Source organism: Streptomyces sp. NPDC048639, assembly GCF_043199075.1.
GTDB lineage: Bacteria > Actinomycetota > Actinomycetes > Streptomycetales > Streptomycetaceae > Streptomyces.
On the sequence record NZ_JBICVP010000004.1, the window covers coordinates 518,765 to 741,912 of the forward strand.

173 protein-coding genes, 3 tRNA genes and 7 pseudogenes (1 of these 183 cut by a window edge) are annotated in these 223,148 nt (G+C 71.5%); 88 read left to right on the forward strand and 95 right to left on the reverse strand.

The annotated features are described in order from the left end of the window. On the forward strand, nt 1-537 hold the end of the coding sequence (locus ACGFNH_RS14040) for a cytochrome P450 (protein WP_393653328.1). The gene continues 678 nt to the left of window position 1, outside the view; the window shows 537 of its 1,215 coding nt (coding positions 679-1,215); the start codon falls outside the window, past its left edge; its stop codon occupies nt 535-537. Nucleotides 538-709: 172 nt separating this feature from the next. Here ACGFNH_RS14040 and fdhD read toward each other — a convergent pair whose 3' ends face one another. The 3 genes and pseudogenes from fdhD to ACGFNH_RS14055 form a co-directional block, all read right to left on the reverse strand. Next, nucleotides 710-1,558, reverse strand: a complete 849-nt coding sequence (gene fdhD, locus ACGFNH_RS14045; protein ID WP_393653329.1) for a formate dehydrogenase accessory sulfurtransferase FdhD — start codon at nt 1,556-1,558, stop codon at nt 710-712. A gap of 8 nt (nt 1,559-1,566) precedes the next feature. Further along, nucleotides 1,567-2,025: pseudogene (locus ACGFNH_RS14050) on the reverse strand (4Fe-4S dicluster domain-containing protein); the annotation flags it as partial. Nucleotides 2,026-2,028: 3 nt separating this feature from the next. Next, nucleotides 2,029-2,482, reverse strand: a pseudogene (locus ACGFNH_RS14055) (2-dehydropantoate 2-reductase N-terminal domain-containing protein); the annotation flags it as partial. 242 nt (nt 2,483-2,724) lie between these two features. Here ACGFNH_RS14055 and ACGFNH_RS14060 point away from each other — a divergent pair. After that, nucleotides 2,725-3,621, forward strand: coding sequence for a glutamate ABC transporter substrate-binding protein (locus ACGFNH_RS14060; protein WP_393653330.1), 897 nt, complete (start codon nt 2,725-2,727; stop codon nt 3,619-3,621). Nucleotides 3,622-3,680: 59 nt separating this feature from the next. Here the strand turns inward: ACGFNH_RS14060 and ACGFNH_RS14065 are convergent, their stop codons facing one another. Beyond that, entirely contained in the window at nt 3,681-4,226 is a 546-nt protein-coding gene (locus tag ACGFNH_RS14065; protein ID WP_393653586.1) for a GNAT family N-acetyltransferase, read from the reverse strand. Between the two features lie 383 nt (nt 4,227-4,609). Here ACGFNH_RS14065 and ACGFNH_RS14070 point away from each other — a divergent pair, with 383 nt between their 5' ends. The 3 genes and pseudogenes from ACGFNH_RS14070 (at nt 4,610) to ACGFNH_RS14080 (ending at nt 7,377) form a co-directional block, all read left to right on the forward strand. Continuing rightward, the gene (locus ACGFNH_RS14070; RefSeq protein ID WP_393653331.1) at nt 4,610-5,287 is read left to right on the forward strand and encodes a GntR family transcriptional regulator; all 678 of its coding nucleotides are present in this window, start codon (nt 4,610-4,612) and stop codon (nt 5,285-5,287) included. Between the two features lie 236 nt (nt 5,288-5,523). Next, nucleotides 5,524-5,699, forward strand: a pseudogene (locus ACGFNH_RS14075) (succinate--CoA ligase subunit alpha); the annotation flags it as partial. A gap of 136 nt (nt 5,700-5,835) precedes the next feature. After that, nucleotides 5,836-7,377 (forward strand): aldehyde dehydrogenase family protein, encoded by a 1,542-nt coding sequence (locus ACGFNH_RS14080; RefSeq protein ID WP_393653332.1) that lies wholly within the window; start codon nt 5,836-5,838, stop codon nt 7,375-7,377. 142 nt (nt 7,378-7,519) lie between these two features. Here the strand turns inward: ACGFNH_RS14080 and ACGFNH_RS14085 are convergent, their stop codons facing one another. Then, nucleotides 7,520-8,845 (reverse strand): DUF2254 domain-containing protein, encoded by a 1,326-nt coding sequence (locus ACGFNH_RS14085; RefSeq protein ID WP_393653588.1) that lies wholly within the window; start codon nt 8,843-8,845, stop codon nt 7,520-7,522. A 114-nt stretch (nt 8,846-8,959) separates the two neighbouring features. On the opposite strand from ACGFNH_RS14085, the gene ACGFNH_RS14090 reads away from it, so the two are divergent. Both ACGFNH_RS14090 and ACGFNH_RS14095 read left to right on the forward strand, forming a co-directional pair. Beyond that, nucleotides 8,960-9,047: transfer RNA gene (locus tag ACGFNH_RS14090), tRNA-Leu, on the forward strand. Nucleotides 9,048-9,286: 239 nt separating this feature from the next. Then, on the forward strand, nt 9,287-10,153 hold the full coding sequence (locus ACGFNH_RS14095) for a universal stress protein (RefSeq protein WP_393653333.1): 867 nt from the start codon (nt 9,287-9,289) through the stop codon (nt 10,151-10,153). 207 nt (nt 10,154-10,360) lie between these two features. Here the strand turns inward: ACGFNH_RS14095 and ACGFNH_RS14100 are convergent, their stop codons facing one another. Then, nucleotides 10,361-11,278, reverse strand: a complete 918-nt coding sequence (locus ACGFNH_RS14100; RefSeq protein ID WP_393653334.1) for a universal stress protein — start codon at nt 11,276-11,278, stop codon at nt 10,361-10,363. A gap of 557 nt (nt 11,279-11,835) precedes the next feature. On the opposite strand from ACGFNH_RS14100, the gene ACGFNH_RS14105 reads away from it, so the two are divergent. Beyond that, a complete protein-coding gene (locus tag ACGFNH_RS14105) occupies nt 11,836-15,036 on the forward strand; it encodes an amidohydrolase family protein (RefSeq protein ID WP_393653335.1) in 3,201 nt (1,066 codons plus the stop codon). A 161-nt stretch (nt 15,037-15,197) separates the two neighbouring features. Here ACGFNH_RS14105 and ACGFNH_RS14110 read toward each other — a convergent pair whose 3' ends face one another. The 4 genes from ACGFNH_RS14110 to ACGFNH_RS14125 form a co-directional block, all read right to left on the reverse strand. Continuing rightward, nucleotides 15,198-16,769, reverse strand: a complete 1,572-nt coding sequence (locus tag ACGFNH_RS14110; protein ID WP_393653336.1) for a fatty acid--CoA ligase — start codon at nt 16,767-16,769, stop codon at nt 15,198-15,200. Between the two features lie 24 nt (nt 16,770-16,793). Further along, nucleotides 16,794-19,097 carry a beta-ketoacyl synthase N-terminal-like domain-containing protein gene (locus tag ACGFNH_RS14115; protein WP_393653337.1) on the reverse strand — a complete coding sequence of 768 codons (2,304 nt, stop codon included), beginning with the start codon at nt 19,095-19,097 and terminating at the stop codon, nt 16,794-16,796. A 16-nt stretch (nt 19,098-19,113) separates the two neighbouring features. After that, nucleotides 19,114-25,575 carry an SDR family NAD(P)-dependent oxidoreductase gene (locus ACGFNH_RS14120; RefSeq protein WP_393653338.1) on the reverse strand — a complete coding sequence of 2,154 codons (6,462 nt, stop codon included), beginning with the start codon at nt 25,573-25,575 and terminating at the stop codon, nt 19,114-19,116. 95 nt (nt 25,576-25,670) lie between these two features. Further along, a complete protein-coding gene (locus ACGFNH_RS14125; RefSeq protein WP_393653339.1) occupies nt 25,671-26,069 on the reverse strand; it encodes an acyl carrier protein in 399 nt (132 codons plus the stop codon). A 187-nt stretch (nt 26,070-26,256) separates the two neighbouring features. Between ACGFNH_RS14125 and paaI the strand changes: the two genes are divergently transcribed. Beyond that, a complete protein-coding gene (paaI, locus tag ACGFNH_RS14130) occupies nt 26,257-26,625 on the forward strand; it encodes a hydroxyphenylacetyl-CoA thioesterase PaaI (protein ID WP_393653590.1) in 369 nt (122 codons plus the stop codon). A 47-nt stretch (nt 26,626-26,672) separates the two neighbouring features. Here the strand turns inward: paaI and ACGFNH_RS14135 are convergent, their stop codons facing one another. From ACGFNH_RS14135 to ACGFNH_RS14170, 8 genes are all read right to left on the reverse strand, one after another. After that, complete coding sequence (locus ACGFNH_RS14135) at nt 26,673-27,275, reverse strand: TIGR03086 family metal-binding protein (RefSeq protein WP_393653340.1); 603 nt, start codon at nt 27,273-27,275, stop codon at nt 26,673-26,675. After that, nucleotides 27,272-28,669: a KamA family radical SAM protein gene (locus tag ACGFNH_RS14140; RefSeq protein ID WP_393653341.1), complete on the reverse strand. Its 1,398-nt coding sequence runs from the start codon at nt 28,667-28,669 to the stop codon at nt 27,272-27,274. The genes ACGFNH_RS14135 and ACGFNH_RS14140 overlap by 4 nt, the downstream gene beginning before the upstream one ends. Before the next feature lie 8 nt (nt 28,670-28,677). Further along, a complete protein-coding gene (locus tag ACGFNH_RS14145; RefSeq protein WP_393653342.1) occupies nt 28,678-30,099 on the reverse strand; it encodes an adenylosuccinate lyase family protein in 1,422 nt (473 codons plus the stop codon). 2 nt (nt 30,100-30,101) lie between these two features. Next, nucleotides 30,102-32,096 carry an FAD/NAD(P)-binding protein gene (locus ACGFNH_RS14150; RefSeq protein ID WP_393653343.1) on the reverse strand — a complete coding sequence of 665 codons (1,995 nt, stop codon included), beginning with the start codon at nt 32,094-32,096 and terminating at the stop codon, nt 30,102-30,104. Between the two features lie 66 nt (nt 32,097-32,162). Then, the gene (locus tag ACGFNH_RS14155) at nt 32,163-33,893 is read right to left on the reverse strand and encodes a class I adenylate-forming enzyme family protein (RefSeq protein WP_393653344.1); all 1,731 of its coding nucleotides are present in this window, start codon (nt 33,891-33,893) and stop codon (nt 32,163-32,165) included. Further along, nucleotides 33,890-35,233: a flavin monoamine oxidase family protein gene (locus tag ACGFNH_RS14160; protein WP_393653345.1), complete on the reverse strand. Its 1,344-nt coding sequence runs from the start codon at nt 35,231-35,233 to the stop codon at nt 33,890-33,892. The genes ACGFNH_RS14155 and ACGFNH_RS14160 overlap by 4 nt, the downstream gene beginning before the upstream one ends. Beyond that, nucleotides 35,230-35,451, reverse strand: coding sequence for an acyl carrier protein (locus ACGFNH_RS14165; protein ID WP_360859475.1), 222 nt, complete (start codon nt 35,449-35,451; stop codon nt 35,230-35,232). The genes ACGFNH_RS14160 and ACGFNH_RS14165 overlap by 4 nt, the downstream gene beginning before the upstream one ends. Further along, on the reverse strand, nt 35,441-36,970 hold the full coding sequence (locus ACGFNH_RS14170; RefSeq protein ID WP_393653346.1) for an amino acid adenylation domain-containing protein: 1,530 nt from the start codon (nt 36,968-36,970) through the stop codon (nt 35,441-35,443). The genes ACGFNH_RS14165 and ACGFNH_RS14170 overlap by 11 nt, the downstream gene beginning before the upstream one ends. A 238-nt stretch (nt 36,971-37,208) precedes the next feature. Here ACGFNH_RS14170 and ACGFNH_RS14175 point away from each other — a divergent pair, with 238 nt between their 5' ends. After that, the gene (locus ACGFNH_RS14175) at nt 37,209-37,631 is read left to right on the forward strand and encodes an acyl-CoA thioesterase (RefSeq protein WP_393653347.1); all 423 of its coding nucleotides are present in this window, start codon (nt 37,209-37,211) and stop codon (nt 37,629-37,631) included. An 84-nt stretch (nt 37,632-37,715) separates the two neighbouring features. On the opposite strand, the gene ACGFNH_RS14180 is transcribed toward ACGFNH_RS14175, so the two are convergent. The 14 genes from ACGFNH_RS14180 to ACGFNH_RS14245 form a co-directional block, all read right to left on the reverse strand. Then, nucleotides 37,716-38,096: a hypothetical protein gene (locus ACGFNH_RS14180; RefSeq protein ID WP_393653348.1), complete on the reverse strand. Its 381-nt coding sequence runs from the start codon at nt 38,094-38,096 to the stop codon at nt 37,716-37,718. After that, nucleotides 38,093-39,349, reverse strand: a complete 1,257-nt coding sequence (locus ACGFNH_RS14185; RefSeq protein ID WP_393653349.1) for an ATP-grasp domain-containing protein — start codon at nt 39,347-39,349, stop codon at nt 38,093-38,095. Before ACGFNH_RS14185 ends, ACGFNH_RS14180 begins: the two co-directional genes overlap by 4 nt. A 59-nt stretch (nt 39,350-39,408) precedes the next feature. Next, on the reverse strand, nt 39,409-40,647 hold the full coding sequence (locus tag ACGFNH_RS14190) for an ATP-grasp domain-containing protein (RefSeq protein WP_393653350.1): 1,239 nt from the start codon (nt 40,645-40,647) through the stop codon (nt 39,409-39,411). A 6-nt stretch (nt 40,648-40,653) separates the two neighbouring features. After that, nucleotides 40,654-42,000, reverse strand: coding sequence for an MFS transporter (locus ACGFNH_RS14195; protein WP_393653351.1), 1,347 nt, complete (start codon nt 41,998-42,000; stop codon nt 40,654-40,656). 69 nt (nt 42,001-42,069) lie between these two features. Further along, nucleotides 42,070-43,341, reverse strand: coding sequence for an aminotransferase class I/II-fold pyridoxal phosphate-dependent enzyme (locus tag ACGFNH_RS14200; RefSeq protein WP_393653352.1), 1,272 nt, complete (start codon nt 43,339-43,341; stop codon nt 42,070-42,072). Then, nucleotides 43,338-44,288 carry a prephenate dehydrogenase/arogenate dehydrogenase family protein gene (locus ACGFNH_RS14205; RefSeq protein ID WP_393653353.1) on the reverse strand — a complete coding sequence of 317 codons (951 nt, stop codon included), beginning with the start codon at nt 44,286-44,288 and terminating at the stop codon, nt 43,338-43,340. The genes ACGFNH_RS14200 and ACGFNH_RS14205 overlap by 4 nt, the downstream gene beginning before the upstream one ends. After that, nucleotides 44,285-46,360 (reverse strand): aminodeoxychorismate synthase component I, encoded by a 2,076-nt coding sequence (pabB, locus tag ACGFNH_RS14210; protein ID WP_393653354.1) that lies wholly within the window; start codon nt 46,358-46,360, stop codon nt 44,285-44,287. The genes ACGFNH_RS14205 and pabB overlap by 4 nt, the downstream gene beginning before the upstream one ends. Then, nucleotides 46,357-46,707: a chorismate mutase family protein gene (locus tag ACGFNH_RS14215; protein WP_393653355.1), complete on the reverse strand. Its 351-nt coding sequence runs from the start codon at nt 46,705-46,707 to the stop codon at nt 46,357-46,359. Before ACGFNH_RS14215 ends, pabB begins: the two co-directional genes overlap by 4 nt. Then, the gene (gene prmC / locus ACGFNH_RS14220) at nt 46,704-47,576 is read right to left on the reverse strand and encodes a peptide chain release factor N(5)-glutamine methyltransferase (RefSeq protein ID WP_393653356.1); all 873 of its coding nucleotides are present in this window, start codon (nt 47,574-47,576) and stop codon (nt 46,704-46,706) included. The genes ACGFNH_RS14215 and prmC overlap by 4 nt, the downstream gene beginning before the upstream one ends. A 91-nt stretch (nt 47,577-47,667) precedes the next feature. Next, a complete protein-coding gene (locus tag ACGFNH_RS14225) occupies nt 47,668-49,134 on the reverse strand; it encodes an NAD(P)/FAD-dependent oxidoreductase (protein ID WP_393653357.1) in 1,467 nt (488 codons plus the stop codon). Nucleotides 49,135-49,376: 242 nt separating this feature from the next. Continuing rightward, on the reverse strand, nt 49,377-50,300 hold the full coding sequence (locus ACGFNH_RS14230; protein ID WP_393653358.1) for a DUF5937 family protein: 924 nt from the start codon (nt 50,298-50,300) through the stop codon (nt 49,377-49,379). A gap of 764 nt (nt 50,301-51,064) precedes the next feature. Further along, entirely contained in the window at nt 51,065-51,553 is a 489-nt protein-coding gene (locus ACGFNH_RS14235; RefSeq protein WP_393653359.1) for a glutathione peroxidase, read from the reverse strand. A gap of 53 nt (nt 51,554-51,606) precedes the next feature. Next, nucleotides 51,607-51,680, reverse strand: a tRNA-Met gene (locus tag ACGFNH_RS14240). Between the two features lie 224 nt (nt 51,681-51,904). Further along, the gene (locus ACGFNH_RS14245; RefSeq protein ID WP_393653360.1) at nt 51,905-52,159 is read right to left on the reverse strand and encodes a WhiB family transcriptional regulator; all 255 of its coding nucleotides are present in this window, start codon (nt 52,157-52,159) and stop codon (nt 51,905-51,907) included. 164 nt (nt 52,160-52,323) lie between these two features. On the opposite strand from ACGFNH_RS14245, the gene ACGFNH_RS14250 reads away from it, so the two are divergent. From ACGFNH_RS14250 to ACGFNH_RS14270, 5 genes are all read left to right on the forward strand, one after another. Next, a complete protein-coding gene (locus ACGFNH_RS14250; RefSeq protein WP_393653361.1) occupies nt 52,324-53,793 on the forward strand; it encodes an aldehyde dehydrogenase family protein in 1,470 nt (489 codons plus the stop codon). After that, nucleotides 53,790-55,370, forward strand: a complete 1,581-nt coding sequence (locus ACGFNH_RS14255; protein ID WP_393653362.1) for an APC family permease — start codon at nt 53,790-53,792, stop codon at nt 55,368-55,370. Before ACGFNH_RS14250 ends, ACGFNH_RS14255 begins: the two co-directional genes overlap by 4 nt. A 47-nt stretch (nt 55,371-55,417) precedes the next feature. After that, nucleotides 55,418-56,974, forward strand: a complete 1,557-nt coding sequence (locus tag ACGFNH_RS14260) for a GMC family oxidoreductase (RefSeq protein ID WP_393653592.1) — start codon at nt 55,418-55,420, stop codon at nt 56,972-56,974. Between the two features lie 140 nt (nt 56,975-57,114). Beyond that, complete coding sequence (locus ACGFNH_RS14265; protein ID WP_393653363.1) at nt 57,115-58,050, forward strand: class I SAM-dependent methyltransferase; 936 nt, start codon at nt 57,115-57,117, stop codon at nt 58,048-58,050. Continuing rightward, a complete protein-coding gene (locus ACGFNH_RS14270; RefSeq protein WP_393653364.1) occupies nt 58,047-58,556 on the forward strand; it encodes a hypothetical protein in 510 nt (169 codons plus the stop codon). Before ACGFNH_RS14265 ends, ACGFNH_RS14270 begins: the two co-directional genes overlap by 4 nt. 59 nt (nt 58,557-58,615) lie before the next feature. On the opposite strand, the gene ACGFNH_RS14275 is transcribed toward ACGFNH_RS14270, so the two are convergent. The 4 genes from ACGFNH_RS14275 to ACGFNH_RS14290 form a co-directional block, all read right to left on the reverse strand. Further along, nucleotides 58,616-59,635 (reverse strand): multicopper oxidase domain-containing protein, encoded by a 1,020-nt coding sequence (locus ACGFNH_RS14275; protein WP_393653594.1) that lies wholly within the window; start codon nt 59,633-59,635, stop codon nt 58,616-58,618. A 415-nt stretch (nt 59,636-60,050) separates the two neighbouring features. After that, complete coding sequence (locus tag ACGFNH_RS14280) at nt 60,051-61,175, reverse strand: 2Fe-2S iron-sulfur cluster-binding protein (protein ID WP_393653365.1); 1,125 nt, start codon at nt 61,173-61,175, stop codon at nt 60,051-60,053. Between the two features lie 29 nt (nt 61,176-61,204). After that, nucleotides 61,205-62,692 (reverse strand): phytoene desaturase family protein, encoded by a 1,488-nt coding sequence (locus tag ACGFNH_RS14285; protein ID WP_393653366.1) that lies wholly within the window; start codon nt 62,690-62,692, stop codon nt 61,205-61,207. Further along, the gene (locus tag ACGFNH_RS14290; protein ID WP_393653596.1) at nt 62,689-63,081 is read right to left on the reverse strand and encodes a nuclear transport factor 2 family protein; all 393 of its coding nucleotides are present in this window, start codon (nt 63,079-63,081) and stop codon (nt 62,689-62,691) included. The genes ACGFNH_RS14285 and ACGFNH_RS14290 overlap by 4 nt, the downstream gene beginning before the upstream one ends. Nucleotides 63,082-63,169: 88 nt before the next feature. Between ACGFNH_RS14290 and ACGFNH_RS14295 the strand changes: the two genes are divergently transcribed. Then, nucleotides 63,170-63,739, forward strand: a complete 570-nt coding sequence (locus ACGFNH_RS14295; RefSeq protein ID WP_393653367.1) for a PadR family transcriptional regulator — start codon at nt 63,170-63,172, stop codon at nt 63,737-63,739. A gap of 176 nt (nt 63,740-63,915) precedes the next feature. Next, nucleotides 63,916-64,833, forward strand: coding sequence for an aminoglycoside phosphotransferase family protein (locus ACGFNH_RS14300; RefSeq protein ID WP_393653368.1), 918 nt, complete (start codon nt 63,916-63,918; stop codon nt 64,831-64,833). A 257-nt stretch (nt 64,834-65,090) separates the two neighbouring features. Here ACGFNH_RS14300 and ACGFNH_RS14305 read toward each other — a convergent pair whose 3' ends face one another. The 5 genes from ACGFNH_RS14305 to ACGFNH_RS14325 form a co-directional block, all read right to left on the reverse strand. Further along, complete coding sequence (locus tag ACGFNH_RS14305; RefSeq protein ID WP_393653369.1) at nt 65,091-65,744, reverse strand: HAD family hydrolase; 654 nt, start codon at nt 65,742-65,744, stop codon at nt 65,091-65,093. A 176-nt stretch (nt 65,745-65,920) separates the two neighbouring features. Beyond that, nucleotides 65,921-68,326 (reverse strand): SpoIIE family protein phosphatase, encoded by a 2,406-nt coding sequence (locus ACGFNH_RS14310; protein ID WP_393653370.1) that lies wholly within the window; start codon nt 68,324-68,326, stop codon nt 65,921-65,923. Between the two features lie 244 nt (nt 68,327-68,570). After that, complete coding sequence (locus tag ACGFNH_RS14315) at nt 68,571-69,146, reverse strand: dihydrofolate reductase family protein (RefSeq protein WP_393653371.1); 576 nt, start codon at nt 69,144-69,146, stop codon at nt 68,571-68,573. 134 nt (nt 69,147-69,280) lie between these two features. Next, nucleotides 69,281-69,547 (reverse strand): DUF397 domain-containing protein, encoded by a 267-nt coding sequence (locus ACGFNH_RS14320; RefSeq protein ID WP_393653372.1) that lies wholly within the window; start codon nt 69,545-69,547, stop codon nt 69,281-69,283. Continuing rightward, nucleotides 69,544-70,416: a Scr1 family TA system antitoxin-like transcriptional regulator gene (locus ACGFNH_RS14325; protein ID WP_393653373.1), complete on the reverse strand. Its 873-nt coding sequence runs from the start codon at nt 70,414-70,416 to the stop codon at nt 69,544-69,546. Before ACGFNH_RS14325 ends, ACGFNH_RS14320 begins: the two co-directional genes overlap by 4 nt. Nucleotides 70,417-70,558: 142 nt before the next feature. On the opposite strand from ACGFNH_RS14325, the gene ACGFNH_RS14330 reads away from it, so the two are divergent. Next, nucleotides 70,559-71,002, forward strand: a complete 444-nt coding sequence (locus ACGFNH_RS14330) for an ATP-binding protein (protein ID WP_393653374.1) — start codon at nt 70,559-70,561, stop codon at nt 71,000-71,002. Between the two features lie 153 nt (nt 71,003-71,155). On the opposite strand, the gene ACGFNH_RS14335 is transcribed toward ACGFNH_RS14330, so the two are convergent. Together ACGFNH_RS14335 and ddaH are read right to left on the reverse strand one after the other, a co-directional pair. Beyond that, complete coding sequence (locus tag ACGFNH_RS14335) at nt 71,156-72,130, reverse strand: acyl-ACP desaturase (RefSeq protein WP_393653375.1); 975 nt, start codon at nt 72,128-72,130, stop codon at nt 71,156-71,158. Nucleotides 72,131-72,341: 211 nt separating this feature from the next. After that, nucleotides 72,342-73,118, reverse strand: coding sequence for a dimethylargininase (gene ddaH / locus ACGFNH_RS14340; RefSeq protein ID WP_393653376.1), 777 nt, complete (start codon nt 73,116-73,118; stop codon nt 72,342-72,344). Between the two features lie 240 nt (nt 73,119-73,358). Here ddaH and ACGFNH_RS14345 point away from each other — a divergent pair, with 240 nt between their 5' ends. Together ACGFNH_RS14345 and ACGFNH_RS14350 are read left to right on the forward strand one after the other, a co-directional pair. Then, nucleotides 73,359-77,330, forward strand: a complete 3,972-nt coding sequence (locus tag ACGFNH_RS14345) for a hypothetical protein (RefSeq protein WP_393653377.1) — start codon at nt 73,359-73,361, stop codon at nt 77,328-77,330. A 1,222-nt stretch (nt 77,331-78,552) separates the two neighbouring features. Further along, entirely contained in the window at nt 78,553-78,954 is a 402-nt protein-coding gene (locus tag ACGFNH_RS14350; protein WP_393653378.1) for a DUF1992 domain-containing protein, read from the forward strand. A gap of 178 nt (nt 78,955-79,132) precedes the next feature. Here ACGFNH_RS14350 and ACGFNH_RS14355 read toward each other — a convergent pair whose 3' ends face one another. From ACGFNH_RS14355 to ACGFNH_RS14380, 6 genes and pseudogenes are all read right to left on the reverse strand, one after another. Then, nucleotides 79,133-80,158: a hypothetical protein gene (locus ACGFNH_RS14355; RefSeq protein ID WP_393653619.1), complete on the reverse strand. Its 1,026-nt coding sequence runs from the start codon at nt 80,156-80,158 to the stop codon at nt 79,133-79,135. A 312-nt stretch (nt 80,159-80,470) separates the two neighbouring features. Further along, a pseudogene (locus ACGFNH_RS14360) lies at nt 80,471-80,788 on the reverse strand (helix-turn-helix domain-containing protein); the annotation flags it as partial. Between the two features lie 98 nt (nt 80,789-80,886). Next, nucleotides 80,887-81,528, reverse strand: coding sequence for a GNAT family N-acetyltransferase (locus tag ACGFNH_RS14365; RefSeq protein WP_393653379.1), 642 nt, complete (start codon nt 81,526-81,528; stop codon nt 80,887-80,889). Nucleotides 81,529-81,799: 271 nt separating this feature from the next. Continuing rightward, nucleotides 81,800-82,528 (reverse strand): HAD family hydrolase, encoded by a 729-nt coding sequence (locus tag ACGFNH_RS14370; protein ID WP_393653380.1) that lies wholly within the window; start codon nt 82,526-82,528, stop codon nt 81,800-81,802. A 96-nt stretch (nt 82,529-82,624) separates the two neighbouring features. Then, entirely contained in the window at nt 82,625-83,050 is a 426-nt protein-coding gene (locus ACGFNH_RS14375; protein ID WP_393653381.1) for an SRPBCC domain-containing protein, read from the reverse strand. Between the two features lie 215 nt (nt 83,051-83,265). Beyond that, on the reverse strand, nt 83,266-84,888 hold the full coding sequence (locus ACGFNH_RS14380; RefSeq protein ID WP_393653382.1) for an ABC-F family ATP-binding cassette domain-containing protein: 1,623 nt from the start codon (nt 84,886-84,888) through the stop codon (nt 83,266-83,268). Nucleotides 84,889-85,447: 559 nt separating this feature from the next. Between ACGFNH_RS14380 and ACGFNH_RS14385 the strand changes: the two genes are divergently transcribed. Beyond that, the gene (locus ACGFNH_RS14385) at nt 85,448-86,131 is read left to right on the forward strand and encodes a GPP34 family phosphoprotein (protein WP_393653383.1); all 684 of its coding nucleotides are present in this window, start codon (nt 85,448-85,450) and stop codon (nt 86,129-86,131) included. Nucleotides 86,132-86,378: 247 nt separating this feature from the next. Here the strand turns inward: ACGFNH_RS14385 and ACGFNH_RS14390 are convergent, their stop codons facing one another. Further along, on the reverse strand, nt 86,379-86,792 hold the full coding sequence (locus ACGFNH_RS14390) for an SsgA family sporulation/cell division regulator (protein WP_393653384.1): 414 nt from the start codon (nt 86,790-86,792) through the stop codon (nt 86,379-86,381). 168 nt (nt 86,793-86,960) lie between these two features. Here ACGFNH_RS14390 and ACGFNH_RS14395 point away from each other — a divergent pair, with 168 nt between their 5' ends. From ACGFNH_RS14395 to ACGFNH_RS14405, 3 genes are all read left to right on the forward strand, one after another. Next, nucleotides 86,961-87,653, forward strand: a complete 693-nt coding sequence (locus ACGFNH_RS14395) for an endonuclease V (RefSeq protein ID WP_393653385.1) — start codon at nt 86,961-86,963, stop codon at nt 87,651-87,653. A gap of 243 nt (nt 87,654-87,896) precedes the next feature. Next, a complete protein-coding gene (locus ACGFNH_RS14400) occupies nt 87,897-88,196 on the forward strand; it encodes a YciI family protein (RefSeq protein WP_393653386.1) in 300 nt (99 codons plus the stop codon). A gap of 160 nt (nt 88,197-88,356) precedes the next feature. Beyond that, complete coding sequence (locus ACGFNH_RS14405) at nt 88,357-89,436, forward strand: WD40/YVTN/BNR-like repeat-containing protein (protein WP_393653387.1); 1,080 nt, start codon at nt 88,357-88,359, stop codon at nt 89,434-89,436. Nucleotides 89,437-89,820: 384 nt separating this feature from the next. On the opposite strand, the gene ACGFNH_RS14410 is transcribed toward ACGFNH_RS14405, so the two are convergent. Further along, the gene (locus ACGFNH_RS14410) at nt 89,821-91,038 is read right to left on the reverse strand and encodes a saccharopine dehydrogenase family protein (RefSeq protein WP_393653388.1); all 1,218 of its coding nucleotides are present in this window, start codon (nt 91,036-91,038) and stop codon (nt 89,821-89,823) included. Between the two features lie 427 nt (nt 91,039-91,465). Between ACGFNH_RS14410 and ACGFNH_RS14415 the strand changes: the two genes are divergently transcribed. From ACGFNH_RS14415 to ACGFNH_RS14445, 7 genes are all read left to right on the forward strand, one after another. Further along, nucleotides 91,466-92,401, forward strand: coding sequence for a dihydrodipicolinate synthase family protein (locus ACGFNH_RS14415; protein WP_393653389.1), 936 nt, complete (start codon nt 91,466-91,468; stop codon nt 92,399-92,401). Then, a complete protein-coding gene (locus tag ACGFNH_RS14420; protein ID WP_393653390.1) occupies nt 92,398-93,900 on the forward strand; it encodes a sialate:H+ symport family MFS transporter in 1,503 nt (500 codons plus the stop codon). The genes ACGFNH_RS14415 and ACGFNH_RS14420 overlap by 4 nt, the downstream gene beginning before the upstream one ends. 13 nt (nt 93,901-93,913) lie before the next feature. After that, a complete protein-coding gene (locus ACGFNH_RS14425) occupies nt 93,914-94,321 on the forward strand; it encodes an MmcQ/YjbR family DNA-binding protein (protein ID WP_393653391.1) in 408 nt (135 codons plus the stop codon). 315 nt (nt 94,322-94,636) lie between these two features. Further along, nucleotides 94,637-95,776: a CaiB/BaiF CoA transferase family protein gene (locus tag ACGFNH_RS14430; protein ID WP_393653392.1), complete on the forward strand. Its 1,140-nt coding sequence runs from the start codon at nt 94,637-94,639 to the stop codon at nt 95,774-95,776. Further along, nucleotides 95,773-96,915, forward strand: a complete 1,143-nt coding sequence (locus ACGFNH_RS14435; protein WP_393653393.1) for an acyl-CoA dehydrogenase family protein — start codon at nt 95,773-95,775, stop codon at nt 96,913-96,915. Before ACGFNH_RS14430 ends, ACGFNH_RS14435 begins: the two co-directional genes overlap by 4 nt. Before the next feature lie 45 nt (nt 96,916-96,960). Continuing rightward, on the forward strand, nt 96,961-98,175 hold the full coding sequence (locus ACGFNH_RS14440) for an acetyl-CoA C-acetyltransferase (RefSeq protein ID WP_393653394.1): 1,215 nt from the start codon (nt 96,961-96,963) through the stop codon (nt 98,173-98,175). Nucleotides 98,176-98,228: 53 nt separating this feature from the next. Continuing rightward, nucleotides 98,229-100,403 (forward strand): 3-hydroxyacyl-CoA dehydrogenase NAD-binding domain-containing protein, encoded by a 2,175-nt coding sequence (locus tag ACGFNH_RS14445; protein WP_393653395.1) that lies wholly within the window; start codon nt 98,229-98,231, stop codon nt 100,401-100,403. Nucleotides 100,404-100,598: 195 nt separating this feature from the next. On the opposite strand, the gene ACGFNH_RS14450 is transcribed toward ACGFNH_RS14445, so the two are convergent. Further along, the gene (locus tag ACGFNH_RS14450; protein ID WP_393653396.1) at nt 100,599-101,432 is read right to left on the reverse strand and encodes a MerR family transcriptional regulator; all 834 of its coding nucleotides are present in this window, start codon (nt 101,430-101,432) and stop codon (nt 100,599-100,601) included. Nucleotides 101,433-101,566: 134 nt separating this feature from the next. On the opposite strand from ACGFNH_RS14450, the gene ACGFNH_RS14455 reads away from it, so the two are divergent. Both ACGFNH_RS14455 and ACGFNH_RS14460 read left to right on the forward strand, forming a co-directional pair. Beyond that, a complete protein-coding gene (locus ACGFNH_RS14455) occupies nt 101,567-102,160 on the forward strand; it encodes a hypothetical protein (RefSeq protein WP_393653397.1) in 594 nt (197 codons plus the stop codon). 45 nt (nt 102,161-102,205) lie between these two features. Next, nucleotides 102,206-102,469 (forward strand): annotated as a pseudogene (locus tag ACGFNH_RS14460) (XdhC family protein); the annotation flags it as partial. Nucleotides 102,470-102,653: 184 nt separating this feature from the next. Here ACGFNH_RS14460 and ACGFNH_RS14465 read toward each other — a convergent pair. Next, nucleotides 102,654-103,745: a hydroxyneurosporene dehydrogenase gene (locus ACGFNH_RS14465; protein ID WP_393653398.1), complete on the reverse strand. Its 1,092-nt coding sequence runs from the start codon at nt 103,743-103,745 to the stop codon at nt 102,654-102,656. A gap of 154 nt (nt 103,746-103,899) precedes the next feature. Continuing rightward, nucleotides 103,900-104,682, reverse strand: coding sequence for a crotonase/enoyl-CoA hydratase family protein (locus ACGFNH_RS14470; RefSeq protein ID WP_393653399.1), 783 nt, complete (start codon nt 104,680-104,682; stop codon nt 103,900-103,902). Nucleotides 104,683-104,783: 101 nt separating this feature from the next. Here ACGFNH_RS14470 and ACGFNH_RS14475 point away from each other — a divergent pair, with 101 nt between their 5' ends. Further along, a complete protein-coding gene (locus tag ACGFNH_RS14475; RefSeq protein WP_393653400.1) occupies nt 104,784-105,755 on the forward strand; it encodes a GlxA family transcriptional regulator in 972 nt (323 codons plus the stop codon). A gap of 27 nt (nt 105,756-105,782) precedes the next feature. Here ACGFNH_RS14475 and ACGFNH_RS14480 read toward each other — a convergent pair whose 3' ends face one another. Together ACGFNH_RS14480 and ACGFNH_RS14485 are read right to left on the reverse strand one after the other, a co-directional pair. After that, entirely contained in the window at nt 105,783-107,531 is a 1,749-nt protein-coding gene (locus ACGFNH_RS14480) for a DUF6895 family protein (RefSeq protein WP_393653401.1), read from the reverse strand. Nucleotides 107,532-107,568: 37 nt separating this feature from the next. Then, entirely contained in the window at nt 107,569-107,784 is a 216-nt protein-coding gene (locus ACGFNH_RS14485) for a hypothetical protein (RefSeq protein ID WP_393653402.1), read from the reverse strand. Between the two features lie 622 nt (nt 107,785-108,406). Between ACGFNH_RS14485 and ACGFNH_RS14490 the strand changes: the two genes are divergently transcribed. Then, complete coding sequence (locus ACGFNH_RS14490) at nt 108,407-109,219, forward strand: oxygenase MpaB family protein (protein ID WP_393653598.1); 813 nt, start codon at nt 108,407-108,409, stop codon at nt 109,217-109,219. Nucleotides 109,220-109,579: 360 nt separating this feature from the next. On the opposite strand, the gene ACGFNH_RS14495 is transcribed toward ACGFNH_RS14490, so the two are convergent. Then, the gene (locus ACGFNH_RS14495) at nt 109,580-111,145 is read right to left on the reverse strand and encodes a M1 family metallopeptidase (RefSeq protein WP_393653403.1); all 1,566 of its coding nucleotides are present in this window, start codon (nt 111,143-111,145) and stop codon (nt 109,580-109,582) included. A gap of 43 nt (nt 111,146-111,188) precedes the next feature. Then, the gene (locus ACGFNH_RS14500) at nt 111,189-112,457 is read right to left on the reverse strand and encodes a VanZ family protein (RefSeq protein WP_393653404.1); all 1,269 of its coding nucleotides are present in this window, start codon (nt 112,455-112,457) and stop codon (nt 111,189-111,191) included. A gap of 149 nt (nt 112,458-112,606) precedes the next feature. Here ACGFNH_RS14500 and ACGFNH_RS14505 point away from each other — a divergent pair, with 149 nt between their 5' ends. The 3 genes from ACGFNH_RS14505 (at nt 112,607) to ACGFNH_RS14515 (ending at nt 117,810) form a co-directional block, all read left to right on the forward strand. Beyond that, nucleotides 112,607-114,589, forward strand: coding sequence for a Xaa-Pro dipeptidyl-peptidase (locus ACGFNH_RS14505; protein ID WP_393653405.1), 1,983 nt, complete (start codon nt 112,607-112,609; stop codon nt 114,587-114,589). Between the two features lie 27 nt (nt 114,590-114,616). Then, a complete protein-coding gene (locus ACGFNH_RS14510) occupies nt 114,617-115,978 on the forward strand; it encodes a M14 family metallocarboxypeptidase (protein ID WP_393653406.1) in 1,362 nt (453 codons plus the stop codon). A gap of 92 nt (nt 115,979-116,070) precedes the next feature. Continuing rightward, entirely contained in the window at nt 116,071-117,810 is a 1,740-nt protein-coding gene (locus ACGFNH_RS14515) for a BCCT family transporter (RefSeq protein WP_393653407.1), read from the forward strand. Nucleotides 117,811-118,009: 199 nt separating this feature from the next. On the opposite strand, the gene ACGFNH_RS14520 is transcribed toward ACGFNH_RS14515, so the two are convergent. The 4 genes from ACGFNH_RS14520 to ACGFNH_RS14535 all read right to left on the reverse strand — a co-directional run bounded on the left by ACGFNH_RS14520 (nt 118,010) and on the right by ACGFNH_RS14535 (nt 122,723). Continuing rightward, on the reverse strand, nt 118,010-119,335 hold the full coding sequence (locus ACGFNH_RS14520) for a phosphatase PAP2 family protein (protein ID WP_393653408.1): 1,326 nt from the start codon (nt 119,333-119,335) through the stop codon (nt 118,010-118,012). A 345-nt stretch (nt 119,336-119,680) separates the two neighbouring features. Next, nucleotides 119,681-121,183 carry a tripartite tricarboxylate transporter permease gene (locus tag ACGFNH_RS14525; protein WP_393653409.1) on the reverse strand — a complete coding sequence of 501 codons (1,503 nt, stop codon included), beginning with the start codon at nt 121,181-121,183 and terminating at the stop codon, nt 119,681-119,683. Next, nucleotides 121,183-121,722: a tripartite tricarboxylate transporter TctB family protein gene (locus ACGFNH_RS14530; protein ID WP_393653410.1), complete on the reverse strand. Its 540-nt coding sequence runs from the start codon at nt 121,720-121,722 to the stop codon at nt 121,183-121,185. The genes ACGFNH_RS14525 and ACGFNH_RS14530 overlap by 1 nt, the downstream gene beginning before the upstream one ends. After that, a complete protein-coding gene (locus ACGFNH_RS14535) occupies nt 121,719-122,723 on the reverse strand; it encodes a Bug family tripartite tricarboxylate transporter substrate binding protein (RefSeq protein WP_393653411.1) in 1,005 nt (334 codons plus the stop codon). The genes ACGFNH_RS14530 and ACGFNH_RS14535 overlap by 4 nt, the downstream gene beginning before the upstream one ends. A 107-nt stretch (nt 122,724-122,830) precedes the next feature. Here ACGFNH_RS14535 and ACGFNH_RS14540 point away from each other — a divergent pair, with 107 nt between their 5' ends. Then, nucleotides 122,831-123,517: a response regulator gene (locus ACGFNH_RS14540; protein ID WP_393653412.1), complete on the forward strand. Its 687-nt coding sequence runs from the start codon at nt 122,831-122,833 to the stop codon at nt 123,515-123,517. Between the two features lie 231 nt (nt 123,518-123,748). On the opposite strand, the gene ACGFNH_RS14545 is transcribed toward ACGFNH_RS14540, so the two are convergent. Then, entirely contained in the window at nt 123,749-124,708 is a 960-nt protein-coding gene (locus tag ACGFNH_RS14545) for an FAD-dependent oxidoreductase (protein ID WP_393653413.1), read from the reverse strand. Nucleotides 124,709-125,123: 415 nt separating this feature from the next. Between ACGFNH_RS14545 and ACGFNH_RS14550 the strand changes: the two genes are divergently transcribed. Together ACGFNH_RS14550 and ACGFNH_RS14555 are read left to right on the forward strand one after the other, a co-directional pair. Further along, entirely contained in the window at nt 125,124-127,343 is a 2,220-nt protein-coding gene (locus ACGFNH_RS14550; RefSeq protein ID WP_393653414.1) for an NADP-dependent isocitrate dehydrogenase, read from the forward strand. A 434-nt stretch (nt 127,344-127,777) separates the two neighbouring features. After that, nucleotides 127,778-129,415: an ABC-F family ATP-binding cassette domain-containing protein gene (locus ACGFNH_RS14555; protein WP_393653415.1), complete on the forward strand. Its 1,638-nt coding sequence runs from the start codon at nt 127,778-127,780 to the stop codon at nt 129,413-129,415. Nucleotides 129,416-129,665: 250 nt separating this feature from the next. On the opposite strand, the gene ACGFNH_RS14560 is transcribed toward ACGFNH_RS14555, so the two are convergent. Both ACGFNH_RS14560 and ACGFNH_RS14565 read right to left on the reverse strand, forming a co-directional pair. Continuing rightward, nucleotides 129,666-132,164, reverse strand: a complete 2,499-nt coding sequence (locus ACGFNH_RS14560) for a Tex family protein (RefSeq protein ID WP_393653416.1) — start codon at nt 132,162-132,164, stop codon at nt 129,666-129,668. A gap of 142 nt (nt 132,165-132,306) precedes the next feature. After that, the gene (locus ACGFNH_RS14565) at nt 132,307-133,173 is read right to left on the reverse strand and encodes a hypothetical protein (protein WP_393653417.1); all 867 of its coding nucleotides are present in this window, start codon (nt 133,171-133,173) and stop codon (nt 132,307-132,309) included. A 206-nt stretch (nt 133,174-133,379) separates the two neighbouring features. Here ACGFNH_RS14565 and ACGFNH_RS14570 point away from each other — a divergent pair, with 206 nt between their 5' ends. Together ACGFNH_RS14570 and ACGFNH_RS14575 are read left to right on the forward strand one after the other, a co-directional pair. After that, a complete protein-coding gene (locus tag ACGFNH_RS14570) occupies nt 133,380-134,591 on the forward strand; it encodes a GlxA family transcriptional regulator (RefSeq protein ID WP_393653418.1) in 1,212 nt (403 codons plus the stop codon). A 122-nt stretch (nt 134,592-134,713) separates the two neighbouring features. Beyond that, nucleotides 134,714-135,349 carry a DJ-1/PfpI family protein gene (locus ACGFNH_RS14575; protein ID WP_393653419.1) on the forward strand — a complete coding sequence of 212 codons (636 nt, stop codon included), beginning with the start codon at nt 134,714-134,716 and terminating at the stop codon, nt 135,347-135,349. A gap of 87 nt (nt 135,350-135,436) precedes the next feature. Here the strand turns inward: ACGFNH_RS14575 and ACGFNH_RS14580 are convergent, their stop codons facing one another. Both ACGFNH_RS14580 and ACGFNH_RS14585 read right to left on the reverse strand, forming a co-directional pair. Continuing rightward, on the reverse strand, nt 135,437-135,757 hold the full coding sequence (locus tag ACGFNH_RS14580) for a hypothetical protein (protein ID WP_393653420.1): 321 nt from the start codon (nt 135,755-135,757) through the stop codon (nt 135,437-135,439). A 403-nt stretch (nt 135,758-136,160) separates the two neighbouring features. Continuing rightward, nucleotides 136,161-136,910, reverse strand: coding sequence for an enoyl-CoA hydratase/isomerase family protein (locus tag ACGFNH_RS14585; RefSeq protein ID WP_393653421.1), 750 nt, complete (start codon nt 136,908-136,910; stop codon nt 136,161-136,163). A gap of 490 nt (nt 136,911-137,400) precedes the next feature. Here ACGFNH_RS14585 and ACGFNH_RS14590 point away from each other — a divergent pair, with 490 nt between their 5' ends. Next, nucleotides 137,401-137,856, forward strand: a complete 456-nt coding sequence (locus ACGFNH_RS14590; RefSeq protein ID WP_393653600.1) for an ATP-binding protein — start codon at nt 137,401-137,403, stop codon at nt 137,854-137,856. A 358-nt stretch (nt 137,857-138,214) separates the two neighbouring features. Here the strand turns inward: ACGFNH_RS14590 and idi are convergent, their stop codons facing one another. From idi to galE, 3 genes are all read right to left on the reverse strand, one after another. Beyond that, the gene (gene idi, locus ACGFNH_RS14595; protein ID WP_393653422.1) at nt 138,215-138,808 is read right to left on the reverse strand and encodes an isopentenyl-diphosphate Delta-isomerase; all 594 of its coding nucleotides are present in this window, start codon (nt 138,806-138,808) and stop codon (nt 138,215-138,217) included. A gap of 150 nt (nt 138,809-138,958) precedes the next feature. Then, on the reverse strand, nt 138,959-139,903 hold the full coding sequence (locus tag ACGFNH_RS14600) for a cation diffusion facilitator family transporter (RefSeq protein WP_393653423.1): 945 nt from the start codon (nt 139,901-139,903) through the stop codon (nt 138,959-138,961). Nucleotides 139,904-140,031: 128 nt separating this feature from the next. After that, a complete protein-coding gene (galE, locus tag ACGFNH_RS14605) occupies nt 140,032-141,039 on the reverse strand; it encodes a UDP-glucose 4-epimerase GalE (RefSeq protein ID WP_393653424.1) in 1,008 nt (335 codons plus the stop codon). Nucleotides 141,040-141,335: 296 nt separating this feature from the next. Here galE and ACGFNH_RS14610 point away from each other — a divergent pair, with 296 nt between their 5' ends. From ACGFNH_RS14610 to ACGFNH_RS14640, 7 genes are all read left to right on the forward strand, one after another. Next, nucleotides 141,336-143,213 carry a DUF5941 domain-containing protein gene (locus ACGFNH_RS14610; protein ID WP_393653601.1) on the forward strand — a complete coding sequence of 626 codons (1,878 nt, stop codon included), beginning with the start codon at nt 141,336-141,338 and terminating at the stop codon, nt 143,211-143,213. Next, entirely contained in the window at nt 143,210-143,947 is a 738-nt protein-coding gene (locus tag ACGFNH_RS14615; RefSeq protein ID WP_393653425.1) for a sugar phosphate nucleotidyltransferase, read from the forward strand. The genes ACGFNH_RS14610 and ACGFNH_RS14615 overlap by 4 nt, the downstream gene beginning before the upstream one ends. After that, a complete protein-coding gene (locus tag ACGFNH_RS14620; protein ID WP_393653426.1) occupies nt 143,935-144,996 on the forward strand; it encodes an iron-containing alcohol dehydrogenase family protein in 1,062 nt (353 codons plus the stop codon). Before ACGFNH_RS14615 ends, ACGFNH_RS14620 begins: the two co-directional genes overlap by 13 nt. Beyond that, nucleotides 144,974-145,753 carry a CDP-alcohol phosphatidyltransferase family protein gene (locus ACGFNH_RS14625; RefSeq protein WP_393653428.1) on the forward strand — a complete coding sequence of 260 codons (780 nt, stop codon included), beginning with the start codon at nt 144,974-144,976 and terminating at the stop codon, nt 145,751-145,753. Before ACGFNH_RS14620 ends, ACGFNH_RS14625 begins: the two co-directional genes overlap by 23 nt. After that, entirely contained in the window at nt 145,750-146,637 is an 888-nt protein-coding gene (locus tag ACGFNH_RS14630) for a glycosyltransferase family 2 protein (protein WP_393653430.1), read from the forward strand. Before ACGFNH_RS14625 ends, ACGFNH_RS14630 begins: the two co-directional genes overlap by 4 nt. 109 nt (nt 146,638-146,746) lie before the next feature. After that, complete coding sequence (locus tag ACGFNH_RS14635) at nt 146,747-147,676, forward strand: ABC transporter permease (protein WP_393653432.1); 930 nt, start codon at nt 146,747-146,749, stop codon at nt 147,674-147,676. Further along, a complete protein-coding gene (locus tag ACGFNH_RS14640) occupies nt 147,669-148,451 on the forward strand; it encodes an ABC transporter ATP-binding protein (protein WP_393653434.1) in 783 nt (260 codons plus the stop codon). Before ACGFNH_RS14635 ends, ACGFNH_RS14640 begins: the two co-directional genes overlap by 8 nt. A gap of 82 nt (nt 148,452-148,533) precedes the next feature. Here the strand turns inward: ACGFNH_RS14640 and ACGFNH_RS14645 are convergent, their stop codons facing one another. Continuing rightward, complete coding sequence (locus ACGFNH_RS14645) at nt 148,534-150,729, reverse strand: MMPL family transporter (protein WP_393653436.1); 2,196 nt, start codon at nt 150,727-150,729, stop codon at nt 148,534-148,536. Nucleotides 150,730-150,768: 39 nt separating this feature from the next. Here ACGFNH_RS14645 and ACGFNH_RS14650 point away from each other — a divergent pair, with 39 nt between their 5' ends. The 10 genes from ACGFNH_RS14650 (at nt 150,769) to ACGFNH_RS14695 (ending at nt 163,726) form a co-directional block, all read left to right on the forward strand. Then, complete coding sequence (locus ACGFNH_RS14650; protein ID WP_393653603.1) at nt 150,769-151,464, forward strand: TetR/AcrR family transcriptional regulator; 696 nt, start codon at nt 150,769-150,771, stop codon at nt 151,462-151,464. Nucleotides 151,465-151,865: 401 nt separating this feature from the next. Next, nucleotides 151,866-152,765 (forward strand): squalene synthase HpnC, encoded by a 900-nt coding sequence (gene hpnC / locus ACGFNH_RS14655; RefSeq protein ID WP_393653438.1) that lies wholly within the window; start codon nt 151,866-151,868, stop codon nt 152,763-152,765. Next, nucleotides 152,762-153,712 carry a presqualene diphosphate synthase HpnD gene (gene hpnD, locus ACGFNH_RS14660; protein WP_393653440.1) on the forward strand — a complete coding sequence of 317 codons (951 nt, stop codon included), beginning with the start codon at nt 152,762-152,764 and terminating at the stop codon, nt 153,710-153,712. The genes hpnC and hpnD overlap by 4 nt, the downstream gene beginning before the upstream one ends. Next, nucleotides 153,712-155,202 carry a hydroxysqualene dehydroxylase HpnE gene (gene hpnE, locus ACGFNH_RS14665; protein ID WP_393653442.1) on the forward strand — a complete coding sequence of 497 codons (1,491 nt, stop codon included), beginning with the start codon at nt 153,712-153,714 and terminating at the stop codon, nt 155,200-155,202. Before hpnD ends, hpnE begins: the two co-directional genes overlap by 1 nt. 5 nt (nt 155,203-155,207) lie before the next feature. After that, the gene (locus ACGFNH_RS14670; RefSeq protein WP_393653605.1) at nt 155,208-156,317 is read left to right on the forward strand and encodes a polyprenyl synthetase family protein; all 1,110 of its coding nucleotides are present in this window, start codon (nt 155,208-155,210) and stop codon (nt 156,315-156,317) included. A gap of 134 nt (nt 156,318-156,451) precedes the next feature. Next, complete coding sequence (gene shc / locus ACGFNH_RS14675; protein WP_393653444.1) at nt 156,452-158,503, forward strand: squalene--hopene cyclase; 2,052 nt, start codon at nt 156,452-156,454, stop codon at nt 158,501-158,503. Continuing rightward, nucleotides 158,503-159,207: a 1-hydroxy-2-methyl-2-butenyl 4-diphosphate reductase gene (locus ACGFNH_RS14680; protein WP_393653446.1), complete on the forward strand. Its 705-nt coding sequence runs from the start codon at nt 158,503-158,505 to the stop codon at nt 159,205-159,207. The genes shc and ACGFNH_RS14680 overlap by 1 nt, the downstream gene beginning before the upstream one ends. Then, entirely contained in the window at nt 159,158-160,183 is a 1,026-nt protein-coding gene (hpnH, locus tag ACGFNH_RS14685) for an adenosyl-hopene transferase HpnH (RefSeq protein ID WP_393653448.1), read from the forward strand. The genes ACGFNH_RS14680 and hpnH overlap by 50 nt, the downstream gene beginning before the upstream one ends. Before the next feature lie 124 nt (nt 160,184-160,307). Beyond that, nucleotides 160,308-162,278: a 1-deoxy-D-xylulose-5-phosphate synthase gene (gene dxs, locus ACGFNH_RS14690; protein ID WP_393653450.1), complete on the forward strand. Its 1,971-nt coding sequence runs from the start codon at nt 160,308-160,310 to the stop codon at nt 162,276-162,278. An 80-nt stretch (nt 162,279-162,358) separates the two neighbouring features. Next, nucleotides 162,359-163,726 carry an aspartate aminotransferase family protein gene (locus tag ACGFNH_RS14695; protein ID WP_393653607.1) on the forward strand — a complete coding sequence of 456 codons (1,368 nt, stop codon included), beginning with the start codon at nt 162,359-162,361 and terminating at the stop codon, nt 163,724-163,726. 155 nt (nt 163,727-163,881) lie between these two features. On the opposite strand, the gene ACGFNH_RS14700 is transcribed toward ACGFNH_RS14695, so the two are convergent. Then, on the reverse strand, nt 163,882-164,703 hold the full coding sequence (locus tag ACGFNH_RS14700; protein ID WP_393653452.1) for a tyrosine-protein phosphatase: 822 nt from the start codon (nt 164,701-164,703) through the stop codon (nt 163,882-163,884). 212 nt (nt 164,704-164,915) lie between these two features. Here ACGFNH_RS14700 and ACGFNH_RS14705 point away from each other — a divergent pair, with 212 nt between their 5' ends. Beyond that, entirely contained in the window at nt 164,916-165,734 is an 819-nt protein-coding gene (locus ACGFNH_RS14705; protein WP_393653454.1) for an SGNH/GDSL hydrolase family protein, read from the forward strand. A 132-nt stretch (nt 165,735-165,866) separates the two neighbouring features. Here ACGFNH_RS14705 and ACGFNH_RS14710 read toward each other — a convergent pair whose 3' ends face one another. After that, complete coding sequence (locus tag ACGFNH_RS14710) at nt 165,867-166,295, reverse strand: ATP-binding protein (protein ID WP_393653456.1); 429 nt, start codon at nt 166,293-166,295, stop codon at nt 165,867-165,869. Nucleotides 166,296-166,485: 190 nt separating this feature from the next. Between ACGFNH_RS14710 and ACGFNH_RS14715 the strand changes: the two genes are divergently transcribed. From ACGFNH_RS14715 to ACGFNH_RS14745, 7 genes are all read left to right on the forward strand, one after another. After that, nucleotides 166,486-167,355: a helix-turn-helix domain-containing protein gene (locus tag ACGFNH_RS14715; RefSeq protein ID WP_393653458.1), complete on the forward strand. Its 870-nt coding sequence runs from the start codon at nt 166,486-166,488 to the stop codon at nt 167,353-167,355. 2 nt (nt 167,356-167,357) lie between these two features. Beyond that, nucleotides 167,358-167,594, forward strand: coding sequence for a DUF397 domain-containing protein (locus ACGFNH_RS14720; protein ID WP_393653460.1), 237 nt, complete (start codon nt 167,358-167,360; stop codon nt 167,592-167,594). A 5-nt stretch (nt 167,595-167,599) separates the two neighbouring features. Then, complete coding sequence (locus tag ACGFNH_RS14725) at nt 167,600-168,448, forward strand: SAM-dependent methyltransferase (protein WP_393653462.1); 849 nt, start codon at nt 167,600-167,602, stop codon at nt 168,446-168,448. A gap of 39 nt (nt 168,449-168,487) precedes the next feature. Next, nucleotides 168,488-169,297, forward strand: a complete 810-nt coding sequence (locus ACGFNH_RS14730; RefSeq protein WP_393653463.1) for an SAM-dependent methyltransferase — start codon at nt 168,488-168,490, stop codon at nt 169,295-169,297. A gap of 235 nt (nt 169,298-169,532) precedes the next feature. After that, complete coding sequence (locus ACGFNH_RS14735) at nt 169,533-170,150, forward strand: TetR/AcrR family transcriptional regulator (RefSeq protein ID WP_393653465.1); 618 nt, start codon at nt 169,533-169,535, stop codon at nt 170,148-170,150. A 246-nt stretch (nt 170,151-170,396) separates the two neighbouring features. After that, on the forward strand, nt 170,397-170,954 hold the full coding sequence (locus tag ACGFNH_RS14740) for a carboxymuconolactone decarboxylase family protein (RefSeq protein WP_393653467.1): 558 nt from the start codon (nt 170,397-170,399) through the stop codon (nt 170,952-170,954). Nucleotides 170,955-171,015: 61 nt separating this feature from the next. Beyond that, nucleotides 171,016-172,008, forward strand: coding sequence for a PfkB family carbohydrate kinase (locus tag ACGFNH_RS14745; protein WP_393653469.1), 993 nt, complete (start codon nt 171,016-171,018; stop codon nt 172,006-172,008). Nucleotides 172,009-172,360: 352 nt separating this feature from the next. Here ACGFNH_RS14745 and ACGFNH_RS14750 read toward each other — a convergent pair whose 3' ends face one another. From ACGFNH_RS14750 to ACGFNH_RS14760, 3 genes are read right to left on the reverse strand one after another with little or no spacing between them, the layout of a single operon-like run. Next, nucleotides 172,361-173,554, reverse strand: a complete 1,194-nt coding sequence (locus ACGFNH_RS14750) for a Glu/Leu/Phe/Val dehydrogenase dimerization domain-containing protein (RefSeq protein ID WP_393653471.1) — start codon at nt 173,552-173,554, stop codon at nt 172,361-172,363. Then, a complete protein-coding gene (locus tag ACGFNH_RS14755) occupies nt 173,551-175,428 on the reverse strand; it encodes a 5-guanidino-2-oxopentanoate decarboxylase (RefSeq protein WP_393653473.1) in 1,878 nt (625 codons plus the stop codon). The genes ACGFNH_RS14750 and ACGFNH_RS14755 overlap by 4 nt, the downstream gene beginning before the upstream one ends. Then, nucleotides 175,428-175,949, reverse strand: coding sequence for an acyl-CoA dehydrogenase family protein (locus ACGFNH_RS14760; RefSeq protein ID WP_393653475.1), 522 nt, complete (start codon nt 175,947-175,949; stop codon nt 175,428-175,430). Before ACGFNH_RS14760 ends, ACGFNH_RS14755 begins: the two co-directional genes overlap by 1 nt. A 204-nt stretch (nt 175,950-176,153) precedes the next feature. On the opposite strand from ACGFNH_RS14760, the gene ACGFNH_RS14765 reads away from it, so the two are divergent. The 4 genes from ACGFNH_RS14765 to ACGFNH_RS14780 all read left to right on the forward strand — a co-directional run bounded on the left by ACGFNH_RS14765 (nt 176,154) and on the right by ACGFNH_RS14780 (nt 179,833). Continuing rightward, a complete protein-coding gene (locus ACGFNH_RS14765) occupies nt 176,154-176,453 on the forward strand; it encodes a hypothetical protein (RefSeq protein ID WP_393653477.1) in 300 nt (99 codons plus the stop codon). A gap of 283 nt (nt 176,454-176,736) precedes the next feature. Further along, nucleotides 176,737-177,594: a GNAT family N-acetyltransferase gene (locus ACGFNH_RS14770; RefSeq protein WP_393653479.1), complete on the forward strand. Its 858-nt coding sequence runs from the start codon at nt 176,737-176,739 to the stop codon at nt 177,592-177,594. Between the two features lie 136 nt (nt 177,595-177,730). Continuing rightward, on the forward strand, nt 177,731-178,411 hold the full coding sequence (locus ACGFNH_RS14775; protein ID WP_393653480.1) for a GNAT family N-acetyltransferase: 681 nt from the start codon (nt 177,731-177,733) through the stop codon (nt 178,409-178,411). A 144-nt stretch (nt 178,412-178,555) separates the two neighbouring features. Next, nucleotides 178,556-179,833 (forward strand): MBL fold metallo-hydrolase, encoded by a 1,278-nt coding sequence (locus ACGFNH_RS14780; RefSeq protein ID WP_393653482.1) that lies wholly within the window; start codon nt 178,556-178,558, stop codon nt 179,831-179,833. Nucleotides 179,834-180,034: 201 nt separating this feature from the next. Here ACGFNH_RS14780 and ACGFNH_RS14785 read toward each other — a convergent pair whose 3' ends face one another. The 4 genes from ACGFNH_RS14785 to ACGFNH_RS14800 all read right to left on the reverse strand — a co-directional run bounded on the left by ACGFNH_RS14785 (nt 180,035) and on the right by ACGFNH_RS14800 (nt 186,501). Next, entirely contained in the window at nt 180,035-181,222 is a 1,188-nt protein-coding gene (locus ACGFNH_RS14785) for a low temperature requirement protein A (protein WP_393653484.1), read from the reverse strand. A 332-nt stretch (nt 181,223-181,554) separates the two neighbouring features. After that, nucleotides 181,555-184,536: a glycoside hydrolase family 2 TIM barrel-domain containing protein gene (locus tag ACGFNH_RS14790; RefSeq protein ID WP_393653486.1), complete on the reverse strand. Its 2,982-nt coding sequence runs from the start codon at nt 184,534-184,536 to the stop codon at nt 181,555-181,557. A 578-nt stretch (nt 184,537-185,114) separates the two neighbouring features. Further along, nucleotides 185,115-185,819, reverse strand: a complete 705-nt coding sequence (locus tag ACGFNH_RS14795; protein WP_393653488.1) for a carbon-nitrogen hydrolase family protein — start codon at nt 185,817-185,819, stop codon at nt 185,115-185,117. 4 nt (nt 185,820-185,823) lie between these two features. Further along, nucleotides 185,824-186,501 (reverse strand): TetR/AcrR family transcriptional regulator, encoded by a 678-nt coding sequence (locus ACGFNH_RS14800; RefSeq protein WP_393653609.1) that lies wholly within the window; start codon nt 186,499-186,501, stop codon nt 185,824-185,826. A 517-nt stretch (nt 186,502-187,018) separates the two neighbouring features. Here ACGFNH_RS14800 and ACGFNH_RS14805 point away from each other — a divergent pair. After that, a complete protein-coding gene (locus tag ACGFNH_RS14805; protein ID WP_393653489.1) occupies nt 187,019-187,978 on the forward strand; it encodes an alpha/beta fold hydrolase in 960 nt (319 codons plus the stop codon). A gap of 314 nt (nt 187,979-188,292) precedes the next feature. Next, nucleotides 188,293-188,661 (forward strand): MmcQ/YjbR family DNA-binding protein, encoded by a 369-nt coding sequence (locus ACGFNH_RS14810; RefSeq protein ID WP_393653491.1) that lies wholly within the window; start codon nt 188,293-188,295, stop codon nt 188,659-188,661. A gap of 117 nt (nt 188,662-188,778) precedes the next feature. Here the strand turns inward: ACGFNH_RS14810 and ACGFNH_RS14815 are convergent, their stop codons facing one another. The 3 genes from ACGFNH_RS14815 to ACGFNH_RS14825 form a co-directional block, all read right to left on the reverse strand. Next, on the reverse strand, nt 188,779-189,690 hold the full coding sequence (locus tag ACGFNH_RS14815) for a transketolase family protein (protein WP_393653493.1): 912 nt from the start codon (nt 189,688-189,690) through the stop codon (nt 188,779-188,781). A 79-nt stretch (nt 189,691-189,769) separates the two neighbouring features. After that, nucleotides 189,770-190,474, reverse strand: a complete 705-nt coding sequence (locus tag ACGFNH_RS14820; RefSeq protein ID WP_393653495.1) for a transketolase — start codon at nt 190,472-190,474, stop codon at nt 189,770-189,772. A 168-nt stretch (nt 190,475-190,642) separates the two neighbouring features. Further along, entirely contained in the window at nt 190,643-190,894 is a 252-nt protein-coding gene (locus tag ACGFNH_RS14825) for a YiaA/YiaB family inner membrane protein (protein ID WP_393653497.1), read from the reverse strand. 169 nt (nt 190,895-191,063) lie between these two features. Between ACGFNH_RS14825 and ACGFNH_RS14830 the strand changes: the two genes are divergently transcribed. The 3 genes and pseudogenes from ACGFNH_RS14830 (at nt 191,064) to helR (ending at nt 195,001) form a co-directional block, all read left to right on the forward strand. Beyond that, nucleotides 191,064-191,137: transfer RNA gene (locus ACGFNH_RS14830), tRNA-Pro, on the forward strand. A gap of 1,204 nt (nt 191,138-192,341) precedes the next feature. Next, nucleotides 192,342-192,636, forward strand: a pseudogene (locus tag ACGFNH_RS14835) (glycosyltransferase); the annotation flags it as partial. Nucleotides 192,637-192,850: 214 nt separating this feature from the next. Beyond that, the gene (helR, locus tag ACGFNH_RS14840) at nt 192,851-195,001 is read left to right on the forward strand and encodes an RNA polymerase recycling motor ATPase HelR (protein WP_393653499.1); all 2,151 of its coding nucleotides are present in this window, start codon (nt 192,851-192,853) and stop codon (nt 194,999-195,001) included. 152 nt (nt 195,002-195,153) lie between these two features. On the opposite strand, the pseudogene ACGFNH_RS14845 reads toward helR, so the two are convergent. Further along, nucleotides 195,154-195,593, reverse strand: a pseudogene (locus ACGFNH_RS14845) (TetR/AcrR family transcriptional regulator); the annotation flags it as partial. A 1,228-nt stretch (nt 195,594-196,821) separates the two neighbouring features. Between ACGFNH_RS14845 and ACGFNH_RS14850 the strand changes: the two are divergent. Beyond that, complete coding sequence (locus ACGFNH_RS14850; protein WP_393653501.1) at nt 196,822-198,432, forward strand: hypothetical protein; 1,611 nt, start codon at nt 196,822-196,824, stop codon at nt 198,430-198,432. Nucleotides 198,433-199,343: 911 nt separating this feature from the next. Then, entirely contained in the window at nt 199,344-200,789 is a 1,446-nt protein-coding gene (locus ACGFNH_RS14855; protein ID WP_393653503.1) for a hypothetical protein, read from the forward strand. Nucleotides 200,790-200,953: 164 nt separating this feature from the next. Here ACGFNH_RS14855 and ACGFNH_RS14860 read toward each other — a convergent pair whose 3' ends face one another. Beyond that, nucleotides 200,954-201,358, reverse strand: coding sequence for a DUF5997 family protein (locus ACGFNH_RS14860; RefSeq protein WP_393653505.1), 405 nt, complete (start codon nt 201,356-201,358; stop codon nt 200,954-200,956). Nucleotides 201,359-201,415: 57 nt separating this feature from the next. Between ACGFNH_RS14860 and ACGFNH_RS14865 the strand changes: the two genes are divergently transcribed. Beyond that, nucleotides 201,416-202,213 carry a LysR family substrate-binding domain-containing protein gene (locus ACGFNH_RS14865; RefSeq protein ID WP_393653507.1) on the forward strand — a complete coding sequence of 266 codons (798 nt, stop codon included), beginning with the start codon at nt 201,416-201,418 and terminating at the stop codon, nt 202,211-202,213. A 122-nt stretch (nt 202,214-202,335) separates the two neighbouring features. Here the strand turns inward: ACGFNH_RS14865 and ACGFNH_RS14870 are convergent, their stop codons facing one another. The 5 genes from ACGFNH_RS14870 to ACGFNH_RS14890 all read right to left on the reverse strand — a co-directional run bounded on the left by ACGFNH_RS14870 (nt 202,336) and on the right by ACGFNH_RS14890 (nt 207,334). Continuing rightward, nucleotides 202,336-203,325, reverse strand: coding sequence for a glycine betaine ABC transporter substrate-binding protein (locus ACGFNH_RS14870; RefSeq protein WP_393653509.1), 990 nt, complete (start codon nt 203,323-203,325; stop codon nt 202,336-202,338). After that, on the reverse strand, nt 203,325-204,092 hold the full coding sequence (locus ACGFNH_RS14875; RefSeq protein WP_393653611.1) for an ABC transporter permease: 768 nt from the start codon (nt 204,090-204,092) through the stop codon (nt 203,325-203,327). The genes ACGFNH_RS14870 and ACGFNH_RS14875 overlap by 1 nt, the downstream gene beginning before the upstream one ends. A gap of 104 nt (nt 204,093-204,196) precedes the next feature. Continuing rightward, a complete protein-coding gene (locus ACGFNH_RS14880; protein WP_393653511.1) occupies nt 204,197-205,492 on the reverse strand; it encodes a betaine/proline/choline family ABC transporter ATP-binding protein in 1,296 nt (431 codons plus the stop codon). After that, on the reverse strand, nt 205,485-206,132 hold the full coding sequence (locus ACGFNH_RS14885; RefSeq protein WP_393653613.1) for an ABC transporter permease: 648 nt from the start codon (nt 206,130-206,132) through the stop codon (nt 205,485-205,487). The genes ACGFNH_RS14880 and ACGFNH_RS14885 overlap by 8 nt, the downstream gene beginning before the upstream one ends. A gap of 425 nt (nt 206,133-206,557) precedes the next feature. After that, nucleotides 206,558-207,334 (reverse strand): class E sortase, encoded by a 777-nt coding sequence (locus ACGFNH_RS14890; RefSeq protein ID WP_393653513.1) that lies wholly within the window; start codon nt 207,332-207,334, stop codon nt 206,558-206,560. A gap of 323 nt (nt 207,335-207,657) precedes the next feature. Here ACGFNH_RS14890 and ACGFNH_RS14895 point away from each other — a divergent pair, with 323 nt between their 5' ends. After that, nucleotides 207,658-208,032, forward strand: coding sequence for a hypothetical protein (locus tag ACGFNH_RS14895; protein ID WP_393653515.1), 375 nt, complete (start codon nt 207,658-207,660; stop codon nt 208,030-208,032). 487 nt (nt 208,033-208,519) lie between these two features. After that, nucleotides 208,520-209,224 (forward strand): guanitoxin biosynthesis heme-dependent pre-guanitoxin N-hydroxylase GntA, encoded by a 705-nt coding sequence (gene gntA, locus ACGFNH_RS14900; protein WP_393653517.1) that lies wholly within the window; start codon nt 208,520-208,522, stop codon nt 209,222-209,224. Between the two features lie 388 nt (nt 209,225-209,612). Here gntA and ACGFNH_RS14905 read toward each other — a convergent pair whose 3' ends face one another. From ACGFNH_RS14905 to ACGFNH_RS14915, 3 genes are all read right to left on the reverse strand, one after another. After that, complete coding sequence (locus tag ACGFNH_RS14905; RefSeq protein ID WP_393653519.1) at nt 209,613-210,371, reverse strand: sterol desaturase family protein; 759 nt, start codon at nt 210,369-210,371, stop codon at nt 209,613-209,615. Nucleotides 210,372-210,535: 164 nt separating this feature from the next. Continuing rightward, complete coding sequence (locus ACGFNH_RS14910; protein ID WP_393653521.1) at nt 210,536-211,840, reverse strand: alkaline phosphatase family protein; 1,305 nt, start codon at nt 211,838-211,840, stop codon at nt 210,536-210,538. Nucleotides 211,841-212,199: 359 nt separating this feature from the next. Further along, complete coding sequence (locus tag ACGFNH_RS14915; RefSeq protein WP_393653523.1) at nt 212,200-212,979, reverse strand: nuclear transport factor 2 family protein; 780 nt, start codon at nt 212,977-212,979, stop codon at nt 212,200-212,202. A 352-nt stretch (nt 212,980-213,331) separates the two neighbouring features. Between ACGFNH_RS14915 and ACGFNH_RS14920 the strand changes: the two genes are divergently transcribed. Further along, nucleotides 213,332-214,216, forward strand: a complete 885-nt coding sequence (locus tag ACGFNH_RS14920) for a helix-turn-helix domain-containing protein (protein WP_393653525.1) — start codon at nt 213,332-213,334, stop codon at nt 214,214-214,216. A gap of 314 nt (nt 214,217-214,530) precedes the next feature. On the opposite strand, the gene ACGFNH_RS14925 is transcribed toward ACGFNH_RS14920, so the two are convergent. Continuing rightward, complete coding sequence (locus tag ACGFNH_RS14925; protein WP_393653527.1) at nt 214,531-214,698, reverse strand: hypothetical protein; 168 nt, start codon at nt 214,696-214,698, stop codon at nt 214,531-214,533. 240 nt (nt 214,699-214,938) lie between these two features. Here ACGFNH_RS14925 and ACGFNH_RS14930 point away from each other — a divergent pair, with 240 nt between their 5' ends. Continuing rightward, on the forward strand, nt 214,939-216,354 hold the full coding sequence (locus tag ACGFNH_RS14930) for an FAD-binding oxidoreductase (RefSeq protein WP_393653529.1): 1,416 nt from the start codon (nt 214,939-214,941) through the stop codon (nt 216,352-216,354). Between the two features lie 155 nt (nt 216,355-216,509). On the opposite strand, the gene ACGFNH_RS14935 is transcribed toward ACGFNH_RS14930, so the two are convergent. Then, entirely contained in the window at nt 216,510-217,790 is a 1,281-nt protein-coding gene (locus tag ACGFNH_RS14935) for a PAS domain-containing protein (RefSeq protein WP_393653615.1), read from the reverse strand. Between the two features lie 430 nt (nt 217,791-218,220). Between ACGFNH_RS14935 and ACGFNH_RS14940 the strand changes: the two genes are divergently transcribed. Genes ACGFNH_RS14940 through ACGFNH_RS14950 form a run of 3 tightly spaced genes read left to right on the forward strand, consistent with a single transcriptional unit; the run spans nt 218,221 to nt 222,886 of the window. Beyond that, complete coding sequence (locus ACGFNH_RS14940) at nt 218,221-219,597, forward strand: acetyl-CoA carboxylase biotin carboxylase subunit family protein (RefSeq protein WP_393653531.1); 1,377 nt, start codon at nt 218,221-218,223, stop codon at nt 219,595-219,597. Beyond that, nucleotides 219,594-221,597, forward strand: a complete 2,004-nt coding sequence (locus ACGFNH_RS14945) for a PEP/pyruvate-binding domain-containing protein (protein WP_393653533.1) — start codon at nt 219,594-219,596, stop codon at nt 221,595-221,597. The genes ACGFNH_RS14940 and ACGFNH_RS14945 overlap by 4 nt, the downstream gene beginning before the upstream one ends. Next, nucleotides 221,594-222,886 (forward strand): MFS transporter, encoded by a 1,293-nt coding sequence (locus tag ACGFNH_RS14950; protein ID WP_393653535.1) that lies wholly within the window; start codon nt 221,594-221,596, stop codon nt 222,884-222,886. The genes ACGFNH_RS14945 and ACGFNH_RS14950 overlap by 4 nt, the downstream gene beginning before the upstream one ends. The last annotated feature ends 262 nt before the right edge of the window (nt 222,887-223,148 follow it).

The window sequence follows — 223,148 nt, forward strand, 5'->3', positions numbered from 1 at the left end:
GAGGAGGAACTCGTCGGCACCCTGCTGCTGATGTTCCTGGCCGGGCACGCCACCACGCTCAACCTCATCTGCAACGCCGTCGGCGCCCTGCTCACCCACCCCGCGCAACGCGCCCTCGTGACGTCGGGCCGTATGCCGTGGAGTGCGGTCGTCGAGGAGACCCTGCGCTGGGACAGCCCCGTCGGCCAGTTCCCGATGCGCTACGCGACGGAGGACCTGGACGTGGAGGGCACGGTCATCCGCAAGGGCGAGCCGGTCCTCGCGTCGTACGCCGCCGCCGGGCGGGACCCGCGCAAGTACGGCCCCGACGCGGGGAGCTTCGACATCGCCCGGGGCGTCAGCCGGCATCTGTCCTTCGGATACGGGACGCACTTCTGCCTGGGTGCGGGGCTGGCCCGCATGGAGGCAGAGACGGCGCTCTCCCGGCTCTTCGCGCGCTTCCCCGGCATCAGGCTCGCGGTGGAGCCGGGAGCACTGGAAAGGCTGCCGTCCGTTGTCTCGAACGGCATACGGGCCCTGCCGGTGACGCTCCGCTGAGGGGCCCCGCCGGCTCCCGCTGAGGTGCGGGTGTGCGTGGGTCGCACGGGGCGCGCGTGCAGCTTTTCCGGGGGCGATGTGGTGTCCGTACAAGGGGCGGCGGGGACCGGCCCGCGCAGGGGGCGCTCCCCGCCGGCCGGTCCGCCGACCCGTGCAGCAGGCGGCGGGCGACTCAAGTCCCGGCGGCCGCGGTCCGCAGGGCCACGCGCTCCTCACCCGCGTACACGTTCATGGAGCTGCCGCGCAGGAATCCCACCAGCGTCAGCCCGGTCTCGGCCGCCAGGTCCACGGCCAGCGACGACGGCGCCGAGACGGCCGCGAGCACCGGGATGCCCGCCATCACCGCCTTCTGCGCCAGCTCGAACGACGCCCGCCCCGACACCAGAAGGATCGAGCGGGACAGCGGCAGCGAGCCGGACTGCAACGCCCGGCCGATCAGCTTGTCCACGGCGTTGTGGCGGCCGACGTCCTCCCGTAGGTCCAGCAGCTCGCCCTCCGCCGAGAACAGGCCCGCCGCGTGCAGGCCCCCGGTCCGGTCGAAGACCCGTTGCGCCGCCCGTAGACGGTCGGGGAGGGCGGACAGCAGAGCGGGCTCGACCCGGACCGGGGGAGTGTCGGATATCGGCCAGCGGGCCGTGGTCCGTACGGCGTCCAGGCTGGCCTTGCCGCACAGCCCGCACGACGACGTGGTGTAGACGTTCCGCTCCAGGGTGATATCGGGGACGGGGACACCGGGCGCGAGCTGTACGTCCACCACGTTGTACGTGTTGCTCCCCTCGGAGGTGGCGCCCGCGCAGTACACGATGTTCGCCAGCTCCTCCGCGCTGCCGAGAACGCCCTCGCTCACCAGGAATCCGGCGGCGAGCGGGAAGTCGTCGCCCGGCGTGCGCATGGTGATCGCCAGCGGTCTGCCGTTGAGCCGGATCTCCAGCGGCTCCTCGGCGACGAGCGTGTCGGGGCGTGTGCTGACGGACGCGTCGCGGATGCGCAGAACACGGCGTCGCTCGGTGACCCGTCCCATGATCAGCCTCACTCGTTTCGGTCGGCGCCGCGTACGTGCTGGTAGCCGAAGCGGCCCTTGATGCAGAGATTGCCGTGGGTCACCGGATTGTCGTGCGGTGAGGTGACCTTCACGATCGCATTGTCCTGCACGTGGAGGGTCAGATTGCAGCCCACACCGCAATACGCACAGATCGTGGTCGTCTCGGTCTGCTGGGACTCGTCCCAGGTCCCGGCCTCGCGCATGTCGAACTCGGATTTGAAGCTCAGGGCGCCCGTCGGGCACACCTCGATGCAGTTGCCGCAGTAGACGCAGGCCGAGTCGGTCAGCGGGGCGTCGTGCTCGGCGGAGATCCGGGCGTCGAAACCACGGCCGGCGACCGCGATGGCGAAGGTGTCCTGCCATTGGTCGCCGCAGGCGTCCACGCACTTGTAACAGAGGATGCACTTGTCCTAGTCGCGGACGTAGAGGTCGTTGTCGACCGTGGGCTGATGCCGTACGACACCGGGCGCCGCGAGTTCGGTGGCCGCGTGGACGACACAGCCGATGGCCCGGTGCGGCGGCAGCGTCGCGCTGACCGAGCCGCCGGGGTCGACGCTCTCGATGCGGTGGTCGCGGTGCGGGCCGGGCAGGCCGTGGAAGTACCACCAGGGGATGCCGTTCTGCGCGGCGATCACGGCGGTGTGGCCGTCGATCAGGGGATGCACCAACGGGCCGCAGGAGGCGTAGGAGTTGGCCTTGAGCCCGAGGAACACATAGTCCACCGGCCCGACTTCGGCCGGGTCGTCGGTGGCGGAGGGCCGGGCCGTGAAGTCTCCACGCGGGCTGACGACCCGCACGCCGTCCTTTCCGCATGGCCTCCAGGTGGGGCCCGCGAGCGATGAGATGGACGTCGGCGCCGGCGCGGTCGAGCGCGGCACCGGCGCCGACAACTGCGACTTTCACGAGGGCTCCGATCGGTTAGGGGACCGAGAAGGGGGGCGCAGATCCGGGGTTGAGGTAGACAGAATATTGCCTACAGTATGCCTCGGGGCGATGTGACGTGCTCCGCAGGCCGATTGCATACCCTCGGTCCCGGCCTGTGTCGTACAGTGCACGCCTCGGCGGATGGGGGGAGCGGGGTTGAGCGTCGGGCCGCGCGTGCCTCGCCCGTCGGTGAGCCCGACGTCACCACACCTGGAGCGCACATGGCCTTCCGCAGGCAAACCCTTGCCGGTATAGCCGCCTGTATCGGCGTCGCCCTGGCCGCGACCGGCTGTGGGGACTCGGAGCCGGAGGCCAAGGACGATGTGTGGGTCGTTCCCAACCCCACCTTCGAGCCCGGCTCCTCCATGGAGAAGCTGCACGAGAAGGGCAGGATCACCATCGGTGTGAAGGTCGACCAGCCCGGTGTCGGCCTGAAGGAGCCCGGTGCGGATGTGCCGGAGGGCTTCGACATCGAGATGGCGAAGATCATCGCCGGCAAGCTGGGCATCGAGCCCGAGAAGATCAAGTGGGTCGAGGCGATCCCGGAGAACCGCGAGAAGTACCTGGAGAACGGGACCGTCGACCTCATCCTGGCCACCTACTCGATCACGCCCGAGCGCCGCAAGATCGTCGGCATGGCCGGGCCGTACTACGAGACCGGGCAGCAGCTGCTGGTGCGGAACGACGACTCCAGCATCAAGGGGCCGAGCGATGTGGACGGCAAGAGAGTCTGCTCGGTCGCCGGCACCACGTCGATCCAGCGCGTGGAGGACAAGTACGGCGCGGAGCCGGTCCCGGACAAGACCTACACCGCCTGCGTGGACCAGCTCCTCGACGGGGATGTCGACGCGGTCACCACGGACGGCGCGCTCCTCCTCGGCTATGCCGCCGAGAAGCCCGACGATCTGAAGGTCGTCGGCGATCCCTTCAGCACGGAGCGGTACGGCGTGGGCTACCGCAAGGGCGACACCGAGATGTGCGAGTTCCTCAACAAGACGCTGAATCGTTCCTACAGGGACAGCACCTGGGTCGACGCGCTGTCGAAGACGCTCTGGACGACCACGGGCGCGGTGCCGTACCCGGACCTGGACCCCTGCCCCGGGGCCGAGAACTCCTGACCGTCAGGCGTCCCCGGCCATCCCGTCCGCGCCCCGCGGAGCGCGGACGGAGGGGCCGTTCAGGACCGGGGGCCGCGGGCGCCCGGCTCGTACCACATCGGCCACATCGGCGGGCCGTCGGGAAGCCGGACCATCCGGTCGGTGACGGCGAATCCGAGACGTTCGTAGAGCGCCTTGCTCCGTGCGTTGCTCGCCTCCAGATACGCGGGGGTCCCCTCGCGGTCGCAGCGGTCGAGCACCGGGGTCAGCAGGGCGCTGCCGAGGCCCTCGCCGTGCCGGGCGGGCGTCACGGCGATCAGTGGCAGATAGTGGTGCGCCCGGTGGTGCGGGTGCGCTTCCGAGGTGAGCTGCCCGACGACGCCGGTGCGCTCGTTGCCCGGGTCGGCCGCCTCGAACCGGGCGGCCATCTCGTCGTCCTCGTCCTGCTCCTCCTGGCCGGACCCGGCCGGGACGGGCAGCCAGAGCGCCGCGGCCGTCAGGTCGTCGGTGACGTCGACCCAGCCGTTGTGCAGGGCGGCGTCCAGGAAGACGCCGAAGAAGCGGGGCTGGACGTCGTGCCGGTGCGCCGGGTCCGGGAACACCCACCGGCTGACCGGATCCTCCATGAACGCGTCGCTCAGCAGACGGCTGACCGCGTCCCGTTCCTCCCCCTGCGCGCGCCGGATCCGCGGCGTGACGCCGGCAGACTGGTTCACGAGCAAAACCCCCTCAATGGTCGAATACCCGTGCCCGGTATATCAGTTGGGCACACGGGCGGGGTATGCCGGGATCGGCGACGCGGGGGAGAGGCGGCCCGCGCGGGCGATGCGCGGGACCGGGATGTGCGGGACCGGGATGTGCGGGACCGGGATGTGCGGGACCGGGGTCTCGGGGACGTACGAGAGAGATGTGCGGCACACATGGCCTCTGCACTGTGTGCAGAGCTCCCTACTCGGTAGACTGTAGACGATAACCAATCCGGCCCCGCCGAGCCCTCAGGGAGACCTCGATGCTGTCCGCAGGACTTCCGCAAGGAGCTGTGCCCAAGCTCGAACGTCCGGGTCCGCTCCGCGAGCGGGTCTACGAAACGCTGCTGGAACTGATCACCACCCGCTCGCTCCAGCCCGGCCAGCATCTGGTCGAGAGCGAGCTCGCCGGCCACCTCGGGGTCTCCCGGCAGCCGGTGCGCGAGGCGCTGCAGCGGCTCAATACCGAGGGGTGGGTCGATCTGCGGCCCGCACAGGGGGCATTCGTCCACGAGCCCACCGAGGAGGAGGCCGAGCAACTCCTCACCGTACGGACGCTGCTGGAGGCCGAGGCGGCCCGCCTCGCGGCCGCGAACGCCACCTCCAAGGGCATCGCGCGGCTGGAGAAGCTGTGCGCGCAGGGCGAGGAGGCCGTGGAGCGGGATCTGATCGACGTCGTCGTCGACACCAACGCCGCCTTCCATGCCGCGGTGATGGAGCTGGCGGCGAACGCGGTGCTGGCGGAGCTCGCCGCACGGGTCGGCCGTCGCGTCCGCTGGTACTTCACGCCCGTCGCCCGGCAGCGCGGCAAGCAGTCCTGGATCGAGCACCGCGATCTGATCGCGGCGATCGCGGACCGGGACGAGCAGCGGGCCACGCAGATCATGCGCGAGCACACCGAGCACACCCGGACCTCGTACCACGAGCGCAACTCCGGCTGACGGCAGGCCTGTTGGGCGTAGCGGGAGGGCGCTGCCGGAGGCGTGCCACTTGCGCAGGCGCGCCACTGCCGGAGGCGCGCCATGCCCGCGGGGCCCGTCCGCGCCGCGGGGGACACTTGCCGTACCGCGCACAACGGCCGGCTCCGGACCCCGCGAGGCGGGCCCGGACCCGGACCGGTGCGTGATGTTGATGTCCGCCGCCGTCAGAGGGCTTCGGCCTCCCGGCTGATCGGCTGCCCGAGGGCAGGACAATGGGACATGCAGGAGCCATCGTCCGGGCTCCTCCGGCGCGGCGCAGGCCAAGAAGGAGGCTCTGGAGACGGCCGGGATCCCGGTCGGCCGGGCCCCTTCCGAGGCGGCCGCACTCGTCCGTGACCGGATCGCGGCGCTGAGTGACCTCACTCATAGTTGACGTGGACTCCGTTCACGGATCCCCGACCAGTCACTACCGTCCGGTAGACCATTACCGGCGGGTAGGTGGGGCAGTGCAGCACCACCCGTCCGCCGTAGGACCGCCCGTCCGTGCAACGAGAGCGGAGACACCCGAAATGGCATCCACCCTCACCCTCAAGCCCGGAACCGCCTGGTCCGACGCATGGCAGCGCTGCGTCGCCCTCGCCCCCGAGGCCTTCCGGGAGGACCGCGTCCTCAACCTCTGGGCCGGAAACTGGCAGGCCGACGGCCACCCGCTGCCCGCATCGAGCCCCGTCGACGGCAGCCCCATCGCGGGACCGCCCCGGCTCGACTCCGGCATCGCCCGGGAGGCCGTACGCGCATCACTGGACCAGCACCGCGGCTGGCGGCACGTCCCGCTGGCCGAACGCAAGGCCCGTATCGCCGCCGCCCTCGACGCCCTCACCGAGCACCGTGAGCTGCTGGCCCTGCTGCTCGTCTGGGAGATCGGCAAGCCCTGGAGGCTTGCCCAGGCGGACGTGGACCGGGCGATCGACGGCGTGCGCTGGTACGTCGACGGCATCGACGACATGCTCGGCGACCGCACCCCGCTGGAGGGCCCGGTCAGCAACATCGCGAGCTGGAACTACCCGATGAGCGTGCTCGTCCACGCCATGCTCGTCCAGGCCCTCGCCGGGGACGCGGTCATCGCCAAGACCCCCACCGACGGCGGACTCGCCTGCCTCACCCTCGCCTGCGCTCTGATGCACCGCGAAGGCGTCCCGGTCACGCTGGTCAGCGGCAGCGGGGGCGAGCTGTCCGAGGCCCTGGTGCGCTCGCCGGAGATCGGCTGCGTGTCCTTCGTGGGCGGCCGGGACACCGGCGGCCGCGTGGCCTCCGACGTCGCGGACCTCGGCAAGCGCCACATCCTGGAGCAGGAGGGGCTGAACTGCTGGGGCATCTGGGAGTTCAGCGACTGGGACAAGCTCTCGGCCGTCATTCCCAAGCTCTTCGACTACGGCAAGCAGCGCTGCACCGCCTACCCCCGCTTCGTCGTCCAGCGCTCCCTCTTCGACGAGTTCCTCGCCGCCTACCTGCCGGCCGCGAGGCGGGTGCGGCTCGGCCACCCGCTCGCGGTGGAATCGCCCGAAGACCCGCTGCCCGAGCTGGACTTCGGCCCGCTCATCAACGCCGCCAAGGCCAAGGAGCTGAACGACCAGGTTGCCGAGGCGATCGACCGGGGCGCGGTACCGCTGCACCGAGGCAGCCTCGACGACGGGCACTTCCTTTCCGGCCAGGACACCTCGGCCTACGTCCCGCCCGTCACGCTGCTGAATCCGCCGCCCAGTTCGCCGCTGCACCACGCCGAGCCGTTCGGCCCGGTCGACACGATCGTGCTCGTCGACACCGAGGCCGAGCTGCTGGCCGCGATGAACGCCAGCAACGGCGCGCTGGTCGCCACCCTGTCCTGCGACAACGACACGACCGCCGAGCGGATCGCCTCCGAGGTGCGGGCGTTCAAGGTCGGGCTGGGCAAGCCGCGTTCGCGCGGGGACAAGGACGAGCTGTTCGGCGGGTTCGGCGCCTCCTGGCGCGGAGCCTTCGTCGGCGGCGAGCTGCTCGTCCGGGCCGTGACCCAGGGCCCGGACGGCGAGCGCCCGCCGGGGAACTTCCCCGACTACCACCTGATGCCGTAGGGGCGCCTCTTCGGGTGAGCGCGGGGCCCGGCCGTACGACAGGCCGGGCCGCGCCGCTCGTACGACAGGCCGGGCCGCGCCGCTCGTACGACAGGCCGGGCCGCGCCGCTCGTACGACGGGAACGTCCCGCCGCGTGGACCTTCAGCCGATGCCCTGGCGGTCGGGGCGCGCGGAGAAGTCGCGCTCGGCGGGATCGGGCACCGCCCGCTCCAGGCCCCGCTCCAGCACCTCGCGCTGACGCAGCAGCGGCTCCCGGCGGGGCGCCGGGGCGAGCAGCATCAGATCGTCGAGCGCCGCGACGATGCGCCGCGTCACCTGCGGCGCCGCGATACCCGCCCGGCGGATCTCCACCAGCCCCAGGTCCACCAGGTCCGCCCAGCCGGGCAGCGGCTGCACCAGCCGCAACTCCCCGTTCGCGTCCCGGTGGTGCACCTCGCCCAGCGCCCGGCCCGCGAGCGCCGCCAGGAGCTGATGGATGCGGTCCAACGCCTGTACGGCCGTGGTCGGATCGTTGACGGCGGGGGAGAGGGCGCGCAGCGCGATGTCCGAGAGCTGGCGCAGCCCGAACCCGAGATCCTGGTGGAACGTGCGCTCGGGACCCACGTGGAACGCGAACCGCAGCCGCCTCCGGCCGGTCGGCAGCTCCCCGCCGTGCACCGTGCACACGGGCGTCCCCGGCACGATGAAGTCACCGATCCGCGGCTCCAGTCGCAGCACCGTGCCGTGCCGGCGGGCGATCCGGGTGAGCTGCGGGACATCGATGCTGCGCAGCACTCCCGCAGGCCCGGCGTACGTGATGCGCCCCGTCTCGGGCGGAAGGTCGACGCGCTCCTCGGACACCGCGAGCCGCGCATGCCGGTCGAGGACCTTCACCGACTCGCGGGCGACCCGGTCGATCACGTAGGTCACGCGCAGCAGCCGCAGCGTGGTGTGCACATACGCGATGAACAGCAGCAGGCTGACCATGACGAGGCACACCCCGACGAGGCTGGAGATCACCGGCACCGAGCGGACGGTCCCCGGGTCCTGGTCGCCCTGCCGCCCGGACTGTGCCAGCAGGGCGAAGACGAACGTGGCCAGGAAGACCGCGAACGTCGTCTTGACGATGCGGCCCCGCACGTACAGCCGCAGCACGCGCGGGGTGAACTGGCTGGACGCCATCTGCACGGCTACCAGCGAGATGCTGAAGACCACGCCGATGAAGGTCAGCATCGACGAGCCCACGGTGTCGAGCAGAGCCCGCGCGTCGTCCGAGACATTGATCAGGTCTTCGATCGCCCCGGTCTCGCCCGCCTCCCGCAACCGGCTCACCAGGAACTCGTCGGCGGACGTCGTCAGCACCGCCAGCACAACCGCGCCGAGCAGCCCCACCACCGGTGCGAACCAGAACGCGTCGCGCAGCCGCTCACGCAGCGGCGAGAGCGGCCGCGGCCGTCGGCTGCGCCAGGATCCACCACCGGTCACCATGTGTGTCACGGCGCTCACTCTAGGTGGATAGTCGGCCGTGGATACGCAGGTGAAAGGCACGTCGAACCCCTGGTATCGTGGTCCATGTCGCCGCGGGAGACCGCGGTTCACCTCGTCCGGGTGGCGGAATGGCAGACGCGCTAGCTTGAGGTGCTAGTGCCCTTTATCGGGCGTGGGGGTTCAAGTCCCCCCTCGGACACCACACGTACGACGGCAACGGGCTTCGCCCGGGACGGATGTCCCGGCGGGGCCCGTTTCGCATGTCCGCGCAACGGCCGGGGCCGCCGCCTCGGGGGCGTGGGGCTGCAGCGGCCCGGTGATGCGGGCCGAAGGTCCCGGACCGGGGGCATACCGGCCCATCGCGCATCGCTCGCCCCCGGGCGGACGGTTCTCCCAGAGGCACCGCCAGGTGCTGCGCTCCCGCGGAAGGCGGTGGGGACGATGGAGTCTCCCCTGGTTGTCGGCGTCGACGGATCGGAGTCCAGCCTTCAGGCCGTGGACTGGGCGACCGACGAGGCAGCCGCCCGCGGCGCACCGCTGCGTCTCCTTCAGGCCTCCCTCTGGGAGCAGTACGAAGGGCGGCGCCCGCATGTCTTCGCCGGACGGCCCGCGGAGAAGGTCATGGCCGAGCACATCGTCGCCTCCTGCGCCGAGCGCGTACGGCTGCGCAACCCGGACGTGAAGGTGTCGGGGGAGGTCGTGCCCGACGACGCCGTGACAGCGCTGCTGCGGGAGGGGAGAGAGGCGTTCGCCCTCGTCACCGGCTCACTGGGGCGCGGGGGGCTCGCCGGACGGCTGCTGGGGTCGGTGGGCCTCGCGGTGGCGGCCCGCGCCGCGTGCCCGGTGATCGTGGTCAGGGGAGGGGAGCGCAACCGTACGGGAGTCTTCGGCCGCGTCGTTCTCGGTGTGGACGAGCAGAACGAGAGTGCCGCGGCCATCCGGTTCGCCTTCGCCGAGGCAGAGGTCCGCGGGTGCCCGCTGCACGCGGTACGGGCCTGGCGGTGCCCGGTGTTCGAGAGTGAGGACGGGGCCCGTGACTCGGCGCGTGAACACCGTGAACGGGCCTCGATGTTCCTCTCCAAGACGCTGAACCGGGCGATGCCGGACGGCCATGGCGTCCAGGTCCGGCGCCAGGCGGTGGAAGGCCCCGCGCACCGGATCCTCCTGGAGAGCACCGCCGACGCGGACCTCCTGGTGGTGGGCGCGCCCCGGCGCAACGGCCGGCAGGGACTGCAGCTAGGCCGGGTGAACCACGCCCTGCTGCACCACTCCGCGTGCCCGGTCGCCGTGGTCCCCCAGACGATGTGAGGTCCGGCGGCGGATGGAGGGCCCGCGGCGGACGGGACGTCCGTCCGCGTGGTCAGGCGCCGGGCCGTGGGCGTCAGGCGCGCGCTCGCCCATGGCCCCGGTGCATGCGTGCACTGCGACTGTGCACTGCGACGCGGTGCATGTGCCGGGCCGGGACGGGCCGTACGTGTCCGGGCGAGGCCCCGCGCGTGCGGGCCGCCGTACGCGTCAGTCGTGGGGGACGACCGCCACAGGGCACGCGGCGTGGTGCAGCGCCGCATGCGCCACGTGCCCCAGGCGCGACGCGGTGTGCGGCGGGTGCACGGGCCGCCCCAGGACGAGCAGTTCGGCCATGGAGGACGCCGACAGCACGACATCCGTCGCACTGCCCATCTCCACGTGCTCGGTCACCGGGACCTCCGGGTACTTCTCCCGCCATGGGTGCACGGCCTCGGCCAGCGCCTTCCGCTCGCGGGCCTCGAGGTCGCCCTCATGGTCCGTCTCCTGCGACGTCCGCTGTCTGCGCGCGAAGAGCGGAGGCGGGGTCCAGGCCCGGACGGTCCGTACGCTCGCCCCGCGCGCCGCGGCGGCGACGAAGGCGACTCCGAGCAACTCCTCGGCCGCCGCGCCCGGATCCTTGATGCCCACGACCACCTCGCCGCCGGCCGTACCGGACCCGCCGGCCGTACCGGACCCGCCGGCCGGTCCGGCCTCCGCGGCGCCGGGTCCCGAGCCGTGCCGGACCATGACGACGGGCCCCTCGGCCCGCAGCAGAACGTGCAGGCCGAGGGAGCCGAGCAGGAAGCCGACCACGACACCGTGTCCGCGGGAGCCGAGGACCAGCATCTCCGACGATCCGCTACGGGCGAGCAGTGCGTCGAACGGCATCTCGGACACCTGCTCGGCCGTGACGGACAGCTCCGGGTACCGGTCGGTGATGTCGGCCTTCGCATCGCGCAGCAGACGCATCCCCCAGTCCTTGCGCACCTCCGGCTCCTGGGCGGAACGGGCCTCCGCCGGGGGCAGCATCCAGGCGTGCAGCAGATGCAGCGGCACGTTGCGGCGCGCGGCCTCGCCGGCCGCCCAGTCCGCGGCGGATCGTGCCTCGGCCGAGCCGTCCAGGCCGACGGTGATGGGACGCATCATGACCTCCGATTCCGTGCTGGTGCGCCACCGACGCCGCGGTGCGGTGGTGGCAGGGGACATCGTTCCCCTTGCCTTTCAGCCTCGTTCGCGCCGTGCACCGCGCCCAGAGGCCGATGGTCCCCGGGGCGCCGCCACCCGGCCCCACCACCACGGGGCTTCCGGACGGTGCCGCACCGCCCGGAAGCCGACGGCGGTGGCGCGCCGGCTCCGGTCGCGAGGGCTGTCCGTGATGCCCGGCGTACGCGCCGTCATGCCCGGCGTACGCGCGACGACAGCCGCGGCTACCACAGAGCTTCGTCCGGGAGGTGCCCCCGGCTGCTGATACCGGGTCGTCCGAAGGCGACCCGGTATCAGGGCGACCCTCCGACTCGTGACGCACCGCATCCGACAGCCGCTGATCCACCAGGGATTACGGGACTGCTCTCGGACAGCGGGAATTCGTATATCGAGCCGCATGTCCCGGCCGCTTTTGAGAAGCTGTAGCGGCTCGTGCCGAATGGCCCAACGCGTAGGGCACGGAAGCTCGTTGACTTCCTCTGCATCCCGGGAGACTCATCATGGCGACACCTGACTCCGATCCGAATTCCGAGGAGAACTCGAGCGGGTTCTCCCGGCGCGGGCTTCTCCATCGAGGAGGCGCCGCGGGAATCGGGGCGCTGTGGCTGTGGGGCGGCTTACCCGGCGGTGCCGGCGCGGAGCTCGGGGCGGAGCAGGCCGCGTACGCGACGCCGCGTACGGACGGTGACACCGGAGGCGGCATCGTGGAGACGCACGAGAGCGCCAATCTCTGCGTCTCCGTGTCGCCCGACGGCCGGACCCTCGCCATGGACGCGCTCAACGCGATCTGGCTGCTTCCCGCAGCCGGCGGCCGGGCCCGCCGGCTCACCGACGACGTGCAGGACGCGACGCAGCCCCACTGGTCGCCGGACGGCAGGGGCCTGGTGTTCCAGTCCTTCCGCGAGGGTGCGTACGACCTGTGGTCCATCGGCGCCGACGGCAGCGGACTCCGCCGTCTGACCGACGGCGCCGGCTACGACCAGGAGCCCAGGTACTCGCCCGACGGCAGCGCGATCGCCTTCGCCTCCGACCGAGGCAATGCCGGCCGCATCTGGTTGCTGGACACCGCGACCGGCGCGCTGCGCGCGCTCACCGACGGCGACCGGGCGGTCTCCATGCCCACCTGGTCCCCGGACGGCGGGCGCGTCGCCTATGTCGACGGCGGGACGATCGAAGCCGTGGACATCCGCTCGGGGGCGCGGGAGCGCCTGCTGACCGGTCCGGAGGGCGCGACGCTCCACGGGCCGGCTTTCAGCCCCGACGGGCGCAGCATCGGCTACGTCCGGGTGACCGGCCCGCGGGCCGAACTCATGGTGGACGACCGGGCGTTGACGGAGGGCGAGGACGTGTTCCCGCTGGCCCCCAGCTGGCTCTCCCGCGACGAACTCCTCTACACCGCCGACGGTCTGATCCGCCGTCGGAAGCCGAACGGCGGCGGCAGCGGCGAGATCCCCTTCACCGCCGCAGTCGCCGTGGCCCGCACGCCCTACCGCCGCAAGCGCCCGGATCTGCGTCCCGGCCGCTCGCGCGATGTGCTCGGCATCGCCGATCCGGCGCTCTCGCCGGACGGCCGCACCGTCGCCTTCCGCGCGTTGAACGCGCTGTGGCTCCTCCCCGTCGGCGGGCGCCCGAAGAAGATCGCGGCCGACGGCTACTTCAACGCCGCGCCGGACTGGGCCCCCGACGGACGCTCGCTGGTGTACGTGAGCGACCGTGCGGGCACGGCGAACCTCTGGACGTACGACGTCGCCAGTGGGAAGACCGAGCGGCTCACCGACCTGCCGAACGCCCAACTCGCCCCGCGCTGGTCACCGGACGGGTCCCGTATCGCGTACCAGGACGAGAGCGGGGCGACCTGGGTGCTGACCGTGGCGGACGGCACCGTCACGCAGGTCGTCGAGGCGCTCTACCAGCCCGGACCCCCGGCGTGGTCGCCCGACGGCAAGGCGATCGCACTGGCCGCGCTCGCGCCGTACTCCAAGCGCAGCAGCAACGGCCACAACCAGATCCTCACCGTCGACCTGGCCAGCCACGAGGTGCGCTATCAGGCCGCGGCGCCCGGGCGTTCCCTCTCCACCCGAGGCGGCGACGGACCGCTGTGGACGCCAGACGGCACCCACCTCGTCGTGGGCATGGAGAGCCTGGCCTGGCGCATCCCGGTCGATGCCACCGGCCGGATCACCGGTGAGCCGCGGCGGATCACCGACGAGACCACGGACTCCCTGTCGGTCGGTGCGCGCGGAGGCACGCTGCTGTACCTCTCCAACGGACGTCTGCGCACGGTCCCGCTCGACGGCGGCGAGCCCCGCACCGTACCGGCGCATCTGACCTGGAAGCGCCGCCCCGCCCCTGCCGGACGCACCGTCGTACGGGCCGGAGCGATCTGGGACGGCACCGGCCAGGGCCTTCGCCACGACGTGGACATCGTCGTCGTCGACGGCCGGATCGAGGAGGTCGCCCGCCGCGGCGCCGTACGCGGCGCGAAGATCGTCGACGCGTCCGCACTGACCGTCATGCCGGGCCTCATCGACACCCACAACCACTGGCACTGGCGCGGCCCCCAGTGGGGCGACCGCCAGGGACGGGCCTGGCTCGCGTACGGCGTCACGACCAGCCGGTCACCGGGCGATCCCGCCTACCAGATGGTGGAGACCAGGGAAGCACTGGCCGCGGGAACCAAGGTCGGGCCGCGCTTCTTCGGCTCGGGCGAGGGCCTGGAGGGCACCCGCGGCTCCCATCGCGTCATGCGCCCGGTCTTCTCCCGCGCACAGCTCGACCGAGACCTGGAGCGGGCGTTCACGCTCGAGTACGACCTGCTGAAGTCCTACATCCGGCTGCCGGTCGCCTACGAGCGCGACGTCGTCGCACGCGCGCACGCGCACGGCGTCCCCGTCACCTCCCACTACCTCTATCCCGCTCTGCACACCGGACTCGACGGGATGGAGCACACGGGTGGGGGCAACCGGCTCGGCTACTCACGGACGTTGAGCTATGCGGCCGGACGGGCCTCCCAGGACTCCGTGGACCTGCTCGCCGCGAGCGGCATGTGGATGTCCACGACCACGCTGTTCGCCTCCGAACTCTTCCTCGACGACCGGTCGCTCATCGAGGACGAACGCACCCGCGTGCTCTTCCCCGCGTGGGAGTACGAGCGGCTTCTGAAGAAGGCGGAGGACGCCGCGGGCCCCGAGGGCGAGCTCAACCACGCCTGGACCCTGGGCGATGTCGACATGCTGCTCCGGGTGCACCGTGCCGGCGGGCTGGTCGTGGCGGGCACGGACGCGGCGCTGGACGACATCGGCATCAGCATCCACCAGAACCTGCGGGTGATGGTGAAGTACGGGTTCACCCCGCGGGAGGCCCTGACCACGGCGACGGTCAACGCCGCCCGCTCCCTGGGCCTCGGTGATCAACTGGGCGCGCTGGCGCCGGGGTTCCTGGCGGATCTCGTGTGCGTGGAGGGTGATCCGCTGCGGGACATCGACGCGGCCGCCGCCGTACGCCGGGTCATGGTCGGCGGCGAGGTGTCCACCGTCCCCGAACTGCTCGCGCCCTTCCGGAAGTCCGCGGTGGAGGAGGCGGCACCGCCGGCCAGGACCCGGACCCGGGTCCTGCGGTCCGCCCCCACCGCGCGCCGCGACGCGCAGCACTACTGGCACCAGCCCGAGTGGAGCCACCACGGCTGCTGCCGATCCCGCTGACCTACCGTCACATGACTCTCCGTCACGGCGGAAGCAACGGCGGAGAGTCGGAGGAAGGCGCGGGCTCCGGGTGGAACCGGCATCGACCGGATCCACCCGGAGCCATTTCCGTGACGTACTCAGGGAAAGTCCGTGACGTACTCAGGGAAAGCGGTGCGGCGTCAATTCACCATACGGTCGCGGCCCGCCCAGAATTCCTCGCGGAGTTCCCGCCGAAGAATCTTCCCGCTCGGATTGCGCGGCACCCGTTCGATGAACTCGTACCGCTGCGGGGACTTGAATTCGGCGATCCGGTCCCGCAGGAACAGCTTCAGTTCCCGCGGCTTCGCCTCCATGCCCGGGCGCAGCACGATGAACGCCAGGGCGCCTTCGCCCCAGCGCTCGTCCGGCACCCCGATGACGGCGGCCTCCGCCACTGCCGGGTGCTTGCACAGGGCGTTCTCCACCTCGGCCGGGTAGACGTTCTCCCCGGCCACGATGATCGTGTCCTTGATGCGGTCGCACACATACACATAGCCGTCCGCGTCGACGTACCCGGCGTCGCCGGTCCGCAGCCAGCCGTCGGCCAGGGTCTCGTCCGTCGCTTCCTTCATGCCCCAGTACTCCAGCATGACCGCCGGGGTGCGCAGGCAGATCTCCCCGATCGTGCCGGTGGCGACCTGCTTCCCGTCCGAGTCGACGACCCGCACCCGGACCCCCGGGTACGGCTTGCCGGCGGCCCTCATGCGCGGGCTGCCCGCGACGTGGTCGGAGGGCGGCAGGCACAGCGCGGTGTTGCCGCTCTCGGTCAGGCCGTACAACTGGCCCAGTTCGCAGCCCAGGATCTCCATGCACTGCGTCATCAGGGTCTCGGAGATCGGGGAACCGCCGTACGTCACCTTGCGCAGAGAGGTGAAGTCCTCGGGCCCCGCGCCCGGTTCGGCCAGCATCATCTGGAGCATCGCCGGTACGGCGCAGGTCGTGGTGATGCGCTCCTCGCGGATCAGGCGCACCGCGTCGTGCGCCGCGAACATCCGCATCGCCACATTGGTCACGCCCGCGTTGAACCCCTGCATCGCCCACCAGATGCCGGCGACGTGGAAGCCGGGGATGCTGATCAGGCTCCGGTCCTCGGGCTTCCAGTCGATCCAGTCCAGGTCGTGCTCGGCGAGCAGGTCGCGGATCGCGAAGAAGCTGCGGTGGGGGAGCACCACTCCCTTCGGCAGACCGGTCGTTCCGCTGGTGTAGATCTGGGCGATCGGGTCCTCCGGGGCCGCCCCGGCGGCGAGGTCGTCCGCCGGCTGCCCGGACTTCCACTCCCGGAACCCGGCGCCGCGCTCCTCGTCACCGTCCAGAGGGACGATCCGCGGCTCGGAGGGCAGCCCCGCCCGCGCCTCCTCCGCGCTTCCGCTGAACTCACGCTCCACGAAGAGCAGTTCCGCACCGGAGTCGCGGAGGATGTGGTCGACCTCGGCGGAGGTGAGGCGCCAGTTGATCGGTACGAGCACGGCCCCGGTCTTGGCGCAGGCGAAGAAGACCTCGTAATAGTGCTCCGACTCCTTGCCGAGGTAGGCCACCCGCGACCCCCGGCCGACCCCGGCGGCCAGGAGCGCGTGGGCCGACCGGTTGCTCTCGTGGTGCAGTTGCCCGTAGGTGACCTCCCTGCCCTCGCACACCAGGGCGGTGCGGTCCGGCTGCCGCGCGGCGTGGAAGGCCACCGTGCCGTCCGCGGTCTGCAGTTCGGGAAAGTACATGTGCGGTGTCCAATCCGTAGGAGATCAGCGCCAGTTGTTGTGCTCGGGCCAGTAGCGCCTGCCGGTGAGCGCCGGGCCCGGAAGGCGGAGCAGCCGCGGTCCGGGTGAGGGCCACAGCTCGGGGAGGGCGAGGGCGGCACCCGCTCCGAAACGCTCGGCGAGCAGCGCCAGCCAGCCGGCCAGGTCCGTACGCGCCGGGGTCAGCGTGGGGACGGAGCCCGAGGACTCGCGGCGGCGCAGGGTCAGGGCCCCGTCCGACTCGGTCTGCTGCCAGGTGCCGGGCAGGGGCGGCGCGGCGGCCGAACCGGCGGACCACCGGCCGGAGCTGATGTCGTCGGCGGTGGCACCCCGGGTGACCACCGCGGCCAGGGCGTGCCGCCCGGGTCCGGTGAGGCGGGCGCCGGCCACCTCCAGCCCGGACGTCTCCAGCAGCCCGATCCAGCCCAGCGCCCACGCCAGGTACGAGCGGCCGTCCGTGTCCACGGAAGCCGTACCGCCGTTGCCCTGATCGCCCCCAGCCGGGGGTCCGCCGTCCGCGCCCAGCGCCGCGGTGTGGTCGCGCACCATGCGGTCCAGGGCCTCGAACCCGGGCCGGCCGGTGGCCTCGAGCGCCAACCGCAGCTCCTCGCCGTCCGGTTCGGGCAGGTCGAGGAAGACCCCGCTGCGGTCGCCCGCGCCGGCGAGGGGCGCCCTTTCGCCTTCCGCGGCCCGGGCCAGCGCGTCCAGGACCGCGTCCCGGTGGTGGACCACGGCCGCGTACCGGACCGCCATCGGATCCCGGCCCTCGGCCAGCGTCCTGCACACCTCCGACGGGCTCCAGCCCGGGGTGTCGTGGAGGTGGCGGCGCAGCCGGGCGGCGGTCCGGGTGAGCGCGGTCCCGTTGTGGCCGGAGACGACGAGGAGCCACGGTCCCGGTGAGTCCGGTTCCGCGGTGGGCCGTTCGGGCGCGGCCTCCAGGACGACATGCGCGTTGGTACCGCCGAATCCGAAACCGCTGATCCCCGCCCGGCGCGGCCCTCCGTCCGAGGGCCAGGGCGTCGCCTTGGCGGCGAAGCGCAGCGCCATCCGCTGCCACGGGATGTCGGGGTCGAGGTCGTTCTCGCCCGGCTGCGGCGGGAGTTCGGCGTGCGCGAGGGCGAGCGCGGTCTTCATCAGCCCCGGGGCGCCGGAGGCGGTTTCGAGGTAGCCCAGATTCGCCTTGCACGAGCCCACATGGAGCGGTGCCGCGGCGGGGGAGTGGCGGGCGTAGGACTCCGCCACGGACTCGGCCTCGATGACGCCGCCGAGCTTCGACCCGTTCGCCTGGGCCTCGACGTACTGCACCCCGTCCGGCTCCACGCCCGCGTCCCGCAGGGCGAGTTCGACGACGGCCTTCTGCCCGCGGGCCGAGGCCACGGACATGCCGGGCCGGTCGCCCTGCTGGTGGACCGCGCTGCCGCGCACCACCGCGTACGGCTCGTCCCCGTCGGCGACCGCGTCCGCATACCGCTTGAGCACGACCACGCCGCACCCCTCACCCCGCACATGCCCGTCGGCGTGCCGGGTGAAGGGGCGGCTGCGTCCGGTCGGGGAGAGCATCCCCGCCCGGTCCAGAATGCCGGTACTGAACGGGGACATCAGCACGTTGCAGGCCCCCACCAGCGCGATGTCGCACTCGCGCCGGCGCAGCGCCTGCACCGCCAGATGGACCGCGGTCAGCATCGACGAGGACGCCGTGTCGACGGTGATCACCGGGCCGTTGACACGCAGGGCCAGTGCGATCCGCCCGGAGAAGGCGCTCGGTGAACTCCCGGTGCTCATATGCCCGGACAGCGCCCCCTCCGGCAGCCCGCCGCGCAGCCACGCGTACGGGTACTCCACCGGTCCCGCGCCCGCGAACACCCCGACGCTGCGCTCTGCGAGCCGCGCGCGGGACAGATTGGCGTCCGCGAGCGCCTGCACGGCGGCCTCCAGCAGCAGCCGCTGCTGGGGGTCCATGTGCACGGCCTCCTGGTCCGGGATCCCGAAGAACTCGGCGTCGAAGAGGTCGATGTCCTTCAGATACGCGCCCTGGCGCAGCCGGCCGGCCAGCGGCGCCAGATCGGGTGCGTCGAGGTTCCAGCGCGGCCGGCCCAGGCTGTCGGTGGGAACACCGGGGTCCTCGGTCGGCAGGACGTGGCCCTCGCGCAGCGCGGTCCACAGTGCCCGGGGGTCGTCGATGCCCCCGGGCAGCCGGCAGCCCATGCCGACGAGGGCGATCCCCTGGGTCTCCTCCTGGCGCCGCCGTGCCAGCATCACCATGAGCTGCTTCTTGGACAGCGAGTCCAGATAGTCGATGTAGCTCGTCACCGTTCCTCGTCCCGTCCTAGAACGCCTGCTCGCGCAGCGCCGCGAGTTCGTCGTCGGCCTCCGCGTCCGTCAGGTCGTGCACATCGTCGTCCGAACGCCCCGCACCCGCCGCCGGAGCGGCCGCCGCGGCGTCCTCCTGCTCGGGTACCAGCCGGCCGTCGATGAACTCCGCAAGGGACCGCACGACGGGGTGGTCGAAGAGCGTGGAGGTGGGCAGCGGGATCCTGAACAGGGCCTCCAGCGCGTTCTTCAGCTCCACCGACCCCAGGGAGTCCAGGCCCAGATCCACGAAGCGCGCATCGAGCTCCACGTCGTCCGGCGCGTCGTAGCGCAGCACTTCGGCGACCTTGGCCCGCAGCAGATCGCGCAGCGCCGCCTCCCGGTCCGGCTTCGGCTGGGCCAGCAGGGCGTCCAGGTCGACGTCCGGGGTCCCGCTCGCGCCGTCCGACAGCAGATCCTTGAACAGGGCGTTGGAGAACGGCTGTGCCGCGGCGTACGCGTCCCAGTCGAACGCGCCGACGACGGTCTGGCCGTACGGCCGGCCGAGCGCCGTGAACAGCGCCCGCAGGGCCGCGCCCGGCTTCACGAACTTCAGCCCGCGGTCCTCGATGCTCCGGATCTGCTGGCCGGTGAGCGAGGCGGCCATGCCGATCTCGGCCCACGGGCCCCAGTTGACGCTGAGCCCGGGGAGGCCGGCGGCGGCCCGCCACTGCATGAGGACGTCCATGTACGCGTTGCCCGCAGCGTAGTTGGCCTGTCCGGCCGCGCCCAGTACCGAGGCGATCGAGGAGTAGCCGACGAAGAAGCGGACGGTGGGGACGGAGGCGAGGGCACGGTGCAGCAGCCAGGTGCCGTAGACCTTGGCCCGGAACACCGTCTCGATGCTGTCCCACGTCTGCCCTGACAGCGGGCTGTCGGCGAGTACACCCGCGGCGTGGACGACACCGCCGAGCGGTGTCTCGCCTCCGGTCAGCGCCCCGACGATCCGCTCGACGTCGGCCGCCTCGGAGATGTCGCCCTGATGGACGGTGACTTCGACGTGTCCGCCGAGCCCGGCGGCGAGTCGGGCCACCTCCTCCGCCGGGAGCGCGCGGCGGCTGACGAGCGCCAGATGCCGGGCGCCCTCGGCCACGAGCTTGCGCGCCGTCGCCACACCGAGCGCGCCGAGACCACCGGTGATCAGATACGTCTCCTTCGGGCTGAGACGGACCGGCTCCGCGGGTACCGCGGCGTCGCGGTCGCGGAACTCGATCACGATCTTGCCGAGGTTGGCGCCCCGGCTCAGCACGCCGAAGGCCTCCTCGACCTCGTCGAGGGCGTAGCCGACCGTGGGCAGCGGGCTCAGCCGGCCCGCCTCCACATGCCCCGCCACCGTGGTCAGGATCGTCTTGTTGAGACGGTCCAGCTCCCCGGCGGGCAGCTCGCTGAGGTCGAAGTTGTGGTAGTCGACGTCGGGGCGCGCGTCCCGGACCTGCTCCGGCGACCAGACGCCGATCTTGCCGAGTTCGACGAAGCGCCCGTCCTTCGCGAGGCTGCGCATGCCGGCCGGGATCCAGTCCCCGTTCAGGCTGTTGAGGACGATGTCCACGCCCCGGCCGCCGGTCGCCTCCAGCACCTCGTCCGCGAAGTCCAGCGTGCGCGAGTTCATGATGTGCTCCACGCCCTGCGAGCGCAGCAGCTCCCACTTGCGCGGGCTCGCGGTGGCGTACACCTCGGCGCCCGCCAGCCGGGCGAGCTGGACGGCGGCCTGCCCGACACCGCCCGCCGCGGCGTGGATCAGCACGCGGTCACCGGACTTGATGGAGGCGAGGTGGTGCAGGGCGTGGTACGCGGTGACGTACGCGGCGGGCAGACCCGCGGCCTCCGTGAAGCCGAGCCCGGCGGGCTTGCGCACGACGACAGTGGACGGCACCGTGACGCGCCGCCGCATACAGCCGAGCCGGCTGAGCAGCACCTCGTCACCGGGCCGGAACTCGGCGTCGGGCCCGGCCGCGACGACGGTCCCCGCCGCCTCGAAGCCGAGCGGCAGCGGCTGGTACGGAATGCCGTGGTCCAGAGCGTACTGGCGCAGCATGCCGAGGGCGTTGAGGACGTCCTTGAAGTTCAGGCCCGCGGCGTGGACCTGGACGGTGACTTCGTCACCGGTCGGTTCCACGTCCTCCACCGGCACCGGGCGCACCGCGGAGAACTGCCCGTACTCGGTGATCTGCAGCTCGGCGTTGCCCTCGTCCGCCGCTCGGGCGGCCGGCGGTGTCAGACGCTTCACATGGCGCACGCCACCCCGGTACGCGACCTGGAACTCGCCGCCCGCGGCGTCCCCGGCCAGCCATTCGTCGATCAGCGGCTGCGGGTCGGGGCCGTCCAGGTCCAGCAGCAGGGTCCGCAGCGCCGGGTACTCGTTGAGCAGCACCGAACCGAAGCCCCACAGCGAGGCGGCGACCGGCGGCTCGGACGCCTGCGCGTCAGCGGAGTCGCCGGGCAGCCACTGGGCCCGCTCGGTGACCAGCTGGATGCGCAGATCCCGTTCGGAGCCCGCGCGTTCGGCCTCCGCCACCAGCAGGAGCAGGTCGCGGTGGTTCCGTTCCGTCTCGGTGCGCAGCCGCTCCTCCCCGTCGAGGCCCGTCTCGGGCGTCCACAACCAGCACAGTTCCGTGATCTCGGGGTGCTCGGCGAGCAGACGTCCCGCGGCGGCCGCGTCGGGGGCATGGCGCAGACCGATCCCCGCCCCGTCCGCACGGTCCGCCAGACCGGGCAGCGCGTCCCGGTCGCCGCTGACGACCAGTACCGAACGGCGGCCCTCCGCGGCGGACTTGGCGGACGGCAGCGAGCGCTTCACCCAGCGGGGCCGCAGCAGCATGCGCTCGGCGGGGTCGGCCGGGGCGCCGGCGACCCGCTTGAGCCGCACGCCGTGGACCACGAAGACGGGGCGGGACCCCTCCAACGCCACGATGTCGGCGGTCAGTTCGGTGGCGGCCTCGTCGAGGGCCACCTGAATCAGCACCCGCAGCCCACCCTTGGGCCGCTTCAGCAGCTCGACCCGGCCGAACCCGACCGGCAGATAGGTGCCGTCGAGATCGATCGCCGCGCCCAGGGTCTGCATGGCGCAGTCGAGGACCGAAGCGCGCAGGTGCTCGCCCACCGGGGTGTCCAGGCCCCGGAGTTCACCGATCGCGAAGCCGTCCGCGTACCGGTCGACGGCGACGACCCGGCGGAACTCGGGGCCGTAGGGCAGACCCAGCTCGGCGTAGCGCTCGTACAGGTCCTCCCCGCGGTGCCGGATCTCCTCGGCGCCGCAGCCCGCGGCCGAGATGCGCAGCCGGTCGACGACATCGCCGAGGGCCGTGGGTCCGGCGGGGGCGCGGCCCAGCGTCGCGGTGGCGTGGACGCGTTCGATGATCCCGTCCCGGCCGTCGACGCGGCTGGCGATCTCGACCGCGGCGGGGCCGCCGGGGTCCTCGCCGGCCGGACGCAACCGGGTGCGGACCTCGACCGGTTCGCCCTCCCGCAGGAAGAGCGGTTCGAGGATGCTCATGTCCTCCACGAGCCGTGCGGTCTCACCGTGGACGGCGTCCTGGAGGGCCAGCGAGATCTCGACGTACCCGGCTCCGGGGAAGACGACCTGGTCCATGACGACGTGCTCGGCCAGATACGCCGGGGCGCCCGGGTGCAGGAAGGCGGCGAACTCCCGCTCTCCGGCGTCGCGTTGGGCATCGCTGGTCACCTCGTGCCCCAGCAGCGGGTGGTGGACAGGGCCCGCGGGCGTCGCGGGCAGCGCGGCACCGGCGCGCGCACCGGGGAGCGGATAGCGCTTCTTGGCGAAGACATAGCCGGGCAGCGGGATGCGGCGTCCGGGGCGCTCCTCGTGGTAGCCGCTCCAGGAGACCGGAAGCCCCGCCTCGTAGACCCGGGCCAGTGCGTTACGGATCGTGGTGGCCCCGGAGTCGGTACGCGACATGCTCGCGACCCACACGTGCGCCGAGGCGTCACCGCTCTGCTTGCCGATACCGGTGAGCGCGGAGGACGGGCCCACCTCGACGAAGACATGGCGGCCGCGGGCCTGGACGCAGCGCATCCCGGCCGCGAAGTCGACGGGTTCGGCGATGTGCCGCACCCAGTACTCCGGGGTGCCGACCTCGGCGAGCGTGGCGACCCGGCCGGTGAGGTTGGAGACGAAGCTCAACCGCGGCTCCTGGAAGGCGATGTCCCCGACCGCCTCCCGGAAGGCGTCGAACACCTCGGTCATCAGGGGGGAGTGGAAGGCGTGCGACACCGGCAGCGCCTTGGTGGCCAGCCCCTGCGCGCGCAGCTTCTCGTTGATCTCCGTCAGCGAGCCCAGACCACCCGAAACGACGCACTGACGCGGGGAGTTGACCGCCCCGAAGCTGACGTCGTCATAGCCCTCCAGCATCGGGGCGACATCGTCCGCCGCGGCCATCACGGAGACCATGCCGCCGGGGGCCGACACCGACTGCATCAGCCGGGCCCGCGCGGCGACCAGCTTGACCGCGTCCGGCAGGGAGAACAGACCGGCGAGAGCGGCGGCGGTGATCTCGCCGACGCTGTGGCCCAGCAGGATCCCGGGCTTCACACCCCACGACATCCACAGGCGGGCCGTCGCGTACTCCAGGGAGAAGAGCGCGGGCTGGGTGTGGACGGTCTGGTTGATCCCCTCGGCGCTGTCCGGCGCCTGACCGAACATCAACTCCTTGACGGAGCGGCCGAGGTGGGTGGAGAAGAGCCGGTCGCAGGCGTCCAGATGGCGCCGGAAGACCGGATAGCGCTCGTACAGGGCCCGGCCCATGCCGGCGTACTGCGAGCCCTGGCCCGTGAAGAGGAAGGCGACACCGGCGTCGCGGAACTCACCGTCCGGGCCGTCGCCCTCGCGCTCAAGATGCCGTTCGAGGAGCCGGTCGAGGTCCTCTCGGGTGGAGACGGGACCGGCGAGCCGTGCGCCCAGGTGCGTACGGCCGAGATTGGAGCTGTGGCACAGGTCGGGGATCGCCAGTCCGGGCCGCTCCGCGAGGAACGTCCGGTAGTTCTCGGCCTGTTGGCGCAGCGAGGAGCGGTCCTTGGCGGAGAGCGTGAACACGGCCGTGCCGTCGTCGGATGCGGACGGAGCGGGCGCCGCCGGCGGGGCCTGCTCCAGGACGACCGAGGCGATGGTGCCCGCGAAACCGAAGGAGTTGACCAGGGCGCGCCGCGGGCCGTCCGCCTCCCATGGGCGTGTCTCGGTGGGTACGGTCACCCGGTAGCGGTCCCAGGGGATGTGGCGGGAGGGCGTCTCCAGATTGATGTGCGGGTAGATCGCCGCTTCCTGGAGCTGGCAGACGACCTTGGCCACCCCGCCGACGCCCGCCGCGGCCTCCATGTGGCCGATGTTGGTCTTCACGGATCCGACGACCAGCGGGTCATCGGCGGTACGGGCCTCGGCGAACACGCTGTTGATCGAGCCCATTTCGATGGGGTCGCCCAGCGAGGTGCCGGTGCCGTGGGCTTCGACATAGCCGATGTCGCCGGGCTCCAGCATCGCGCTCGCGAGCGCGTCCCGCATGAGGGCGACCTGCGCGGTGCCGTTCGGCACGGTCAGGCCGCCACTCTCGCCGTCCTGGCGGACCGAGGAGCCGCGGACGAGGGCGAGCACGGTGTCGCCGTCGCGACGCGCGTCGGAGAGCCGCTTGAGGACGAGCATGCCGGAGCCCTCACTGCGGCTGTAGCCGTCCGCGGAGTCGTCGAACGTCTTGCACCTGCCGTCGGGCGACAGCATGTTGGCCCGGGAGTAGACGATGTGGTTCCGGGGGTGGTGGTTGACGTTCACCCCGCCGGACAGGGCGATGTCGCACTCGCGCCGCCGCAGCCCCTGCACGGCCAGATGCAGCGCCACCAGCGACGAGGAGCACGCGGTGTCCACGCTCATGCACGGGCCGCGCCAGCCCAGGAAGTAGGACAGCCGGCCGGCCGCGGCGCTGTGAGCGGTCCCGGCGGCCACGGAGGCGTCGAGCTCGGAGAGGTCCAGCGCCTCCACCTCGATCGCGAAGTCCATCTGTCCGACACCGAGATACACGCCGCCGTTGCCCCCGCGCAGGGCGGCCGGATCGATGTTCGCCGACTCCAGGGCGTGCCAGGCGGACTGCAGCGCCCAGCGGTGCTGCGGGTCGATGAATTCGGCTTCCTTGGGGGATATGTTGAAGAACTTGGCGTCGAATTCGTCCAGTCCGGAGACGAATCCGCCGCCGGCCGCGAGAGGCCGCCGGCCCGCCTTTTCCTCCTCGGCCTGGAATGTTTCCATGTCCCAGCGGTCGGGTGGGACGGGTCCCGTTCCTGCGAGTCCGGCGCGGAGGAATGCGGAGAATGCTTCGGGGGTGTTGTTGTCCCCCGGGAAACGGATACCCATGCCGACGACGGCGATCGGCTCGTACTTCTCAAGGAGCAACTGCTTGACCATGGCGTCATTACGGGACGGCGAAGCCGTGTCGGTCACTGGTGATCCCTGCCCAACTGCGATGAGATGGCGGTGTGCGATGCGTACGGAAAGCAGTCCCGGTCAGGACTGGTGAAGCTCGGTGCCGGTGGAACTCAGGACCGGTAGAGCTCCCTGAGCATGTCGTCGACCAGGTCCTTCGTCGGAGCGTCCGGCTTCCCCGCGGCCTGGGCCGGCTCCGAGTCCATGGTGAAGAATTCCGGCAGGACCTCGGCGATGAGAAAGTTCACAAGATGGCCGACGGTCGGGTTGTTGAAGAGATACGCCGAATCCAGATGGCGGCCGATCTCCCTTTCGAGCCGTGTCCTGGTATCCGTGGCTCCGAGCGAGGTGAGACCGAGTTCGAAGTAGCTCTCGTGATGCGGCAGGACATCCGTCTCGTCCATCATGAGTTCCCGCTTGAACTCGGTAACCACCAGCGATTCGAGCATGGCTCGGCGCTCGGACAGAGGTATTCCGGCCAAATCCTTGAGCCAGGGTGTGGGCGTTGTCATGCCGCTCCTCGGGTCGGTTTTTTCGATGCCTGTTGACCACCGGTCCGTGCAGGGATCAGGATCAGGGAGTCAGACGATGCTGAATGGACAAGGAAATGGGGGAGCAGTGACGCACGAGGAGACCGACCCGAACGCCGCCGCCCGGCAGCGGGCCGAGGAGCTCTACGCCACGGACGAGGCCTGCCGGATGCTGGGCATCACCCTGAAGGAGTCCGGCCCCGGAAGGGCGACCGTATGGATGCGCATCACGGACACCATGGTCAACGGCCACGGCACGGCGCACGGCGGATTCCTCTTCCTGCTGGCAGACGCGGCCTTCGCTTTCGCGTGCAACACCCACGGTCCTGCCACCGTCGCCCAGGGCGCCCAGGTCACCTTCCTGCGCCCGGCGCACCCCGGTGACGAGCTGGTCGCCGAGGCCGTGGAGCGCGCCCGGTACGGCCGCAGCGGCGTCTACGACGTCACCGTCCGCCGCTCGGACGGCGTGGTCATCGCGGAGTTCCGCGGACAGAGCCAGATGCTGGCCGGCCGGCCCTCCAGGCCGCCGCAGGACTGACCGCGTCACCCGCGGGACTGACCGCGTCACCCGCGGGACTGACCGCGTCACCCGCGGGACCACTTCGGATCACGGCCGAGGACCGCGAGCATGCGGTCCTCGGCGCCGTCCTGATCCGAGGCGGCGAGCGCCGGACGGAACGCTGCCCCCGGGCGCTCGCGCGAAGGTCCCTCGGGCACCTCCGTGCGCGCCACCTCCTCCGCCCGCTCGACCAGCTCCGCGTCGTACCCCGCCGGGATCCCGATCGCCGCGGCCACGTCCCAGCCGTGCACCACGTAGTCCAGGAAGTGGAAGCCGATGGCGCGGGCCGCCGGGAAGCGCATCTTCGGGTGGATCTCCGGCAGCCAGAACTCCCGCTCCAGCACGCCGTCAGCGGCGAACGCGGCGAGCACACGCTCGACGGAATCGGCGTACCCGCGCCAGGGATCCTCCAGCGGCACCTCCCGCCACGCGGAGGTGTCGGAGACCTCGCCCTCCGCGGCCGCGGCGAAGCCGTGGTGCTGGGCCGTCATGTGCTCCACGAGCCGGCGCAGTGTCCACTCCGAGCACGGCGTCGCCGCGTCCCAGTCGCCGGCCCGCACCTGGGTGACGATCTCCGCGCTGCGCCGTACGGCCCGGCGGTTGAGGTCGAGGATGTCGGTCATCGTCATGCCTTCCTGTCGCCGTTCTCCCGCCACCAGCGCCGTCCGGCCTCGGGCAGGGTGGAGATCGGGTCGTAGAACGGATAGCGGCGGGAGAGAGCCTCGGGGTCCTCGAGCTCGATGCCGGTGCGGTAGTTCTTCGTCCAGTACGAGATGCCGTACTCGCGGTCGTAGTCGGCGAGTTGGTGGACCCAGCGCTTCCCCACGTACGGCACGTCGCAGATGATCCGCGGGGTGGCGTAGCCCGGCAGGTACCCCATCACGTTGTGCTGGAGCTCCTGGGCCTCCCAGACGGCGACCCGCCAGTGCTCGGCGTTGGGGATCATGTCGCACATGTAGAAGTAGTAGGGCAGGATGTTCGCCTCGCCCTGCAGCAACATGCACAGATCGAGCAGAGCCCCGGGCGTGGTGTTGACCCCGCGCATCAGGACGCCCTGGTTGCGGATGTCCCGTACGCCGGCGTCCAGCGCCGCCCGCGCCGCCTCGGCCACCAGCGGGGTGACGGACTGCGCGTGGTTGACGTGGGTGTGGACGGCGAGGTTGACGGCCCGTCGCGCGGCCGTACGCCCCACCCGCTCCAGCCCTTCCAGCACCGCCGGCTGCAGCCAGTGCTGCGGCAGCCCGGCCAGGGCCTTGGTCGCCAGACGGATGTCCCGGATGTTCTCCAGGTCCAGCAGGCGCATCAGGAACGACTCCAGGCGCGGCCACGGCACATTGGCCACGTCCCCGCCCGACACCACCACGTCGCGCACTCCCGGCGTGCGCTTCAGATAGTCGATCATCTGGTCCTGGCGGTCCGCCGGGGTGAGCGTCAGCTTCAGCTTGTCGACCTGAGGTGTGGAGACGCCCACGAGGTCCATACGGGTGCAATGGCCGCAGTACTGGGGGCAGGTGGACACCAGCTCCGCCAGCACCTTGGTCGGGTAGCGGTGGGTCAGGCCCTCCACCACCCACATCTCGGCCTCGTGCAGCGAGTCCCGCTCGGAGTACGGGTGGCTCGGCCACTCCGGGTCGCGGTCACTGGCCACCGGCAGCATGTAGCGCCGCACCGGATCGGCCAGGAACGCGTCCGTGAAGGACTGCGGGTCCGAACCCGCCTGCGGAGCCATGGTGTTGAGCATCTGCGGGGTGAGCAGGGTGGACATCGTGGCGAACCGCTGCTGATCGGCTTCCAGGTCCTCGAAGAAGCGGTCCTGGAGGAGCGAGCCGGCCACGGCCCGGAGCTGCTTGGCGTTCTTCACGCAGTGGGCGCGCTGCCACTGGGCGCTGCGCCACTGCGCCTCGGTGACGTCCCGCCAGCCGGGCAGGCGGCGCCAGTCGGGTTCGGTCAGGGTCACGCGCTCGTACTCGTAGGGCTGCTGACCCGGTAAGGCGTGCGAATCCGATGCCGTCAGGGCTTCCATAGTGATTCCTAGCCGATCGACGTGGGGCGGGTGCGGTGGCGGTGGAGCACGCGCGTCACGCACTCGTCCGCGGCACCCAGGTAGTTGGCCGGATCGAGCAGATCCGGGAGCGCCGTACCATCGGTGAACCGGTCGGCCAGTTCAGGTGACGCGGCCAGCACCTCCTCGAAGGGGCGATGGGTGGTGACGGCCTCCCGCGCCACCTCACCCAGCAGGCGCTTGGCGTCGGCCTTGCCGAGCAGCGGCGCGAGCGCCGCGTTCAGGCGCTCGGAGACGACGGCGCCGCCGGTCAGGCGCAGATTGTGCAGGAGGCGCTCGGGGAACACCGTGAGTCCCTCGGCGAGTTCGGCCGCGGTGCTCGCGGCGCCCGCCGCCAGTCGCAGTCCCTCGCGCAGCGGCTGCCACTCCGACTGCCAGCCGCCCGGGGAGCGTTCGTCCTCGGCGAGGAGACTCTGGCCGAGCATCGAGGCGTACGCGGGCGCCTGCCGGGCCGCCGACACGATGAGCGTGGCGAGGACCGGGTTGCGCTTCTGCGGCATCGCGGACGACACCCCGCTGCCCTCCACCGCCGGCTCGGCGACCTCGCCCACCTCCGTCCGTGACATGCCCAGCACGTCCGTGGCGAACTTGCCGAGGCCGCCGGTCACCGCGACCACGGCCCAGCCGAGGTCGGCCAGCGGCGTACGGACGGTGTGCCAGGGCGATACGGGCTCGCGCAGGCCCAGTTCGGCGGCGAACGCGGCCGTCAGCTCGGCGGCATGACCCTGCGGGCGAAGGCCCGCGACACGCGCGTACTCCACGTACGCGGCAAGCGTGCCCGCCGCGCCGCCGAGCTGCGCGGGCAGCGAGGCGCGTACCTGCCGGACGCGGTCGCTCGCGTCCAGGACGAGTGTGAGCCAGCCCGCCGCCTTGAGCCCGAAGGTGACGGGGACCGCGTGCTGGGTCAGCGTGCGCCCCGCCATCGGGGTGCGGGCGTGGTCCTCCGCGAGCCGCGCCAGCGCCGCGGCGGCTCGCGACAGGTCCACGTCGATGCCCGCCAGAGTCCGCGCCGCCAGCAGCATCGCGGCCGAGTCCAGGATGTCCTGGCTGGTGCTGCCCCGATGCACGTACTCGGCGGCCTCCGGGTCGGCCCCGGCGACGGCCTGTGTGAGCATGCGGACCAGTTCGACGACCGGATTGGCCGATCCCCGTGCTCGGCGGGCGAGTTCGGTCACCTCGACCGGCGACGAGGCGACCACGGACTCGATCGGCCCGACGGCGGACTTCGGGATCACCGCCAGCCGCGCCTGGCAGCGCGCAAGCGCCACCTCCACCTCCAGCATGGCCGCGACCCATTCCTCGTCGCACAGCGGGTCGCCGGTCCCGGCCCACACCGGGGAGAGAAGACCGGCGTCGACGCCGGGAGTCCTCCGTGCGGACGGTGCGTCCATCGTCACTCTCCTTCCAGGGTGGTGACCGGCGGCCCGGCGCCCTGCTCCGCACCGGAGTCCGCGGGAGCGCGCCTGCGCGCGGCCAGTGCCGTACGGGCGATCGCGTCGGCGTCGCCGAGGATCACCGAGTCCGAGCCGGGTCTGATGCCGGCCGCGGTCGCCCAGTGCACGGACTCGGTGGGAATGCCGAAGGCGAACCGGCGCGGATGCGGCAGGCCCCCGGCACCCACCACGTGGTACGGCTTGGGCGTGACCGCGAGGCCCCCGGCCTGCCACGGCTCCCGGCCCGGGTGGTCGATGGCGTACGTCCGGCAAGCCCCCTGGGCCACGAGGTCCCGGATGAGCGGATCGGTCGTGGTCCGCAGATCGAACTCCGGAAGCCGCGCCTCGATGAGCGCCGTCGCCTCCACCGCCGGCCCGGGAACGCGGTCCGAACCCACCACGAACGCGCGGCGGTCGGGCGAAGCGGTGACCCGCATCCCCGGGCCCGCCACGTCGAGCACTCCGGCCTCCATCAGCGCGGTCATCTCCTCGATGCGGCTGACCGGCGGGCCGATCGAGACGAACGCGTTCAACGGCGTGTACCAGGAATGGAGTTCGTCCCGGTAGGAGTCACCGGTGATCCCGGAGTGGTCCACGACCAGCCGCACCTCGTTGCGGAGATCGCGCATCACGTCCAGGGCGGCCTTCAGCGGCCCCCGTACGTTGCCGCGCCGCGCCTCGGCGATGTCCTGCCGCAGATGGTCCAGCAGCCAGGCCCGGTACGCCCCGGCGTCCGTGAACTCCCGGTCCCCGTACGGCCGGGCGATACGGTCCCAGTCCCAGCGCCGGTCCTCCCCGATACCGAAGCGCCGCAGTAGCGACTCCTCGAACGCCGCGGATCCGGTACCGTCCCCGGGCTTCCCCAAGCCCTTGCAGAACTCGGCGAGGAAGACGTCCGCGTCGTACCGGCCGCGCTCGCCGGCGATCAGCGCGTGGTAGTAGACCGCCCGCACTTCACGGTCGACCAGCGGCCAGATGTCCGCGGTGAACTCGACCGGCCGCCCGGCCTCCTTCCGCCGCCTGAACAGGGCGATGGCCTCCTCGGTGAGGAACAGCGGATGGTGACGGCCCGCCGCCCCCTTCTGGTTCTCACCCCGCGAGTGGTACGGCACGCCGCGCCGCGAACCGGCGATCAGCTTCGGCTCGTCGCCCGAGGGCCGGTAGCGCAGCGCCCCCGACTCCTCCCGGACGAACGAGCCGCCGCGCCCCGTGGTGAGCAGCGCGAGATGGTCGAAGAAGTTCAGCCCCATTCCGCGCAGCGCCACCGTCTCGCCGGCCGCGATGTGCCCGAGGTCGGCGTCGGCCGGGTTGCCCTTGGGCACATACGCGAGCTCGTGCTCGCTCGCGAACGCCCGCAGCCGCCGCTCCTCCGCGCTCAGCGGCATGTCGACATGGCCCAGGGCCAGGACGACCGCGTCGCAACCGGTCAGCTCGACGCCGTTGTCCAGCGTCACCGTCTGCGACCCATCGGCCTCGTCCCGGACGGCCAGCGCCCGGCAGCCGTGGGTCTCCACGACGATGTGCTCCGGCACCGTGCGGATCAGCCGGTCGAACACCCAGCCCAGATACCGCCCGTAGAAGGCCCGGGTCGGATACGAGTCCGGGCCGAGGTGCCGCGCCTCCTCGTACACATGAGGCGGGTACGGCACGAACGGCTCCAGCCGCTCCAGCAGCTTCGCCCACTCGTACAGGCTCGGCCCCTCGGACAGCGGGCCCTCGCAGTTCACGCTCTCGTCGGTGAACATGGTGACCTGCGAGGCGACGGTGTTCATCAGCAGCACGGAGGGCTGGCTCGTGCGCCACACCTTGCAGCCGAGCCGCAGATACGGCTCGACGATGTGCACGACCACCTGCTGTCCGGTGGCCGCGGCGTTGGCGCAGGCCCGCTCGACCACCGACAGCCCACGAGGACCGGCCCCGATCACGCATAACGTCGTGGCATCGCTCTCCAGCATGCCGGAGTTCATCCTTTGCTCGAGTTGAGTGCGGACCGGGGCCGGGCGTGGTAGCGCATGGGAGCCTCAGCCCTGCGCGGACGTGCGGTCCGCCTCGGTGAAGAGGCCGGCCCAGCGGGTCCGCAGCTCGCGCTTGAGTGCCTTGCCGGTCACGCCGGTCGGGTAGTCGGCCGCCTCGCGGGCGACGATGACGGCGGCCAGCGGGGTCAGCCCGGACGAGGTGAGCTCCTTGTTGGCCTGCTCGCGCAGCTCCTCGGCCGACGGCTCCACCACCCCCGGCTGCAGGCGCACCACGGCGACCGGCCGGTGGCCCTCGCCCTGCGCACCCGGCACGCCGACGACGGCACAGTCCAGGACGACCTCGGCGCAGTCGGCCAGCAGCACTTCCTCCAGGGGCAGGCTGTAGACCGGTCCTGCCGCGGTGTCCATGACGTCGACCGTCCGGTCGAGGTGGTAGAAGTTCCCCTCCTCGTCCTTCTTCGCCACATCGCCGGTCAGCCAGTAGCCGTCGAGCTCGAAGCTGCGCGTCAGCTCGGGCGCGTTCCAGTAACCGGGCGTACGAGAGGGGGTCTTGACCGCCAGCAGACCGACGGTGCCCACCGGCACCTCCTCACCCTCGGGGGTGAGGACCGCGGCCGCGTGCACGACCTCGGTCGGCTTGCCGACGCAGCGGTCGTTGCGCTCCGTCTCCGGCGTGGTGACCTGGCCGAACAGAGCCATGCCCATCTCGGAGGAGCCCAGTCCGTCGATGAACTGCGAGCCGGGCAGGGCGGCTTCGGCCTCACGGTCCTGGGGGAGCAGCCACGGCTTGATCAGGCCCGCCGGTCGCTCCCCGAGGGTGACGAGGCGCCGGATGTGCCCGTAGTGCGCACCGTCGCCGGTGTTGAACCAGCTGTGCACCTTGGCGGCGCCCCTGGTGGGCAGTTCGCCGGTCGCCAGCTCCACAAAGGTCCGCGGGAAGGAGGCGACCATCGTCGGCCGGAAGGCCTCCATCACCGGCTCCACGACGCTGCGCCGCCAGTCGCCCATGACGACGGTGGGCAGGCCGAGAAGCGTGGCGGTGAGGAAGTAGCTCAGGCCGCCGGCGTGCGTGTGCGGCATCAACGACATCAGCTTGTCGTCCGGCCCGGCCGGGAACCGCTCCATCCGCGGCTCCTTGCCGGCCCAGAACTGCCGGTGCGCGAGCATGGTCGACTTCGGCGTGCCGGTGGTGCCCGAGGAGTGGATGAGCGCCACGACCTCGTCCGCGGCGTGCTCGTACGGGTAGACCTCCGGGAGTGCGCCGTCCTCCGGGTCGTAGGCCCGCAGTTCGGCCGCCGGGATGATGAAGCGCGGCCTGCGCCGGTTGCCCTCGGCGCGGTAGGCGGCGACGAGCCGGGTGGGGTCGTCCGCGACCAGGCCCGCGGCGCCGACGTGGTCCAGGTAGCGGATCGCGGTCCGTTCCGGCATGGCGTCGTTGATCATCGCGGGGATGGCCCCGAGGGCGGTGAGTGCCATGAAGTGCAGCAGCGGTTCGAGGCCCTCGGCGACGTAGACACCGATCGGGTCGCCCGGCTTCACGCCGTTCGCCCAGTACCAGCGGGCGTAGCGGTCCCGCAGCCCGGCCAGGTCCCGCAGGCTGTGACCGCGCAGGACGACCTCGCCCCGGTGGTCGGTGGTGTGGGCGAAGGCGTACGGGACATCGGCGTGGGGATTGGCCTCCAGCGCCTTCTGCAGGAAGTTGCCGGCGCCCAGGGCGGGGTCGGTCATGAACTGCCGGCGTACGGACAGCGGGGCTATGGGGCTCTGGACACTCATCGTGCACTCCCGGAGTGGTGATCGAGGGACGCTGTTTCCGCGGCCGCCCGGTGGCCCGAGCGGATGGCGCCTTCCATGAGGCCGAAGAACTCGGTGCTGGTCTCCGCACCGGCCCAGTGGACCCGCCCGTGCGGGCGGATCAGCTCCGGGCCCTGCGCCACCCAGTCGCCGGGGCCGAAGAGCGCGGCATAACAGCCGCGGCTGTAGGGCTCGTTGACCCAGTCCGTGGTGTGGAAGCCGATCGGCTCGGGCAGGTCGGGGAAGAGACGGGCGGCCTGGGCGAACGCCGCCGCCCGCTGCTCGGCCGCGGGCAGCGCGCCGAACCGGCGGGCCTCGTCACCTGTGACGAATCCGGTCAGCACGCCCACTCCGTCGCCGGAGGGCGAGTCGTCCACGGTGGACAGCAGCGGACCGTCCGCGCTGACCGACCACCCCGAGAGCCCTTCCGCACGCCACAACGGGGACGGGTAGATCAGATGGACCTTCACGGCGCAGCCGGGCGCGGTGCGTTCGCTGGACCGGGCCACGGGCAGGCCGGGCCGGAAGTCGATGCGGTCGGCCAGGACCGGGGGGAGTGCGACGATCACCGCGTCGGCCCGTACGGAACGGGTGGCGGAGTGCACCGTCACCCCCGAGTCGTCCTGCTCCACGGCCCGTACGGGCTCGCCCAGGCTGACGCGGTCGCCGAGCCCGTCCGCGAGCGCGGCGCACAGACCGTGGGCGCCGCCTTCGATGCGCCACTCCTGGGCGCCGCCCTCGAAGGCGTTCAGATACCGCAGCCCACCTCCGGAGCGGAGGTAGAACGCCATGTGCAGTACGGAGACGTCCGCGGGCGCGGCGGCCATCATCTCCCCGAGGAACAGCGGGAAGAACAGCCGGCTGTCGGGGTGGCGGAGGTTCGCCTCCGCCCACTCGGCGGCCGTCATGGAGTCCAGGCGGGCGGCGTCGGGGGTGAGCCAGGGCGCCTCGGGGCGCACGCTGCGCGTCACCTCGTCCAGCAGGTCGAACATCTCGCCCAGCGCCACACCGTTGAGCGGCGGGAACCTGCCGGGGACGGTCTCGCTCCCGGACGGGGAGAGCGCGAAGCGGCTGTTCCCGTCCATGGTGGTGGGGACCGTCTTGAGCCCCATGTCGGCCATCAGGCCCAGCAGTTCGGTGTGGCGCTCGCCGAGGTACGCGGCGCCCGCGTCGACCCAGCTCCCCGGCGCCACCTCGATGCCGTGCATCCGGCCGCCGACCCGCTCCCGTGCCTCCAGCACGTCGACCTCGACCCCGCGCGAGGCCAGATCATGGGCGGCGGTGAGGCCGGCGATGCCCGCCCCTATGACGACGACGCTCACCGGCTCACGCTCGCGATCCTCGCGGACAGCGCGCTCGCCGTGGGGGCGGCGGCGAAGTCGTCGAAGGACAGCTCCACCCCGTGCCGGCGGGCGACCGCGCTCAGGACGCGGGTCCCCAGCAGCGAGTCGCCGCCGAGCTCGAAGAAGTCGGAGTCCACGGTGATGCTGTCGGTCTCCAGCACGCGGCGGAAGATGTCGACGATGTCGTCAGCGCTCATGAGCTGTCCTGTTCTGTGAAGCCGGCGGGGCGTGATGCAGCCGGTGCGTCGCGGCGCGATCGACCTTTCCGCTGGCGGTGTAGATGAGTTCGGGAACGACGGTGACCCGGTGCGGTACGAGATGGCCCGGGACCGTTCTGCGCAGTTGGGCCAGGACCTCCTGGGCGAGGCTCCCGCCCGCGTCGTGCGAGGCCACCAGGTAGGCGGCCATGGTCGTGCTGCCCGCGGTGCGCGTGCCCACGACGGCAGCGCCTGCGACGCCGGGGTGACTGGTGAGGTGGGCCTCGACCTCCCCGGGGTCGACCCGGATGCCGCGCACCTTGATCTCCGCGTCGAGACGGCCCTCGTGGACGACATGGCCGTCCGGCCGCCGGCTGACCCGGTCCCCGGTCCGGAACCAGCGCGCCGGTCCGTCCCGGCCCTCGCGGACCACGAACTTCTCCGCGGTCACCTCCGGGAGGTCCCGGTAACCCAGGGCCAACGACGGCCCGGAGACCAGGAGTTCGCCGTCCTTGCCGAGGTCGTCCCGCACATGCGGCAGAGGTCGGCCGATCGGCACGCGGCCGTTCTCGCCCCACCAGACGCCGGGGCCGGGGGCGCCGGGCCCGTGCAGGTCGACGGCGTGGGTGATCAGTGTGGTCTCGGTGCAGCCGTAGGTGTTGACCAACCGGATCCGGCCGGTGCCCAGCACGCGCCAGTCGGCCAGGCGGGCAGGGCTCACCGCCTCACCGCCGATGACCACCGTCCGTACGCTGTCGGGCAGCCGCGCGCCGTCCTCCATGAGGTGGTGGACGAGCTCGTGCCAGAACGCGGTGGGCAGGTCGAGCAGGGTGATGCGCTCGACCGCGACGGCACGGAGCAGCCGGGGCAGCGAGCCGGTGTACGCCTCGTCGTGGAAGACGAGGGTCGCTCCGGCGGTCAGGGCGGGCAGGATCTCCTCGAAGCTGGTGTCCCAGTTGAGCGAGGCGAACTGCAGTACCCGGTCCTCGGACCGGAGGCCGAAGAGGCCGCGGAGCGAGGCCACCGCGGCGGCGATCGCCCGGTGCGGGGTCACCACCGGCTTGGGCTTCCCGCTGGAGCCGGAGGTGAAGAGCGTGTACGCCGGGTCGTCCTGCGCCGGGCCCGGGAGCGTGGCGTCATCCGAGGTGCCCGAGGACTCCGGCTCGGGAAGCGCGATCGTTGCGATCCCGGGGGGCGCGACGGCTCCGGGCTTCGCCGCCAGCACCGTGGTGCAGTCGACGGACTCCAGCAGTGCCTGCTGCCGGGCGGCGGGGAAGGTCGGGTCGACGGGACAGTAGGTGCCGCCGGCGCCCAGCACGCCGAGCATGGCCACGATCGTGGCGGGGGAGCGGTCGGTCAGAACCCCGACGACCCCGGGGGACGGCCCCAGTCGCGCGGCCGTGGCGCGCACCCGGCGCACGAGCCCGGCGTAGGTCAGTGCCTGTCCGTTGTGAGAAATTGCCGTGCTGTCTGGATGGTTACGGGCCGCCGCCATGAAGGCGTCAACTAAGTCCGACATCAGAACCGTATTTCAATCGGCGAGGCGGAGAAGGGAATTGAGGGAAGCTCACCCGGAGGAAACAGCCCAGCGGGGCATAACGATGACGCTAACACCAGGGCTTCACGCTGGGTCAAGAATTTTGCCGACGTGATCCACATCACCTGCGGCCTGAACGGAACGTTCCATTACCGGCGTGCTTGCGGCGCGATGATGAGTGGGGTAGGAACTTCACGATCGACTAAGGAGGTTGCCGGGCATGGCACAGCCATTTCAGTTACGCATCCTGGTCCGGGGCTATGAACTGGACACGCAGGGACACTTGAACCAGGCCGTCTACCTGCAGTACTGCGAGCACGCGCGGTGGGAGAGCCTCCGTGCGGCAGGGATCTCCCAGGACGACCTGATCGCCACACGGATCGGTCCGGCGGTGCTGGAGAACACCATGAGGTTCCATCGCGAACTCCGCGGCGGAGACGAAGTCGACGTCACCTGCCAATGGATTTGGGGTGACGGAAAGACGTTCCGCGTGCATCAGGAGATCCGGCGGACCGACGGTGTGCTCGTAGCGGAATTGACGAGCGTCGCCGGTCTCATCGACCTGAACAAGAGAAAATTGATCTCGGAGCCGGCCGAGCATTTTCATAAGCTCGCCGAGAACCCTGAAATCATGGGATTCTGAACGGAGTGGCGCCCGGTGGAGACCTTGCCCCGCGGAAGGGCGAAGCCTCCGCGGGCGCTTTCCGTCGGTACCGTTCCTGAACCCTCATTCCGCCGGCTTCCCCCCGTCCCCGTTCTGCGCCGCTCCCCGCGCCTCGTGTCCCGAGCCGCCGGATGTCATCAGCTGCGACAACGACAGCACGGCACGCGCGATGTCCGCGCCCTTCGCGCCGAGCCGGTCCGCGAACCGGCCCAAGGTCCGGTTCTCCCAGGCAAGTTCCGTCGCCGGAAGGCCCGACATCCGGCGAACCGACTGGTACCTCCTGGCCAGTTCGGCCCGGCGCAGCACCATCGCGACGATCTGCTCGTCGAGATCGTCGAGCACCGCGCGGATCTCCCGCCCATGAGTCTGGGCGGCACCGCCTCCCGGCACGGCCGCGCGGCACTGCACCGCGGACTGGCGCCTCGACTCCACCGACGCCGTCACAGGAGATCCACCTGCCCGGCCGAGACCCGCGTGATGTACTCGAGCCCCGCGATGGCGTTCCTGGCCAGAGCGAGCGCCTCCTCCGCGGTGCCCGCGTGAGCGCGGGCCTGTGCGAGACGGGAATCGGAGTTCTGCAGTCCGACCAGCGGGCGCCCGGCGGCCCCGAGAACCTCCAGCCGTACGCCCTCCGGGTGCGGGCCGTCCGCGCCGGCGACCTCGATCAGCACGCCGGCCGCGGGCGCCCCCGCGAACCAGATCGCCTCGTGGCGCCTCGTCCGCGCGGGATCGGTGAGCACCGCGCGGATGTCGGGGAGGACCTTCTCCCCGGCGCACTGCCGCAGTTGGTACTCGACCAGGTCGACGCCCGTCGCGTCGGTGACCATGTTCCAGATCTCGTCACCGCCCACGCGCAGATGGGTCTCGATGATCCGCGGCCCGGCGTCGGTGAGGACGACCTCGGTGTGCGTGGGGCCGTACTCCACGCCCAGCGCGCCCAGCGCCGCGACCACATGGGCGCGGACCGTCTCCGCCTCCTCCGGTGGCAGCGGCGCGGGCATCACATGGCCCAGCTCCACCAGGCTGACCGGGTCGGAGAACTTGCGGGTGATGGCGACGACTTCGTGCTCACCCAGCTCGGAGAAGGACTCCACGCTGTACTGCGGGCCGGTGAGGAACGGCTCGGCCACCACCTCGGCCGGCTCGTCCGCACCGCGCGCCCGCGTGAAGGCCGCCTCCGCCTCGTCCGGTGCACGGACCACGGTGACACCCGAACTCGACGTACCACTACGGGGTTTGACCACGTAGGGATAGCCGTGCTCGGCCGCGAAGGTGTGCAGAGCGGCCGCGCCGTCCACAGCCGCGGATCCGGTCGTCTCCAGACCCGCCTCCGCCAGGTGCTGCCGCATGGCGAACTTGTCGAACACCAGGCGGACGGTCTCCGGCGTGTGCGTGGGCACCCCCAGGGCGTGCCCCACGGCGGCGGCCTTCTCCTGGCACTGGTCGCCGAAGCTACCGATGCGGCTCACCGGCTCGATCGCGTGCATCGCCCGGGCGAGCGCGATCCAGTGCTCGACGGGCGCCTCCGCCCCCACCGCGACGATCCGCGCATGCCCCCCGGCCTCCTCCAGCTTGGCCAGATGCTCGGGGCGGCACAGCACACTGGTGGTGATTCTTCTGCCCGTCGCAGCGCCGAGCGCGCGCATGCGGCCGGGAATGTCGTAACCGTTCCCGAAGACCAGTACGTGTTCTGACATGACGTCTTTCCCTCGTTCGGATACCGCTGCCGGACGGGTGCTGGCGGTCGGCATGCCGGTCAGCTCCCGTCCGGCGTAGTGATCACGGAGATCTTTCCGGCGAGCTGCTCGCCGAGTGCGACGGCCGCGTCGGTGTCGGGGCCGGTCACCAGGACCTGGCCCACGCGGTCCCAACTGGCCTCCAGGGGGCGGATGGTGTCACCCACCGCGACGGTGACCTCCACACCGAGGACGCTCTCGTGACCCCGTACGTCGGTGTCCCCCTCGATACCGCTGACCTGTCCTGGCTCGGCGGTGAGGAAGCGGGTGGCGGCGGCCGCCCGCGGCGCCGGCCGCCCCTCCAGCGGCGGCAGCACCCCGGCGGCCCAGCCCGACGCGTAGGCCTCGATGTCCACTCCGTAGGCGGCGTCGACCAGATCCATCAGGCGATCGCCGCCGGGGCGGCTGTGCGACTCGATCAGCCGGGGGCCGCGCCCGGTCAGCTTCACCTCCGTATGAGCCGGGCCATGGCGCAGACCCAGGGCGTCGAGTGATTCCAGGGCGCAGCGCAGCACGGCGTCCTCGTCGGCCGGCGACAGCCGGGCCGGCATGGCATGGCCCGACTCCACGAAGGTGCCGAGCGTGGTCTTCTCGGTGACCGCGAGCGGGACATGGCGTCCGTCGAAGCTCAGCGACTCCACGCTGAACTCCGGCCCGTCCAGGTACTCCTCCATCAGGAAGCGGTCGAGGGGGAAGTAGTTCGCGAACGGGTGGTCCGTACTGCCGCGCAGGTCGGTGATTCCGCGCCATACCTCCTCGACCGCTTCCGGCCCCTCCACCTTCCGCACGCCGAAGCTGGCCGCCGCGTCCACCGGCTTGACGATGAACGGATAGCCGTGGCGCGCCCCGAAGTCCGACAGGGCGTCGCGATCGGTCACCGGCCCCGCCGCCACCGCGTCCGCCCGCCAGGACAGATGGAGGCGCATCGCCTCCTTGTCCCGCATCAGCCGGGCGCAGCGATGGCTGTTGCCGCGGAGGCCGAGGGTGTCGCTGATGAGGCCCACGGGCTCCACGCCCGGCTCGGTGATGGTCGCGACCCCCGCGAAGCCGAACACCTGGTGGGCCGCTGTCACCAGTGGTTCCAGCACGGACCAGTCGGTGTAGTCCGCCAGCAGGGCGGCATCGACCAACTCCGCGTGTCCCGGCCGGTATTCCTCCGGGCGCTGTACGTTGACCACCCGCAGGCCGAGTTCCTTGGCCTTGCGGACCGTCTCGACGCGCCCGCCGATGATCAGCACCGTACGCTCGTCCGTCCCCATGGCGCCTCAGCTCCTGGCCAGTTCGCCGGACACGTCCGGACCGGTCGTGTCCTTGTCGTGCGCGTCCGGACCGGTCGTGTCCTCGCCCTGCACCGCACCCGGGGCCGGACCCGATGCGCCCGCATCCGTTTCCGGCGTCACCGGCCGCTCGGCCATCCTGCGTTCGCCCCACCGCACGACCGGGATCATCGCGAACCCTGCCGCCGCGAAGAGCGCGCCGAGCAGGAGCCAGCCGGGCCAGCCCCAGTAGACGAGCATCCCCGTCAAGGCGAGCGGGCCCACGATCTCCGCCACCGTCAGACCCGAACCGAAGAACGCCTGGTACTGCCCGTGCTTGCCGTCCGGGGCCAGCCCGAAGCTGATCTCCCAGGTGCCGGCCATCTGCACCATCTCGCCCAGGGTCTGCACCGCGGCGGCAGTGATCAGCAGCAGGACCGCCGACCAGGCCGAGCCCCCGCTGCCGGAGAAGGCGAAGACCACACAGCCGGCGCCCAGCAGCAGACCGCCGCGCACCACGTACCGCGCGGCGCTCGTCAGATCCGAGACCCCGCGGGCCACCCGGACCTGGAAGACCACCACCGCAAGGGTGTTGAGCACGAACATGACGGACAGCACCCAGGCCGGGGCCTCGGTGTGTCCGACGATCCACAGCGGCAGCGCCACATCGATCAGCGGGACATGCAGGACAAGGACCAGGTTGATCAGGCTCGCCGCGACGTACGGCCGGTCCTTGAAGACCGTCTGCGCCTTCTCGCCCTTGGCCGCCGCCGGCACCGATGCGACCGGAGGCACCCGCCGCAGCACCAGCGCCGCCACCACGAAGCCCGCGGAGTTGAGCGCGAACGCCGCGAGGTACGCCTCCCGCGCGTCGAAGAGCAGCACGATCCCGCCCAGTGCGGCACCCACCGACAGCCCGGCGTTGTAGCTCGCCTGCAGGAACGCGCGGACCCGGGTGAGCTGTTCCTTGGGCACCACCCCGGCGAGCAGCGCCTGCTGGGCGGCCGAGCCGCTGCGCTGGGCCACCGCGTACAGGCTCGCCGAGAGCACGAACAGCGGGAAGGAGCGCACGAAGAGATACGACCCGACGGCGACCGCCGCGCAGCAGAAGAAGAACACCGTCGTCCCGCGCACCCCCCTGCGGTCAGCGAGATGCCCGAGCGGCACGCCCAGGACCAGCGCCACCGTCCAGGCGATCGTCAGACCGAGCCCCAACTCGGCCGGGGACAGCCCCACGACCTTGGTGAAGTACAGGGCAGCGGTGACGTAGTACGCGCCGTCACCGGTACGGCTGATCAACTGCGCCAGAGCGAGTGTCCGGGGCGGGCCCGGTGGCGGGATCATGGTCTTGATCATGGGACTCCTCGGGTGGCCCGGCAGGCGCGGGCGCCCCGTTCGTGTCGACGGCCCGTGCCGGGCGAGCGGCTAGGCGGTGATCGGGCCGAGTGCGTCGACGGCCGTTTCGAGGTGGGACTTCTCGTGGGTGGCGGAGAGCGCGAACCGTATGAGCCCGGTCCCCTTCTCGACGGTCGGGAAGAAGGCGGGCAGCACGAGCACCCCGGCGGACCGCAGCCGGCGGGCTGCCTCGAACGCGGCCGCCTCCGTCCCGAAGTGCGCGCCGCGAATCGGCGAGTGCTGACCGGCGCTGACCAGCCGTCCTTCCGTCAGCTCGTCGAACACGGCGGCGTTCGCCCACAGCCGGTCCTGGAGCCGGGCCACCTCTCCACCGAGGTGGAGTTCCGCCGCCGCCACGTCCGCGGCGAGCAGGGGCAGCATGATGGAGTGCCCGAAGACCAGCGGATTGGCGAACTTGCGCAGTACACGGACGTCTTCGGCCGACCCCAGCACCGCGAAGCCCCCGGCGCCGCCGAACCCCTTGGACAGCGACCCGGCGATCAGCACATGGTCCGGAAGCCGCCCGCCGAACGCCTCGTACGCGTAGCCCGCGCCGTGGCGCCCCTCGATGGAGATCCCGTGCGCGTCGTCCACATACAGCAGTCCGTCGGCCTCGCCCAGCGTGCGGGCCAGACCGACCACGTCGATGAGCCCGCCCATCGAACCGACCCCGTCGACGAGCGCGATGGGCGTACGACCCTGGGCCGTGGCCTCCTTGACACGCGTCGCCAGCGACTCGGGGTCGGCCAGGTCGAAACGGCGGACCGGGCCGAGCTGTTCCATCACCCCGCGCAGCACCTGGATCGAGGCGTGGGCGGTCTTCTCGACCAGGAACACCGGGCCCTTGGCGGAGACGGGGTAGCCGGGCAGCGTGCCGTTGCCCAGCAGCGGCAGCACCCCGAGGTGCACATTGCTGACCGAGGTGAACGGCACGACGGGGCGACCGCCGTAGATCTCGCTCAGCAGCGCCTCGAGTTGGCCGAGGTACATCGGGCGCATGCGGTTGCGTGAGGAGGAGAAGTGCGCGCCGAACCGGCGCAGGGCGTCCTCCGCGGCTCCGACCAGCGCCGGGTGCGCCTCGAGGCCCAGGTAGGAGCAGGAGACGAACTCGATCGCGCTGCTGCCGTCCTCCAGTTCCACCACCTTGCCGTCGCGGCCGGTGATGACGTGCCCCGTCAGCCCCTCGTCGAAGGCGCGGTCCAGCGAGTCTGTCGTCTTGTCGATACGGGCGGACACCCAGTTGGCGGGCCGGGGGCCGATCTCCGTGGTGCTCTCCGGGCTGGTGTCTGCTGTGGTGGTCATGACGCATCCTTGGGTCCGGCGGCGGGAATCCGGGTGAACAGGTCCGCACAGAGGTCCCGGTAGTGCGGAAGCCTGTCGCCGAGCCCGCCGGAGAGTTCATGCAGAAAGTGGGCGAAGGTCTTCTCGTCGTTGTCGCGCACGAGGTCCTTCAGCCGGGCCGCACCACCGGCGAGCGCGTCCCTGGCGTCGCCGGCGTACGGGTTGGCGGACTGGATGTCCCAGTACACCTCGGGTGTGCCTGACGCGATCCGGGCCAGCAGCGCCAGCAGTGCCGTGTGCGGGGGAGGAGCGATCGCGGCCAACTCCTCGATGTCCACGTCCAGTTCGGCAAGCGCGTGGCCGAAGGCGAGCACGGTGGCATGGGTGAGGGCCTGTGAGGCGGCGGCCAGCCGGTCATGCCGCTCGGCGCCGACCCGTACGACCCGGCCGCCGTTCCGGGCGACCAGGCCGAGCAGTTCGGCGACCAGCGGGCCGTCGTGCAGGACCACCGCGGCCACCGGACGGCCGTCCATGCCCAGCGAGGGCGCGAACATCGGGTTCAGGCCCACGGCTTCACGCCGCGCCGCATGGGCGGCGACCTCGGCCGCGACGCGGGTCTTGACCGAGAGCGTGTCTGCGAGAAGCGCTCCGGGCCTCAAGCTGCCGGCCGTGGCCCGTACCGCGTCCAGGGCGACCTCTTCGGGCACCGCGAGCAGCAGCAGATCCGTCTCCGCCAGCTCCGCGCGCAGGGCCTCGTCCGGTGCGGTGATGTCGCCGGGGTGATGACGGAGGCCGTCGGAGCCGGCCGCGGGCGGCGCGGGGTCGACGACGCAGACGTCGATGCCCGCACCGGCGAGCAGGCCGGCGAACAGGCCGCCCACGGCGCCGGATCCGCCCGCCAGCACACACCGGCGGATCCGGCCGGGCACCGCCGTCTCCGGTGCCGTCCTCGTCGGGGAGCCGCTCATGAGTGCGCCGCCTGCTCGTCGCGGGCCGTCGTCGTGCCCGCCGCGATCGCCTTCGCCATCGCCCGTGACTTCACCAGCGTCTCCTCGAACTCCTCGGCGGGATCCGACAGGGCGATGACGGCGCCGCCGACCCCGAACGACACGCCCTCCTGGGTCGCCACGATCGTCCTGATCACGATGGACAGATCGGCGGCGCCGCTCAGCGAGAACCATCCGAGCGCGCCCGAGTAGACGCCGCGCGGCCCCTGTTCGAGCCGGTCGATGATCTCCATCGTGCGCAGCTTGGGAGCACCGGTCATCGACCCGCCCGGGAACGAAGCCCGGACGCAGTCCACCGCGGACACCCCGTCGCGCAGGGTGCCGCGCACCGTGGAGACGAGCTGGTGCACCGGAGCATAGGTCTCGACGTCGAAGAGCTTGGGCACATGGACGGACCCGACCTCGCACACCGTGTTGAGGTCGTTGCGCAGCAGGTCCACGATCATCAGGTTCTCTGCACGGTCCTTCTCGCTGCCCCGCAGCCCCTCGCGCAGCGCCCCGTCCTCCGCGGGTGTCGCCCCGCGCGGCCGGGTGCCCTTGATCGGCTTCGACTCGGCGACACGGTCCGTCCCTATGGTCAGGAACCGCTCCGGGGACGCGCTGAGCACCGCCACACCGGGGAAGTCGAGCAGCGCCCCGTACGGCACGGGGCTGACGCGCCGCAGATGGCGGTAGGTGGCGAGCGGGTCGACCGTCGTGCCGGTGGAGACCATGTTGGTCAGGCAGATCTCGTACGACTCGCCGTTGCGGATCTCCTCCAGGCAGTCGTCGATCAGCCCGAGGTACTCCTGCCGGCTGTGACGCGAGGCGAGCGAGGCCGCGCCCGGCTCCCCCACGCCCAGCAGAGGGCTGTGCTCACGGACGGTCTCGGTGGGCAGGACGGCCAGCCGGCCGATCGTGGCGTCCAGCCACTTGGTGGCGTCCGGGTCGTCGGCGGCGATGCTCAGGCAGAGCAGATAGGTGACGCCCTCGGCGTGGTCCACCACCACGGCCCGGTCCGCGAAGAGCATCGCGGCGTCCGGGGTCGGCGCGGTGTGCGCGGCTTCGGCGCCCGCCTCGGCCTTCAACTCGTAGCCGAGATAGCCGATGTAGCCGAGGTTGAAGGAGAACGGCAGACCCTCCGGCCGGGGGAGTGCGCGCCTGCGCAGCTCCCCGTCGAGGTAGTCGAAGAAGCCCTGCCGCACCTCCTCGTCGGGCAGGCCCTCGCGCTCCACCCGCACGGTGCCGGTGGAGACCCGGTGGGTGACGTACTCGGCCAGGGGCCCGGTGCCGTCGCCCAGGACGGAGAAGCGGGCGTTGCCGTCGGCGTGCGACCCGCTGTCCAGCCAGAAGCTGTGCCGGCGCCCGGCGAACAGCTCGCCGTAGGCGATCTCGGCGTCCGGCGCTGTCTCCAGCCGCCGTACGTGCAGCTGGTACGGGGAGCGGGACGCTGCGGGCGCCGCCAGGTGCCGCCGCCGCGTCAGATCGCGGAAGTTGGCGAGCAGTTCGCGCCCGTACTCACTGGAGATGGACTCCGGGTGGAACTGGACGCCCCACACCGGGTCGGTGCGGTGGCGCAGCCCCATCAGCACACCGTCCTCGGTCCACGCGATGCCCTCCAGCTCGTCGGCGAGTCCGGTGACCGCAAGCGAGTGGTAGCGCACCGCGGAGAACGGCGAGGGCAGCCCGGCGAAGATGTCCTCGCCGGTGTGCCGGACCGGGGAGATCCGGCCGTGCACGGGCTCGGGCGCGTGCTCGACCGTGCCGCCGAAGAGTTCGGCGATGCCCTGGTGGCCCAGGCACACCCCCAGGACGGGGAGCCCCGAATCGCGGATCGCGCGGGCGCTCACCCCGAAGTCCAGCTCCCGGCCCGGCCGTCCGGGACCGGGGGAGACCACGATGTTGTCGTAGTCGGCCGGATGCAGGGCGGACCAGGCGACGTCGTTGCGGACGACGGTCGGTGGCTGCCCGTTCACCTCGCCGAGCAACTGGTAGAGGTTGTAGGTGAAGGAATCGTAGTTGTCGATCAGCAGGGTGCGCGTGGGGGCCGTCATGAGGCATCGCCCTGTGCTGGACGGCTGTCGGGCCGGCCGTCGTCGGCGACACCGTCGATGACGAGGTCCTCCACCCGGCAGGTCTCCTCGATGATCAGGTCGTAGAGGCGCCGCAGGAAGGTCCCGTCGATGCCGTGCTCGGCTCCGAAGCGGGCGGCGCGCTCCTGGACCAGCCCGATCCGGTGCGGCTGCATCATGGGGACGCCGTGCTCCCGCTTGTGCTCCGCGATGCGGACACAGCATTCGATCCGCGCCCTGAGAATCTCCAGCAACTGCCCGTCGATGGCGTCCAGTTCACCGCGCAGCACGGTCAGACCGGCTTCCCCGGCGGTCGAGGTGGTCGTCATGACACCGCCTTCCTCAGCGTGGTGGTGTAGCGGGGGCGGTTCTCCTGATCGCGGTGGCCCTCGGCCTCCGCGAAGGCCCCGGTCGCCGCGAGCAGGCCGGGAACGACGTCGATCTGGGCGTCCCCGTGCTCGATGGCCAGACCCCCGCCGGGCCGCAGCAGGCGCGCGGCGCAGGCGATGACCCGGCGGATCACGTCCAGCCCGTCGTCGCCGGCGAAGACGGCCTGCCGGGGGTGGTGTTCGCCCCACTCGGGAAGCAGCTCCGTGCCCACCGGCACATACGGGGGGTTGGCGAGGACCAGATCGGCCGTGCCGTCCAGGTCCGCGAGCAGCACCGGATCCGTGACATCGCCCTGGTGCACGGCGACCGGCCGGTCACCGGCCGCCGCGCGCTCGGCGGCGTTGCGCCGGGCGCACTCCAGGGCCGCCGCGTCCAGCTCCACGGCATGCACCGTGGCGTCTGGGCGGGCGTGCGCCACGGCCAGGGCCACCGCCCCGGAGCCCGTGCACAGGTCGACCACGACGGGGTCCTTCGCCCCCTCGACGGCCGACAGACCCCAGCGGAGCAGGAGTTCGGTGGGAAACCGCGGAACGAACACATCCTCGGTGACCGTCACCTCGATGCCGCCGAGCCGGGCCCGCCCGGTGAGGTGCCCGAGCGGGATACGGGAGGCTCTGCGCCCGACCAGTGTCCGCAGCCGCTCGGCCGCGGCGGCGGGCACCGGGTACTCGGGCTTGAGCGCCTCCTCCGTGAGCCCCAGCACATGGGCGGCCAGGGCTGCGGCGTCCTCGCGCGGGCCCCACACACCACTGGCGGTGAGCACGCGCTCCGCTTCCCGGAGTAAGTCTGCGAGCGGCTGTTCAGCCACCGTCGTCGATCCTTTCAGCAGCAGCGAGCAGGGATGTGCCCAGCGGTCCCGTGGGCCGGTGACCCGGCGAACGGGACCGGAGGACGGGGCGTCAGGCGCCGGACGCGGCGTGGCTGGCCGCGTAGTACTCCCGCAGGGCCTTGGCGATGGAGGGGTGGATGCGCGAGGAGGCGAGCAGCTCCGGCGGCGGCGTGAAGAGCGGGTCGAACTCGTCCGCGATGCGCGTGTACGCGACCCGGAGGTAGTGCTCGATGGTGAACGGCCACTCGACGGGGACGCTCCAGTTGGACTCGTAACCGGTCGCCAGCATGTGCGTGACGGTGGTCTCCACGACCTCCTCGCGAGTCATCGGCTGGATCGGGGCGCGGACCGGGCGGAACATCTCCAGGTCCACCGAGGTCTCCTCACCGAGCAGGCGCGCGGTCATCTCGCGGGCGAGCAGCGGGGAGAGGGTGAGGCCGTCACGGTAGGTCCCGGTCATCATCCACAGGCCGGCCAGCTCCGTCTCGCCCAGCAGCGGCATGCCGTCCAGGGCGACGGGCCGGTTGCCCACCTGGATGGTGCGCAGCCCGCTCTCGCCGAGGTTGCGGCGGATCTGGCGGTTGCCGCAGTTGAGCAGGAACAGGACGTCGGAGATGAGCGGGGTCTCGCGCGGCTCGGGCGAGATGATGTTCGTCGCGCCGACGTACACCTGACCCTCGCCGCGCGGGACGACATGCAGACCGCAGGCGAACGCGCGGTTGGGCGTCCTCAGGACGCTGCGCGGGGCGGTGCCGTCCTCGGTGTCGACCAGGGCGGAGACGCCGTAGCCGCTGATGAGCCGCGGGATACGGGCCGCCTGGTCGGGCACGCTGTCCAGGACGGTCTGGGAGGCGGAACCGGCGGCCAGCACCAGCTGTTCGGTTGCCAGGACGGTCCCGGACTCCAGCTCGACGCCGCGCACCCGGTCCGCCGCCCGGTCCACCCGGATGGCGAGTTCGGGGATGAGGGTCCCGCCCTCGGCGACGAACGCCTTCTCCAGGCGGTCGAGCAACGCGTGGGCGTCGACGGCGTGTTCACGCGGAAGGAAGATCGCCTGGAGCGGGCGGCCGGTGGGCTCCGCGTCGAGCCAGTCGATGTCCTCGGGGTCGACGTCCTCGAACTTCTCGCCGTAGTCGACGAGCGTCTTGCGGATCGCCTTGAAGTTCTGGGTGTCGATCTCGGGAACACCCACGGCGTTCAGCATGACGACGGTGCCGTCGGCGGTCAGCAGCTCGGAGCCGTCCGACTCCGGCGAGATCCCCTCCAGCCAGTCCGGCCACAACGTGGCGGCCTGGTGTGCCCAGTCGAGTTTGGTGCGGCCGAACTCGCTCTTCAGCAGCGTGGTCGTCACCTCGCCGAACGTCCCGATCATCGCCCCCGCGGCCGAGGACGCGGCCCAGGGCCGGTGCGGGCGGCCGAGTACGGCCACGCGCACATTCCGCCGTGCCAGGGTGAGGCCGAGCGACAGACCGAGTGAGCCGTTGCCGACGACGACCACGTCGTAGGCGCGCTTGTCCCCGGTAGATGTTGCGGACACCTTGGATGTCCCCCCAAGTCAAGTGAGTGATCGTCTGCGGGTCTTGCGAGGCGGGCGGGCTCCCCGGTGATTCCGGCAGGTGGATGCCTCGCGTGCGGCCCGGACGGTATGTGGTACTTCGCCCGCGTTCCTGTCGACGTGCCGGAGTAAGCCAAACACAGGCGCCGGAGGAGCCCAAGCGTTTTAGACGGGCCTAAATCAGTGCTCCGCGAGGCCTGTTGGGGCCGGGCGGAGGCAGCGGGTCAGGCCGCACGACCGACGGGCCGGGAGCCCAGGACGAGCGCCTCACCCGTCTCGGACAGGGAGTGGATGACCCGCCGGCCGGCCCGGCGGCTGAGCACCAGATTGCAGTCCCGCAGCACGCCGACATGCTGGCTGATGGCCCCCGGGGTGACATCGATCGCGGTGGCGAGCTCCGTCGTCGTGGCGGGTGTCACCAGTGCCTCGACGACCGCCGCGCGCACGGGCCCCATCAACGAGGCCAGGGCGCTGGAGTGCTCGAGTCTCTGCCTGCTCCACACCTCGCCCACGTCCGGCCGCGGATAGACGATCATCGAGCCCAGCGGCGGCAGCATGGTCAGCACTTCGGGTCCGCAGAAGATGCTGGGGACGAGCACGAGCCCCTGGCCGCCCAGCTTCTCCTTGAAGTCGTAGTCGCTGCGCACGGTGATACGGCTGTCGCTCCATCCGACACGCCTGTTGAGCGAGGAGAAGACGGAGGCCGTCCCCGATGTCTCCATCACGCGGGTCCTGGAGCGGATGTCCGACTGGAGCCCGCCGTGCAGCCGGCGCCAGTGCGGCTCCAGCGCCAACCGCCAGTAGACGTCCAGGAGTTTGGTCACCGTCCTGATGGCCTGTCCGGGGTCGGCGAGCATGCGCCGGTGCATGGGCGCGGCTTCCTCGCGCCAGGCCGCGGGTGTGCCGGTGTCGGCCGCCATCCAGGCCACTTCGTCGACGAAGTGCTCCGGCGTCGTCGAGCGCACCTTCTCCAATTCCTCGGTGATGACCGCGGGTTCGGCGCCCGGTGCCGGAGTGAGGAAGTCCGGGACGTAGCCCATGGGCGGGACGACCGCACGCAGCGGGCCGAAGTCGACTCCCTTGAGACGCGCCCGTACATCGCTCACCCACGGCGCGTGGAGCTTCCTGCGCTCCGGTGAGGCCAGCATGCGAAAGCTGTAGACAGCCTCCCCGAGCGGGGTCGGCGAGAACCTGACCTTGGATACGTCTTCCGCCGTCGCTTCATAGCAGATCACAACAGTTTCCCCCTGTTTCCCCCATACTGCGATGCTGCGCACCCTGCCAGGGGGTGTGTCGGCCCCCCAGCCGAGCAGGTGTGCGGCGAGCCTGCCGGAGACCCGGCGGCGGCTCGTCGACCACCCACGCACGATCGTGCCATGCCCGGGTGACATCGCTCATGGTGATCGCGAAGGGAAGGAACAGGGGCGTACTGTCCGCCGTGCGCGGGCGCGAACGCGGGTCTCCCGCGCCCCTCTTGCGCCCGGCCTGGTCAGCGCCCGCGCGTCGGACCGGAATGCTGTATTCGAGCGGCGGCTCCCGGTGCGAGCCGATCGTGGCCTCGCTCGTTCCGCGTGACCGAAAGGCATTCATAGAAGGCCGGATTGTCGCCCCGGTGGTACGTGGCGGCGCGGTCCGCCGGAGCGGCAACTCCTGGTGGACCCCGGTCGCGCAGCACCCCTCCCGGACCGCCCCTCCGGGCTCTGGGATCGGAGCGCACGGCTGGTCCGGCGGCTCGCCGCGTCCCGTCGGGGGCCGGGCGCCCGCACGCCCGGCTCGCGGCAGCGCTCGACCGACCCGCCCCGCATCGCGCGGCCCCGGACCGCGTGGACCCGCACCGCGCGGACCCCGACAGCGGCAGGTCCGGTGCGCGCGGCACCGGACCTGCGGTTCTCTGCGGACGGGACGAGCGCGACTACACCGGCAGCTGGGCCTCCACGGCGGAGACCAGTGCGCCGTCGCCGGGCGCGGTCTGCGGACGGAACCGGCCGACCACCTCGCCCGCCGGGCTGACGAGGAACTTCTCGAAGTTCCACTTGATGTCGCCCGCGACGCCCTCCGCGTCCTGCGCCGTCACCAGTTCGGCGTAGAGCGGGTGCCGGTTCTCGCCGTTGACGTCGATCTTCTCCAGCAGCGGGAAGGTCACGCCGTACGTCGCCGAGCAGAACTCCGCGATCTCCTCCGAGGTGCCCGGCTCCTGCCCGGCGAACTGGTTGCACGGAACGCCCAGCACGCTGAAGCCGCGTCCTGCAAAGCGCTCGTGGAGCTCCTCCAGGCCGGTGTACTGCGGGGTCAGGCCGCACTTCGAGGCGACGTTCACGATGAGCAGGGCCTTGCCCCGGTGCTCGGCCAGGGAGGTCGGTTCGCCGGACAGCGTGCGCAGCGGAATCTCGTAGATGGTCATGCCGCCCATCAAAGCAGCAGGCCCGGTGCGTGAGCACCGGGCCTGCCTGTCAGTAGCGGGGACAGGATTTGAACCTGCGACCTCTGGGTTATGAGCCCAGCGAGCTACCGAGCTGCTCCACCCCGCGTCGGTGAACATGACCTTACGCGGTCGGGGCCCAGCAACCAAATCGCTTTCGCTTCCCTCGCTCCCGTCCCCTCCGCCGCTCCTGTCCTCTTCCTGTGTTCCGGCCCCCGAGTGGGCCCGTGCAGGTCCCTCGTAGGGACCTGCAGGTCCCCCGCATGGCCCCCCGTGGTCCCACTGGATTGCCGTACGTCGTGCGTGCACCGCCCCCGCAGCGGCGCAACGCGGTCAGTGGCGGCGCAGGCGCTGCCGCTCCTTCTCGGAGAGGCCGCCCCACACCCCGAAGCGCTCGTCGTTGGACAGCGCGTACTCCAGGCAGCGGAGTCGCTCCTCGCAGGCCGTGCAGACCTGCTTGGCCTCCCTGGTGGAGCCGCCCGCCTCGGGGAAGAAGAATTCGGGGCCGGTCTGCGCGCACAGGGCGCGCTCCCAGTCGGGCTCGCTCCGTTCCATACCGGTTTCCGTGTCGGTGACGTCGATCAACATATGGCCCACTCTCCCGGCAGCTGATCAACGGTCTCTGAACGTCTCATCAACGGTCGCACGCGCCTGTGACCTGCATCACATAAGCTCTTGTCCGTACACGCCACGCGTACACGCCACGCGTGCGTGCCGCGCCCCGGGCATCCGGGCGGACCCGGAGGGAGCCCATGCCGGACCTCTACATCGACGGCCGATGGACGGCCGCTGCGGACGGCCAGACCCGCGAGATCCGCTGCCCCGCGGACGGCTCGCCGGTCGCGATCGTGGACGAGGCCGGGCCGAAGGACGCGGCCGCTGCCATCGCCGCGGCCCGTGACGCCTTCGACCGCGGCCCGTGGCCCCGTACCCCCGCCGCCGAGCGCGGCCGGCTGCTGCTGCGTGTGGCCGACCTGCTGGAGCGCGACAAGGCCGATCTCGCCCGGGCCGAGTCGCTGGACACCGGAAAGCGGTTCGTGGAGAGCGAGTACGACCTCGACGACATCGCGAACTGCTTCCGCTACTTCGGCGACCTCATCGCCGGCAGTGGCGGCGGCCGCGTGATCGACACCGGTCAGCCCGAGATCGACAGCCGGGTCGTGCACGAGCCGGTCGGCGTCTGCTCGCTGATCACACCGTGGAACTACCCGCTGCTCCAGACCGCCTGGAAGGTCGCACCCGCGCTCGCCGCGGGCAACACCTTCATCCTCAAGCCGAGCGAGCTGACCCCCCACACCGCCATCGGCCTGATGCGGCTGCTGCGGGAGGCCGGGCTCCCGGGGGGCGCAGGAAACCTGCTGCTGGGCGCCGGCCCCGCCGTCGGCGCACCGCTCACCGGCGACGAGCGGGTGGACATGGTGTCCTTCACCGGCGGTGTCGTCACCGGCCGGGCGATCATGGCCGCGGCCGCCCCCACCGTCAAGAAGATCGCCCTCGAGCTGGGCGGCAAGAACCCGAACATCGTCTTCGCCGACGCCGACTTCGAGACCGCCGTCGACTACGCGGCGCTGGCCGTCTTCCTCCACTCCGGCCAGGTCTGCTCGGCCGGTGCCCGGCTGCTGGTGCAGCAGGAGATGCACGACGCGTTCGTGGACGAGGTGGTGGCGAGGGCCCGGCGGATCCCGCTCGGCGGCCCGTTCGACGAGCACGCCCGTACGGGCCCGCTGATCTCGGCCGCCCACCGCGAGAAGGTCGAGGCCTACGTGGCGGCGGGCCTGAAGGAGGGAGCCGTGCTCCGCTGCGGCGGCAAGCGCCCCGACGACCCCGCCCTCGGCGACGGCTACTACTACCTGCCGACCGTCCTGGACGACTGCGTTCCGGGCATGGCCGTGGTCCGCGACGAGTCGTTCGGCCCCGTGCTGACCGTCGAGCGGTTCCGCGACGAGGACGAGGCCCTCGCGCTGGCGAATGACACGACGTACGGGCTGGCCGGAGGTGTCTTCACCCAGGACGAGGGCAAGGCCCAGCGCGTGGCCTCCGGGCTGCGCGCCGGCACCGTCTGGATCAACGACTTCCATCCCTACGTACCACAAGCGGAATGGGGAGGCATGAAGCAGTCAGGCATCGGCCGTGAACTCGGGCCCGCGGGGCTCGCCGAGTACCAGGAGGCGAAGCACATCTGGCGCAACACATCGCCGAAGCCCCAGAGGTGGTTCGAGTGACCGCCACGGAGCCGACGGGGTCCCCCTCGTCGCCCGGTGACGGCAATGACGACGACTCACTCGCCGAACTCGGTTATCGCCCCGAACTCAAGCGCACGCTCGGCAACTTCCACACCTTCGCGGCCGGCGTCAGCTATATCTCCATCCTCACCGGCACCTTCCAGCTGTTCTACTTCGGCATCGCCTTCGGCGGTCCCGCCTACTGGTGGTCCTGGCCCATGGTCTTCGCGGGCCAGCTGATGGTCGCCCTGTGCTTCTGCGAGCTCGCCGCCCGCTATCCCGTGGCCGGTTCGATCTACAACTGGGCGAAGAAGATGGGCGGCCCGCACGTCGGCTGGATCGGCGGCTGGATGATGCTGACCGCCACCATGGTCTCGCTCGCCGCCGTGGCCCTGGCCTACCAGGTGACGCTGCCGCAGATCGACCCGGTCTTCCAGTTCGTCGGTGACGGCAGCGGAAAGAACGACGCGGCGGCCAACGCCGTGCTCCTGGGTTCCGTGCTCATCTTGTTCACCACCCTGGTCAACGCCTTCGGCGTCAAGCTGATGGCCCGCATCAACTCGGCCGGCGTCCTGATCGAATTGGTCGCCGCAGTCGTCCTGATCATTCTGCTGGCGGCACACATCACACGGAGCCCGAGCGAGACGCTGACCGACACCAACGGGCTCGGAGCGGGGCAGAACCTCGGCTACCTCGGCGCGTTCCTGACCGCGTCCCTGGCGTCCGCCTACGTGATGTACGGCTTCGATACGGCGGCATCCCTCGGGGAGGAGTCCCACAACCCCTCCCGCAACGCCCCGCGCGCCATTCTGCGAGCCCTGGTCGCCTCCTTCATCATCGGCGGGCTGATCCTCCTCTTCGCCCTCATGTCGGTGCCGGACCTGCATGCGAAGGAACTGTCCGTGGACGGCCTCCAATTCGTGGTGCTCTCCACCCTCGGCTCGACCATCGGCGACATCGTGCTGTGGTGCGTGGTCATCGCGATCACGGTGTGCGAGCTGGCGGTGCACACGGCCGGCATCCGGCTGATGTTCGCCATGGCCCGGGACAACAACCTCCCCGCGGGCACCCACCTCGCGCGGGTGAACCCCCGCTTCCAGACACCGGTGATCCCGGCCGTCGTCATCGGCCTGGTCGCGATCATCATCCTGGTGATCAACATCAACCAGCCGCAGATCTTCTCGGTGATCACCAGCATCGCGATCATCATGATCTACCTGGCGTATCTGGCGGTCACCGCGCCGATGCTGGTCCAGCGGCTGCGCGGCAAGTGGAAGCCGCGCGAGGGGAGCTTCTCGCTGGGGCGCTTCGGTCTGCCCATCAACATCATCGCCGTGCTGTGGGGCGCCGGGATGTCCATCAACCTGGCCTGGCCGCGCCCCGACGTCTACAACGCGCAGCCGCCGCACCACTGGTACCTGCAGTGGGGCGCCTTCGTGTTCATCGGCATCGTCGGCGGTGTCGGCTTCGCCTATTACTGGTTCGTCCAGCGCCACCGCACCGGCGTGCTGGAGGAGCACCGCTCCGAGCAGCCGCCGGCTGCCGGAACACCGGGGTCGCCGGAGACGCCTCGCTGACGCGCCGCTCCGGCGCCGCCGCAAAGGGAGTGACTGTGGATTCGACTGTGGACTCATTCGACTATGTGGTCGTTGGCGGGGGAACGGCCGGATCCGTCGTCGCCGCGCGGCTGTCGGAGGATCCCGGCGTGACCGTCTGCCTCCTGGAGGCGGGCCCCTCGGACGTCGGCGACGAGAACGTCCTCCGGCTCGACAAGTGGATGGGCCTGCTGGAGTCCGGCTATGACTGGGACTACCCCATCGAGCCCCAGGAGTACGGCAACAGCTTCATGCGGCACGCCCGCGCCCGGGTGCTCGGCGGCTGCTCCTCGCACAACTCCTGCATCGCCTTCTGGGCCCCGGCCGAGGACCTCGACGAATGGGAGGCCCTGGGCTGCACGGGGTGGGGCGCCAAGGACTGCTTCCCCCTCTACCAGCGGCTGGAGAACAACGACGCGCCCGGGGACCACCACGGCAGGCACGGCCCCGTGGTGGTCCGCACCGTCCCGCCCCACGACCCCTGCGGGCGCGCGGTGCTGGAGGCGTGCGCCGCCGCCGGGATCCCCACCACGCCCTTCAACACGGGCAGGACGGTCCTCAAGGGAGCGAACTGGTTCCAGATCAACCGGCGCGAGGACGGCGTCCGTTCCTCGGCCTCCGTCTCGTACCTGCACCCGATCCTCGGCAAGCGGCCGAACCTGGAGGTCCGCACCGGGCTGCAGGCCAAGCGCCTGGTGCTGGACGCCGACGGGCGCTGCACGGGCGTGGAGTACCTGGCGCCCGACCTGATCCGTACGCTCACCGTCGACGCCCGCCGTGAGGTCATCGTCTCCTGCGGCTCCATCGACACCCCGAAGCTGCTGATGCTCTCCGGGATCGGGCCGGCGGACCATCTGCGCGAGACGGGCGTGGAGGTACGGGTGGACTCCCCGGGAGTCGGCGCGAACCTCCAGGACCACCCGGAGGGCGTCATCATGTGGGACGCCAAGCAGAAGATGGTCGACTCCTCCACGCAGTGGTGGGAGATCGGGATCTTCTCGGACACCGAACCTGGCCTGGACCGGCCGGACTTGATGTTCCACTACGGTTCGGTGCCCTTCGACATGAACACCTACCGGCGCGGCTACCCGACGTCCGAGAACGCTTTCTGCCTCACCCCGAACGTCACACGCGCCCGCTCCACGGGCACGGTCCGCCTGCGCACCCGCGACTTCCGGGACAAGCCCAAGGTCGATCCGCGCTACTTCACGGACGCGGACGGGCACGACAGGCGCGTCATGACGTACGGGCTCAGGCTGGCCCGGCGGATCGCGGAGCAGGCGCCGCTCGCGGACTGGGCGGGCGCCGAACTCGCCCCGGGGCCCGACGCGCAGAGCGACGACGAGCTGTTCGACTACATCCGGCAGACCCACAACACCGTCTACCACCCCTCCTGCACGGTCCGGATGGGGGCGGCGGACGACGCGGACGCACCGCTCGACGCACGACTGCGGGTCAAAGGCGTCCGGGGGCTGCGGGTCGCCGACGGGTCGGCCATGCCGTTCCTGGTGGCGGTCAATCCGTGCATCACGACGATGATGATCGGCGAGAAGTGCTCCGACATGATCAAGGAAGACGCGGGCTGACAAGCCTCGGACGGGTCGGCGAGCCGGCCGGTGGACCGGCCGCCGACGCGTGCCCCGCTGAGCCGCTGACCGGGTAAGGCGTGCGCCGCGGGTGCAGCGGCCCGCAATCGGCACAATCCCGGCCGTTAGGGTGCTTGTCCATGCCCCCACTGGAGATATCCGACCTGATCACCGTCACCGACCCGGGCAGCGGGCGGCGCCTGCCGGTGCGCCGCGACGACGTGATCCGCCGGCTCCGGGAGAACGGTGACCGCCGGGCCGTGCCCATCGTCGCCGCTCTGCCCGTGGACCCTGACGGCATGCTCGACCCGCACGCGGTGGACCGCCTGATGGTCGGTGTGCACACCGAACTCCAGCGCCTCAGCCAGGAGTTGCGCGTCGGAGAACGCCTGGTGAACCTGGTCGGCCCGCTGTTCGACGCCATCCGCGCCGGCTCCGCACGGACCGGGAGGCTCCGCCTCGTCGACGTCGGTTCGGGCCTGGGGTACGTCGTCCGCCGGCTCGCGGCGACCGGGGACCTGGGCCCCGATGTCGAACTCGTCGGCGTCGACCTCGATGCAGCCCTGGTCTGCGAGGCCCGTCGCCTCGCCCGCGCCGAGGGGCTCGACTGCCGCTTCGTGCACGGCAATGCGTTCGAACTGCCCGAGGCGGCAACGGTGTTCGTCTCCACCGGGGTGCTGCACCACTTCCGCGGCGCCGGTCTGGCCGCGTTCTTCCGCGCCCAGGCCGCCACTTCGGCCCTCGCCTTCTGCCACTTCGACATCGCGGCCGGCCGGCTCGCCCACCTGGGGTCGTGGATGTTCCACCGCGCCCGGATGCGCCACCCCCTCGGCCGTCACGACGGCGTGGCCTCGGCCTTGCGCGCCCACTGCGACGCGACGTTGCTCGACGCCGCGGCGGTGCCCGGATTCCGGCCGCTGCTCCACGAGCCCCGTGGTCTGGCGAATCCCTTCTCCACGACGCTGCGCCCCGTTCTCGGGCTGCGTCCATGGCTGGAAGAGCCGTTTCGCCGGGCCCTCGGCCGTGGCTCACGGAAGCTGGTCGGCCCGGAGCACTTCACCGAGGGAGCCGCATGACGCCGGCTGTCGCACTGGTCGCGCTCGGCCTCGTCGACGCGGCGTTCAGCGGCTACCGCGCCTACGCCGGACGTGACGCCCGGATCCGCAGACGGCGTGCCATGGCCCGAGCCGCGCTGCGCGGCCTGGCCGTCGGTGCGCTCCTGCTGATGGCCCCCGCACTGACGGCCGGCTCCGTGCTGCTGACCGCCGGTGACCGGGCCCAGTCGTACGCCGCCCTGGCCGATGGAGCGACCGGCTACCTTCCCCCACTGGCCCTCTACGCCGCCGCGGTACTGCTCTCGCTCGCGGCCTACCTCGTCCTGCCGTTGGGCGGCAGCACCCTCGCGACGGCGATCGGGCTCGGGCCGCTGACCCTGCTGCGCCCGCTCGTGATCGCCGCCGCCTGCCTCTGTGCCCTCGCCGAAGGGGGCCGGCCCTCCGCGCTGGTGGGTGCGGTCGCGGGGGCCGCGGTGCTCTGCGTCGAACCGGTCGTTCATCACCGCTGGTACAGGCAGGTTCTCTGATCCGGCGCCCGGCCGCACCAGGGGGTGGTGCCGGGCGCCGGATCGTGCCTGGCGCCCTGCTAGCCGATGCGGTGGCCGGCGAGGCCGTGCGGCTCGTAGCCGGGGAGTGAGCCGTCGGGGTCGGTGACCAGGAGGAGCCCGGACATCCCCATGTCCGCGTGCGTCTGGACGTGGCAGTGGTACATCCACGCGCCGGCGCCGATGTTCTCTCCCGCGATGATCTGGAAGCCGAAGGAGTCGCCCGGGCCGGTGACCTTGTTGTCGATGACACGGCTGGGATCGTCCGGGCCCATCAGGACGCCTGTGCGGTTGTCGGCCCAGCGATGACCGTGGATGTGGAACGTGTGGAACGTCTTGCCATGCGTGATCATGATGATCTCGAGGCGATCGCCCACCTTCGCCCGGATGTTGGGGCCCTCATGGCCCGGCCCGTTGTTGATCACCTTGTCGTTGAAGCAGAGCGTGAACTGCTTGTCCGGCAGGATGTCGCCCTCCCTGCGCACCACGACGCCCCCGTAGAGGCCCTTGTGGATGCCGCCGGTGCCGTGGTCGGTTCCCACCGCATGGTCGTGGTAATGCCAATATCCCGCGCTGCCGGTACCCCAGGTGCCGTCCTCGCGGCGGCCCGGGGTGTGGGTGCGCCAGGTGTAGGTGCGGGATTTCCCCGGCTCCACGGCGCTCCGGTTGAGCCGGGTGCCGTCGCTGAGGGTGTCGTAGTCCACGCCGTGGACGTGCAGGCTCACCGGCACGTCCATCGTGTTCTCGAACTCCACGTGGAGGGTGTCGCCCTCGGTCATCTCGATCAGCGGGCCGGGGACGGTGGCTTTGCCCTTCGCGAGCGCGTAGCCCAGCCGGCCGTCCGGCATCTTCTCGGCGTACAGCTTCAGACGGCGGACCTTGCCGCCCGCTGGGGCTCGGGCCGGTGCCTTCGCGGATGTCCTCGATGCGCTTCCCCGCGCCGCTCCGGCGGCGTCCGCCTCCTGGGCCTCTGCGGGCTGGGCGCCGAGGGCCATCGGCGACAGCGCCGCGGCGGCGGCGCCGCCCGCGAGGAAGCGCCTGCTGAAGATGCGTCTGGGCATGCTGTCGACCGGGTCGGTCATTGCTCCTCCTTGGTGCCGTAAGTTCACGCGCACCGGGGGAGCGGAGGCCCGGTCCCGCCGGTCGTCTGTCGCTGCGACCGGGGGAGGGCTGGTCCGGCCTTTCGGCACACATATGATCACATACCCGTCGCATGGCAGGGGCTGATCATGTGTCAGCTGACATTGCGCCACTTGGCGCCGGGCCGTACGAGAACGCGTCGCACCGGCGCCGGGAGGGTCCGGCGTGTCGCTTCCGCCCTTCGGGGCGGGGACGGCGACATGGCCCGCGCGGGCGGTCCCGAGTCGTTCGCCGGGGTCACCGGACGGGACAGCCCGGGAACGGCACCTCGTCCGTTCCCGGGCCCATGTCCCCGGGACGCCGACCGGACGCGACCGGACGCCGACCCGGCGCCGATCAGGCGTCGATCTCCGCATCCGTCAGCGGATACGCGACACAGCTGTGCGTGTAGCCGAACGGCCCGTCGGACAGGCGCAGTCGGGCCTCCTCCGCCGTGTGCACCTCGCCCTTCACCACGCGCACCACGCACAGCCCGCACTCGCCCGACCGGCACGCCGCCTCCGGGCGGATGCCGTGGTCCTCCAGGGCGTCCAGGAGCGGACGGTTGCGGGGCGTACGGAACGACGTGCCGCCGGCCGTGACCGTCACCTCCTCCGCCGGATCAATCCCGTCGGGCCAGTGCGGTTGCGCCTCGGGGTGTGCCGGTGCGCCGTTCGCCTCGAAGCGGATCCGGCGGCGGGGGTGGCCGAGGCGTGTGAGCTGTTCGAGTGCGTACGGGTACAGCGCCTGCGGACCGCACACGTAGACCATTCGGCCGGCCGGCGGGCCGGCCAGCGCCTCGATGGTCTCGGCGGTGAGCAGCCCCGTCGGCCCTGGAACGGACGGATCCGGTTCGAGGACGACATGGTCCACGCGGATGCCCGGGTGTTCGGCGGCGATCGCGTCCAACTCGTCCCGGAAGATGATGTCGTCCGCTCTGCGGGACCCGTAGATCAGATGGAGGCGGCGGGGCAGTCCGCGGTCCACGATGTCGCGGATCATGCTCATCGCCGGGACGACCCCCGAGCCCCCGGCGAGGAAGACGACGTCCTCGCCGTGGAAGAGCGGGTTGTGGTGGAACGTGCCCATCGGGCCGGTGGTGGTGAGCCCGTCGCCCACGGCGAGCGTGTCGATGAGGTGGTTGCTGATACGTCCGGTCGCCACCCGACGCACCGTCAGGTCGTAGTGGTCGAGCCGTGCGGGGCTGGAGGCCATCGCGTACGGCCGGCTCGTGCCGTCCGCGAAGACCCCCACGTACTGGCCCGCGAGGAACGGTGGCAGCGGGCCGCCGTCGGCGGCGCGCACGCGGAACGTCCTCGTGCTCGCCGTCTCGGTGATGATCTCCGCCACGGTCAGGGTGAGGCGCCGCGGGTGATGGGCGTCGACGTCCGCGGTGCGCGCCACGGACTGTGCCTCGCGGCGGTCGATCTCGGCCTCGATGTCTTCGTGGCCGTCGAAGAGTTGGGCGATGGGGTGATGCATGACGTCTCCCTCCGGGAGGCAGCCGGCGGTCAGGCGGCTGCCGTGGTCTCCAGCACGCGGCGGGCGGCGTTCGCTCCTGCGGTGAGGGTGGGCTGGAAGCCGCCCATGCCCGTCCACGCACCGGCGAGATGCAGTCCGGGGACATGGCTCTCGCGATCGCTGTCGCGGAACAACCAGCCTTCGGTGGCGTCCTGTTCGTATCCGTAGAAGGCGCCGCCGGGGTGGCCGAGGTAGCGCATCATCGTCAGCGGGGTGGCGACGTCGACCTCCTCGATCGCGTCCCGTACGCCCGGTGTGACGTTCTCCAGGAGGTCCAGCAGGCTCTCGGCGTAGGCGAACTTGGCACGGGCGTACTCCTGCGGGGGGAGGGCCTGCCAGGCGTCGGCGTACTGGAGCGTCATCAGGCTGACGTGCGAGGCACCGGCCGGTGCGAAGCCGATCGGCTCGACGTCGTACGACGAAGCCACGATGCCCCTCGCCGGTTGGAGCGTGCGCATCGACGCGTACGTGCGCTCGTCGTCCAGGTCGGCGTTGACGAAGGTGGTGCTGGTGGTGAAGCCCAGCTCCTCCGGGGTGGCGTCGAGGCCCATGTGCAGGACGAAGCCGGACACGCCGACGCGCCGTGAGCCGAGGTCGCGGACGACGGCGGAGGGCAGGGACGGCCCTTCGAGCATGCCGTAGGTGGTGGGCAGGGAGGCGTTGGAGACCACATCGGCCGCGCTCACCTCGTCGCAGGTGTCCAGCCGTACGCCGACGGCCCGGCCCCGGCGGGTCAGGACGGCCTCGACCGCGGTGTTGAAGCGGACCTCGCCGCCCGCGCGGAGGAAGGAGTCGAGCAGGGCGCGCGACATCATCTGCGAACCGCCGCGTATGTGCCACGGCTTGAACTCGAAGTAGGCGAACAGGACCAGCGCCAGATCCTGGAACGGCAGCCGCGAGGGCGGCAGTCCGAGATAGCCCCAGTACGTGCCGAGGACGCACGCGAGCCGTTCGTCGTCGAAGTGCTCGTCCAGGACCTCCTTGAACGGCCGCAGGCCCTGCCGGAAGAGCACCGGGTCGAGTTGCTCGACGGGCGTGCCGCCCCGCGCTGCGACCTGCCAGAAGGTGACGGTGCGCACCAGCTCGAAGAACCGCTCGATGCGGGACCGGTTGCCGGGGAAGGCCGCCTCCAGCGCGTCGGCCGCACCGGCCCAGTCGGCGGGCAGCGTCACGTCGTAGACGCCCGGAACCACCGCCCGGTACAGATCGCGCTCCTCGACGAACTCCAGGCCGTCGGCAACGTCCAGTTCGGCGAGCAGCTCGCGCAGGGAGAAGGCCTGGCCCGGGGCGCCGATCCCGGAGAGCTGGTGCAGGGCGACCTCGAACTCGAACCTGCCGCGCCGGAAGGAGGTCGCGCAGCCGCCCGGTACGGTGTGCCGCTCCACCAACAGGGTGCGGGCGCCGCCCCGTTGGAGGGTGGCGGCGGCGGTCAGCCCGGCGTTGCCCGCGCCGATGACGATCGCGTCGTAGTCGTTCACGCGCCCTCCGCGTCCCGCTTGATCTGCTCGAACTGGGCGCCCATGGCCTCGGACAGGGCCTGCGCGGCGGACAGCGGACGGACCATCACCATGAAGTCGTCGATGAGGCCGTTCTCGTCGGTGTGCAGGAAGTCGCAGCCGTTGATCTCCAGTCCGCCGACGCGGGCGGTGAAGACCAGCGCGTGGTCGCGGCAGTCGGCGCCGGCGATCTCGCGGACGTACCGGAAGTCCTCGAAGACCCGGGAGACGCCCTTGAGGATTGCGGCGGTGATCGCCTTGCCGGGGTACGGGCGGAACGCGACGGGGCTGGTGAACACGACGTCCTCGGCCAGCAGGGCGCGGATGGCGTCATGGTCGCCGGCCTCGACGGCCTTGCGGAACGGATGCATGGTCGGCTCCTCCACTCTGGAGACTCTAGTATTCAACTTTGCGACTAGGTGTGGAAGAGAGTAATCACGGAAGTGATAGCGTGTCCAGATGTCTCTGAAGTACGCGGTCCTGGCGGCGCTCCTGGAGGGCGAGGCATCCGGCTACGACCTGGCGAAGCGCTTCGACGCCTCGATGGCCAACTTCTGGCAGGCCACCCCGCAGCAGCTCTACCGGGAGCTCGAAAGGCTTGCGGGCGACGGCCTCATCGCCGCGCGCGTCGTCCAGCAGGAACGGCGGCCCAACAAGCGGATGTTCACGCTCACCGAGGAGGGGCGCGAGGACCTGCGCACCTTCGCGGTCGCCCCGCCCCGGCCCACCACCATCCGGGACGACTTCCTCGTCAAGATCCAGGCGGTCGACGAGAGCGACCCGGATGCGGCGCGTGCGCTGGTGGAGGAGCGCCTGGAGTGGGCCCGAGGCAAACTCGCCCGCTACGAGCGGCTGCGCGAGACCCTCCTCGACGGCCGCAGCGAGGACGCGTACCTGAGCACGGCCGAGCGGATCGGCCCGTATCTGACGCTGATGCGCGGGCGGGCCTTCGAGGAGGAGAACCTGCGCTGGGGCGAACAGGTGCTGGAGATCCTGGCACGTCGCAAGGCGGTCAGGGCACGCGCGTAACGCCTGTGCGGATAGGGGCTCTCGCGGGCCGGCGCGCTGTGACGTATCGCGCTGTCACGATGGGGTGGTCGATCGCCCCGATGCTCTTCACGCTTCGTGACGGTGACATGGGGTGGGTCGTGCCAGGACGGCACTCCTAGGATGCGGAGGGACGGGATCTACGACCTGCGGGGGACGTGTTGAGGGAGCTGGCCTGTGTCGCGCCGGAGGTCCGGGACCGGCTCGTCGTCCGGTTCGGAGCCGAGGTGCTCGCCTGGTGCGAGGAGTTGCCGGCTCTCGCCGGTGAACTCGCTGCTCGCTGGAGTCTGGAACCCGTCGCGGCGGGTGGGGGAGGCACCTCACGGGTGTTTCGCTGCTTGAGACGTGACACCGGCACTTCGGTGTGGCTGAAGCTCACGCCGGAGCCCGCGATTGCCCGCGAGGAAGCCGAAGCCCTGCGCGCCTGGGCAGCGACACCGTCGGTTGTCACTCTGCTCGACGACGATCTCGCCATGGGGGCCTTGCTGCTGGAGAGCGTGGAGCCGGGGGCGCCGGTGACACAGCCTGCTCGACGGTTGCCCGAGGTGGCGACGCTGCTGCGGGAGCTACGGGTGTCTGCTCAGGCACCGGCTCCCGCGACGAGGGAGCACTCGGTGGTGCGGCCTCTGTCCCATCGGGTCGACTTCCTCTTCGGCTTGGCCGACCGGAGGCTGGCGGCGGCCGGCGCGAGCGATGTGTTCGACCGAGCCATGCTCGGTCGCTCCCGAGCGGCGGCTCTGGATCTTGCCGCCAGTGGGCCGGTGGGACTCGTGCACGGGGACCTCCATCCGGCCAATGTGTTGTACGGTTCGGCCGCCCGCATGGTGGCGATCGACCCGAGGCCCGCGTGGGGCGATCCCGACTTCGACGCGGTGGACTGGGTCCTTGAGGGAGTTGCAGACTTCGCCGTGCTGGAGCGGAGGATCGAGAAGCTGGCGGCGATGGTTCCCGGCCAGTCTCCCGATCGTGTGGTGGGCTGGTGCCGGGCCCTGGCCGCCCTCAATGCGGTTCCGGGAATCTGCGCGCGGAGGCACGACGCGGGAACGCAGTTCCTCATCGCCCTGGCCAGTGGGTGATGTCACGCATCCCCGGCCGATCGCGGTACCGAACCGTCGCGTTCGAGGGCAGGCGTTCGGCGCCGCATGCGCGACAGCGGCCGTGTCCCGCGTAGCCGACCTTGGCCGGTCCCGTGTGACCCGACCTTGGCCGGTCCCGTGTGACCCGGCCTTGGCCGGTCCAGTGGATCGCGCCGTCCGGCCAAGGTGCGGGCTTGGCGGCCCGACCACACCATGTGCGGGTGCGGGCGGGCCCGCAGCCCGCCCGCAGCACGTACTCATCGAGCGTGGTCAGTGCAGTCGGGCATGACCTGCAACCCGGGCGGACCGGCGTCCAGGTGGCGGGCGATGCGCGTGATGGTCTCAAGGTTGCCTTCGAACAAGTGCCCCTGCATTCCGATCACTTGGGCCGCCTCGACGTTGACTGCAACATCGTCGACGAAAAGACAGCTCCCCGGACGCACGTCCAAGCCCGCGCATGCCGCCTCGAAGGCTTGCGGGTCGGGCTTGGCCAAACCGATCTCGTGCGAGTACACGATCCGGTCCACCAACTCGTCGAAGTGGTAGAGCGCCGTCTCCCGCTCCCGGGCGCCGATGAAGCTGTTGCTCAGGATGCCCAGCTTGCACTGCCCTCGCAGACCTAGCACAAAGGCGATGAGTTCTTCGTTCGGCGTCCCCAGGTATTCCGCCCACAGGTCAGCCATGAAGGCTTCGACCTGAGGCGCGTCGAGGCGTAGACGAGCCGCTACTTGCTCGTGCACCTCGCGTTCGCCGATGCGTCCGACACGCCCGGCACGCCAAACGTCGCGCAGCCGCTCATTCACCGTGCCCAGGGGCAACTCCAGTCGCTGTTCCCACCGTTGCACCCATCCCGTTTCCGGAGTGATCTCCAAAACGCCACCGATATCGAGAATGACGCAGGCTTCGGTCATGCGAACCCCCATTTCATCCTGGCCGTATGCGAGCACGGACACCGCTCGCTCGCGTGATCTGCGCTCACTGTTGGCCCTCACCCTGGGGACAGGTCAAGCGGTCCGTCCATCCGTCGGCAATCCTCGCGCCGGTGACAGCCTTACGAGCTGGTGTGAGCGATACGCATCCGCGTATCTCAAGCCGCGCCCTTGGGACGGCCCACCGCCTGGTCCGCCCAGATGACCTTGCCCTCCGGTGTGTGCCGGGTGCCCCAGCGGCGGCTGACCTGGGAGATGAGGAACAGCCCCCGGCCGCCCTCGTCCGTGCTGCCCGCGCGGCGCAGATGCGGGGCCGTGGAACTGCCGTCGGACACCTCGCAGATCAGGGTGTCGCCCCAGATGAGACGGAGCCGCACCGGTCCCGCGCCGTAGCGGATGGCGTTGGTGACCAGCTCGCTCACCACGAGTTCGGTGGTGAACGCGGCCTCGTCCAGGCCCCATTCGCTGAGCTGACGGATCGTGCACTCCCGCGCCTCGGACACCACGACGGGGTAGGCGGGGAACTCCCAGGTGGCCACGCGCCATGCGGGAAAAGCGTGCGTACGGGCGACGAGCACGGCCACGTCGTCGGGGCGTTCGGGCAGCAGTGCGGAGAGCACCGCATCGCACACCCCGTCCAGTGAGGTCCCTGCCCGGGCCGCTGCTCCCAGGGTCCGGCACAGTTCGTCCAGCCACTGGTCGACGTCGCGGTCCCGGAACTCCATCAGCCCGTCGGTGTAGAGGAACAGCGTGCTGTCGTCCGGGACTTCGACCTCCATGCTCTCGAACGGCAGACCGCCCACCCCGAGCGGCAGGCTGGGCGGCATCTCCAGCAGCTCCACCTTGCCGTCGGGGCGTACGAGGACCGGCGGCGGGTGGCCCGCGCATGCCAGGGAACATCGGCGGGATACCGGGTCGTACACCGCGTACAGGCAGGTCGCCCCCTCGCCGGTGTCCGCCTCGGGCAGGGCGTCCTTCTCGTCGGGATCGACCGGGTGCGCCACCTGGTCGTCGAGGTGGGTGAGGAGTTCGTCCGGCGGCAGCTCGACGTCGGAGAGCGTACGGACGGCGGTGCGCAGCCGGCCCATCGTCGCCGAGGCGTGCACCCCGCGGCCCACCACGTCCCCCACAACGAGCGCGACCCGGGCACCGGACAGCGGGATCACGTCGAACCAGTCGCCGCCCACCCCCAGGCTCGTGTCGCCGGGCAGATAGCGCGAGGCCACGTCGACGGCGCTGCGGCGGGGCAGGCGGCGCGGCAGGAGGCTGTGCTGCAGGGCGAGGGCGGTGGCGCGCTGCCGGGAGTAGCGCAGACCGTTGTCCACGCACACCGCCGCCCGCGCGGCCATCTCCTCGGCCAACAGCAGATCGTCGGAGTCGAAGGGCTCTCTGGTCCGGTGGCGGGCGATGAACGCCACGCCGAACGTCGTGCCGCGGGCCCGCAGGGGGACCGTCATCGCGGAATGGAGCGGATATTCGGCCGCGCGCTCGGCCCGGTGCGGTTCGAGCGCGACCCACCACTCGAACCCGATGTCGTGACGCGGGTCCATCAGCCCCGCGCGGCCGGTGCTCACGGCCCGCGCGTGCGGTGCGAACTCCGGGTACCGCTCCACATCGCCCAGCTGCAGCGTGGCCTCCGGCGTCCCGTCGATCACGGAGAGCTGCGCGGTACGGCGGAGCGTCACCGAATCGGCACGGAGCGTGCTCGCACTCGGCTCCTGCCCGGACAGTACGGACGTCAGCAGATCGACGGTGACGAGATCGGCCAGCTCCGGTACGAGGGCCTCGGCCAGTTCGTGCGCGGTGCGCTCCGTGTTCAGGCTGCTGCCGACGGTTCTGCCGGCCCGGCTGAGCAGCGCGAGCCGCCGGCGGGCGAGGTACTCGGCGGTGATGTCGATGCCCAGCGAGTAGAGCGCTCGCACCTGCCCGTCGGGGTCCTTCAGCGGGGTGAAGTGCTGGACCCAGGCGTGCCCTTCCGGCCCGCCCGGCAGTCGCAGAAAGGTCTCCATCGACACCGATTCCCCGGTCCGTACGGCCCGTCGCATGAGCGCCGTGACCTCGGGCCCCACGTCGGGCGGCAGCAGATCGGCGGGCCCCTTGCCGAGCATCTCACCGCGCGAGAGATTCCATGCACGGCAGGCGTGCTCGTTGACCTGCGTCAGCCGCAGCTCCAGATCGTGGATGCCCCCGGTGAAGGGGATCTGCTCGAAGCCCCACTCGACCAGGTCCGTCGACCCGTCGTGGTGCCAGGGCGTCAGCCGGATCAGCCACACGGCGCGAACCGGACCGTCGTGGTCCTCCCAGGGCCGGACGACGAACTCGGCCTGCACGGTGCCCCCGTCGCGGTGCCGCAGCCCCACGCTCCCGGCGTACCCGCCGCGGACCAGGTCCTCCGAGGTGATCCCGTACCCGTCCGCCAGCAGCCCCGCCAGCGGCTGCCCTTCCATGTCCTCGGCGCGGTAGCCCATCAGCTGCTGCGCGTCGGCCCCCCAGGAGACCACGTGTCCGTGCTCGTCCAGCATCCCCATGGCGATCTGTGCACTGTCCGGGCCGCCTGGGTCCATCGGATCATCCCCGGGAATCGGTCGCACGGCGCGGCGAGCGACGACGCACCTTCTTGCAAGTCTGATGAGCGGGGGGTGTACGCGCAAGATGTGCCGTTTTGGTTGCACAGCGGGCCGCGACCGGCGTGAGGGACGTGACCAGCGCCGGGGACGTGATCAACGCGGGTGACGTGATCAGCGGGAACGGGTGCGAGCGGGTGCGAGCGGGTGCGAGCGGTGCGATCTGCGTGATCAGCGCGGGGGATCAGCGTGTACGAGCGCCGGTCCGCTCGTAGCGGAGCATGACCACTCCGTTGCCGAATGTATGGCTCTCGGCGAGCCGGAGGTCGAGCTGGGTGTCCGACTCCCGGAACAACGGCCTGCCCCGACCCAGCACCACCGGGTGGATGTAGATCCGGTACTCGTCGATCAGATCGTGCCGCCGGAACGTGGCCGCGAGGTCCGGGCCGCCGACCACCAGGTCCCCGCCCGGCTGGGCCTTGAGCTCCTCGATCTCCTCGACGACGACCTCACGCCTGATCGTGGTGTTCCAGTCGGCCGTCTCCAGAGTCCTGGAGAACACGATCTTCGGCATCTCCCGCCAGATACCCGCGAATTCCACCATCGCCTCGCTGGCGGATGGGTCTGCGTCGGCGGTCGGCCAGTAAGCGGCCATGAGTTCGTGGGTGACGCGTCCGGTGAGGAATCCGCCCATCACCCGGATCCGATCGTTGAAGTGCCGGTGCACCTCGTCGTCGACCAAGGCCCAGTCGATCTCGCGGTCCGGCCCCTCGAAGTAGCCGTCGAGGGACACCGAAATCGACAGGACGATCCTTCTCATCGCGGACCTCGCCGAGTCGTCGCGGGATGGGGGTGAGGGCTGCGCCCCCTCACCGCCCGCGACGATACCCCGGGCATTGGGCCGGTCAGGGGCGTACGCGCCGGGCGTGTGCCGAGACTCTGCGGAGCGAGGGCTCAGTCCCGGGCGCCAGGGGGCCGGGCGGTGAACTCCAGGAATGCGGCCCAGGATTCGGGGGTGAAGGAGAGTTGTGGGCCGTGCGGGTCCTTGGAGTCCCGTACGTGGACGGTGTCGGGGCAGGTGGCGACCTCGACGCATTCGCCCCCGTCTCCGGCGCTGTAGGTGCTCTTGTGCCAGGTGACAGCGACCTCGACGCAGGCACCGCCTTCTCCGCCGCTGTGGCTGCTCTTGAACCAGGTGAGTTCCGGCTCCTCGATTTTCATTGCTCTCCCAGCAACTTCTCGATCAGGGTGTAGGACTCGCGGGGCGTGAGGGCCTGGCCCCGGATGCTTCCATACCGTGCGGCAAGGATACGGACCTCCTCCGAGTCCGTGACCAGCCGACTGAAGCTCTGCACTTCGAGATAGCCCACTTGTTGGCGGGCCTTCGGGGTAAGCAAGATGAATGGACCTTCAAGCGCTGCGTAGTCCTCGCAGGCAAGCGGGAGAACCTGGATGGTCATGTTGCGTAACTTCCCGAGGTGCAGCAACTGTTGCAGCTGAGCCCGGAGAACGACGCGTCCGCCGATGAGCCGACGCAGAACTGATTCGTCGATAACCGCGGACACCATAGGTGCCGGCCAGCGGGTCAGGATCTCCTGGCGAGCCAGCCGGGCAGTGACCCGTTGCTCGATCATGGCCTCGTTCAGCAGGGGCTGGCGGACGACGAACGTGCTCCGTGCGTAATCCTCGGTTTGCAGCAATCCGGGGATGGTCAGAGTGCTGAAGAAATTCAACTCGACCGCCTCCGACTCCAGCCGCGCGTAGTCGCGGAACCAGGCCGGGTGGCGGACGCGGGCCTTCGATCTCGCTCGGGCGACGTCGTCCTTCGCCGTCTTCAACAGGCCGCCCGCGTCCAGGAATTCGTCCGCCGCGTCGATGAAGTCCGGCTGGGGCGTGCGCCGGCCGCGTTCCAGGGAGGAGATCAGGTCCTCGCTGTAGCCCAGCCGTTCGCCCAGCTCCTTCTGCGTCAGACCCTTGCGCTCCCGCAGCAGCTTCATCTGCTTGCCGACGGCGCGGAAGAGGTCCGCCGCGTCGTCCGCGCCCTCCGAGGGTTCCGGGCGCTCTTCACGACCGCGGTTGTCCGTCACCATGCCGCTCACCGTTTCGTATCCCGGGCCCTGCCCCCGGTTACGCCCGCCGGGGCGGACACGCAACCCCCCGCGCCCGTACACGTACGCGGTGTACCGGCTGTCCCGCTGGTCAGGCTACGACGGGTCGACCACGCTCGGTGACATGAAGCCCGAAATCACCCTCCCGGCAACGAGGTTCAGCCAGCGGTTCAGTTCCACTCCCCGCGGCGCGCGGCTCGCGCGCATCTCGGCGGTGCAGCAGCTCGCCGCGTGGGGCCGGCCGCACGGCGGGGAGGTGTCCGAGGCGGTCGCACTCGTCGTGGCCGAGCTGGCCGCGAACGCGGTGCGTCACGGACGCGTACCCGGGCGGGACTTCGGACTGCGCCTCACCCTCGCGGACGAGCCCGGCCCGCCGTTCCTACGGATCGAGGTGTCCGACGCGCGCGGTGAGAGCGCGCCCGGACCTACCGCGGGCGCCGCGGATCCGGATGAAGAGTCCGGACGCGGGCTGCTGCTCGTGGCAGCCGTCGCCGCGCGCTGGGGAGTCGAGCCACGGGTCCCCGTCGGCAAGACGGTGTGGGCCGAACTCCCCCTCGCCGGTGGGTGACGGACGGGCTGTCGGCATGCCCGTACGGCAGTACGCCCGTACCGCCGCAAGCGCCTGGAGCGGGACCCGCGTCGGCCGGGCACGCCTACTGCCGGTCCGCGTACTGCCCGGTGCGGCGTACTGCCCGGTGCGCCGAGCCGACCGGGCGCTCCGTCAGTCCGACTTGGCGGCGCGGGCCGCCCGTCGCGCGAGGAGTGCCGCGCGGCGCTCGTCGAACTTCGTCGCCTGATCGTCGAGGCCGCCCATGAACAGGCCCAGTTCTTCCTGCGCCTTGAGGCCCTCGGGCCCGAGGCCGGAGATCTCCAGGACCTTCAGGAAGCGCAGGACGGGCTCCAGCACATCGTCGTGGTGGATACGCAGGTTGTAGATGCCGCCGATGGCCATCTGGGCGGCCGCGCGCTCGAAGCCGGGCATGCCGTGACCGGGCATGCGGAAGTTGACGACGACGTCGCGGACGGCGGCCATGGTCATGTCGGGCGCCAGCTCGAATGCCTTCCCCAGGAGGTTCCGGTAGAAGACCATGTGCAGGTTCTCGTCGGTGGCGATCCGGGCGAGCATCCGGTCGCAGACCGGGTCACCGGAGTGGTGGCCGGTGTTGCGGTGCGAGATGCGGGTCGCCAGTTCCTGGAAGGCCACGTACGCGACGGAGTGCAGCATGCTGTGCCGGTTGTCGGACTCGAAGCCCTCCGACATGTGAGCCATGCGGAAACGCTCCAGCTCGACCGGGTCGACGGCCCGGGAGGTGAGGAGGTAGTCGCGCATGACGATGCCGTGCCGGCCCTCCTCGGCGGTCCAGCGGTGGACCCAGGTGCCCCAGGCGCCGTCGCGGCCGAAGAGGGTCGCGATCTCGTGGTGGTAGCTGGGGAGGTTGTCCTCGGTGAGCAGGTTCACCACAAGCGCTATCCGGCCGATGCCGGTGACCTTGGACTGCTCGGGTGCCCAGGGCTCGCCGTCGAGCGGGCCGTCGAAGTTCCGGCCGTCGCTCCACGGCACGTACTCGTGGGGCATCCACTCCTTGGCCACCTTGAGGTGCCGGTTGAGCTCGGTCTCGACGACCTCCTCCAGGGCGTACAGAAGCCGGGCGTCGCTCCAAGCCCCGGACGACGGGGCGAGAGGGGTGGGGCTCATGGTCACGGCGACTCCTGGGGACGTGCGCGGGCATGCCGAAGGCATGCAAAACAGCTACGGCTGCGTAGGTTACGAACCCGTAGGTTAAAGCCCCGATAAGTATCCGGCCAGGCGGGCGAGAACTGCGGGAGGATATGCGCTGTTTGTGCGGAAAGTCCGATTGTTCGGTGCGGAACGCGGATCTCCGGAAATGGGAGGGCCGCCGCGAACACTAGCGGTACAGGTCCCGCAGCCGTACCGACAGGCAGGTGACGCAACCTTCCAGCTTCTCGAACTCGCTGATGTCCACCGGCACGACGTCGTAGCCGAGCCCGCCCAGCAGCTCCGCGGACTTCGGCGCGCTCGCCGCCATCAGCAGCTTGCCGCCGCCCAGCAGCACGACATGCGCCCCGGACTCCTCGGGAACGGGCAGGAAGTGCGGGAAGACCGACGGGTCGTCGACGAGCGGGGGATGGCCGATCACGGTCCCGTCCGGCAGCGCCGTCACCGCGGACTTCAGATGCAGCACCCTGCTGACGGGCACCGCCACCACACGGGCGCCCAGCGGCTCGAACGCGGCCCGGAGCTGCTGGACGCCTGCCGCGTTCGTCCGCCCGCCCCGTCCGACATAGATGGTGTCGCCGACCTTGAGAACGTCGCCGCCGTCGAGCGTGCCCGGATCCCAGACCCAGTTGATCGAGCAGCCCATCCGTGCGACGGCCTCCTCGACCTCCGTCGTCTCCGGCTTGCGGGCGTCTGCGCCGGGGCGGGCGATCAACGCGACGTTCCGGAAGAGGACCACCGTGTCCTCGATGAAGACGCTGTCCGGGCAGTCGTGCGCGGGCTCGACCTCGAACGGCTCCCAGCCGTGGGCCTGGAGCGCCCCGACGTAGGCCTCCCACTGGCTCAGCGCGAGGCTGTAGTCCACCGGCGTGCGTTCGACATGAGTGACGATGCCCTCGGCGAGACGCGGACTGGGACGGCGGATCAGCGCCTTCTTGCTGGGCACGGTTGCTCCCTCGGGGGGTGGGGGACGCGGACGGGCGGTGGGGGGCGGGGGGTACGGGTGTTGGCGGGTCTTACGGGCGCGGGCGGACGGTGCAGGTGAGCCGAGGACCGCGATCGGCTCGTACCCGGAGTACCCGCTCGTACCCTCGGGCACGGCCCCTCGGGTCCGTGCACCCATCCTGAACTGCACTGAGGCTCATCCTCTACTGCCCGGGCCCGCTTGCCGTGGAGAATCCCCGGCATGACACGGATCCCGCAGGACCCGCCCCACCCCGTGGACGAACTGCTCGCCGCCCTCGACCCGCTCCCGTACCCGCGGCGCATGCGCGAACTGGCCGCGCGCGCACGCAAGTCGGCGGAGCGGGGGCAGCTCGGCTCGCTGCTGGAGGAGCTGGAGCGGCGCGGGGCTTACGGGCGGAGGCTCGCCGTCGTCGCCGCGGCCGTGGGAGGGAACACCGGGCATCTGGAGGCACGGCTCACGGATCCGGACGCGGTGGTGCGCGGGCACGCACTGCGGGCGGCCGCCTCGGCCGCCGGCCCGGCAGCCGTCTCGGACGCCGCGCTGGAAGCGGCGCTCCAGGACGCGCCGGCGGCGGTGCGCAGGGAGGTGATCAAGGTCATCGTGGGGCGCGGGACGTGCGGCCGCGCGGCGTCGGCCGACGAACAGGGCGGTTCCGGTTCCGGTTCCGGTTCCGGTTCCGGATCCGGATCCGGATCCGGTCATGGTCGTGGGTCCGCTCCCGGTCCCGGTCATGCGCCGATCCACGGGCGGTCGTCCGACGGAGGCGATGGATCCACCGGCGGCGACGGGCCCGACCGGCAGACGCCCGACGGAGGCAAGGGGCTTGCCGGAGACAACGATGCCGACGACGGCGACGGGCACAACGTCGGAACCGCGCCAAGTGTCCGCAGCGCCCCCGCGGATGGACGGCCGCTCGCCGACCGGCTCATCGACCCGTACCGCGCGCGCTGGGGCGATCGCGAGGCGGCCGGGCTGCTGCCCGGCTGCGGCGCCGCCACTGTCGCCCGGCTGCTCCCCGAGCTGTTCCATGTCATCGGCGGCATGCGCACCCTCGCGACCCGTCACCCCGATGCCGTCCTGGACGAGTCGGGACGGCAACTCGCCGCACTGCCCGAGGCACTGCGGGAGGCGTGGTGGCAGCGGTACGCGCCCGCGGTCGCCGTCACCGCGCCCGTACGGCCCGAGCGCGTCCTCGACCTCCTGGAGCGGTACGGCGCGGGGCCGCTGCCCGGCCCCCTGTGGCACCGGATCGGACCGTCGGCCGATGCCGCACCCGGACGCACGCTGCGCTTCCTCCTCGACCCGCGGCACATGGACGCACTGCGGCGACGCGGACTGCCCGCATCCGTCCTGTGCCGTCTCGCCCGGACGGAAGCAGCGCGGGAGGAGTTCGAGGCGCTGGGCCGGGCCTGGGCGCCGTACCCGGAGCGCTTCGCAACGCTCCTGCGCGCGCTGCCGCCCGCGCGTCGCGGCGCTTTCCACGACACCGTGACCGCGGGGCGCGGCGACGCCGACGACCCGCTGCCCGACACGGTCCTCGACCTGCTGCCGCGCGTCCGCCGTGAGGCGGAGGGCTGGCGGCTCGTGGAGCGGGCGCGCGAGCGCGAGGCGGGCCGCACCGCCCTCCTCACGGCCGTTGCCCATCTGCCGGCGGACGAGGCGTGGGACGAACTGCTCGCCGCCACACGCCGTCCCGCCGCCGAGGACCGCGCGGAGGCTTGGGCGCTGCTCACCCGCAACAGCGCGCGCTCCTCGGACCCGGCGGCGCTCCCGCGTCTGCTCCGTGCGATGGAACGGTTGCGCAACGAGCACGACCCGGTCAGGTCCGCCGCGCTGACCGCGCTCCGCGCCGTCCGGCCGCGCCGTTTCACCGACGACGACGCGCCATACCTCGACCGCATAGCCGCCGACGCGATCGAGGCCCGCGACTCCTCGGCCGCCACGCGCGGAGCCTTGAGCGCACTCGCCGTCGGTCTGCTGCGCGAACACGCCGCCACGGCCGAGCGGCAGCTCATCGGCTGGGCCCTGCGCACCCTCGTACGGCTGTCCGGCAACACCGCCGGGGCCGACCTGGGGCGGCTGGACCGCACGCTGCGGCGCGGCCAGGAGCACGCGGTGTTCGAGGCGCTGCGGCCGTGGCTGGAGGCGGGGGCGGAGAAGGTCGACCACGGACTGACCTTCGCCCTGGCGCGAGCGGTCGGGCCGCGGCGCGCCGCCGGAATGCCGGAGCTTCAGGAACTGCTGTGGCAGGCCGTGCAGTTCGGGAACGACGCGACCGTGCGGAACGCGATCGGCCTGTGGCTGGAGGACCCGCGGACCAGGGACGAGAGGGTCGGCCGGATCATGGCGATGGACTCCTCGGCCGCGGTTCTGGCGCCCGTGCTGTCCGTGCTGACCCGCCGACGTACCGACCTGCTGGACGAAGTGCTGGCGAACACCCCGCCGCACGGCCGCTTCCGCTACCCGGGCGCCCACTGGCTGCCGCCGGTGGGACGGGACGCCGACCGGTGGCTGCCCCGCCAACAGGAGGCGGCGGCACGGTTGATGACGCGGGCGATGGGCGACGCCTCGCTGCGCCCGTACCAGCGGACGGCAGCGATCGCCCAGGCCGCACGGATACCCGGGCTGGGCGCCGCGGCCGTACGCCGTTGGACCGACTCGCCGGACGTGCAGCTCGCCGAGGCGGCCCTCGTGGCGCTGGTGCGGACGGACCGGCCGGGTGAGGCACTGCCGGTGCTGCTGACGCGGGTGGGGGACGACCGGGCACGGGTGGCGGTCCAGGCGGCGACCCGGGCCAGCCGGTACGTGGAACCCTCCCGGCTCGGCGGGATGCTCAGGGGCGTCCTGCTGGCGGACATCGGTGGCGGCCGGGACGCCTCCGATGACCGTCACGGTGATGTTGACGGCGGCGTCACGGGCGCGGGTGACGGTGGCGTCACCGGTGTGGGTAACGGCGCGGCAGGTGCCAACGGTGCCGTGGGTGCCGCGGATTCCCCGGAGACACCTACCAGTGCTGCGAACGTGAGGGTCACCAGCCGCAAGGAGGCGGCGCGGCTGACGGCCACGCGGCTGCCGGTGCCGGAGGCCGCCGCGCTGCTCGCCGAGGCGTACGAGATGCCCGGGCAGCACCGCGACGTACGCGCCGCTTCCGTGGCATTCGCCGTCCCCCTGCTGGGCGACGAACGGGCCTGGGGCATGACGGCGTCGGCCGCGGCGGGTCCGCCCGTCCTGCGCCACGCCGTCCTCCGCCGCGGCCCCCTCGACCTTCCGGAACCCCAACGGGCGCGCTACGCACGGCTGGTGACCGCGGCGAGCGACACCGTGGACCGGGAGGTCGCCGAGGTGGCTTACGAAGCGCTGGCCCGCTGGGCGCCCTGGTCGCCGGACGCCCAGGAGGTCCTGGCGGCGGCGGTCACCGACCTGGACAACCGCGGAACGTGGAGTGCGGCGGCGGACGGCCTGGTCTCCCTCGTCACGTCGGTCGAAGGCACGTTTCCCACGCTGGGCGGGGTGTTGACCCTGCTGGTCGCGGCGGACACGGCGGTGGACGAACAGGGAGTATCGCCGTCTCCGAACGGAACGGCTGGTCCGGGCGGTCCAGGCAGCGGCGATGCGGCGCGGAAAGCCGGAGACACAGCCGGCCGACGTCACGGCGGTGCGTACACCGACGCCGGTGCGGGGCGGGACCGTCCCGCACGACGCCGGGTCGAGCACCTCGTGGAGCGGCTGGCCATACGCGCCGTGCACCGGCCGGACAGTGCCCGTACGGTCGCGGCCGATGCGGCCGAACTGCTCGCCCGCCACCACCGGTTCGTGCCGATCGCGGCCCGGCTGCTGACCGATGCGCTGGACCTCGGCGCCGGGCGGGAAGAGCTGAGCGGGCGGCTCGTCAGGCTCGCCCGCCTCCACGAAGGGCGTCCCGCCCTCGCAGCCCGCACCGCCGACACGCTGACCGACCGGCTCGGCCGAACCCCGGCGACCGGACCGGACGCCGGGGCCGCGGCCGTCGCGGCGCGCCTGGCCGGGGACGGCACGCACGCGGCGGGTCTGTTCGCGGTGGCCCTCACCACCGCGCTCGGCGAAGGCACGGGATGGCCCGCCCCCTGGCGCGAGCTTCTCCAGAACCTCCGCCGCCATCCGCTCCCGGACGTCGGGGACGCGGCCCTGGCGGTCAGGACGGCGGAGGAGTGAACCGAGGCGGGCCGTAGGACACCGGCCGGTCGAGCAGTACGCGGGGGCGGGTGGGGGTCTGGCTGGGCCGGGTGTACGGGGGGTGTGGTCGCCGGTTGCGCGACAGACCGGGCATGGCGTCCCGCCCTGGTTCGTCGGTTGAGCCGGTCCCGGGGACTGGTTGTGGAAATGCTTGACCGGAGGCAAGCAATTCCACAACGAAGTGCCGGAGCGAAGCGGGAGGGCCCGAGCGCGCCTTCGAGATCCCGCAGTGTGACCGGGTCCTGCCGCGGACGCGGACCTTGGCCGGGCTCCCTGCCGCGCGATGCTCGTTCTTTGCGCCGCAGGCGCGAGACGAGACCGGGAGCCGGTGGAGTCGTTGGGCATCTGTGGTGGTGGTGCGGTCTGCCTGGTTCGTGTGGGGGTTGTTGCCCGGGTGGTGGTCCGGTGGTGGGTGTTTGAGCATCCGGGCGGGCGGGGTCCTGGCTGGGCCAGGTGCCCGGAAGTGCGGCCGTCGTCCGGTTGCGCGACAGACGGACTATGGCGTCCCGCCCGGGCTCGATTGCGCCAGTTCCGGGGGCCCGTTGTCGAAATGCTTGACCGGAGGCAAGCAATTCCACAGCGGGTGTCGGAGAAAAGCGCAGGGCCCCGAGCGCCTGTGGGAACCCGCAGTGTCACCGGCTCCAGCGACGGACGCAGACCTCAGCCCCCCCCGCAGCCCCCCCCGCAGCCCCGATGCTCCTTCTTTGCACCGTAGGCGTGAGACGAGACCGAGAGCCGGAGGAAGCCGATGGGCATTCGTGGTGGTGGGGCGGTCTGCCTGGTTCGTGTTGGGGCCCGTTGCCCGGATGGCGGCCCGGTGGTGGGTGCTTGAGCATCCTGGCGGCCGGGGCGTGGCTGCCGGGTGTCCGGATGCGCAGTCCTCGTCCGGTTGCGCGACAGACGGACCATGGCATCCCGCCCGGGCCGTCGAGTGCGCCGGTCCCGGGAACTCGTCGTCGAAATGCTTGACCGGAGGCAAGCAATTCCACAACGAGTGCCGCAGAAAATGCAGGACCCCCGAGCGCGTGCCGGAACCCGCAGTGTCACCGGGCCTTGCCGCGGACGCGGACCTCGCCCGCGCCCCCTGCCGCCCCGATGCTCGTTCTTTGCGCCGCAGGCGCGAGACGAGAGCGAAGGTCGAACGGTGGCAGGCGGGGAAACCGCCCGTGTTCACGCGGGCCGCGTGAGGGACAATGGCCCCATGACGGAGCGCAAGCCACCTGGCATCAACTTCGAGTCGTGGATCGACAAGCAGATCCGGGAAGCGACGGAGCGCGGCGCCTTCGACAACATGCCCGGCGCGGGCAAGCCCCTGCCCGACGCGGACGCCCCGTACGACGAACTGTGGTGGATCAGGAAGAAGATGATCGACGAGGGGGTGTCGGCCCTTCCACCGACGCTCGCCGTGCGCAAGGAGGCGGACGAGGCGCATGAGGCGGCGCTGCGGGCGGCCTCCGAGCCCGAGGTGCGGAAGATCGTCGCGGACATCAACGACCGGATCCGCGAGGCGATCAGGACGCCGCTCTCCGGCCCTCCGCTCAACCTGGTCCCCTTCGACGTCGAGCATGTCGTCGTGGAATGGCGCGCCCAGCGCTCATCGTGAGCAGCCGGCCGGCCCCACGCCGGGGCGGCGTGACGGGCGGGACGAGCCGCCGTGCCGTCGTCATCAGTCACCGTTAGCCAGCAGCCAGCAGCCAGCAGCCAGCAGCCAGCAGCCAGCAGCCAGCAGCCACGAGTCATGCGTCATGCGTCATGCGTGACGCGTCACGAGGCGTCCCGCGTCACGAGGCGTCCCGCGTCCACCTCCGCGTGTCGAGCGCATAGCCGTACTGCGGACGGCCCTTGATGCCGCTCGTACGGAACGGGCGTCCGCCGTCGTCGATGCGGACCGTGCCCTTGCGGCCCTTGCTCGTCCAGTCGAGTTCGAGGAACCAGCGGCAGTCGCAGCCCGTGGTGCGGGCGTTGACGAGCAGCACGAGGGGATCGGTGGCCGAGACGCGGTAGGGGAGGCGTACGGCGGGCAACGACTTGTCGGATACGCCGTCGTAGCCGTCGGTGGGGCGGGCCAGCGGGCGTGAGGCGTCCAGGTTCACGGCGAAGGCGGCGGGGGTGAGTGCGCCGCCGCAGCCGTTCTCCATGGCGAAGGAGGACCAGGCCAGAGGCTTGTCCCGGCCCACCACGCGGATGTGGAGTTCCTGCAGCACGACTGCCGCGGATGAGGCGCCCTGCAAGGTCACCTCGACGTTGGTGGTGCCGCCGTGGACTGCCCGTTGCGCGGCGGCCCAGGTCGGCGCGTCCTGTTCGACGGGCGGCGGCGGGACGTCGGACGGCGGCTCGGCGATGAGATAGCGGTGGTCGCAGCCGTTCTCCCACACATGTGACCGGGTGGTCATCGACAGCGGAGCCGTCCTGCTCTTCCCGTCCCCGCTGGTGCCGGCGCGCTCATCGCCGACGGACGCGTCGGCGCCGAGGGGCTCCTTGCCGTCGCGGTTGCCGCCCGTACGGCGTGGTGAGCCGGATGGGCCGCCCCCCGGGTCGTCCTTCGTGGCGGCGCGGGCGGTACGGCCGGGGTTCGCGACGGCCCGCGGTGTGTGCGCGGTGGCGTCGACGTCCCGGGGCGACTGGTCGTCGCGGGCTCCCGTCAGATGCGTGGCGGTCAGGGCCGCGAACACGGCGAGGGCCGCGGCCCCGCCGACGAGCCCGGGCCAGCGGCGCTGCGGCCGGCCCGTGGGCCGGTCGGAGGATGCGGTGGCGGGCGTGACCGCAGGCGTGACAACCGTGGCGGGTTCCCCAAGGCGCGGGGACATGGGCGGGGTCGAGGAACTCGCCGCGAGCCGGAGCCGGAGCTTTGCCCGCGCGGGCGCCGGTGCGGGCAGGGGCGCGGACCCGGGCACAGGCGAGGTCGAGGGCGCGGGCACGGGCGAAGGCGAGGGGGCGGGAGAGGGCGCGGGTGTGGGCGCGCGGGGCGGTGCAGCCTCAGGACCGGCGCCGCGTCGGGACGCACCGGTCTCCTGGGCGGGCCCGGGCCTCGCGGCCGGGGCAGGTGCCGTGGCCGCCTTCCCCGGATCTCGTCGGGCGGCGTCCGCCAGAATCCAGAGGCGGTGGAGGTGCATCAGTTCGCCGGCGTCCGCCTCGCACAACCGGGCGAAGCGCTCCACCGGCGCATACTCCGCCGGGACCGCGTCCCCGTTGCAATAGCGGTGCAGCGTCGAGGTACTGACATGCAGTCGGGCGGCGAGCGCTCCATAGCTGCGCCCGGTCCGCTCCTTCAACGACCGCAGATACGAAGCGAATTCACCCACACGGTCCGCCGAAGCCGAAGCCGAAGCCGAAGCCGACCCCGCCACCGACCCCGGTTCCGGCCTCGAACCCCGTCCTGCTTCCGGTCCCGGCCCTGACCCTGACTCCGACCTCGAACCCCAGCCCGATCCGGCCACTGCTCACCCCGCCCCGCCCGCCCCCGGCAACGACCCCAGGGTCTCTGCCTTTCCCCACGCCAGAGTACGCGGAGCGGTTCCGCCGGTACGGCGTGTCGTCACAGGCCGAACAACGCGCGACACGGCTCCAGTCCGAAGACCTCGACCGGCACGCTCCGGCATGCCTCCCAGCCCGCGCGATCCAGCCGCAGCCGTTGCAGGATGCGCGCCTCTCCGCGTACGCACGCAGTGGTGAGCCCGTCGGGGCGGTAGCCGATGCGTCGCGAGACGCCCAGCGATCGCCGGTTGTCCGTCATCGCGGCCGATGTCATCCACCGCGCGTCCAGCCCCTCGAACGCGAAGTGCGCCAAGGCGGCCCGCATTTCGGTTCCGATGCCGTTGCCCTGATGGGCCGTCCCGAGCCAGGAGCCGGACGTGGCCTCCCGGGTCACGGCGAAATCGCGCGCGCTCAGGTCCTGCCGCCCGACCACCTGACCGTCGCTCAGGACCGCCAGGCTCAGCGTCCAGTCCTCGGGACGCCACTGCGCGACGGTCCCCAGCACATGCTGGAACGTCCCGCGCCCGCGTGCCTCGGGTCCACCGTCCGTCCACGGCAAGGAGAAGGGCATGTCCGCCGGATCGTGCACGCCCTCGGCCGCCACGGCCGCGAGCGCGTCGAGCAGCTCCAGGTCCGGCACACGCAGCTCGAGCCGCGGTGTCGTGATGCGAAGCCCGTAGAGGGGCCAGAAATGCGCTGCCATGAAAAGAGCCTGCCGAAACAGGCCCTCGCCGTCGAACCAATTACGGCCTGGGCGGGGCCACATCACCCGCCGGGTCGGGCGGCCACCGGTCGGGCGGCCACCGGACGGGCGGCCACTGGTCGGACGGCCACCGGTCGGGCGGCCACCGGACGGGCGGCCACTGGTCGGACGGCCACCGGACGGGCGGGGCGGTCCCTGGTCGGGCGGGGCAGTCCTGGTCGGGCGGGATGGTCACCTGCCAGGCCGGACCGTCGTCGCCCGGGCCGGACCCTCACCCGCCGAGGTCGACGAGCCGGAGCACAGCGTCCAGTCCTCGATGGCTGCCCGGAGCAGCTCCGGCAGGCACGACGTAGGACCGCAACCCCGCTGCGGCCGCGCCGCCGTCCTTCGCCGGATGGTCTCCGACCATCAGGGTTTCCGCGGGTTCGGCGCCGAGCCGGCCGCAGGCGAGATGGAACAGCAGAGGGTCCGGCTTCTCGGTGTCGTGCTCGTAGGAGTGGACCCACGAGGCGATGAACTTGTCGAGGCCATGGTGGGCGAACGTCGGTCGCAGGTCCCAGCCGACGTCGCTCACCACGCCCATGGCGACGCCGTGCCGGTCCAGCCGTTCGAGGGTGGCCTCCGCGTCGGCGTACGGCAGCCAGTGCTCCGGAGTCCGCAGTTGCTCGTACAGCGCCTCGGCGTACGGGACCAGGGCGGGTACGGACGCGTACCAGGTGGTGAACGCGTGGCGGTGAGCCCGGGAGGAGACGTCACGCCCCCGTTGGGCGGCGATCACGTCCGGGTCGGAAAGGCCCGCTTCGAGCCCGTCCAGCAGAGCGCTCAACTCGCTCCCACCGAGCGGACTGGGCAGCACGGCGCGGATGCGGTCTGCGTAGGAACGTATCTGGAAGAGCGTGCCGGAGAAGTCGAACAGCACTGCTCGTACGGGGACGGGGGAGCTGCTGCCGGGAGTGGGGCGCAACGGCCCTTCCGGGCCGCAGACAGGAGTGCGCGTCATACGGCCTTCCTACCGTGCGGGGTGCTCGCCGCCCGGAGCGGGGGCGTTCACTCGCCGCCGGCAGCCGGTTTGCGCCGGCTCCCGCACGGGTCGGAGCTACGTATGGAAGGGGAGGGGCCGGCCCGTCTCCAGGAGGGTCTTGAGGCTGGAGAGCAGCATCGGCCAGCCCGGTTGCACCACCTTCAGGAAGAGGCCCTCCGGATCCAAGTTGCTGTGGACGACGCTGAGTTGGGTGATCTCGCCCATCGCACCCAGCTCGTACATCACGGTCGAGGAGTGGCCGCCGTTGGACTCGGCCTGGTCGGTCTGGATCCAGTCGTAGACGAGACGGCGGCCGGGGAGGCACTGCGTGACCGTGCCGGACCCGTCCGGGGCGTGGCTGGTGAGCGGGGAACCCGTCCGCCAGTCCGTTTCGAAGGACATCCCGAAGCGCCAGCGCGGCACCAATTCCGGGTCCGTCAGGGCCTGCCAGACCTGCTCGGGGGTGGCGCGGATGTAGAGGTCGAAGGCCAGGGTCGTCATGTGCGGAACTCCGTCGCGGCAGGTGACAGGGGCGGCTTGCTGCCGTGTTCAACGATGATCTTCGCGAGCGGACGCTACTCGACGAACCCGGTGATTCCTACGACGTCGCCTCCCGGCGCGTGGTCACGCGCCGGGAGGCGACGGGCGCGCCGGGAGCGAACGGGTTACGGCACGCCCCCGGGGTGCAGCTGCGCCTTCCCCTCACACCTTGCGCCTCACACGTCGTCCGCCTCCACCCGCGTCAACTCCCCGTCCAGCCGCATCCACCGCGTGATCCCGATCTCCCCCAGGAACGGCACGTCGTGGCTCGCCACCAGCAGCGCGCCCTCGTACGACTCCAGCGCAGCCGTCAGCTTGCGGACCGACGCCATGTCGAGGTTGTTCGTCGGCTCGTCCAGCATGAGGAGTTGCGGGGCGGGCTCGGCGAGCATCAGGGAGGCGAGGGAAGCGCGGAAGCGTTCGCCGCCCGACAGGGTGCCCGCGATCCGGTCGGCCCGGGCGCCGCGGAAGAGGAAGCGGGCGAGGCGCGCGCGAATACGGTTGTTGGTGGCGTCCGGCGCGAAACGGGCCACGTTCTCGGCAACCGTCAGCGAATCGTCGAGGATGTCCAGCCGCTGCGGCAGATACCGCGCCGGGACCTCTGTGACCACCTCGCCTTCCACCGGCGGCAGTTCGCCCGCGATCATCCGCAGCAGCGTGGACTTCCCCGCGCCGTTCCGCCCCACGAGGGCGATCCGTTCCGGGCCGCGGATCTCGAAGGCGGGCACGCGGGCCACGCCGTACGGCAGTTCCAGATCGCGTACGGTCAGCACCGTCCTGCCTGCCGGGACCGCCGTGTGCGGGAGATCGACACGGATCTCGTCGTCGTCCCGTACGGCATCCACCGCCTCGTCGAGCCGCTCCCGCGCTTCCTCCAGTTTCTCCGTGTGCATGATCCGGTGCTTGCCCGCGGACTCCTGGGCCGATCGCTTGCGCAACTTCATCACGGCCCGCGGCTCGCGCTTGTTCTCGTACATCTTCTGGCCGTAGCGCTCGCGCCGCGCCAACTTGACGTGCGCATCGGCCAGTTCGCGCTTCTGCCGCTTCACGTCGGCCTCGGCCACGCGGACCATGCGTTCGGCAGCCTCCTGCTCGACGGCGAGCGCCTCCTCGTACGCGCTGAAGTTCCCGCCGTACCAGCTCACCTCGCCGCCTCGCAGGTCGGCGACCTGGTCGACCAGGTCCAGCAGTTCGCGGTCGTGGCTGACCACGATCATCACCCCGGACCAGGAGGCCACCGCGTCGTACAGCCGCCTCCGCGCCTCCAGGTCCAGGTTGTTGGTGGGCTCGTCGAGCAGCAGGACGTCCGGCCGCCGCAGCAGCAGGGCGGCCAGGCGCAGCAGCACCGACTCGCCGCCCGAGACCTCCCCGATGGTGCGGTCGAGGTCGATACGGCCGAGGCCCAGCTCGTCCAGCGTCGCGCGGGCGCGCTCCTCCACGTCCCAGTCGTCGCCGATCGCGGCGAAGTTCTCCTCGCTCGCGTCGCCCGCCTCGATGGCGTGCAGCGCCGCGCGCGCTGTCGCGATGCCCAGCGCCTCGTCGACCCGCCGGCCGGTGTCGAGCACGAGGTTCTGCGGGAGATATCCCACGTCACCGGCGGTACGGACGCTGCCCGCCGCGGGCGCCAGCTCACCGGCCACGAGCCGAAGCAGCGTGGACTTGCCGGAGCCGTTCAGCCCGATGAGACCCGTACGGCCGGGCCCCACCGACAGGTCGAAATCCTCGAACACGGGGGTTCCGTCGGGCCAGGCGAAGGCGAGTCCGGAGCAGGTGACGGATGAGATGTCGGAATGAGCCATGCAGGCCTCCAGGGTTGCTCGAAGCGCGGGGGCAACACGTGGAGACACCGGGGCGGCGCGGCAACGGCGGCGGCAGCACGGACGCGAACCGGGGACGCGGTCGAAGACGCGGATGGCCCCGGTCGCGGGGAAAGCGGCTCAGTGCCGAGGTCGCACAACACGGCCCGACGCAGGAGCGGGAATTCGCATCACTGCGGGGCGCGGTGTCTCAGGACCTCAGACGAGCAACGGCCTTCTCCGATCGGCGACAACAGGGCCGTCAAAGAATCTACGGGCGGCGGTGCGGCGCGGCAACGCAATAAACGGCCGCTGCCCCCAGCGCACAGCCCACCGCCCCCAGCCCACAGCCCGCTGCTGACGGGGCGGTGAGACAGAGCGGTGCGGACAGCGCCGGTGCTGACGGGCCCGTGCTGACAGGGCCGGTGCTGGCGCGCTGCTCACAGCCCGATGTCGACGGCCAGGACGCAGATACCTCGATCCTCACCGTCACGTCGGGGATGGGCCGGGGGCATCACCCCACGTATCGTCGGGCTCCCGCCCGACCCCACCGGAGGTGCCCGTGCCCGACGGTTCGCTCTCACTCCCCGCCGAGCTGTGTCTTCTGGCCTGGGACACCGGGACCGGCAAACCCGCCGCACCCGCCTCGTTGCCGTACCTCGTCCGCGCGGGCGCGCTCACGGAGCTCGCCCTGCGCGGCCTGCTCCTCGACGAGGACGGGACCGCCAAGCCCGTCGACGACGCCGGCACCGGGGACCCGGTGCTGGACGGGCTGCTCGAACTCATCGGGGAGTCCCGGCCCCGCACCTGGAAGACCTGGGTCGGGCACGACACCGGGCCCACGCTGCGCGCGGTCCGTGCCCAGCTCCGCGATTCGGGGCGCGTACGCACGCGGAGCCGGCGCGTCCTCGGAGTGTTCCCGGTCAAGGACCACGTCCTGGAAGACACGGCAGAGGCCGAGCGGCTACGGGACCGCGCGCTGCGCATCCTGCATGGCCCGGGCGACGTGGCCGAGGTCCCCGACCGCGACGCCGCGCTCATCGCCCTCGCGGCGGCGGGCGAACTGCGCACCGTGGTCTCGGCGGACGACGCCGAGGCGTACAAGGAGCGGATCGCGGCGCTGGCGGAGCGCGGAGGCAGGGCTGCGCCCGCGCTGAGGAAGGTCATGGAGGAGGTGCAGGCGGCGCTGCTCGCCGTGATCACCACGGTGGTGCTGGTGCCGACGATCACGTCCACGGGGAGTTGAACGGGGCGAGGAGAGGACCGGTCCGGCGCAGCCCCCGATGCGCGAACCCCGAGAGCATGAACCCCGAAAGATCGAACCCGAAAGATCGAACCCGAAAGATCGAGTTCCGACAGGCCCGGACCTCCGGAAGAGACCCGCAAACCCCGGACGGCCAACCCCGGACGACCGAACCCCGAAAAGCCCGAACCCTCGGGAGACGTCCCGGGGGTAGTGATCCACATAGTGCGAACTGGCTGATTTCTTGCGGTCAGGCCTCTCTCAGCAGCGCCGCCAGCTCGCCGTCCACGTCCCAGTGCGAGCCCTCGCTGCCCGCGGGCACCAGCAGGTACGAACGCTGGAGGAACCGGCGCAGATCGGCGGTCTCCATCCGCACCATGGCCGTACCCACCGAGGCGTGGAACTCCAGCACGGTCAGGTCGTCGCCGAACGGGCGCACATGCACGTCGCCCTCGCCCGCCGGGCCGTCGAGGCCCGCGGCCAGCAGGTCACGGCCGAAGACCCAGGCCACGTCCGAGCCGGCGAGCGAGGCCCGCGGCGGGAAACAGATGCGGATCGCCAGCGGGTCCTCCCGCCGGTAGCTCAGCACGGCGGTCATGTCCTGCACCTGGGCGTCGGACGTGATGAGGCCGGCACGGACAGCTTGGTCGATGACAGGGGACACGCCTGCCTCCTCGCGCTCGAAGGGATCATCGGACCGTGCACGGGTACAGCGGCCGAGACATGGACTGCGATATGGGTTCCACTGTTTATGACGAGCGCGTGGCCGGATCCGTGCATTGGTGGGGAGGGTGATGTCTGTCACCCAGCGGCTCAGTGGTAGGACGGGGCTATGGGATGGGCGGAATTGTCCTGGCCGGGCTCCGAGTCCGAGGCCGTGGCGGAACAGGAACGACTGCGCGGCCTCGTCGATGCGGAAGGCCCCGGTCCGGCTCCGGGTGCGCCCGGCCGGATCGCCGGGGTGGACGTGGCGTACGACGAGAGCACCGACAGGGTCGCCGCCGCGGCCGTCGTCCTGGACCTGGAGAGCCTGGAGGTGACCGAGCGGGCGACCGCCGTCACCACGGCCTCGTTCCCGTACGTGCCGGGCCTGCTGGCCTTCCGCGAACTCCCGCCCGTCCTGCGGGCGCTGGAGCAACTGGCCACTGTGCCCGATCTGGTCGTGTGCGACGGCTACGGCATCGCGCACCCGCGGCGCGTCGGACTCGCCAGCCACCTCGGGGTGCTGACAGGCCTGCCGGCGTTCGGGGTCGCCAAGACACCGTTCGGGTTCGCGTACGAGCAGCCGGGCCCGTCACGCGGCGCGTGGACTCCGCTGGTCGACGGCGGCGAGGTGGTGGGGCGGGCACTGCGCACGCGCGAGGGAGTGAAGCCGGTCTTCGTCTCCGTGGGGCACGCGGTCGGCCTGGAGGAGTCGTGCGCGCACACGCTGTGGCTGACGCCGCGCTACCGGCTGCCGGAGACCACGCGGCACGCCGACAGCCTGTGCCGCCGGGCACTGGCCATGGCGCTCGCGGAGAACTGAGCGCGTACGGCTGGGCACGCACGGCTGGGCACGCACCGCTGAGCGCAGGCGGCTGAGCGCGCACCACTGAGCGCGTACGGGGTGTGGGGGACGGCGGGGCAGCAGGGGACCGGCCGACGCGCGGGGCCGGGCGCGCCACGCGTGAGGGTGGTGTACGTCTGACCGTGCCGCTCGTGCGGACCGACGCGCGGGTCCGGGCGGGCTCGGGAGCCCCGGCACGGCAGCGGCACGTAGGCTCGGATCATGTTCGTGCTAGAGCTGACCTACACCGCGCCCGCCGACGAGGTCGACGCCCTCCGTGAAGCCCATATGGAGTGGGTGGACGAGCAGTTCGAGGCCGGGGTGTTCGTCGCCTCGGGGCGCAAGAGCCCGCCCGACGGCGGGGTGATCCTGGCGGTCGGGGACGACCGGGACCGCATCGAGGCCGTCGTGGCCAGCGACCCGTTCGTGCAGGAGGAGGTCTGCGGGTACCGAGTCACGCAGTTCACCATGAGCCGGACGGCCTCGGGGCTCGAGGAGTACCGCCAGCAGCCCGTCGGCTGACCCCCCCGAGGCGGGGCGCGAGAACGCGGCGCCGGACCGGCCCCCGGGTCGGCCCGTGTCGCCCTGTGCCCTCCCGGAGCGGCGAACGCGCCCCGTGCGAAGGCGGCGGAAACGCCCAGGGTCTGGTCTCGGTGGTCGCGGTGGGCTAGTTTCCCGCGCCATGAGGCTCACGAGGCTCCTGAGGCGTACGGTTTCATTCGGCCTGTGCGCGGCGGCGCTTGCGACCGCCGCCACCCCGGCGGGTGCCGCGGACCATGACCGGTCCCGCATCGGCTGGCAATCCACCCCCACCGGCAGCGACGCGCGATTCCGCGGTCTCGCGGCGGTCAGCGGCAGCACGGCCTGGCTGGCGGGTTCGAAGGGGACGGTCCTGCGCACCGTCGACGGCGGGCGCGCGTGGCGGAACGTATCGCCGCCGGGCGCGGGAGAGTTGGAGTTCCGCGACGTCGAGGCGTTCGATGCACGCCGCGCGGTCGTCCTGGCCATCGGCGAGGGAGAGGCGTCCCGGGTCTTCCGTACGGAGGACGGCGGGGCGACATGGAAAGAGAGCTTCCGCAACACCGACCCGAAGGCCTTCTACGACTGCATGACCTTCTTCGACCGGCGCCACGGTCTGGCGATGAGCGACCCGGTGGACGGTAGGTTCCGCATCCTCGCCACCGAGGACGGGGGCAGAAGCTGGGAGGTGCTGCCCTCCGGCGGCATGCCGCCCGCGCAGACGGGGGAGGCGGGGTTCGCGGCGAGCGGGCAGTGCCTGGTGTCGTCGGGCCCGCGCGATGTGTGGATGGCGACGGGCGGCGCCGCGACGGCGCGGATTCTCCACTCCCGCGACCGCGGCCGCACGTGGACGGTCGCCGAGTCGACGATCCCGGCGGGGGACCCGGCGAAGGGCGTGTTCGCGGTGGCGTTCCGCGGCCGCGGGCTCGGCGTCGCGGTCGGCGGCGACTACCGCCCGGACCAGGCGTCCCCGCAGGCGGGTGCGGTCAGCGGGAACGGCGGCCGTACGTGGAAGCAGGCGCAGACCCCGCCACCTGCCTACCGCTCGGGCGTGGCCTGGCTCCCCACGCCGTGGCCCGCGGCGATCGCGGTGGGCCCGGCGGGCAGCGACCTGACGCTGGACGCGGGGCGCACATGGCGCACGTTCGACTCGGGCTCGTACGACACGGTGGACTGCACGCGGGACGGGGCGTGCTGGGCGTCGGGCGAGAAGGGCCGCGCCGCGCGCCTGACCCGCGGCTGATGTGGCGACCGATCCGCGGCTGACGCGGCCCGCGCCGGGCCCGTGCCCGCCGCGGGCCGGTGCCCGACGCGGTGCGGTGCCCGACGCGGGCCGGGCGGTGACCGCGGATTCTCCAGCGGTGGGAGTCGGTTGTCGGCCGGCCGACTCCTACCCGCGCGGTCGATCGCCGTGGCACGCCCGGTCGACGCCAACCGCAGCCGGTCGCCGCGAAGCACGCCGATCGCGGAACACCGCAGCCGGTCGCCGCGGCACGGCGTCGGCAGCCCCCGTCGTGGGCGTCGTGCCCCCTCGTGGGCGCGCCTCCTGGTGCGCGTGCCCCCATGTGCGCGGGTGCCCCGCCCCCGTCGTGGGTGTGTGCCGCGCAGACCTCTGCTTCGCGAGCCGCTACGAGGCGCTCAGGACGCGGAACTTCAGGCCGGCCGCCGTCAGACGGTCCGTCAGCGGCCCGCCCATCGCCACCGCCGTCGTCACCTGGCCCGCCGTCTTCGGCAGGTCGTCGTAGGCCAGGCACAGCGCCGACTCGGCCAGCATCTTCGCCGTCTCGTCGTATCCCGGGTCGCCGCCCGCGACTTCCGTGACCACACGGCGGCCGCCGCCCTCGCCGAAGAAGCGGACCGAGAACCGGCTCCGCGCCCGCCGCTCGGCGCCCGGCCCCTCACCGGGCGACAGGCGTGCGGACAACAGCCGCCGCGCGTACGGCACTTGGGCCAACGCGAAGACAGCACCGACCGTCGCCATGCCCCCCACGGCGACCGGAAGCCGCTTCACCGCCGCCTGGTGGCGGTAGCGGAAGTCGGGCCCGTACCGCTCGAGCGCGGCCGCCGAGCGGCCGACGATCTGCGCGTCGGCGCCGGGCAGCGGCACCGCCCAGGCGCCCGCGTCGCGGCTGCGCCGCGGCAGGACCGTCAGGCCCCGCGCACCGGGCGGGATCGCCGGACCCGTCCGTACGGTGCGTCCCTCGGCCGCACCCGGCCAGGGCTCGCGGCGCTCACGCTCGCGAGCCGCCCGCCGCATGCCCAGCGGCCGTGACAACGCGGTCAGCACGGAGGCCAGAGTGCCGCCGGAGAAGGTCGCGTTGGTGCGGACGTAGCCGTCGATGCGGAGCGGTACGCCCTCCGGGAGCTGCTCCACGGTGAAACGCGCGCCCAAGTCGTGCGGGACGGAGTCGAATCCGCAGGCGTGCACCAGACGGGCGCCGGTCTCGCGGGCGCGCGCGTCGTGCCGCAGATACATCCGGTCGATGAACTCCGGCTCACCGCACAGGTCCACGTAGTCGGTTCCGGACTCCGCGCAGGCGGCCACCAGCCCCTCGCCGTGGTGGGTGTACGGCCCCACGGTCGTCGCGACCACGCGCGCGTCGGCGGCGATCCGGCGCAGCGACTCGGGATCGCCGGCGTCCGCGACGAGCAGGGGAAGCGCGGCCCAGCGGGGGTCGGCCCCGGCCAGTCGTTCGCGGGTGCGCTCCAGTTTGGCGAGGCTGCGCCCGGCGAGTGCCCAGCGGCAGTCGTCGGGTGCGTTCCGCGCCAGATAGCCGGCGGTGAGGCCGCCGGTGAAGCCGGTCGCCCCGAACAGCACGATGTCGTAGGTCCGCTGCACCCTCACGCTCCCCTCGGGGGCCGGCCGCCCTTCGGCGTCCGGCCGGGTGACGCCACAGTAGGTATGGTCGCCGTCCCGATCAACAAGCCCTCCCCGGCCACGCGCCCGACCGGTGCCGCGTCCGACGCGGCTACACGCCCTTTGCCCGCCTCCCCGGGGCGCCTTGTCGCCAACCCGTCGGCGCCCCCCCGCCGCGCAACCGGCCCCTGACCCCGCCGTGCACCGGTCCTCATCACGCCGCGCACCGGCCCCTCACCCCGACACACGCCCCTCCCGCACCCCGTCTCCCCACCCTCGCCACGCCCGTCGGGGCCACGCCCCGGCGGGTCTTGACGCGGCGTTGCCGCTGAGGCACTGTCAGCCCAGGACATAGGACGTCCAACGTCCGGTGTGGTCACGTTCCTTGGCGATGGCCCGAAATTGTGGAGCCGCAATGCCCCTCCCCACCCCCCTCACCGGCGTCGTACCGCCGCTGTGCACGCCCCTCACTCCCGACGGCGACATCGACACCCGCTCTCTCCGCGCCCTCGTCGAACGCCTCATCGGCGCGGGCGTGGACGGGCTCTTCGCGCTCGGCTCCAGCGGCGAGACCGCCTATCTGAGCGATGCTCAGCGCCGTACGGTCCTGCACACGGCGGTAGAGGCCGCGGCCGGCCGGGTACCGGTCCTCGCCGGGGTGATCGACATGACCACCGCCCGCGTGCTGGACCACGCCCGCACCGCCGCCGAACTCGGCGCCGACGCCCTCGTGGCCACCGCGCCGTTCTACACCCGCACCCACCCGGTGGAGGTCGCCGACCATCTCCGGCGCATCCGCCACGGCGTGGACCTGCCGCTCCTCGCCTACGACATCCCCGTGGCCGTGCACACCAAGCTCCCGGCCGGCGTCGTCCTCGACCTCGCCGCGGACGGCACCCTCGCGGGCCTGAAGGACAGCAGCGGCGACGACGGCGCGCTCCGCCGTCTCCTCGTCGAACTGCGCCATCGCGGACTCCACCGCACCTTCTCCGTGCTCACCGGTTCCGAACTGGCCGTCGACGGCGGCCTCCTGGCCGGGGCGCACGGTGTCGTGCCGGGCCTCGGCAATGTCGATCCGGCCGGTTACGTACGGCTGCACGCGCACGCCCGCGCGGGCCGCTGGGCGGAGGCCGCGGCCGAGCAGGACCGTCTCGCCGCGCTGTTCGCCCTCACCGACGTGGGCGACGAGGCGGCCATGGGCCGTAGTTCCTCCGCGCTCGGGGCCTTCAAGGCCGCGCTCCACCTGCTGGGCGTCATCGACTGCCCGGCCACCGCCGCCCCGCAGGTCCCGCTGGGCGACGCCGCCGTCAAGTCCGTACGCCGGCTGCTCGAAGAGGGAGGTTTGCTGTGAGCACACCGGGGACCGAACCGGGAGACATACCCACCCGCTGGTACCGGGAGGTCTCCCGCCGCCAGTGGAAGTCGATGTTCGCCGCCTGGGTCGGCTACGTCCTCGACGGCTTCGACTTCGTGCTCATCACTCTCGTCCTCACCGAGATCGCCGACGACTTCGGGCTGACCACCGTGGAGTCCGCGAGTCTGGTCTCCGGGGCCTTCATCACCCGCTGGCTGGGCGGCGCGCTGCTCGGCGCCATGGGGGACCGCTACGGCCGCAAGGCAGCGATGATCGCCAGCATCCTGCTCTACTCCCTCGGCTCGTTCGCCTGCGGCTTCGCCTGGAACTGGACCAGCATGTTCGCCGCCCGGTTGGCCATCGGCATGGGAATGGCGGGCGAGTACAGCGCCAGTGCCACGTATGTGCTGGAGAGCTGGCCGGTCCGGCTGCGCAACCGCGCGTCGGGCTTCCTGATCTCCGGTTACGCATTCGGCACCGTGCTGGCGGCCGAGCTGTACCAGCGGGTGGTGCCCTCACTCGGCTGGCGCTGGATGTTCTGGATCGGTGTACTGCCCGTGCTGGTCGCCCTGTGGGTGCGGCGGGCGCTGCCGGAGGCCGACGACTGGAGCGCCGAGGTGGGTGCGGCCGGGTCCCGGCCCGATCCGTTCCGCCCGCTGTTCGTCACACGCGGGCGGGCGGTGGTGAACACCGCGCTCGCCGCCGCCGCGAGCGCCGCTCTCTTCTTCGTCTTCACGCCCGCCGGTACGGGAGCGGTCCCGGCGCTGTCGGCGGTCGCGGCCGCCTGCCTGATCGCCTTCGCGGTGCAGCTCGGCGGGCGGCGCGGCTGGGTGCTGTACGTGGCGCTGATGGTCACCGTCTTCTGCGCGTTCCTCTACAGCTGGCCCATCCAGGCCCTGCTGCCGACGTACCTCAAGACCGAACTGGGCTACGCGCCGGGGCAGGTCGCGGACGTCATGTACTACGCCGGGTTCGGCACGATGCTCGGCTGCTGGCTCGCCGGCTTCGCCGGGGACCGCCTCGGCACGCGCCGGGCCTACGCCCTCACGCTCACCGCCTCGCTGGCCTTCGTCTTCCCGGTCTTCGCCGTCCAGGACAGCCTCGTCGGGCTCGGCGTCCTGCTGTTCTGCATGCTGGCGCTGAGTCAGGGCATCTCCGGCATCCTGCCCAAGTACATCGCCGGGCACTTCCCGACCGCGACGCGCGCCGCCTCGCTCGGCTTCGTCTACAACGTCGGCGCGCTGGGCGGGGCGGTGGCCCCGGTGCTCGGCGCGCGGCTCGCCGAGGGCATGCCGCTCGGGCAGGCGCTGGCCCTCCTGGCCTTCGGGCTCACCGCGGTGGTGATCGTGCTGGTCGGCGGCAACGTCCCGCACCGTCTCCACCGTCTGATCGACCGTACGGCGGACGCCGACCGGCTCGTGCACGGGCCGGTGTCGGCCGCCCCGGCTAGCGTGGACCGCGCAGGCCGGGGCGAGCCGGGCAGGCGTACGGGGTGAAGCGAGGGAAGCGATGGCTGCGGCGAAGGACCAGGACCCCGCGAAGGCACTGAAGGGACCGCTGAAGGTGCGCGAGAAGGTGCGCGCGTTCGCACTGGGGCTGCCCGGGGCGGTCGAGGAATTCCCCTGGGGCGAGAGCGTCATCAAGGTCAACAAGAAGGTGTTCGTCTTCCTCGGCGTCGACGACGGCAGCTACCCGCCGGGCGTCACGCTCAAGCTCAAGGACGAGGCGGTCCACGAGCACGCGATGTCCTGCCCCGGCGCGGAGCCGGCGGGCTACGGCCTTGGCAAGGCCGGCTGGGTGAGCATTCCCCTGGCCGAACGAGGCGCTCCGGCCGCGGACCTGCTCTGCGACTGGGTGGAGGAGAGCTACCGCGTCATCGCTCCCAAGCGGCTGATCGCCGAGTTGGACGCGGGCTGACCACGTCGCCGCGCGACGTTCCGGGATCCTGATGCCCGCGCGACGTCCCGGGTCCTGACTCCCACGGGCGTCCCGCGATCCTGACTCCCACGGTGGTGGCGAGGTCCGGTCCGTCCGGATTGGCCGTTCCGCCGAACGCGCACGTGACGCGATCCACACGGGCCGACTGGCCTGCTCACCACGGGAGTTCGGGGCCACGGCGGGCTCCGGGCGGCCCATCCGTGTGTTTCACATTCGCCGGGGCTTGTGCCCGGTGGAACGTGTTCTTAGCATCATTGATGTTACATCAATAGTGTCAAAGCTCTTGGGGGCTTGATGGCAGCCGCAGGGAAAGGCCCGCTCGCCGGCGTGCGGGTCGTCGAGCTGGCGGGAATCGGCCCCGGGCCGTTCGCCGCCATGCTCCTCGCCGACCTCGGCGCCGACGTCGTCCGCGTCGACCGCCCCGGCGGCGCCGGACTCAACATCGATCCCGCGTACGACATCACCAACCGCAACAAGCGCTCCGTCCTGCTGGACCTCAAGTCGCCAGAAGGCCCGGCGGCCGTTCTCGACCTCGTCGGCCGCGCCCACATCCTGATCGAGGGCTACCGCCCCGGGGTCGCCGAGCGCCTCGGCATCGGTCCCGACGAGTGCCTCGCGCGCAACCCCCGCCTCGTCTACGGACGCATGACCGGCTGGGGCCAGGAGGGCCCGCTCGCCGACCGCGCCGGACACGACATCGCGTACATCGCCATCACCGGCGCCCTCGGAATGATCGGCAGGCCGGACGAGCCGCCCGCCATCCCCGCCAACCTCCTCGGCGACTACGCCGGAGGCTCGCTCTACCTCGTCATCGGCGTCCTCGCCGCCCTCCAGCACGCCCGTACGGCGGGCCGGGGCCAGGTCGTGGACGCGGCGATCGTCGACGGGACCGCGCATCTGACCGCCATGATCCACGGCATGATGGCGGCCGGCGGCTGGCAGGACCGCCGCGGTGCCAACCTCCTCGACGGCGGCTGCCCCTTCTACGGCACCTACGAGACCGCCGACGGCGGACACATGGCCGTCGGCCCCCTGGAGCAGCGGTTCTACGACGAGTTCGTCCGGCTGCTCGGCATCGCCGACGAGGCGCCCGCCCGCAAGGACTTCGAGCGCTGGGGCGAGCTGCGCGCCACCGTCGCCGCCCGCTTCAAGCAGCGCACCCGCGATGAGTGGACGGCCGTCTTCCAGGACTCGGACGCCTGCGTCGCCCCCGTCCTCTCGCTCCGCGAGGCCCCCGCCCACCCGCACCTCGCCGCCCGCGCCACCTTCACCGACCACGGCGGCATCACCCAGCCCTCGCCCGCCCCGCGCTTCTCCGTCACCCCCGGCGCCGTGACCCGGCCGCCCGCACAGCCCGGTGCGGACACCGCGGAGGTGGCCCGCGACTGGGACGTGCCGCGCCTAGCAGACCAGCCCCTTCAGGAGGACCGTTGAAGCGCCGGATCTTCACCCCAGAGCACGACGCGTTCCGCGAGACCGTGCGCACCTTCCTCGCCAAGGAGGTGGTGCCGCACTACGCGCAGTGGGAGAAGGACGGCATCGTCGACCGCGCCGCCTGGCGCGCGGCCGGCCGTCAGGGACTCCTCGGGATCGCCGTCCCCGAGGAGTACGGAGGCGGCGGGAACGACGACTTCCGCTACGCCGCGGTCATGCACGAGGAGTTCGCCCGCGCCGGTGCCTCGGGCCTCGCGATCGGCCTGCACAACGACATCATCGGCCCGTACCTGACCTCGCTGGCGACAGACGAGCAGAAGCGGCGCTGGCTGCCCGGCTTCTGCACCGGCGAGATCATCACCGCGATAGCCATGACCGAGCCTGGCGCGGGCTCCGACCTCCAGGGCATCCGGACCACGGCGGACGACCGCGGCGACCACTGGGTGCTCAACGGCTCCAAGACCTTCATCTCCAACGGCATCCTCGCCGACCTGGTGATCGTCGTCGCCAGGACGTCGCCCGACGGCGGCGCGCACGGGCTCAGCCTGCTCGTCGTCGAGCGCGGCGCGGAGGGCTTCGAGCGCGGCCGCAACCTCGACAAGATCGGGCAGAAGGCCCAGGACACCGCCGAGCTGTTCTTCAACGACGTGAAGGTGCCCAAGGAGAATCTGCTCGGCGAGCTGAACGGCGGCTTCCTCCACCTGATGACCAACCTCGCGCAGGAGCGCATGGCCATCGCCGTCGCCGGGGTCGCCGGGGCCGAGCACCTCCTGGAGATCACCACCGACTACGTCAAGGAGCGCGAGGCGTTCGGCCGTCCGCTCGCCAAGCTCCAGCACATCCGCTTCGAGATAGCCGAGATGGCCACCGAGTGCGCGGTCGCCCGCACCTTCCTCGACCGCTGCATCGAGGACCACACCGGCGGCGAGCTCGACGCGGTGCACGCCTCGATGGCCAAGTGGTGGGCCACCGAGCTCCAGAAGCGGGTGGCCGACCGGTGCCTGCAACTCCACGGCGGATACGGCTACATGGCCGAATACCCGGTCGCCCGGGCCTACACCGACGGCCGTATCCAGACGATCTACGGCGGTACGACCGAGATCATGAAAGAGATCATCGGCCGTTCCCTGCTCTCCTGACCCGCCCCCGAGCCCCACCCGGCCCACCCTCGAAAGGCTGCTGACGTGAGCACCGAAGCGTACGTGTACGACGCCATCCGCACCCCGCGCGGGCGCGGCAAGGCCAATGGCGCCCTGCACGGCACCAAGCCCATCGACCTCGTCGTCGGGCTCATCCACGAGATCCGCCGCCGCTTCCCCGGACTGGACCCGGCCGCCGTGGACGACGTCGTGCTCGGCGTCGTCAGCCCGCTCGGCGACCAGGGCTCCGTCATCGCCAAGACCGCCGCTCTCGCGGCCGGGCTCCCCGACACCGTCGCGGGCGTCCAGGAGAACCGCTTCTGTGCCTCCGGCCTGGAGGCGGTCAACATGGCGGCGGCCAAGGTCCGTTCCGGCTGGGAGGACCTGGTCCTGGCGGGCGGCGTCGAGTCCATGTCCCGCGTCCCGATGGGCTCGGACGGCGGCGCCTGGGCCATGGACCCGATGACCAGCTACGAGACCGGCTTCGTCCCCCAGGGCATCGGCGCCGACCTCATCGCCACAACCGAGGGCTTCACCCGCCACGACGTGGACACCTTCGCCGCCCAGTCGCAGGAGCGGGCCACCGAGGCCTGGAAGGACGGCCGCTTCGACCGGTCCGTCGTCCCCGTCCTGGACCGCAACGGGCTGGTCGTCCTCGACCGCGACGAACACATCCGCCCCGGCACCACCGCGGACACCCTCGCCTCCCTCAAGCCCTCCTTCGCCACCATCGGCGAGGCGGGCGGCTTCGACGCGGTGGCGCTGCAGAAGTACCACTGGGTCGAGAAGATCGACCACGTCCACCACGCCGGAAACTCCTCCGGCATCGTCGACGGCGCGGCCCTGGTGGCGATCGGCAACCGCGAGGTCGGCGAGCGCTACGGCCTGACACCGCGCGCCCGGATCCTCTCGGCCGCCGTCTCCGGCGCCGACCCCACCATCATGCTGACCGGCCCCGCCCCGGCCTCCCGCAAGGCGCTCGCCAAGGCGGGCCTGAGCGTCGGCGACATCGACCTGGTCGAGATCAACGAGGCGTTCGCGGCCGTCGTGATGCGCTTCGTGCGCGAGATGGGCTTCTCGATGGACCAGGTCAACGTCAACGGCGGGGCCATCGCCATGGGGCACCCGCTCGGCGCCACCGGGGCGATGATCCTCGGCACGGTCATCGACGAACTGGAGCGCCGCGACCAGCGGTACGGGCTGGTGACGCTCTGCGTGGGCGGCGGCATGGGGATCGCCACCGTCGTCGAACGCCTCTGACGCGCTGCCGAACTCCCGCCACGCCCACGCCGGAACACCACGGAGACTCTGAGATGACCGAGAGCACCACCATCCGCTGGGAGCAGAGCGACGACGGCATCGTCACGCTCGTCCTCGACGACCCCGACCAGTCCGCCAACACCATGAACCGGGCCTTCAAGGCCTCCCTGACCGTGATCGCCGACCGTCTTGAGGCGGAGCGGGACTCCGTCCGCGGCGTCATCTTCACCTCCGCCAAGAAGACCTTCTTCGCGGGCGGCGACCTCAAGGACATGAGCAAGCTCGGCCCCGAGCACGCCCAGCAGGTGTTCGAGATGGGCATGGGCATCAAGCGCGACCTGCGGCGCATCGAGACGCTCGGCAAGCCCGTCGTCGCCGCCATCAACGGAGCGGCCCTCGGCGGCGGTTTCGAGATCGCGCTCGCCTGCCACCACCGCGTCGCACTCGACGCCCCCGGCTCCAAGATCGGCTGCCCCGAGGTCACGCTCGGCCTGCTGCCGGGCGGCGGTGGCGTCGTCCGTACCGTACGGCTGCTGGGCATCACCGACGCGCTGCTGAAGGTCCTGCTGCAGGGCACCCAGTACAACCCGCGCCGCGCCCAGGAAGCGGGCCTGGTCCACGAGGTGGTGGCGACGCCGGAGGAGATGCTCGCCAAGGCGCGCGCCTTCATCGACAGCCACCCCGAGTCGCAGCAGCCGTGGGACGTCAAGGGCTACAAGATCCCCGGCGGGACCCCGTCCCACCCGAAGTTCGCGGCCAACCTGCCCGCCTTCCCGGCCAATCTGCGCAAGCAGACCGGCGGCGCCCCGTACCCGGCCCCGCGGAACATCCTCGCCGCGGCCGTCGAGGGAGCCCAGGTCGACTTCGAGACCGCGCAGGTCATCGAGTCCCGCTACTTCACCGAGCTGGTCACGGGCCCGATCGCCAAGAACATGATCCAGGCCTTCTTCTTCGACCTCCAGGCCGTCAACTCCGGTGCCAACCGCCCCTCCGGCGTCGAGCCGCGCACGGTCCGGAAGGTGGCCGTCCTCGGCGCGGGCATGATGGGCGCCGGCATCGCGTACTCCTGCGCACGGGCCGGGATCGAGGTCGTCCTCAAGGATGTCTCGACGGAGTCGGCGAGTAAGGGCAAGGCGTACTCCGAGGCGCTGCTGGACAAGGCGCTCGCCAGGGGCCGTACGACGCAGGAGAAGCGGGACGAGGTGCTGGCCCGCATCACCCCGACCGGCGATGTGCAGGACCTGGCCGGCTGCGACGCCGTGATCGAGGCGGTCTTCGAGGACCCGGCCCTCAAGCACAAGGTCTTCCAGGAGATCGAGTCGGTCGTCGCGCCCGACGCGCTGCTGTGCTCCAACACCTCCACCCTGCCCATCACGCTGCTCTCCGAAGGGGTCCAGCGCAGCCAGGACTTCATCGGACTGCACTTCTTCTCGCCGGTCGACAGGATGCCGCTGGTCGAGATCATCAAGGGGGAGAAGACGGGGGAGGAGGCGCTCGCCCGCGCCTTCGACCTGGTGCGCCAGATCAAGAAGACGCCGATCGTCGTCAACGACTCGCGCGGCTTCTTCACCTCGCGCGTCATCGGCCAGTTCATCAACGAGGGCGTGGCCATGGTCGGCGAGGGCGTCGACCCCGCCTCCGTCGAACAGGCCGCGGCCCAGGCGGGCTACCCGGCCAAGGTCCTTTCCCTGATGGACGAGCTGACCCTCACCCTGCCCCGCAAGATCCGGGACGAGACCCGGCGCGCGGCCGAGGCGGCGGGCCGCGAGTGGGACTCGCACCCCGCCGACACGGTCATCGACCGCATGGTCGACGAGTTCGGCCGCTCGGGCCGCAGCGGGGGAGCGGGCTTCTACGACTACTACCCGGACGGCAAGCGGGCCGGTCTGTGGCCGGGCCTGCGTGAGCACTTCACGAAGGCCGACGCCATCATCCCGTTCGAGGACGTGAAGGAGCGGATGCTGTTCTCGGAGGCACTGGACACCGTCCGCTGCCTGGAGGAGGGCGTGCTCACCTCGGTCGCGGACGCCAACATCGGCTCCATCCTCGGGATCGGCTTCCCCGGGTGGAGCGGAGGCGTCCTGCAGTACATCAACGGCTACGAGGGCGGGCTGCCCGGCTTCATCGCGCGCGCCCGCGAGCTGCAGGCTGCGTACGGGGAGCGGTTCGCGCCGCCGGAGCTGCTGCTGGGGAAGGCCGAGCGGGGCGAGACGTTCACGGACGCCTGACCTCCGGGCGTCGGACCCCCGACGTCTGACGGCCGGCGCCTGATGAGCGCCTCTGCCGACACCACGGGCCGGACCCGCGACTGCCGCGGGGCCGGCCGGTGGTGCGACCGGGACTCTGCGAACCGGCCCGTGGGTGCGACCGGGGCTCTGTGCGCCGGCCGGTGGTGCGACCGGGCCTCTGTGCGCCGCAGCGCCCTATGCGTTCCCCTCGCGCCGGTCGCCGCGCCCGTTCCGCTCGCTCTGCCCGTTCCGCCGGTCCTGTGCGCCGCCCCGCTCGTCGTCGCCGAGCCAGGTCCCCAACTCCTCCTTCATCGACCGCTGAAAGGCCGTGACCAGCGCCTGCACCACCAGCGGTTGCATATGGGCGGACAGGGACTTCGTCCGCGCCAGCCGCTCGGGCTCCGGTTCGCCGCCGCCGGGGGAGTCCCAGACCTCCTCGCGGAAGAGGCGGCTCAGCTCACGGGCCGCCGAGCGGGTGTGCTCGACCATCACGGTGCGCGCCGCGAGAATGGCGTCCAGCGAGAGAGGAACGTCCAGCAGCCGTGCCCCGAGGTGCAGCAGTCCCGGGTCGATCCGCAGGACGTCCGTTTCCTCGGTCCGTACCAGTACGCCCATGGCCGCGAGCCGGTCGAGGTCCGTGTCCGACAGCTTCCGTCCCACCCGCCGTTCGAGCTGTCCGCGCGTCGCCTCCTCGGCGCTGTCCGGGACCCAGGAGGCCACCAGCGCGCGGTGGATGGCGAGGTCCTGCGCGGTCAGATCCGGGGGGAGGCGGCTGAGATAGCGTTCGATCGCCGCCAGGGTCATGCCGTGGCTCTGCAGCTCCTCGATCAGGGCGAGCCGCGACAGGTGCTCCTCGCCGTAGCGGCCGACCCGGCGCGGGCCTATCGCGGGCGGGGGCAGCAGGCCGCGGGTGCCGTAGAAGCGGACCGTGCGGACCGTGACCCCGGCGCGTGCGGCCAGCTCGTCGACGGTGAGGGCGGGTTCGTCCTCCGCGGAGGCCTCGGCCCCCGGAGTCGTGTGCTGGGTCATCGGCTGCGCCCCTCCTGTCCGTGCGCTGTTCCGGTTCAACAGTATTGCTGTCTCACCAGTCCTGTGAAACGTCTGGGGCGGTACGAATGCGGGGCCGGGCCGGGAGGTCCGGGCGGTAAGGGTCGTGGGCAGCAGTGACGACCCTCCACCAGTACGTACGCGACGAGGACGACGCCTTCCGGCACCCGACCCAGCGCGTGCGCGGCGCGACCCTCGCCCAGGCACGGCCGCGGCAGCAGCGGGCGGGACACCACGTGCAGCGTGCGCGGGATCCCGGCGCCGAACCGACCTCGTCGCCATGTCGTCTCGGACACGCTGCTCGCCGCACGCTGCTCGCCGCTCGGCGCTCGCCGCACGCCGCACGCCGCCAAGTGATCGACGTCTCCGACCGCCTGTGCGGCGAGGCCGTGCAGCGCTTCATGACCGACCTCTACGGCATGCTCACCCAGGCGTTCCAGGAAGCGGGGGCTTCGGTGACGCGTCGCAGGCCGCCGACATCGCCCTCGCCCTCGTCCAGGGCCCGGAACACAAGCCCCGACGGCACCGACCTGTTGCGCCCGGCCGCCGACGCCCTGGTCACCGGACTCACCGAGGAGCGCTGCCCCCGGGTTCACCGGAACCCCCGGCGACGTCCATGGTCGTCTCCCTCGTCGAGCTCCCCGAAGGAATCCCGGTGGATGGCACCGTCAATGGATCCGCCTGCCCGATTCCCGCCGACGAGGACCTGACGGCGCTCCAACTCCTTTGCGAGAAAGCGAACTTGAACTTGACCGATGGGCTCCCGCAGGACGCACGCCGACCGGCTCGCCCGCCTGCGGGAGGCGGGCCTCACAGCGGTGCGGACAGCCGCCGCCGCTCGCCGATCGGGCTGGATCTCGGGGCCCGCACGCCCGAGAAGACGGCGGTCGCCATCGCCGCGGAGATCGTCGCCTGCCCGGAGGGGTGGCACCGGTCCGCCGCTCACCGGCGGCGAGGGGCCCATCCGCCGTGACGTTCCGCGTCCCGGCGTGAATCCCCTTACCGTGCGGGAGAGTTGAGCGGACCCCCAACGCCGGTGCCCCCAACGTCGGTGCCCCCAACGCCGGTGCCCCCAACGCCAGTGCCTCAACGCCCGTGCCCCCAACGCCGGTGCCGCGACGCCGTGGTGGGCGCGCCGCGCGGGCCACCCCAGGCCTCCGGCGCGGTGACCGGACCCCGGCGTCGCGGCAACCGGCCTGCCGGTCAGGCCTGGTGGCCGACCAGCGGCATACGGTCCCCCTGCGCGCTGTCGCCGGTGCCCTCCTCCGGACGGGGGCCGAAGTACAGCAACTCCCAGAGCGTGCGGCCGTGCACGGCCTCGGTCCGGCCGTTGCGCGTGTCCTCCACGGTGACGTCGCCGAGGAAGCGGTGGTAGGCCCCGGCGTTGCCGAAGTCGAGCATGAAGGAGTCCTCGCGGTGCTCGAACGTCACCGCATAGGAAGCCTCGCCGGCCTCGGTCCCGTACCGGAGACGCTTCGCGACCGGTACGCCGCTGTCGGCGTTGACGACGACGTCCTCGGCCGAGAAGGTCAGGCTCTCCTCGGCCACCGCCGAGGCCAGGATCTTCCCCGACCGGGCGACCAGGAAGGCCGGCATCCGCTTCTTGCCGTAGATCTCGTCGCTGACGAACATCAGCGTCACCACGGTGTAGTCACCGACGCAGGCCCGGCCCCAGTACCAGTGGTCCAGGACCTTGCGCGGCGCGACGTTGCCCCAGTTGTGGTCGTGGTAGCCCACGCCCGTCAGCTGCCGGGTCCGACCCTCGCTGACGAGGGTGACCTGTGCCGCGGCCCGCGCGCACACCGGCAGCCAGGCGATGTACCGGTCCTCGTCCTCGCCGAAGAACGCGTGCCCCGTCTCGGGCCGCCACGGCGGCACTTCTGGGGTGAGCGTGATGTCCGCGGCGAAGTCCGGGAATTCGACGTGGACGGCGTAACCGTCCTCGAAGCCGCCCCGGAACGAGTTGGCCCCGATCGTCACGTCGCAGCCCTCCTTGGACGCGGTGAACGCTTCGGGTGCCTCCGTGCACGTCTTGTCGATCCGTGTGCCGTCCGGGAGCGTCAACGACACCATGACGAACGGGGTGAGGGGTGTCTTCGGGGACACGAACGGCGGCTTGGTGTGGAACTCGACCGTCAGGGTCGATCCGTCCTCGAGGTGTGCGTCGCAGTACCACCACTCGAAGGTCCCGTCCGCCGCGTCCGTGCGGAGGCCGTCCTCCCAGGGCTGGACGACCTCCGGGGTGATACCGAGTCGCTCGTAGTGCTCGGGCCGGGTGCCGATCACGGCGTGCATGCGCCGCCTCCTTCTGTTGTCATCCCCGTTGGGGCGTGTTTCGGTGCGGTCGGTCCGTGGGGTGCGGTGCGGTGCGGTGCGGTCGGTCCGTGCGGACGGTGCGGTGAGTGCGTTGACGAATGCGCCGGCGTCGCGCGGTGCGACGCACGGCGCATCAGGCGCCGGTGAACACGGGAGGGCGCCGCTCGATCAGTGCGGAGATCCCCTCCTGCGCGTCCGCGCTCGCCAGCAGTCGTGTGCCCGCCTCGCGCAGGCGGGCCGCGGCGTCCTCGTCCGGCTGCGCGATCGCGGCACGGGCCTCCGCCAGGGTGGCCTGCACGGCCAGCGGGGCCTGTTCGGCGATCCGCCGCGCCAGGTCCACGGCACGTTCCAGTTCGCGTCCCGCCGGGACGACCTCCTGCACGACTCCCATGCGCAGGGCCTCGGCCGCGTCGAACAGGTCGCCGGTCAGCAGATGGCGCATGGCCCGCCCCCAGCCGACGCGCTGCGGGAGGCGGGTCGTCGCCCCGCCGAGCGCGATGATGCCGCGGCTCACCTCCTGCTGGCCGAAGACGGCGTCGTCCGCGGCCACGCAGAGGTCGGCGTTGAGGACGAGTTCGAGCCCCGCGGTGAAGCACCGCCCCTGGACCGCCACGACCACGGGCTTCGAGGCGGGTTCGCCCCACAGGCCCCACGGGTCGCGGCCCTCCGCGGGGATGATGCTCGTATCGCCGGCGGCCAGGCGCGGGGCGAGCGAGGCGAGGTCGAGGCCGCCGGTGAAGTGGCGGCCATGGGCGTGCAGGACGGCCACGCGCAGCGCGTCGTCGTCGGAGAGCCGCGCGTAGGCCAGCGCGAGCCCTTCGATGACCTCGGCGTCGTACGCGTTGGCCTTCTCCGGCCGGTCGACGGCGATCATCAGCAGCGGCCCGTCGCGGCGGACCTGAACTTTGAGGCTCATGCCGGCACCGCCATGGCCGGGACTGTCTCGGTGAGAAGCATGGCGGACACCGTAGGAAGCCGGGTATCGGTGATCGCGACACCCGGCGTAGCGTTCGCGACATGAACGTCGGAGTGATCGCCCTGCCCGGTTGCTGGGACTCGGGACTGACCACGGTCCTGGACGTCCTGCGCACCGCCGACGCGGCCCGTCGCCATGTGGACCGGGATATTCCAGGTGTCGCCGTCCGCACGGTCACCGGGGACGGAGGGCCCGTACCGACGGCGGGCGGCCTGCTCGTCCCCTCCGATGCCGCACTCGGCGACGAGGAGCGGCTCGCAGAGCTGGACGTGCTGGTGATCCCCGCCATGGCCGCCAACAGCCCCACCGGCATCGTCGACGCGCTGGCGCGGGAGGAGGTCCAGCGGCTGCGCGGGACGCTGCGCGCCTGGTCGCTCGACGGCCGGGAGCTGGCCGCCGCCTGCACCGGCACATTCGTCCTGGCGGAGGCCGGGCTGCTGGACCACCGGCGGGCCACCACGAGCTGGTGGCTGAGCGATGTCTTCCGTCAGCGCTATCCCAAGGTCGAGCTGGACATGTCCAGGATGGTCGTCCGCGACGGGGCGATCGCCACGGCCGGGGCCGCGTTCGCGCATATCGACCTCGCCATGAGCCTGGTCTCGCGCGTGAGCCCCCAGCTCGCGGAGTTCACCGCCGCGACGCTCCTCATCGACGACCGCCCGGCGCGCAGCGTTGACGCGGCGGCCGGCTATCTCGCCACGGCGGACGAGCTGGTGACCGCGTTCGAGGCGTGGATCCGCGCCAACATCGAACGCGACATCGGCGTCGCGGACGCGGCCGCCGCCGTCGGTACGACACGGCGCACGCTGGAGCGCCACGTCCGCGACCACCTCGGCCTGTCCCCGTACACCCTCATCCGGCGGCTGCGCGTCGAGCGCGCGCACCATCTGCGCCGCACGACCGGCATGAGCCTGGACCGCATCGCCCCCATGGTCGGCTACCGCAACGGCGCCACGCTGAGGGCGGCGCTCAAGGCCGAGACGGCGCGCACGGATCCGGACGCCTCGGCCTGAGCGGCCCGTCGACGGTTTCCCGCAGCGTCATGTGCCCTTCTGCGCGCCGGAGTTCGCCGATGCCGGCGCCGCCGTCGGCGCCGGCGGTGCGCGGTGGTCGCCGGTCGTGCGTACGGGATCCCGTACGGAGGCGAGCGCGGTCACGATGCTCCGCGTCCAGGACAGCCGGGCCTGTGCGCGTTCCCCCGGGTCGTCGCACGCCGGGTAGCCGAAGGCGCCGTCGGCATGCTGCTGCGCGAGAAGGAAGCGGGTGGTGTCGCGCACGATGCGGTGATCCGCCCAGCCGGCCCCGGACATCTCCCGGAGCGTCTCCGCGACCCTGCCCAGGTGGTACGTCTTCACGGCGTCCATCAGGGCGGGTACGGCGCACGCCGGGTCCGCGGCGCTCTCCCGTGCCGCGTCCGCCGTCAGATCCGCCGCGTGCCGGGCGTCGAGCAGGCCCAGTGCGGCCAGGCGGTGCAGATTCCCCACCGCCTCGGGCGGGACCGAGTCCAGGGTGCGGACGACGTCCGCGGTCGCCCGGAGGAACCGCTCCAGGGACGGGCAGGAGATCCCGGTCGCGCGCAGTCCCCGGGCGAACTCCCCGGCGATCTCCATGCCGTGGTCCTGCCACACGCACTCCTCCGCCCCGGCCAGGAGCCGCGCGAAGTGCCGCAGGGCCGGACGGGCGAGGTCCGGCTCGCCGAGGGCCGCGGCGCCGCACGCCGCGGCCGCCGCGGCGGGCAGCCCGGTGCGGACGGGGAGGCGTACGGCGTGGTCAGTGAGCCAGACGACGGCCACCCGCAGCGGCTCCGTCACCTCCGCATCCGCCCGTACGGGAATCGGGGGCCGCTGCGCGACGAGCGTGCGGGGGCTCCGGTCGAGCAGCCCGGCCAGAGCCGCGACGATGGTGGTGTGGTAGCCCTCGGCCCATGCGCGGTACTGGTCGTCCTTGCCCGCGAACGCCGGAGGCAGGATGCCGCTCGGGCCATTGACGCGTCCGGTCGGCTCCTGCACCGCCTCCAGGAACTGCCGGGCACGGTCGGCCGGTTCGGAAACCCGGATCCCGAAACACAGCAGACAGCACAGCAATTCCCCGACCAGATCGGCGTTTTCGCGTGCTTGGGAGACGGTCAGCAGCGCTTCGACGAGTTCGACCGCTTCACCCGGCTGGAAACCGGGCGGCCAGAGGGGTTCACGCAGACCGAAGTCCGTGACGTAGAAGACGGTGTGCGTGATGGCGTAGACATCGCGGTCGGACAGCTTGATGACATTCGGCCGGCTGCAGAGCAAGGAGAACGGCAGGACGTCGTCCATGGAGGGCCTGCCGTGCTCATCCTCGATACCGCACAGAAGAAGCGTGTGAAGCAGATCCAGTTGACGGTAGGGAACCCGCTCGAATGCCGTGGCATAACCGCCCGATGCCGCTTGCCGGACGATCCGCAGGAATTCCGGGGAATCGTGTCCGCACAGCCGTAGGGCCGCGTAGGTGCCGGCGTAGAGAAGCAGGGCGGTCTCGTCCCGCGCGATGAGCTCCCGGTAGGAGGGGCGTTCGGCGATGTCACGGACCTGGTCGAGGAGGGCGGCGTAGTCGTCCTCCAGCGGTTCCGGTACGAGACGTGCCCGCAGCCCGACGAGGAACGCCGTCTCGATCAACGCCTTGCGGACGAACAGGACTCCGTCCTGACCTGCGGATCCCGGGTCGATCAGGGCACGGCGCGCAGCGAGCCAGGCGACCGCCCGTTCCTCCACTGCGCGCCCTTGGGATGATCGGCGGCCGGGTTGCACGGTTGTCATGGAATGCCTCCCGGCGATCATCGGTTACCTACGGAATTCAGCCTTCGGCGCCGGAATCGGCGCTGTCGGCCACTTCGCTCGCGACGACGAGGACGTAGCGCTCCCAGGCGAGTACATATCCGGCGACGTCGTCGAGTTGACTGACCTGGGTGACGATGCGCTCCAGGGGGACGTCGAGATCGACGAGACCGCTGGTCCTCAGAAAGTCCAGGGCCTTACGGGCGTCGACGGGCGGGGGGCAGGGTGATGTCATGGCGTACCTCCGGTGGTTGGTCGGGCACGTGCCAATCGAATATCGCCCTGTATGAAGGTCAAGTAACCAATTCGCCCTGTTCGGGCGCCAGTTCGGAACGCGTCGCCCGGATTTCATGCGTGCCGGTGACGTCAAACCACTCGAACGGGTATGACACGGCGCGGAGTTCTCGGGGATTGCCCCCGCGAAAGGGCCCGGATGTGCGAACGGAAAATGTTCGGACGTCACCCGAATGCGCCGACGGGCCGCCCCGGCGGATGCGCCCGCGCGAGCACAGTCGACGAAAGCGCCGTCGGCGAAACGCCCCCTCGGCGAAACGCTCCGCCGACGAAAGGTCCGCCGATGGGACGTCCCCCGCGGAGTCCGTGCCGCCTCCGCGGCGGGCCCCTGTTCCGCCGCACCCCCCCCACGTAGCCGCACCCGCCGCAGTAGCCGCACTCGCCGCACCGGCCGTCGCGATCGGCACCCGGCAGCCCTCGGGAACACCCCGGGTGCGAGGACCGCCCTCCGCGGGTACGCACTGCGTCCACAGGCGAGGGATGATGGAAGGGTGACCACCGCGCACGAGACGGCCGCCCGGGAGAACCGGGCCGATGGACCCGAGCCGCCTCCCGTAGGCGGGATGCTGTGGAGCCTCGCCGGGGAGGTGCGGGCCGTGCTGGCCCTGCCCGCTGCGCTGACCCTGCAAGTCGCCCACCCGGCGGTCGGCGCGGGCGTGGACGATCACTCCGTGTTCCGTACGGACCCGTGGGGCCGTGCCGCGCGGTCGATCGCCTCCACGCAGCTCTGGGTGTACGGCGGTGAGGCCGCGGCCGAGGAGGGCCGGCGGTTGCGAAAGCTGCACGCGCCGATCCGGGGCACCGACGCCCACGACCGCCCGTACCACGCGCTCACCCCCGCCACCTACGCATGGGTGCATGCCACCGGCTTCCCCGTCCAGCGGCACGCCCAGCGGGTGATGGGCCGCCGCCCGTTCACCCCCGCCGAGGAGCGGCAGCTCTACGCCGAGTGGCTGCGGGTGGGCCGGGTGCTGGGCATCAGCGACCGCGACATGCCGCAGACGCTGGAGGAGTTCTGGCCGTACTACCGCGGCGTGCTGGAGCGGGAGCTGGAACCGACCGCGGTCGTCCGCGAGTTGCTCTCCACCGACGTGTACGTGCCGCCGCCTCCGCACGGCCCGCGCCTTCTGCGGCCGGTCGTGCGGTGGGTGTGGCCGGCGCTGCTGCCGCCGCTGCTGCGGGTGCGGCGTTTCCTGACCGTCGGGCTGATGCCGCCGGAGGCGCGCCGGGCCATCGGTCTGGAGTGGAGCGCCGGGGACGAGCGCAGGCTGCGCTGGTTCGGGCGGGCCGTACGGGTGGTGGTGCCGGTGCTGCCGGAGCGGCTGCGGTATCTGCCCTATGCGCGGGCCGCACGTCGCCGTGCGGCGGGCGGCTGAAACGGGTCCGTACGGGGCCGGGCGCGCTACGCGTCATGGGTGTTCTCAGCCCGCCAACCACCGGGCCCGGCACCGGTGTTCGCCCCCGCCCGTCCGACCCGTCCTGGGGGCGGGCCTCCACCCGCCCCCGGCCCGGGGGCGGATGGACAGGGCATGCTGCGACGAGCCGAGCCATGCGACGAGTCGGCGCATACGACGAGCCGAGCCGAGCCGTGCCATGAGCCGACCCGAGCCGTGCCACGAGCCGACCCGAGCCGTGCCACGACCCGAGCCGTGCCACGACCCGACGCCATGCGACGAGCCGAGCCATGCGACGAGCCGGGCCCGGGACCTGCCCCGGCCCGGCTCTCGTCCGTCGTCCTACTCCGCGCCCCGCCGCTGGTCGCGGTCGCGACCGTGCGCATGGACGGAGTTCGTCGCGGCGATCTTCTTCCACGATGCGGGCCGCGTCGGCGCGACGACCGTCACGCCCTCACCCCGCTCACCGGTCCGCGCACCGACCTCCGCCCGCGCCGCCTCCGGCGCGTCCGGCTTCGACGGCGTGAAGAGCCAGGTCTCGAAGAGGCCCGCGAGCGGCTTGCCCGACACCTTCTCGGCGTACCGGACGAAGTCCCGCACCGACGCGTTGCCGTACGCGTTCTCCTGCGTCCAGCCCTTGAGGATCGCGAAGAAGGCCTTGTCGCCGATCTCGTTCCGCAGCGCCTGCAGGGCCATCGCGCCCCGGTCGTACACGGCCTGGTGGAACTGGTTGTCCGCTCCCGGGTCGCCCGGCTTCACCTTCCAGAACGGGTCGTCGGCCTTGAACGAGGCGTAGGCGTAGTCGGCCAGTTCCTGCGCCGTGCCCTCGCCCTCCTTCTCCGACCACAGCCACTGCGAGTAGCGGGCGAAGCCCTCGTTGACCCAGATGTCGTTCCAGCCCTTGACCGAGACGCTGTCGCCGTACCACTGGTGCGCCAGTTCGTGGACGACCACCGAGACGTTCGCCCCCGACGCGAACTGGCGGGGGCTGTAGAACGGACGAGTCTGGGTCTCCAGCGCGTAGCCGGTGGGCACGTTCGGGACGTAGCCGCCCAGCGCGTTGAAGGGGTACGGGCCGAAGACCTCGGTCAGCCACTCGGCGACCTCGACGCTCCGCTCCACGCTCGCTCGCGCCGCGCCCGCGTTGCCGCCCAGGTCCTTGCTGTACGCGTTGAGCACGGGCAGACCGTCGGCGGTCTTGTCCGTCGTGACGTCGAACTTCCCGACGGCCAGGGTCGTGAGATAGGTGGCCTGCGGCTTGTCGGAGCGCCAGTTGGTGCGTGTCCAGCCCAGCTTCGAACTCTGCGACTGCAGGACGCCGTTGCTGATCGCCTGCGAGCCGTCGGGGACGGAGACGGAGATGTCGTACGTGGCCTTGTCCAGCGGGTGGTCGTTGCTCGGGAACCACCACCAGGCGGCCTCGGGCTCGTTCGCCACCACCCCGCCGTCGGAGGTCCGCAGCCAGGCCGAGTAGCCGCCGACCTTCACCTCCGAGGGGGTGCCCGAGTAGCGGACGACGACGCTGATCTCACGGCCCTTCTCCAGCGGCGCGGGCGGGGTGATCTCCAGTTCGTGCGCGCCCGAGCGGCGGTACTCGGCCTTCTTCCCGTTCACCCGCACCTCGCTCACGTCCAGCGCGAAGTCGAGATTGAAGCGGGAGAGATCCTGCTTGGCGGTGGCGAGCAGTGTCGCGGTGCCTTCGAGGCGGTCGGTCTTCGGCTGGTACTTCAGGCGCAGGTCGTAGTGCGAGACGTCGTACCCGCCGTTGCCGTTCTCGGGGTAGTACGGGTCGCCGAGTCCTGGGGCGCCGGGTGTGCCCGCCTGGGGGGCGGCTGTCGCCGCGGCGGCGGGGATCGCCAGCATGACGCAGGCGGCCAGCGCGCTCGGGGCAAGGAGTCTGCGGTGCACGGTCAGTCCTCCAACTGGTCGGGGAGAAGGATCAGCCGTGACCCTATTCGGACATCTGTCGTACCGTCACGAGAACCGGCCGCGGTGTCACAAGATCGCCATGCGGTGGACATGACGGGGCGCGGCGTGCGCGGGTGTGCGGCAGGGCCTTGTTCCGTACGCCGGAGAGGATCTCGTGCAGGCCCAGGCCCTCGGGGTGGCGGCGGATCGCTCGTGCGTAGGCGGCGGCGAGCGCGGGTGCCGCGGTGGCGGCCGACAGCAGGACGAGCCCGGTGACCGGGTCGGCGGCCAGCGCGTCGACCACGTCCCGGTAGCCGATCTCGTGCGCGATGTCGATCAGCGTGGGAGCGGGGACCAGTGAGCCGGGCAGGAGCGTCCCCACCGCGAGCCATACGACGAGGAGGGGCGGGCAGAGCGCGAACGCCCGCAGGGCCAGTCGGCCGGGTCCGGGCCGGCCGCCGTCGGCTGTGACGAGCTTCAGCAGCAGGACGTGCTTGCCCGGTGTCGCGCCGCTCCACCAGGGCACGACGACGAACCACAGCGCGAAGACCGCGGGAGGTACCCAGAGCAGGGAGTCGCCGCCCACGGCGAAGTAGGCGATGACGACGCTGGTCGCGGTGAGCAGAGCGACGCCCTGAAGGTCCAGCAGCAGGGCGAGCAGCCGCCGTCCGAACGGCACCCCGGTGAGCGTCAGGGCACGGTCGTCGAGGCCGTCCAGGTCGGGCAGCGTCCGGGACAGGGACGCGACCGCGGCCCAGCCGATGGCGGCGCCCGCGGTGTTGACGATGAGGTCGTCGACGGCGAACAGGCGGTACGGGCAGGCGTAGACGCCCCAGAGCCCGGTGTACTGGGTGAGTTCGAAGAACAGGGAGGCGGTCAGTCCCGCGGCGGTGGCGGCGACGGGACCCCGCCGGAAGTGGATCCGTACGAAGGCTCCGAGCGGCATCAGCAGGATCAGGTTGAACACGGACTGCCAGACGGCGGAGTTGTGCAGCACCAGGGCGCCGAAGGTGACGCGGTGGTCGGCCTCCTTCCAGATGTCCGCGAACGCGACTCCCGGCGTGAACTGGGGCTCGGCGAAGGACGGGTACGCCGCGCAGACGTCGAGGGAAGCCGACGGCAGCGGGACGACGGTCATGCAGAAGGCGGAGAGTGCGTAGTACACGCCGCCGTACAGCGACAGCACCCGCCAGCGGGTCATGATGCCGTGCCGCCGGTAGAGGACGATCGCCGTCGGTACGAACATGAGCAGCGCCAGTGCGGGGAACAGCAGCGCGGCCGTCCGGATCGGCAGCAGATGGGTCTCCGTCATGCGGCGCGACTATACGCGTGATGTATAGCCGGGGTGTATAGGCGACGGATGTGGCGCCGGACCCGGTGCGAACGCCGGTGCATGAGCAACCTCCAGCCTTCACAACCGCCCTCTTTCCCACGGCAGTTGACGCGTGTACCGTCCGGCCGGTGGCGATACGCGCGCGGGTCACCCGCACCCAGTGGAGAACGCTCGTGCCGGCGGCCCTGGCCGCCCTGCTGGCCGTCCTCGTCCAGCCCATCGGCGTGCAGACCGCCGCCGCGGCACCCGCCGAGAGCAGGCCCACGTACTCCTACGGCGACGCGATACGCGAATCCGTATGGGTGGACACCGGCATCGACGGGGACGCGGACGGCGGGAACGACCGCGTCGCCGTCGACATCGTCCGGCCGCGCGAACCGGCCCGACAGGGCCGCCGCATCCCCGTGATCATGGACGCCAGTCCGTACTACTCCTGCTGCGGACGCGGCAACGAAAGCCAGAAGAAGACCTACGACGCGGACGGCCGGCCCGTCCAGTTCCCGCTCTTCTACGACAACTACTTCGTCCCGCGCGGCTATGCGGCCGTTCTTGTCGACCTCGCCGGCACCAACCGCTCCGACGGCTGCGTCGACGTCGGCGGCCGCTCCGACGTCCGGTCGGCCAAGGCGGTCGTCGACTGGCTGAACGGCCGCGCCCGGGGCTACACCTCCCGCACCGGCGGCGCTCCCGCCACGGCGCGCTGGTCGACCGGCGCCGTCGGAATGATCGGCAAGAGCTACGACGGCACGATCGCCAACGGCGTGGCCGCCACCGGCGTCGAAGGCCTGAAGACCATCGTCCCCATCGGCGCCATCAGTTCCTGGTACGACTACTACTTCGCCAAGGGCGCCCCGCTCCACGACAGCGGTCCCGACTGGCTGTCGGACTACGTGGAGAGCCCCGAGGCCCGCGCCCGCTGCAAGGCCGTGCAGCAGCGGCTCGTCGCCGGCGCCCCGCGCACCGGTGACTGGACGCCGCTGTGGAACGAGCGCGACCACGTCCCCGACGCCCGGCGCGTACGCGCCAGTGTCTTCGCCGTCCACGGCATGCAGGACCTCAACGTCCGCACCCGGCACGTCGGTCAGTGGTGGGACGCGCTCGCCGACGCGGGCGTCGAGCGCAAGATCTGGCTCTCCCAGACCGGGCACGTCGACCCGTTCGACTTCCGCCGCGCGGACTGGGTCAAGACCCTCCACCGTTGGTTCGACCACTATCTGCTGGGCTACGACAACGGCATCGACCGCGCACCGATGGCCGACATCGAGCGGGCCCCCGGACGGTGGTCCACCGATCGCGTCTGGCCTCCGGACGGCACTCGGGCCACCGCCCTGCGCCCGCGCACGGGGCAGGAGCCCGGCGTCGGGCGTCTCGGCCTGCTCCCCGCCCGGCCCGGGGCGGCGGAGACCTTCACCGACGACCCGAAGCTGAGCGAGACCGACTGGGCCGCCGGGGCCGACTCCCCGTCACCCGCCAAGGCCGGGTTTATCACCCCCGCCCTGCGCAAGGATCTGCGGCTGTCCGGATCCGGGTCGGTCACGGTCACCGCGACCCCGTCGACGACCAGCGCCCATCTGTCCGCCGTCCTCGTCGACCTCGGACCCGCCACGATCCGCGACTACGGCGACGCGGGCGAGGGCATCACCACTCTGCCCGAGCGCACCTGCTGGGGGAGCAGCACGTCCGGCGACAGCGCCTGCTTCAAGGAGACGGAGCCCAAGGTGGCCGAGGTCGGCCGCACCGTCTTCGGCCGCGGCTGGGCCGACCTCGGCAACTACGCCTCGGAGCACACCGGCCGTCCCCTGACGCCGGGCAAGAAGTACCGGATCACGCTCGACCTGCACGCGAGCGACCACGTCGTACCGGCGGGGCACCGGCTCGCGCTGATTGTCGCGGGCACGGACGCGGGGCTCATCGACCCGCCCGCCTCAACGCCCCGGCTCACTCTCGACCTGGCCCGTACGGCAGCGCATCTGCCGCTGGTCGGTGGAGCCGGGGCCTTCGTGCGCGCCACGGCCGGGAGCCCGCCCCGTGCCGCGGCGCCCGCGGAGACCCCGGGCCGGGCCGTCAACGCTCCGCGCGCCGCCCGGATTCCGTCCGGGTCCGACCGCTAGCCGGAACCACCAGGGAGGCACCGCCCCGTGAGACCTCGCGCTCTCGTCCTCGGCGCTCTGGGCGCCGTACTCGCCGCGCCACTGCTCGTCGCGCCCGCCCACGCCTCCGGAACGTCCGGTCCGGCGGAAGTCTCCGCGGCACCGGGCCCGGCGAACACCACGGGCACCGCCGCCGCTCCGCCGCGTACCGGGTTCGAGCGCAGCAACGGCGCCCGCTGGACCACTCAGCCCGAGGAGCAGGAACTGCTCGCCCGGGTGGACCGCGACCATCGCGGTGTCGCCGTCGACCGGATCGGCACCACGGCGCAGGGGCGGCCCCTTCAGCTCGTACGGATCGGTGCGAGCGCACCTCCCACCGCGGCGCAGACCGCCCGCGGCAATACCGTCCTGCTGCTGTGCAGCCAGCACGGTGACGAGCCGTCAGGGCGGGACGCGTGCCTGTCCAAGGTCCGCGACCTCGCGTACGCCCGGGACCCCGGCACCCGGCGTTTCCTGGAGCGCACCGCCGTCCTCGTCGTCCCCACCGCCAATCCGGACGGCAGGGCCGCCGACACACGCGGCAACGCCGACGGCGTCGACATCAACCGCGACCACATCGCCCTGAGGACCGCCGAGGGCAGGGCCATGGCGGCCCTCATCCGCGACTACCGCCCCGACGTCGTGTACGACCTGCACGAGTACGGCCCCACCGAGCCGTACTACGTCAAGGATCTGCTCTCCCTCTGGCCGCGCAATCTCAACACCGACGACCGTGTGCACGACGAGGCGCACACCCTCTCCGAGGACTTCGTCCGCCCGGCCGCCGAGTCGTCGGGCTTCAGTTCCGGCATCTACGGGATCTGGACCGACCCGGAGACAGGCGAGCCCGTCAAGCAGGTCGCGGGCGACGGCCAGGAACGCATTCTGCGCAACACCGCCGGGATCAAGCACTCCGTGGGGCTGCTCGTGGAAACCCGGACGAATCCTCTGACCGACGAGGAGGAGGCCGACCCCGCCCTCAACAACCGGCGGCGGGTCACCTCACAACTGTCTGGTTTGCACGGTTTGGTGGACTTTGTGGGTGTACGCCGTGCCCGGATCGAAACCGCCACCACCCTGGCCCGGCTGTCCGGATATGCCGATCGCGGCCCCGTCCACCTCGGCGGTGCGGATAACGATCCGGCCACGCCGGACCAGGTCATCGATGACCCTCCGTGCGGCTACCGCCTCACCGCGGAGCAGTACGGAGAGGTCGCCGACGAGCTTGCGCTCCACGGAATCCGGTCGAAACCGGGAGGGAAAGGCGCGCTGGTGCCGCTCCGGCAGTCCCTGCGCGACCTCGTACCGCTGCTGCTCGACGAGCGGGCCGCGTACCATCTCACGGCCGGACAACCGGTGAACGACTGTTGACCGTCGAATGCCCTGCATGACGCCGGAATGAGAACGCGACCACGTGGTAAGGCGTACGGGCAATATGAATTCAGCCACGAAAGGGTCGTGACGTGCCGGAGAAAGAACATGACACGCCTGATGGGGCAGATGAGGTAGTTGTCAGACATCTACCCGGAAGTCCCCATGGAACCCGCAGCCCGCAGACCGACAAAGTGGTCTTCGGGGTCACCGCGGTGGCGACCCTGGTCTTCGTCGTCTGGGGCGCGGTCTATACGGACACACTGGAATCCGCGTCCACCTCGATGCTCGGTTCCCTGATGCACAACGCCGGTTGGGCCTTCGTTCTGGCCGCTTCCGGTTTTGTGGTCTTCGCGCTGTGGCTGGCCGTCAGTCGCTACGGAAAGATCACCCTCGGCGCGGAGGGCGAGGAACCGGAATTCCGGACCGTCTCGTGGGTCGCGATGATGTTCAGTGCCGGTATGGGCATCGGCCTGATGTTCTACGGCGTGAGCGAACCGCTCTCCCACTTCAAGGAGCCGCCGCCCGGCACCGACCCGGCCGACGCGGCCAAGGCCATGGAGACTGCCATGGCCACCACGCTCTTCCACTGGACACTGCACCCCTGGGCCATCTACGCCGTCGTCGGCCTGGCCATCGCGTACAGCACCTTCCGGCGCGGCAGGCGGCAGTTGATCAGCTCCGTCTTCGAGCCGTTGCTGGGCAAGCGGCACGCGAACGGCTGGGGCGGCCAGGTCATCGACATCCTGGCGATCTTCGCGACCCTCTTCGGCTCGGCCGCGTCCCTGGGCCTCGGCACGCTCCAGATCCGCAGCGGGCTGGAGGAACTGGACTGGATGGGCGACGTCGGCACGGGAGTTCTCGTCGGCATCATCGCGGTCCTGACCGTCGCGTTCGTGGCGTCCGCCGTATCCGGTGTCGCCAAGGGCATCCAGTGGCTGTCCAACATCAACATGGTGCTGGCGCTGATCCTTGCGGTCTTCGTGTTCGTGGCAGGCCCCACGATCGTCATCCTCGACCTGCTGCCCACCTCCATCGGCGCCTACTTCGGCGACCTGCCGCAGCTCGCGGGCCGTACGGAGGCGTCGAGCGGCAAGGGTGTCGCCGACTGGCTGTCCAGCTGGACGGTCTTCTACTGGGCGTGGTGGATCTCGTGGACGCCCTTCGTCGGCATGTTCATCGCCCGCATCAGCCGCGGCCGTACGATCCGCCAGTTCGTCGGCGGCGTGATCCTCGTACCGAGCAGCGTCAGCCTGCTGTGGTTCGCGGTCTTCGGCGGCTCGGCCATGACGCTGCAGGACCAGGGCCGCCTCGGCAACGAGACGACGCCCGAGGGTCAGCTCTTCGCCGTACTGCAGCAGTACCCGGTGGCCACGCTGATGAGCCTGCTGGTGATGATCCTCGTCGCGATCTTCTTCGTCTCCGGCGCGGACGCGGCGTCCATCGTGATGGGCTCCCTGTCCCAGCGCGGCTCGATCGAGCCCACCAAGCCCGTGGTGATCTTCTGGGGCGTGCTCACCGGAGCGGTCGCCGCGGTGATGCTGCTGATCGGAGGCGGTGCGGGCGATGCGCTCACCGGCTTGCAGAATCTGACGATTCTGGTCGCGGCACCCTTCACTCTCGTCATGGTCGGCCTGTGCTGGGCCCTGATGCGCGACCTGCGGCGGGACCCGCTGATCGTGCGTGGGCAGAAGGGCGAGGAGGCCGTCGAGGAGGCGGTCATCGCGGGTCACGAGAAGTTCGGCGGCGACTTCGAACTCCGCATCGGCCCCGCGACGAACGGAGACGCGGGCGACCCGGTGCCGTCGGGCGGTGACGCGCCCAAGAGCTGACCGCGTATCCCGGCGGAACCACCGCGGCGACCCTCTCGCGCCGCGTCGGTCGAGCCGGGGGCACAGGGAAATACGGCGGTGCCGGACCGCGTGGGTTCGGCACCGCCGTTCTGTATCGCTCCGTTGCGAATGAGCTTCGCTCCGGAGAATTCTCTTCCCGGAAACCGCGCGGACCGCCCTCGATCCGATGCGCCTGGACTCACGCCAGTTGGGGCTGCGGTTCCGGTTCCGGTTGCAGGGCCGCCGGCACGGCCTTCGGCTCCCACTGTTTCGTGGTCCGTACGTAGCCGAGGATCACCGAGGACATCGCCAGAATCAGCAGGGGGCCGAACACCCACGGATGTCTGCTCATCTCCAGCGGCAGATAGCGATAGGACAACAGGAGCGCCGCGAAGACCGTGGTGCCGTAGGCGACCAGTTGAATTCCCGACCGGTCCCATCCCCATGCCTGCGAGCGCATCGCTGCTTCGATCGTCAGCGTGAACACCACACCGGCGATGAGATCCACGCCGTAGTGGTAGCCGAATCCCAGAGTCGCCCCGAGCGTGGTGATGAGCCAGAACGTGCCCGCGAAGCGCAGAATGCGCGGGCCCTGGCGAGAATGAATGAAGATCGCCGTGGCCCACGCCGTGTGAAGGCTGGGCATGCAGTTGCGCGGGGTGAAATCGTTGAAGGACATCCCCTGCGGGACATCGATCGGCGGCGGGGTGTCCGGCCACACGTCGGTCACCGCGAACTGCCCGCCGTTGACGCCGTAGGCGAAGATCGGCCCGACCACCGGGAAGATCATGTAGATGCCCGGCCCGAGAAGGCCGATGACCAGAAACGTGCGCACCAGATGGTGGCGCGGGAAGGCGCGTTCGGCCGCCACGTGACGCATCTGGTACAGCGCGATGACGACCGCGGCCACCGCAAGTTGAATGTAGACGTACTCGAGAACATGCTCGCCGACGGAGCCGGTGGCTTCGACGATCCGGCCCACCAGCCACGACGGGTTGCCCAGCGCCTGATCGGCGGTCGCCACGTACTGGTCGAGCACCGCCGGCCGGGTCTTCGCCGTGATGAGCAGCCAGGTGTCGCCTGTCTTACGCCCGGCCACCAGCAGCAGGCCCAGCGCGACGCCCTTCAGCAGCAGGGCACGTTCCTTGCCCGTGCGGCGCGTGACGGCGATGACCCCATAGCCCAGAAGCACCCACAACGCACCGTTGCCGAAGGGGTGGCCGTGGGTCTCCGGGGCGTCGACCGGCCAACGCACCACCAGGAAGACGGCGTCGATGCCGATCGCGACACCAGCCGCGATGAATCGCTCCCGCCAGGAGAGCACCACCATCATCAACGCCATACCGGCGTACAACAGTGGGCCCGATTTGGGGAGGAATATCACCTCTCGCGCCTGATTGGTGATCGGCCCCGGTTGCCCGTAGTGACGTGCGGCGATCTCCAGGGCTATGAGGAATCCCAGGGCCACCACACCCGCTGCGGCCCACACAATCGCCCGTGGCTGACGCCACGCGGCGAACGACATTCTGCGGCTTATTCGCGAGAAAGCCCGCGATGATATAGGTATCAATTTTTTGGTCGATTTGTTAGGTGGTCGAATAGGTCAAGTTCGATCATCTTGTCGAGCGGCGCGTTGGCCCGGCAGGGACGCATCTCCCTTTTTCGTGGCCATAGTTCCCCCGCAGTCCGTGCGCCATGGCTTGCCCGGTGGCCTTGGTCGGCAGCGGCTGAGGGCGAGGTTGAGCAGGTGCCACACCGCTGATGGTTCAGAACGCGGACACGGTTCGTCCCCGCGCGCGGGATCGACGTGTCCTCCCACAAGGACGCCTCCGTGCCCCCCGAGGTTGCTTCCGCCCGGAACCCGAGCAGCTCAGGCGGTCTTCTCGCCGCCCCGGAGGGAACGCACCCACTTCGTCAGCAGAGGCCAGGCGATCACCAGCGCCGCCACCCCGTACAGCACCACGGCCACCGGCTCGCTCCAGAGGCCGCTCACCGCGCCGTTGCTGAGCTGGAAGGTGCGGCGCAGCTGCTCCTCCGCGAGCGGCCCCAGGATCACGCCGAGGATCAGCGGCAGCACCGGTAGCCCGAACCGCCGCATCATGAAGCCCAGCAGGCCGAGTACGAGCAGCACCACCAGGTCCACGGCCTGGAAGTTGACCGCGAACGCCCCCAGCGCGGAGAAGAACAGAATGCCCGCGTAGAGGTACGCACGCGGCACCTGCAGCAGCTTCGCCCAGACCGGTGCCAGCGGCAGGTTGAGCAGAAGCAGCAGCACGTTCCCGACGAACAGGCTCGCGATCAGCGCCCACACCAGATCGCTCTCGCGCTCGAACAGCAGCGGCCCCGGCTGGATCCCGTACTGCGTGAACGCGGCCAGCATCACCGCGCCCGTCGCGTTGGCCGGCAGGCCCAGGGACAGCATCGGGACGAACGACCCCGCCGCGGCACCCTTGTTGGTCGCCTCGGGACCTGCGACGCCCTCGATCGCGCCGCGTCCGAACTCCCCGTCCGGGCCCGCGAGCCGCTTCTCCGTCGCGTACGAGATGACGGTCGGGATCTCGGCGCCGCCCGCGGGCAGAGCGCCCATCGGGAAGCCGATGAACAACCCGCGCAGCCATGGCTTCCACGAGCGCCGGAAGTCCTCGCGGCTCATCCACGGCCGGCCGACCGGCACCGGCTTCGGCGGTGTGCGCCGCAGATGCGCGGCCACCCACAGCGCCTCGCCGACCGCGAAGACCGCGACCGCGACGACCACGATGTCGATGCCGTCGGCGAGTTGGGGCACATCGAACGTCAGTCGCTGCTGGCCCGAGATCGAGTCGATCCCGATGAGCCCGATGGCCAGCCCCAGCGCCAGCGACGAGAAGCCGCGGACCCGGGAGGAGCCGATGACCGCCGTCACCGTGGTCAGCGCGACGACCATGATGGCGAAGTACGCGGGCGCGCCCAGGGTCACCGCGAAGTCCACGACCAGCGGGGCGAGGAAGGCGAGCATCGCCGTACCGATGGTGGAGGCGATGAACGACCCGATCACCGCGGTCGCCAGCGCCTGGGCGGCGAGCCCGCGCTTGGCCATGAGATTGCCCTCGACGGCGGTGACCACCGAGGCCGATTCGCCGGGGGTGTTGAGCAGGATCGAGGTGATCGCGCCGCCGAACATCCCGCCGTAATAGATGCCGCCGAACATTACGAAGGCCGCGGTCGGCTCCATGCCGAAGGTGACGGGCAGCAGCAGGGCCACCGTCATCGCCGGGCCGATGCCCGGCAGCACCCCGACCGCGGAGCCGATGAGCACACCGATGAATGCGTACAGCAGATTGCCGGGCGAGAGTACGGTCGCGAATCCGCCGAGCAGATCAGTGAGTGCGCCCATCACAGGATTCCCTTCAGCACGCCGGGCGGCAGGATGATCCCTAGCCCGTAGGCGAACGCGTAGAACGAGCCGACCGACAGGACGACGGAGACGGCCGCGTCACGCAGCCAGTTCCGGCTGCCCAGGGCGAACGCCGTGCCCCAGAAGAGGATCGCGCCCGAGATCGCCCAGCCCAGAGGCTCGATGAGGACCGCGTTGGCCAGGAAGAACGCGATCACCAGCAGCACGGCGCGCCAGTCCACCGGTGCGTCGAGGTCGATGTCCTCCCCGCTCTCGGCCTCGCCGCGCCCGCCGCGCAGCACATCGATCGCGAGCACCACGGCACACACCAGCAGACCGATGCCGACCGCGACCGGCACGGCCTTCGGGCCGATGGGGCCGGTCTCGGCCGCGGGCAGGTCCGCCATCGTCGTGGCGTCGATGAGGACCACCGCGCCGAGCAGGGCGAGCAGTCCGCAGACCAGCAACTCGGCCCGGCTCGCAGGGTGTTCGCCCTGTCCTTCCGCGCTCTGCGCGGCATCCGTCGTCGTCTCGCTCATGGTGTCAGCCCCAGCCGCCGGAGGGTCTTCGCGACCCTGGTGTTCTGGTCGGCGAGAAAGTCCTTGAACCTCTCGCCCTCCTGGAAGGCGTCGGTCCAGCCGTTGCGCCGTACGCCGTCCTTCCACTCGCCCGAGTCGCGCATCGTCCGCAGTGCGTCCACCAGCCGGTCGCGCCGGGACGGGGAGATGCCCGGGGCGGCGACCACACCGCGCCAGTTGACGGCGGAGACCTCGATGCCCTCCTGCGCCAGGGTCGGCGCGTGCACGCCCTCGACGGTCGTCCTGCCGGTCGTCGCCAGGATCCGTACGTCGCCGGTGGTGATCTGGTCGACCATCTCGCCGATGCCCGTGGCGGCCACGTCGATCTTGTTGCCGAGAAGCGCGGTGAGCAGTTCGCCGCCGCCGTCGTAGCCGATGTAGCGGGTCTTCGTCGGGTCGATCCCCGCGGCCTCCGCCACCTGCATCGGCAGCAGGTGGTCCGGTCCGCCGGGGGAGGAGCCGCCGCCGACCGACAGACCGTCCGGGTCGCTCCGCCAGGCGTCCAGGAAGTCGTCCAGGCTGCGCAGTTCGGAGTCCTTGGGGACGACGATGGCGCTCGGGTCCTCGATCAGCCGGGCCAGCGGGGTGGTGTCCTGCAGGCCCACCCGCGACTTGTTGGTGAAGACCGCGCCGACGACACCGAGGCCCATCATCATGAGCGTCTCGCTGCTGCCGCGGGAGTTGACCAGCCGGGAGAGCCCGATGGTGCCGCCCGCTCCCGAGATGTTCACGACCTCCACCCCGCGGGCCGCCTCGGCGGCGGTGAGGGCCTTGCCGGCCGTACGTGCCGTGATGTCGAAACCGCTGCCCGGACTGTTGCCGACGATCATGCGCAGCCGGCCGAGGGGCCCGGACGCGCCGGCGGCGGTGTCCCGCGTCACTCCGCATCCGGCCGCGGCCGCGTACGAGGCCGGTACGAGCAGTCCCGCGGCGGCGGCGCGCAGCAGCGTGCGTCTGTCCATGGGGCCCTCATTTCCTGGGTGCCTACCGGGTGGGCCAGACGATCCCAGGGCATGTGCTCCCGGTCACTATTCGCAAAACAGTGGTCGTTGAGTAACTTGTGGTCCCCATGGAGCTCAGGGTTCTGGTCGTCGACGACGATTTCATGGTCGCCAGGCTGCACAGCGTGTGCGTGGACCGGGCGCCGGGCTTCCGTATGGCCGGAATCGCGCACACGGGCGCCGAGGCGCTGGCGAAGGCCGCCGAGCTGGGCCCCGACCTCGTCCTGCTGGACCTCTATCTCCCCGACGCCCCCGGGCTCGAAGTGCTCCGCCGGATCCGCGAGGCCCGACCGCGGACCGATTTCCTCGTGATCAGCGCGGCCAAGGACGCGGAGACCGTACGCGAGGCGCAGCGCGCCGGCGCCGTGAACTACCTCATCAAGCCGTTCGAACAGGCGGAGCTGCGGGCCAGGCTGCGGCACTACCGCGCCGCCCACCTCGCCATGGCCGGGGCGCCGGACACCGCGCAGTCGGACGTGGACCGGCTGTTCCCCGCGCCGGTGTCCGAGCGCGGACGCGGCGGCACACCCCTGCCCAAGGGGCTCAGCACCCCCACGGCCGCCCTGGTCGAGACGGCGCTGCGGGCCAGGGCCCCGGAGGACCTGTCGGCGAGCGAATGTGCGGCCGGGACCGGGCTGTCACGGGTCAGCGCACGTCGCTACCTGGAGCACTTCGCGGAGGTCGGGCGGGCCGAGGTGCACCTGAAGTACGGGACGACGGGCCGCCCGGAGCGCCGCTACACCTGGCGGGCCTGACGCCTACGACGGGCGGTACGGGCGCGTACGGCGCGCTGTACGGGTGCGCGTACGGCGCGCTGTACGGGTGCGCGTACGGCGCGGCACCGGAGCGTACGGCGTACTGCGGGCGGCACCGGCGCGTTGCCCCCGGCAGCCCCGCGGCGGACGTCCGGCAGCCCTGCGTCCGGCAAGTCCCGCAGTACGTCCGGCAGCCCTGCGCGGGGAGTCCCCAGCGGTCCGCCGCCCCCCTCACCCACCGGCGGCCACCATCCGCGCCGCCTCCTCCGCACATCCCCACGACACCGTGACGCCCCCGCCGCCGTGTCCGTAGTTGTGTACGCACAGCGCACCGCCGGGCAGCCGCTCCGGTTCGATCCGGACGCTGGGCCGGAACGGCCTGAGCCCCACGCGGTGTTCCAGGACGCGGGCCTTCGCCAGCCCGGGGTGGAAAGGTGAGCAGCGGCGGACGATCGCCTCGGCGGTCGCCGGATCGGGGGCGGTCTCCCAGACGTCCTCGCGGGCCGTGCCGCCGAGCACCAGCCCGTACGGCTGCGGCAGCACGTATGTCGTCTCCTCGGCGCCGCCCCCGGCCGCCACGAACCACGTGTCGATCCCGGGGTTCTCCACGATCACGATCTGGCCCTGCACGGGGCGCACAGCCGGGTCGGGCACGAGTGCGCGGGCGCCCAGGCCCGTGCAGTTGACGACGAGGGGCGCGGCGCGGCCCGCCGCGTCGAGCGAGGGCGCCTCGCGCCGCTCCAGCACACCGCCCGCGGCCGCCAACCGTCGTTCCAGATAGGGCAGATGGGTCCGCATGTCGACCAGCGGTACGCGGGCCCGGGCCCCCGCCCCGTACCCGTCGGGCAGTTCCTCGGGACGGGCTGCGCGCAGCCCCGGGACGCCCTCGGCCCAGGTGCCCAGGTCCTCGGTGCGGGTGTCCGCCATCGTGCCGTCGACCAGCCGTACTCCGGTCTCCTCGGGCCGCTCCGCAAGGGCGGTCAGGATGTGGAAGGAGTGCAGGGACCACGCGGTGGCGCGCTCCTCGGGCTGGACGCGGTACGGCCAGCAGAGTCCGCCTGCCACGGCGGACGTCGTGTCCGCGTACGGGTCGCGGCTCCACACCGTTACGCGGCGGGCGCTCTCGGCGAGGGTGACCGCAGTGGTCAGCCCGATCACCCCGCCGCCGACGACGATCACATCACTGTCCATGCCGGGACGCTATCCCCTGCCCGCCGGGGCGTGCGAGGCCCGGTGGCCGCGACACGGGCGGCACGGACGGTCGCGGCGCCGAGACGGAGGGGCGGTCACGGAACGCGCGCCGAGGGGCAGTTGGTGCGCGGGTGCCGGAAGACAGTCGGGAGGCGGGCGCCGGAGGGCCGTCGCGGCACGGCGCGGTGAGCGGGCGTCCCTCCCGCGCACGGCCCGCATTCTGCTCTTCGCACGCTTCGCGACGACGGTTAACCTGACCGGCAACGGCATGCACCCGCCGTCCGCCCGGCACGTATCCGCAGGTGACGAGGTTGTCGCGGCGCCATGCGGCGCGAGGCGGGGGGCGGTGTCGGGGAGGGGTGAGTACGAGATATCTTGATATCGAGACGATGGAGTAACGTGAAGCGGAGTATCGGTGACTGACTCGACGATCATCTACACGCACACTGACGAGGCCCCGGCCCTGGCCACGTACTCGTTCCTGCCTGTGATCCGGGCGTACGCCTCTACCGCCGGCGTCAGCGTCGAGAGCCGCGACATCTCCCTTGCGGGGCGGATCATCGCGAGCTTCCCCGAGCGCCTGGAAGAGGGCCAGCGGATCGAGGACGCGCTCGCCGAGCTGGGCGAGCTCGCCAAGACGCCGGGCGCGAACATCATCAAGCTGCCCAACATCTCGGCATCGATCCCGCAGCTCAAGGCTGCGATCGACGAGCTGCAGCAGCAGGGCTACGCGCTCCCGGACTACCCGGACGACCCCAAGACCGACGAGGAGCGCGACACCCGCGCCCGCTACGACAAGGTCAAGGGCAGCGCCGTCAACCCGGTCCTGCGTGAGGGCAACTCCGACCGCCGCGCCCCCGCCTCGGTCAAGAACTACGCCAAGGCCCACCCGCACCGCATGGGCGCCTGGACGGCCGACTCCAGGACCAATGTCGCCCATATGACCGACGACGACTTCCGCTCCACCGAGAAGTCCGTGGTCGTCCCCGAGGACGGCACGCTCCGGATCGAGCTGACCGGGGACGACGGCACCACGACCGTGCTGCGCGAGTCGGTGCCGGTCCGCGCCGCCGAGGTCGTGGACGCCTCCGTGATGCGCGTGGCCGTGCTGCGCGAGTTCCTCACCCAGCAGGTCGCCCGCGCCAAGGCGGAGGGTGTGCTGTTCTCCGTGCACCTGAAGGCCACGATGATGAAGGTCTCCGACCCGATCATCTTCGGCCACGTCGTACGGGCCTTCTTCCCGAAGACCTTCGCCGAGCACGGCGAGACCCTGGCCGCGGCCGGCCTCACCCCGAACGACGGTCTGGGCGGCATCCTCAAGGGCCTGGAGTCCGTCGAGGGCGGCGCGAAGATCAAGGAGTCCTTCGAGGCCGAGCTGGCCGAGGGCCCGGAGCTGGCGATGGTCGACTCCGACCGCGGCATCACCAACCTGCACGTGCCGAGCGATGTGATCGTGGACGCCTCCATGCCGGCCATGATCCGTACCTCCGGCCACATGTGGGGCCCGGACGGCAGCGAGGCCGACACCCTCGCCGTCATCCCCGACAGCAGCTACGCCGGCATCTACCAGGTCGTCCTCGACGACTGCCGCGCCAACGGCGCCTTCGACCCGTCCACGATGGGCTCGGTGCCCAACGTCGGCCTGATGGCGCAGAAGGCCGAGGAGTACGGCAGCCACGACAAGACCTTCGAGATCCAGCACACCGGCACCGTGCGGGTCCTCGACGGCAAGGGCGATGTGGTCCTCGAGCAGACCGTGAGCGCCGGCGACATCTTCCGCATGTGCCAGACCAAGGACGCGCCGATCAAGGACTGGGTCAAGCTCGCCGTGACCCGCGCCCGTGCCACCGGTGACCCGGCCGTGTTCTGGCTCGACGAGGGCCGCGCGCACGACGCCAACCTCATCGCGAAGGTTGAGCAGTACCTCCCCGAGCACGACACCGAGGGCCTGCAGATCAAGGTCATGTCGCCGGTCGACGCCATCGCGTTCTCCCTGGAGCGGATCCGCCGCGGCGAGAACACGATCTCCGTCACCGGCAACGTGCTGCGCGACTACCTGACCGACCTGTTCCCGATCCTGGAGCTGGGCACCAGCGCCAAGATGCTCTCCGTCGTTCCGCTGATGAACGGCGGCGGCCTGTTCGAGACGGGCGCCGGCGGCTCCGCGCCGAAGCATGTCCAGCAGCTCGTCAAGGAGAACTACCTGCGCTGGGACAGCCTGGGCGAGTTCCTCGCGCTGGCGGTCAGCTTCGAGCACCTCGCGCAGACGACGGACAACGCTCGCGCCCAGATCCTGGCCGACACCCTCGACCGCGCGACGGCGACGTTCCTCAACGAGAACAAGTCGCCGAGCCGCAAGCTGGGCGGTATCGACAACCGCGGCAGCCACTTCTACCTGGCCCTGTACTGGGCGCAGGAGCTGGCCAAGCAGACCGACGACACGCAGCTCGCCGAGGCGTTCGCGGCCCTGGCCGAGACGCTGACCGAGCAGGAGCAGGCGATCATCGACGAACTGATCGCCGTCCAGGGCTCGCCGGCCGACATCGGTGGCTACTACCAGCCGGCGTCGTCCAAGGCGGAGTCCGTCATGCGCCCGTCGAAGGTCTTCAACGAGGCGCTGGCGACACTCGGCTGACGAACACGGGCACCGGCCGGAGGCCGGTGCACACGTTCCGCGGAACGAGGGAGGTCCCTCGGGCCTGCTCCACCGCCGCCCGGCGGTGGAGCGAGGGCCCGGGGGACTTTCGCGTCGGGGCGCGGGGCGCGGGGCGCAGGGCGCAGGGCGTTGCGCGTGACGGGGCGGCGCGGAAGCTTCCTGCCGTGGGCCGGTCGTGGCGCCTGCCGCTGGGCTGTCCCGGCGTACGGGCCCGGGGGATCCGCGCGTGGGGACGTACGGCGCAGGGGCCCCCACGACGTACGGCGCAAGGGACACCACGGCCCCCTTTCACCTCCCCGCCGACGGTCACCCGAGCCCCACCCCGCTCCACCCCACCGCAGGTCACCTGTGACCCACCCCGCCCCCGGCCGTCATCGGAGCACGCAGCCCGCGCCGCTAGGATCGGCCGTCTGATGACTGCAACCCTCGTCGCCAAGGACCTCGCCGCCGGCCACGGCGAACGCGCCCTCTTCTCCGGTCTCGACCTGGTCGTCGCGCCCGGCGATGTGATCGGCCTCGTCGGCGTCAACGGCGCGGGCAAATCCACCCTGCTGCGCCTGCTCGCCGGACTCGACGCACCCGATCAGGGCTCCCTGCAACTCAGCCCGCCTGCCGCCGCCGTCGGGCACCTGCCGCAGGAGCCGGAGCGGCGGCCGGGGGAGAGCGTGCGGGAGTTCCTCGCCCGCCGTACGGGCGTGGCCGCGGCCCAGCACGCCCTGGACGAGGCCACCCAGGCGCTGGCCGACGGGCTGCCGGGCGCCGACGACGCCTACGCGAACGGCCTCGATCGCTGGCTCGCCCTCGGCGGCGCCGACCTGGAGGAGCGGGCCGAGGACGTCGCGGACGGCCTCGGCCTCGCCATCGGCCTCGACCGGCCCATGACAGCCCTCTCCGGAGGCCAGGCCGCCCGCGCGGGCCTCGCTTCCCTGCTGCTCAGCCGCTACGACGTCTTCCTGCTCGACGAACCGACCAACGACCTCGACCTGGACGGGCTGGAGCGCCTGGAGTCATTCGTGACGGGCTTGCGCGCCGGCACGGTTCTGGTCAGTCACGACCGCGAGTTCCTCACCCGGACCGTCACCAAGGTCCTCGAACTCGACCTCCACCAGCAGCAGGTGAACCTCTTCGGCGGCGGCTACGCGGCGTACCTGGAGGAGCGCGATGTGGCCCGGCGCCACGCCCGCGAGGAGTACGACGAGTACGCCGACACACGCGCCGGGCTGGAAGCGCGCGCCAGGATGCAGCGCAACTGGATGGCCAAGGGCGTCAAGAACGCCCGCCGCAAGGCGGGCGACAACGACAAGCTCGGCCGCAAGTTCCGCTCGGACGCGAGCGAGAAGCAGGCGTCCAAGGCCCGCCAGACGGAGCGGCTGATCGAACGGCTCGATGTCGTCGATGAACCGCGCAAGGAGTGGGAACTCCGGATGGAGATCGCGGCCGCCCCGCGGTCCGGCGCCGTCGTGGCGACGCTGACCGGGGCGGAGGCCAAGCGGGGCTCGTTCGCATTCGGGCCCGTGGATCTCCAGATCGACTGGGCCGACCGCGTCGCCATCACCGGACCCAACGGCTCCGGCAAGTCCACGCTCCTCGCGGCCCTCCTCGGCCGTCTGCCGCTGGACGCGGGGCACGCGGCGCTGGGGCCGGGCGTGGTCGTGGGCGAAGTCGACCAGGCCCGCGGCCTGTTCCTCGGGGACGAGCCGCTGATGGACGCCTTCCGCGCGGCCGTACCGGACACGAACCCGGCGGACGTCCGTACGCTGCTGGCCAAGTTCGGCCTCAAAGCGGCGCATGTGCTGCGTCCCGCGTCCACCCTCTCCCCGGGCGAACGCACGCGCGCGGCACTGGCGTTGCTCCAGGGGCGCGGCGTGAACCTCCTGGTCCTGGACGAGCCCACGAACCACCTCGACCTTCCGGCGATCGAGCAGCTCGAAGCGGCCCTGTCCTCGTACGAGGGCACGCTGCTCCTGGTGACCCACGACCGCCGCATGCTGAGCGCGGTGCAGGTCACGCGTCGCGTGGAGGTCGCGGGGGGACGCGTGACGGAGCGCTGAACTCCCCTGCGGATCACGACGGATCAGGGTGCCCCTGTCGGTGCGTGTGGCGGGGCTCCGGCAGCCCGTGATGAGCTGTGACCCGGGGAGATGGGGTGGCCTCGTGAGCACGACGCCAGGTCGCATGCCCTGCCCGGCGGATCGACGTCAGGTCGGATCTCTCCCCTGCATCCCGGTACATCCTTCGGATGACTGCGGACGCTGAGGGTCTGGCCGTGGGCGGCGGGGACGAATCCCCGCCGCCGTCACGTCAGTTGGAGCCGGGGCCGAGCAGGCCGGCTCGCCGCAGTGCATCCGCCATCGCGCCGTTGGCCGGTGCGCCGCCGCGGTTGCCGCCCTGGCGCTGCTGCGGTGCGCCGCGCCGCGGCCGGTCCTGGCGGCGGCCCTGGCCGCCTTCGCCGCGGCCGTTGCCCTGGCCGCCTTCACCACGGCCGCCGCTCTGTCGGCCTTCGCCGCGGCCGCTGCCCTGGCCGCTTTCGCCGCGGCCGCCGCTCTGCCTGCCTTCGCCACGGTTGCCGCCCTGGCGTCCTTCGCCGCGGCCGCCGCCCTGCCGGCCGCCGCCGGACGGCGACTCGTCGTCCAGCCGCAGCGTCAGCGAGATCCGCTTGCGCGGGATGTCCACGTCCAACACCTTCACGCGCACGATGTCGCCCGGCTTCACCACGTCCCGCGGGTCCTTCACGAACGTCTTCGACATCGCCGAGACGTGCACCAGACCGTCCTGGTGGACGCCGACGTCCACAAAGGCCCCGAACGCGGCGACGTTGGTGACGACACCCTCCAGGATCATCCCCGCCGAGAGGTCGCCGATCTTCTCCACGCCCTCCTTGAAGGTCGCGGTCTTGAACGCCGGCCGCGGGTCGCGCCCCGGCTTCTCCAACTCCTTGAGGATGTCGGTGACCGTCGGAAGACCGAAGGACTCGTCCACGAAGGCGTCCGGCTTCAGCCCGCGAAGCACGGACGTATTGCCGATGAGCGTCTTCACGTCCCCGCCCGTCGTGCCGGCGATCCGGCGCACCACCGGGTACGCCTCCGGGTGCACGCTGGAGGCGTCCAGCGGGTCGTCGCCGCCGCGGATGCGGAGGAAGCCCGCGCACTGCTCGTACGCCTTCGGGCCGAGCCGCGCCACGTCCTTGAGCTGCTTGCGGGCGCGGAAGACGCCGTTCGCGTCGCGGTGGGACACGATGTTCTCCGCCAGGCCTGTGCCGATGCCGGAGACGCGGGCCAGCAGCGGAGCGGAGGCGGTGTTGACGTCGACGCCGACGCCGTTCACACAGTCCTCGACCACCACGTCCAGCGAGCGGGACAGCTTCACCTCGGACAGGTCGTGCTGGTACTGGCCCACGCCGATCGACTTCGGGTCGATCTTCACCAGTTCGGCCAGCGGGTCCTGCAAGCGGCGGGCGATCGACACCGCGCCGCGCAGCGACACGTCCAGCTCCGGCAGCTCCTGGGAGGCGAAGGCAGATGCCGAGTACACCGACGCGCCGGCCTCGGAGACCATCACCTTCGTCAGCTTCAACTCCGGCTGCTGCGCGATGAGATCGGTCGCCAGCTTGTCCGTCTCGCGGGAGGCGGTGCCGTTGCCGATGGCGATCAGCTCGACCCCGTGCTCGCGCGCCAGCCGTGCGAGCTTGGCCAGCGACTCGTCCCACTTCTGCTGCGGTACGTGCGGGTAGACGGTGTCGGTGGCGGCCACCTTGCCGGTCGCGTCCACGACCGCGACCTTGACGCCGGTACGGAAGCCCGGGTCCAGGCCCATCGTGGCGCGTGTCCCCGCGGGGGCCGCGAGCAGCAGGTCGCGCAGGTTGGCCGCGAAGACGCGTACGGCCTCGTCCTCGGCGGCCTGCCGCAGCCGCAGCCGCAGGTCGATGCCGAGGTGGACCAGGACGCGCGTGCGCCATGCCCAGCGGACCGTGTCGATGAGCCAGGCGTCGCCGGGCCGGCCGCGGTCGGCGACACCGAAGCGGGCGGCGATCGCCTGCTCGTACGACGTGCGGCCGTTCTCCGGCTCGTCGCCCGGCCCGGCGGGCTCCAGCGCGAGGTCGAGGATCTCCTCCTTCTCGCCGCGGAACATCGCCAGCACGCGGTGCGAGGGCAGTTCGGTGAACGGCTCGGCGAAGTCGAAGTAGTCGGCGAACTTCGCGCCCGCCTCCTCCTTGCCGTCCCGCACCTTCGCGGCCAGCCGTCCGCGCTGCCACATCCGCTCGCGCAACTCGCCGATCAGGTCGGCGTCCTCGCCGAACCGCTCGGTGAGGACGGCGCGCGCGCCGTCCAGCGCCGCGGAGGCGTCCGCGACACCCTTGTCCGCGTCGACGAAGGCGGCCGCCGCGGTGAGCGGCTCCACCGACGGGTCGGAGAGGAGCCCGTCGGCGAGCGGCTCCAGACCCGCCTCGCGCGCGATCTGCGCCTTCGTACGGCGCTTGGGCTTGAAGGGGAGATAGATGTCCTCGAGCCGGGCCTTGGAGTCCGCGGCCCGGATGCGGGCCTCCAGCTCCTCGTCGAGCTTGCCCTGCGACGCGACCGACTCGAGGATCGCGGTGCGCCGCTCCTCGAGCTCCCGCAGATAGCGCAGCCGCTCCTCGAGCGACCGCAGCTGGGCGTCGTCGAGCATCTCGGTCGCTTCCTTGCGGTAGCGCGCGATGAACGGCACGGTCGAACCGCCGTCGAGCAGCTCGACGGCCGCCTTCACCTGCCGCTCACGTACGCCGAGCTCCTCGGCGATCCTGCCCTCAATCGACGTCGTCACGATCCCGTTCCGCCTTGTCGTTGCCACTGGTGCCTGCATTGTGGCAGGTGGCACCGGCATGGGCGGGAACGGGCGTGGCGGGCGTGGCCCTGAGACCGGCCCGCCCCCACGCGAGGACGCTGCCCCTCCAACCGCCGCCCGGCTAGCCCTTCCCGAGGAGATCGGCGGGGAAGGCCCCGGCGGCGACGGCGGTGCCGGTCCAGCCGCCCGCCAACTCCGTGAGCCGCTCGACGCCGGCCGCTCCCAGGCGCTCGTACGGTGCCCGGTCGAGCCGGTCGGTCTCCTCCTCGATCCTCCGGCGCAGGGCAGCGCCCTCCTCGGTCAACTCGCCCTCGGCGTCCAGGAGTCCGCGCGTGCGCAGCCGGTCCTCCGCGGCCGACCAGTCCTCCGCCGTCCATCCGCGCGTGCGCATCAGCCACTTGGGACGCTGGCCCTTGCCGGTCGCGCTGTGGCTGACGATCGCCTCCAGGGCGTCGAGTTCGGCGCCGACGAGTACCGCGATGTGCCCGTCGCCGCGGTGCTCGCGCAGCAGCGTCACCGCATGCCAGAACGCGAGGTGAGGCTGCTCGGGCACGGGCAGGTCGGCGTGGGCCGCGTACAGGAGGCGCGCAGGACGGCTCCCTGCCGCCGCGGCGCGCAGCGCCAGTTCCGCGGCCTCCGCCATCTCCGGGGAGGCGACGGCCTCTTCGCCGAGCAGCCGCCGCAGCGTGGCGTCGACGCCACGCGTGCGGGCGGCGAGCGTCTCCTCGGGCGAGGCGGTGCGCCAGATCCCGGGTACGTGCCGGGCCACCAGGTCGTGGCTGAAGTTGTAGAAGGAGGCGGTGACCGCGCCTGCACCGACGGGCCCCATGGCCGCCGCCCGCGCCGCGAAGTACGCGGCGGACGCGTCGTCGTGGCCGATGGCGGCCATCTCCCGGGCCATGTCGGGGGAGAAGTAGATCGCCGAGTGGAGCGGGTTGAGGAGGTTGTGACAGCGGCGGCCGACGCGGGCGGGCAGCGGAGTAGTCATGTCACCGCACGCTACCCGCAGGTAGAGGCGGCTTGAAGAGCACCCGTCCACGCGGACTCCCGTACCGGAACGGGCCGGGCCTCCTGCCCCGTACGGAGCCGGTACGCGCCGGGATCCCCGGGGCGGACGCCACGATCGCGGGCGTGGCAGGAAAGGTGGGGAATACGTCATTGCCGCCATCGCCGGCCGCGCCCAGGATGAGACACATGTCCGACCGCACCGTGCTGATCGTTCTCTTCGAGGGCGTGCAGAGTCTCGACGTCACCGGCCCTCTCGAGGTCTTCGCCGGTGCCGCGAAGGCCGTCGCGGCAGGTGTCCCGACACCTGTCCCGGCGGCATCCGCCCTGACGACACCTGCCCCGGCGGCATCCGCCGCCACCGCAACGGGCGTACCCGGCACGGCCGTTGCCGCGGTCAGCGCCAATGCCACCGCCAATGCCGCCGTCACCGTCACCGCCGATGCAGCCGCCACCGCCACCGCCACCGCCACCGCCACCGCCACCGGCCCGGCAGTCCGGCCCGACGGCAGCGGCCCCGTGGCGTACCGCGTCCTGACGGCCACCACGGACGGCGCACCCGTGCGCAGCTCCAGCGGCCTCCTCCTCACCCCCGACTGCGCGCTCCCCGACGCCCCCGCCCCGCACACCCTGCTCGTCCCCGGCGGCAGCGGCATACACCGCATCGACCCGAGGCTGACCGACTGGGTGCGGGAGGCGGCACCGTGTGCCCGGCGCGTGGTCTCGGTGTGCAGCGGGGCGTACGTCCTCGCCGAGGCGGGGCTGCTCGACGGGCGCCGGGCCGCGACCCACTGGTCGCGATGCGAGGGCCTGGCCCGGCGGTTCCCGGCCGTCGAGGTGGTCCCGGACGCCATCTTCGTCCGGGACGGGAACGTGGCCACGTCCGCGGGCGTCACCGCGGGTATCGACCTGGCGCTAGCACTCGTCGAGGAGGACGTCGGCCGGGACGTGGCCCTGATGATCGCCCGGCACCTCGTGGTCTTTCTGCGCCGCCCCGGCAACCAGACGCAGTTCAGTGCCCAACTCGCCACCCAGACCGCCCGGCGCGAACCGCTGCGCGAGGTGCAGCAGTGGATCGCCGAGCACCCCGGCGACGATCTGTCGGTCGAGTCCCTGGCCCGCCGGGCGAGCCTCTCGCCCCGCCACTTCGCCCGCGCCTTCCAGGCCGAAGTGGGCTGCCCGCCCGGGCGGTACGTGGATCGGGTCCGGTTGGAGACCGCACGGCGGCTGCTGGAGGACACCTCCGACGGTGTCGAGGAGATCTCGCGTGCCTGCGGGTACGGCACGCCCGAGGCGATGCGCCGTGCCTTCCTGCGGGCCCTCGGCACCGGTCCGGCCGAATACCGGCGCCGTTTCCGCCCGTTGGAGACGGCGGCAGCCCCGTACGGCCCGACTCCCTGACGCCCCGACCCCGTACGGTCCGACTTCCCGATTCTCCGACGCCTCGGCTTCGCCGACGGCCCGCGCTCATCCCCGTGCCGTCGCCGTACCACCCGCCCATCCACCCACCGAGAGGAATTCCCATGCAGATCGCGATCCTGCTCTATGAGCGCCTCACCGCACTCGACGCCATCGGCCCGTACCAGGTCCTGAGCCGTCTCCCCGGCGCCGAGGTCGTCTTCACGGCGGTCCGCACCGGTCCGGTCCGTGACGACACCGGGGCGTTGAGCCTGGTGGCGGACGCCGGGCTCGAGCAGGTGCAGAGCCCCGACATGCTCGTGGTCCCGGGCGGCCCGGGCCAGTTCGCGCTCATGGACGACGGGCCGCTGCACGCCTGGCTGCGCGCCGTCGACGCCAGCACGACCTGGACCACGTCCGTGTGCACCGGCTCGCTGATCCTGGCGGCGGCAGGCATCCTCAGGGGACGGCGGGCCGCCTCCCACTGGCTCGCTCTCGACGAGCTTCCCGCGTACGGCGTCGAACCGACCGGCGAGCGCGTCGTGTTCGACGGCAAGTACGTCACCGCGGCCGGCGTCTCCTCCGGCATCGATATGGGGCTGGCGCTCGCCGGGCGCATCGCGGGGGACGCGACGGCGCAGGCGATCCAGCTGGGCGAGTACGATCCTCAGCCGCCCTACGACGCGGGGTCACCCACGAAGGCGCCGCAGGAGATCGTCGCGCTGCTCCGGTCGCACAGCCGCTTCATCCTCGAAGGCTGATACCCGGACCGCGAGAGGCCCGGGTGGCGCACGCGGGCTGATGCCAGGAGCCCGAAGGGCTGACGCACGCCACCCGGATCGTTCCGGCTATCGCGCGGCCCCGAGACGGCAGGCACGCTTGGCATGCCCATGGGAGACGTCAAGGGATTCGAGCCGTGACAGGCAGATCGAGAGGGAGTTGGGCGACCCCTCCCCGCGATCCGCGATGGTGCACGCCGTCGCCGCCTCGCCGCCCACGGGCACGTTGTATCCCTTGCCGCGCAGGTACTCCTGGCAGTCCCACGACCACGCCTGGGCGGTACCCGGTACGAGGAGCGGCAGTGCACCGGCCAGGACCGTGCCGCTCGCCGCCACCGCCGCTCGCCGCATCCACTTGCTGCGCCGTGTCGGGCTCTGATGTGCGTTCATTCCAGGTCCTTCCCCGTGAGGTCCGCGCCGGGCGATCCGAGGTGAGCCCGGAGACGTTTCGCTCGCCTCGCCCGGCTGTCAACGGACCGGCCGCCCGGCGTTGTTGATGTCATCGCTTCAACCGTGCCACTCACGTGGCGCGTGAGTCGAACGCGTCGGCGGGGCCGCGTGTCGCCCGTCCCTGACCCGCGCTCGACGTACCGAAATGCCCCTCGGGAAGCGGTGGTCGAAGCAAAGACGTCGCACGGCCGTCATGTCCCGGCCGTCGCGGACCGGTCGGCCCCGGGTACGACAGCGCCCCCCCATCGGCCCCACCAGAACCGGACGCGGGCGGCCGGGGGGCGGAACTCCCGTGACACCGCCCCGGATTGACGTGTTCGGGCGGGCGATCCGAGCGCCCTCGTCAGCCCCGCCAGGTGAAGCGGGGCGGCCGGCGCTCCAGGAACGCGGTCACGCCCTCGGATGCCTCGCCGCTCTCCCGCGCCAGACGCGACCAGTGCGCCTCCCGTTCGGGCCGCGCGGGCCCGCTCGCGAACTCCTTGGCGGCGGCCTGCGTGAGCAGCGAGCGCGAGGCCAGGATTCCCGCGAACTCCGCCACGCGCTTCGCCAGGCCGTCCGCGGGCAGCACCTCGTCCACCAGGCCGGTGCGCAGCGCGCGTTCGGCGTCGATCAACTCCGCGGAGAACAGCAGGTACTTGGCCGTGGCCGGGCCGACGAGCGCGGCCAGCCGGCGCGTGGACGGGGCCGGGTAGACGATGCCGAGCTTCGCAGGAGTGATCCCGAAGGAGGAGCCCTCGGCGGCGAACCGAAGATCGCACGCCGCCGCGAGCTGGCAGCCGCCGCCCACGCAGTAGCCGCGAACGGCCGCGAGCGTCGGCTTGGGGAAGGCGGCCAGTGCCTCTTCCGCGGCCACCGCGAGGCCCTGGGACTCCGCGGCGGACTCCCGGAGCGAGCCGATGTCCGCGCCCGCGCAGAAGGTGTCCCCGGACCCGGTCAGCACCAGCACTCGTACGCCAGGGTCGGCCGCCAGCCGGTCCAGAACGCCGGGGAACTCACGCCACATGGCGGTGGTCATCACGTTGCGTTTGGCCGGGTTGTGCATGACGACGGTCGCGATGCCGCCCGCGGCGTTCACCTGCAGTCCTGGCTCCATGGCCGGATGCTATCCGGGCACCCCGGCGGAACCGGGGCCGGGTGAACAGGACCAGTCGTACAACTGCCGCCTTCACGCGCAGATGGTCAGAATCAGCGGATACTCCGTCGATACGTGATGACTTCCGGCCACCAGACCGGTACGGACCAATGCATTCCCAACACTTCGACGTGTGAGGAGGGCTTCGCCGTCCTGTCGCGAGGACAATGCGAGGCGACGGCAGGGACCGCGGTTTCGTCCGCGGTCCGTCGTGCGAAGTGAGAGCGGAGAGGAGGTGCGGGACATGGAGATGCGGGGCAGCAGGCCGGCCGACCCGGGTGCGTCCGTGGCCGCGGGACAGACCGTGGTGCCGGGGCAGACGGTGATGCAGGGCCAGACAGCGGTGCAGGGCCAGACCGCCGTCCCGGGGCACACGGCGGCCCGGGGACACGGCGTGGCCCCTGCCGGGGTGCCGGGTCCGGCCGTGGCCGTGGGGTATGCGGCGACCGGCGTGACCGAGGCACCCGTCGCGGACGAGTTCACCGCCCGACGGCCCTACGAGGGCGTCTGGCGCTTCACCGCGCCCGCCCGCGACTCCGCGGTTCCTCAGGCGCGTCGCGCGCTTCGGGACCTGTTGCGCGGCCAGCGCGTACCGCTCCAGGACGACGTCCTCCACGGCCTGTTGCTGATCGTTTCGGAGTTGGTGACCAATGCCGTGCGGCACGCGGCTGTGCTTTCGCCCAGCGTCTCGGTGGTGGTCTCCGTCGGCGACGGATGGGTGCGGGTGGCGGTCGAGGACAACCACCCGTACCGCCCGAAGGCCCTGGTGGCGGCCGAGGAACAGACCGGCGGGCGGGGGCTGCTGCTGGTGAAGGCGATCACTGCCGAGGCGGGCGGGGTCTGCGACGTCGAGCAGACCGTCACCGGCGGCAAGGTGATCTGGGCCGCTGTGCCCCTCGCGCTCTGAGGCCCCCGGCCGTGCAAGTGCCGCTGTCCGCGCGGGAACCCGGACAGCGGCCCCGCGTCAGCGGCTACGACGGCGGCCCCGTCGCCGCCCGAGGTCCCCGCCCGAGGCCCTGCCCGAGTACGGCGATGCGCGATGACGTACCGCGACGGGCGATGGCGCGAAGCGATGCGCGACGGGCGATGGCGTGAGGCGACGCGGCACGGGCGATGGCGTGAGGCGACGTGCGATGCCGTGCGCATGACTTCGACGACGACCGTCGCCATACGACGCGTGCCGCGATGGGCGATGACAGGCGACGACGATGGTCGGTCCGCAGAGACCAGGCCGCCCTCGGGCCGCCGTCACCGCCCACGCGCCGCTACCAGCCCGCCGAGGCGCCCGTCAGTTCCCGGATCGCCGGGCGCGCCGCGTCCAGCACCGTCATGAACCAGGCCGAGAACGGCCGATCCTCGTGCATGCGCGCCAGTTCGGCCGCGGTCACGAAGGCCGTCGAACCGACCTCCTCCGGGTCCGGGTCCGGCTCGTCCCGCACCAGCCCCACGAACAGGTGGTTGAACTCCTGCTCCACCAGACCCGAGGCCGGGTCGGGGTGGTTGTAACGCACCGTGCCCGCCTCGCCCAACAGCGACGGCGAGACCCCGAGTTCCTCCGCCGTACGCCGGGCCGCCGCCGCGAACGGCGCCTCACCGGGGTAGGGGTGGCCGCAGCAGGTGTTCGACCAGACGCCGGGGGAGTGGTACTTGCCCAGGGCGCGCTGCTGGAGCAGCAGGCGCCCCGAGGTGTCGAAGAGGAAGACGGAGAAGGCCCGGTGCAGCTTGCCCGGCGGCACATGGGCGGAGAGTTTCTCCGCGGTGCCGATCGTCGTGCCGTTCTCATCGACCAGTTCGAGCATGATCGGCGTCGCGGAGCCGTTCTGCGAGGCGTGGGCGGCGGTGGCTGGTGTGGTCGGCATGGCCATCCTTGGGTCGGGCTGCAGAGTTCAAAGTCTGCCGTACAAAACGGGCGCGGCTGTGCGGCTCAGCCCGCATGTCAGCCTGATAGGCGGCGCGTCGGTGCGGGACACGTAAGCCGATTCAGTGACGCGGTGAGGGCGGGTCGGGGTTCAGTGGCACAGCCCGGCCTCGTGCTCGGCGTGTCCCACGGGTTCGAGCTGGAAGGTGCAGTGCTCGACATCGAAGTGACGGCCGAGGCACCCCTGCAGTGCGTGGAGCATCTTCTCGTTGCCCACCGAGTCCAGCACGTCCTCCCTCACGACCACGTGAGCGGAGAGTACCGGCAGGCCCGAAGTGATGGTCCACACATGGAGGTCGTGCAGATCCTCGACACCGGGCAGCGCCACGATGTGCGATCTGACCTCCGCCATGTCGACGTCCTTCGGCGCCGCTTCCAGCAGGACGTCCAGCGCCTCGCGCAGCAGCCGCCAGGCGCGCGGCACGATCATCAGGCCGATGACGATGGAGGCGATGGGGTCGGCCTGGCGGAAGCCGGTGGCCATGACCACGACGGCCGAGACGATCACCGCGAACGAGCCCAGCGCGTCGGACATGACCTCCAGGAACGCCCCGCGCACATTGAGGCTGGCCTTCTGGCCGCGCATCAGCAGGGCGAGCGAGATGCAGTTGGCGATCAGGCCGACGGCACCGAACACGATGGTCAGCCCGCCGTCGATGTCGGGCGGTTGCATCAACCGCTCGATCGACTCGTAGAGGATGAACCCGCCGACTCCGAACAGCAGAAGGCAGTTGGCCACCGCGGCGAGGATCTCGGCACGCGCGTAGCCGAAGGTGCGGCGCTCGCTGGGCGGGCGGTTGGCGAAGTGGATGGCCAGCAGCGCCATCACCAGACCGACGGCGTCCGTCGCCATGTGCCCCGCATCGGCGAGCAGCGCCAGGGAACCGGTGAGGAACCCGCCGACGATCTGTGTGACGAGGACGGTCACGGTCAGGCACAGGGCCATGCGCAGTCTGACGCGGTACTCGGCGGCCGCGGTGCGGTCCGCGCCCGGCTCCAGGCCGTACGCGTGCCCGTGGTCGTGCCCTGCCCCCATGACGGGTGCCTCCCGGGATCGGTGGAGACGTCGCCGCGGATGCCGCGGCGGACGGTTCGGCGGGTGCCGACGGGATCACAGTGAACTACGCGTGAGGGGCTGGGGCAACACGACGCTGAACACCGTTGTCATGTGCTCTGACCTGGTATTTTGGACTCTCCCGAAACGCGCAGGCACCAGCCCTGCCAGGCCGACTCGATCATGTCGCGGACCGTGTGGCGGGCGGTCCAGCCGAGCTCCCGCTCGATCCGGTCGACGGAGGCGACGACGCGCGCCGGGTCGCCCGCACGGCGCCCCACCACCCTGGCGGCGGGTTCGGTACGGCCCGTGACCGCGGCGACGAGATCGGCCAGCTCGCGTACGGAGACGCCGAGGCCCGTGCCGATGTTCACGGTCAGATCGCCGGGCCGGTCCCGGGCCGCGAGGTGCCGGGCGGCGGCGAGGTGGGCGCCGGCGAGGTCGGCGACGTGGACGGAGTCGCGGACACACGTGCCGTCCGGGGTCGGGTGGTCGTCACCGAAGATCAGCGGGGGCTCCCCCTTGGTCAGCGCCTCGAAGAACATCGGGATGACATTGGACACCCCTGCGTCCGCCGACTCGGGAGGCGCGGCGCCGGCCACGTTGAAGTAGCGCAGACAAGCGGTGGCCATGCCGTGGGCCCGGCCCGTCGCGCGCACGAGCCACTCACCCGCCAGCTTGGTCTCGCCGTACGGGTTGATCGGCAGGCACGGGGTGTCCTCGGTGACGAGCCGGGCGTCCGGCATGCCGTAGACGGCGGCCGAGGAGGAGAGGACGAAGCGCTGGATGCGGGCGGCGACGGCCGCCTCCAGGAGCGTGGTGAGGCCGTGCACGTTCTCGCGGTAGTAGAGCAGGGGCGCCTCGACCGACTCCCCGACCTGCTTGCGCGCCGCGAGATGCACCACTCCGGAGACCTCGTGCCCGGCGATCGTACGGTCGACCAGCTCGCGGTCCAGGATGCTGCCGATGACGAGCGGGACCCCCTCGGGCAGCCGCTCGGGAGCGCTGCCTCCCGCCGAGAGGTCGTCGAGGGCGACGACGCGCTCCCCGGCGCCGGTCATGGCCCGCACCACATGGGCACCGATGTAGCCGGCTCCGCCGGTGATCAGCCACGTCATGGCGGGCAGCCTAAGCTCCGGCCTGCGGTTTCGGGCGGTATGGGGCGCTTCCTGCCGCCGTTTGTCGCGGGACCGCATGATCGACCATGATGCTCAAAGGCGGAGCCGGTCGGTCGTCCTTCGCAACCTGTGCGGCCTGATCAGGGCGTAAACGGGCGATGAACGGTCGCTTCCGAGGATCCGATAACCTCTGCCGACGTGCCGCCGCCGGTCACGGCGCCGGGGTGTGCCACGACCGCTGCCCGGATCCCCCAAGTCCCGGCGCGGCCATGTCAGATTCCAAGGAGTGAGTTCGACTGTCGACCGCAATCCTCACCGGTCAGCCGGTCGCCGGATCGCCGCTCGAAAGCGATCTGCGCGCGCTGGGCTTCGACGTCGTCGAGGCGGAGGCGGACATCGACCTGGCGGCATTGGTGGGCTCACTCCCCGCGTCCGAGCGCGTGGCGCTGGTGGATCCCCGTACGGTCGCCCACACGCACGCCCTGCGGCTGGCCCTGACGGACCCGCGCTTCGCGGCCGCCGCGGCGCCCGGTGTGATCACGGCCCGGGCGGAGGCCCGCCCGGACCTTCTGCGCGCGCTTGCGGCGGCTGCGTCCCCGGCTCCCGCGGCGACCGCCGCCGACTCCACCGCCCCCGCCGCCGACTCCACCGCCCCCGAGCGGGTCTCCCTCGCCGAGCCGGCGGCCGCCGGTGACTGCCTGCCGGACCGGCTCTCGGCCGCCCTGCGCGCCGCGGACGTCGACGTCCGCACGCCCGAACTCGGCGTCCTCGTCGCCACGGTGCCGAACGGTGAGGAGGAGCGGGCCGCCGCCCGCGCGGCCGTGGACGCGGTCGACGACGAGCGGGTGCGGCTGCGTACCGCGGTGAAGGCGCGCGACGGCTTCTTCACGACCTTCTGCATCAGCCCGTACTCCCGCTACATCGCCCGCTGGTGCGCCCGTCGCGGTCTGACCCCCAACCAGGTCACCACCGCCTCCCTCCTCACCGCGCTCATCGCCGCCGCCTGCGCGGCCACCGGCACCCGGCCCGGCTACGTCGCCGCCGGTGTGCTCCTCCTCGCGTCCTTCGTCCTCGACTGCACCGACGGCCAGCTCGCCCGCTACTCGCTGCAGTACTCCACGCTGGGCGCCTGGCTGGACGCCACCTTCGACCGCGCCAAGGAGTACGCCTACTACGCGGGGCTGGCGATCGGCGCCGCCCGCGGCGGCGACGACGTGTGGGCCCTCGCCCTCGGCGCCATGGTGCTCCAGACCTGCCGTCACATCGTGGACTTCTCGTTCACCGAGGCCAACCACGACGCCGCCGCCAACACCAGCCCCACCGCGGCTCTTTCGGACCGGCTGGACGGTGTCGGCTGGACCGTCTGGGTCCGCAGGATGATCGTCCTGCCGATCGGCGAACGCTGGGCGATGATCGCCGTCCTCACGGCCCTGACCACGCCCCGTATCGTCTTCTACGCCCTGCTGGTCGGCTGCGCGTTCGCCGCCTGCTACACCACGGCCGGCCGCGTGCTCCGCTCCCTCACCCGCCGAGCCACCCGAACCGACCGCGCCGCCCAGGCCCTGAGGGACCTCGCCGACTCCGGCCCCCTGGCCGACCTCGTCTCGGTATCCGCGTTCCGCGGGGCCCGTGCCTCGGCGTACATCGCCCCGGTCTGGGCGGCCCTCGGCGCCACGGTCCTGCTGATCGCGGCGGCCTTCCCGCCGTACGGTGCCTGGTCCCTGCCGGTGGCCGCCGTGCTCTACGTCCTCGCGTCGGGCCGTGCCCTCATGCGGCCGCTCAAGGGCCCCCTGGACTGGCTGGTGCCGCCGGTCTTCCGTATCGCCGAGTACGGCCTCGTCCTGATCGTCGCGATCCGGGCCGAGGTGAACGGAGCCTTGCCGGCGGCCTACGGGCTGGTGGCCGCCGTCGCCTACCATCACTACGACACCGTGTACCGCATCCGCGGCGGCACCGGTGCGCCCCCGCGCGGTCTGGTGTGGGCGATCGGGGGGCACGAGGGACGCGTGCTGGCGATCGCGATCGTCGCGGCCTTCCTGCACGGCACAGCTTTCACCATTGCGCTGGCGGCCCTTGCCGCGGTCCTGGCGCTGGCGGTGCTCACCGAGAGCATCCGTTTCTGGGTCTCTTCCGGAGCACCCGCAGTACACGACGAAACAGGAGAACCCGCATGATCGGCCTCGTGCTGGCAGCAGGCGCCGGACGGCGTCTGCGCCCTTACACCGACACCCTGCCCAAGGCCCTGGTGCCGGTCGACGGCGACACCACCGTCCTCGACCTGACGCTCGGCAACTTCGCCGAGGTCGGCCTGACCGAGGTGGCCATCGTCGTCGGCTACCGCAAGGAGGCCGTGTACGAGCGCAAGGAGGCCCTGGAGCAGAAGTACGGCCTCAAGCTCACCCTGATCGACAACGACAAGGCCGAGGAGTGGAACAACGCCTACTCCCTCTGGTGCGCCCGTGACGCCCTCAAGGAGGGCGTGATCCTCGCCAACGGCGACACCGTGCACCCGGTCTCCGTCGAGAAGACCCTGCTCGCCGCCCGCGGCCAGGGCCAGAAGATCATCCTCGCCCTCGACACGGTGAAGCAGCTCGCCGACGAGGAGATGAAGGTCATCGTCGACCCGGCCAAGGGCGTCCAGCGCATCACCAAGCTGATGGACCCGTCCGAGGCCACCGGCGAGTACATCGGTGTCACCCTCATCGAGCCCGACGCCGCCGCCGAACTGGCCGACGCCCTGAAGACCACCTTCGAGCGCGACCCCGACCTCTACTACGAGGACGGCTACCAGGAGCTGGTCAACCGCGGCTTCAAGATCGACATCGCGCCGATCGGCGACGTCACGTGGGTCGAGATCGACAACCACGACGACCTCGCCAAGGGCCGGGAGATCGCGTGCCTGTACTGACCCGACTCATCCCCTCGCCGCTGGTCGTCGACATCCGCGCCGGCGCGCTCGACGATCTCGCGGGCGTGCTCGCCGACCAGCGGATCTCCGCCTCGGGGAAGCTCGCCATAGCGATCAGCGGGGGCTCCGGCGCCGCATTGCGCGACCGGATCGCCCCCGCGCTGCCCGGCGCCACGTGGTACGAGGTGGGCGGCGGGACGCTCGACGACGCGATCAAGCTCGCCGACGCGATGAAGTCCGGTCACTACGACGCGGTCGTGGGCCTGGGCGGCGGCAAGATCATCGACTGTGCGAAGTTCGCCGCGGCGCGCATCGGGCTGCCGCTCGTCGCCGTCGCGACGAACCTCTCGCACGACGGTCTGTGCTCGCCGGTGGCGACCCTGGACAACGACGCGGGCCGCGGCTCGTACGGCGTCCCGAACCCGATCGCCGTCGTCATCGACCTCGACATCATCCGCGAGGCGCCGGTCCGCTTCGTCCGGTCCGGCATCGGCGACGCGCTGTCGAACATCTCCGCCGTCGCCGACTGGGAGCTCGCCCACCGCGAGAAGGGCGAGCAGATCGACGGGCTGGCCGCGGCCATGGCCCGCCAGGCGGGCGAGGCCGTCCTCCGGCACCCCGGCGGTGTCGGCGACGACGGTTTCCTGACCGTCCTCGCCGAGGGTCTGGTCCTCACCGGCATCTCCATGTCGGTCGCCGGCGACAGCCGTCCGGCCTCCGGCGCCTGCCACGAGATCAACCACGCCTTCGATCTGCTCTTCCCCAAGCGCGCAGCGAGCCACGGCGAGCAGTGCGGGCTCGGCGCGGCCTTCGCGATGCATCTGCGGGGCGCGTACGAGGACTCCGGTCTGATGGCCGAGGTGCTGCGGCGGCACGGCCTTCCCGTGCTGCCGGAGGAGATCGGCTTCAGCGCGGACGAGTTCGTCCAGGTGGTGGAGTACGCACCGCAGACCCGCCCGGGGCGCTACACGATCCTCGAGCACCGGGACCTGTCCGTCGACCAGATCAGGGACGCGTACGCCGAATATGCCAAAGCCATCGCTAGCTGAACTGCGTCCGGTCGTTCACCCCGAGGGTGTGAAGGACCGGCGCAGTGGTGAGCACTGGGCCGGGCGCCTGTACATGCGCGAGGTCTCACTGCGTCTGGACCGGCACCTGGTGAACACGCGGGTCACGCCCAACCAGCTCACCTACCTGATGACCGTCGCCGGTGTCCTGGCTGCCCCGGCCCTGCTGGTGCCGGGGATCCCGGGCGCCGTCCTCGGCGTGGTGATGGTCCAGCTGTACCTGCTGCTCGACTGCGTCGACGGCGAACTCGCCCGCTGGAAGAAGCAGTTCTCGCTCGGCGGGGTGTACCTGGACAGGGTCGGCGCCTACCTGTGCGACGCCGCGGTGCTGGTCGGCTTCGGCCTGCGCGCCGCCGACCTGTGGGGCTCCGGGCGGATCGACTGGCTGTGGGCCTTCCTCGGCACCCTGGCCGCCCTCGGCGCCATCCTGATCAAGGCGGAGACCGACCTCGTCGGCGTCGCCCGTCACCAGGGCGGGCTGCCGCCGGTCAAGGAGACGGCGTCCGAGCCCCGCTCGTCGGGCATGGCGCTGGCCCGCAAGGCCGCCGCGGCGCTGAAGTTCCATCGGCTCGTCCTCGGCGTCGAGGCGTCCCTGCTGATCCTGGTCCTGGCGATCCTCGACACGGTCCGGGGCGATCTGTTCTTCTCGCGCCTCGGCGTCGCCGTGCTGGCCGGTATCGCGATCCTGCAGACGGTGCTGCACCTGGTGTCCATCCTCGCCTCCAGCAGGCTGCGATGACCGGCGGCGGACTGAAGCTCGGAGCGGTTGTCCTGACCATGGGCAACCGCCCAGAGGAGCTGCGCGCCCTCCTCGACTCGGTCGCCAAGCAGGACGGCGACCGGATCGAGGTCGTCGTGGTCGGCAACGGCTCCCCGCTGCCCGAACTGCCCGAGGGCGTACGGACCGTGGAGCTGCCCGAGAACGTCGGCATCCCGGCCGGGCGCAACGTCGGCATCGAGGCCTTCGGCCCCGGCGGCCGCGACGTCGACGTCCTGCTCTTCCTCGACGACGACGGCCTGCTGCCCGGCACCGACACCGCCGAGCTGTGCCGCCGCGCGTTCGGCGCCGATCCCGAGCTGGGCATCATCAGCTTCCGGATCGCCGACCCCGACACGGGCGTCACGCAGCGCCGCCATGTGCCCCGGCTGCGGGCGTCGGACCCTCTGCGCTCCTCGCGGGTCACCACCTTCCTCGGTGGCGCGAACGCGGCCCGTACGGCCGTCTTCCAGCAGGTCGGCGGCCTGCCGGACGACTTCTTCTACGCCCATGAGGAGACCGACCTCGCCTGGCGGGCCCTGGACGCGGGCTGGATGATCGACTACCGCTCGGACATGGTGCTGTACCACCCCACGACCGCTCCGAGCCGTCACGCCGTCTACCACCGGATGGTCGCGCGGAACCGGGTCTGGCTGGCCCGCCGCAATCTCCCGGCCCCGCTGGTCCCGGTCTACCTCGGCGTATGGCTGCTGCTCACCCTGGCGCGGCGGCCCTCGCGGCGTGCGCTGAGGGCCTGGCTGGGCGGCTTCAAGGAGGGCTGGACGACCCCGTGCGGACCCCGGCGCCCCATGCGGTGGCGTACGGTGTGGCGGCTGACCCGACTGGGCCGACCTCCGGTCATCTGACAAGCTTCGTGTCTGAGAGCATCGGTCGTACAGCGGACGACGGCTGCACGTCGCCAACCCTGCCCACGCCCGATCCGGCTGCGCATCTCGAAGACGAAAGTTTCCATTAGTGAGTGAGACAACGCATGACGGTGCGGTCGCGGTGAGCGCCCCGCCATCCCCTGACGAGGGACTGTCCCCGGCAGAGCTGGCGGACAAGTACGGGCTGTCCGTGAGCGGTGCCCGCCCAGGACTCGGCGAGTACGTTCGCCAGCTCTGGGGGCGCCGCCACTTCATCCTTGCCTTCTCGCAGGCGAAGCTCACGGCCCAGTACAGCCAGGCGAAGCTGGGCCAGCTGTGGCAGGTGGCGACCCCGCTGCTGAACGCCCTCGTCTACTTCTTGATCTTCGGCCTGATCCTCGAGGCCGACCGCGGCATGGAGATGAAGGTCTACATCCCGTTCCTGGTCACGGGTGTCTTCGTCTTCACCTTCACCCAGAGCTCGGTGATGGCGGGCGTCCGTGCGATCTCCGGCAACCTCGGCCTGGTCCGCGCGCTGCACTTCCCGCGCGCCGCGCTGCCGATCTCGTTCGCGCTGCAGCAGCTCCAGCAGCTGCTGTTCTCGATGATCGTGCTCGTCATCGTGGCGGTCTCCTTCGGCAGCTATCCCGGCATGTCGTGGCTGCTGATCGTCCCGGCCCTGGCGCTGCAGTTCCTGTTCAACATGGGTCTCGCGCTGATCATGGCGCGCCTGGGGTCCAAGACCCCCGACCTGGCCCAGCTCATGCCGTTCGTCATGCGGACCTGGATGTACGCCTCCGGCGTCATGTTCTCGATCCCGCTGATCCTGGCGACGAAGCCCCAGTGGATCGCCGACGTCCTGCAGTGGAACCCGGCCGCTGTCTACATGGACCTCATGCGCTTCGCGATGATCGACGGCTACCCCGATGAGAACCTGCCGCCGCACGTCTGGGGGGTCGCGCTCGGCTGGGCCGTGCTCGTCGCCGTGGGCGGCTTCGTGTACTTCTGGAAGGCGGAGGAGCGGTACGGCCGTGGCTGAGCTGGAGACGGGCGCACACATCCCCACCGTCATCGCGGACGAGCTGCACATCGTCTACCGCGTCAACGGCGCCAGGACGGGCAAGGGCAGCGCCACCGCAGCCCTGAGCCGCATCGTGAAGCGGGGCGGCGAGTCGCCCGGAGTGCGGAAGGTGCACGCGGTCAGGGGCGTGACCTTCACCGCGTACCGGGGCGAGGCGATCGGTCTGATCGGTTCGAACGGCTCGGGCAAGTCCACGTTGCTGCGGGCCATCGCGGGCCTGCTGCCGGCCGAGAGCGGCAAGGTCTACACCGACGGCCAGCCGTCGCTGCTGGGTGTCAACGCGGCGCTGATGAACGATCTGACCGGCGAGCGGAACGTCATCCTCGGCGGCCTCGCGATGGGCATGTCCCGCGAGCAGGTCCGCGAGCGCTACGAGGACATCGTCGAGTTCTCGGGCATCAACGAGAAGGGCGACTTCATCACCCTGCCCATGCGCACGTACTCCTCCGGGATGGCGGCCCGGCTGCGGTTCTCCATCGCGGCCGCGAAGGACCACGACGTGCTGATGATCGACGAGGCGCTGGCCACCGGGGACCGGAAGTTCCAGAAGCGCTCGGAGCAGCGCATCCGGGAGCTGCGCAAGGATGCCGGCACGGTCTTCCTGGTCAGCCACAACAACAAGTCGATCCGGGACACCTGCGACCGGGTGCTGTGGCTGGAGAAGGGCGAACTCCTCATGGACGGCCCGACCGACGAGGTCATCAAGGCGTACGAGAAGGAGACGAACAAGTAGGCGCCCGTACCCGGGAGTCGACGGCCGAGGGCCCCGGCGGGACGCGCGTCCCGCCGGGGCCCTCCGCCGTTCGCGGGCCGGATCAGACCGTCACGTGGGCCCTGTCCGGGGTGGGCTCGCCTTCGGTGATCCCCATGCGGCGGTGGAGCCGGCGCAGTGGCTCCGGCGCGTACCAGGCCCACCGCCCCAGCAGCCGCATCGAGGCGGGCACGAGCACACCGCGTACGACCACCGCGTCGATGAGGATCGCCAGTCCGCTGCCCAGCCCGAACATCTGGATGAAGCTGACGTCGGCCGTGCCGAAGGCGAAGAAGCTCACGGCGAGCAGACCGGCGGCCATCGTCACGATCCGCCCGGCGTGCGAGAGCCCTCCGCCGACCGCCGTCTCCGTGTCCGCCCCGGCGTCGTGCAGCTCCTTGATCCGGCTGGTCACGATGACCTCGTAGTCCATGGCCAGGCCGAAGGCGATGCAGAACATCAGCACGGTCATGGAGGTGTCCATCGGCTGGGGTGTGAAGCCGAGCAGCGAGGACAGATGGCCGTCCTGGAAGATCCACACCATGACGCCGATGGCCGCGGTCAGGCTGACGGCGTTGAGCACCAGTGCGCGCAGGGGCTGCACGATGCTGCCGGTGAACAGGAACAGGAGGACGAACGTCGTGGCGGCGACCAGCCCGATGGCCGCGGGCAGCCGGTCGGCGATCGACGCCTTGGCGTCGACGAGACGTGCGTCGGCGCCGCCGACGAGGGTCTGCGTGCCGGCCGGCGCATCGACCGCGCGGACCTCCTCGACCAGGTCCTGCGCGGGCCCCGACTTGGGCGCCAGATCGGTGATGACCGTGACGCGCTGGGCATCCGGCCTGCCCAGCGCCGCGTTCGCCGGTCCGGGCGGCGAGGACCGGCCGTCGCTGTAGGTGCCGCCCGCGGTCTCGACCCGGACCGTGCCGTCGAGCCGGGACAGTTCGGACGCGTAGCTGCCCAGAGCGGCAGGGGCCACCGGTCCTGTCGTGACGATCTGCACGGCCGACTCGTCGCTCCCGCTGAAGTCGTGCCGTACGGCGTCGGCGACCTGCCGGCTCTGCGCGCTCTGCGGCAGCACGCGCTCGTCGGGCGTGCCGAAGGAGACGCCGAGCAGCGGGCTCGCCGCAAGGAGCAGCACCCCCAGGACGGGCAGCGCGGTCAGTGCCGGCCGGCGCATCACCGTACGGGCGATCCGGCCCCACATCGGTGCTTCGGGGCTGCGTACGGTCTCGGCCCACGGGAGGCGGCCGCGGTTGACCCGGTGACCCAGCAGGGCGAGCAGCGCCGGGATGACGAGCAGTGCGCCGATCGCGGCGATGGCGACGACGCCGATGCCCGCGTACGCGAAGGAGCGCAGGAAGAACTGCGGGAAGATCAGCAGCGCGGCCAGGGCCGCGGCGACGGTCGCGGCGGAGAAGACGATGGTGCGGCCGGCCGTCCGTACGGTGTGCCGCAGGGCGTCGGGGACGTCCGCGCCCTCGGCGAGATGCTCGCGGAACCGGCTGACCAGCAGCAGGGCGTAGTCGATCCCGAGGCCGAGACCGAGTGCCGTGGTGAGGTTGATCGAGAACACGGACACGTTGGTGAGACTGCCGAGGACGGAGAGTTCGGCGAAGGTTCCGACGATCGCGACGAGTCCGATGACCAGGGGCAGCAGGGCCGCGACGATACTGCCGAAGGCGATCACCAGCAGGATCAGGATCAGGGGTACGGCGATCATCTCGGCGATCGCCAGGTCCTTGGCGACCTGGCTGGGCACTTCGTCGCCGACCGCCGCCGAGCCGCCCGCCTTGACGGTGAGGTCGTCGTGGTCGCCGGTGTACTCGTCGATGATCGCCGCGGCGTTGTCGCCCTGCTCGGTGTCGTCGCCCTCGACGTGGGCGAGCACCAGCGCGGAGTCACCGTCGCGTGAGGTCAGAGCGGGTGCACCGGAGTCCCAGTACGAGACCACGTTCGCGAGGGACGGCTCGTCCTTGAGCTCGGAGGTCAGGGCGCGGCCGCTGCGTTCGGCGGCGGGGGAGGAGATACGGCCGTCGTCGGCCCGTACGAGCAGGACGATGTTGCTCTCGCCGCCGAACTTCTCGTCGATCAGCCGCTGAGCCTGTGCCGAGGGCGCGCCGGGATCCTCGAAGCCGCCTCCCAGCAGCTTTCCGAAGGCGCCGAAGCCGATGACTCCCATGGCGACCACGGCCGCGAGACTCAGCGTCAGGACGAGCCCGGCCCGGCGGAGCGCCAGGTCGGCTATGCGGTCGAACATGGTCATCGCCTCCAGATGTTTACGCTAGTAACATTGATCGTGGCGCAGAATGTTAATGCCGTCAACATCGGGCAGGATGAAGGCATGGGTTCGATCAAGGGCGCCAAGAGCGGCTATCACCACGGAGACCTCCGCAACGCACTGGTCGAGGCCGCCGTCGAGCTCGCCGCCGACGGGGGGCCCGAGCGGGTCGTGCTGCGCGAAGCCGCACGTCGGGTCGGCGTGTCGCCCACGGCCGCCTACCGGCACTTCAGCGGCCAGGGTGATCTCCTCGAAGCCGTGAAGATCCGCGGCCAGCAGGCGCTCGCCGCCTCGATGGCCGAGGCCGTGCACGCGGTCGCCGTCGACGGCGATGCGGGGGAGGCGGCGGAGCGCCGGATGAAAGCCATCGGGCGCGGCTACATCCGGTTCGCGATCGAGCACCCCGGGCTCTACCGGACCGCGTTCTGCCGTACGCCCATGGCGGAGGCCGGTGCCTTCACCGGTCTGGTCGCGCCCGATGACGGCCCGGAGTTCTCGGCGTTCAGGGTGCTCTCGGAGGCACTCGATGTGCTCCTCGCGTCGGGCCGGATGCGGCCGGAGAGCCGGCCCGCGGCCGAAGTCGCCGCCTGGTCGGGCGTCCACGGCCTCTCGCAGCTCATCCTCGACGGCCCGCTCGCCCTGCTCCCCGCCGATGAGCGCGACGCTGTCGTGGAGCGCACGCTCACCGTCATCGTGGCCGGCCTCACCCGATAGGCCGCTCGCGTGGCGTGGCGCGGCGCACCGCCGACGCCCTGTCAACTGCCCGTGGTTTCCAGGGTGTTGACCGCCGCCCTGCCACCGTTCGGTCCGATGGGTCACCCGTACGAGCCCTGATGGCTCGTACGGCGTAGGCTGTACCGACAACAAATCGTGGCAAGTCGGTGCAATTCCATGGAAAAGGAAATGCCGATGCCCGACGTGGTGTCAGGTCCGATGAAGGGCATCGTCGCAGGCGGGCGGGCGGCGTGTCCGAAATAGGATGTTCTGGGTCGGCAGTGTAGAACGGGAGATATGACGGCCATGGCTACGAGTACTCTCCGGCTCCGAGGCACGTCCGCCGTCGCCCCCTGGCGTCGTCACCCCGCCGCCGCGACCGCTGCGCAGGGCAGGCAGCGGTGACGCCCGCGGCGGACGCGCACGCGCGTGCCGTACTCGACAAGGCCGCGCGCGAGAACTTCCCCGTGGCGCCGTTCTTCCTGCCCCGCGCCTGGCGTGTCGACCTCATGGCCGTCTACGGCTACGCCCGCCTCGTCGACGACATCGGCGACGGCGACCTCGCCCCCGGCGGCACCGACGCCGTCCTGCTCGGTCTCTCCCGTGAGCAGGCCGACGACCGCCTTGCCGTGCTCGACGCCTTCGAAGCCGATCTGCGCCGTGTCTTCGCCGGCTCCGGCGAGGGCCCGCGCCATCCGCTGCTGCGCCCGCTGTGCGCGACCGTACGCCGCTGCGGCCTCACGCCGGAGCCGTTTCTCGACCTGATCGCGGCCAACCGCCAGGACCAGCGGGTCGGCCGCTACGGCACGTTCTACGACCTGCTCGCGTACTGCGAGCTGTCGGCCAACCCCGTCGGCCGGCTCGTCCTCGGCATCACCGGCACCACCACCCCTGAGCGGGTGCGCCTCTCCGACGCCGTCTGCACCGCGCTGCAGATCGTCGAGCACCTCCAGGACGTCACCGACGACCTCCGCCGTGACCGCATCTACCTGCCCGCCGACGACATGAAGCGCTTCGGCGTCGACGAGGCGGCCCTCGCCGCCCCCGTGGGCAGCGCCGAGGTGCGCTCCCTGATCGCCCACGAGGCGGACCGCGCCCGGCAGATGCTGGACGAGGGCGCCGTCCTCGTGGGAACTGTCCGCGGCCGGCTCAAGCTGCTGCTCGCCGGGTTCGTCGCCGGTGGGCGCGCCGCGCTGAGATCGATCGCCGCCGCGGGCCACGACGTACTCCCCGGACCGCCCAAGGCCACCACGTTCGGCCTCGTGCGCGAGCTGGGGGCGACACTGCGAAGAGAGGGGTGAGGCGGACCGTGGACGAAACCGTCGACGCGGACGCTCCGGTGCTCGCCGCGTACCGCTACTGCGAGGCCGTGACCGGGGCGCAGGCCCGTAACTTCGCTTACGGCATCAGGCTGTTGCCCACCGAGAGGCGGCACGCCATGTCGGCGCTCTACGCCTTCTCGCGCCGGGTCGACGACATCGGCGACGGCGACCTTCCCCCGGACCGCAAGCGGGCCCGGCTGGAGTCCACTCGCGCCGTGCTCGGCCGCATCCGCGAGGGCACGATCGACCCGGACGACACCGACCCCGTCGCGGTTGCCCTGGCCCACGCCGCACGGCAGTTCCCGATCCCCCTGGACGGCCTCGACGAGCTCATCGACGGCGTCCTCATGGACGTGAGCGGCCGGACGTACGAGACATGGGACGAGCTGAAGGTCTACTGCCGGTGTGTCGCCGGGGCCATCGGCCGCCTCTCGCTCGGCGTGTTCGGGACGATGATCGGCGCACAGGACGCCGAACGGGCCCCCGAATACGCCGACACGCTCGGCCTGGCCCTCCAACTCACCAACATCCTGCGGGACATCCGCGAGGACGCCGCCGGCGGCCGCATCTATCTGCCCGCCGAGGACCTCGCCAAGTTCGGCTGCTCCGACGGCTTCCACGGCACAGAGCCGCCCCGCGGCTCCGACTTCGCCGGACTCGTGGCGTACGAAGTGCAGCGCGCCCAGGGCCTGTTCGCCACCGGGTTCCGACTGCTGCCGATGCTCGACCGGCGCAGCGGAGCCTGCGTCGCCGCCATGGCCGGTATCTACCGGCGGCTTCTCGACCGCATCGCCCACGATCCGGAGGCCGTGCTGCGGGGGCGTGTCTCGCTGCCGGGCCGCGAGAAGGCGTATGTGGCCGTGCGCGGCCTCACGGGTCTGGACGCGCGGCAGATCTCCCGGCAGACGGCCCGGGGGCGTGGCTGATGCCCCTGGAGTCCGGCGGTGACGGCCGCGGCGAGTCCGGCAAGCCCGGCCCCGCCGGCGCGCCCGGCCGCTCACGCGGTTCGGCCGTGGTGATCGGCGGCGGCATCGCCGGCCTCACCTCCGCGCTCGTCCTGGCCGACGCGGGGCTGCGCGTGACCCTCGCCGAGGCCCGCCCCCGGCTGGGCGGCCTCGCGTTCTCCTTCCGGCGCACCGGGGCGGCGGGCGAGCTGACCGTCGACAACGGGCAGCATGTCTTCCTGCGCTGCTGCACCGCGTACCGCTGGTTCCTCGACCGCATCGAGGGAAGCCGGCTCGCGCCGCTCCAGGACCGGCTGGACGTCCCGGTGCTCGACGCGCGCGGGGCGCGGCTGGGCCGGCTGCACCGCACGGCGCTCCCCGTGCCCCTCCACCTCGCGGCCGGACTCGCCCGCTACCCGCACCTCTCGCTCGCCGAGCGGGCCCGGGTCGCGCGCGCCGCACTCGCGCTGAAGAAGCTCGACCCGGCCGACCCCGCGCTGGACGCCACCGACTTCGCCACCTGGCTGCGCCGGCACGGCCAGTCGGAGCGCGCGGTCGAGGCGTTGTGGGACCTCGTCGGCGTGGCGACCCTCAACGCCCGTGCCGGGGAGGCCTCGTTGGGGCTTGCCGCCATGGTCTTCAAGACCGGGCTGCTGTCCGAACCGGGCGCCGCCGACATCGGCTGGGCCCGCGTGCCGCTCGGTCAACTCCACGACACGCTGGCGCGCGCCGCCCTCGACAAGGCCGAGGTGCGTACGGTCCTGCAGGGCCGTGCCCAGGTCGTCGGGCGCGCCGCCGACCGGGGCTGGCTCGTCGACATCTCCACGGGCGCCAAGGGCACGGGCGCCGAACAACTCCACGCCGACACGGTCGTTCTCGCCGTACCCCAGCACGAAACCCGGGGGCTGCTGCCCGACGGCGCCCTCGACGAGCCCGACCGGCTGCTGTCCATCGGCACCTCGCCGATCCTCAACATCCATGTCGTCTACGACCGCACCGTGCTGGACCGCCCCTTCCTCGCCGCGCTGGGCACCCCGGTGCAGTGGGTCTTCGACCGTACGGACGCCTCGGGTCTCCGCGGCGGCGGGCAGTACGTGGCCCTGTCGCAGTCCGCGGCACACGACGAGATCGACACGCCAGTCGCTACGCTACGCGAGCGCTACCTGCCCGAGCTGGCGCGGCTGCTGCCGGCCGCCCGGAACGCACAGGTGCGAGACTTCTTCGTCACCCGGGAGCGGACAGCGACGTTCGCCCCGACACCAGGTGTGGGACGGCTCCGGCCAGGAACCCGTACCCGCGCACCCGGCCTCTACCTGGCGGGTGCGTGGACCGACACCGGCTGGCCGGCGACGATGGAGGGAGCCGTCCGCAGCGGGGTCACCGCGGCGCGCGCGGCGCTCTCCGAACTCGGCCTCCGGCACGCCACTCCTCTCCCTGCCTTCGGCGTGGGAAGCACCAAGGAGGCAGCATGAGCACCATGAGCACCATGAGCACCACCAGCACGACCACAGGACACAGAGGAGAGACCGTGTCTTCGGACAACCCCGCCCAGGACAGCGCAGGCGTTGCGGCGCTGCTGGAGCGCGGAAGGACCCTCGCCACGCCGGTGCTCCGTGCCGCCGTGGACCGGCTCGCACCGCCGATGGACACCGTGGCGGCGTACCACTTCGGCTGGATCGACGCGGAGGGCCGCCCGTCCGCGGCGGGCGGCGGCAAGGCGGTGCGCCCCGCGCTCGCCCTGCTGTCCGCGGAGGCCGCGGGAGCGCCGCCGGAGACCGGCGTGCCCGGCGCCGTCGCCGTCGAACTCGTCCACAACTTCTCGCTGTTGCACGACGACCTGATGGACGGCGACGAGCAGCGCAGGCACCGGGACACCGTGTGGAAGGTGCACGGCCCCGCCCAGGCGATCCTCGTCGGCGACGCGCTCTTCGCCCTCGCCAACGAGATCCTGCTGGAGCTCGGCACCGTCGAGGCAGGCCGGGCGACACGCCGTCTGACCACGGCCACCCGCAAGCTCATCGACGGCCAGGCCCAGGACATCTCGTACGAGCACCGCGAGCGCGTCAGCGTCGCCGAGTGCCTGGAGATGGAGGGCAACAAGACCGGCGCGCTGCTGGCCTGCGCCTGTTCCATCGGCGCGGTCCTCGGCGGGGCGGACGACGCCCTGGCCGACACGCTCGAGGCGTACGGCCACCACCTCGGCCTCGCCTTCCAGGCCGTCGACGACCTGCTCGGTATCTGGGGCGACCCGGAAGCCACCGGCAAGCAGACGTGGAGCGACCTGCGGCAGCGCAAGAAGTCCCTTCCGGTCGTGGCGGCGCTGGACGCCGGCGGAGAGGCCTCCGAGCGGCTCGCCGAACTCCTGGCCAAGGACGCCAAGAGCCACGACCTCGCCAACTTCGACGAGCACGCGTTCGCCACCCGGGCCGCCCTCATCGAGGAGGCGGGCGGCCGTGACTGGACCTCCGAGGAGGCCCGCCGTCAGCACGCCACCGCCGTCGGCGCGCTGGACCGGGTGGAAATCCCCGGACACGTCCGCGAACAGCTCGTCGCGCTCGCGGACTTCGTGGTCGTGCGAGAGAGATGATGCGCCCCCGCCTCATATGAGTCGCCGTCGCCGGCCGGTCCCGTACGTCGTTGACCACACGGGCACCGGCCGACGGCACGCCCCAGCACAGCAGATGACGCACCTCACGAGACGCGCTGCACGAAGGGGAAGCCATGACCGCGACGACAGACGGCAGCGCCGGGGCCGTACCGCCCCGGCCTGCCCCGGCCACGGGAGACTCCGCACACGACCGGCCCGGCACGGACGGCTCCGGCGTGATCCCGGGGCCTTCGGGTACGGGTACGGGCGCATCGCCGGCCCGGGCCGCCGCCGAGAAGGCGACCGTACGGGCGACCGAGTACCTCCTCGGCCGGCAGGACGCCGAGGGCTGGTGGAAGGGCGACCTGGAGACCAACGTCACCATGGACGCCGAGGACTTGATGCTCCGTCAATTCCTCGGCATCCGGGACGCGGAGACCACCGAGGCCGCCGCCCGCTTCATCCGCTCCCAGCAGCGCGAGGACGGCACCTGGGCCACCTTCCACGGCGGGCCCGGTGAACTCTCCGCCACCATCGAGGCGTACGTCGCGCTGCGCCTGGCGGGGCACGAGCCCACCGCGCCGCACATGGCCGCCTGCGCCGCCTGGGTACGCGCCCAGGGCGGTGTCGCCGCCTCCCGCGTCTTCACCCGGATCTGGCTGGCGCTCTTCGGCTGGTGGAAGTGGGACGACCTCCCCGAGCTGCCGCCCGAGATGATCTACCTGCCGACGTGGTTCCCGCTCAACATCTACGACTTCGGCTGCTGGGCACGGCAGACGATCGTGCCGCTCACCGTCGTCTCCGCCCTGCGCCCCGTACGGCCGGCGCCGTTCCCCCTCGACGAGCTGCACACGGACCCGACGCTGCCCGACCCGCCGCGCCGCAGGGCCCCGGCGGCCACCTGGGACGGCCTCTTCCAGCGCATCGACCGGGCCCTGCACGCCTACCGCAAGGTCGCCGTGAAGCCCCTGCGCAGGGCGGCGCTGCGCAGCTGCGCGCGCTGGATCGTGGAGCGGCAGGAGAACGACGGCTGCTGGGGCGGCATCCAGCCCCCGGCCGTCTACTCCGTCATCGCCCTCCACCTGCTCGGCTACGACCTCCAGCACCCCGTGCTGCGCGCGGGCCTCGCGTCGCTCGACCGGTTCGCCGTCCGGCGCGAGGACGGCAGCCGCATGATCGAGGCCTGCCAGTCCCCGGTCTGGGACACCTGTCTGGCCACCATCGCCCTGGCCGACGCGGGCGTGCCCGCCGACCACCCCGCCCTGGTCAAGGCCGCGGACTGGATGCTCGGCGAGCAGGTCCTACGCCCCGGGGACTGGACGGTACGCCGACCGGGACTTCCTCCGGGCGGCTGGGCGTTCGAGTTCCACAACGACAACTACCCCGACATCGACGACACCGCCGAGGTCGTGCTCGCGCTGCGCCGGGTCCGCCACCCCGACCCGCGGCGCGTCGACGACGCGATCCGCCGGGGCGTGCGCTGGAACCTCGGCATGCAGTCCAGGAACGGAGCCTGGGGCGCCTTCGACGCCGACAACACCAGCCCGTTCCCCAACCGGCTGCCGTTCTGCGACTTCGGCGAGGTCATCGACCCGCCGTCCGCCGACGTCACCGCGCACGTGGTGGAGATGCTGGCGTACGAGGGCATGTCCTCCCACGACCGGACGCGCCGAGGCGTCGACTGGCTGCTCGCCGAACAGGAGGAGAACGGCGCCTGGTTCGGCCGCTGGGGCACCAACTACGTATACGGCACCGGGTCGGTGGTCCCCGCCCTCACCGCCGTCGGGATCCCCGCATCCCACCCCGCCGTCCGCCGGGCCGTCGCCTGGCTGGAGAACGTCCAGAACGACGACGGCGGCTGGGGCGAGGACCAGCGCTCGTATCACGACACCGAGTGGATCGGGCGCGGTGAGTCCACCGCCTCGCAGACCGCCTGGGCGCTGATGGCGCTGCTGGCGGCGGGCGAGGCGGCCGGCAAGGCCGTGGAGCGCGGCGTGACCTGGCTCGCCGAGACCCAGCGGGAGGACGGCACCTGGGACGAGCCGTACTTCACCGGCACCGGCTTCCCCTGGGACTTCTCGATCAACTACCACCTCTACCGGCACGTCTTCCCGCTCACCGCGCTGGGACGGTACGTCCACGGGGAGCCGTTCCGCACCACCGATCCGCGCCCCCAGGGGTCCTGATGGCCGCGGCCCCCGGCGCGGCGCCGCTGCTGATCGCCTGCGCGCTCGGCATCGAGCGCTTCGCGCTGCGCAGCGGCGACCACAGCGGTGCCCCGGGGCCCGTGACCGTCCTGCGCACGGGGATGGGCCCGCAGGCCGCCGAGCGGGCCATGGCCGACGCGCTGGGCCCCCCGTCGGCGGCGGGTGCGGCCGTCATCGCCACCGGCTTCTGCGCGGGCCTGGCGCCCGGCATGCACCCCGGTGACGTGGTCGTCGCCGACGAGACCCGCGACCGGTACGGGAACACGGCCTGCACCGGACCCGGCATCCTCGCCAGGGCCCTGGCGGAGATCGTCGCGCACCGCCCAGGCCGCACCGTCCACACCGGCCCGCTCACCGGATCCGACCACGTCGTACGAGGCGCGGAGCGGGCAGAGCTGGCGGCCGGCGGGGCGATCGCGGTGGACATGGAATCGGCGGTGACGCTGCGCAGCGCGGTGCAGGCCGGACCCCGTCCGGTTGCGGCCGTCCGGGTGGTCGTGGACGCTCCGGAGCATGAGCTCGTCCGTATCGGGACGCTGCGCGGTGGAATATCGGCTTTCCGCGTATTGCGGGCCATCCTTCCGGCTTTCTTCGAATGGCACCGTTCTTACTGCTCCCCTGGAGGTGAGCTAGATGGCCATGCCGCTCCGCCAGACCATCCGGGTCGGGACGTATCTCCTTGAACAGAAACTTCGGCGACGCGAGAAGTTCCCCCTGATCGTCGAACTCGAACCGCTCTACGCCTGCAACCTGGCATGTGAGGGATGCGGCAAGATCCAGCACCCGGCAGGGGTGCTCAAGCAGCGCATGCCGGTGGCCCAGGCGGTCGGCGCCGTGCTGGAGTCCGGGGCGCCGATGGTCTCCATCGCCGGCGGCGAGCCCCTGATGCACCCGCACATCGATGAGATCGCCCGGCAGCTCGTGGCCCGGCGGAAGTACGTCTTCCTCTGCACCAACGCCATGCTGCTGCGCAAGAAGATCGACAAATTCGAGCCCTCGCCGTACTTCGCCTTCGCGGTGCACATCGACGGACTGCGGGAGCGGCACGACGAGTCGGTGGCGAAGGAGGGCGTGTTCGACGAGGCCGTGGCGGCCATCAAGGAGGCGAAGCGGCGCGGCTTCCGGGTCACCACCAATTCGACGTTCTTCAACACCGACACCCCGCAGACCGTCGTCGAGGTGCTGAATTACCTCAACGACGACCTGCGCGTCGACGAGATGATGATTTCGCCCGCGTACGCCTACGAGAAGGCGCCCGACCAGGAGCACTTCCTGGGCGTGGAGCAGACCCGGGAGCTCTTCCGGAAGTCCTTCGCGGGTGGGAACCGGCGGCGCTGGCGGCTCAACCACAGCCCCCTCTTCCTGGATTTCCTCGAGGGCAAGGCGGATTTCCCCTGCACCGCCTGGGCGATTCCCAACTACTCGATCTTCGGCTGGCAGCGGCCCTGCTATCTGATGGCCGACGGGTACGTGCCCACGTACAAGGAACTCATCGAGGACACCGACTGGGAGGCGTACGGTCGCGGGAAGGACGACCGCTGCGCGAACTGCATGGCGCACTGCGGCTACGAACCCACGGCCGTGCTCGCCACGATGGGATCGCTCAAGGAGTCGCTGCGCGCGGTACGGGACGGCGTCACCGGAAACCGTCACGCGTGACCCGGACTTCCGGTCGCGCGGGACCCGAGGAAACGCGCGGAATCCACAGTGGCCCCGGCCGCCCCTCCGGGGGCGTCCGGGGTCACCGTCGGCTGCAGAGCACGGACAACTGAGGTGGCCCGACGTGTCGTTGCTGGACAACATCAAGGAACCGAGCGATCTCCGGGCGCTTCCCGAAGAACTGCTGGACGAACTGGCCGACGACATCCGGCAGTTCATCATCCGTGCCGTGTCGCGGACGGGCGGCCATCTCGGGCCGAACCTCGGGGTGGTGGAGCTGACCATCGCCCTGCACCGCGTCTTCGACTCGCCCGCCGACCGGATCCTGTGGGACACCGGCCATCAGGCGTACGTGCACAAGGTCCTCACGGGGCGTCAGGACTTCTCGAGGCTGCGCGCCGCGGGCGGCCTGTCCGGCTACCCCTCGCGCGCCGAGTCCGAGCACGACGTCATCGAGAACAGCCATGCCTCCGCGGTGCTGGGGTGGGCCGACGGCCTCGCCAAGGCCGACCGGCGGCTCGGCAGGACCGACCACGTCGTCGCGGTCATCGGTGACGGCGCGCTGACCGGCGGCATGGCGTGGGAGGCGCTGAACAACATCGCCGCTGCCAAGGACCGCCCGCTGGTCATCGTCGTCAATGACAACGAGCGCTCGTACGCACCCACCACCGGCGGTCTGGCGGGCCACCTCGCCACGCTCCGTACCACCGACGGCTACGAGCGTCTGCTGTCCTGGGGCAAGAGCGTCCTGCGGGGCACGCCCGTCGTCGGACAGCCGCTCTACGGATCGCTGCACGGCGCGAAGAAGGGGCTGAAGGACTTCATCGCTCCGCAGGGCATGTTCGAGGACCTGGGCCTGAAGTACATCGGCCCGGTCGACGGCCACGACATCGAGGCGGTCGAGTCCGCCCTGCGCCGCGCCAAGCGCTTCACGGGCCCGGTCATCGTGCACTGCCTGACCGAGAAGGGCCGCGGCTACCGTCCCGCCATGGAGGACGAGGCCGACCGCTTCCACACCGTCGGCGTCATGGACCCGTTGACCTGCCGCCCGCTCTCGCCGCCCGGCGCGCCCTCGTGGACCTCGGTCTTCGGCGAGGAGTTGGTGCGGATCGGGGCCGCCAGGCCCGATGTCGTGGCGATCACCGCCGCGATGCTGCACCCGGTCGGGCTCGGGCCGTTCGCCGCCGCCCACCCCGACCGCGTATGGGATGTGGGGATCGCCGAGCAGCACGCGGCGATCTCCGCGGCGGGACTGGCAACCGGCGGGCTGCACCCGGTCGTCGCCGTCTACGCGACCTTTCTCAACCGGGCCTTCGACCAGGTCCTCATGGATGTGGCCCTGCACAAGTGCGGCGTCACCTTCGTCCTGGACCGTGCCGGGGTCACCGGCTCCGACGGCGCCTCCCACAACGGCATGTGGGACATGTCGATCCTTCAGGTCGTGCCCGGCCTGCGGATCGCCGCCCCGCGCGACGCCGACCGCCTCCGCGACCAACTGCGCGAGGCGGTGGACGTGGACGACGCACCGACCGTCGTCCGCTTCCCCAAGGCGTCCGTGGGCGAGCCCGTCCCGGCGGTGGGCAGGATCGGCGGCATGGACGTGCTGCACCTGGGAGGCACGGACGGTACGGACGATGTCCGGGGACTCGGCACGGGGACGGACACGGACACGGGGACGGGGACCTACGCGGCCGAGGTGCTGCTCGTCTCCGTCGGCGCCCTCGCTCCCGTATGCCTGGGGGCCGCCGAGCTGCTGGAGGCGAACGGCATCCGCTGCACGGTGGTCGACCCGCGCTGGGTCAAGCCGGTCGACGCACGGTTGCCGGGGCTGGCCGCGCGCCACCGCCTCGTCGCCGTCGTCGAGGACAACTGCCGTACCGGCGGCGTCGGTTCCGCCGTCGACCGTGCCCTGCGGGACGCCGAGGTGGACCTGCCGCTCCGCACCTTCGGCATCCCCGAGGAGTTCCTCGCCCACGCCTCGCGAAGCGAGGTGCTGGCCGCCGTCGGGCTCACGCCGTCCGCGATCGCGGACGCGATCGGTGCCGCCCTGGCCCGCGGGGAAGCCCGCCCCGTTGTGAAGGAGAGCCACGCATGAAAGCCGCCCGCCCCGCCGAGTCCGCCGGATCCGGCGAGTCCGGAGCGCACCGCGAGTCCGGAGCGGGAGGCTTCGACCTGATGACACTGCTGGGGGAGCGCGGCGGCGAGCGCTACGACCTCCATGCGCGCCATCTCAACCACCAGCTGCCTCGCATGCTCCGCGCCATCGGTTTCGACAAGTCCTACGTACGGGCCGAGGGCGCGTACTTCTGGGACGAGGACGGGCACGACTACCTCGACATGCTCGCGGGCTTCGGGGTCATGGGCCTCGGCCGCCACCACCCCGTCGTCCGCCAGGCGTTGCACGACGTGCTCGACGCCTCCCTCGCCGACCTCGTCCGCTTCGACTGCCAGCCGCTGCCCGGGCTGCTCGCCGAGAGGCTGCTCGTGCACGTCCCGCACCTGGACCGGGTGTTCTTCGGGAACAGCGGGGCCGAAGCCGTGGAGACCGCGCTCAAGTTCGCCCGGTACGCCACTGGCCGGTCCCGCGTCCTCTACTGCACGTATTCCTTCCACGGACTGACGGCCGGCGCGCTGTCGGTCAACGGCGAGGACGGATTCCGCAGGGGCTTCGGCCCCCTGCTCCCCGATGTGCCGGTCCCGTTCGGCGATCTCGACGCGCTGGAGCGCGAGCTGGGGCGCGGCGACGTCGCCGCGCTCATCGTCGAGCCGATCCAGGGCAAGGGCGTGCACACTCCGCCGCCCGGCTTCCTGCGCGCCGCACAGGACCTGCTGCGGAAGCACAAGGCGCTGCTCATCGCGGACGAGGTGCAGACGGGACTTGGACGTACCGGTGACTTCTTCGCATACCAGCACGAGGAGGGCGTAGAGCCGGATCTCGTGTGCGTCGCGAAGGCCCTCTCGGGTGGCTACGTGCCGGTCGGCGCCACGCTCGCCAAGGACTGGATCTTCAAGAAGGTGTACTCGTCGATGGACCGGGTGCTGGTCCACTCCGCGAGCTTCGGCGCCAACGCCCAGGCGATGGCGGCCGGGCTCGCCACCCTGGCCGTGATGGAGAACGAGCAGATCGTCGCCCATGCCCGGCTCACCGGTGATCTGCTGCGCACCCGGCTGGCGGACCTGGTGGGCCGCTACGAGCTGCTGCACGACGTACGCGGGCGCGGCCTGATGATCGGCATCGAGTTCGGGCGGCCCAGCTCGCTGGGCCTGCGCAGCCGCTGGTCGATGCTCCAGGCCGCCCGCAAGGGCCTCTTCGCGCAGATGGTCGTGGTGCCGCTGCTCCAGCGGCACCGGATCCTCACCCAGGTCTCCGGGGACCGGCTCGAAGTGATCAAGCTGATCCCGCCGCTGATCATCGGGGAGCGCGAGGTCGACCGTTTCGTGGACGCATTCACCGACGTCATGGACGACGCCCACAGCGGGGGAGGGCTGGTCTGGGACTTCGGCCGCACGCTCGTCAAGCAGGCCGTGACGCTGAACCGCTGACGCGGGCGGGCGGACGGGACGGACGGACGGACGAAGGTCGGCCGGGAGCCCGCAGAGCCGGTGCGGTGCCTGTGGCCCGCGCCGTGCTCGGGCATCGTGCTCGGGCGACGGCCTCGGGCCGTTTGCTTCGGGCCGTTTGCTTCGGGCGTCGCGTCTCAGGCGGCGCCGTCGAGCAGCCGCGCCCGCAGCCGCTCGCGCCGCTCGGGCCCGAAGTCCAGGCCCTGTGCGAGGTAGTCCTCCACGGAACCCCACGTCTCCTCGATGGTCGCGAACGCGGCGTCGAGGTACTCGGCGCGGGCGTCGAAGAGCGGGCTCAGCAGCTCCCGCACCTCGGCCGACATCTCGGCCTCCGTCTGGTCGCCGCGGTGGACCTTGTAGCGGCGATGGGCGGCGTTGCTCGCGAGGTAGTCGGTCTCGATCGCGTCCCGCTCGACACCCAGGGCGAGCAGGGTCACGGCGACGGACAGGCCCGCACGGTCCTTTCCGGCCGCACAGTGCATGAGGACGGGGACGCTGTCGTCGGTGATGGCGTGCAGCACCCGGCTGTGCTCGGCCGTGCGCGTGCGGATGATGTGTCGGTACGTGGCGATCATCCGGTCCGACGCCTTGCCGTCGCCGAGAGCCTTCCGCAGCTGCGACACCTCGCCGTCGCGCACCATCTGCCAGAACTCCGCGCCGGCGGCGGGGTCGGTCAGCGGGATGTTCACATGGCGGACGCCCGGCAGCGCGATGTCGGGCCCCTCGAGCGCCACATCGGCGGAGTTGCGGAAGTCGAAGATCGTGTGCAGGCCCAGCGAGGCGAGGAACGCGGCGTCGTCGTCGGTGGCGTGGGCCAGATGTCCGCTGCGGTAGAGCACGCCGGTGCGTACGCGCTTGCCGTCCCCGGTCGGCAGCCCGCCGGCGTCACGGAAGTTGCGGACCCCCGTCAGCTCGGGCTCTGCCTGCGGGGCGTGCGGGACCTGCGGCGTCTGCGTCACGGGCGCTCCTCCGGTGCGGGTGTCGGGCCGCCGGACCCGGTTGCCGACGACGTGACACGTCGACGATACGACAAGAGTTCACCGCGCAATCATCTCGGCGGTGAACGCCCCCTTCCGCGGTTGCGGAAATTGACCGGGTGGTTTAAATCACGCCCCGTCAACCCCCGGTTACGATGGCGTAGGTCACTGCCGGAACGGAATCATATGGCGACGTGGCAGACGATTCGACATCCATCAGCGAAGGCGCCATCGGGTCGTACGCGGCGCTGGGCGACAGTTTCACCGAGGGCGTGGGCGACCCGGGTGCCGACGGCGCGTTCATCGGCTGGGCCGACCGCCTCGCCGTCCTCCTCTCCGACCACCGGGCCGAACACGACTTCCGCTACGCCAACCTGGCGGTCCGCGGGCGGCTGCTGGACCGGATCGTCGAGGAGCAGGTGGAGCGCGCCAAGGAGCTCGGTCCGGACCTGGTGACCTTCTGTGCCGGGGGGAACGACATCATCCGGCCGGGCAGTGACCCCGACGACGTGGCCGCGCGCTTCGAGGCGGCCGTCGCCGATCTGACGGCCGCGGTGCCCGTCGTCATGGTGACCACCGGGTTCGACACACGCGGTGTACCGGTGCTGCGTCACCTCCGGGGCAAGATCGCCACCTACACCGCGCACGTACGGGCCATCGCCGACCGGTACGGCTGTCCGGTGCTCGATCTGTGGTCGCTCCGCTCGGTGCAGGACCGGCGGGCCTGGGACCCCGACCGGCTCCATCTCTCACCCGACGGGCATACGCGCGTCGCGCTGCGCGCCGGGCAGGTCCTCGGTCTCCCCGTGCCGGCCGACCCCGACCAGCCGTGGCCCCCGCAGCCCGAGCGCCCGGCGTCCGCGGTGCGCAGGGACAACGTCCAGTGGGCGCGTGAGTATCTGGTGCCGTGGATCGGGCGGCGGCTGCGCGGTGAGTCCTCGGGGGACCACATCGAGCCCAAGCGCCCGGATCTGCTGCCGCTGGAGTCCTCCCCGGCGGCGCCCGGCGCGTGAAGCGCGGCGATCTCGCCGGTGGGTTGCGGGCTGCTGTCTCGTAGCGGGCCTGCGTGAGATTCCGCGCGGCCCGTACGCCCAACGAGGCCGTCATACGTGAGGTGACGGCGCGTCAATGTCCGGGTGACGTTCTCAGAAGCGGTCGTTCGGCGCGACCGAGCCTTGTGCGTAGGGCAGTTCTGCCCAGACCACATGTCCATGGCCGTTCGCCGCGGTCAGCACACCCCAGGTCCGGGAGAGGGCGTCGACCAGCAGCAGTCCGCGGCCGCCCTCGCCGTCGAGATCGACCGGGCCCGGGTGGGTGAGCGGGGCGGTGGAGGCCCAGCCTTCGTCGGCCACTTCCACCCTCAACAGCCCGCCGTTCATGAGCAGTCGACACCCTATGGTGTCACTGTCCGTGTGGCATATGGCGTTGGTGACCAGCTCCGATATCACCAACTCGACGCCCTCGGCGGTCTCTCCGTCGGCTCCCCAGTCGTGCAGCAGGGTCACGACGTGCCGGCGTGCCTCGGCGACCGACGTGCGCAACGCCGGTAGCTCGAACGCGTTCCGGCGGTCCACAACAGCGATGTCACCCCGGTCCGCTAACTGAAGCGCGTCGTGAAAGGAAGCCACTCCGCAACTATGCGGGTCGTGACTCACGTATGGCAAGGTTCAATCTGTAAATTGCAGAATCGTAAGGACAGTCTGTCGCCCCAGGTGACGACATGACACACTTCCGTCCGGTGACGGCAGTTGGAGGGGATGGGTAGTGGCGGACACGCGGCCCGGCGGCGCTGCCCCGACTGTTCTGCGCGTGGTGCTCGGCAAGCGCCTGCAGGATCTGCGGGAGAGGGCAGGACTGTCGTACGAGGACGCCGGCCGGGCCCTCGACGTCACCCACGCCACCGTCCGGCGTATGGAGAAGGCCGAGGTCGGCCTGAAGATCCCGTACGTCGAGAAGCTGTTGCGCACCTACGGGGTCACCGCGCCCGAGGAGTTGGAGGACTTCCTCTCACTCGCCCGCCAGGCGAACCAGCGGGGCTGGTGGCACCGCTTCCGCGACGTCCTGCCCGAGTGGTTCAGCGCGTTCGTCTCGCTGGAGGGCGAGGCCAACCTCATTCGCGCGTACGAGCCGCACTACGTCCCCGGGCTGCTGCAGACGCCCGCCTACGCCCACGCCGTCCTGCGGGCCGGACTGCCGAACGCCTCGGACGAGGACATCGAGCGCGGTGTCGCCCTGCGCATGCAGCGCCAGGCGGTGCTGACGAAGGAGGACGCCCCGCTGCTGTGGGTCGTCATGGACGAAACCGTGCTGCGCCGTCCCATCGGGGGGTCGGCCATCATGCGGGAGCAGGCGGACCGGCTCATCGAGGCGGCCTCGATGCCCAACGTCCGGTTGCAGGTCATGCCGTTCGCCGCGGGGCCGCACCCCGCGATGTACGGCCCGTTCCACATCTTCCGGTTCCCGATCCAGGAACTCCCGGACATCGCCTACACGGAGAGCCTCGTGGGCGGCGTCTACCTCGACCATCGCGATGACGTCTCGGCGTTCCTGGAGGCACTTGACCGGATGTGCGCGCAAGCCGCGCCCGCACACACCACCGGGTCGTACCTGGGTGGCATTCGCGAGGAGCTCTGACCATGAGTCGCATATACAACGGCATGCCTGCCAAGGACCTCGGCACCGAGGGCTGGAGCAAGCCGTGGAGCGGCGGCAACGGGGGAAGCTGTCTTGAAGCGATGAAGCTGAGCGACGGCCGGGTGGCGCTGCGTCAGTCCACCGACCCCGACGGCCCCGCCCTGATCTACACGCACCATGAGATCGAAACGTTTATTCAGGGCGCGAAGTCGGGCGACGCCGACTTCCTGCTGGCGTGAGCACCATGGCCGAGACCGCTGCCACGGAGGACCGAGGGGAGACCGGCGTGAGCGAGCAGGGGACGCCTGCCGATGCGATCGACACGAGTAGACCGCACCCGGCCCGGATGTACGACTACTTCCTGGGCGGGCGGGACAACTACGAGGTCGACCGGGAGGCTGCGGAGCGCGTCATCGCGATCTCCCCGGACGCCCGCCCGAGCGCCCGCGCCAACCGCGCCTTCCTCCGACGAGCCGTCAAGACCGTGGTGGACAGCGGCATACGGCAGATCGTCGACATCGGCACGGGCATCCCCACCTCGCCCAACACCCATGAGGTGGCGCAGGAGTCCGCGCCCGGCGTCCGCGTGGCATACGTCGACAACGACCCCATCGTCGGTGTCCACGCCGGAGCCCGTCTGACCCACACCGGCGACACCGGCTTCGCGCTGGCCGATGTGCGCTCCCCGGAGTCCGTGCTCGGACACCCGATCGTCCGCGAACTGATCGACTTCGACGAGCCGGTGGCCCTGCTGATGGTCGCGGTCCTCCACTTCATCAGGGACGAGGAGGACCCGGCCGGCATCGTACGGACCCTCACCGACGCGCTGCCGAAGGGCAGTTGCCTCGTACTGACCCATGGCACCGCCGACTTCCACCAGCATGTGGACGGTGACGCCACAGAGGTCTACCGGCAGGCCACCGCGACGCTCAACATCCGTCCGCACGACGGTATCCTCCCGTTCTTCGACGGGTACGACCTGCTGGACCCCGGTCTCGTACAGGTGCCGCTGTGGCGCCCGGACGCGCCGCTGCCCGATGTGGACGACATCCGCAGGATCGCCTTCTACGGAGGCGTGGGCATCAAGGACTGAAGGGCGGACACACCACATGACGACCGAACGGAGGCCGGTGTGACGGAGCACGGGTTCTCGGCCGACCAGATAGACACCTCCAGGCCCCATCCGGCCCGGATGTACGACTACTACCTGGGCGGCCGCGACAACTACGAGGTCGACCGCGAAGCGGCGGACCAGGTCATCAAGGACGTCCCGGAGATCCTCCCGGCCGCCCGCTCGAACCGCGCCTTCCTCCGACGGGCCGTCAAGTCCGTGGTGGAGAGCGGTATCCGGCAGATCATCGACATCGGCACGGGCATCCCCACCTCGCCCAACACCCACGAGGTCGCGCAGGAAGCCGCGCCCGGCGTACGGGTGGCCTACGTCGACAACGACCCGATCGTCGCCTCGCACGCGGGCGCCCGGCTGACCGGGACCAGCAACACCACCTTCGCGCTGGCCGACGCCCGCAAGCCGGAGGCGATCCTGGAGCACGCGGCGATCCGGGACCTGATCGACTTCGATGAGCCGGTGGCCCTGCTGCTGGTCGCCCTCCTGCACTTCGTGAAGGACGAGGAGGACCCGCGCCGCATCGTCACCACCCTCACCGAGGCGCTGCCCGCCGGCAGCCACCTCGTGCTGTCCCATGGCACGGCGGACTTCCACCCGGAGGGCTTCCCCACGGCGGTGAAGGTCTACCGGGGGGCCACCGCCACCCTCAACCCCCGCCCGCACGCGGACATCCTGGCGCTCTTCGACGGCTTCGAGCTGCTGGAGCCGGGGCTGGTGCAGGTGCCCCTCTGGCGTCCGGACGGACCGCCGCTTCCCGCCGACGAGCTCGCGCGGACCGGCTTCTTCTACGGCGGGGTGGGCCGCAAGAACTGAACTCCGCGGACAGCGGCGTTCGTTGGGCGCGATCGGCGCCAAGCCGCGCGCCGGCCGCAGGCCGTGGCCGCTGACCGAACAGCGCGTCCGTCGTGGACGGCTGTGGCCTCCGGTGTGCGAGGGCGCCAACGGTCGTGCGGGGACGACGTGTGGCCCGATGCCGCCCCGGCCGCGACCGGGGAAGGCGGAATCGTCACGGCCGGTGAGCCCGTTGTGACCGCTGTAGGGTGACGCCGTGGCCAGAGTCCGATTGAGCGTGCAGGAGCGGCGCGAGGAGCTGCTCCGGGCGGCCGTCGAGCAGATCGAGGAGCGCGGCGTCGCGGCGCTGCGCATCTCCGATGTCGCCGCAGCGCTCGGCGTGAGCAACGCCCTGGTCATTTACCACTTCTCGACCAAGGAGAGGCTCGTCGCCGCGGCCTTCGAGCACGCCGCGCACGCCGACCTCGAGCGGCTGCGCGCCCTTGTCGCACGTGGCGGCAGCTCGGTGCGCAGGCTGCGTTCGGTGGTGCGCTGGTACTCGCCGACGGGGCAGGCCAAGGGCTGGAAGCTGTGGATCGAGGGCTGGGCGGTCTCGCTCCGCGAGCCGGTGCTCCGTGAGGTGACGATCGGCCTGGACCGGCAGTGGAAGGCCATCCTCACCGAGGTCATCGCGGAGGGCGCGGCCGCGGGGGAGTACGTGTGCCAGGACCCGGGCGCCACGGCGTGGCGCCTCACCGCGTTCCTCGACGGCCTCGCCGTGCAGATGACGGCCTTCCCCGGCACGCTCGGCCGCAGGCGGATGGAGACCTGGGTCGACGACGCGCTCGCGGCCGAGCTGGGGCTCGACCGTGCCGAGCTGGTGGCGAGCCGCTGACCGGTCGGGTGGCGAGCGGTAGGTCGGTCGGGTGGTGAGCGGTTGGTCGGTCGGGTGGCGTGCGGTAGGTCGGTCGGATGGCGAGCGGCTGGCCGGTCGCCTGCCGTTGGGTCCGCCGTTCCCGGCGAGCGTCCCCCCCCCCCCCCCCCGCCGCTGATGTCACGCGGTGGCGAGCCCATCCGTCACAGGAGCGAAGAACACCGTCGCCGCAGACCGGCACGGTCGCTCCCCCGACAGGAGGCAGTCATGGCCCGCATCTCGCTCGACCCGCCCCGCACGCTCTTCGTACGCCTCACCGACTGGTACTCCCGCCGTACCTACGGCACGGTTCTCGATCCCGCCAGGGCCGTGGCCCACAACCCCCGCGTGCTGATCTCCCAGGCCCGTTTCGAGCGGTCGCTCGCCAAGTGGAACAAGCTCGACCCGGAGCTGACCGCACTCGCCGTCATGGCGTCGGCCGCCTCCATCGGCTGCTCCTGGTGCATGGACTTCGGCTACTGGGAGAGCCGGCAGCACGGCATGGACCACCGCAAGCTCCACGACGTCCCGGTCTGGCGCGACAGCGACGTCCACACCCCGCTGGAGCGGGACGTCATGGCCTACGCCGAAGCCGTGACGGCCACCCCGCCGACCGTCGACGACGCGATGGTGAAGCGGCTGCACGAGCACCTGAACGAGGCGCAGATCGTTGAGCTGACCGCGATGATCGCCGTGGAGAACCTCCGCTCGCGCGTCAACGCGGCACTCGGCCTCACCAGCCAGGGTTTCAAGGACCGCTGCGACGTCCCTCAGCCTCTAGGCTGACCCACGCCCTCGACGACGGGGTGCGGCAGGGACAGCGGTACGGGAGAGGACGGACAGGGGCATGGGCAGCACGAAGGAGGCGGCGGAAACGCCGTACGACGTCCTGGTCGTCGGCGGCGCCGGCGTCGACACGGTCGTACGCGTGGACGCGCTGCCGGTGCCGTACGCCGACTCGTACGGCGTGTCGCCGATCCGCGAGTGGGTCGGCCACACCGGCACCGGCGTGGCGCTCGGCTGCGCCGAACTCGGATTCGCCACGGGCTTCCTGGACTTCATCGGCGACGACCCGCTGGGCGAACTGGTCCGTGAGCGGATGGGCGCCAGCGCGGTGGACTTTCACCCCTGCGTGTCGCCCCACGGCACCCGGCGCGCGGTGAACCTCGTCGACCCCCAGGGCCGCCGCATGTCCTTCTACGACGCCCGTGACCCGCTCGACCTGCGCATGCCCTCCGAGCACTATCTGCCGCACCTGCGGCGCGCCCGGCACGTGCATCTGTCGATCATGAACTTCTCGCGGTTCCTCTTCGAGGACATCGAGAAACTCGGCCTCCCGGTCTCCACCGACCTGCACGACTGGGACGGACTCAACCTCCACCACCGCGACTTCGCGCTCCGCTCCGACATCGTCTTCCTCAGCGCGGCGGGAGCGGGCGAGCGGTTGGCCGAGGTGATGCGGCAGATCATCTCCGACGGGCGGGCCGAGGTGGTGATCGCCACGGCGAGCGCGGGCGGCGCGTATGTGCTGGCCCGTCAGGGGGCCGGTTCACTCCGGCACGTACCCGCGGCTGTCCCGCCCGGCCCGGTCGTGGACAGCAACGGCGCCGGTGACGCCTTTGCCTGCGGCTTCCTCTACGGGCATCTGCGGGGGCGCGAGCTGGAGGAGTGCGTACGGCTGGGTGCGGTGGCAGGCGCGTACGCGTGCACCGTCGAGGGCACGCACACCGCCCTCATCGACGAGGCCACGCTCACCGGTGCGATGGAGGACCAGGACGTGAAGACCGCCGATGGTGCGGTGGAGGAGCCGGAGGCCGCCCTGGAGGTCCAACAACCTTGATCCGGGGCGCGGTTGACGCTTCTTCAGGACCCAAGGAAGGCGGCTGCACTTGACGTCGTAGCGCAGGAGGCGGCCGCGCGGCGTGTTCCGCTCGGGGTCCGGAAGCGGCTGGGGGCGTGGTCGGCGTGGCGGTGGGCGGCTCGGTGACGGGGCATCCGGGTCGGCGCGTCGAGAGGCTTCAGCGGCACGGGGGCGTGGCTCCGCTGGGCGCGTCGCGTCAACTGGCCCGGCTCAAGCCAGGGTTGGGCCTGGACGTCATCCGGGGCCGGGGTGGGCCTGGACGGCATCAGGGGGCTCGTCCGCGGACTCCGCCGTCGTCACGGCCACCGCCTCGTAGTCCTGTGGTGCTGCCTCACCCGTACCACCCGAAGCGCTCCGCGATGACCGGGAGGCGCTCCGCCACGATCGCGTGCGCCGCGGCGCGGGGTGTGCCGCCGTCGGCCTCGGCACGGGCCAGCATCCGGTCGATCAGGGTGCGCATGGAGCGGCGGATGCGACCGAAGGCCTCGTCCGGGTCGGGGCCGATGTCTCCGAAGAGCGTCCACCACCACCAGGCGTTCGTACACGAGTTGACGACCACATCCGGCAGGACGGTGACGCCGCGCTCGGTGAGCCGCTCCTCGGCCTCGGCGACGACGGGCATGTTGGCCGCCTCGACGACCCAGCGCGCCGTGACCCGGTGCTGGTTCGCGGTGTCGATGGCGTAGGAGACCGCGGCCGGCACCAGCACCTCCGCTCCGGTCTCCAGCCAGGCGCCGCCCGGCAGTTCGGCGTCCCCGGGGCGCAGCGCGGAGCGGTCCACGGTGCCGAAGGTGTCGCGGGCGGCGAGCAGCGCCTCGACGTCGAGCCCGTCCGGGTTCGCGATCGTGCCCTTGACGTCAGCGACGGCCACCACCCGCAGACCGGCACGGCCGAGGAAGCGGGCGGTGGCCCCGCCCATCGTGCCCAGACCCTGTACGGCGACGCGCGTGCCGGCGTACGGCACGCCGGCCCGGTCGAGCGCCGCGAGCACCGACTCGGCGACCCCGCAGCCGCCCACCAGTTCGTCCAGGCCGATCCCGTCCACCGCGACGGCGAAGGCGTCGGACAGCCGCTGCCGCGCGGCGCGTTCGTCGTCGAGCAGCGGATAAACGGCCTGGACGGAGGAGACGAGTCCTGCTTCGGCGGCCGCCCGGTCGACCGTGTCCTGGGTGAGCCCGAGGTCCTCGCCGGTGGTCCAGAAGCGCTCGATGTACGGGCGCATGGCGTGCAGATAGCGGACCAGGACGCCGTACGCCTCCGGGTCGTGCGGGGCGCAGTCGATACCGCCCTTGGCGCCGCCGAGCGGGACGTACCGGGCGCCGGGCTCGTAGTGCAGCGCCTCCTTCATGGTCATGCCGCGCGCTAGCCCGGTGACCTCCTCCAGGGTGCAGCCCGCCCGCATGCGCAGGCCGCCGCTGCACACACCGCGCACGAGCCGGTCCACGACCAGGAAGCCCCGGCGGCCGGTGACGGGATCGGTCCAGGTGGTGGACAGCAGGGGTGGTGAGGTGGGTCGGGGGTTCACGGGGTTCTCTCCTCGGAGTCTCCGGACGTGTCGTGCATGGCGTGCATGGCGTGCGTGTGGTGCATGGCGGGCCGGACCGAGTGGTGCGCGACGGTCCGACCGGGGTCCCCGACAGGGCCTTCCGGAATGGTGATGACGGTGGGGCCGGGAGTGCGGAGGGCGCTGTGCAGCGCCTTCGCCAACTCGTCGGGCGTGCCGGCGCGGCTGCCCTGGCCCCCGTACGCGCGCGCGAGTCCGGTCAGGTCGACCGGCGCCAGGTCGACGGCCGTTGGCGTGTCGCCCCGGGCCGCCATCTCGTCGCGGATCTCCCCGTATCCGGCGTTGTCGAACACGACGACGGGCAGCGGGAGTCCGAGCTGCGCGGCGGTCGCCAGCTCCTGCACGGTGAACTGCAGTCCGCCGTCCCCGCTCAGCGCGACGACCTCCCGTCCCGGCTCCGCGGCCTTCGCGCCGATGGCGGCGGGGAGGGCGTAGCCGAGGGTGCCGAAGCCGGTGGGGTGGAGGTAGCGGCCGGGCGGGTCGACGGGCAGATGCGGAAGGGCGCCGTAGTAGCAGCACTGGGCGCTGTCGGAGGTGAGGATCGCGTCCGGTGCCAGCGTGGACCGCAGGGCGGAGAGATACGGGAGCCAGCGCCCGCTCCGCGCGACCGTCTCCTCGTCGCGTGCCGCGCGCAACGCGGCCGCGGTGTCCACGGAACGGCCCGCGGAGGACTCGGACGACCCGGAGGACCCGGAGGACCCGGAGGGCTCGGAGGGCTCGGAGGACTCGGGCGAAGGGCGCGCGGACGGCTCCCCGGCACCACGTGCTGAGATCGAGGAGGTGACGGCCGGCAGCAGCTCCGCCAGCACGGCGTGGGCGTCACCGACGAGCGCGATCCCGGCGGGCAGCCCCGCGTACATCTGGGCCGGGTCGATGTCGGCCCGGATGAGCGTGCCGCGCAGCCTGTCGCGCAACTGCCGCTGGTCGCACCACAGATCCGACTCGGCCAGCTCCGTGCCGACCGCGAGGACCACATCGCACGACGCGAGCCAGGAGCGTACGGCGGGGCTGTGCAGCGCCACGCCGACGGACAGCGCATGGGACTCGGGCACCACGCCCTTGCCGTTGGCGGTCGTCACCACCGGCGCGCCCAACTGCTCGGCCAGTGCCCGGCATGCGTCCGCGGCTCCGCGCGCCCCGCCGCCCAGCACCAGCGCGGGGCGGCGCGCCGAGGACAGTGCCTCGGCAGCCTCCCGTACGGCGTCGGGCGCGGGGCGCGGCGGAACGGTGGGCGGCGCAATGCGCGGCGCGCCGACGGGTTCGGCCTCCTCCAGAAGGTCGTACGGGATCTCCAGATGCACCGGCCGGGGGCGGCCGCTCCGGAAGAACGAGAAGGCGCGCGCCACGGCCGCGTCGATCTCGCCGACCGACGACACGCGGTGGCTGAACGCGGCGATACGGCCCAACGCCTCGCTCTGGCCGTGCAGTTCGTGCAGTACGCCGATCGGCTCGGCGGGGTGGCGCAGCGGCATCCCGGGCGACACGACGAGCAGCGGCACGCTGTCGGAGTACGCCTGTCCGACGGCTGCCGCGATGTTGAGCAGCGCGGGCCCGGTGGTCGTGACGGCGATCCCGGGCCGGCCGGTCGTCCGGGCGTATCCGTCGGCGGCATAACCGGCGCCCTGCTCGTGGCGGGTCGCGATGTGCCGGATGCCGTGGGCGCCGAGATGCCGGTAGATCTCCAGGTTGTGCGTTCCGGGGATGCCGAAGGCGAGGTCGGCGCCGTGCGCCGCCAGCGCACGGACCAGGGTCTCGCCGCCCGTCAGCCGCCGCATCGGGTGCTTCGCGGGGCGCCGTGCGGGGCGCTGCGGGGCGTACGTACGGTTCCGTTCCATCACAGACTCCGGGAGATGATCAGGTGCATGTGGCCGGAGGTGCCTTCCGCGATCTCCTCCGACGTGTCGTCGCGCAACCCCTGTTCGACGGGGTACTCGCGCGAGTGGTCCCGGCCGCCGAGGGGCTGGACGGCCCAGGTGCCGTACGCGGCGGTCTCCGACACGGTGAGCCCGGCCATCGCGGCCTCGCCGGTCGTGTTCGTCCCCGCGTCGCGCCGCTTGGCGGCCCGCCGGGTCATCAGCCGCGCCTGCTCGGTACGAGGGCGCATGTCGACCGGCCGGAGGGCGACGGCCCGGTGCTCGGTGATCGGTCTCCCGAACTGCCCGCGCAGGAGACCGGTGATGCCCACCTTGGCCACTGTGGCCGCCGCGCGCCACAGCTCCCAGGGGGTGACGGTGTAGGCCTCGTCCACGGCGCGCGCGTGGGGCCGGATCTCGTCCCTGGCGAAGGCGCGGGTCGGCTCGACGATGTCAGTCTGCTCGGGGGAGAGCGGGCACAGCTCGGTGGGGAGGTCGGCCATGGGGGGGCTCCTGGCTCGGCGACGGGCGTGACGGTGGGGGCGGCCCGGGTCTCCAACTGAATGGCGATTCAGTATCGGGATCGGTGGAGCGGCTGTCAACGGCTGCGATCGGGGAGCGGGCGGGAGGCGTTGAGAGCCCGCGGGGGCATGCCGTGGGGAAGCGGGGACCGCACGGAACGTGATGCGGGGACCACACGGAACGTGATGCGGGGACCGCAAGGAAAGTGCAGTGGGATCGAAACAGCGGGCCTCGGCCGCTCCGTCGCCTTCGACGGCATCGCGTACGCCGAAGGCCGCTCCCGCGACATGCTCCTCGTCGAGGCCGGTGAGAGCCCCGGCGTGCATCTCGCGGTCTTCGACCTCGACGCGCTGCGCGAGTACCGGCGACGGGAGACGTGGGGCAACGCGTTCCGCCGCCCCGCCGCGTACGGGCCGCTGACGAGCACCGACGTGAACGATCCGTTCGTCCGCGTGACGCGCGCCGGCCGCCGGCCGCCGCGCTGACCGCGTGACGGGCAACGGGCGATCAGGCCGTTCGGTGGGCCGGGTGGTTCAGTCGGGCCGGACCGTTCAGCGGGTCACGCGGTTCAGCGGCCGTGCGGTGGCGGTCTGTTGGGCCGTCACGCATCGTTCCGCAGCTGCCATCGTTCCGCGGCGCATCATCCCGCAGCCCATCGATCCGAGCCGCCTCGTTCCGTGCCGAGGGTGTGGCGAACCGCCTCGTGCCCCGGTGAGCGGCGGCGGAAATTCCCGTGCGCTCCTGCCGAGCCGCGCGGGAAGCTGGGGCATGGCGTGGACCACGACACATGACCTCGACGAGTTCCTGTCCGTCGCGGGCGGCTTCCTGCGCACGCGGCCGGTGCAGCACACCGTCCTGCTGTCTGTCGCCGCGGCGCTCCAGGCCGGCACCGTGTCCTACGGCGACGACCCGCCCGAGTACGGCTGGTGGCGAGCGCCGGACGGATCGACAGCAGGCGCCTTCCTGCGCACCCCGCCCCATCCCGTTCTGCTCTCGTGCATGTCCGGCGCGGCGGCGGACGATCTGGCCGGGGTCGCCCTGACGGCCGACCGTCCCACTCCGGGCGTGGGCGGTGGACGGGCCGCCGCCCTGGCGTTCGCCGCGGGCTGGGAGCGCAGGACCGGGGCCACGAACCGGTGCCACGCGTCCAACCGGCTCTACCGGCTCGGCGCGCTCACCCCGCCCGAGCCCGCGCCCCTCGGTGCCGCCCGGCTCGCGCGGCGGACGGACCGCGACCTGCTCATCGACTGGTACGAGGCCTTCGGCCGGGACACGCAGGCGGCCATGGGCCACCACGCGTCGGCCGTCGACGACCGCCTCTCGTACGGCGGATTGACGCTCTGGGAGGCCGACGGCGCCCCCGTCTCCTTCGCGGGCGTGACGCGTACGGTCGCGGGCATGGTCCGGGTCGGCCCCGTCTACACCCCGCCCGGGCAGCGCGGCTCCGGCTACGCGGGTGCGGTCACGGCCGCGGTCAGCCGCGCCGCCCGGGACGCCGGCGCCGCCGAGGTCCTCCTCTTCGCCGACCTGGGCAACCCCACCACCAACGCCCTGTACCAGCGCATCGGTTACCGCCCCGTGGAGGACCACGTCCAGCTCGTCTTCGATCACGGGAGGCCCGTATGACACCACGCCCGTCCGCCTCCGTCCCTGCCCATGCCCGTCCGCCTCCGTCCCTGCCCCTGTCCCCGTCCCCGTACGCCGTGCCGGCCCCGGTGACGCCCGGGCGCTCACCGCTCTGCGGGCTCTGATGTTCCGGGAGATGGGGACGGCGGACGGCGGACCGGACGCGCCCTGGCGCCGCGCGAGCGAGGAGTGGTTCGCCGTACGGCTCGGTGCACCGCGGGATGCCGCAGCCTTCGTCGTGGACGACCCCGAACTCGGCGTCGTCTGCAGTGCGGTCGGCATCTGCGACTCCCACGCACCCGGCCCGGCGAACCCCAGTGGACGGCACGGCCACGTCTTCAACATCAGCACCGACCCGCGGTGCCGCCGTCTCGGCTACGCCCGGGCCTGCCTGGAGGCGCTGCTCTCCTGGTGCCGGGACGAGGCCGGGGCCGGCGTCGTCGACCTGCATGCCACTCCCGAAGGGCTGCGCCTCTACCGCTCCCTCGGGTTCGTCACCCCGCCGTACGACGCCCTCCAACTGCGGCTTTCCTCCCAGGACTCCCAAGACTCCCAGGACTCCCAGCACCCCCAGGACTCCCAGGGCTCCCAGGACTCCCAGCACCCCCAGGACTCCCAGGGCTCCCAGGACTCCCAGCACCCCCAGGACTCCCAGGGCGCTCCGATCTCCCCGGACACCTTGGCCTCCCCGGACACCCTGGGCTCTCCTGCCTCCCCGGACGGCGTGGCCTCCCAGGGCTCGCCGGATTCCCGGGCGCCGTCCGCTCAAGACCCCGTCGCGGTCCTCTCGGCATCCCGCAGGGTTCCCGTCGAGTGACCACTCTCACATCTCCATCTCAACCCCGTGACCTGCGGTGATGAAAAACGGAACCGGCAGGAATCTGTGTGTGAGCACATAATGGAGGGACGGAGTGCGCTTCACCGGGCGTCCTCCCCCTTGTTTCCGCCTGGAGGTGCCCCCGTGTCCGGATCCAGCCCCCGACGCTCCTTCTTCGCCGGACTCCGTCCTGCGTCGTTCGGCGCGGAACCCACCGGGGAGCGCCTGGAGCGCATGCAGCGGTCCCCCAACTACTGGGACGGCCAGTTCCACAACCCCGTCCCTACCCGCACCATGCTCCCCGGCTCCAACGGGCCCATGTTGCGGCGGCAGTTCGACCGCGCCGAGCGCGCCCTCAGGACGCCCGCCCGGCCGATACCCGTGCACCGGCCCACCGCGGCCGACTGGGGCGAGCCGCCCGCCTCCGGCCTCCGGCTGACCTGGATGGGGCACTCGAGCGTGCTGGCCGAGATCGACGGGCACCGCGTGCTGTTCGACCCGGTCTGGGGCGAGCGCTGCTCGCCCTTCTCCTTCGCCGGACCGCGCCGGGTCCACCCGGTACCCGTGCCGCTGGACGACCTCGACCCGGTCGACGTCGTCGTCATCTCCCACGACCACTACGACCACCTGGACATGCCCTCGATCCGGGCCCTGGCCCGTACGGGTGCGGTCTTCGCCGTGCCGCTGGGTGTCGGTGCCGACCTGGAGCTGTGGGGGGTCGACCCGGAGCGGATCACCGAGCTCGACTGGCACGAGTCCACGCGGGTGGGCGAGTTGACGCTGACCGCGACCCCGGCCCGGCACTTCTGCGGCCGGGGACTGAACCGCGGACTGCGTACGCTGTGGGCCTCCTGGGTCGTGGCGGGACCTCGGCACCGGATCTTCCACAGCGGTGACACCGGCTACTACGACGGCTTCCGTGAAACCGGCGCACAGTACGGTCCGTTCGACGCGACGATGATCCAGATCGGCGCGTACAGCGAGTACTGGCCCGAGATCCACATGACGCCGGAGGAAGGCGTGCGGACGCACACCGATCTGTCCGGCGGCACCCCGGTCGGGACGCTGCTGCCCATCCACTGGGGCACGTTCAACCTCGCCCTCCACCCGTGGGTCGAACCGGCCGAGCGCACGGTCGCCGCGGCTCGCGCCGCGGGGGCCACCGTGGCCGTGCCGCGCCCGGGCAAGCCGTTCGAGCCCGCGGACGCGGAGGCGGTCGACCCGTGGTGGCGTGCCGTCGCCGAGCCGCCGGCGGGCGGATGGCCGCAGGTCAGTCCCGCACCGGCGCCTGCCACGGACCCCGGAGCCACCGCGGAGGCGGGAATCACCACGGAGGCGGGTATCACCACGGAGGCCGGAGCCACTGCCGACTCCGGCCCCGCAGCCAAGGAGCCCGGCGCGGCGGCGCCCCAGGCGTCCTGACGAGAGCGGGCCGAGAGCACGCAGCGAGGAGCCGGCGTCCCGGGGCGGGCGCCGGCTCCTCGCCTGCCACTGGGTGCGGGCAGGTGCCGGCAGGTGTCAGCAGGTGCAGGCAGGTGTCCGCAGCGTCCAAGCCGTCCGCGCAGTGCCAACGGCCGTTCACCGTAAGGGAGTCGGCGGGCTAGCGCCTCGTACCCCGACCGGTCAGAGCAGACCGGCAGCCCGCCTCCGCCGCGCGACCACGTCGGCGTAGACGAGATGCGCCACGGCCTCGGCCACCAGCAGCAGCACCACGGCCCACGGCGCCAGCGCATGCCCGAGCAGCAGCACGATGAGCAGCGGTACGCCCACCCCGGGCACGGTCCACACCGCGACCGAGCCCAGTGGCCGCCCCACGCGCAGCGCGATCGCCGCATGCGCCGCGTGGTAGAGCGCCTGCCCGCCGGCCAGGGCCCACAGCGCACCCGTCGTCAGATGCGCGTGGTGGGCCTCCTCGACGGCGGTCGCCAGACCTCCGGCCATGGCGATGACGGCCGCGGTGACGAAGAAGTACAGATAGCCGGTGGTGTCGCGGGCGAGTCGGTACGCACTGCCGCCCGGTGCCGTGTGCAGGGCGCGTTCGGCCGCCGCCGATCCGAAGTCGAAGTACGACCACCACAGCGCGGCGATCAGCACGAACCCGAGAACGGCGGTCACCCCCGAACTCGCCGTCCAGTGGTGGTCGGTGGAGGTGACCAGGCCGAGCACCGCCTCACCGAGCACGATGATCACCACCAGTCCGACCCGCTCCACCAGATGGCCCGTGTGCAGCCTGCTGAGCAGTCCGCCGCCGCTCGAACCGCCCATGAGCAGCGGCATTTCGGCCACGACCAGCACAGCCCACATGACGTAGCACCACGGGGAGGGGACGAAGGCCGACACCGACCACAGTGCGGCGGCGGCCAGACAGTACGTGAGCGGCCGCCACTTCGGGAGACGGTGCGGCTCGGGGAACGCCGTGGCCGGCCACCACAGACCCATCAGCGCCAGCCGTGCGCCCGCGAACCCCAGGGCGTAGGCGGGTGCCCGGTCGCCGACCGCCTCGGGCAGCGCCGCGGCCATCGCGGCCAGGCAGAGCATGGCCCAGAGGACCAGAAGGCGCCGGCGCGGGCTGTCGCGCTCGACGACGTTCATGGCGGCGGTGACGTTGATCCACGTCCACCAGGCGGGGAAGTAGAGGGCGAGGAAGACCGCGAAGTCCTTGGCGTCCGGGTCGCCGTGCAGCCCGTGGGCGAGCTGTGCGGCCACGGCGACGAAGACGAGGTCGAAGAAGAGTTCCAGCCAGGCCGCGTGCCGCTCGCGCTCGCCCGCACCGGGCAGCTCGCCCCCGGAAACCGCCACCGAGTCTCCCACCTGTACTCCTTCGTCCTCGGTCCGTCACGCCGTACGGAAGGACCGACCGGGGACCGCAGCACTCGCTCGGTGGACGTACCAGCAGTTCGTCCGACGCCATGCGGCGACGTCTGTTCGCGGTTCGGTGTTCCCCGGCACGGCGCGGTGCCCGTTCTCCCAGGTCGGAGCGGCCGGAAGGCCTCGAATCGCCCGCCAGAAGTACCACCACGGAGGTGGAATTGTCCAACGGCCGGTCCGGCCGGTGGGTGGCCGGACCGGCCGGAGACGTACGCCGGCGGAAGCTCCCGGAGGGAGTGGAGAAGAGGGAGTGGAGAAGGGGGTGATGCGACGGGTCAGCGGCCTGCGTCCCCCCAGGTCTCGCCCGCCCGTGTCGTCACGGTCGAGAAGGCGAAGGAGAACGACGCGGGTGCCGCGGCGAGCCGGTGCCGCGGCAGCACCCCCGGTCCGCACGACTGACTGCCGATGCCGTGCTGTCCGTGGTCCGCGTTGATCCAGACCAGCCCGCCCGGCCGCAGATCCGTGGTGTGCGCGGCCGCGTCGAGTTCCTCGCTCGTCCACCGCCGCGCCGTGAACCAGAACGCCGGATCGCCCTCGATCCGCAGCCCGGTGCCGTCCTCGCGGCGCAGCTCCGCCCATCGCACATCCGCACGTGCGCCGTTCTCCTGCGGCCGCACATACGGGGTCTGCAGGGCGTCGACGGGCAGTGTCCACCGGCCGATGCGGGACGCGGTACGCGTGTCCGGGTACGCCTCGCCCGGCCCGCCGCCGTACCACTCGGCGAGCCCCAGACTGCCGCACACGCCCAGCCGTACGCCGAGCCGAGGCAGCGGACAGGGCCAGTCGCCCCCGGGCACCACCGACACGTCGAGCCGCAGCGCCCGGCCGCGCCGGTCCGCCGTCCAGCGGAAGGTGGTGTCCAGGGCCAGGTCGGTCGCGGCGGGCGCCACGCGCGTACGGACCATGAGTTCGCTGTCGGAGTCCTGTACCGAGACCACCCGGTGCTGCATCCGGTGCAGGCCCATGCCCCGCCAGATCGTGCCGTAGCGCTCCTCCGGCTGCCACGCGGCGCCCTCGTCGTTGTCCGTCGGGGCGCGCCAGACGTCGAGGCGGGGCCCCACGACCTCGAACCCGTCCAGGTAGCGCAGTGCTCCTGTCGCCGGGTCGAACGCACCGGGGCCCAGTACCAGGACATTGCCCTCGCCCTTCCGGAGCGCCGCGGGAGAGACGGGAGGCGGGACGGGTGCGTGCGGTGCCGACGGAATCTGGGCCCAGGCGATCTCGTGCCCGGCGCCCGCCCACCGCGTGTCGTCCGCGAGCACCGCCCGTACGGTCCACAGTGCTTCCCCCGGGCGCTCCGGGGCCGGCGGCTCGGGCAGCTTCAACTCCGTGGACTCGCCGGGCCCGAGGGGCGGCACGGCCAGCTCGCCGTGCGCGACGGACACGCCCTCGACCTCGTAGTACCAGAGGAAGGACAGGCCGGACAGGTCGGCGAAGTCGTACCCGTTGGCGACACGCACGGTGCCCGCCCGCCCGTCGCCGGTGATCCGGACCGGCTCGATCACCTTCTTGTACTCGATCAGGCCCGGGGACGGCGTGCGATCGGGGAACACCAGCCCGTCGCAGACGAAGTTGCCGTCGTGCAGCTCCTCGCCGAAGTCCCCGCCGTAAGCGAACCAGGGCTCCCCGTCGCCCGTGCGGCGCGCGATGCCGTGGTCGATCCACTCCCAGACGAAGCCGCCCTGGCAGCGCTCGTACGTCTCGAAGAGCCGCTGATACTCCAGGAGTCCGCCGGGGCCGTTGCCCATCGCGTGCGCGTACTCGCACAGGAGGAACGGCATCGCCCGGCGCCGTACGTCCAACTCCCGGTCCCCCCAAGGGGCTTCGGTGCGGCGGCCGATCCGCTCGACCTCCGCGTGGTCGGCGTACATGCGGGAGTAGACGTCCACATGGGCACAGGACAGATCGCTCTCGTAGTGGACCGGCCGGTGCGGGTCGCGGCCGCGGATCCGGTCCGCCATCGCGCCGAGACCCCGGCCCGTGCCGCACTCGTTGCCCAGCGACCACAGCACGACCGAGGGGTGGTTCTTGTCGCGCTCGACCATCCGGGACGCGCGGTCGAGCAGGGCCGGGGTCCAGCGCTCGTCGTCCACCGGGTTGCCCCGCCAGCCCACGGAGGCGAAGCCGTGGGTCTCCAGGTCGCACTCGTCGATCACCCACATCCCCAGCTCGTCGCAGAGGTCGAGGAAGGCGGGATGCGGCGGATAGTGGCTGGTACGCACGGCGTTGATGTTGTGCTGCTTCATCAGCAGCAGGTCGCGGAGCATCGTCTTCTCATCGAGCGCACGGCCGTGCTCGGGGTGGAACTCGTGCCGGTTCACGCCCCGGAAGAGGATCCGCGCGCCGTTGACCTTGAGCACCCCGTCCTCGACCGCGACCGTGCGGAAGCCGATGCGCAGCGGGACGCGCTCGCCGGCCGTCGCCAGCTCGGCCGCGTACAGCCGCGGGAGTTCCGCACTCCACGGCTCCACGGGCACGGTCGCCGCCTCACCGGTGGCGACGTCGATCCCCAGCTCGGGGACGGTGAGGCGGCCACCGGGGTCGGCATCGACGCGGAGCGTGCCGGTGCCGTCGGTGTGGTCGTACGAGGCGTGCACGAAAACGTCGCGGACCGCGCCCTCGGGCCGGTGCAGCAGCGTCACGTCCCGGAAGATGCCGGGCAGCCACCACTGGTCCTGGTCCTCCAGATACGTACCGGAGGACCACTGATGGACCCGTACGGCCAGCACGTTGCCGTGCGGGCGCAGACGGCCCCCGACCTCGAACTCGTGCGGCAGACGGCTGCCCTTGAACGTGCCGAGCTCCACCCCGTTGAGCCAGACCCGCGCGCACGACTCCACGCCGTCGAACCGCAGCAGCGTCCCGCCGCCCTCCCACCCGGCCGGCAGGTCGAAGACGAGGCGGTGGTCACCGGTCGGGTTCTCGGTGGGCAGGCGGGGCGGATCGACGGGGAAGGGATACCGGGTGTTGGTGTACGCGGGGGAGCCGTGCCCGTGCAGCACCCAGTGGGCGGGGACGGGCAGTTCGTCCCAGCGGGAGGCGTCGAAGTCGCGCCGCGCGAAGGAGTCGTCCTCAGCGGTCGCGGTGGGCGACAGGCGGAAGCGCCAGATGCCGTTGAGGGAGAGCCGGGCCGCGTCGGAGGACGCGTACCAGGCGCGGGGCGGGGCCGTGCCGCGGCCGGGGGAGACGTCCTCGTAGTACGGGAGGTCGCGGTACGGAGGATCCTGGTACGCGAGGTCGTTCTGCGGGGTGCTCATACTCCTCCTCGGGAGGCGGCCCTTGACGTGCGTCCTTGCCACAGCCTGCCGCAGCGGGTGGCGCGGGTGAATGGACTGCCGCGCCGTCCTGCTGGATTTCGCGCCGATGCCGGCAACGACGGGGACCGGCAGGCAATACGGGCCGGTGTCCGGGCGCCGGCAGTCCGCCGGTCGGCGACGCGTGAGCCCGTACGGTGCTGCGGAATCCCGCCGGTGCGTCCACGGGCGCGGCCCGGCCGGAGACTCTCGACGGTCGGACGACCGTCCACATCCTCGGTCCTCAGGTGTCGGACACTACCAGAAAGCGCTTACTCGGTCCCTTTCTCCTTAGAGGGAAAGGGAGTTGAGGAGGCGTCAGTTCGGTCGAGGGAGGTCCGGGGGCCCGGGCTCCGGCGGGTTCGGCGGCTTCCGGTGGGTCGGAGGGGCGGCGGGTACCGGCCGTTCCGGGGTACGGACCGCTCCGGCGGTTCCTGACGGGTCCGGTCCGGCGGTTCCTGTGTGCCGAGCCGATGTGTACGGGCCCGGTGTGTACGGGCGGTGCGCACAAGTAGGTGTACGGTTCCTGCCCCGTTCCCGCGTCAGGTGAGCGTCGCCCGCGCGACGGCGCCGGTCTCCGGCCCCGCCTGAGTGACCACGGCACCGCCGGGCCGCCAGATCCCCGAACGCCCTGCGGCCTCGGCGAAGCCCCCGCCCGTCGACCCGGCGAAGCTGGCCACGGCGACCCACACGCCGTGCTCGGTGGCGATCCGGCAGGCGCGCTCGTCCTGGAGTGCGGACTCTCCGGTGGACTTCACGCTGCCGGTGAGGTACGCGTCGATCCCGAGAGCCGCGGTCTCGGCCGCGTGCTGCGGGATGCCGGTGTCCTTGCAGATCGCCAGGCCGAGCCGCCAGCCGTCGACCTCGTGCACGGCCGGTTTGTCGCCCGGGACGAAGTAGGCGGACTCCGTCTCGCCCAGCCACATCTTCCGGTAGGCCACCGTGGCCCCGGAACCGTCGACGGCGAGCGTCGCGATATGAGCCGCGCCGCCCTCGCCGTGTACGGGTGCGCCCACCAGCGCCCACGCCCCCGTCTCCGCGCAGGCCGCGACGAGGGGGTCCAGCAGCGGGTCGTCCGCGGTGATCGGGTCGGCCTCCAACTCGTAACCCGTGAGGGAGAGTTCGGGGAAGATCACCACGCGTGCGCCGGCCGCGCGTACGGCATCGGCGTGCGCCTTCGCGTTTCTGGCGATGTCGTACGACATGCAGGGCGGCTGGGCGACGGCGAGGGTGAGCGGTTCGCGCAAGGCACTATCCCGTTCGGTCGGTGCGCAGCCCGTCCAGGGCTCCGGCGATCTGGCCGGAGGTGAGCGGCGGCGCGGGGAGCGGGTGGTGGGCGGCACCGGATCGCAGGCCGTCCAGGAAGAGAGCGAGGAATCGACGCCAGGCACCCGGTGCGGCCGCGACGGACGCCGGTACGACCTTGCCCAGCGCGGCGAGGGCGAACACCAGGTCCTCGGCCACGACATCGGGCCGTACGGTGCCCTGTTCCTGGCCGCGGGCGATCAGGACGCCGATCGTCTCGCGGTTGTGCGGGTGGAGGGCGTCGAGGGAGGGGACGCCCTGAATGCCGGTGGTCAGCAGGTCGTTGGCGCCCCGGTCGTCGGCGAGGCCTTCGAAGATCCGCTCCAGGTACGCGGTCAGCCCGCTCCACGCGTCCTCGGCCAGCCGCGCTTCTTCTCCGGCCTGCCGGGTCGCGGCGAGCAGGTCGCCGAAGACGGCCTCGACGAGGTCCTGCCGGGTGGGGAACCGCCGGTAGAGGGTGGCGTTCCCGACGCCCGCCGTACGCGCGATCTCGTCGAGCGGGGCCGCCAGGCCCTGTTCGGCGAAGACCTCGCGGGCGGCGGTGATGAGCAGGTCGCGGTTGCGTCGGGCGTCGCGTCGCAGGGGCGCCGTGGGCTCCGTGGCGTCCTCGGCCGTGGGCTCCATGGCGTCCTGGTCGGGGGTCTCCCGGTTCTTCGCGGTCCGCGCCATGGGCCGACCCTAGCAGTGCCTTCGAGGCAACCGGGGAGCGTTCCCCGGTTGCTGCGCGCGCGGATGTCGCGGGGCTTCAACGGCCGGGACAGCCGGATTGCCAAGCCGAGCGCCGAGGAGTACCGGGAGATCACCGGCGGCCACAGGACCGGGAGGACGGGTCACCACTGAATGCGGCGGTGCGAGAACCGCCATGGAGGCCTGATGCTTCGTCAGGGCCCGTGTCGCCGTACGGACAGGTCCTGTTGACGCTGCCGTGGACGGTGCATAGCTTCGCCGCGTAGGCCGATGCCGGGCAACGGCCACCGGGCGGGACACCTGACGGACCATGACGACCGTACGACAGTGGGGACCGACCGCCGGGTGAGAACGACCCCCGAATGAGGACGAGCGCAACCCGTCACAGCCCACGGCCCCGGTGAGCCGGCGGACCAGGGCAGCCAGCAGATTCCCCAACCGGGAGGCGAGCCGTATGACACAGCAGACCGATGGCACGGCCGGAACCGGCACGGCGTACCGCACCAGCTACGTGGAGACGCCCGACGGCGTACGCGTGGCCACGTACACCTGGCTGCCGACCGCCGGGGCCAGGCCCCGGGCCCTCGTCCAGATCGCCCACGGCGCCGCCGAACACGGCCTGCGCTACGACCGGTTCGCCCGTTTCCTGGCCGCGCACGGCTACGCGGTGGTGGCCTCCGACCACCGCGGCCACGGCGCCACCGCCGCCGCGACCGGCGGCTACGGCGTCGCGGGCGACGACGGATGGCGTGCGATCGTGGCCGACCTCAAAGCCATCGGGGACAGGGCCCGGGCGAAGCACCCGGAGACCCCGCTGATCCTGCTGGGCCACAGCCTCGGCTCGATGCTCGCCCGCGACTGCGCGCAGGAGTACGGGGAGCAGCTCTCCGGCCTCATCCTCTCCGGCACCTTCCGCTCGCTGCCGGGCGCCGAGACGGAGAGCGCGATCGACGCGCTGGAGCGGGAGATCGCGGAGCGCGGCCGGGCGGCCCTCTCCTCCTTCATCCCGGACCTGTTCGCCTCGTTCAACGACCCGTACACGCACCGGACCGGCTTCGAGTGGCTGTCGCGCGACGAGAGCGAAGTGGACGCGTACGCCGAGGACGAGCGGTGCGGATTCGCGTTCAGCGCCGGGCTCGCGCTGGACTGGGTCCGCGCCACCCGCAAGATCAACGACCCGCGCAACCTCGCCCGCATCCCGGCCCGCCTCCCGGTCCACATCGCGGTCGGGACCGAGGACCCGTGCAACCAGCGGATGACGCTGGTGTACGAACTGCTGGAGGACTTCCGCCATCTCGGCACCGAGGACCTGAGCTGGCGGGGCTACGAGGATGCCCGGCACGAGATCCTCAACGAGACGAACCGGGACGAGGTACAGCAGGACCTGCTGGAGTGGATGGACAAACACGTCTGAGGGCCTGGCTGCTGTGGGGTGCCGGTGCCGGTGCCGGTGCCGGTGCCGAAGCCGGTGCTCGGGCGCGCGCGTCGTGTACGGACCCGGCACCTGAGGTCTCGCCTCCCGCCCATCTCCTCGCGCCCATCTCCTCGCGCGCATCGTCCATCGCCTCCGTCCGGGTTCGCGCCGCAGCAGCCGCGGTTGTCAGTGGCGGGGGCTACGGTCGGTGACAGTGGGGACGACTTCCGGACGGGCAGACCTGCCGACCGGGGCCGATCCGTACCCACCGCGGCGAACCAGCCGGAGCCGCAGCCGAGAACGGAGGCCGGGGGATGGGCACCACTGCCGAGGACGTCAGGAGAATCGCGCTCGCACTGCCGGAGACGGCGGAGAAGCTCGCCTGGGGCATGCCGACGTTCCGCGTCAAGGGAAAGATCTTCGCCTCGCTGGCGGACGACGACGCGTCGATGGGCGTGAAGTGCCCGATCGGGGACCGGGAGGAGCTGATCGCGTCCGAGCCGGAGAAGTTTTTTCTGCGCCCGGGCCACGACGAGAACTACGCCTGGCTGAGGGTGCGGCTCACGGCGCTGGACGACGAGGACGAACTGGCGGCGATCCTCCTGGACGCCTGGCGGCAGGCGGCCCCGCGCAAGCTGGCCGAGGCGTACGCGGGGGAGGGAGAGGGAACGCCGACGACGTAGGGGACCGGCCCCCTGGCCACCGTGCGGTGATGGGCCGGCGGCGCCGCGCCTCGCGGCGTCAACGTCCTGCCCGCCGTGCTCGCTCTGTTCGCTCTGTTCGCCTTGTGCAGAACCTGGTCAGGCGGCGGCCTCGGCCCGATCGAGGAAGCCCGTGATGCGCCCGCGGAGTGCGCGCGGGTCGAGCCCCTGCGCCGCGAGATGCTCCTCGAGGGTGCCGTATCGGCGCAGCTCGCGCCGTGCCGTACCGAGCCCGAGGACGCGGTGCGGGATGTCGGCGAGCGCATCGCCTGCGGCGCCGGAGGAGGTCCCGGCGAGGTAGGGCTCGACGAGCACGACGTCGGCGCGGTCGCCCAGGGCGGCCAGGAGCGACGCGGCGTCGAACGGCCGGACGGTGGGCGCGTACAGCACGCTCACGTCCAGGCCCTCGACGGCCGCGAGGACGTTGTCGAGCATGGGCCCGACGGCGACGACGATTCCCTCGCGCCCGTGCCGCAAGGTCAGGAAGCCGTCCCCGGTGACGGGCCGGGGCGTGGAGTTCTGCTGCAAGGACAGCCGTACGTACACCTTGTCGTCGTCGGCGGCCACGGCGTGCCGCAGGAGTCGTTCGGCCTCGTCGGGGTGGCCGGGGACGTGAACGGTCCAGCCGTCGAGCGTGTCGAGGAGGGCCACGTCACCGGGCGCCATGTGGGTGTAGCCGCCCGCGGGCCAGTCGTAGGACGCTCCCGCGCTCACCAGCACACCGCCCGCGTCCTGGTGCCCGAAGTCCAGCTTGACCTGCTCGAACGGCCGCTCCACGAGGAAGCTCGCGAAGGTGTGCGCGACGGGGCGCAGCCCGCTCATCGCGAGCCCGGCGGCCGTACCGATCAGGAGCTGCTCGCGGATGCCGACGTTGATCACGCGATCGGGGTGCCGGCGCTCTGCCTCGGCGAACCCGTCCTTGCCGATCTCGGCGAGGACGACGGCGACGCGCGGATCCTCGTCGAGGAGCCGGGAGAGTGTGTCGGCGAAGCGCTCGCGCATGGTGTCCATCAGGAACCTCTCTGTCTGTGCGGGTGTTGGGGGCAGGTGCGGCCGCTGAGCCCTGGTGAGGGGCACGGGGGAGGGGCGGTCACGCGTCCTTGGGCTCGACGCGTGCGATGACGGCGTGCGGGCGTCCGGGGTGGGGCGCGGTGAACGCCTGGTGGAGCGCCTCGTGATCGCGCCCGTCGACGGTGATCGCCGACCAGCCCGCCGCCGCGAAGCGGGAGGCGATGCCGCCGGGCCAGCCGTGGGTCGCGGAGGAGTTGTCGATCACGAGGGTGTGGAGCCGGTCGAGTCCGGCGGAGGGCGCGTAGGCGATGGCCTCGTGGTTGCTGCCCTCGTCCAGCTCGGCGTCCCCGATCAGCACCCACACGGCGGGCTCGGTCAGCCCCTGCGCCCTGAGCCCGAGCGCTGTCCCGACGGCCAGGGGCAGCCCGTGTCCGAGGGAGCCGCTGCCGATCTCGGCACCGGGCACGAGGGTCCCGTCCGGATGATGGCCGAGAGGTGAGTCGTACGATCCGAACCCCGGCAGCAGCGGCTCCGGAAGGAAGCCCTTGGCGGTGAGGACGGCGTAGTAGGCCATCGGCCCGTGCCCCTTGGAGAGCAGGAACCGGTCGCGCCCGGGAGCGTCGGCGGTGCCGGGGGAGACCCTCAGCACCCGGTCGTAGAGCACCCACAGCGCATCGAGCGTCGAGGTAGCGGCGGGCCCGTGCTTCTCGTCCCCGGTCATCAGCGCCATGAGGCGGGGGAGGTCGTCGTAGGGGTGGGCGGGAGGTTGTGCGGTCGTGGTCATGAGGTGAGCGTGCAACCTCAAGTTTGGTTTAGGTCAAGCGTGACATGCTCGGCCACGGGGAGTAGTCGCGGTGGCCCTGGCCGGTACGGGCCGCGATCTCCGGCTGCCGCGATGCCGGCAGGACAACCCCGGGCCGCGGGCTCCGTACCGGCCCGGCAGTACGCGAGGTCAGCCGCCCCGGCCGACCTTGTCACCGGGGCCCGCGATCTCTCCGTCCTCCTGCCGGTCCCGGATGCACTTGGCGAGCGTGAAGCTCGACGTCACGACGAAGATCAGCCCCAGCCCCAGGAACCCCCGCTCCCAGGCCCCCACGGGCAGCTTCGAAATGCCGTACGCCACGGCCGCGAGCGAGATGCCGAACGAGATCGCGGCCTGCACGAAGAATGCGGTGGTGTTCTGCCGCTGCATGGGTGCGCTCATGCTCGTAGCCTGGCCATCGGGTCCGGCGGCCGCATGAGTAGCCGTACTCATCACCCCGCGCCCACCGTACGTACCGCCGCCCGGGGAATGGGGTGGCCGACCACCCCGTGAGGTGCGGTATTGTTCTCGTGCGCGGTCGGCAAGGGGAAACCCCGAGCCGCACGGGCACCGGGACGTGGCGCAGCTTGGTAGCGCACTTGACTGGGGGTCAAGGGGTCGCAGGTTCAAATCCTGTCGTCCCGACGGTGCACAGAGCCCGTCGAGTTGGAGCGAAGCTCCAGGTCGACGGGCTTCTTCGTGTGTGCGTGAAGGGGGCAGCGGGCCCCTCGTAGGTGGCGTTGGGGCCTCTCGCTCGGGACCACATCGGGGCCATGTCCGCGTCCCGGCCGACTGCCAGGTGTGCGCTGAGTCCCGCACCAACCATGCCGATGGACCGCCGGTGTCGATGGACCGCCGGTGTCGATGGACCGCCGGTGTCGATGGACCGCCGGTGCCGATGGACCGGCGGTCCGGGTGACGGCAGAGCTGCGTGGTGCTCAGGGAGCCGTCCCCGGCGATCTTCCGCAGCGCGCGTGCAACGGCGTGCCCGCATCGGCCATCCACGTCAGACCCGTGTGCCGCAGGTGATGCCGTCGACGCATCACCGCCGGCGCTGACATCGGCACGATCGCTCCCGCTCTGATCGGAGCCGTGCACATGCTGTTCGCCGACCGGCGAGGCATCCCGACAGGGGCGGTAACGTCCGCAAAGTCGTGGCAGCGGTCATTGTCGGCGTTGAGCAGGGCCGCTGCGGTAACTGGCTCGGCAGCAGGCGGATACCCGATAATTGGGCACGGGCGCCCGGAAGGGCACGCCTTCACATCGTCGAGGTGGACGGTCGTCGCGCACCGCGTTCCCGAACCCGCCTTCCGTGCGTGCGGATCGGGGTGTACTTGGGTGCGCTTCGTGAAGCGATAGTTCGCTGTGCCCCGGCCTACGCGGAGACCGCCCTGTCCGGCAGGCAAGCCTCAGCGGTGTCGTCGCCGAGTGTGCTCGGTGTCGTGCGTGCCATGGTGAGTTCCGCCCGGCACTCGTGGTGGCGGTCTCGACGACGTCGAGCGGGCTTTGCTGAAGGGGGCGGAAAGCTTCTCATTCCGCGACTGCATCCGTAGACCCTGGGAGATCCTCCCGGGCCGACGGGCCGACGGGCAGTCGGGCAGTCGTACGCGGCGCGCCGCCGCTTCGCGAGCAGGTTGTCCGTCCACAGCGGACGACAAAGGAAAAGGCAAGGAGCGCTGCTCTCCTTGCCACTCTCAACTTATAGCGCACCGGGGGGCTTGCGGCAAGGCCCGGGTCATGCCGCAGAATCGTCGGCCCAGGCCAGAACCTGCGGAAATGGGGGAGTCGCGGAGTGCGTGTGCTGTTGTCTGCGTATGGGTCGCGGGGGATGTCGAACCGCTGGTGGGACGCGGGCACCCCGACGACGGCGACCCGGGCCGGCCCGCCTCAGGTGGTGGTGCCCCAGACGCCGCACCAGCCGTACGGGGGCTGGGCGGGTGGCCGAGTTGGGCATCGGCGCGGCACATGACGGTCCGGCTCCGACCGTCGAGCCCCTGTCCGCCGAACTCAGGACTGCCCTGACCTCCGAGACCCGCGCACGAGCAACCGCCACGGTCGGCACGATCCGTACCGACGGAGCAACGGTGGCCGCGAAGCTGCTGCTCGACAGGATCAGCCGAGAAGAGCCGCCCGTGCCCGTGTGAACCACACAGGTTCATCGACCCAGAACCCAGAACCCAGAACCCAGAAACCAGAAACCAGAACACGAGAACTTGCACACTCGACCTGAACCGACAACGGCCACGGGGTCCACGTCAGACGGGGCGTTGCTCGTCATGGCCACCAGCTTCGTCACACCGGTCCGGACGCCTTGCTGCGCGCACTGGTTGCAAGCGAACTCAGATCGGAACTGATGACATGGACCACCTGACCACCAGCGCGTTCGACCTTCCCGACGACCTCTCTCCCAAGGCCGACCCGAAGCTGATCGGTGGCGACGAACAGCACTTCGCAGCGATCGCGGAGAGCCTGGAGCAGGCGATCGCCGAACTGTCCGACCGCCTCGATGCCGAGCGCTTGGCGCCCGGCGGCATCGGCCGGGAGGCGATGGACCGGGACTTGGAGATCCACCGGCTCACCGGCCGCCTTCGCGCCTTGCGTCGCTTCGGTCTGGACCTGTGCCTCGGACACATCGTCAGCGCTGACAACCCCGAGCCCGTGTACATCGGACGGCTCGGCCTCACCGACAGCGCGGGTCGTCGGCTGCTGCTCGACTGGCGCTCCCCGGCGGCCGAGCCGTTCTTCGCAGCGACCCACGCCAACCCGATGGGTCTGGCGAGCCGCCGCAGGTATCGCTGGACTCGGGGCCGGATCAGCGACTACTGGGACGAAGTGTTCACCGCGGACGGGCTCGAAGGGCACGCCGCGCTCGACGACCAGTCCGCCTTCATCGCGAGCTTGGGCAGCAACCGGTCGGCCCGGATGCGCGATGTGCTCGCCACCATCCAGGCCGACCAGGACGCCATCATCCGCGCGGGATCCCGCGGCGCTCTCGTCGTCGACGGCGGTCCGGGAACGGGGAAGACCGTCGTCGCTCTGCACCGCTCCGCCTACCTCCTCCACTCCGACCCTCGCTTCGGTCACCGTCGGGGCGGCGTGCTGTTCGTCGGTCCGAGCCGGCCCTACCTGGCGTACGTCGCCGATGTCCTCCCCAGCCTCGGAGAGGATGGCGTCCAGACCTGCACTGTGCGGGACTTCGTCGCCGAGGGGGCCGTGGCGGTGATCGAGAGCGACCCGGACGTGGCTCTCCTGAAGTCGTCCGCGAACATGGTGAAGGCGATCGAGCCGGCGGTCGCCATCTACGAGGAGCCACCCGTCAAGGGGATGACGGTTTCGACCCACTGGTCCGACATCTGGCTGAGCGCCGATGATTGGGTTGCGGCGTTCGACGCAGTGGAACCAGGTACTCCGCACAACGAAGCGCGCGACCAGATCTGGGAGGAACTGCTCACGATCCTGAGGGACAAGCACAACGGCGACGACGTCCCGCCCGATCTGTTCCGGAGGTCGCTGCTGCGGAACAGAGAGCTTGTCAGGACCCTCAACCGCGCGTGGCCGATCCTCGAAGCGGCCGACCTCGTAGGAGATCTGTGGTCGGTTCCCGCCTACTTGCGGAAGTGCGCTCCCTGGCTCGCCACGGATGACGTCCGGAAGCTGCAGCGTGAGGACGCCCAGGCCTGGACGGTGTCCGACCTGCCGCTGCTGGACGCGGCCCGGCAGCGGCTCGGCGACCCGGAGGCGTCAGTTCGCAAGCGCCGTCACGACGCCTCCGTCGCCGCCGAACGCGAGCGCATCGCCGGTGTCATCGACCGCATCATCGAGGCCGACGCCGATGGCGAAGGTGCTGTGACGATGTTGCGCGGACAGGACCTGCAGGACAGCCTGATCGACGAGACCGCACTGCCCGGCACCGAACCGGACCTGCTCGCCGGCCCGTTCGCGCACATCGTCGTGGACGAGGCGCAGGAACTCACCGACGCGGAGTGGCAGATGCTGCTGTTCCGCTGCCCGTCCCGGAGCTTCACCATTGTCGGGGACCGCGCCCAGGCCAGGCACGGGTTCACGGAGTCCTGGCAGGGACGGCTCGAGCGGATCGGGCTCCACCGGATCGACGTGGCCTCCCTGAGCATCAACTACCGCACTCCGGAAGAGGTCATGGCGGAAGCCGAGCCGGTCATCCGAGCCGAGATCCCGGACGCCAATGTGCCGACCTCGATCCGCAGCAGCGACCTCCCCGTCGTGCACGGATCTGTTGCGGAGCTGGACTCGATCCTGGGCACCTGGCTGACCGCGCACGCCGACGGGATCGCCTGCGTCATCGGCGATCCCGCGTTCCGGGCGACGTCCCGCGTACGGTCGCTTACCCCGGAGCTGTCGAAGGGGCTCGAGTTCGACCTGGTCGTCCTCATCGACCCGGAGACGTTCGGCAAGGGCATCGAGGGGGCGGTCGACCGCTATGTCGCGATGACCCGAGCGACACGGCAACTCGTCATCCTCACGAGCTCCTGACGTCGGCCGGACGAACGCCCGCTGCCGCCGGGTCGATGGCGTTCCTGGACGCCGGCACACCACCGGCATACGCGGGCTCCGGCAGCATGTCCGTGTGCGCCTCGACGGACGTCGCCCAGGTGGCCATCGAGGCGACCCGCGGCGACCGGCCGTCAGCGCTGAGGCGCCGCACCGGGGGAACTCCCGCCGGACGTGAGGTAGGCGATGACCGTGTCGCCGAGCATCGTGCGGTAGTACTCGTGGCGGTCCGGTGCCGTGAGGTCGCGGCACGAAGAGTGCACGGAACGTGTGCCGGGTGGCGACCCGGAAGAAGCAGAACCATCTGATCATCGCGTGCAGGCAGAGCGCGTCGACGTCGGCAGTGAAACACCCTGCTCGCGGCCCGTCTCCAGGATGCGACTGATGATCGTGATGGCGGGGGAGTTGAGCGAGCCGAGTGTGGGGGAGGCGGAGATGTGCTCGGCTCGTGGATGTTCTCGATGCCGACCGGACGAATGAAGTCCGGGTGCGCCTCATGGTGGTCGAAGGTGAGCTCGGCCGGTCGGCGGATCGCTGCGACCGGATCCAGATGCTCGACGTCGAGTTCCTGCTTCTGGTGCCCTCGGGCGGAATCCTGCACGACTCGTCCGGCGGTCAGGCGGGCATCGGTCTTCGGCGGCCACGGAGCCGGGACGAGCGCGGCGGATGGGCCTGCGCCTCGGGCCGGAAGGAGTGGGGCTCGCCAACAGGCGCCTGTCGTCCGGACGTTCCCCGGTGATGCGACGTACGACCGCTACGGACCCGGATGGCGCCTGATCCGTCGCTCGTCAGGGGGGTGCGCGGTCCCGTCCTGGATGACCGGTCGGACGTCCGGTCCGCCGACCGCGCTCTGCGGCAAAGGCCGGCCAGGGAGGCCCGCCTCCTCGATTGCGCCCGTCTTTCTCAAGGCCGGGGAGTGGCCCGGATTCGCCTCCGGGGTGTACCGGGCCTTCGGTGAAGTGCTGTCCGGTCTTCCAGCGCACGACGACGAGGCCGTTGAATTGCTCGCCGTTCCGCCGCGTCGGCAAAGGACGCGGCGCAGTCATCGATGAATATCGGGGCGGGCGCCGGAAGTAGGCGACGAAGACCCCCGCCCGTTACCGCGTCGCTGCTCCCGGGCATCCGGTGGCAGTCGCGCAGGAGGGGTCCTTCGGAGCGGTCGACACCGAACGCCAGGACATCGGCCGACGTCTTGCGGGTCCCGGGCCGTCACTGGTGCAGGAACGCTTGGGGTGACACTGGTGCGGCGAGCCGATGACGCCGATGGGAACGGTGGAATGAGCCAGGGGCTCCGAGGCGGGTGCGATGGATCAGGTACGCCCCGGAGCCCCTGCGGCCTGCAGAGGATGACAAAGGCCGCGCACTGTCATGGTTCGAGCAGAAGCGTCTTCCATTCTCAGTGCAATCTTCTCAACTCCAAGAGGCGCGGAACGTTACGCGTTTTCCCGAATGGCTGAATGTCTCGACCGGATACCGCACCCGGTGGAGAGCTGAATATGTCAAATGGGTACTCTCTTTCCGTGGGATTGCATGCCGGTGAATCAATCGTCAACCGTCGATCGAAGGACCGGAGTTGACTCCACGGCGCAGACTCTTCATCTTTTCGATCCGGCCATCGAAGTCTGGCGATGGGCCGTGGATCAGCGCCCCCTGAGGTCCGAACAGGTGGTGATCAATCCCTGATGGCGGTCTTTTCGTGGGCCGTTCAGGCGGAATGCGTCAACCTGCCATTCCGCAGAAAGGCCGGAGTCGTTGTCCGCATGGTTCGAGCTGTTCGGAATTCATCCCTGCGGGAGGCGCGAGTGCACGTTCAAAGGACTGCGACGGCTGCGATGGTCGTCCTGGCGGTGAGTGGTCTGGTCTCCCTCGGAGCCGGCAGCGCGTTCGCGGACGACCCCCAGGCAACAGCAGGCGGCGGATCGACCACCAGTGGCGATCTGTTCCAGCAGAACGTGGCCCAGGACGGCCGCCAGAACAACAACTGCTCCAACATCAATGGGGACGAGCCCGTGAACGTGACGGGCGGCCGGCTCACCGGGCGTTGCGTCACCGGAGACGGCTCCGTCAACAAGTTCGCCGACGTCCACAACGGCCCTGCGGACGCCGCGGGCGGCGGCGGGACCACCAGACTGCCTCAGCAGAACATCGCCCAGCGCGGGCGGCAGAACAACAACTGCCTCAACGCCAATACCCTCAGCCTCGAGCTGAGCGGTGGGCGGCTGGACGGGCGCTGCGCGGACCAGGACCTCTCCCGCAACGAGCACACTCACGTCAAGGGCGGCGGCGCCACGGCCAACGGCGGCACCGGGACCAACTTCGACGTCCAGCAGGTCGCACAAGAGGGGCGTCAGAACAACAACTGCGCCAGCCCCAACTACACGTTCATCGACCCGTTCACCGGGAGCCGTATCGACGGCAGGTGCGGGAACAAGGACGGTTCCGTCTCCAAGCGCACCTGGGACGAGAGCGGCGGCGCGGAAGCCAATGGTGGCGAAGCTGGGGGGTCGGAGTCGCAGAGCATCGCCCAGGACGGGCGGCAGAACAACAACTGCGCCAGCTCCAACGGCATCGACGTCGAGCTGACCGGCGGACGTCTGGAGGGCCGCTGCGGAAACAAGGACACCTCCGTGGCCAAACGCACCTGGAACAAGGGCGGCGGCGCAGAGGCCAACGGCGGATCGACGGCCGTGGAACAGCAGAACGTGGCCCAGGAAGGCCGCCAGAACAACAACTGCGCCAACCCCAACGACACTTTCGACATCGTCGTTACCGGTGGACGGGCCGGAGGCGTGTGCGGGAACCAGGACAGCTCTGTTGCCGAGCACACCTGGAACAAGGGCGGCGGCGCCAGCGCCAACGGCGGATCCGACACCGGCGCCCCCAGCCTCGAACAGCAGAACATCGCGCAGGAGGGTCGGCAGAACAACAACTGCTCAAACCCCAACGACACCTCCATCGGCGTGACCGGTGGACGGGCGGAAGGCCGTTGCTGGCACAAGGACGCGTCGTTCAGCAAGCACACCCTGACCAAGGGCGGCGGCGCAGAAGCCAACGGAGGAAGCGGAGTTGACTCGGTAGAACAGCAGAACGTCGCTCAGGCCGGCCGCCAGAACAACAACTGCGCCAACTCCAACGAAGGCGAGCTGACGCTGACCGGCGGCAGGGTCGAGACCAAGTGCGGCACGGTCGACCGCTCCGCCAGTGTGAAGACCGCGGAGATCGGCGGCGGCGCGGAAGCCGACGGCGGGAGCAGCACAGCCGACCTGTTCCAGCAGAACACCGCGCAAGAAGGCCGCCAGAGCAACAGCTGCGGCAACCCCAACAACCTGGAACTGACCGTCTCCGGCGGACGCGCCACGGCCCAATGCCAGGCGGTGGACACCTCCCGCAACATCGGCTCCGTCTACCGGTAACCCCACGGACGTCATTCCTGGAATGCGTCATCCGGCACAGCACGTCGGCCGCGCTCCCCATGCCTCGGGGGCGCGGCCGACGTGCTGTCGCCGGTCTCGTAGGTGTTCCGCCCCGGGTCGCGGGGGCCCGGGGGCCGATGGTGGTGCCGGTGCCGGTGCCGGTGCCGGTGCCGGTGCCGGTGCCGGTGCCGGTGCCAGTGACGGTGCCGGTGCCGACGGCGAGGTCGAGCGGCGACGGAAATCGACGGACGTGGGCATCACGGGCTGCGGTACCTCGAAAAGCCGAGGGCGTGCGGCGCGGGTGCATCCACAACGCTCTCGTCTCGCGCCTGTGGCGCAATGAAGGAGCATCGGGCGGCAGGGAGGCGCGGCCAAGGTCGCCGTCCGCGGCAGGGTCCGGTGACACTGCGGGTTCCGGCAGGCGCGGTCGGGTCCTGCGTTTTTGCGGCGCCCGTTGTGGAGTTGCTTGCCTCGGGGCAAGTATGTCGCCAACGGGTCTCCGGGGCCGTTCGACCGGTGACTCAGGGGGACCATGGCGGGTCTGTTGCGCGTCCGGGGACGGGCGCCCTCGGACACCCGGCCGAGCCGGGCCGCCGCCCGCGCCGATGCTCAAGCACCCACCACCGGGCAACCACCCGGACAACGGCCGCCACCCGAAGCGGGCAGACCGCCCCACCACCACGCCCCCACGAGAGCCACCCCACACGCGATATCCGCCGCACCGCGCTCGCCACCGTGCCCCCGCACCGCGGACGTCACCGCGGCTCCTGGAAGCCCAGCTGTATCAATGTCCGCCAGGTGGCGGATATTGAATTCGGTCCGGCACACGGGCACTCCAGGCGTCGTCAGTGCGGCACACTGCGGCCATGATCGGCATACCGGACCGTCAGCGCTCAGGTGGCGTCAGGCGGGTGCTGTCCGTCGTCGTCTGCGTGGTGAGCGCACTGGCCCTCGCCGACTGTGGCGTGGGGCTGGAGAGGCCCACGAAGAGGGCAGCCGAGGCTCGCGACATCAGCCAGAAGTACTTCTACGCGACCTTGCACCCGGCTACCGCGTCGCCCGGCTCTGACACGCTCCCCCTGAGGTTCGACCACGACGGGACAACGCACAGGGCTGAAATCGCCGTCGATGCCTCCGGACTCGACGGCGTCGCGGTCATCGCCGGTGCCGCCGACGGCTGCAAGCCGCATGAGCCGTCTTTCACCTGTTCCCTGACGATCCACGACGGCTGGGCGGAAGTGGCGCTGATCGTGCACGCAGCACCGGGCGCCCGTGCCGGAGACTCCGGTGTCCTGCACTACACCCTCAAACCCGAAGGTCAGCCGGCCGTCAAGGGCCGGCTCACGGTGATCGCCGGGCGACCCGAGCTGAGAGTGAACGAGCGCGGTGCCCTTAGAACGTCGTCCGTCGGCAAGGCCTTCGGTGCACCGATCTTCATTCGCAACACCGGAGATGTCCCGGCCCGAGGAGTCGAGCTGCAGATCAATGCCAGTGGAGGCCTGAACCTGACGACCCGGCATGCCAATTGCCGTTACTCCAAGGGCAGCACCGCCGCTCGCTGTCTGTTGCCCGACACCATTATCGCTCCGGGCGAGACGGTGCGGGTGACCCCCGAGCAGCGATGGAGACCTCATGACGATGCGGTGGACCCGTCGCTGTCCTACGGGGCGTGGGCCTTCCACACCGGCGACGGCGCCGGAATGCCCGGCGAACTCACGCGAGGGGACGCCGCATCCCTCTCACTCACCCCAGTCCCTGCCCGGAGCGAGCCGGTGGAATTCAGCACCGGCTCGGACCTGACCCGGACACAGGTGCCGGTGCGCAACGATTCCGACTACGAGGCGATCGGCGCATCGCTGCGCGGCGAGGTCGGCAGCGATCACCGAGTCCGCATCGGTTACCGCAACAACGGGCCCGGCCGGCCTCAAGAAGCCGAGATCCGGACGGTGTTCACCATCCCGCCGGGCGCAAAGGTGATGAAGGCGCCGTACGATGCCGAGCTCGAAGAGGAGATGCTGGAGCAGGAGTGCCGGGCGGAGGGTGGCGGCCGCAGGTACATCTGCAGCCGGAACGGCCGAGTCGGCGAGGACGTCCTGTTCGAGTTCACGCTGCGTGTGATGCGGAAGGACAGCCGTCCAGGCTCCGTAGGAGTGTCGGGCCGGCTCATCGAGCCTCCCAAGGGCAGTCGGATTCGAGACCCGGAGCCGGACAACAACAAGGCGGTGGTTCAGTCGACCGTGGCGAGGGAGGGCGAGGACCGCGGGGTCCGGATCGGTTGGGTTGCCGCGACCGGAGCGCTGACCGTCCTTGGCTTGACGCTGTTCATCACCGCGCGTCGCCGCCGCGTCACCGGCTGAAGCCCCGGGCTCGCCCGCGGCGCCGCTGGAGCCCTGCCCGGTGATCCCGTACGCCGGAGCCGCGGCAGACGTCCTCTGCGGTAGTGGGCACTCCGCCGTCGACGGGGTTGATCGTCCTCGCCGCCTGCGGCCCGGGATGGTGCGCGGCGTACTCCGGTCCGCCGTCAGGAACGCGGCTTCGAGGCCCCCTCGCGACGCTCCTCGTTCTGCTGCTTGATGCGTGCCGCTTCCTTGCGGACCTCGACCTGGGTGGCGCGCTCCTTCTGGAGCCACTCCGGGTTCTCCGCCTTCAGCGCCTCGATCCGCTCCGTGGTGAGGGCTTCGGTGATTTCGCCGCGAGCGAGGCCGGAGATGGAGACGCCGAGCTTCGCCGCGACCACCGGGCGGGGGTGCGGGCCGTTCCGTCGCAGCTCGCGCAGCCACTCCGGCGGGTCGGCCTGGAGCGCGCTCAGCTCGGTGCGCGAGACGGCACCCTCCTGGAACTCGGCGGGGGTGGCCTGGAGGTACACACCCAGCTTCTTCGCCGCGGTGGCGGGCTTCATCGTCTGGGGGGTCTGCTGCGACTTCATGGGTCAAGACTATCGAGCGTGTGAACGGCCTCCGACCACGCCGGTTAACCTGGCGCGGTGACAGGCTCGGAAGAATCCCCCTCGTTCCGGCTCGCGTACGTCCCCGGAGTCACGCTCTCCAAGTGGGTGCGGATCTGGAACGAGCGCCTGCCCGACGTACCGCTGACCCTTGTCCCGGTGTCCGCCGCCGAGGCGCCGGGCCTGCTGCGCGCCCGTGGGGCGGACGCGGGTTTCCTGCGGTTGCCGATCGACCGGACGGATCTCAGCGCGATCCCCCTCTACACCGAGACGACCGTGGTCGTGATCCCGAAGGACCACCTCGTGGCCGCGGCCGACGAGGTGTCCATCGAGGAACTGGCGGACGACATCGTGCTGCATCCCCTCGACGACACGCTCGAATGGGAGCGTCCCCCGGGGCGGCCGGCGCTCGAGCGGCCCGCCACGACTGCGGACGCTGTCGAACTGGTGGCGGCAGGTGTGGGGCTCCTGCTGGTTCCGCAGTCCCTCGCCCGGCTGCACCACCGCAGGGACCTCACGTACCGGACGGTGACGGGCACACCGCAGTCGCGTGTCGCGCTGTCATGGCCGGAGGAGGCGACCACCGACCTGGTGGACGACTTCATCGGGATCGTCCGTGGGCGGACCGTCAACAGCACCCGGGGCCGGCGCTCGGCCCCGGAGGAGCCGAAGACGAGCGCCGGAAGAGCGGCCGGGAAGTCGGCGGGCAGGTCCCCCGGCACCGCTGCCGGAAAGTCCGCCGGAAAGTCGGCCGGAAGGTCCGGCGGCACAAGCCCCCGAGGCGGTTCCCGCGGATCCAAGCTCCCCAAGCGCGGCAAGCCTCGCCGCAGGTCGTGAGCTGTGCCGGGCCATGGATCGATACGCACGGGGATCGAGCAGTGACGCCCCGCGCACGTACGGACAGGGTGAGGGCGGTGAGCCCGTGGTGACGGCGCTCGAGCCTGGGGCGAAGCCGTCCGTCAGCCCTCCCGGATGAAGCCCTCCCGCACCAGCCAGTCCTTCGCCACCTCGTGGGGGTCCTCCCCGTCCACGTCCACGCGCGCGTTCAGACGCTGGGCCTCCGCCCCCGTCAGCCGCTCGGTGATCGGGGCGAGGACATCGGCGATGGCGGGGTACTTCTTCATCGTGGCGCTGTTCATCTCGGGTGCCGCGTTGTAGTTGGGGAAGAAGTGCCGGTCGTCCTCCAGCACCTTCAGCTCCAGTTCCGGAATGCGGCCGTCTGTGGTGGCCGCCACGCCGAGGGTGCAGGCCGCGCCCTTGGCGACCTGGGTGTAGACGACGCCGTCGTCCATCTTCTTGAAGTTCCCGCGCCGGAGGGCGAATCCGTAGGTCTTCGCCACGCCCGGCAGGCCGTCCTCGCGCACCGAGAACTCGCTCCCGCCGCAGATCGTGGCCGCGCCCGGGTCCTTCTTCGTCAGACGGGCCACATCCGAGAGAGTGCGCAGCCGGTACTTCTGGGCATTCGCCCGGTTTGCGACCAGCGCGTAGGTGTTGTTGAGCGGGGCGGCGGGCAGCCAGGTGATGCCGTTGCGGCGGTCCCCGTCGCGTACGGCCTCCCACTGCTCGTACGGGTCGACGACCGGCTTGGTGTGACCGAGGTAGGTGATCCAGGCCGTGCCCGTGTACTCGTACATCCCGTCCGCCGCACCGGTCTTGACCGCCTCGCGGGCACCGATCGAGCCCTGGATGTTCGTCCTGTCCAGGACTTCCGCGCCGGCCGCCTTGAAGACCAGCCCCATGATCTGGCCGAGGATGATCTGCTCGGTGAACTCCTTGGAGGTCACGGTCAGTTGGGCGCCTTCCAGCGGTCGCCCCTTCCCGATGGAGCCGGGCTGCACCGAGTCGGCCAGCGGGCTGCCGCTGGTCAGTCCGCAGCCGCTCAGCCCCGCGGCGGCGAGCAGCAGGGCGCCCGCGCCCGCGACGGCTGTCCGTACCCGGGTCAGGCGCATCAGTCCACCTCCAGGCCGCGGGGGCGCAGCAGCAATTCGACGAGCATCCCCAGCCAGTCCACGATCAGCGCCATGGCGACCGTCAGTACGGAGCCGAGCACCAGCACCGGCATGCGCTGGTTGGTGATGCCGGAGGAGATCAGGTCCCCGAGTCCTCCTCCGCCGCCGAAGGTGGCCAGCGTCGCGGTTCCGACGTTCAGCACCAGCGCGGTCCGTACGCCCGCCAGGATCAGCGGTACGGCCAGGGGCAGTTCGACCCGGACCAGCACCAGCAGCGGCGACATCCCGATGCCGCGCGCCGCTTCCACGAGCGCCGGGTCGGTTGCCCGCAGCCCGGCCACGGTGTTGCTCAGCACCGGCAGCACCGCGAACGCCACGATGCCGACCAGGGCGGCTCGTTGGCCGATGCCGAGCCAGATCACCAGCAGCGCCAGCAGGCCCAGGGCCGGGGTCGCCTGGCCGATGTTGGCCGCCGCGACGAACGGCGGGGCGGCTCGGCGCAGGGCCCCGCGCGTCAGCGCGATGCCCAGCGGGATCGCGATGATGAGGACGAAGAAGGTGGAGATCGCGACGAGTTCGGTCTGCTGGAGGAGTGCGGTGCGCACGGCGTCGTCGGCGAGGGCGTTCCTGGCGATCGAGTCCAGCTCGGTGGTGCGGAGATACAGCGCGGTGGCGCCGAGGACGACCGCGACGAACGCCGGCAGCGTCACCAGCTTCTGCCAGGTGATACGCGGCGGGACCCGGTCCAGCGCGGCGAGCCGGGTCACGGACTCGTTCTGTCCCGGCCCTGGAGCCGGCCCCGGAGCGGGGGACCCGTAACCGGCCTCGGGAGCGGCTCCGCCACCGGCCCCGACGCCGACCTCGCTCCGGCTCACGCGGGCCCACCCCGGCCGGTCGGCCGAGCCTCCTCGGCTCCCCGCTCGCCGGGCGCCACCTGCATCGCGTTCAGCAGTGTCGACATGTCCACCACGCCGATGTACGCGCCGTCATCTCCCGTGACCGCGACGCGGCCCGCACCATCGGCCAACAGTGCCTCCAGCGCGTCCCGCAGCGTCATGTCCAACCCGATCCGGCTCCGTACGGGGGTGCCCGCCGACAACGGCAGCGGCTCTCCGGCGGGTTGCGCACTCCGGGCACGCGTCAGGTCCTCGTGTCGCAGCCAGGAGCGCGGGCGCCGCTCCCGATCCAGCAGCAGCAGGTGGTCGGCGGAGGGGGAGCCCGCGTCCAGCAACTGCAGGGCGGTCTCGAGCGGGTCGTCGACGGTGATGGCCGGTACGTCGGCGAGCTGCACCTCCCGTACGCGCTTGAGGTGCAGCCGCTTCACCCCGGCTCCCGCGCCCACGAAACCGGCGACGAAGTCGTCCGCCGGACTGGCCAGGATCGCCTCCGGTGTGTCGAACTGGGCGATCTCCGACCGGTCGCGCAGCACCGCGATCCGGTCGCCGAGTCTGATGGCCTCGTCGAAGTCATGCGTGACGAAGACGATCGTCTTGCGCAAGTCGCGTTGCAACCGGATCAGTTGGTCCTGCAAGCGTTCGCGGGTGATGGGGTCGACGGCTCCGAACGGCTCGTCCATCAGCAGCACCGGCGGGTCGGCCGCCAGCGCCCGCGCCACGCCGACACGCTGCTGCTGGCCGCCGGAGAGGCGGCGCGGATAGCGGCCACGGAACTCCCCCGGATCCAGCCCGACCAGATCGAGCATTTCCTCGACCCGGTCCCGCACCTTCGCGCGGGGCCAGCCGGCCATCTTCGGTACGAGCGCGATGTTCTCGGCGACGGTCATGTGCGGGAAGAGACCCGTGGCCTGGATGGCGTAGCCGATGGTGCGGCGGAGCGCCACCGGGTTGATGCCGGTGACGTCCTCCCCGCCGATGGTGATCCGCCCCGAGGTCGGCTCGATCAGCCGGTTGATCATCTTGAGGGTGGTGCTCTTGCCGCAGCCCGAAGGCCCCACGAGGATCACGGTCTCGCCGGCCGCGACCTCCAGGGTCACGTCTTCCACGGCCGGGGCGGGGCTGTCCGGATAACGCTTGGTGAGGTTGTCCAGCCGGATGCTCGCGCCCGCGCCGGCCTGCCGGTCGGGCCCGGCGGATCGGGCGGATCCGGCGGGCCCTGCGGCGCCGGACGCCGGGGAGGTCGGTTCGACGATTTCGGCAGAGTCAGCCACGGATCCCCCGTGAGATGGTGAGCCGTCCGATCAGCACGTACCCGGCGTCGAACAGCAGGGCCAGGACGACGATTCCGAGCGTCCCCGACAGAACATCGTTGAGTGCATTGGCGCTGCCCAGGCTGGAGATCCCGCGGAAGATCTGGTTGCCGAGGCCGGGCCCGGAGGCGAAGGCCGCGATCGCCGCGATGCCCATCAGCATCTGGGTCGAGACCCGGACACCGGTGAGGATCGGCGGCCAGGCGAGGGGCAGTTCGACCCGTACCAGCCGGGCCGACCGCGACATCCCCATGCCCTTGGCGGCCTCGACGAGGGCCGGGTCGACTCCGCGCAGCCCGACGACCGCGTTACGGACCACGGGCAGCAGTCCGTACAGCGTCAGCGCGATGACGGTCGGCGCGACGCCGAGGCCGACGACCGGGACGAGCAGGCCGAGGAGAGCCAGGGAGGGGACGGTGAGAATGGACGCGGTCGTGGTGATCGCGAGGTTGCCCGCCCACTCGGTGCGGTAGGTGAGAACGCCGATCAGGACCCCGATCAGGGTCGCGACGACCATGCACTGGAAGACCGCGCTGGCATGCTGATAGGCGTCCACGAGCAACTGCTGATAGCGCGTGCCCAAGTACTCCCAGAAGCTCACGTCTCGGCGCCTCCCTCGGTCGCGGTCCCCGATCGAGGACCGCACGATGCCGTCGAATCCCGCCATCCGGTCGAACACACGCTGCACGTCCCGATCGAGCGTGCCACCGAAGGCACAGCCTGTCACCAGGGCGGGCGTGGAGCGCTGCTCCGGCGTGTCCGGCGTGGCGTCCAAGTACGCCCGTATGTCCATATCTTGACGGCCCCTCACATCCGGTGTGCCGCAAGGAGGGCGGGGCCTCTACGGGAGGATGACGCGCGGACCGGCGGATGCGCGACGGGCGACTGGATTGGACGGATCGACGGAGTCGACGGGAATCGACGGATCGTCAGGGAGTCGGAGCCTCGGGGCGCCGGGGACGGCGGGGCGCCGGGGACGCCGGGGAGGCCGGGGACGCCGGGGGGCGAGGTGCCGGGGCGTCGGGCTCAGGGTGAGGACGGGGCGCCGGGGGCCTTGTGCGTCGAGGCCAGCACGCCGACCTTGTCGATGCGGTGCTCGGGGTTGCCCCGGTCGTCGCGCCAGAAGTTCCCGGCCGCGTCGTCCTCAGGGGTCGCGCAGGTCGAGAGAGTGATCATGGATTCCGTGGGACGCGCCCCCGGGGAACCCGGAACGGCCGCCCGCTGCTCGGCAAGCGAGCGCTCGGAGCGGAACGAGGTCTTTCTGGTCTCGGTGATCTTGTACTCGTAGACAGTGCCACCGGAGGTCACGAGCACGGAGTCGCCCTTGTCGAGCGACGGGAGGTCGCGCAGGGGCCCGCCGGCGGAGAGGCGATGGGCCGTCACGAGGTAATTGCCTGTCTCGCCGGGCCCGGCACCGCCATGATCGCCGTACGGGCTGGCTGCCACGCCGCGGTTCTGGATCCGTGTACCTGGCCAGTCGTCGGTCGTTCCCTCGTACGGGACGACGCGCAGGTTCTCGAGGCCGATCGACGGGATCGAGAGTGTGGCGGTCTCGGTCCGCGGGTCGGTCTCACGCTCGGACGGCTTCGTCGAGGGTGTCCCGGAGGTCTGCGAGGGACTGTCCGAGGGGCTGCCGGAGGGGCGAGAGGTAGGTGTCTCGCTGGGTGACGTCGCCGTGGACGACTCGCTCCGGGTGGTCATGGTGTCGGTTGCCCCGTCGCCGCCGCTCCCGGAGAAGCAGCCGGCCAGCACGACGACGAGTGCGCCTACGAGTGCGATCAGGGCTGCGCGGGAACGTGCCATGGAATGTCCTGGTCGAAGCGGGGACGTGCAGGACCATGCGGGGGACGGGAACGATCCCTCCGGCGGCGAAAACACCGGGAACCGATCGGGTGTTCCGCGTCCGGGCGCTCGTGACGCTTCGGGGTCGCGTCGATGCCCGCTGTCGTCGGGTGCAGCCGCAACCGGGCATGAGGCCGTGAGACCGGGCATGAGGCCCGTGAGGCGGAGGTGGCCGACCGCCGCGCGGGTTCGGTCGGATGCGGGCGGGCCGGCTATGGCCCCGACTGCTACCCGACGGTAATAATGCCGTGGTCACGCCCGCCCCACCGCACACGGAGGTCCCGTTGCCCGCCACACCCCGGTCCGCTTCGCTGCTCGCCGGTCTGCTCGCCACCGCCGGTGTCGCGCACTTCGTGGCGCCCCGGCAGTTCGACGCGATCGTGCCCCGGTCGCTCCCGGGACGCGCACGGACCTGGACGCACATCAGCGGGGCGGTCGAACTCGCCCTCGCCGCAGGTATCGCGTCGCCGCGGACCCGCCGGGCGAGCGGCCTCGCGGCGGCGGGCTTCTTCGTGGCGGTCTTCCCGGCCAACGTCCGTATGGCATACGACTGGCGCGAGAAACCCGCGCCGCAGAAGGCCGCCGCGTATGCGCGGCTGCCTCTGCAACTGCCGCTCGTCCGCTGGGCCGCCAACGTCGCCGCCGACGCGCGGCGGTAGGAGGCGCCGGCGAGGAGGCGCGGGGACGGTCGAGGAGGAGGCGCGCGGGCCGAGGAAAGGGCGCGCGGACAGGCGTTCTCGCCGACGTGTCGGGGCGTCCCTGGGGATCCCTCCCCGCGCCCTGGTCACCGAAGCGGTGCAGGTCGTCCGGTCGGCGCCGGCAGCTCCGCGATCATGCTCGGTACTCCCGCGCGGTGATCGCTCGGCAGCGCACACGATCGTCATCAAGGCCCGCCTTCCCCCTGGCGCGGTCATGCTGTCATCATGGGGCTCACCTGGGAATTTCGTTGATCGGCCTCGGGCCGTCACAATCACCCACGGACCTTCCCCAGTCTGCAGCGGACGGGGCCCCTTCCTGCGTACGGCGACAGTGACGTCGACGCTGCCCGCGGGGGCCCGGGTCGTTGCTGGTGGGGCGGGTGGTCATGGATACGAGAAGGAGATGATCTCCCTTCGAGGAGGCACGTAGGTGGAAGGAAGGCTGGCCATGTCTGCGACGGCGCGTGGTGAGGTCGAGGAGTTCATTCTGGGGGAGCAGTTCTCCTGCCTGGCGGGCCGCTCCGCCTGGCGACGTGGTGGCATCACACATCAGCACTACGACCTGCTGGGGAGTGAGTCGTCCGCGCGGCTGATGGCCTCCGATCTCGCGGAGTTCGTCGGCGCGGCAGACTGGAGCGCCCGGACGTTCACCAGCTTCGTCGCGACCTTCGAGCGGCCGCGCGGCGTGGACGAGCTCCGATTCGAAGAGCTGCTCTGGCAGCAGCTTCAACTGCTCCACGAGCAGGACGCGGAGGATCACCACTGGGCCGAGGGGTATTCGTCCGATCCCGATTCCCAGGAATTCGCCTTCAGCGTCGCGGGCCACCCCTTCTTCGTGATCGGCCTGCACGAGACCCACCGCCGGTGGGGGCGCCGACCTCCCTTCCCGATGCTGGCCTTCAACTCGCACGAGCAGTTCGACCGGATCAAGGGCGCCGGGATGTGGGACCGGCTTGCGGAGAAGATACGCAAGCAGGACATCAAGCTGCAGGGCGACATCAACCCCAATCTGTACGAGTACCAGGAGCTCTCCGAGGCCCGCCGCTACTCCGGTCGCCCCAAGTCCGCGGAATGGCAGTGCCCCTTTGCCGCCCGCGCCGCACGGGAGCCGGAACTCGACCTCGAGCTGGAGCTGTCCGTCTCCGCAGGCTGACGCCTACGAAGCCATGCGCCGCCGTCCTCCCCGCGCCACGCGGGAGGCGGCGGCTTGTTCGGCCGGTCCACGCTCCGGCGGGTGGTCTCCGGGCCGTGGACCGCGCCGTCCGCCGCGCGCCACGAGCAGCGCGCTCCGGCACCGTCCGCCCGCCCATCGGCCGTTCGCGGAAGTGCGTGCCCCTGAACCACTCCCGGCGCCCGGTCGCGCCGAAGGCCGGCGAAGAGGGCGCACAGAGGAGGCCGAAGGAAACGGGGTTCGCCGGAGCGGGGACGGGAGTTCGGCCCGCTACGGCGGGCAGCAGCCGCGGTCGTACGGCAGTCGTGGTCGTGCGGGCCCGCGGTCGTGCGGGCCCGCGGTCGTGCGGCACCGCGGTCGTGCCGTGGCGTTAGATCCCGTGCAAGTTCTTGGCCGTGGGCGACGTCGTGACCGTGGTCGCGTCGGGATAGGTGCCGAAGAGCCGGTCGGCGGTGGCCGTGGTGGTCACCGTGAACCAGTAGTGCTCGTTCTTGTAGTGGTGCAGCCGGTGGTTGCGCCAGATCGCCTTGTAGATCCTGCCGTTGGGCCGGTAGTCGGTGTGGATCAGATAGTGCGTCCACTCGTAGAGCAGCCCCACCGCCGTCACCGCCAGCATGAAGCTGAGCGCCTGGCCCGCCCTCGGGAAGGTGAGCAGGGAGACCGCGCCGTAGCCGGCCATCACGTACACCAGCGACTTCCAGGGGATGAAGAGCAGCGGGATGTCCCGCGGATCCGCGTGGTGCGCGCGGTGCTTCCTGGCCAGCGGCGAGTCGAGCGTGACGCCCCCCAGCCGCCGGGGCCGCCAGTGGAGGACGAAGACATGGATCAGCCACTCCAGGACGGGGAAGAGCGCGAACAGGACCAGCGGGGCGTACGCGTCGTCGGTACGCCAGTCACCGACGGCGAGACGTGCACCGGCCAGCACAGTGAGCACCGCACCGATCATCCACGGCGACGGGTAGCGCCAGAATTCCCCGGCGGCGGCGCGCAGCGTCACCCCGGTCCGGCGTGAGCCGGTGATCGCCGCCTCGTCCGCCCGGACGCGGGCCCGGGCACCCGCCTCGACGGCGGCTTCGGCGGCCTTTCTGCGTGCCCGCTGCTCCGGTCGGGCCTCCTGCCGTTGACTCAAGACCTCTCCTCCATACGACTTGATGCGGTCGGGACCGCTGGGGCGGGTACCGCGCGGTGCGGTGCGCGGTACCCATCCGGTCGGTGAACTGCGCCTTGCTGTCGGCGGACCCTGCGGCGCCGTCGTCGAACTCCCCGGTGCGGTGGGCGAGTTGCGGGGTTACGTCAGCCGACGTCGAAGCCCTGAGCCCGCGCGTGGTCGCGCAGCTCCGTCCATCCGTCGCCCTCGTGCGCATGGTCGTCCCGGGCACCGCCGCAGCCCGGCGACTCCACGGACGGCACGTCGTAGCGCGGAGGGGCCGTGGTGACCGGCGGGGTGGAGAAGTCCAACACCTCGGCCAGGTTGCGGGCCGCGGCGTCGCGGACGGTGAGCGGCTCCAGGCCGTACCGCCACTCGATCATCTTCAGCACCGACGCGTGGTCGTAGACGTCGTGCGCCACCCTGTTCCGGGCCCGCGGTGAGACGACCAGGCAGGGGACGCGGAAGCCGCGCAGTCCCGTGCCCAGGTCGGGGCGCGGGTCGGGACCCTCCGGGGGAACGACATGGTCGAAGAAGCCGCCCCACTCGTCGTAGTTGATGACGAGGACGGTGCGCTCCCAGTTCGGGCTCGATGTCACCGCCTCGTACACGCCGTTGAGGAAGTTCTGGCCGACGCGGATGTCGGAGTGCGGGTGCTCGTCGCCGCTCAGCCCGAGACTCGCGCCGAGGAAGCGGGGATCGACGAAGGACACCGCCGGCAGTCTGCCCGCGGCCGCGTCCGCCGTGAACGAGCTGTACTGGCGTGAGATGCCGAGGTACTTGGTCCCCCAGAGGGCGGTGAACGGGACGTCGCTGAAGTAGTACCGGCGGCTGATGTCCCGTTCGGCGAGCCTGTCCCAGATCGTCGGAGCCTTCACCAGGTCGAAGCTGTTGTGGACACGGTCCGTCTGCGCGGCGTGCTGGAAGATCCGGTTGGGGTAGGTCTCGGCCATCACGGCGGAGAAGTAGCGGTCGCAGACGGTCCAGTCGCGGGCCGCTCGGCCGGTGAAGCCCAGATCGGCCGCTTCGTAGTAGCCGATGGAGAAGACGTCGTTGCCGCCGGCGCGCAGCCAGCCGTCGCACGCACCGTTGTTGAGCTCCGTCCGGCCGCCCTCGTAGGAGTGGTCGGGGTCGGCGAAACCGCAGCCGGTGAAGGTGGTGAGGTGGTGCGTGCCGTGCTCGGCGCCGGCCGCGTCGGTGTAAGTGAGCCCGCCCTGCTTGCCGTCGGCCCCCGGCAGCCAGCCGAGGTAGTGATCGAACGAGCGGTTCTCCATCATCACCACGACGATGTGGTCGATGCCGGAGTCCTCGGGGGCGGGCAGGGCCGCCGGGGCGCCGCGCCGGTGGGTCTCGCCGGTGGCCGTTCCCGCGGCCAGGGTCCCGGCGGCCAGTGCCCCCGCCGCCGCGCTCGCTCCGGCGAGGAACGACCGCCGCTTCATGTGCTCGCCCATCCTGGTCCTCTCTGGATCAAATGGTGGGTTCGCCTCTGTCCGAGGCTTCGGGCCGAGGCCTGAGTGCAGCGGTCGTCATTGTCATGGTCCTGCCCTTGTATGGGGTGGGTTGTGACGACTTTTGAGTAGTGGTCAGGTGAAAGCGGCATGACGGCTGGTGGCGCAGGTGAGTAAGTGAGCGAGGGCCCCAGGGGGAGCCTTCGAGGACCGTGCGCCACGCGGGGCATGCAGGGCCGACGGGCGGGCGGACGCAGGGCGGGCGGGTCGCGGACACGCAGGACGGGCGGGCGCGAGGGCGTCCGTACGGGAACGCGAAAGGGGCCCGCTCCGCGCCGGAACGGGCCCCTGTCCTACGGGCGTCAGAACTTGCCGCTGTTGTTGGCCTCGGCCGCCGTGGGGACGGGTTCGGCGCTGTCCCAGTGCTCGACGATGAGTCCGTTCTCGAGCCGGAAGATGTCGAAGACGGCCATGGCAGTGCCGGCCCAGTCGACTTCGCTCAGTGCGACGACGAAGTTCCCCTGCCCGATGAGGCGGTGCACCTTGCCGTACGTGAGGGACTTCCCTTCGGCCGCGAGACCGGCCGTCAGCGCGGTGAATCCCTCGATTCCGTCCGCGACGTCGGGGCTGTGCTGGACGTAGGAGTCCGCGGAGACGAACTCGCCGATCCGTCCCGTCTCTCCGCCCTGGAGGACGACGGCAATGAACTCCGCGACCCTGGACTTGTTCTCCTCGGTCCGGCCGAGATCCGTGACCCGGGTTTCCCCGTCGGTCTGCGTGTGTCCCGAAGGGGTGGTCAGCCCGCCGGTCACGATGGTGTCCCAGTGCTCGACAATGCGGTCGTTCTCATCGGTGTCGAACAGGTCGGCCGTGACCCAGCGCGTGGATCCGCCGAGCGTCTGGGTCACGTGGAGAAAGACGTACGAGCCGTCCTCGATGGCCCGTACGACCTCGATCTCCCGTTGCGGATTGCGGTCCAGAAAGGACTCGAAGAAAGTACGGAATCCCTCCTTGCCGTCCGCGACGCCTGTGCTGTGCTGGGTGTAGCGGTCGCCGGTGTACCGGTCGAGGGCCCGCTGAATGCGGCCGTCGCGTATTCCTTCCAGGTACAGGCCCAGCGCGCTGTCGAGTTTGGCTGTCATGAGGTTTCGGTGTCCCTGAGCGAGTCGTCCGGCGGGTGGATCGGGTGGATCGGGTGGATCGGGTGGATCGGGTGGATCGGGCGGTTCGGATGGATCCGGGTGGATCGGGCGGTTCGGATGGCGTCCGGTCATTCCGGTGGGCGGTTCTGCGGGAAGTCCGGTAAGCGGTGAGGAGTTCTGCTTTCCTTGCCGCGTCGCGCAAAGAAGGCAGAAGGTGCTGAGGTGTTTTCCGGCCCCTTGCGCGGATCCTTCCGGGGCCCGCATTCCCTTGCCCCAGGCTAGGCGTGGACCCGGTGCGCGAACGGATACGCTGGTGACGCGCGATGGTCAAAATCGGACAGGAGTTGCCGCGATGATCCCCGAGCTGGCGTTCACCCCTCCCGTCGGCACCCCCGCCGGGGTCGAGGTCCTCTCGCTCGCCGAACTCCGCGCCCGCACCCGGCCCGGGCAACTGGCGGGCCCCAGCCGGCACGACTTCCACGTCCTGGTCACGCTCACCGACGGATCCCTCGGCCACACCGTCGACTTCGCCGGGTACACGCTCGAACCCGGATCATGGCTCTGGGTGCGGCCCGGCCAGGTTCATCAGTGGGGGGACACCACCCGCGCCGAGGGCACGCTGATCCTGTTCGAGCGGGATTTCCCCGATCCGGCCACGGCGGCCGCCGCCCGCCTCGACGAGCCGTACGCCCCGGCCGTACGGACACCCCACGCCGAGGAGGGCGAGGCACTGCGCGCCGCGGCCGACCATCTGGACCGTGAGTTCCATGGCGCCCTGCGGATGCCGGTCGACATGCACGTGGCGGTGCTGCGTCATCTGCTGGCGGTACTCGTGCTGCGCCTGGCGCATCCGGCCGGGCCCCCCGGCGGTACGGCGCCCGAACCCGGCACGGCGTACGCGCGCTTCCGGGACGCGGTGGAGCGGAGCTTCGCCGACACCCGCCGCCTGGAGGACTACGCGCAGACGCTCGGGTACTCCTCCCGCACGCTCTCCCGGGCCACGCTCGCCGCAGCCGGCGTGGGGGCCAAGGAGTTCATCGACCGCAGGGTCGTCCTGGAGGCCAAGCGCATGCTTGCCCACGGTGATCTGTCCGCGGCGCGGATCGCGGCGCAGCTCGGCTTCTCCAGTGCCACCAACTTCGGCAAGTACTTCCACAAGCACACCGGACGGACCCCGGCAGCGTTCCGCGACGGGGCCCGCGGGCGCCCGGCACCGCCCGGGGCGGGTGGTGTCTGAGGCCCCCGGGGCCGGGGCACGTATGGTCACGAGACGACACCGTCCGCGGGTGCAGGTGTGGGCCGGGCTGCGGGCAAGCGGCAATCCGTGAAGGCGACCCCGATTTCCGAATGACACTTCAGCCATGGTTCGTGTGTGCGTACGGTGGCTGTCATGAATGACAACGATCTCGAAAGAAACAAGTCCTCCGCAAAGGCCTTCTACGACCTGTTGTTCAACGTGTGCAAGCCGGCGGAAGCCTATGACACCTGCATCGGCGACACCTATGTCCAGCACAATCCGCTCGGCAGGGACGGAAGGCAGGATTTCGTCGACTACTTCGAGCGCATTGCCACCGAATTCCCCGGGAAACGCGTGGAGTTCAAGCGCGACATCGCGAGGGCCGGCACGTCGTCCTCCACTGCCACCAGATCTGGCCGGACCAGGAGTACGCCGGTATCGACATCTTCCGCTTCGACGACCAGGGCAGGATCGTCGAGCACTGGGACGTGCTGCAGCCCATCCCCGCCGACTCCACCAACCCGCACACGATGTTCTGAGCGACGGTTCCGGGCAGGCGGGCTCCGCCCCCCGGCCCCCTGCGTGCTCCGCCCCCGGCCTCCCGCATGAGGGCGGACCCGGCGCCCGCGTGCGGGCCCCACCCGGCCCGCCTAGCGTGGAGAGAAGGGGAGGGCAGCGGTGGCGAGAAGCGCTGCCGCTGAACCTGCGCACGAGGTGACGCCATGCCGGACACAGACCCTGCAACACCGCCGGTCATCGAGGAGCGGGCGCTGGTTGACCGCCTGCGCGCCGCGCTGCGCGGCGAGGTCATCGACCGCGAGCATCCCGGGTACGACGAGGCCCGGTGCGTATGGAACGGCGTGATCGACCGGCATCCCGCGGTGATCGCCCGGTGCACCGGTACCGCCGATGTCGTCGAGGCGGTGACCGTCGCGCGCGAGCTGCGCCCCGTCGTCTCCGTCCGCGGCGGCGGTCACCAGGTGGCGGGCAGCGCCGTCTGCGACGACGGGATGGTCATCGATCTGTCGCGGATGAAGGGCGTGTACGTCGACCCCGAGGCCCGGACCGCGCGCGTGCAGGCCGGGGTGACCTGGGGCGAACTCGACCGTGAGACACAGCTCTTCGGGCTCGCCACACCCGGGGGAGAGGTCTCGATCACCGGCGTCGCCGGGCTGACCCTCGGCGGCGGCATGGGGGTGACGATGCGCGCCTTCGGCCTGAGCTGCGACAACCTCCGGTCCGTCGAGATCGTCACGGCCGATGGCGCGGTGCGCACGGCCGATCACGAACGGGAGCCGGAACTGTTCTGGGCGGCTCGCGGTGGCGGCCGGGGCCTCGGTGTGGTCACGTCGTTCGAGTTCGAGCTGCACCCGCTGGGCCCCGAGGTCGCCACGGCCCAGGTCATCTACCCGTACGAGAACGCCGAGACCGTCGTGAGGAACTGGCGCGACGCCGCCCTGGCCTCCCCGGAGACGGTCTCTCCCGAACTCGCCCTCTGGAGCGTGCCGCCGGACCCGGCCCTGCCCGCGGAGCTGCACGGCCGGAAGGTCGTCTTCGTCGTCGGTGTCCACGCCGGGCCGCAGGGCCCGGAGGCGGATACGGCACTGGCGCCGCTGCGGCAGCTCGCCCCGCCGCTGGCCGATCTGAGCGGGCCGATGCCGTACGTCGTGGTGCAGAGCGCGCAGGACCCGATGTTCCCGTCCGGCGAGCGGTACTTCATGAAGTCGCACTTCGTCGACGAGCTGTCCGACGAGGCGATCAGGGCCGTGCTCGACAGCGACGCGCAGCGGCCGACCCCGCAGTCGCTGATCGTCTTCAGGACCCTGGGCGGCGCGATCGCCCGTGTCCCGGAGGACGACACGGCGTTCGCGCACCGGTCGGCCCGCTTCAACGTCAGCTTCGACGCCGGCTGGTCCGACCCGGCCTTCGACGCCACGGCGATCGGATGGGCCCGTGCGGCCTGGGACGCGATGAAGCCGTATTCCAGTGGAGGCGCGTACATCAACCTCGCCGGTCTGGGCGAGGACGCGGAGGAGTTGGTCGACGCCGTCTACGGGCCGCACGAGAAGCAGGTGGACCATACCCGTGCGACCTACGACCCCCAGGGCGTCTTCGCCCCGGCGGCCCGGATGCCCTGAGAGGGCCGCGCGCAACACCCCCGCCCCGCGCGGGCGGGGGTGTTCCGGGCGGTGACGGGTGTTCACCGTGCACGGGGTGGCGGGGTCATCGCGCGGGGGTGGCGACGAGCGTGACCGCTGCACGGGCGGCGGGGGCGGGTGGCGCCGGCGGCGCCTCAGGCGGTGCTCAGCCGGTGGTGCGCCGTGGCCGAACGCGGCGGCCACGCCTGGGGGTCGAGGATCCCCAGCACGTACGCGCGACTGATCAGGGCCGGGCGCGTGGGCGCGCCCAGGAGGTCGCGGAGACGGCTGAGGTGGTAGTCCACGGTCTGCCGTGACAGATGCAGGGACGCGGCGATCTCCGCGTTGCTCTGCCCGGCCGCCAGCAGCGAGAGGATACGTATCTGCGCCGGGGTGAGCGGCGGCAGCGGCTGGTGCGGCAGGCTCTGGTGGGTGAGAACGGCCCAGACTCTCTGGGCGCGTGACGGGGTGCGGCCCACGGGCGTGAGGAGCAGCTTGCCCCGCCACTGAAATCCACGCGCGTCGATGAAGGCCGCGCTGGTCCGTATGCGGCGCCGGCGGCGGGCGATGAGATCGTTCCAGCGGCTGTGCAGCGTGTCGACGTCGCCTTCGGTGGCGAGGAAGGTGTGGGCGGGGCGGCCGATGAGGTCGGGGACGGTGACATGGAGGAGGTCGGCGGCCGCCGTGCTGGCCTGCCGTATGCGGCCGCCCGCGGAGAGCAGGACGCAAGGCAGCCCGCTCTGGTCGCGGAGGGCCTGGAGGTCGGCCTCGACGGCGATGCGCTCGCTCAGGGTGCGGGTGTAGTCGGTGATGTCGGCGTAGATGCCCGCCACGCAGGCGCCGGACTCCTCCTTGACGGGGAAGCGGTGGCCCACGGCCTGGCCGGGCGAACCGTCGGGGTGGTGGTAGGTGAGGCTGTGGCGGACGGGCTTCCCGGCGTTCAGGACTTCGCGGTCCATGGCGAGGAACAGCGCGGCGTCCTCGGGGGAGTCCAGGTCGGTCACGGTGCGGCCGACGATGGCGTCCGGGGTGGTGTCGTAGAGGTGGGCGTACGCGTCATTGACCCAGAGGTAGCGGCCGTTCCGGTCGCGGATGAAGGCCGCGGCGGGGGCGAAGGCGGCGAACGCGTCGTAGCGCCTGCGGTCGGTGGCGCGCCCGGTGATGTCGATGGCCAGCCCCCGCAGACCGGCGAGGCTGCCGTCGGCGCGCCGCTGAGGGCATGCCGTCACATCGAAGACCTTGCCGCGGAACTGGGTCTGCCAGCGGCCGACTTCGCTCCCGCGAAGCATTTCGCACTCCTTCCGCACGCTCTCCAGGAACTGCCGGGCGGCGTCCGCGTCCTGGAGCGCGCCGCCCCCGCTGTCGATGAGCCGCATGTCCGGGCCTGCTTCCCACCAGGCCACGGGCATCTGTGCCAGAAGGGTGCCGAGGCTCATCTCGTCCAAAGGAGTGCCTCCTTGTGATACGGGTCGTTGCTGGTACCGAGGCGTGCCATCTCCATGGTGTCCAAACGTAATCCCGTCCAAGCGCGCCGGTCACCGGGGCCTGACGACATTACGCCACGTCAGGCGGGCGAACTCGCACTTCCGCGGCGGCAGTAGGAACTCGGGCATGAGCATGGCAGCTGACCGGAACGAGACACTCCAAGTCGCCCGCATTCAGGCATTTGCCTGAGTGTCCGTCATGTTCTCGACGACCACGGGCTGTTGCCGACTGATTCGCTTGAGTAGTCGGCGAAGCGGACGGGCTTCGCGGATGCGTGTCCCGGACACGTCCTTCGCGGACGTGCGCCGTGCGATGCGCCGTGGTCCGGAGAACCTCCGGATCGCCGACCTGTCGTCCCCCGGACCAAGGAGTCGGATTCCCATGAGCATCGTGCTGTTCGTCTACGCCAAAGGCGGGCCGCCGTTGGAGTACGCCCTGTCCAAGGCTGCCGCACAGGCAGAGGTGCACCTCCTCGCCCTGAGCGAACCCCCGCCCTCATCCAAGGACTCCTGCGCGCGTCTGTGCGCATCCGTCACCTACCCCTCCCCGCAGGGGCAGCAGGATCTCGTCGAACTGATCGTGGAACGCGCGAAGGACATCGGCGCCGACGCCGTCACAACGCTCTCGGAGTACGCCGTCGTCGCGGTCGCCGCCGCCTGCGCCGAACTGGGCCTCGCCGGGGCGGGTGCCAACAGCGTCCTCGCCCGCGACAAGCGGCTCATGCGCAAGACCTGGGAGCTGGGGGGAGTGCCGCAGCCGCGCTTCCGCCATGTCGTCACGGCCGACGACCTGGAGGAGGCGGCGCGCACCATACCCTTCCCGATGCTTCTCAAGGCGGCCTGGAGCGCGGGCTCGACGGCCCATCAGATCATCCTGGCGCCGGAGGACATGGACGCCGCATGGCAGCGCGCGCGGCGGGTCATGGCCGAGTCGAAGCAACTCGGGTTCGCCGAGCTCCATGTGGCCGACGCGGGCGAGGACTTCCTGGTCGAGGAGATCGTCCGGGGTACGCCCGAGGGCTGGTTCACCGAGGAGGGCTGGGGCGACTACGTCAGCGTCGAGGGCATCGTGGCCGACGGCGTCTACCACCCGGTCTGCCTCAGTGGGCGCCTCCCGACCGTCGCGCCGTTCACCGAGCGAGCGAGCATCACGCCCGTGTCGCTGCCCCGTACGGTCGAGGAGCGGATCGTCGAGCTGTCCCGCGCCGCGGTGGACACCCTCGGGCTGGAGAACTGCGGGACGCACACCGAGATCAAACTCGGCCGGGACGGGGAGATGTGGGTCATCGAGACCGCGGCCCGGTTCGGCGGCGCCATGACGGTCCCGCAGATCGAGGAGGTCTTCGGGCTCGATCTCATCGGCATGCTCACCGCGCATCTGCTCGGCCGTACGGTCCCCTGGCCGGCCTCCATCCTCACCCGCGAGGACTCCCGCGGTGCGGCGGGCTCGCTGGTCGTCCTCGCCGTGGACTCGCACGGCGATCCATGGCCCGATCGCAGGTTGTGGGACTTCCCCGCGGTGGACTGGCCGTCCCTGGTCAGCGACGGCAGCCGGCTGTCGGTGGTGAGCGAGCACTCCCTGACCGACGGCACCCCCGTGCCCGTCTACGACCCGTCCGCCGGTGCCAACACGATGGCCGCCCTGTGCCTGCTGAACGCGGTCGACCCGGTCACCGTCGTACGGGACTTCGAGGCGCTGGTCGACGCCATGCCCCGGGTGCTTCCGGCCGCCTCCGAGACCGAGGGGGGCCGGCGATGACGACGGTGCCCGCACGCCCGGGATCCGCTGACGCCGGGGTCGACTCCACGGTGATCGGCGAAAATCTGTCGCTGCCGATGTTCCGGCGCCTCTCCGGAGTCCTGGCCGGACACCCGTATCTCAAGGTCGTCGTCGACCGCGAACAGGCGACGTGGCACCTGCTGGACACGGCCGTCCACCCGTTCCACGTCAACTACATAGCCGTGTCGATCCTCGGCATGGACCTGGACGAACTCGACGCCCGGCTCGACGCGTTCAACGCCTCCGTCTACACCGACCCCGAGCGCCGCTTCCTGCTGGGCATCCTCTCGCTGCACACCGACGCCGAGAACGGCGACAGGCCCTTCCTCGTCCTGGAGACGACCGAGGCCGACACCATGCACGGCGCACTGCTGGAGGAGTTCTACACCTTCGTCCGCGAACGCCTCGACGGACGGCTCCCGTTGCTGCTCAAGCCCGCCAACCACCGCCAGGAGCAGGAGCTGACGGCGGTCAGCGACGTACGGGTGCCGCGGATCCTCAGCCACCAGCTCTTCGGCAACCGCACGCGCACCCCGCTCAACCCGGGCGAAGCCGTGGGCCGGCTGCGGTACTTCCGCTCCCCGGAGGAGTACCGGGAGGCCGCGGCGGGGCTGGGCTGGTCCGACATCGTCGCCATGGACTGCGTACCCGACGACGTGCCGCGCGTCGCCGGCTTCATCAACGCCGCCCCGATCACGCCCCTGTCGCACACCAATGTGCTGGCCTCGGGCTGGGGGATACCCAACGCGATCGTCCGCGACCTCGCAGGACTCGTCGAGCCCGAGGAACTCTCCGGCGCGTGGGTGCGCTACCGGGTACGCGAGGACGACATCTCGCTGACCCGCCTCAGCAGCCCGCCCCAACTGGAAGCCCCCTCCTGGCACCAGCAGCGCGTTCTGCTCGAACCGCCCCTGCTGGAGGACGCGCCCGCCCTCGCCCTGGACCGGCTGCGCCGCACCGACCGCGATCGGTACGGCACGAAGGCTGCCAACCTCGGCGAGCTCCACCACGTCCTGGACAGCCGTTCCGCCGATCTCACCGGGTTCTACGGGCAGCCCCGGCCGCCCCGTCAGAACCTCTACGGACATCTCGCCGCTCGCCTCGGCGCCCCCGCCAAGGACGCGGAAACCCTCCACCGGGCCGCGGCCGCATTCGTGGCCGGAACCGTCACGGCGCCCGACGGCGTCGCGCTGCCCTTCTCCCTCCAGCACCGATTCCTCACCTCCTCCGCGCCCATCCAGCAGGCCATCGGGAAGCTGAAGATGGCCCTGGAGCTGGAGGCCACCGATCTGGTGGATCCGCTGTGTCTGCACCTGCAGAACCTGATCCGCAACACGCCCATGCCGGAGGAGGTCACGCGCCAGATCGTCCAGGCCTTCCCCGCCCATCTGAACCCGGGCAGCCGCCTGGTGGTGCGGTCCTCCTCCAACGCCGAGGACCTGCCCGGCTTCTCCGCGGCCGGCGTCTACGACTCCATCACGGCCGTGTCCGGTACGGACGAACTGCTCGCCGCCGTACGCCAGGTGTGGGCCTCGCTGCTCACCCCGCGCAGCGTCCATCTGCGCCGCCAGTCCGGCATCTCCGTGGACGACACCTACATGGGCGTGATCATCCAGCGGTACACGCCGGCCGCTCTCGGCGGCGTGCTGGTGACCTGCAACCCCACCCAGCGCGAGGACTTCCGCAACGTCTACCTCAACTGCGCGCCGGACTCTCCGGAGAAGGTGGTCGAGGGCGCGGTGCTGCCGCTGCAGTACCTCTACAACACGGTGGAGGGCGGCGGCCGTACGGTCGGACTCGGTTCGGCCACCGAGGATCTCCCCGCGGACTCCCGGGACCGGCTGGCCGATCTCGCGCTGACCGGGCGGCTGTTGCAGTCCCACTTCAGCGGCGCCGACGGCGGCCCCCTGGACATCGAGTGGCTGATGACGGACGAGGGAGGCTTCCGCCTCGTCCAGATCCGCCCCTACGCGCTGTGAGCGGGGGGCTCCTGCGACGCGCCGGGACATCCGCGCGGAGCGAGGTCCCGGCACCGGCGCGCCGGATCATCGCGCTCAACAACGGGTTCCAGCTGCTGTTCAACCTGTTGTGGTGGATGCCGGTCTTCTACGCGTACCAGCGTCAGGCCGGGCTCTCCGACGCGGAGATCTTCGGCATCCAGAGCATCTACTACGTGGCGTTCTGCCTCTTCGAGATCCCCACCGGACTCGTGGCCGACCGCATCGGCGCCCGGAACTGCCTGCGGATCGGCGCCGTGGTGATGACCGCGGCCAATCTGACGCCCGTACTGTCGCCCGACTACGGCGGCTTCCTCGTCCACTTCCTGCTCATCGCGGCGGGGCGCTCGCTCACCTCGGGCGCGGCCAGCGCGTATCTGTACGACGCGCTGCACGTCCACGGGGCGGGGGAGCACTACCTGCGGGCCGAGGGGACCTCGCGGGCGCTCGGGCTCGCCGCGAAGGTCGTGTGCTGGCCCCTGGTCGGGCCGTTGATGGCCCTGGCGCACCCGGCTCCGTACCTGCTGAGCGCCGTGAGTGCGGCGGCGTCGCTGGGCTGCGTCCTGGCGCTGCCGCGACTGGTCTCCCGGCCGGGCCGGCTGCCGGGGAAGGAGCGCGGCGAGATCTGGAAGGAGGCGCGGACCGCGGTGCGCTGGGCGTGCACCACACCGTGGCTGGCGCTGGTCATGGTGCAGGGCGTGGCGGTCTTCACCCTGTCGCGGATCTGCCAGGTGAACCTCTTCCAGCCGATCCTCATGGCCGAGGGCGTTCCCGAGGCGTCGCACGGCGGGATCCTGGCCGCCATGACGGTCGCCGAGGCCATCGCCTCGGCCCGCCCTCAGTGGATGGGCCGGCGCCTCGGCGCGGTGAATCTGGTCTCGCTGCTCAGTGTGGTGATGGCCGTGGCGCTGGCGGCCATCGCGCTCGGTGGCGCGGTCTCCGTCGTGGCGCTGCTCTGTGTGTTCGCCGCGGCCACCGGCTTCGCGTACCCGATCCAGCGGAAGCTGATCAACGACGCGATCCCGCGCGAGGCGCCGCGCGCCACCCTGCTCTCGATCGAGAGCATCGTGGACCGGGCGGTGTGCGCCCTGGCGGCGGTGGCGGCCGGTGCGTATCTGGCGGCGGACCGGCTGGACGCGTTGCTGTGGCACAGCGCCGTGGTCACGGGCGTGGTGATGCTCGGCGTCCATCTCGTCCTGCTGCGCAGGAGGCGATCGGATCATCGGCCGGACGTTGCACCGCTCAGGGGCAGGGTCTCCACGAAGGGGTGACGGCGGCGCGGTTCGACGCGCCTCACCGCGGGCTCGTCCGGAGCGGCCGCCAGACTGCACACCGCCATGGATCACTGCGCTCGTGAGGTGGGTGTGCGATGACGTCGGTCAGCAGACGACGGCTTCTGAAGGGCGGTGGGGGCCCCCCCGCGGGGGGGGGCGCCCCCCCCCCCCCCCCCGGGGGCGGGGGGGGGCCCCCCCCCCCCCCCGGCCCCCCCCCCGCCCCCCCCCGCGCCCGCCCCGCCCCCCCCCCCCGCCCCCC

Bases quoted from the DNA above. Each gene is read 5' to 3' on its own strand.
- fdhD (WP_393653329.1), bottom strand. From the start codon at position 1,558: ATGGGACGGGTCACCGAGCGACGCCGTGTTCTGCGCATCCGCGACGCG.
- ACGFNH_RS14060 (WP_393653330.1), top strand. From the start codon at position 2,725: ATGGCCTTCCGCAGGCAAACCCTTGCCGGTATAGCCGCCTGTATCGGC.
- ACGFNH_RS14065 (WP_393653586.1), bottom strand. From the start codon at position 4,226: ATGGAGGATCCGGTCAGCCGGTGGGTGTTCCCGGACCCGGCGCACCGG.
- ACGFNH_RS14070 (WP_393653331.1), top strand. From the start codon at position 4,610: ATGCTGTCCGCAGGACTTCCGCAAGGAGCTGTGCCCAAGCTCGAACGT.
- ACGFNH_RS14080 (WP_393653332.1), top strand. From the start codon at position 5,836: ATGGCATCCACCCTCACCCTCAAGCCCGGAACCGCCTGGTCCGACGCA.
- ACGFNH_RS14085 (WP_393653588.1), bottom strand. From the start codon at position 8,845: ATGGTGACCGGTGGTGGATCCTGGCGCAGCCGACGGCCGCGGCCGCTC.
- ACGFNH_RS14095 (WP_393653333.1), top strand. From the start codon at position 9,287: ATGGAGTCTCCCCTGGTTGTCGGCGTCGACGGATCGGAGTCCAGCCTT.
- ACGFNH_RS14100 (WP_393653334.1), bottom strand. From the start codon at position 11,278: ATGATGCGTCCCATCACCGTCGGCCTGGACGGCTCGGCCGAGGCACGA.
- ACGFNH_RS14105 (WP_393653335.1), top strand. From the start codon at position 11,836: ATGGCGACACCTGACTCCGATCCGAATTCCGAGGAGAACTCGAGCGGG.
- ACGFNH_RS14110 (WP_393653336.1), bottom strand. From the start codon at position 16,769: ATGTACTTTCCCGAACTGCAGACCGCGGACGGCACGGTGGCCTTCCAC.
- ACGFNH_RS14125 (WP_393653339.1), bottom strand. From the start codon at position 26,069: ATGACAACGCCCACACCCTGGCTCAAGGATTTGGCCGGAATACCTCTG.
- paaI (WP_393653590.1), top strand. From the start codon at position 26,257: ATGCTGGGCATCACCCTGAAGGAGTCCGGCCCCGGAAGGGCGACCGTA.
- ACGFNH_RS14135 (WP_393653340.1), bottom strand. From the start codon at position 27,275: ATGACGATGACCGACATCCTCGACCTCAACCGCCGGGCCGTACGGCGC.
- ACGFNH_RS14140 (WP_393653341.1), bottom strand. From the start codon at position 28,669: ATGGAAGCCCTGACGGCATCGGATTCGCACGCCTTACCGGGTCAGCAG.
- ACGFNH_RS14145 (WP_393653342.1), bottom strand. From the start codon at position 30,099: ATGGACGCACCGTCCGCACGGAGGACTCCCGGCGTCGACGCCGGTCTT.
- ACGFNH_RS14150 (WP_393653343.1), bottom strand. From the start codon at position 32,096: ATGCTGGAGAGCGATGCCACGACGTTATGCGTGATCGGGGCCGGTCCT.
- ACGFNH_RS14155 (WP_393653344.1), bottom strand. From the start codon at position 33,893: ATGAGTGTCCAGAGCCCCATAGCCCCGCTGTCCGTACGCCGGCAGTTC.
- ACGFNH_RS14165 (WP_360859475.1), bottom strand. From the start codon at position 35,451: ATGAGCGCTGACGACATCGTCGACATCTTCCGCCGCGTGCTGGAGACC.
- ACGFNH_RS14170 (WP_393653346.1), bottom strand. From the start codon at position 36,970: ATGTCGGACTTAGTTGACGCCTTCATGGCGGCGGCCCGTAACCATCCA.
- ACGFNH_RS14175 (WP_393653347.1), top strand. From the start codon at position 37,209: ATGGCACAGCCATTTCAGTTACGCATCCTGGTCCGGGGCTATGAACTG.
- ACGFNH_RS14185 (WP_393653349.1), bottom strand. From the start codon at position 39,349: ATGTCAGAACACGTACTGGTCTTCGGGAACGGTTACGACATTCCCGGC.
- ACGFNH_RS14190 (WP_393653350.1), bottom strand. From the start codon at position 40,647: ATGGGGACGGACGAGCGTACGGTGCTGATCATCGGCGGGCGCGTCGAG.
- ACGFNH_RS14195 (WP_393653351.1), bottom strand. From the start codon at position 42,000: ATGATCAAGACCATGATCCCGCCACCGGGCCCGCCCCGGACACTCGCT.
- ACGFNH_RS14200 (WP_393653352.1), bottom strand. From the start codon at position 43,341: ATGACCACCACAGCAGACACCAGCCCGGAGAGCACCACGGAGATCGGC.
- ACGFNH_RS14205 (WP_393653353.1), bottom strand. From the start codon at position 44,288: ATGAGCGGCTCCCCGACGAGGACGGCACCGGAGACGGCGGTGCCCGGC.
- pabB (WP_393653354.1), bottom strand. From the start codon at position 46,360: ATGACGGCCCCCACGCGCACCCTGCTGATCGACAACTACGATTCCTTC.
- ACGFNH_RS14215 (WP_393653355.1), bottom strand. From the start codon at position 46,707: ATGACGACCACCTCGACCGCCGGGGAAGCCGGTCTGACCGTGCTGCGC.
- ACGFNH_RS14230 (WP_393653358.1), bottom strand. From the start codon at position 50,300: ATGCTGGCCTCACCGGAGCGCAGGAAGCTCCACGCGCCGTGGGTGAGC.
- ACGFNH_RS14235 (WP_393653359.1), bottom strand. From the start codon at position 51,553: ATGACCATCTACGAGATTCCGCTGCGCACGCTGTCCGGCGAACCGACC.
- ACGFNH_RS14245 (WP_393653360.1), bottom strand. From the start codon at position 52,159: ATGTTGATCGACGTCACCGACACGGAAACCGGTATGGAACGGAGCGAG.
- ACGFNH_RS14250 (WP_393653361.1), top strand. From the start codon at position 52,324: ATGCCGGACCTCTACATCGACGGCCGATGGACGGCCGCTGCGGACGGC.
- ACGFNH_RS14265 (WP_393653363.1), top strand. From the start codon at position 57,115: ATGCCCCCACTGGAGATATCCGACCTGATCACCGTCACCGACCCGGGC.
- ACGFNH_RS14270 (WP_393653364.1), top strand. From the start codon at position 58,047: ATGACGCCGGCTGTCGCACTGGTCGCGCTCGGCCTCGTCGACGCGGCG.
- ACGFNH_RS14275 (WP_393653594.1), bottom strand. From the start codon at position 59,635: ATGCCCAGACGCATCTTCAGCAGGCGCTTCCTCGCGGGCGGCGCCGCC.
- ACGFNH_RS14280 (WP_393653365.1), bottom strand. From the start codon at position 61,175: ATGCATCACCCCATCGCCCAACTCTTCGACGGCCACGAAGACATCGAG.
- ACGFNH_RS14290 (WP_393653596.1), bottom strand. From the start codon at position 63,081: ATGCATCCGTTCCGCAAGGCCGTCGAGGCCGGCGACCATGACGCCATC.
- ACGFNH_RS14295 (WP_393653367.1), top strand. From the start codon at position 63,170: ATGTCTCTGAAGTACGCGGTCCTGGCGGCGCTCCTGGAGGGCGAGGCA.
- ACGFNH_RS14305 (WP_393653369.1), bottom strand. From the start codon at position 65,744: ATGACCGAAGCCTGCGTCATTCTCGATATCGGTGGCGTTTTGGAGATC.
- ACGFNH_RS14310 (WP_393653370.1), bottom strand. From the start codon at position 68,326: ATGGACCCAGGCGGCCCGGACAGTGCACAGATCGCCATGGGGATGCTG.
- ACGFNH_RS14315 (WP_393653371.1), bottom strand. From the start codon at position 69,146: ATGAGAAGGATCGTCCTGTCGATTTCGGTGTCCCTCGACGGCTACTTC.
- ACGFNH_RS14320 (WP_393653372.1), bottom strand. From the start codon at position 69,547: ATGAAAATCGAGGAGCCGGAACTCACCTGGTTCAAGAGCAGCCACAGC.
- ACGFNH_RS14325 (WP_393653373.1), bottom strand. From the start codon at position 70,416: ATGGTGACGGACAACCGCGGTCGTGAAGAGCGCCCGGAACCCTCGGAG.
- ACGFNH_RS14330 (WP_393653374.1), top strand. From the start codon at position 70,559: ATGAAGCCCGAAATCACCCTCCCGGCAACGAGGTTCAGCCAGCGGTTC.
- ACGFNH_RS14335 (WP_393653375.1), bottom strand. From the start codon at position 72,130: ATGAGCCCCACCCCTCTCGCCCCGTCGTCCGGGGCTTGGAGCGACGCC.
- ACGFNH_RS14345 (WP_393653377.1), top strand. From the start codon at position 73,359: ATGACACGGATCCCGCAGGACCCGCCCCACCCCGTGGACGAACTGCTC.
- ACGFNH_RS14350 (WP_393653378.1), top strand. From the start codon at position 78,553: ATGACGGAGCGCAAGCCACCTGGCATCAACTTCGAGTCGTGGATCGAC.
- ACGFNH_RS14355 (WP_393653619.1), bottom strand. From the start codon at position 80,158: ATGTCCCCGCGCCTTGGGGAACCCGCCACGGTTGTCACGCCTGCGGTC.
- ACGFNH_RS14365 (WP_393653379.1), bottom strand. From the start codon at position 81,528: ATGGCAGCGCATTTCTGGCCCCTCTACGGGCTTCGCATCACGACACCG.
- ACGFNH_RS14370 (WP_393653380.1), bottom strand. From the start codon at position 82,528: ATGACGCGCACTCCTGTCTGCGGCCCGGAAGGGCCGTTGCGCCCCACT.
- ACGFNH_RS14375 (WP_393653381.1), bottom strand. From the start codon at position 83,050: ATGACGACCCTGGCCTTCGACCTCTACATCCGCGCCACCCCCGAGCAG.
- ACGFNH_RS14380 (WP_393653382.1), bottom strand. From the start codon at position 84,888: ATGGCTCATTCCGACATCTCATCCGTCACCTGCTCCGGACTCGCCTTC.
- ACGFNH_RS14395 (WP_393653385.1), top strand. From the start codon at position 86,961: ATGGGATGGGCGGAATTGTCCTGGCCGGGCTCCGAGTCCGAGGCCGTG.
- ACGFNH_RS14400 (WP_393653386.1), top strand. From the start codon at position 87,897: ATGTTCGTGCTAGAGCTGACCTACACCGCGCCCGCCGACGAGGTCGAC.
- ACGFNH_RS14405 (WP_393653387.1), top strand. From the start codon at position 88,357: ATGAGGCTCACGAGGCTCCTGAGGCGTACGGTTTCATTCGGCCTGTGC.
- ACGFNH_RS14415 (WP_393653389.1), top strand. From the start codon at position 91,466: ATGCCCCTCCCCACCCCCCTCACCGGCGTCGTACCGCCGCTGTGCACG.
- ACGFNH_RS14425 (WP_393653391.1), top strand. From the start codon at position 93,914: ATGGCTGCGGCGAAGGACCAGGACCCCGCGAAGGCACTGAAGGGACCG.
- ACGFNH_RS14430 (WP_393653392.1), top strand. From the start codon at position 94,637: ATGGCAGCCGCAGGGAAAGGCCCGCTCGCCGGCGTGCGGGTCGTCGAG.
- ACGFNH_RS14445 (WP_393653395.1), top strand. From the start codon at position 98,229: ATGACCGAGAGCACCACCATCCGCTGGGAGCAGAGCGACGACGGCATC.
- ACGFNH_RS14450 (WP_393653396.1), bottom strand. From the start codon at position 101,432: ATGACCCAGCACACGACTCCGGGGGCCGAGGCCTCCGCGGAGGACGAA.
- ACGFNH_RS14465 (WP_393653398.1), bottom strand. From the start codon at position 103,745: ATGCACGCCGTGATCGGCACCCGGCCCGAGCACTACGAGCGACTCGGT.
- ACGFNH_RS14470 (WP_393653399.1), bottom strand. From the start codon at position 104,682: ATGAGCCTCAAAGTTCAGGTCCGCCGCGACGGGCCGCTGCTGATGATC.
- ACGFNH_RS14475 (WP_393653400.1), top strand. From the start codon at position 104,784: ATGAACGTCGGAGTGATCGCCCTGCCCGGTTGCTGGGACTCGGGACTG.
- ACGFNH_RS14480 (WP_393653401.1), bottom strand. From the start codon at position 107,531: ATGACAACCGTGCAACCCGGCCGCCGATCATCCCAAGGGCGCGCAGTG.
- ACGFNH_RS14485 (WP_393653402.1), bottom strand. From the start codon at position 107,784: ATGACATCACCCTGCCCCCCGCCCGTCGACGCCCGTAAGGCCCTGGAC.
- ACGFNH_RS14490 (WP_393653598.1), top strand. From the start codon at position 108,407: ATGCTGTGGAGCCTCGCCGGGGAGGTGCGGGCCGTGCTGGCCCTGCCC.
- ACGFNH_RS14500 (WP_393653404.1), bottom strand. From the start codon at position 112,457: ATGACGGAGACCCATCTGCTGCCGATCCGGACGGCCGCGCTGCTGTTC.
- ACGFNH_RS14520 (WP_393653408.1), bottom strand. From the start codon at position 119,335: ATGTCGTTCGCCGCGTGGCGTCAGCCACGGGCGATTGTGTGGGCCGCA.
- ACGFNH_RS14525 (WP_393653409.1), bottom strand. From the start codon at position 121,183: ATGGGCGCACTCACTGATCTGCTCGGCGGATTCGCGACCGTACTCTCG.
- ACGFNH_RS14530 (WP_393653410.1), bottom strand. From the start codon at position 121,722: ATGAGCGAGACGACGACGGATGCCGCGCAGAGCGCGGAAGGACAGGGC.
- ACGFNH_RS14535 (WP_393653411.1), bottom strand. From the start codon at position 122,723: ATGGACAGACGCACGCTGCTGCGCGCCGCCGCCGCGGGACTGCTCGTA.
- ACGFNH_RS14540 (WP_393653412.1), top strand. From the start codon at position 122,831: ATGGAGCTCAGGGTTCTGGTCGTCGACGACGATTTCATGGTCGCCAGG.
- ACGFNH_RS14545 (WP_393653413.1), bottom strand. From the start codon at position 124,708: ATGGACAGTGATGTGATCGTCGTCGGCGGCGGGGTGATCGGGCTGACC.
- ACGFNH_RS14555 (WP_393653415.1), top strand. From the start codon at position 127,778: ATGACTGCAACCCTCGTCGCCAAGGACCTCGCCGCCGGCCACGGCGAA.
- ACGFNH_RS14565 (WP_393653417.1), bottom strand. From the start codon at position 133,173: ATGACTACTCCGCTGCCCGCCCGCGTCGGCCGCCGCTGTCACAACCTC.
- ACGFNH_RS14570 (WP_393653418.1), top strand. From the start codon at position 133,380: ATGTCCGACCGCACCGTGCTGATCGTTCTCTTCGAGGGCGTGCAGAGT.
- ACGFNH_RS14575 (WP_393653419.1), top strand. From the start codon at position 134,714: ATGCAGATCGCGATCCTGCTCTATGAGCGCCTCACCGCACTCGACGCC.
- ACGFNH_RS14580 (WP_393653420.1), bottom strand. From the start codon at position 135,757: ATGAACGCACATCAGAGCCCGACACGGCGCAGCAAGTGGATGCGGCGA.
- ACGFNH_RS14585 (WP_393653421.1), bottom strand. From the start codon at position 136,910: ATGGAGCCAGGACTGCAGGTGAACGCCGCGGGCGGCATCGCGACCGTC.
- idi (WP_393653422.1), bottom strand. From the start codon at position 138,808: ATGCCGACCACACCAGCCACCGCCGCCCACGCCTCGCAGAACGGCTCC.
- ACGFNH_RS14600 (WP_393653423.1), bottom strand. From the start codon at position 139,903: ATGGGGGCAGGGCACGACCACGGGCACGCGTACGGCCTGGAGCCGGGC.
- galE (WP_393653424.1), bottom strand. From the start codon at position 141,039: ATGACGTGGCTGATCACCGGCGGAGCCGGCTACATCGGTGCCCATGTG.
- ACGFNH_RS14615 (WP_393653425.1), top strand. From the start codon at position 143,210: ATGATCGGCCTCGTGCTGGCAGCAGGCGCCGGACGGCGTCTGCGCCCT.
- ACGFNH_RS14625 (WP_393653428.1), top strand. From the start codon at position 144,974: ATGCCAAAGCCATCGCTAGCTGAACTGCGTCCGGTCGTTCACCCCGAG.
- ACGFNH_RS14630 (WP_393653430.1), top strand. From the start codon at position 145,750: ATGACCGGCGGCGGACTGAAGCTCGGAGCGGTTGTCCTGACCATGGGC.
- ACGFNH_RS14645 (WP_393653436.1), bottom strand. From the start codon at position 150,729: ATGTTCGACCGCATAGCCGACCTGGCGCTCCGCCGGGCCGGGCTCGTC.
- hpnE (WP_393653442.1), top strand. From the start codon at position 153,712: ATGCCCCTGGAGTCCGGCGGTGACGGCCGCGGCGAGTCCGGCAAGCCC.
- ACGFNH_RS14670 (WP_393653605.1), top strand. From the start codon at position 155,208: ATGAGCACCATGAGCACCACCAGCACGACCACAGGACACAGAGGAGAG.
- shc (WP_393653444.1), top strand. From the start codon at position 156,452: ATGACCGCGACGACAGACGGCAGCGCCGGGGCCGTACCGCCCCGGCCT.
- ACGFNH_RS14680 (WP_393653446.1), top strand. From the start codon at position 158,503: ATGGCCGCGGCCCCCGGCGCGGCGCCGCTGCTGATCGCCTGCGCGCTC.
- hpnH (WP_393653448.1), top strand. From the start codon at position 159,158: ATGGCCATGCCGCTCCGCCAGACCATCCGGGTCGGGACGTATCTCCTT.
- ACGFNH_RS14695 (WP_393653607.1), top strand. From the start codon at position 162,359: ATGACACTGCTGGGGGAGCGCGGCGGCGAGCGCTACGACCTCCATGCG.
- ACGFNH_RS14720 (WP_393653460.1), top strand. From the start codon at position 167,358: ATGAGTCGCATATACAACGGCATGCCTGCCAAGGACCTCGGCACCGAG.
- ACGFNH_RS14725 (WP_393653462.1), top strand. From the start codon at position 167,600: ATGGCCGAGACCGCTGCCACGGAGGACCGAGGGGAGACCGGCGTGAGC.
- ACGFNH_RS14740 (WP_393653467.1), top strand. From the start codon at position 170,397: ATGGCCCGCATCTCGCTCGACCCGCCCCGCACGCTCTTCGTACGCCTC.
- ACGFNH_RS14745 (WP_393653469.1), top strand. From the start codon at position 171,016: ATGGGCAGCACGAAGGAGGCGGCGGAAACGCCGTACGACGTCCTGGTC.
- ACGFNH_RS14755 (WP_393653473.1), bottom strand. From the start codon at position 175,428: ATGGAACGGAACCGTACGTACGCCCCGCAGCGCCCCGCACGGCGCCCC.
- ACGFNH_RS14760 (WP_393653475.1), bottom strand. From the start codon at position 175,949: ATGGCCGACCTCCCCACCGAGCTGTGCCCGCTCTCCCCCGAGCAGACT.
- ACGFNH_RS14765 (WP_393653477.1), top strand. From the start codon at position 176,154: ATGCGGGGACCGCAAGGAAAGTGCAGTGGGATCGAAACAGCGGGCCTC.
- ACGFNH_RS14770 (WP_393653479.1), top strand. From the start codon at position 176,737: ATGGCGTGGACCACGACACATGACCTCGACGAGTTCCTGTCCGTCGCG.
- ACGFNH_RS14775 (WP_393653480.1), top strand. From the start codon at position 177,731: ATGGGGACGGCGGACGGCGGACCGGACGCGCCCTGGCGCCGCGCGAGC.
- ACGFNH_RS14790 (WP_393653486.1), bottom strand. From the start codon at position 184,536: ATGAGCACCCCGCAGAACGACCTCGCGTACCAGGATCCTCCGTACCGC.
- ACGFNH_RS14800 (WP_393653609.1), bottom strand. From the start codon at position 186,501: ATGGAGCCCACGGCCGAGGACGCCACGGAGCCCACGGCGCCCCTGCGA.
- ACGFNH_RS14805 (WP_393653489.1), top strand. From the start codon at position 187,019: ATGACACAGCAGACCGATGGCACGGCCGGAACCGGCACGGCGTACCGC.
- ACGFNH_RS14810 (WP_393653491.1), top strand. From the start codon at position 188,293: ATGGGCACCACTGCCGAGGACGTCAGGAGAATCGCGCTCGCACTGCCG.
- ACGFNH_RS14815 (WP_393653493.1), bottom strand. From the start codon at position 189,690: ATGGACACCATGCGCGAGCGCTTCGCCGACACACTCTCCCGGCTCCTC.
- ACGFNH_RS14820 (WP_393653495.1), bottom strand. From the start codon at position 190,474: ATGACCACGACCGCACAACCTCCCGCCCACCCCTACGACGACCTCCCC.
- ACGFNH_RS14825 (WP_393653497.1), bottom strand. From the start codon at position 190,894: ATGAGCGCACCCATGCAGCGGCAGAACACCACCGCATTCTTCGTGCAG.
- helR (WP_393653499.1), top strand. From the start codon at position 192,851: ATGGACCACCTGACCACCAGCGCGTTCGACCTTCCCGACGACCTCTCT.
- ACGFNH_RS14860 (WP_393653505.1), bottom strand. From the start codon at position 201,358: ATGAAGTCGCAGCAGACCCCCCAGACGATGAAGCCCGCCACCGCGGCG.
- ACGFNH_RS14870 (WP_393653509.1), bottom strand. From the start codon at position 203,325: ATGCGCCTGACCCGGGTACGGACAGCCGTCGCGGGCGCGGGCGCCCTG.
- ACGFNH_RS14890 (WP_393653513.1), bottom strand. From the start codon at position 207,334: ATGGCACGTTCCCGCGCAGCCCTGATCGCACTCGTAGGCGCACTCGTC.
- gntA (WP_393653517.1), top strand. From the start codon at position 208,520: ATGTCTGCGACGGCGCGTGGTGAGGTCGAGGAGTTCATTCTGGGGGAG.
- ACGFNH_RS14910 (WP_393653521.1), bottom strand. From the start codon at position 211,840: ATGGGCGAGCACATGAAGCGGCGGTCGTTCCTCGCCGGAGCGAGCGCG.
- ACGFNH_RS14915 (WP_393653523.1), bottom strand. From the start codon at position 212,979: ATGACAGCCAAACTCGACAGCGCGCTGGGCCTGTACCTGGAAGGAATA.
- ACGFNH_RS14920 (WP_393653525.1), top strand. From the start codon at position 213,332: ATGATCCCCGAGCTGGCGTTCACCCCTCCCGTCGGCACCCCCGCCGGG.
- ACGFNH_RS14930 (WP_393653529.1), top strand. From the start codon at position 214,939: ATGCCGGACACAGACCCTGCAACACCGCCGGTCATCGAGGAGCGGGCG.
- ACGFNH_RS14935 (WP_393653615.1), bottom strand. From the start codon at position 217,790: ATGAGCCTCGGCACCCTTCTGGCACAGATGCCCGTGGCCTGGTGGGAA.
- ACGFNH_RS14940 (WP_393653531.1), top strand. From the start codon at position 218,221: ATGAGCATCGTGCTGTTCGTCTACGCCAAAGGCGGGCCGCCGTTGGAG.
- ACGFNH_RS14945 (WP_393653533.1), top strand. From the start codon at position 219,594: ATGACGACGGTGCCCGCACGCCCGGGATCCGCTGACGCCGGGGTCGAC.